The 230,686-nt window shown below is 51.6% G+C and carries 197 protein-coding genes, 17 tRNA genes, 2 rRNA genes, 24 pseudogenes and 6 riboswitches (1 of these 246 only partly in view); of the genes and pseudogenes, 184 read left to right on the top strand and 56 right to left on the bottom strand.

The window, feature by feature from the left end; genetic code table 11:
• From ACHHV8_RS01160 to ACHHV8_RS01255, 20 genes and pseudogenes are all read left to right on the top strand, one after another.
• Window positions 1-430, top strand: partial view of a vWA domain-containing protein gene (locus tag ACHHV8_RS01160; RefSeq protein WP_395156033.1) — the 3' end only. 869 nt of this gene lie to the left of the window's left edge; the window shows 430 of its 1,299 coding nt (coding positions 870-1,299); the start codon falls outside the window, past its left edge; it ends in the stop codon at window positions 428-430.
• 36 nt (window positions 431-466) lie between these two features.
• Complete coding sequence (locus ACHHV8_RS01165; RefSeq protein WP_395156035.1) at window positions 467-1,102, top strand: hypothetical protein; 636 nt, start codon at window positions 467-469, stop codon at window positions 1,100-1,102.
• Between the two features lie 667 nt (window positions 1,103-1,769).
• Window positions 1,770-3,037, top strand: a pseudogene (locus ACHHV8_RS01170) (TRAFAC clade GTPase domain-containing protein).
• The gene (locus tag ACHHV8_RS01175; RefSeq protein WP_395156037.1) at window positions 3,037-5,964 is read left to right on the top strand and encodes a GAP1-N2 domain-containing protein; all 2,928 of its coding nucleotides are present in this window, start codon (window positions 3,037-3,039) and stop codon (window positions 5,962-5,964) included. The pseudogene ACHHV8_RS01170 and the gene ACHHV8_RS01175 overlap by 1 nt, the downstream one beginning before the upstream one ends.
• A gap of 319 nt (window positions 5,965-6,283) precedes the next feature.
• Window positions 6,284-7,094, top strand: a pseudogene (locus ACHHV8_RS01180) (polysaccharide deacetylase family protein).
• Window positions 7,095-7,145: 51 nt separating this feature from the next.
• The gene (locus ACHHV8_RS01185) at window positions 7,146-7,556 is read left to right on the top strand and encodes an MHYT domain-containing protein (protein WP_395156039.1); all 411 of its coding nucleotides are present in this window, start codon (window positions 7,146-7,148) and stop codon (window positions 7,554-7,556) included.
• Window positions 7,490-9,163, top strand: coding sequence for a putative bifunctional diguanylate cyclase/phosphodiesterase (locus ACHHV8_RS01190; RefSeq protein WP_395156041.1), 1,674 nt, complete (start codon window positions 7,490-7,492; stop codon window positions 9,161-9,163). The genes ACHHV8_RS01185 and ACHHV8_RS01190 overlap by 67 nt, the downstream gene beginning before the upstream one ends.
• 82 nt (window positions 9,164-9,245) lie before the next feature.
• Window positions 9,246-10,202: a D-2-hydroxyacid dehydrogenase gene (locus ACHHV8_RS01195; RefSeq protein WP_395156043.1), complete on the top strand. Its 957-nt coding sequence runs from the start codon at window positions 9,246-9,248 to the stop codon at window positions 10,200-10,202.
• Between the two features lie 475 nt (window positions 10,203-10,677).
• Window positions 10,678-11,133 carry a hypothetical protein gene (locus ACHHV8_RS01200; protein WP_395156045.1) on the top strand — a complete coding sequence of 152 codons (456 nt, stop codon included), beginning with the start codon at window positions 10,678-10,680 and terminating at the stop codon, window positions 11,131-11,133.
• Window positions 11,134-11,511: 378 nt separating this feature from the next.
• Window positions 11,512-12,168, top strand: a complete 657-nt coding sequence (locus ACHHV8_RS01205) for a YheC/YheD family protein (RefSeq protein ID WP_395156047.1) — start codon at window positions 11,512-11,514, stop codon at window positions 12,166-12,168.
• A 187-nt stretch (window positions 12,169-12,355) separates the two neighbouring features.
• Window positions 12,356-13,797 (top strand): annotated as a pseudogene (gene aspA, locus ACHHV8_RS01210) (aspartate ammonia-lyase).
• Between the two features lie 212 nt (window positions 13,798-14,009).
• Window positions 14,010-15,563 carry an extracellular solute-binding protein gene (locus tag ACHHV8_RS01215; protein WP_395156049.1) on the top strand — a complete coding sequence of 518 codons (1,554 nt, stop codon included), beginning with the start codon at window positions 14,010-14,012 and terminating at the stop codon, window positions 15,561-15,563.
• Window positions 15,564-15,812: 249 nt separating this feature from the next.
• Window positions 15,813-18,095, top strand: a complete 2,283-nt coding sequence (locus ACHHV8_RS01220; RefSeq protein WP_395156051.1) for a glycosyl hydrolase family 95 catalytic domain-containing protein — start codon at window positions 15,813-15,815, stop codon at window positions 18,093-18,095.
• A 129-nt stretch (window positions 18,096-18,224) separates the two neighbouring features.
• On the top strand, window positions 18,225-18,560 hold the full coding sequence (locus ACHHV8_RS01225; protein WP_395156053.1) for a DUF1904 family protein: 336 nt from the start codon (window positions 18,225-18,227) through the stop codon (window positions 18,558-18,560).
• 936 nt (window positions 18,561-19,496) lie between these two features.
• Window positions 19,497-21,821 (top strand): helix-turn-helix domain-containing protein, encoded by a 2,325-nt coding sequence (locus ACHHV8_RS01230; protein WP_395156055.1) that lies wholly within the window; start codon window positions 19,497-19,499, stop codon window positions 21,819-21,821.
• Window positions 21,822-22,005: 184 nt separating this feature from the next.
• Complete coding sequence (locus ACHHV8_RS01235; protein ID WP_395156057.1) at window positions 22,006-22,968, top strand: ABC transporter permease; 963 nt, start codon at window positions 22,006-22,008, stop codon at window positions 22,966-22,968.
• Window positions 22,969-23,002: 34 nt separating this feature from the next.
• On the top strand, window positions 23,003-23,860 hold the full coding sequence (locus ACHHV8_RS01240; RefSeq protein ID WP_395163391.1) for a carbohydrate ABC transporter permease: 858 nt from the start codon (window positions 23,003-23,005) through the stop codon (window positions 23,858-23,860).
• A 33-nt stretch (window positions 23,861-23,893) separates the two neighbouring features.
• Window positions 23,894-25,429 (top strand): extracellular solute-binding protein, encoded by a 1,536-nt coding sequence (locus ACHHV8_RS01245; protein ID WP_395156059.1) that lies wholly within the window; start codon window positions 23,894-23,896, stop codon window positions 25,427-25,429.
• Between the two features lie 185 nt (window positions 25,430-25,614).
• On the top strand, window positions 25,615-26,439 hold the full coding sequence (locus ACHHV8_RS01250; protein ID WP_395156061.1) for a sugar phosphate isomerase/epimerase family protein: 825 nt from the start codon (window positions 25,615-25,617) through the stop codon (window positions 26,437-26,439).
• Window positions 26,436-27,494 carry a Gfo/Idh/MocA family protein gene (locus ACHHV8_RS01255; RefSeq protein WP_395156063.1) on the top strand — a complete coding sequence of 353 codons (1,059 nt, stop codon included), beginning with the start codon at window positions 26,436-26,438 and terminating at the stop codon, window positions 27,492-27,494. Before ACHHV8_RS01250 ends, ACHHV8_RS01255 begins: the two co-directional genes overlap by 4 nt.
• A gap of 640 nt (window positions 27,495-28,134) precedes the next feature.
• On the opposite strand, the gene ACHHV8_RS01260 is transcribed toward ACHHV8_RS01255, so the two are convergent.
• The 3 genes from ACHHV8_RS01260 to ACHHV8_RS01270 form a co-directional block, all read right to left on the bottom strand.
• A complete protein-coding gene (locus ACHHV8_RS01260; protein ID WP_395156065.1) occupies window positions 28,135-28,521 on the bottom strand; it encodes an MFS transporter in 387 nt (128 codons plus the stop codon).
• Complete coding sequence (locus ACHHV8_RS01265) at window positions 28,518-29,381, bottom strand: MFS transporter (RefSeq protein ID WP_395156067.1); 864 nt, start codon at window positions 29,379-29,381, stop codon at window positions 28,518-28,520. Before ACHHV8_RS01265 ends, ACHHV8_RS01260 begins: the two co-directional genes overlap by 4 nt.
• Before the next feature lie 402 nt (window positions 29,382-29,783).
• A complete protein-coding gene (locus ACHHV8_RS01270) occupies window positions 29,784-30,503 on the bottom strand; it encodes a FadR/GntR family transcriptional regulator (protein WP_395156069.1) in 720 nt (239 codons plus the stop codon).
• Between the two features lie 304 nt (window positions 30,504-30,807).
• On the opposite strand from ACHHV8_RS01270, the gene ACHHV8_RS01275 reads away from it, so the two are divergent.
• Window positions 30,808-32,124: a deoxyguanosinetriphosphate triphosphohydrolase family protein gene (locus ACHHV8_RS01275; protein ID WP_395156071.1), complete on the top strand. Its 1,317-nt coding sequence runs from the start codon at window positions 30,808-30,810 to the stop codon at window positions 32,122-32,124.
• Between the two features lie 39 nt (window positions 32,125-32,163).
• On the opposite strand, the gene ACHHV8_RS01280 is transcribed toward ACHHV8_RS01275, so the two are convergent.
• The 3 genes from ACHHV8_RS01280 to ACHHV8_RS01290 all read right to left on the bottom strand — a co-directional run bounded on the left by ACHHV8_RS01280 (window position 32,164) and on the right by ACHHV8_RS01290 (window position 35,683).
• Window positions 32,164-33,225 (bottom strand): copper amine oxidase N-terminal domain-containing protein, encoded by a 1,062-nt coding sequence (locus ACHHV8_RS01280; RefSeq protein WP_395156073.1) that lies wholly within the window; start codon window positions 33,223-33,225, stop codon window positions 32,164-32,166.
• Window positions 33,226-33,732: 507 nt separating this feature from the next.
• Window positions 33,733-34,800 carry an acyltransferase family protein gene (locus ACHHV8_RS01285; protein ID WP_395156075.1) on the bottom strand — a complete coding sequence of 356 codons (1,068 nt, stop codon included), beginning with the start codon at window positions 34,798-34,800 and terminating at the stop codon, window positions 33,733-33,735.
• A 130-nt stretch (window positions 34,801-34,930) separates the two neighbouring features.
• A complete protein-coding gene (locus ACHHV8_RS01290) occupies window positions 34,931-35,683 on the bottom strand; it encodes an MBL fold metallo-hydrolase (protein WP_395156077.1) in 753 nt (250 codons plus the stop codon).
• A 136-nt stretch (window positions 35,684-35,819) separates the two neighbouring features.
• On the opposite strand from ACHHV8_RS01290, the gene ACHHV8_RS01295 reads away from it, so the two are divergent.
• The gene (locus ACHHV8_RS01295; protein ID WP_395156079.1) at window positions 35,820-36,236 is read left to right on the top strand and encodes an Lrp/AsnC family transcriptional regulator; all 417 of its coding nucleotides are present in this window, start codon (window positions 35,820-35,822) and stop codon (window positions 36,234-36,236) included.
• 108 nt (window positions 36,237-36,344) lie between these two features.
• On the top strand, window positions 36,345-36,677 hold the full coding sequence (locus ACHHV8_RS01300) for a hypothetical protein (protein WP_395156081.1): 333 nt from the start codon (window positions 36,345-36,347) through the stop codon (window positions 36,675-36,677).
• Window positions 36,678-37,174: 497 nt separating this feature from the next.
• On the opposite strand, the gene ACHHV8_RS01305 is transcribed toward ACHHV8_RS01300, so the two are convergent.
• Together ACHHV8_RS01305 and ACHHV8_RS01310 are read right to left on the bottom strand one after the other, a co-directional pair.
• Window positions 37,175-37,513 carry a hypothetical protein gene (locus ACHHV8_RS01305; RefSeq protein WP_395156083.1) on the bottom strand — a complete coding sequence of 113 codons (339 nt, stop codon included), beginning with the start codon at window positions 37,511-37,513 and terminating at the stop codon, window positions 37,175-37,177.
• Window positions 37,514-37,527: 14 nt separating this feature from the next.
• Window positions 37,528-38,292, bottom strand: a complete 765-nt coding sequence (locus ACHHV8_RS01310) for a DUF1796 family putative cysteine peptidase (RefSeq protein ID WP_395156085.1) — start codon at window positions 38,290-38,292, stop codon at window positions 37,528-37,530.
• 516 nt (window positions 38,293-38,808) lie between these two features.
• On the opposite strand from ACHHV8_RS01310, the pseudogene thrS reads away from it, so the two are divergent.
• Window positions 38,809-40,724, top strand: a pseudogene (gene thrS / locus ACHHV8_RS01315) (threonine--tRNA ligase).
• A 271-nt stretch (window positions 40,725-40,995) separates the two neighbouring features.
• Complete coding sequence (locus ACHHV8_RS01320; RefSeq protein WP_395156087.1) at window positions 40,996-42,990, top strand: beta-galactosidase; 1,995 nt, start codon at window positions 40,996-40,998, stop codon at window positions 42,988-42,990.
• Between the two features lie 200 nt (window positions 42,991-43,190).
• Here the strand turns inward: ACHHV8_RS01320 and ACHHV8_RS01325 are convergent, their stop codons facing one another.
• Both ACHHV8_RS01325 and ACHHV8_RS01330 read right to left on the bottom strand, forming a co-directional pair.
• Window positions 43,191-43,682 carry an NUDIX hydrolase gene (locus tag ACHHV8_RS01325; protein WP_395156089.1) on the bottom strand — a complete coding sequence of 164 codons (492 nt, stop codon included), beginning with the start codon at window positions 43,680-43,682 and terminating at the stop codon, window positions 43,191-43,193.
• A gap of 610 nt (window positions 43,683-44,292) precedes the next feature.
• On the bottom strand, window positions 44,293-45,690 hold the full coding sequence (locus ACHHV8_RS01330; protein WP_395156091.1) for a hypothetical protein: 1,398 nt from the start codon (window positions 45,688-45,690) through the stop codon (window positions 44,293-44,295).
• Between the two features lie 260 nt (window positions 45,691-45,950).
• On the opposite strand from ACHHV8_RS01330, the gene ACHHV8_RS01335 reads away from it, so the two are divergent.
• From ACHHV8_RS01335 to ACHHV8_RS01355, 5 genes and pseudogenes are all read left to right on the top strand, one after another.
• Window positions 45,951-46,286, top strand: coding sequence for a MarR family winged helix-turn-helix transcriptional regulator (locus ACHHV8_RS01335; protein ID WP_395156093.1), 336 nt, complete (start codon window positions 45,951-45,953; stop codon window positions 46,284-46,286).
• Complete coding sequence (locus ACHHV8_RS01340) at window positions 46,252-46,470, top strand: hypothetical protein (protein ID WP_395156095.1); 219 nt, start codon at window positions 46,252-46,254, stop codon at window positions 46,468-46,470. Before ACHHV8_RS01335 ends, ACHHV8_RS01340 begins: the two co-directional genes overlap by 35 nt.
• A gap of 94 nt (window positions 46,471-46,564) precedes the next feature.
• Window positions 46,565-47,877, top strand: a pseudogene (locus ACHHV8_RS01345) (MDR family MFS transporter).
• A 237-nt stretch (window positions 47,878-48,114) separates the two neighbouring features.
• Window positions 48,115-48,759, top strand: coding sequence for a TetR/AcrR family transcriptional regulator (locus ACHHV8_RS01350; RefSeq protein ID WP_395156097.1), 645 nt, complete (start codon window positions 48,115-48,117; stop codon window positions 48,757-48,759).
• A 38-nt stretch (window positions 48,760-48,797) separates the two neighbouring features.
• Complete coding sequence (locus tag ACHHV8_RS01355; protein WP_395156099.1) at window positions 48,798-49,460, top strand: MBL fold metallo-hydrolase; 663 nt, start codon at window positions 48,798-48,800, stop codon at window positions 49,458-49,460.
• Window positions 49,461-49,684: 224 nt separating this feature from the next.
• Here ACHHV8_RS01355 and ACHHV8_RS01360 read toward each other — a convergent pair whose 3' ends face one another.
• Window positions 49,685-50,485, bottom strand: coding sequence for a Cof-type HAD-IIB family hydrolase (locus ACHHV8_RS01360; RefSeq protein WP_395156101.1), 801 nt, complete (start codon window positions 50,483-50,485; stop codon window positions 49,685-49,687).
• Window positions 50,486-50,666: 181 nt separating this feature from the next.
• Here ACHHV8_RS01360 and corA point away from each other — a divergent pair, with 181 nt between their 5' ends.
• A complete protein-coding gene (gene corA, locus ACHHV8_RS01365; RefSeq protein WP_395156103.1) occupies window positions 50,667-51,617 on the top strand; it encodes a magnesium/cobalt transporter CorA in 951 nt (316 codons plus the stop codon).
• A 2-nt stretch (window positions 51,618-51,619) separates the two neighbouring features.
• On the opposite strand, the gene ACHHV8_RS01370 is transcribed toward corA, so the two are convergent.
• A complete protein-coding gene (locus ACHHV8_RS01370; RefSeq protein WP_395156105.1) occupies window positions 51,620-51,913 on the bottom strand; it encodes a hypothetical protein in 294 nt (97 codons plus the stop codon).
• A 299-nt stretch (window positions 51,914-52,212) separates the two neighbouring features.
• Window positions 52,213-52,387, bottom strand: a riboswitch (cyclic di-AMP (ydaO/yuaA leader).
• A gap of 331 nt (window positions 52,388-52,718) precedes the next feature.
• A riboswitch (cyclic di-AMP (ydaO/yuaA leader) is annotated at window positions 52,719-52,914 on the top strand.
• A 124-nt stretch (window positions 52,915-53,038) separates the two neighbouring features.
• Window positions 53,039-53,240, top strand: a riboswitch (cyclic di-AMP (ydaO/yuaA leader).
• 198 nt (window positions 53,241-53,438) lie between these two features.
• Between ACHHV8_RS01370 and ACHHV8_RS01375 the strand changes: the two genes are divergently transcribed.
• The 19 genes and pseudogenes from ACHHV8_RS01375 (at window position 53,439) to ACHHV8_RS01465 (ending at window position 73,757) form a co-directional block, all read left to right on the top strand.
• The gene (locus tag ACHHV8_RS01375; RefSeq protein ID WP_395156107.1) at window positions 53,439-53,849 is read left to right on the top strand and encodes a hypothetical protein; all 411 of its coding nucleotides are present in this window, start codon (window positions 53,439-53,441) and stop codon (window positions 53,847-53,849) included.
• Window positions 53,850-53,995: 146 nt separating this feature from the next.
• Window positions 53,996-54,073 (top strand): K(+)-transporting ATPase subunit F, encoded by a 78-nt coding sequence (kdpF, locus tag ACHHV8_RS01380; RefSeq protein ID WP_395163392.1) that lies wholly within the window; start codon window positions 53,996-53,998, stop codon window positions 54,071-54,073.
• A gap of 59 nt (window positions 54,074-54,132) precedes the next feature.
• Window positions 54,133-55,811 (top strand): annotated as a pseudogene (gene kdpA, locus ACHHV8_RS01385) (potassium-transporting ATPase subunit KdpA).
• Window positions 55,812-55,831: 20 nt separating this feature from the next.
• On the top strand, window positions 55,832-57,862 hold the full coding sequence (kdpB, locus tag ACHHV8_RS01390; protein ID WP_395156109.1) for a potassium-transporting ATPase subunit KdpB: 2,031 nt from the start codon (window positions 55,832-55,834) through the stop codon (window positions 57,860-57,862).
• Between the two features lie 68 nt (window positions 57,863-57,930).
• Window positions 57,931-58,539, top strand: a complete 609-nt coding sequence (kdpC, locus tag ACHHV8_RS01395) for a potassium-transporting ATPase subunit KdpC (RefSeq protein WP_395156111.1) — start codon at window positions 57,931-57,933, stop codon at window positions 58,537-58,539.
• 42 nt (window positions 58,540-58,581) lie between these two features.
• Window positions 58,582-60,963 (top strand): universal stress protein, encoded by a 2,382-nt coding sequence (locus tag ACHHV8_RS01400; RefSeq protein WP_395156113.1) that lies wholly within the window; start codon window positions 58,582-58,584, stop codon window positions 60,961-60,963.
• A 261-nt stretch (window positions 60,964-61,224) separates the two neighbouring features.
• A complete protein-coding gene (locus ACHHV8_RS01405; RefSeq protein ID WP_395156115.1) occupies window positions 61,225-61,677 on the top strand; it encodes a GNAT family N-acetyltransferase in 453 nt (150 codons plus the stop codon).
• Between the two features lie 114 nt (window positions 61,678-61,791).
• Entirely contained in the window at window positions 61,792-63,645 is a 1,854-nt protein-coding gene (locus ACHHV8_RS01410; RefSeq protein WP_395156117.1) for a sensor histidine kinase, read from the top strand.
• Window positions 63,635-64,162, top strand: coding sequence for a response regulator (locus tag ACHHV8_RS01415; RefSeq protein WP_395156119.1), 528 nt, complete (start codon window positions 63,635-63,637; stop codon window positions 64,160-64,162). The genes ACHHV8_RS01410 and ACHHV8_RS01415 overlap by 11 nt, the downstream gene beginning before the upstream one ends.
• Window positions 64,104-65,138, top strand: a complete 1,035-nt coding sequence (locus ACHHV8_RS01420; protein WP_395156121.1) for a helix-turn-helix transcriptional regulator — start codon at window positions 64,104-64,106, stop codon at window positions 65,136-65,138. Before ACHHV8_RS01415 ends, ACHHV8_RS01420 begins: the two co-directional genes overlap by 59 nt.
• 155 nt (window positions 65,139-65,293) lie before the next feature.
• A complete protein-coding gene (locus ACHHV8_RS01425) occupies window positions 65,294-66,280 on the top strand; it encodes an ABC transporter permease (protein WP_395156123.1) in 987 nt (328 codons plus the stop codon).
• Window positions 66,281-66,296: 16 nt separating this feature from the next.
• A complete protein-coding gene (locus ACHHV8_RS01430; RefSeq protein ID WP_395156125.1) occupies window positions 66,297-67,178 on the top strand; it encodes a carbohydrate ABC transporter permease in 882 nt (293 codons plus the stop codon).
• A 43-nt stretch (window positions 67,179-67,221) separates the two neighbouring features.
• Window positions 67,222-68,898, top strand: a complete 1,677-nt coding sequence (locus ACHHV8_RS01435) for a type 2 periplasmic-binding domain-containing protein (RefSeq protein WP_395156127.1) — start codon at window positions 67,222-67,224, stop codon at window positions 68,896-68,898.
• Window positions 68,899-68,966: 68 nt separating this feature from the next.
• Window positions 68,967-70,424 carry a sulfatase gene (locus ACHHV8_RS01440; RefSeq protein WP_395156129.1) on the top strand — a complete coding sequence of 486 codons (1,458 nt, stop codon included), beginning with the start codon at window positions 68,967-68,969 and terminating at the stop codon, window positions 70,422-70,424.
• A gap of 179 nt (window positions 70,425-70,603) precedes the next feature.
• The gene (locus ACHHV8_RS01445) at window positions 70,604-71,014 is read left to right on the top strand and encodes a GNAT family N-acetyltransferase (protein WP_395156131.1); all 411 of its coding nucleotides are present in this window, start codon (window positions 70,604-70,606) and stop codon (window positions 71,012-71,014) included.
• 155 nt (window positions 71,015-71,169) lie between these two features.
• Window positions 71,170-71,499, top strand: coding sequence for an ArsR/SmtB family transcription factor (locus ACHHV8_RS01450; RefSeq protein ID WP_395156133.1), 330 nt, complete (start codon window positions 71,170-71,172; stop codon window positions 71,497-71,499).
• Window positions 71,500-71,615: 116 nt separating this feature from the next.
• A complete protein-coding gene (locus ACHHV8_RS01455) occupies window positions 71,616-72,806 on the top strand; it encodes a macrolide family glycosyltransferase (protein ID WP_395156135.1) in 1,191 nt (396 codons plus the stop codon).
• Between the two features lie 243 nt (window positions 72,807-73,049).
• Window positions 73,050-73,529 carry a DUF2975 domain-containing protein gene (locus tag ACHHV8_RS01460; protein WP_395156137.1) on the top strand — a complete coding sequence of 160 codons (480 nt, stop codon included), beginning with the start codon at window positions 73,050-73,052 and terminating at the stop codon, window positions 73,527-73,529.
• A gap of 12 nt (window positions 73,530-73,541) precedes the next feature.
• A complete protein-coding gene (locus tag ACHHV8_RS01465; protein ID WP_395156139.1) occupies window positions 73,542-73,757 on the top strand; it encodes a helix-turn-helix domain-containing protein in 216 nt (71 codons plus the stop codon).
• Between the two features lie 147 nt (window positions 73,758-73,904).
• On the opposite strand, the gene ACHHV8_RS01470 is transcribed toward ACHHV8_RS01465, so the two are convergent.
• Window positions 73,905-76,088, bottom strand: a complete 2,184-nt coding sequence (locus ACHHV8_RS01470) for a 5'-nucleotidase C-terminal domain-containing protein (RefSeq protein ID WP_395156141.1) — start codon at window positions 76,086-76,088, stop codon at window positions 73,905-73,907.
• A gap of 447 nt (window positions 76,089-76,535) precedes the next feature.
• Window positions 76,536-77,174, bottom strand: a complete 639-nt coding sequence (locus ACHHV8_RS01475; RefSeq protein ID WP_395156143.1) for an HD domain-containing protein — start codon at window positions 77,172-77,174, stop codon at window positions 76,536-76,538.
• Between the two features lie 146 nt (window positions 77,175-77,320).
• On the opposite strand from ACHHV8_RS01475, the gene ACHHV8_RS01480 reads away from it, so the two are divergent.
• Entirely contained in the window at window positions 77,321-78,202 is an 882-nt protein-coding gene (locus tag ACHHV8_RS01480; protein ID WP_395156145.1) for a LysR family transcriptional regulator, read from the top strand.
• Window positions 78,203-78,356: 154 nt separating this feature from the next.
• Window positions 78,357-78,872: pseudogene (thyA, locus tag ACHHV8_RS01485) on the top strand (thymidylate synthase); the annotation flags it as partial.
• Between the two features lie 213 nt (window positions 78,873-79,085).
• Here the strand turns inward: thyA (ACHHV8_RS01485) and ACHHV8_RS01490 are convergent.
• Window positions 79,086-79,958: an HD domain-containing phosphohydrolase gene (locus ACHHV8_RS01490; protein ID WP_395156147.1), complete on the bottom strand. Its 873-nt coding sequence runs from the start codon at window positions 79,956-79,958 to the stop codon at window positions 79,086-79,088.
• A 243-nt stretch (window positions 79,959-80,201) separates the two neighbouring features.
• Window positions 80,202-80,414: a cyclic nucleotide-binding domain-containing protein gene (locus ACHHV8_RS01495; RefSeq protein ID WP_395156150.1), complete on the bottom strand. Its 213-nt coding sequence runs from the start codon at window positions 80,412-80,414 to the stop codon at window positions 80,202-80,204.
• A gap of 435 nt (window positions 80,415-80,849) precedes the next feature.
• Window positions 80,850-80,935: riboswitch (cyclic di-GMP riboswitch) on the bottom strand.
• Between the two features lie 923 nt (window positions 80,936-81,858).
• Here ACHHV8_RS01495 and ACHHV8_RS01500 point away from each other — a divergent pair.
• Entirely contained in the window at window positions 81,859-83,094 is a 1,236-nt protein-coding gene (locus tag ACHHV8_RS01500) for an MFS transporter (RefSeq protein ID WP_395156152.1), read from the top strand.
• Complete coding sequence (locus tag ACHHV8_RS01505; protein ID WP_395156154.1) at window positions 83,042-83,728, top strand: ArsR/SmtB family transcription factor; 687 nt, start codon at window positions 83,042-83,044, stop codon at window positions 83,726-83,728. Before ACHHV8_RS01500 ends, ACHHV8_RS01505 begins: the two co-directional genes overlap by 53 nt.
• 480 nt (window positions 83,729-84,208) lie before the next feature.
• On the opposite strand, the gene ACHHV8_RS01510 is transcribed toward ACHHV8_RS01505, so the two are convergent.
• Window positions 84,209-85,414 carry a benzoate/H(+) symporter BenE family transporter gene (locus ACHHV8_RS01510; protein WP_395156156.1) on the bottom strand — a complete coding sequence of 402 codons (1,206 nt, stop codon included), beginning with the start codon at window positions 85,412-85,414 and terminating at the stop codon, window positions 84,209-84,211.
• Between the two features lie 180 nt (window positions 85,415-85,594).
• On the opposite strand from ACHHV8_RS01510, the gene ACHHV8_RS01515 reads away from it, so the two are divergent.
• From ACHHV8_RS01515 to ACHHV8_RS01525, 3 genes are all read left to right on the top strand, one after another.
• The gene (locus tag ACHHV8_RS01515; RefSeq protein ID WP_395156159.1) at window positions 85,595-86,464 is read left to right on the top strand and encodes a LysR family transcriptional regulator; all 870 of its coding nucleotides are present in this window, start codon (window positions 85,595-85,597) and stop codon (window positions 86,462-86,464) included.
• An 801-nt stretch (window positions 86,465-87,265) separates the two neighbouring features.
• Complete coding sequence (locus tag ACHHV8_RS01520; protein WP_395163393.1) at window positions 87,266-88,291, top strand: LLM class flavin-dependent oxidoreductase; 1,026 nt, start codon at window positions 87,266-87,268, stop codon at window positions 88,289-88,291.
• Between the two features lie 432 nt (window positions 88,292-88,723).
• Window positions 88,724-89,848, top strand: a complete 1,125-nt coding sequence (locus ACHHV8_RS01525; protein ID WP_395156161.1) for an NADH-dependent flavin oxidoreductase — start codon at window positions 88,724-88,726, stop codon at window positions 89,846-89,848.
• A 197-nt stretch (window positions 89,849-90,045) separates the two neighbouring features.
• Here ACHHV8_RS01525 and ACHHV8_RS01530 read toward each other — a convergent pair.
• Window positions 90,046-90,639, bottom strand: a pseudogene (locus tag ACHHV8_RS01530) (L-dopachrome tautomerase-related protein); the annotation flags it as partial.
• A gap of 182 nt (window positions 90,640-90,821) precedes the next feature.
• Between ACHHV8_RS01530 and ACHHV8_RS01535 the strand changes: the two are divergent.
• The 3 genes and pseudogenes from ACHHV8_RS01535 (at window position 90,822) to ACHHV8_RS01545 (ending at window position 92,926) form a co-directional block, all read left to right on the top strand.
• Window positions 90,822-91,225: pseudogene (locus tag ACHHV8_RS01535) on the top strand (Rrf2 family transcriptional regulator).
• Between the two features lie 95 nt (window positions 91,226-91,320).
• Window positions 91,321-92,197: pseudogene (locus tag ACHHV8_RS01540) on the top strand (NAD(P)H-binding protein).
• Window positions 92,198-92,380: 183 nt separating this feature from the next.
• On the top strand, window positions 92,381-92,926 hold the full coding sequence (locus ACHHV8_RS01545) for a VOC family protein (RefSeq protein ID WP_395156163.1): 546 nt from the start codon (window positions 92,381-92,383) through the stop codon (window positions 92,924-92,926).
• Here the strand turns inward: ACHHV8_RS01545 and ACHHV8_RS01550 are convergent.
• From ACHHV8_RS01550 to hxlA, 3 genes and pseudogenes are all read right to left on the bottom strand, one after another.
• Window positions 92,907-93,650: pseudogene (locus ACHHV8_RS01550) on the bottom strand (3-ketoacyl-ACP reductase). The gene ACHHV8_RS01545 and the pseudogene ACHHV8_RS01550 sit on opposite strands and share 20 nt — an antisense overlap.
• Window positions 93,647-94,210, bottom strand: a complete 564-nt coding sequence (gene hxlB / locus ACHHV8_RS01555) for a 6-phospho-3-hexuloisomerase (protein ID WP_395156165.1) — start codon at window positions 94,208-94,210, stop codon at window positions 93,647-93,649. Before hxlB ends, ACHHV8_RS01550 begins: the two are co-directional and overlap by 4 nt.
• A 3-nt stretch (window positions 94,211-94,213) precedes the next feature.
• Complete coding sequence (hxlA, locus tag ACHHV8_RS01560; RefSeq protein ID WP_395156167.1) at window positions 94,214-94,846, bottom strand: 3-hexulose-6-phosphate synthase; 633 nt, start codon at window positions 94,844-94,846, stop codon at window positions 94,214-94,216.
• Window positions 94,847-94,996: 150 nt separating this feature from the next.
• On the opposite strand from hxlA, the pseudogene hxlR reads away from it, so the two are divergent.
• Window positions 94,997-95,236 (top strand): annotated as a pseudogene (gene hxlR / locus ACHHV8_RS01565) (transcriptional activator HxlR); the annotation flags it as partial.
• 550 nt (window positions 95,237-95,786) lie between these two features.
• On the opposite strand, the gene ACHHV8_RS01570 reads toward hxlR, so the two are convergent.
• A complete protein-coding gene (locus tag ACHHV8_RS01570) occupies window positions 95,787-96,176 on the bottom strand; it encodes a winged helix-turn-helix transcriptional regulator (protein WP_031537027.1) in 390 nt (129 codons plus the stop codon).
• 148 nt (window positions 96,177-96,324) lie between these two features.
• Between ACHHV8_RS01570 and ACHHV8_RS01575 the strand changes: the two genes are divergently transcribed.
• The 3 genes and pseudogenes from ACHHV8_RS01575 to ACHHV8_RS01585 all read left to right on the top strand — a co-directional run bounded on the left by ACHHV8_RS01575 (window position 96,325) and on the right by ACHHV8_RS01585 (window position 98,699).
• A complete protein-coding gene (locus ACHHV8_RS01575; RefSeq protein WP_395156170.1) occupies window positions 96,325-96,843 on the top strand; it encodes a DJ-1/PfpI family protein in 519 nt (172 codons plus the stop codon).
• A 255-nt stretch (window positions 96,844-97,098) separates the two neighbouring features.
• Window positions 97,099-98,130, top strand: a pseudogene (locus tag ACHHV8_RS01580) (IS1595 family transposase).
• A gap of 35 nt (window positions 98,131-98,165) precedes the next feature.
• Window positions 98,166-98,699: a 2'-5' RNA ligase family protein gene (locus tag ACHHV8_RS01585; RefSeq protein WP_395156172.1), complete on the top strand. Its 534-nt coding sequence runs from the start codon at window positions 98,166-98,168 to the stop codon at window positions 98,697-98,699.
• 140 nt (window positions 98,700-98,839) lie between these two features.
• On the opposite strand, the gene ACHHV8_RS01590 is transcribed toward ACHHV8_RS01585, so the two are convergent.
• A protein-coding gene (locus ACHHV8_RS01590; protein WP_395156174.1) for an IS3 family transposase occupies window positions 98,840-100,068 on the bottom strand; the annotation gives its coding sequence in 2 pieces (ribosomal slippage) (window positions 98,840-99,780 and window positions 99,780-100,068; 1,230 coding nt in all).
• A 344-nt stretch (window positions 100,069-100,412) separates the two neighbouring features.
• Window positions 100,413-100,641 (bottom strand): annotated as a pseudogene (locus tag ACHHV8_RS01595) (spore coat protein); the annotation flags it as partial.
• Window positions 100,642-100,728: 87 nt separating this feature from the next.
• Here ACHHV8_RS01595 and ACHHV8_RS01600 point away from each other — a divergent pair.
• Window positions 100,729-101,849 (top strand): IS3 family transposase gene (locus ACHHV8_RS01600; protein WP_395156176.1). Its coding sequence is split into 2 segments (ribosomal slippage): window positions 100,729-100,978 and window positions 100,978-101,849, totalling 1,122 coding nucleotides; the frame shifts between segments, so codons are not numbered across the junction.
• A 236-nt stretch (window positions 101,850-102,085) separates the two neighbouring features.
• Here ACHHV8_RS01600 and ACHHV8_RS01605 read toward each other — a convergent pair.
• The 4 genes and pseudogenes from ACHHV8_RS01605 to ACHHV8_RS01620 form a co-directional block, all read right to left on the bottom strand.
• On the bottom strand, window positions 102,086-102,985 hold the full coding sequence (locus ACHHV8_RS01605; RefSeq protein ID WP_395156178.1) for an aldo/keto reductase: 900 nt from the start codon (window positions 102,983-102,985) through the stop codon (window positions 102,086-102,088).
• A 241-nt stretch (window positions 102,986-103,226) separates the two neighbouring features.
• A complete protein-coding gene (locus tag ACHHV8_RS01610; RefSeq protein WP_395163394.1) occupies window positions 103,227-103,838 on the bottom strand; it encodes an SDR family oxidoreductase in 612 nt (203 codons plus the stop codon).
• 108 nt (window positions 103,839-103,946) lie between these two features.
• Window positions 103,947-104,439 (bottom strand): annotated as a pseudogene (locus tag ACHHV8_RS01615) (type 1 glutamine amidotransferase domain-containing protein).
• Between the two features lie 145 nt (window positions 104,440-104,584).
• Window positions 104,585-104,827 (bottom strand): iron-sulfur cluster assembly accessory protein, encoded by a 243-nt coding sequence (locus tag ACHHV8_RS01620; RefSeq protein WP_395163395.1) that lies wholly within the window; start codon window positions 104,825-104,827, stop codon window positions 104,585-104,587.
• A gap of 62 nt (window positions 104,828-104,889) precedes the next feature.
• On the opposite strand from ACHHV8_RS01620, the gene ACHHV8_RS01625 reads away from it, so the two are divergent.
• The 7 genes from ACHHV8_RS01625 to ACHHV8_RS01655 all read left to right on the top strand — a co-directional run bounded on the left by ACHHV8_RS01625 (window position 104,890) and on the right by ACHHV8_RS01655 (window position 110,631).
• The gene (locus ACHHV8_RS01625) at window positions 104,890-106,347 is read left to right on the top strand and encodes a spore germination protein (RefSeq protein WP_395156180.1); all 1,458 of its coding nucleotides are present in this window, start codon (window positions 104,890-104,892) and stop codon (window positions 106,345-106,347) included.
• Window positions 106,344-107,459, top strand: coding sequence for a GerAB/ArcD/ProY family transporter (locus ACHHV8_RS01630; protein ID WP_395156182.1), 1,116 nt, complete (start codon window positions 106,344-106,346; stop codon window positions 107,457-107,459). Before ACHHV8_RS01625 ends, ACHHV8_RS01630 begins: the two co-directional genes overlap by 4 nt.
• A 2-nt stretch (window positions 107,460-107,461) precedes the next feature.
• Window positions 107,462-108,556, top strand: a complete 1,095-nt coding sequence (locus ACHHV8_RS01635; protein ID WP_395156184.1) for a Ger(x)C family spore germination protein — start codon at window positions 107,462-107,464, stop codon at window positions 108,554-108,556.
• A gap of 342 nt (window positions 108,557-108,898) precedes the next feature.
• Window positions 108,899-109,312 carry a hypothetical protein gene (locus ACHHV8_RS01640; protein WP_395156186.1) on the top strand — a complete coding sequence of 138 codons (414 nt, stop codon included), beginning with the start codon at window positions 108,899-108,901 and terminating at the stop codon, window positions 109,310-109,312.
• Window positions 109,313-109,416: 104 nt separating this feature from the next.
• Entirely contained in the window at window positions 109,417-109,758 is a 342-nt protein-coding gene (locus ACHHV8_RS01645; protein WP_395163396.1) for a hypothetical protein, read from the top strand.
• Window positions 109,689-110,114 (top strand): hypothetical protein, encoded by a 426-nt coding sequence (locus ACHHV8_RS01650; protein ID WP_395156188.1) that lies wholly within the window; start codon window positions 109,689-109,691, stop codon window positions 110,112-110,114. The genes ACHHV8_RS01645 and ACHHV8_RS01650 overlap by 70 nt, the downstream gene beginning before the upstream one ends.
• A 55-nt stretch (window positions 110,115-110,169) precedes the next feature.
• Window positions 110,170-110,631, top strand: a complete 462-nt coding sequence (locus ACHHV8_RS01655; protein ID WP_395156190.1) for an OmpL47-type beta-barrel domain-containing protein — start codon at window positions 110,170-110,172, stop codon at window positions 110,629-110,631.
• Between the two features lie 145 nt (window positions 110,632-110,776).
• Here the strand turns inward: ACHHV8_RS01655 and ACHHV8_RS01660 are convergent, their stop codons facing one another.
• Entirely contained in the window at window positions 110,777-111,133 is a 357-nt protein-coding gene (locus tag ACHHV8_RS01660) for a helix-turn-helix domain-containing protein (RefSeq protein WP_395156192.1), read from the bottom strand.
• Between the two features lie 127 nt (window positions 111,134-111,260).
• Between ACHHV8_RS01660 and ACHHV8_RS01665 the strand changes: the two genes are divergently transcribed.
• Together ACHHV8_RS01665 and ACHHV8_RS01670 are read left to right on the top strand one after the other, a co-directional pair.
• The gene (locus ACHHV8_RS01665; protein WP_395156194.1) at window positions 111,261-111,674 is read left to right on the top strand and encodes a hypothetical protein; all 414 of its coding nucleotides are present in this window, start codon (window positions 111,261-111,263) and stop codon (window positions 111,672-111,674) included.
• Complete coding sequence (locus tag ACHHV8_RS01670; protein WP_395156196.1) at window positions 111,655-112,170, top strand: DUF6042 family protein; 516 nt, start codon at window positions 111,655-111,657, stop codon at window positions 112,168-112,170. Before ACHHV8_RS01665 ends, ACHHV8_RS01670 begins: the two co-directional genes overlap by 20 nt.
• 3 nt (window positions 112,171-112,173) lie before the next feature.
• Here the strand turns inward: ACHHV8_RS01670 and ACHHV8_RS01675 are convergent, their stop codons facing one another.
• Window positions 112,174-112,908 (bottom strand): hypothetical protein, encoded by a 735-nt coding sequence (locus ACHHV8_RS01675; protein WP_395156198.1) that lies wholly within the window; start codon window positions 112,906-112,908, stop codon window positions 112,174-112,176.
• Window positions 112,909-113,079: 171 nt separating this feature from the next.
• Between ACHHV8_RS01675 and ACHHV8_RS01680 the strand changes: the two genes are divergently transcribed.
• From ACHHV8_RS01680 to ACHHV8_RS01715, 8 genes are all read left to right on the top strand, one after another.
• Window positions 113,080-114,168 carry a tyrosine-type recombinase/integrase gene (locus ACHHV8_RS01680; protein WP_395156200.1) on the top strand — a complete coding sequence of 363 codons (1,089 nt, stop codon included), beginning with the start codon at window positions 113,080-113,082 and terminating at the stop codon, window positions 114,166-114,168.
• 9 nt (window positions 114,169-114,177) lie between these two features.
• Window positions 114,178-115,911 carry a site-specific integrase gene (locus tag ACHHV8_RS01685; RefSeq protein WP_395156202.1) on the top strand — a complete coding sequence of 578 codons (1,734 nt, stop codon included), beginning with the start codon at window positions 114,178-114,180 and terminating at the stop codon, window positions 115,909-115,911.
• A 28-nt stretch (window positions 115,912-115,939) separates the two neighbouring features.
• The gene (locus tag ACHHV8_RS01690) at window positions 115,940-117,883 is read left to right on the top strand and encodes a site-specific integrase (RefSeq protein ID WP_395156204.1); all 1,944 of its coding nucleotides are present in this window, start codon (window positions 115,940-115,942) and stop codon (window positions 117,881-117,883) included.
• Window positions 117,880-118,536, top strand: coding sequence for a hypothetical protein (locus ACHHV8_RS01695; protein ID WP_395156206.1), 657 nt, complete (start codon window positions 117,880-117,882; stop codon window positions 118,534-118,536). The genes ACHHV8_RS01690 and ACHHV8_RS01695 overlap by 4 nt, the downstream gene beginning before the upstream one ends.
• Before the next feature lie 23 nt (window positions 118,537-118,559).
• Window positions 118,560-118,937: a hypothetical protein gene (locus tag ACHHV8_RS01700; RefSeq protein WP_395156208.1), complete on the top strand. Its 378-nt coding sequence runs from the start codon at window positions 118,560-118,562 to the stop codon at window positions 118,935-118,937.
• A gap of 17 nt (window positions 118,938-118,954) precedes the next feature.
• A complete protein-coding gene (locus ACHHV8_RS01705) occupies window positions 118,955-119,512 on the top strand; it encodes a tyrosine-type recombinase/integrase (RefSeq protein WP_395156210.1) in 558 nt (185 codons plus the stop codon).
• Between the two features lie 16 nt (window positions 119,513-119,528).
• Window positions 119,529-120,323: a thymidylate synthase gene (gene thyA, locus ACHHV8_RS01710; RefSeq protein WP_395156212.1), complete on the top strand. Its 795-nt coding sequence runs from the start codon at window positions 119,529-119,531 to the stop codon at window positions 120,321-120,323.
• A 527-nt stretch (window positions 120,324-120,850) separates the two neighbouring features.
• Window positions 120,851-121,486: a hypothetical protein gene (locus ACHHV8_RS01715; RefSeq protein WP_395156214.1), complete on the top strand. Its 636-nt coding sequence runs from the start codon at window positions 120,851-120,853 to the stop codon at window positions 121,484-121,486.
• Here ACHHV8_RS01715 and ACHHV8_RS01720 read toward each other — a convergent pair.
• Window positions 121,483-123,525 (bottom strand): serine/threonine protein kinase, encoded by a 2,043-nt coding sequence (locus tag ACHHV8_RS01720; protein WP_395156216.1) that lies wholly within the window; start codon window positions 123,523-123,525, stop codon window positions 121,483-121,485. The two genes, ACHHV8_RS01715 and ACHHV8_RS01720, sit on opposite strands and share 4 nt — an antisense overlap.
• A 304-nt stretch (window positions 123,526-123,829) precedes the next feature.
• On the opposite strand from ACHHV8_RS01720, the pseudogene thyA (ACHHV8_RS01725) reads away from it, so the two are divergent.
• A pseudogene (gene thyA, locus ACHHV8_RS01725) lies at window positions 123,830-124,111 on the top strand (thymidylate synthase); the annotation flags it as partial.
• Window positions 124,112-124,186: 75 nt separating this feature from the next.
• Here thyA (ACHHV8_RS01725) and ACHHV8_RS01730 read toward each other — a convergent pair.
• The gene (locus ACHHV8_RS01730; RefSeq protein WP_395156218.1) at window positions 124,187-125,122 is read right to left on the bottom strand and encodes a helix-turn-helix domain-containing protein; all 936 of its coding nucleotides are present in this window, start codon (window positions 125,120-125,122) and stop codon (window positions 124,187-124,189) included.
• A 668-nt stretch (window positions 125,123-125,790) separates the two neighbouring features.
• Here ACHHV8_RS01730 and ACHHV8_RS01735 point away from each other — a divergent pair.
• The 4 genes from ACHHV8_RS01735 to ACHHV8_RS01750 all read left to right on the top strand — a co-directional run bounded on the left by ACHHV8_RS01735 (window position 125,791) and on the right by ACHHV8_RS01750 (window position 129,082).
• Window positions 125,791-126,300 (top strand): dihydrofolate reductase, encoded by a 510-nt coding sequence (locus tag ACHHV8_RS01735; protein WP_395156220.1) that lies wholly within the window; start codon window positions 125,791-125,793, stop codon window positions 126,298-126,300.
• Window positions 126,301-126,381: 81 nt separating this feature from the next.
• Window positions 126,382-126,699 carry a hypothetical protein gene (locus tag ACHHV8_RS01740; protein ID WP_395156222.1) on the top strand — a complete coding sequence of 106 codons (318 nt, stop codon included), beginning with the start codon at window positions 126,382-126,384 and terminating at the stop codon, window positions 126,697-126,699.
• A gap of 175 nt (window positions 126,700-126,874) precedes the next feature.
• Window positions 126,875-127,663 carry an SDR family oxidoreductase gene (locus tag ACHHV8_RS01745; protein WP_395156224.1) on the top strand — a complete coding sequence of 263 codons (789 nt, stop codon included), beginning with the start codon at window positions 126,875-126,877 and terminating at the stop codon, window positions 127,661-127,663.
• Window positions 127,664-127,819: 156 nt separating this feature from the next.
• On the top strand, window positions 127,820-129,082 hold the full coding sequence (locus tag ACHHV8_RS01750) for an LCP family protein (protein ID WP_395156226.1): 1,263 nt from the start codon (window positions 127,820-127,822) through the stop codon (window positions 129,080-129,082).
• A 416-nt stretch (window positions 129,083-129,498) separates the two neighbouring features.
• Here ACHHV8_RS01750 and ACHHV8_RS01755 read toward each other — a convergent pair whose 3' ends face one another.
• A complete protein-coding gene (locus ACHHV8_RS01755; protein ID WP_395156228.1) occupies window positions 129,499-130,770 on the bottom strand; it encodes a glycosyltransferase family 2 protein in 1,272 nt (423 codons plus the stop codon).
• Between the two features lie 128 nt (window positions 130,771-130,898).
• Between ACHHV8_RS01755 and yyaC the strand changes: the two genes are divergently transcribed.
• From yyaC to ACHHV8_RS01770, 3 genes are all read left to right on the top strand, one after another.
• Window positions 130,899-131,438 carry a spore protease YyaC gene (gene yyaC / locus ACHHV8_RS01760; protein WP_395156230.1) on the top strand — a complete coding sequence of 180 codons (540 nt, stop codon included), beginning with the start codon at window positions 130,899-130,901 and terminating at the stop codon, window positions 131,436-131,438.
• Between the two features lie 15 nt (window positions 131,439-131,453).
• Complete coding sequence (locus tag ACHHV8_RS01765; protein ID WP_395156232.1) at window positions 131,454-133,262, top strand: ABC transporter ATP-binding protein; 1,809 nt, start codon at window positions 131,454-131,456, stop codon at window positions 133,260-133,262.
• Window positions 133,263-133,559: 297 nt separating this feature from the next.
• A complete protein-coding gene (locus ACHHV8_RS01770) occupies window positions 133,560-133,781 on the top strand; it encodes a hypothetical protein (protein ID WP_395156234.1) in 222 nt (73 codons plus the stop codon).
• A gap of 473 nt (window positions 133,782-134,254) precedes the next feature.
• Here ACHHV8_RS01770 and ACHHV8_RS01775 read toward each other — a convergent pair whose 3' ends face one another.
• From ACHHV8_RS01775 to ACHHV8_RS01785, 3 genes are all read right to left on the bottom strand, one after another.
• A complete protein-coding gene (locus ACHHV8_RS01775; RefSeq protein ID WP_395156236.1) occupies window positions 134,255-135,019 on the bottom strand; it encodes a sulfite exporter TauE/SafE family protein in 765 nt (254 codons plus the stop codon).
• A gap of 180 nt (window positions 135,020-135,199) precedes the next feature.
• Window positions 135,200-135,361 carry a sporulation histidine kinase inhibitor Sda gene (gene sda / locus ACHHV8_RS01780; protein ID WP_395156238.1) on the bottom strand — a complete coding sequence of 54 codons (162 nt, stop codon included), beginning with the start codon at window positions 135,359-135,361 and terminating at the stop codon, window positions 135,200-135,202.
• A 204-nt stretch (window positions 135,362-135,565) separates the two neighbouring features.
• Window positions 135,566-135,778: a hypothetical protein gene (locus ACHHV8_RS01785; RefSeq protein WP_395156240.1), complete on the bottom strand. Its 213-nt coding sequence runs from the start codon at window positions 135,776-135,778 to the stop codon at window positions 135,566-135,568.
• A gap of 84 nt (window positions 135,779-135,862) precedes the next feature.
• Here ACHHV8_RS01785 and ACHHV8_RS01790 point away from each other — a divergent pair, with 84 nt between their 5' ends.
• The 5 genes from ACHHV8_RS01790 to ACHHV8_RS01810 are packed head-to-tail and all read left to right on the top strand — an operon-like array spanning window position 135,863 to window position 140,470.
• Window positions 135,863-138,184 carry a sensor histidine kinase gene (locus tag ACHHV8_RS01790; RefSeq protein ID WP_395156242.1) on the top strand — a complete coding sequence of 774 codons (2,322 nt, stop codon included), beginning with the start codon at window positions 135,863-135,865 and terminating at the stop codon, window positions 138,182-138,184.
• On the top strand, window positions 138,145-138,834 hold the full coding sequence (locus tag ACHHV8_RS01795; protein WP_395156244.1) for a response regulator: 690 nt from the start codon (window positions 138,145-138,147) through the stop codon (window positions 138,832-138,834). Before ACHHV8_RS01790 ends, ACHHV8_RS01795 begins: the two co-directional genes overlap by 40 nt.
• On the top strand, window positions 138,835-139,377 hold the full coding sequence (locus ACHHV8_RS01800) for a polyprenyl synthetase family protein (protein WP_395156246.1): 543 nt from the start codon (window positions 138,835-138,837) through the stop codon (window positions 139,375-139,377).
• Window positions 139,370-139,813 (top strand): polyprenyl synthetase family protein, encoded by a 444-nt coding sequence (locus tag ACHHV8_RS01805; RefSeq protein ID WP_395156248.1) that lies wholly within the window; start codon window positions 139,370-139,372, stop codon window positions 139,811-139,813. The genes ACHHV8_RS01800 and ACHHV8_RS01805 overlap by 8 nt, the downstream gene beginning before the upstream one ends.
• 30 nt (window positions 139,814-139,843) lie before the next feature.
• On the top strand, window positions 139,844-140,470 hold the full coding sequence (locus tag ACHHV8_RS01810) for a DUF3298 and DUF4163 domain-containing protein (RefSeq protein WP_395156250.1): 627 nt from the start codon (window positions 139,844-139,846) through the stop codon (window positions 140,468-140,470).
• A 648-nt stretch (window positions 140,471-141,118) separates the two neighbouring features.
• Here ACHHV8_RS01810 and ACHHV8_RS01815 read toward each other — a convergent pair.
• Entirely contained in the window at window positions 141,119-141,433 is a 315-nt protein-coding gene (locus ACHHV8_RS01815) for a dehydrogenase (RefSeq protein WP_395163397.1), read from the bottom strand.
• Window positions 141,434-141,558: 125 nt separating this feature from the next.
• Window positions 141,559-141,939, bottom strand: coding sequence for a cupredoxin domain-containing protein (locus ACHHV8_RS01820; protein WP_395156252.1), 381 nt, complete (start codon window positions 141,937-141,939; stop codon window positions 141,559-141,561).
• 275 nt (window positions 141,940-142,214) lie between these two features.
• Between ACHHV8_RS01820 and uptA the strand changes: the two genes are divergently transcribed.
• The 5 genes and pseudogenes from uptA to ACHHV8_RS01845 all read left to right on the top strand — a co-directional run bounded on the left by uptA (window position 142,215) and on the right by ACHHV8_RS01845 (window position 145,915).
• Complete coding sequence (gene uptA / locus ACHHV8_RS01825) at window positions 142,215-142,826, top strand: undecaprenyl phosphate transporter UptA (protein WP_395156254.1); 612 nt, start codon at window positions 142,215-142,217, stop codon at window positions 142,824-142,826.
• A gap of 125 nt (window positions 142,827-142,951) precedes the next feature.
• Window positions 142,952-143,761 carry a phosphotransferase family protein gene (locus ACHHV8_RS01830; protein ID WP_395156256.1) on the top strand — a complete coding sequence of 270 codons (810 nt, stop codon included), beginning with the start codon at window positions 142,952-142,954 and terminating at the stop codon, window positions 143,759-143,761.
• A gap of 78 nt (window positions 143,762-143,839) precedes the next feature.
• A pseudogene (locus ACHHV8_RS01835) lies at window positions 143,840-144,405 on the top strand (thioredoxin family protein).
• Window positions 144,406-144,417: 12 nt separating this feature from the next.
• Window positions 144,418-145,053 carry an MBL fold metallo-hydrolase gene (locus ACHHV8_RS01840; protein WP_395156258.1) on the top strand — a complete coding sequence of 212 codons (636 nt, stop codon included), beginning with the start codon at window positions 144,418-144,420 and terminating at the stop codon, window positions 145,051-145,053.
• A 160-nt stretch (window positions 145,054-145,213) separates the two neighbouring features.
• Window positions 145,214-145,915: a lipase family protein gene (locus ACHHV8_RS01845; protein WP_395156260.1), complete on the top strand. Its 702-nt coding sequence runs from the start codon at window positions 145,214-145,216 to the stop codon at window positions 145,913-145,915.
• 636 nt (window positions 145,916-146,551) lie between these two features.
• On the opposite strand, the gene ACHHV8_RS01850 is transcribed toward ACHHV8_RS01845, so the two are convergent.
• Window positions 146,552-146,788 (bottom strand): hypothetical protein, encoded by a 237-nt coding sequence (locus ACHHV8_RS01850; protein WP_395156262.1) that lies wholly within the window; start codon window positions 146,786-146,788, stop codon window positions 146,552-146,554.
• Window positions 146,789-147,022: 234 nt separating this feature from the next.
• Here ACHHV8_RS01850 and ACHHV8_RS01855 point away from each other — a divergent pair, with 234 nt between their 5' ends.
• Window positions 147,023-147,316 (top strand): hypothetical protein, encoded by a 294-nt coding sequence (locus tag ACHHV8_RS01855; RefSeq protein WP_395156264.1) that lies wholly within the window; start codon window positions 147,023-147,025, stop codon window positions 147,314-147,316.
• 156 nt (window positions 147,317-147,472) lie between these two features.
• Here the strand turns inward: ACHHV8_RS01855 and ACHHV8_RS01860 are convergent, their stop codons facing one another.
• Both ACHHV8_RS01860 and namA read right to left on the bottom strand, forming a co-directional pair.
• A complete protein-coding gene (locus ACHHV8_RS01860; protein ID WP_395163398.1) occupies window positions 147,473-148,219 on the bottom strand; it encodes a polysaccharide deacetylase family protein in 747 nt (248 codons plus the stop codon).
• Between the two features lie 574 nt (window positions 148,220-148,793).
• On the bottom strand, window positions 148,794-149,804 hold the full coding sequence (namA, locus tag ACHHV8_RS01865) for an NADPH dehydrogenase NamA (protein ID WP_395156266.1): 1,011 nt from the start codon (window positions 149,802-149,804) through the stop codon (window positions 148,794-148,796).
• A 181-nt stretch (window positions 149,805-149,985) separates the two neighbouring features.
• Here namA and ACHHV8_RS01870 point away from each other — a divergent pair.
• The 16 genes and pseudogenes from ACHHV8_RS01870 to ACHHV8_RS01945 all read left to right on the top strand — a co-directional run bounded on the left by ACHHV8_RS01870 (window position 149,986) and on the right by ACHHV8_RS01945 (window position 163,699).
• Window positions 149,986-150,531: pseudogene (locus tag ACHHV8_RS01870) on the top strand (MOSC domain-containing protein).
• Between the two features lie 502 nt (window positions 150,532-151,033).
• Window positions 151,034-152,347, top strand: a complete 1,314-nt coding sequence (locus ACHHV8_RS01875) for a serine/threonine protein kinase (RefSeq protein WP_395156268.1) — start codon at window positions 151,034-151,036, stop codon at window positions 152,345-152,347.
• 82 nt (window positions 152,348-152,429) lie between these two features.
• The gene (locus ACHHV8_RS01880; protein WP_395156270.1) at window positions 152,430-152,903 is read left to right on the top strand and encodes a P-loop NTPase family protein; all 474 of its coding nucleotides are present in this window, start codon (window positions 152,430-152,432) and stop codon (window positions 152,901-152,903) included.
• Between the two features lie 35 nt (window positions 152,904-152,938).
• A complete protein-coding gene (locus ACHHV8_RS01885; RefSeq protein WP_395156272.1) occupies window positions 152,939-153,637 on the top strand; it encodes a flagella basal body P-ring formation protein FlgA in 699 nt (232 codons plus the stop codon).
• 54 nt (window positions 153,638-153,691) lie between these two features.
• Window positions 153,692-154,990, top strand: a complete 1,299-nt coding sequence (locus ACHHV8_RS01890; protein WP_395156274.1) for a P-loop NTPase family protein — start codon at window positions 153,692-153,694, stop codon at window positions 154,988-154,990.
• 4 nt (window positions 154,991-154,994) lie between these two features.
• Complete coding sequence (locus ACHHV8_RS01895; protein WP_395156276.1) at window positions 154,995-156,497, top strand: ATPase, T2SS/T4P/T4SS family; 1,503 nt, start codon at window positions 154,995-154,997, stop codon at window positions 156,495-156,497.
• A 221-nt stretch (window positions 156,498-156,718) separates the two neighbouring features.
• Complete coding sequence (locus tag ACHHV8_RS01900) at window positions 156,719-157,711, top strand: hypothetical protein (protein ID WP_395156278.1); 993 nt, start codon at window positions 156,719-156,721, stop codon at window positions 157,709-157,711.
• A gap of 20 nt (window positions 157,712-157,731) precedes the next feature.
• Entirely contained in the window at window positions 157,732-158,628 is an 897-nt protein-coding gene (locus ACHHV8_RS01905; protein ID WP_395156280.1) for a hypothetical protein, read from the top strand.
• Window positions 158,629-158,652: 24 nt separating this feature from the next.
• On the top strand, window positions 158,653-158,973 hold the full coding sequence (locus ACHHV8_RS01910; RefSeq protein ID WP_395156282.1) for a hypothetical protein: 321 nt from the start codon (window positions 158,653-158,655) through the stop codon (window positions 158,971-158,973).
• Window positions 158,970-159,368 carry a hypothetical protein gene (locus tag ACHHV8_RS01915; protein ID WP_395156284.1) on the top strand — a complete coding sequence of 133 codons (399 nt, stop codon included), beginning with the start codon at window positions 158,970-158,972 and terminating at the stop codon, window positions 159,366-159,368. Before ACHHV8_RS01910 ends, ACHHV8_RS01915 begins: the two co-directional genes overlap by 4 nt.
• A gap of 6 nt (window positions 159,369-159,374) precedes the next feature.
• Window positions 159,375-159,869 (top strand): hypothetical protein, encoded by a 495-nt coding sequence (locus ACHHV8_RS01920; protein ID WP_395156286.1) that lies wholly within the window; start codon window positions 159,375-159,377, stop codon window positions 159,867-159,869.
• Between the two features lie 55 nt (window positions 159,870-159,924).
• A complete protein-coding gene (locus ACHHV8_RS01925; RefSeq protein WP_395156288.1) occupies window positions 159,925-160,101 on the top strand; it encodes a hypothetical protein in 177 nt (58 codons plus the stop codon).
• 105 nt (window positions 160,102-160,206) lie between these two features.
• Complete coding sequence (locus ACHHV8_RS01930; RefSeq protein WP_395156290.1) at window positions 160,207-161,019, top strand: alpha/beta hydrolase; 813 nt, start codon at window positions 160,207-160,209, stop codon at window positions 161,017-161,019.
• Complete coding sequence (locus ACHHV8_RS01935; protein WP_395156292.1) at window positions 161,012-162,205, top strand: M24 family metallopeptidase; 1,194 nt, start codon at window positions 161,012-161,014, stop codon at window positions 162,203-162,205. The genes ACHHV8_RS01930 and ACHHV8_RS01935 overlap by 8 nt, the downstream gene beginning before the upstream one ends.
• Before the next feature lie 437 nt (window positions 162,206-162,642).
• Window positions 162,643-162,834: pseudogene (locus ACHHV8_RS01940) on the top strand (MerR family transcriptional regulator); the annotation flags it as partial.
• A 376-nt stretch (window positions 162,835-163,210) separates the two neighbouring features.
• Window positions 163,211-163,699, top strand: coding sequence for a class I SAM-dependent methyltransferase (locus tag ACHHV8_RS01945; protein WP_395163399.1), 489 nt, complete (start codon window positions 163,211-163,213; stop codon window positions 163,697-163,699).
• A 10-nt stretch (window positions 163,700-163,709) separates the two neighbouring features.
• On the opposite strand, the gene ACHHV8_RS01950 is transcribed toward ACHHV8_RS01945, so the two are convergent.
• Window positions 163,710-164,687: a HupE/UreJ family protein gene (locus tag ACHHV8_RS01950; protein WP_395163400.1), complete on the bottom strand. Its 978-nt coding sequence runs from the start codon at window positions 164,685-164,687 to the stop codon at window positions 163,710-163,712.
• A gap of 243 nt (window positions 164,688-164,930) precedes the next feature.
• On the opposite strand from ACHHV8_RS01950, the gene ACHHV8_RS01955 reads away from it, so the two are divergent.
• The 5 genes and pseudogenes from ACHHV8_RS01955 to ACHHV8_RS01975 all read left to right on the top strand — a co-directional run bounded on the left by ACHHV8_RS01955 (window position 164,931) and on the right by ACHHV8_RS01975 (window position 169,634).
• A complete protein-coding gene (locus ACHHV8_RS01955; RefSeq protein WP_395156294.1) occupies window positions 164,931-165,311 on the top strand; it encodes an ATPase in 381 nt (126 codons plus the stop codon).
• A 371-nt stretch (window positions 165,312-165,682) separates the two neighbouring features.
• Window positions 165,683-165,970, top strand: a complete 288-nt coding sequence (gene gatC, locus ACHHV8_RS01960) for an Asp-tRNA(Asn)/Glu-tRNA(Gln) amidotransferase subunit GatC (RefSeq protein ID WP_395156296.1) — start codon at window positions 165,683-165,685, stop codon at window positions 165,968-165,970.
• A 47-nt stretch (window positions 165,971-166,017) separates the two neighbouring features.
• Window positions 166,018-167,476, top strand: a pseudogene (gene gatA, locus ACHHV8_RS01965) (Asp-tRNA(Asn)/Glu-tRNA(Gln) amidotransferase subunit GatA).
• Between the two features lie 27 nt (window positions 167,477-167,503).
• Window positions 167,504-168,949 carry an Asp-tRNA(Asn)/Glu-tRNA(Gln) amidotransferase subunit GatB gene (gene gatB, locus ACHHV8_RS01970; protein ID WP_395156298.1) on the top strand — a complete coding sequence of 482 codons (1,446 nt, stop codon included), beginning with the start codon at window positions 167,504-167,506 and terminating at the stop codon, window positions 168,947-168,949.
• 229 nt (window positions 168,950-169,178) lie between these two features.
• Window positions 169,179-169,634 carry a GNAT family N-acetyltransferase gene (locus ACHHV8_RS01975; RefSeq protein WP_395156300.1) on the top strand — a complete coding sequence of 152 codons (456 nt, stop codon included), beginning with the start codon at window positions 169,179-169,181 and terminating at the stop codon, window positions 169,632-169,634.
• Window positions 169,635-169,648: 14 nt separating this feature from the next.
• Here the strand turns inward: ACHHV8_RS01975 and ACHHV8_RS01980 are convergent, their stop codons facing one another.
• Together ACHHV8_RS01980 and ACHHV8_RS01985 are read right to left on the bottom strand one after the other, a co-directional pair.
• The gene (locus tag ACHHV8_RS01980; RefSeq protein WP_395156302.1) at window positions 169,649-171,058 is read right to left on the bottom strand and encodes a hypothetical protein; all 1,410 of its coding nucleotides are present in this window, start codon (window positions 171,056-171,058) and stop codon (window positions 169,649-169,651) included.
• Window positions 170,995-171,345 carry a hypothetical protein gene (locus ACHHV8_RS01985; RefSeq protein ID WP_395156304.1) on the bottom strand — a complete coding sequence of 117 codons (351 nt, stop codon included), beginning with the start codon at window positions 171,343-171,345 and terminating at the stop codon, window positions 170,995-170,997. The genes ACHHV8_RS01980 and ACHHV8_RS01985 overlap by 64 nt, the downstream gene beginning before the upstream one ends.
• Window positions 171,346-171,528: 183 nt before the next feature.
• On the opposite strand from ACHHV8_RS01985, the gene ACHHV8_RS01990 reads away from it, so the two are divergent.
• From ACHHV8_RS01990 to ACHHV8_RS02025, 8 genes are all read left to right on the top strand, one after another.
• Window positions 171,529-172,221 carry an MgtC/SapB family protein gene (locus tag ACHHV8_RS01990; RefSeq protein WP_395156306.1) on the top strand — a complete coding sequence of 231 codons (693 nt, stop codon included), beginning with the start codon at window positions 171,529-171,531 and terminating at the stop codon, window positions 172,219-172,221.
• Window positions 172,222-172,309: 88 nt separating this feature from the next.
• Window positions 172,310-172,912: an RNA polymerase sigma factor gene (locus ACHHV8_RS01995; protein ID WP_395156308.1), complete on the top strand. Its 603-nt coding sequence runs from the start codon at window positions 172,310-172,312 to the stop codon at window positions 172,910-172,912.
• Complete coding sequence (locus ACHHV8_RS02000) at window positions 172,863-173,315, top strand: anti-sigma factor family protein (protein WP_395156310.1); 453 nt, start codon at window positions 172,863-172,865, stop codon at window positions 173,313-173,315. Before ACHHV8_RS01995 ends, ACHHV8_RS02000 begins: the two co-directional genes overlap by 50 nt.
• 48 nt (window positions 173,316-173,363) lie before the next feature.
• The gene (locus ACHHV8_RS02005) at window positions 173,364-174,005 is read left to right on the top strand and encodes a hypothetical protein (protein ID WP_395156312.1); all 642 of its coding nucleotides are present in this window, start codon (window positions 173,364-173,366) and stop codon (window positions 174,003-174,005) included.
• Window positions 174,006-174,047: 42 nt separating this feature from the next.
• Window positions 174,048-175,271: a DUF4097 family beta strand repeat-containing protein gene (locus tag ACHHV8_RS02010; RefSeq protein WP_395156314.1), complete on the top strand. Its 1,224-nt coding sequence runs from the start codon at window positions 174,048-174,050 to the stop codon at window positions 175,269-175,271.
• A gap of 101 nt (window positions 175,272-175,372) precedes the next feature.
• Window positions 175,373-175,807, top strand: a complete 435-nt coding sequence (locus ACHHV8_RS02015) for a Fur family transcriptional regulator (protein ID WP_395156316.1) — start codon at window positions 175,373-175,375, stop codon at window positions 175,805-175,807.
• A 249-nt stretch (window positions 175,808-176,056) separates the two neighbouring features.
• Complete coding sequence (locus tag ACHHV8_RS02020) at window positions 176,057-176,500, top strand: hypothetical protein (protein ID WP_395156318.1); 444 nt, start codon at window positions 176,057-176,059, stop codon at window positions 176,498-176,500.
• Between the two features lie 16 nt (window positions 176,501-176,516).
• Window positions 176,517-177,806: a glycosyl hydrolase family 18 protein gene (locus tag ACHHV8_RS02025; RefSeq protein ID WP_395156320.1), complete on the top strand. Its 1,290-nt coding sequence runs from the start codon at window positions 176,517-176,519 to the stop codon at window positions 177,804-177,806.
• 125 nt (window positions 177,807-177,931) lie between these two features.
• Here the strand turns inward: ACHHV8_RS02025 and ACHHV8_RS02030 are convergent, their stop codons facing one another.
• The gene (locus tag ACHHV8_RS02030; protein ID WP_395156322.1) at window positions 177,932-178,276 is read right to left on the bottom strand and encodes a DUF2614 family zinc ribbon-containing protein; all 345 of its coding nucleotides are present in this window, start codon (window positions 178,274-178,276) and stop codon (window positions 177,932-177,934) included.
• Between the two features lie 119 nt (window positions 178,277-178,395).
• Between ACHHV8_RS02030 and ACHHV8_RS02035 the strand changes: the two genes are divergently transcribed.
• The 22 genes from ACHHV8_RS02035 to ACHHV8_RS02140 all read left to right on the top strand — a co-directional run bounded on the left by ACHHV8_RS02035 (window position 178,396) and on the right by ACHHV8_RS02140 (window position 187,771).
• On the top strand, window positions 178,396-179,265 hold the full coding sequence (locus ACHHV8_RS02035; RefSeq protein ID WP_395156324.1) for a nucleotidyltransferase-like protein: 870 nt from the start codon (window positions 178,396-178,398) through the stop codon (window positions 179,263-179,265).
• Between the two features lie 76 nt (window positions 179,266-179,341).
• Window positions 179,342-179,476, top strand: a riboswitch (TPP riboswitch).
• A gap of 114 nt (window positions 179,477-179,590) precedes the next feature.
• Entirely contained in the window at window positions 179,591-179,791 is a 201-nt protein-coding gene (gene thiS / locus ACHHV8_RS02040; protein WP_395156327.1) for a sulfur carrier protein ThiS, read from the top strand.
• 184 nt (window positions 179,792-179,975) lie between these two features.
• Window positions 179,976-180,749 carry a thiazole synthase gene (locus ACHHV8_RS02045; protein ID WP_395156329.1) on the top strand — a complete coding sequence of 258 codons (774 nt, stop codon included), beginning with the start codon at window positions 179,976-179,978 and terminating at the stop codon, window positions 180,747-180,749.
• Window positions 180,750-181,162: 413 nt separating this feature from the next.
• A 16S ribosomal RNA gene (locus tag ACHHV8_RS02050) occupies window positions 181,163-182,705 on the top strand.
• Window positions 182,706-183,019: 314 nt separating this feature from the next.
• A 23S ribosomal RNA gene (locus ACHHV8_RS02055) occupies window positions 183,020-186,093 on the top strand.
• The 16S and 23S rRNA genes sit together here with 17 tRNA genes alongside, the layout of an rRNA operon.
• Before the next feature lie 82 nt (window positions 186,094-186,175).
• A tRNA-Asn gene (locus ACHHV8_RS02060) sits at window positions 186,176-186,251 on the top strand.
• Between the two features lie 3 nt (window positions 186,252-186,254).
• Window positions 186,255-186,343 (top strand) — tRNA-Ser (locus ACHHV8_RS02065).
• 19 nt (window positions 186,344-186,362) lie between these two features.
• Window positions 186,363-186,437 (top strand) — tRNA-Glu (locus tag ACHHV8_RS02070).
• A 47-nt stretch (window positions 186,438-186,484) separates the two neighbouring features.
• Window positions 186,485-186,560 (top strand) — tRNA-Val (locus tag ACHHV8_RS02075).
• Window positions 186,561-186,575: 15 nt separating this feature from the next.
• Window positions 186,576-186,652, top strand: a tRNA-Met gene (locus ACHHV8_RS02080).
• Between the two features lie 42 nt (window positions 186,653-186,694).
• Window positions 186,695-186,771: transfer RNA gene (locus tag ACHHV8_RS02085), tRNA-Asp, on the top strand.
• A gap of 20 nt (window positions 186,772-186,791) precedes the next feature.
• Window positions 186,792-186,867 (top strand) — tRNA-Phe (locus ACHHV8_RS02090).
• Between the two features lie 22 nt (window positions 186,868-186,889).
• Window positions 186,890-186,965 (top strand) — tRNA-Thr (locus ACHHV8_RS02095).
• 9 nt (window positions 186,966-186,974) lie between these two features.
• Window positions 186,975-187,059 (top strand) — tRNA-Tyr (locus ACHHV8_RS02100).
• A gap of 7 nt (window positions 187,060-187,066) precedes the next feature.
• A tRNA-Trp gene (locus ACHHV8_RS02105) sits at window positions 187,067-187,140 on the top strand.
• A 14-nt stretch (window positions 187,141-187,154) separates the two neighbouring features.
• Window positions 187,155-187,230, top strand: a tRNA-His gene (locus tag ACHHV8_RS02110).
• A 21-nt stretch (window positions 187,231-187,251) separates the two neighbouring features.
• Window positions 187,252-187,326 (top strand) — tRNA-Gln (locus tag ACHHV8_RS02115).
• A gap of 4 nt (window positions 187,327-187,330) precedes the next feature.
• Window positions 187,331-187,405: transfer RNA gene (locus tag ACHHV8_RS02120), tRNA-Gly, on the top strand.
• A 9-nt stretch (window positions 187,406-187,414) separates the two neighbouring features.
• Window positions 187,415-187,488, top strand: a tRNA-Cys gene (locus tag ACHHV8_RS02125).
• Window positions 187,489-187,504: 16 nt separating this feature from the next.
• Window positions 187,505-187,593, top strand: a tRNA-Leu gene (locus tag ACHHV8_RS02130).
• 16 nt (window positions 187,594-187,609) lie between these two features.
• Window positions 187,610-187,686 (top strand) — tRNA-Arg (locus ACHHV8_RS02135).
• A gap of 5 nt (window positions 187,687-187,691) precedes the next feature.
• Window positions 187,692-187,771 (top strand) — tRNA-Leu (locus ACHHV8_RS02140).
• A 299-nt stretch (window positions 187,772-188,070) separates the two neighbouring features.
• Here ACHHV8_RS02140 and ACHHV8_RS02145 read toward each other — a convergent pair.
• Complete coding sequence (locus ACHHV8_RS02145) at window positions 188,071-188,289, bottom strand: hypothetical protein (protein ID WP_395156331.1); 219 nt, start codon at window positions 188,287-188,289, stop codon at window positions 188,071-188,073.
• 209 nt (window positions 188,290-188,498) lie between these two features.
• Between ACHHV8_RS02145 and ACHHV8_RS02150 the strand changes: the two genes are divergently transcribed.
• Entirely contained in the window at window positions 188,499-188,786 is a 288-nt protein-coding gene (locus ACHHV8_RS02150; RefSeq protein ID WP_395156333.1) for an alpha/beta-type small acid-soluble spore protein, read from the top strand.
• 109 nt (window positions 188,787-188,895) lie between these two features.
• Here the strand turns inward: ACHHV8_RS02150 and ACHHV8_RS02155 are convergent, their stop codons facing one another.
• The 3 genes and pseudogenes from ACHHV8_RS02155 to glpX form a co-directional block, all read right to left on the bottom strand.
• A complete protein-coding gene (locus tag ACHHV8_RS02155) occupies window positions 188,896-189,993 on the bottom strand; it encodes a polysaccharide deacetylase family protein (protein WP_395156335.1) in 1,098 nt (365 codons plus the stop codon).
• Window positions 189,994-190,072: 79 nt separating this feature from the next.
• Window positions 190,073-190,891, bottom strand: a complete 819-nt coding sequence (locus tag ACHHV8_RS02160) for a sulfite exporter TauE/SafE family protein (RefSeq protein WP_395156337.1) — start codon at window positions 190,889-190,891, stop codon at window positions 190,073-190,075.
• A gap of 84 nt (window positions 190,892-190,975) precedes the next feature.
• Window positions 190,976-191,948 (bottom strand): annotated as a pseudogene (glpX, locus tag ACHHV8_RS02165) (class II fructose-bisphosphatase).
• A 333-nt stretch (window positions 191,949-192,281) separates the two neighbouring features.
• Here glpX and ACHHV8_RS02170 point away from each other — a divergent pair.
• The 10 genes from ACHHV8_RS02170 (at window position 192,282) to ACHHV8_RS02215 (ending at window position 202,338) form a co-directional block, all read left to right on the top strand.
• Window positions 192,282-192,917, top strand: a complete 636-nt coding sequence (locus ACHHV8_RS02170; RefSeq protein ID WP_395156339.1) for a helix-turn-helix transcriptional regulator — start codon at window positions 192,282-192,284, stop codon at window positions 192,915-192,917.
• Between the two features lie 42 nt (window positions 192,918-192,959).
• Entirely contained in the window at window positions 192,960-193,763 is an 804-nt protein-coding gene (locus tag ACHHV8_RS02175; RefSeq protein WP_395156341.1) for a pyruvate, water dikinase regulatory protein, read from the top strand.
• Window positions 193,764-193,984: 221 nt separating this feature from the next.
• The gene (locus ACHHV8_RS02180) at window positions 193,985-194,719 is read left to right on the top strand and encodes a response regulator transcription factor (protein WP_395156343.1); all 735 of its coding nucleotides are present in this window, start codon (window positions 193,985-193,987) and stop codon (window positions 194,717-194,719) included.
• Window positions 194,716-195,801 (top strand): sensor histidine kinase, encoded by a 1,086-nt coding sequence (locus ACHHV8_RS02185; protein ID WP_395156345.1) that lies wholly within the window; start codon window positions 194,716-194,718, stop codon window positions 195,799-195,801. The genes ACHHV8_RS02180 and ACHHV8_RS02185 overlap by 4 nt, the downstream gene beginning before the upstream one ends.
• A gap of 123 nt (window positions 195,802-195,924) precedes the next feature.
• Entirely contained in the window at window positions 195,925-196,545 is a 621-nt protein-coding gene (locus ACHHV8_RS02190; protein WP_395156347.1) for a stalk domain-containing protein, read from the top strand.
• Window positions 196,546-196,723: 178 nt separating this feature from the next.
• A complete protein-coding gene (locus tag ACHHV8_RS02195) occupies window positions 196,724-198,070 on the top strand; it encodes a molybdopterin-dependent oxidoreductase (protein ID WP_395156349.1) in 1,347 nt (448 codons plus the stop codon).
• A gap of 265 nt (window positions 198,071-198,335) precedes the next feature.
• Window positions 198,336-198,989, top strand: a complete 654-nt coding sequence (locus ACHHV8_RS02200; protein WP_395156351.1) for an MOSC domain-containing protein — start codon at window positions 198,336-198,338, stop codon at window positions 198,987-198,989.
• Between the two features lie 203 nt (window positions 198,990-199,192).
• The gene (mobA, locus tag ACHHV8_RS02205; protein ID WP_395156353.1) at window positions 199,193-199,924 is read left to right on the top strand and encodes a molybdenum cofactor guanylyltransferase; all 732 of its coding nucleotides are present in this window, start codon (window positions 199,193-199,195) and stop codon (window positions 199,922-199,924) included.
• A gap of 170 nt (window positions 199,925-200,094) precedes the next feature.
• Window positions 200,095-201,099: a GTP 3',8-cyclase MoaA gene (moaA, locus tag ACHHV8_RS02210; protein WP_395156355.1), complete on the top strand. Its 1,005-nt coding sequence runs from the start codon at window positions 200,095-200,097 to the stop codon at window positions 201,097-201,099.
• A gap of 3 nt (window positions 201,100-201,102) precedes the next feature.
• Window positions 201,103-202,338, top strand: a complete 1,236-nt coding sequence (locus tag ACHHV8_RS02215; RefSeq protein WP_395156358.1) for a molybdopterin molybdotransferase MoeA — start codon at window positions 201,103-201,105, stop codon at window positions 202,336-202,338.
• Window positions 202,339-202,401: 63 nt separating this feature from the next.
• Here the strand turns inward: ACHHV8_RS02215 and ACHHV8_RS02220 are convergent, their stop codons facing one another.
• Complete coding sequence (locus tag ACHHV8_RS02220; RefSeq protein WP_094017794.1) at window positions 202,402-202,494, bottom strand: sporulation protein YjcZ; 93 nt, start codon at window positions 202,492-202,494, stop codon at window positions 202,402-202,404.
• Window positions 202,495-202,634: 140 nt separating this feature from the next.
• The gene (locus ACHHV8_RS02225; protein ID WP_395156361.1) at window positions 202,635-203,903 is read right to left on the bottom strand and encodes a C40 family peptidase; all 1,269 of its coding nucleotides are present in this window, start codon (window positions 203,901-203,903) and stop codon (window positions 202,635-202,637) included.
• A gap of 505 nt (window positions 203,904-204,408) precedes the next feature.
• On the opposite strand from ACHHV8_RS02225, the gene ACHHV8_RS02230 reads away from it, so the two are divergent.
• From ACHHV8_RS02230 to ACHHV8_RS02240, 3 genes are all read left to right on the top strand, one after another.
• Window positions 204,409-204,759 (top strand): anti-sigma factor family protein, encoded by a 351-nt coding sequence (locus ACHHV8_RS02230; RefSeq protein WP_395156363.1) that lies wholly within the window; start codon window positions 204,409-204,411, stop codon window positions 204,757-204,759.
• Between the two features lie 13 nt (window positions 204,760-204,772).
• Window positions 204,773-205,366 (top strand): anti-sigma factor, encoded by a 594-nt coding sequence (locus ACHHV8_RS02235; RefSeq protein ID WP_395156365.1) that lies wholly within the window; start codon window positions 204,773-204,775, stop codon window positions 205,364-205,366.
• 244 nt (window positions 205,367-205,610) lie between these two features.
• Window positions 205,611-206,804, top strand: coding sequence for a GNAT family N-acetyltransferase (locus ACHHV8_RS02240; protein ID WP_395156367.1), 1,194 nt, complete (start codon window positions 205,611-205,613; stop codon window positions 206,802-206,804).
• A 191-nt stretch (window positions 206,805-206,995) separates the two neighbouring features.
• Here ACHHV8_RS02240 and ACHHV8_RS02245 read toward each other — a convergent pair.
• Window positions 206,996-208,028 (bottom strand): annotated as a pseudogene (locus tag ACHHV8_RS02245) (LLM class flavin-dependent oxidoreductase).
• A gap of 153 nt (window positions 208,029-208,181) precedes the next feature.
• On the bottom strand, window positions 208,182-208,628 hold the full coding sequence (locus ACHHV8_RS02250; RefSeq protein WP_395156369.1) for a hypothetical protein: 447 nt from the start codon (window positions 208,626-208,628) through the stop codon (window positions 208,182-208,184).
• A 328-nt stretch (window positions 208,629-208,956) separates the two neighbouring features.
• Between ACHHV8_RS02250 and ACHHV8_RS02255 the strand changes: the two genes are divergently transcribed.
• From ACHHV8_RS02255 to ACHHV8_RS02285, 7 genes are all read left to right on the top strand, one after another.
• Entirely contained in the window at window positions 208,957-209,256 is a 300-nt protein-coding gene (locus ACHHV8_RS02255; RefSeq protein WP_395163401.1) for a LiaF transmembrane domain-containing protein, read from the top strand.
• Window positions 209,257-209,320: 64 nt separating this feature from the next.
• The gene (locus ACHHV8_RS02260; RefSeq protein ID WP_395156371.1) at window positions 209,321-210,010 is read left to right on the top strand and encodes a PspA/IM30 family protein; all 690 of its coding nucleotides are present in this window, start codon (window positions 209,321-209,323) and stop codon (window positions 210,008-210,010) included.
• Window positions 210,007-210,291, top strand: coding sequence for a PspC domain-containing protein (locus tag ACHHV8_RS02265; protein WP_395156373.1), 285 nt, complete (start codon window positions 210,007-210,009; stop codon window positions 210,289-210,291). The genes ACHHV8_RS02260 and ACHHV8_RS02265 overlap by 4 nt, the downstream gene beginning before the upstream one ends.
• Before the next feature lie 243 nt (window positions 210,292-210,534).
• Window positions 210,535-211,236: a PspA/IM30 family protein gene (locus tag ACHHV8_RS02270; protein WP_395156375.1), complete on the top strand. Its 702-nt coding sequence runs from the start codon at window positions 210,535-210,537 to the stop codon at window positions 211,234-211,236.
• 261 nt (window positions 211,237-211,497) lie between these two features.
• Window positions 211,498-212,058, top strand: a complete 561-nt coding sequence (liaF, locus tag ACHHV8_RS02275; protein ID WP_395156377.1) for a cell wall-active antibiotics response protein LiaF — start codon at window positions 211,498-211,500, stop codon at window positions 212,056-212,058.
• A 30-nt stretch (window positions 212,059-212,088) separates the two neighbouring features.
• Window positions 212,089-213,168 (top strand): sensor histidine kinase, encoded by a 1,080-nt coding sequence (locus ACHHV8_RS02280; protein ID WP_395156379.1) that lies wholly within the window; start codon window positions 212,089-212,091, stop codon window positions 213,166-213,168.
• Complete coding sequence (locus tag ACHHV8_RS02285; RefSeq protein WP_395156381.1) at window positions 213,146-213,796, top strand: response regulator; 651 nt, start codon at window positions 213,146-213,148, stop codon at window positions 213,794-213,796. The genes ACHHV8_RS02280 and ACHHV8_RS02285 overlap by 23 nt, the downstream gene beginning before the upstream one ends.
• Here the strand turns inward: ACHHV8_RS02285 and ACHHV8_RS02290 are convergent.
• Window positions 213,774-214,400: a TetR/AcrR family transcriptional regulator gene (locus ACHHV8_RS02290; RefSeq protein ID WP_395156383.1), complete on the bottom strand. Its 627-nt coding sequence runs from the start codon at window positions 214,398-214,400 to the stop codon at window positions 213,774-213,776. The genes ACHHV8_RS02285 and ACHHV8_RS02290 overlap by 23 nt on opposite strands.
• 232 nt (window positions 214,401-214,632) lie before the next feature.
• Window positions 214,633-214,733: riboswitch (guanidine-I (ykkC/yxkD leader) on the top strand.
• Between the two features lie 63 nt (window positions 214,734-214,796).
• Here ACHHV8_RS02290 and ACHHV8_RS02295 point away from each other — a divergent pair.
• The 10 genes and pseudogenes from ACHHV8_RS02295 (at window position 214,797) to ACHHV8_RS02340 (ending at window position 227,313) form a co-directional block, all read left to right on the top strand.
• A complete protein-coding gene (locus ACHHV8_RS02295; protein ID WP_395156385.1) occupies window positions 214,797-215,834 on the top strand; it encodes an ABC transporter substrate-binding protein in 1,038 nt (345 codons plus the stop codon).
• Between the two features lie 15 nt (window positions 215,835-215,849).
• Window positions 215,850-216,569: an urea amidolyase associated protein UAAP1 gene (locus ACHHV8_RS02300; protein WP_395163402.1), complete on the top strand. Its 720-nt coding sequence runs from the start codon at window positions 215,850-215,852 to the stop codon at window positions 216,567-216,569.
• Between the two features lie 116 nt (window positions 216,570-216,685).
• A pseudogene (locus ACHHV8_RS02305) lies at window positions 216,686-217,341 on the top strand (urea amidolyase associated protein UAAP2).
• Between the two features lie 33 nt (window positions 217,342-217,374).
• A pseudogene (uca, locus tag ACHHV8_RS02310) lies at window positions 217,375-221,042 on the top strand (urea carboxylase).
• Window positions 221,039-221,887: an amidase family protein gene (locus ACHHV8_RS02315; RefSeq protein ID WP_395156387.1), complete on the top strand. Its 849-nt coding sequence runs from the start codon at window positions 221,039-221,041 to the stop codon at window positions 221,885-221,887. Before uca ends, ACHHV8_RS02315 begins: the two are co-directional and overlap by 4 nt.
• A complete protein-coding gene (locus ACHHV8_RS02320; protein WP_395163403.1) occupies window positions 221,778-223,100 on the top strand; it encodes an allophanate hydrolase-related protein in 1,323 nt (440 codons plus the stop codon). The genes ACHHV8_RS02315 and ACHHV8_RS02320 overlap by 110 nt, the downstream gene beginning before the upstream one ends.
• Before the next feature lie 22 nt (window positions 223,101-223,122).
• The gene (locus ACHHV8_RS02325; RefSeq protein ID WP_395156389.1) at window positions 223,123-223,926 is read left to right on the top strand and encodes an ABC transporter permease; all 804 of its coding nucleotides are present in this window, start codon (window positions 223,123-223,125) and stop codon (window positions 223,924-223,926) included.
• A gap of 41 nt (window positions 223,927-223,967) precedes the next feature.
• Window positions 223,968-224,810, top strand: a complete 843-nt coding sequence (locus ACHHV8_RS02330; RefSeq protein WP_395156391.1) for an ABC transporter ATP-binding protein — start codon at window positions 223,968-223,970, stop codon at window positions 224,808-224,810.
• Window positions 224,811-225,556: 746 nt separating this feature from the next.
• Window positions 225,557-226,822 carry an AAA family ATPase gene (locus ACHHV8_RS02335; protein WP_395156393.1) on the top strand — a complete coding sequence of 422 codons (1,266 nt, stop codon included), beginning with the start codon at window positions 225,557-225,559 and terminating at the stop codon, window positions 226,820-226,822.
• 2 nt (window positions 226,823-226,824) lie between these two features.
• Complete coding sequence (locus ACHHV8_RS02340) at window positions 226,825-227,313, top strand: hypothetical protein (RefSeq protein ID WP_395156395.1); 489 nt, start codon at window positions 226,825-226,827, stop codon at window positions 227,311-227,313.
• 438 nt (window positions 227,314-227,751) lie between these two features.
• Here the strand turns inward: ACHHV8_RS02340 and ACHHV8_RS02345 are convergent, their stop codons facing one another.
• A complete protein-coding gene (locus ACHHV8_RS02345; protein ID WP_395156397.1) occupies window positions 227,752-229,188 on the bottom strand; it encodes a hypothetical protein in 1,437 nt (478 codons plus the stop codon).
• 341 nt (window positions 229,189-229,529) lie between these two features.
• Between ACHHV8_RS02345 and ACHHV8_RS02350 the strand changes: the two genes are divergently transcribed.
• Entirely contained in the window at window positions 229,530-229,997 is a 468-nt protein-coding gene (locus ACHHV8_RS02350) for a GNAT family N-acetyltransferase (RefSeq protein WP_395156399.1), read from the top strand.
• Window positions 229,998-230,208: 211 nt separating this feature from the next.
• On the opposite strand, the gene ACHHV8_RS02355 is transcribed toward ACHHV8_RS02350, so the two are convergent.
• Window positions 230,209-230,484 (bottom strand): hypothetical protein, encoded by a 276-nt coding sequence (locus ACHHV8_RS02355; RefSeq protein ID WP_395156401.1) that lies wholly within the window; start codon window positions 230,482-230,484, stop codon window positions 230,209-230,211.
• Between the last annotated feature and the right edge of the window lie 202 nt (window positions 230,485-230,686).

Below are 230,686 nucleotides of genomic sequence, written 5' to 3' on the forward strand. Positions count from 1 at the left end.
GAGCGGGCAGCCGAATCATTTACTGAACGAACGTACGGGAGCGGCTGCTGCGGATGGCTATCACGGCTGGCTGCGGGTTCTCTTCCTCATGCTGATCGGCACGCTGATCGGGCTATCGCTCGGCATCGTGTTCGATAACCGCTACCTGGCCAAAAGCTTTGCCATCGGCGGTACCGCCGCGGGCCTGATTGCCGGATGGATTCTGGAAGCGGGCCTGCCCGGGGCGGATTACCCTTCGTTTTACCGGGCTTTGGCTGATTTGACGCTGGCCGTCGTCCTCTCGCTGTCTACGCTGGCTGTGGCCGTCCATCAGGATACGAGCGGGTCCGCAGCGCTTCGGGGCGGCAGCGGCCGCACCCTTTTAAGCGGTCGGGAGAACGACCGCTTTGGCCGCCGCGGCGACGGTCCGGCCGGCAAACGGTTCCGCTAGTAAACAAGGCAGCGGAGGAACGGAGGCGGATATGCTGTGCAGTGGGAACCGTTAGACGATCCCTATCGGATCACCAAAATAGCCAGCCAGCTGCAGGACGGTGAAGTGATCCTGACCTGGCATTGGCCGAAGGATATCGATTATGTGTATGTATACAGCTTCGCCGAGGGGGAGGAGCTGCCCCCGGAGCAGCTGACGGTAAAGCAGTTAAAGCTGTTTACCCGTGAGGAATACAAAATCAAGTCGGGCTACCGGGAAAAAGTCGACTATATCGGCGTGCAGGGCTACCGCATTTTCCCATGCCTGCGGCAGGGCGGCTTAATGCCTCTCATGCAAACGGATGACCACAACGTTATCCGCGTCAATGGCGGCCGAGCCAAAATCCGCTGGTCCGTCAAATACGGCGGCAAGCTGTTCAGCCGGTACCGTTCGGCCAGGATCCAGCTGTTTTGCGAGATTCCGGTGCCGCAGGATACGCTTTGCTATGTCATAAAGGAGGGCGGCAGCCCGACGAGCAAGGAGGACGGAATCGCGTATCCTTTTATGAGCGATTTTCCGGTCGGCCGCACCGTCCTCCCGGAAATTGAAATTGCTAAGAACGATGCGATTCGTGTCTTTCTGGCCCATAGCGAACGGGCCCGCGACCTGTTCGAGCTGATTTACGAAGCTTAAGCTAGGCGTCCACCTCAATGCTATGCCGGCTCGTTTGCGAGTCGCCCATGTTGAAAGGAAGGCACTGTCCGCGCAGCGGCGCGTGGCACGAACCTGCCGGCACGGCGACTAATCGTGTCACGCGCCTGTCCGTACAGCTACCGACGCAGTATGCGTGCGCAATGACGCGCTCGCCGGAAAAGGCGAGCTAATCCAGCCTTATGCTCGCGAAAGCGAAGAAACCGAGCGCAAAGCAATCTAATTTATATCCCGGTGACAGACGAGCGAAGCGGACGGATCGTTCTGTAGAAGCGAAGCGTTCGCCTTTGTCCGAGGATTTCAACCGCAGCGCGGGGTTAGTAAATGAAGGAAATCCTCGGACAACAGCGATCGGAAGAATGATCCGTCCGCGCAGCGGCCTATGTCACGTACTCGTCCGCGCAGCGGCCTATGTCACGTACTCGTCCGCGCAGCGGCCTATGTCACGTACTCGTCCGCGCAGCGGCCTATGTCACGTACTCGTCCGCGCAGCGGCCTGTGTCACGAACTCGTCCGCACCGCGGCCCGTGTCACGAACCTCGCCCACACAGCCGCCTGTGCTTTCAACTGGCCCGTGCCACATAGATCCGCGCGCTCACCAGCGCAGCGAGTCGCGTCACCTACCCCCCTCAGGAAGGAGCAACTAACCATGCTAGGCAATCTGAAAAACTGGTTCGGCAAAAAAGCGCCGGTGAAAGAAAAACCGCCTTTTTACAGCATCGTCTGCCCGTTTTGCTTCAGCAAATTCGAGCCGGAGGACGTCGTGTTCCGTGCAAGCCACGTGAAGGACAGCATGACGACGAGTTCATGCTGCAGGAAGACGTCAGGTTGAATGAATGGCGCCGGAAATTCAATCTGTCCCAAGCCGATATGGAGGCGGTCATCGAGCCGTACACCATTCCGGAGGAAAATAAAGTCTACTCGCAGAACGTGCTCGTAGCCGTGACCGACCGGTACGGGGAAACGACCCGCCGCCGTCTGTGCCCGAGCTGTCACAACGAGCTGCCGATTTCGGCAGGCAAAGTGCCGAGCAATATCATTTCGATCGTGGGCGCCTCGCAGGTAGGCAAGTCCGTATATATGACCTCGCTGATCCATACGCTGCAAAATACGACGGCGTCCAATTTTAACGCGGCCTGCATGCCGCTGAGCGCGGAAATTAGCCGGAAATTCCGGCAGAACTACCATGAGCCGATTTTCGAGCGGGGCAGTATGCTGCAGTCGACGAATCCGAACGAGCAGCAGGAGCCGTTTATTTTTCAATTCGTGTTCAAGGACCCGGAGCAGGCGCCGCTGACGCTCGTCTTTTTCGATGTGGCCGGTGAAGGTATGGTCGAGCGCGATTACCTGGATATTTATGCGTCGCATATCAAGAATTCGTCCGGCATTCTGTTCCTGGTCGATCCGCTGCAAATTCGCAGCATTCGCGACCGCATCCACATTAAGCTCGGCGAGGAGGAAGGCGAGTTTGCCAACCGTTACGATGAGCCGCGCGAGGTCGTGATCTCTTTGTTTGAAAATTTTATTGCCCATCAGCATAACAGCAAGACGAATATTCCTACGGCAATTGTCCTGACGAAGAGCGATATGCTGCAGTATTTGAAGGAAGAAGACAGCGAATATATCCAGCCGAACAGCAATGTGTTTAAAAATGTCGTCCATAAAGGCTTCCTGAACCAATCCGAATTTGAAAACATCAACGGTGAAATCAGCCGTTTTATTGAAAAGGTCGATCGTCCGTTCAAGGACGCGGTCGACGTATATTTTACGAACACCGCCTACTTCGCCGTTTCGGCCCTCGGGACGAACCCGGTCAACCAGCAGGTGACGGGCGTCATCAGTCCGACGCGCGTAGACGAGCCGTTCATCTGGCTCCTGCACCAGCTTGATTATGTAGTCAGGAGAGATGCGCCGTGATGATGCAGAAGAAAGTGCAGCAGCAGTATTTTACCCGTGACCGGGAAGGCATTTTCCGGACCAGCGAAGGGTTCGATACCGTAGCGAAATCAGCGTCGCTGGACAACACGTTTATTAAATCGGTGCTGCATCCTTATTGCGTATACAAACCGCCTCAGGAGCTGCTTACGCGAGGCGAGTCCGACAGCAGCTTGTATCCCGAGTCGTTCCTGGTGTTTCATACGGACAACGGCGAGCTGGTCATCGGACGCAGCATTTACATATCATCGGATTTTACAGGACAGCGCAGCGCGTCGTTCACCCACCAGTTCGTCGTATCGAAAGACGGCAAAGAGCCGTACATTCGCGAGCCGGACCGGCTGTTTCATATCCGCGGCTTTCAAAGCAGCTACGATATACGCGAAGGCAAGGAGCTTCCGGAGCTGGACGAGCTGGATTACGATCCGGCCGGCAAGAAAGGATACCGGACAGAGCTGCTTGCCGAGCTCGGTATCGATTCCCAGCTGTTTCAGCAGCTGGTCTACGCCGTGATGTCCTCCGTCACCAATAAGAAAAAAGTATACATCGCGCTGGATACCGATATTTCGGTGAGTGCGGATAAAGCCAAGGGCTTGATGGAGCTGTTATATAACAGTGTCCCTTATGCGATTCGCAGACTGCTCGGCTTTATGACCTTCCACAGCGAGCCGGAGAGCAAGCACAACGTGCATGTCGTTTTCGTGGAAAAAGGAAGCCTGCGCCTGCCGGACCGCCGGATTGATAAAGATTATATTTTCGACTTCCCGAACAAGCGTTTTTTAAATACGGAGCTGCCGGGCAGCGAGTATTTTTATTTCGAAACGGTTTGGAACCTGATTCAGCTGGAGGACGGGGAGCCGCTGCGCCGGCTGTTCGATTTCTTCGAGGAATCGCTGCAAGGCCTGCCGGGCCAGACAGGCCTTATGGTTTCGGCTTACTGCCAGCTTGCCGTGCTGTATGCCGTCGAGCAGGGGGATGCAGCGCTGTATGAAAGTAACCGCGCCGGTACGCTGCAGAGCATTCTGGCGTATTTGACGGCAGAGACGGCGGATCGCAAGGGCCGTTTGAAGGAGCTGTTCATTCGGCTGCTGCGCAAGGAAGCTTCGGACGGAGGCATTCTTCCGGACGCGGACTATATTCGCAGCCTGCTCGATTATTATGCTTTTGCCGAAGAAGGCGAGAAGGCGCTGTTGATCCAATGCTTCGTCGTATTTCTTCATCGGGCCGGTGGGCTGGATCCGGAGCAAGGCATACAGCAATCTGCCGGCCTGTTCGACTTGTTCATAGGACGCGGGCCTGTCTTCGGTAAGGTGATGCAGACGCTGCAGCGGCAGTCCGCTCCGGTGGCAGAGCAGTATGTTATTTACCGGATGGGCAAGGCGACCTCGGCCGAGAGCCTTCAGAAGGAAATTGATTTCTGGCTGACGGAAGCGGCGGACCTGGTATCAAACCGTTTCTTCAGTCATGAAGTGCTGAAAAAAATGAAGCAGCTGCTCCAGGCGAAGGATACGAATAAACGGATCGAGCTCGCGGGTTCGCTGCACCGGTTTTTCGATCTGCTGCCGGACCGCTACGATCAGAGGCACGTTCAGGACTTCAGCGATCAATTGAAGCTGGAGCTGCAGCTGGAGCTGCTGGGCGATTTGGATCCGGAACGGCTTCACTATGATGCGGTGGTCCGCCTGGGCTTTATGCTGGACTCGATTGAACCGGATCTGCTCCAGCATATCAGCAAGAGCAGCCGCCAGACGCTCATCCAGCTCGGCATTTTGTTCCGCATGCTGACGCTGGAGCCTAGCGAGGAAGCGGAAGCGCTGGAGGCGTTCCGGGGACTGGGCCCGATGGAGCTGGACAAGGTGCAGGATGCGCTGCAGCGCCTGCTTGCGGACCGGATGGACAGCAGCCGGTTTCGAGCGATCACCTACGCTTTTTATCAGCCGGATGCCGACAAGGAGCGGGGCTACGCTTCCTCCGAATATAATTATGACCGGCTGCTGGACTACTTGGCGCTAAATACGGCCGGCACCGGAACGATCTACGATTTTCTGCTCTGGTCGTCGGAGGATTACCGGTTCGTGGAGACGAACGGGGAGATCAATCCGAACTACCGGGCGGCGGTCAGCAAATATTTTGACCGGCACGATCCCGCCGCCTTCCGCTCGAAGCCGGTTCGCGAGCAGCTGCTTGCGACAAGCAATGCATCCTTTGCGGCTTTATTTCAAGCGATCAAGCTGAAGCAGTCGCCGAAGTGGGTTCGTTTTTTGTTCAAAAATAAGCGGAAGCTGATCCGCTCCGGCTTGATCGTCCTGCCGGTGCTGGTGCTTCTGCTGATCGTCCTGTGGAATCCGATTGGCAACTGGATCGCGAGCTTCGGCCCCGCGCCGGAAATTGCCGTCGAAGACGTCCCGGAAACCGCAACGGCAATGACGATCGCCTTGAAGGCAGCCGTTAAGGGTGACCCTGCCGATACGGCCAAGGTTCAGCTGTTCCTCAACGGCAAATATATGGGCAACGGCGCGATGAATACGACGGTGACGCTTGCCGACGGAGAGAACGTGTTTGAATTCAAAGCGGTAAACCGCGGCGGGACTTCCTCAGAGACGGTAACGAAGAAGGTCACTTACAATATGCCGGCTCCGGTCGTCAAGCATGGCGCGATCCCGGAGAGCACGAAGAACGGCAGCGTGACGATTACGGTTACGGCCACGGACCCGAACGATCCCAGTCCGACGATCTTCATTAATGATCAATCGGTCGGCCAGAGCAACGTGTCGTATGTGCTTGCCCTTAATTCCGGTGACAATCCGGTGGAGATCAAGGCGGTCAATAAATACGGCAAATCGAGCGAGGTCATCAAGAAAACCGTCAAGAATACGTCGGGCGTCAGCACTTCTTCTGTGAAAAAGTAAGCTGCGCCGCCGGTGCCAATGACGGAGCACTCATTGGATTTCTGAAAGCACTGCTTATGCCGGACCTGCCTTAGGCAGGTTTCTTTAACATATATTTATCAATTTTCGGGGTCCCCGCAAAGTACCTGAGTCCACCTTGAAGCATAAGCCCCACTTTGTGGGGTTTTCTTTATTTGATGCAGGCCGTGCGCAGAAATGGAGATTTTTTGCAAATCGGCAGAGAATGTTTCCCACTTTTTGTGAGAACTGTTTATAATGAATGTACATATGATTGCAGGCAGAGAAGGCAAGACATCTTAGTCATTGGAGTGGTAACGGTATGAAAAAAATATTAATGACGTTTCCCCAAGGTAAATTCAAAGTATTGACGATGAGCTATGATGACGGGAAACAGGCGGACCGAAGATTGGTCAAGCTGTTTAATACCTATGGCATCAAAGGAACGTTTCATGTGAACTACGGGCTGATGGGAGAGGCGGATCCGAGCCGTATCGCACAAGAAGAAGTGGCCTCCCTCTATGAGGGCCATGAGGTTTCCGCGCATACTTTGACCCATCCGACGATAGCCAGATGCCCGAAGGAACAGCTGATTCATGAGATGATCGAGGACCGGCAAAGGGCTGGAGGGGCTCGTGGGCTATACCGTACGGGGATTGTCCTATCCGAACGGTTCATTCAACAAGCAGATCAAGGAGATGCTCCCTTATCTCGGTCTGGAATATGCGAGGGTGACGAAAGCGACAGCCGGCTTCGGCATGCCGGACGATTGGATGGAGTGGCAGCCGACCTGCCACCATAATCATGATTTGCTGCAGCTCGGTGAAGCGTTCACCCAACTGTTTAAATCCCAGTACTTGTACATGATGTACGTGTGGGGACACAGCTATGAGTTCGACAATGACAACAACTGGGAGCTGATGGAGCGTTTCTGCGAGCAGGTCAGCGGCAGGGAGGATACGTGGTATGCGACGAATATCGAGATCGTCGACTATGTGAAAGCGTTTCAACAGCTGAAGTTTTCGGCGGCAGGCAGCTTCGTGTACAATCCTTCAGCCCGCTCCGTATGGATCAGCGTGGACGGCAGCTTGGTTGAAATCGGCGGAGGGGCGCAGGTTTCGCTGGAAGTATAGGATACGCACGGTGAAGTCCGTAGCTATACTTTCCCCATTGGAGGAGCAGGAGTGGTTCACTTACAAGGACATTACAACGTGCCTGTTGTTTTACTCTCATTTTTTATCGCTGTTCTGGCTGCTTACTCGGCGCTTAGCTTATCGGAGAAAATAGCCAAGACCCAAGGCAGAACCAAGACGGTATGGCTGATTTCGGGCGCCTGCGTCATGGGCTGCGGTGTATGGGCAATGCATTTTGTCGGCATGATCGCATACCATTTGAATGTGGAAGTGAGCTATAACATTCCGGTGACGATCGTATCGCTGCTTGCAAGTATACTGGCTTCCTTCATCGCATTCCGCGTATCCGCCGATCCGAAGGCGGGGCTGGCCATATCGGAGCGGCGGGTTTTATCATGGGAAGCGGGATTGTCGCGATGCATTATACCGGCATGGCGGCGATTCGGTCGAGCGCGACGCTGACCTACGATTCCTTTTACGTAGGCTTGTCGGTTGTCATCGCGCTTACGGCATCCTATGCGGCGCTGTATTTGTTCCGCCGGGTCAGATTGTACCCGGATTTCCGGAAATGGCGTCCGCTGTGCGCGGTCGTCATGGGGCTGGCGATTTGCGGCATGCACTATACGGGAATGGCCGCAAGCCATTTTATGGCTGAGCCGGGTGCGGCTTTGAAGGAAGGCGTTCATAGGACGCCGATGTTTTTGTTAATTGGCGTGGCCTTATCGGCATGTTTTATCCTGGCGGTATCGTGGACGGCTATTTTTCTCGATCGGAATGTGCTGGAAAGGATGGCCTACACCGATGCCTTGACGGGGCTGCCGAACCGGCATCATCTCGTCCGTTATTTCGAGGAGTCGTTCAGCCGGCCGGTCAGCGGTTTTTTATTGTTTATTGACCTGGACCGGTTCAAATCGATCAACGACACGTTAGGACATGATATCGGAGATCTTTTGCTGCAAGAGGTATCGACCCGGCTTAAAAACCATTTGACGGACAAGCAAACTGCCTTCCGGCTTGGGGGAGACGAATTTCTGATTGCTTCGACCCGAGGGGAACGGCAGGAGGCCATCGAGCTGGCTTCCGCCCTGGTACAGGAAATAAAAAGGCCTTATTATGTTGAAGGCAACGAGCTGTATGTGACCGGAAGCATCGGGATCAGCCTGGTCCCTGAGCACGGCTCCGACCGCATCACCCTGCTCAAGGCGTCCGATACGGCGATGTACAATGCCAAGCTGAGCGGTAAAAACAATTACCGCATCTTCGATGAGGAGATGGACCGCCGGATGCTCCGCAAGCTGGAGCTCGAAATGGATCTGCGCCAAGGTCTGACCGAGCAGCAGTTTTTCGTCGATTATCAGCCGAAATGGGACGTGGAGACGGAGCGGATCGCAGGGATGGAGGCGCTGCTTCGCTGGGATCACCCGAAGTATGGTCTCGTCTCGCCTGGGGAGTTCGTCCCGATTGCCGAGGAGACCGGCATTATCGTCCCGATTACACGCTGGATGATGAAGGTTGTCTGCATGCAGAACCGGTTGTGGCAGGAGGAAGGCATCGTTAACGTATGCGTCTCCATCAATATGTCCATCCGTGTGTTCGAGAGCGGATCATTATACGAAATGGTAACCGACGCGCTGGCCACCTCCGGCATGAAGGGCGAATACCTGGAGTTGGAAATTACCGAATCGATTGCCATGTACGATATGGAAGATACGATAAGGCAGCTAAAGGAACTGAGGGAGCTCGGCGTGCAGGTGTCCATGGACGATTTTGGCACGGGGTATTCATCGTTGGGCAGTCTGGACCAGATCCCGATCCATACCTTGAAGATCGACCAAATGTTTATCCGCGAGAGCAGCCAGCCTTCCAAGCAGGCGATCATCAGTACGATCATTTCGATTGCCAAAAACCTGCAGCTGGATGTCGTCGCGGAGGGCGTGGAGTCGCCGGAGCAGATTGCGTTCTTGCAGTCCCAAGGCTGCCGGGTCATGCAGGGGTATTATTATGGCAAACCGATGAGTCCCGACGCGCTGAGGAAGTGGATCGAACAGCAGCCGTACTTGAAATCTTAGCCGTCATTTAATTATCTAATCAAGCTAGCTGGAATGATTCTATTTAAACTATCCATGGGAAGATGGAGAGGAGAAGTTGGACATGCGCATTGTCGTTTTGGACGGATATACCTTAAACCCCGGAGATTTGAGCTGGAGCGGGCTGGAGGCGCTGGGCGAGGTAACGGTCTATGACCGTACCGCGCCGGAGGAGATTATAGACCGGGCCTTGCAGGCCGAGCTGATCCTGACGAATAAAACTCCACTATCGGCAGACACGCTGAAGCAGCTGCCGAATGCCAAATATATCGGTGTCCTGGCCACCGGGTACAACATTGTCGATACGGCGTTTGCAGCCGAGCGGGGCATCGTTGTGACGAACGTGCCCGCCTACGGCTCGCAATCCGTTGCACAGATGGTGTTCTCCCTGCTGCTGGAGCTGTGCAGCCGCGTCCAGCTTCATAGCGATGCGGTGCGCGAGGGAGAATGGACGCGGAGCCTCGATTTTTGTTTTACGAAATCACCGCTGGTCGAGCTGTCAGGTAAAACGATGGGTTTTGTCGGACTTGGCAAAATCGGCTATCAGGCCTCCGTCATCGCCCGCGCCTTCGGGATGCGCATTCTGGCGGTTGGCAGCGGCAGAACCGCTCCGCCTCCTGCGGAGGGCGTGGAATGGACCGAGCTGGAGCGGCTGCTTGCCGAGTCGGATGTGATCAGCCTGCACTGTCCGTTAACGCCGGCGACGGAGCGCATGATCAATACCGAGCGGCTTGCCTTGATGAAGCCGTCGGCTTTCTTGATTAATACTTCGCGAGGCGGACTGATCGCCGAAGCGGATCTGGCCGCGGCGCTGAACGAAGGCCGCATCGCCGGAGCGGGCCTGGATGTTCTGAGCGTTGAGCCGCCGACAAGCGATAACCCGCTGCTGCAGGCGCGCAACTGTATCATTACGCCGCATATTGCCTGGGCGACGAAGGAAGCGAGATCGCGGCTGCTGCAGGTGGCCGTCGATAATGTGCACAGCTACCTGCAAGGCGTGCCCGTCAACATGGTCAGATGACGACGGCTCGCGCAAGGGCGTGCAGGCCTATTGGCGGATAGCCTTGCTAGCCAGCCCGATATGGCGTCACTATTCACCGCCGAGATATTCTGCTGCTCTTTGTACGGAATCGTTCTGTAGAAGCGAAAGCGTTCGCCTTTGTCCCTCGGCGATCCGCTTCTTTTGATCTGGGCGTGGTGCAGGAGCCTTCGAACGGCCAAAGCCAGCGCATTCCATTCGGCTGCCATGACAACCGGCAGGGCAGGAGTGCTGCCCCTGCGGGAAAAGTCGGAGCCCTCTCAGCTTGCCGGGCAACCGTCACGATCTCTTGAGTCAAAAAGACTGACCCGCCCTGGGCGGGTCAGCCATTCGTCCCGGAATAAGATAAGGGAGACAGGGACATTTTTTCTAAAAATAATAAGATTTTTGCGAGGTCCAAACGTTTCACTTCCCTCTGTCATAGGATATGGCAGGTCGAAAAAAGGGGGTGAAACTTATGGCGACAATACTGCTTGATCAGCGTACTTCCCAAAATATCAGTACGACGATTCCTGATGCGGACCCATTTCCAGCCAATACTCCCGTATTAGTTGCTCAAGTTGGTCTTATAGTTCCTCCAACGACTCCTGGAGTGATCCGGGCTCAGTTTGACGGAATTATAGGCGTTGAAGTAGTGCGTAAACATCACCACAAGCACAAGCATGAGGGTACTTTCTTTACGGTGACGCTTGTAAGAGGAACGGAGCTGACGGATCTCGTCGTCTATTCTTCTCTTGTTTTCTTTGGTCCAGATGAAAGATTGAACAAACTTGTTCCTATTTCGGCAGCAGATTTTGACATTCCAGCACCTGCATCCGGACAACTGACTTATACGCTTTTTGCGGAAGCAAGCTCGAATCGTTTGTTGAGATCCGGTCCAGAGAGCTTCCACGCTTCTGTTTACACCGGCTAATAAACAGACTTTCTGTAAGAACAACCGGCTTCATTAGTGCCTGTTACCTGAGGGCGGTAATGAAGCGGCTTTTACAAAAAGAGAACCAGCCCGCGTTCAAGCATGAACGCGGGCTGGTTCTCTTTTTGCGTAATGGTGTAAGCATCTCTACCGAAGAGCTCGGGAAGCATTCACTCTATATTTGGAGGAGAAAGTCAGAGGGGAGAGGCTAAACGCATCGGCCTGGAGCCGATCAGACCGTTGAGTCGTCGTCTCTCCACATGCTTCGAGCATGCAGTAAAAGCCCAATCAGGCCGGATTGGCCTAGGCAGGGACAGACATACAGGAGTCGTCCGGCCCTTCTGAATACGCTGTAGTATACAGAAGGAGGGATTAGGGATGCACAGAAGCGTAGCTGACAAGTGGGAAAAGACCGCCGTGCTGATGAAGCACCGAAGTGTCGCCGCCATCATTCCCGAAACCAGAAGGTTCTCCGCACCGCAGCTTTCCCGGATGCTGGCCCGTTACGGCAAGGTCGTAGCCAAGCCGACGACAGGCACCGGGGGCAGCGGTCTTATTCTAATTTACAGGCAGGATACCGGATATGCCTATCATTATCGGGGAAGCGTGCGCCGGGCGGCCACCTTCGGAATGCTGCTGACGGCAGTCAACCGGATTCGGCGCGGGCGCTCTTACCTGTTACAGCGGGCGATCCGTCTGGCCCGGATTCAGGGCAGACCCGTCGACTACCGGGTGAAAATCGTCAATAAGGGACGCAAATGGGTCATTACCGGCATTGTAGGCAGATTGGCCCGTCCGGGGTTGTTCGTCACCAATCTATGCAAAGGCGGGACGCTGCTCAAGTCCAATGACGCGATCCGACGCTCGCTGGGCAGGCCGCCGGCCAAGGTGAAGGGCGAAATGCGCGCGCTGACGCATCACTGCGCAGGCATGCTCGTCCGCGCCTTCCCCGGGATCGGACAGCTCGGCTTCGATTATGGCATCGACAGCAGCGGGAAGCTGTGGATTCTGGAAGTAAACACACAGCCGAAATAGTCCGGCCGGATAGAGCTCAAGACGGAAATTCCGTACAAGTCCGCGCAAGTTGACATGACGCATATTTTTCATAACAATGTAAATAGTAACAATCATGACAAGCGCTTCCCCATTCCGATGGCGGGCGCTTCTTTTGCTGGAAGGAAAGTCTGGGGCACGAACAACACGCGAACGGAGTGATGTGTGAATGACAACCGAACAGGTAAGGATTGAGAAAGATTTTCTGGGAACGAAGGAAGTACCCGTGGATGCTTATTACGGAGTACAAACGCTGCGGGCTGTCGAGAATTTTCCTATTACCGGGTACCGCATTCATAAAGAACTGATTATCGCGATGGCTCAAGTGAAGAAAGCCGCGGCGCTGGCGAATATGGAGGTAGGCCAGCTGCCGTCGCATCTGGGCAAATATATCGTACAAGCCGCCGAAGAAATTATCGGGGGCCAATGGCACGATCAATTCATCGTAGATCCGATCCAAGGCGGCGCCGGCACCTCGATCAATATGAATACGAACGAGGTCATTGCGAACCGGGCGATCGAGCTGATGGGGGGAGAGAAGGGCAATTACTTCAAGCTCAGCCCGAACTCTCACGTCAACATGGCGCAGTCGACGAACGATGCGTTTCCGACGGCGATTCATATCGCGACTCTGAAGCTGATGGAGCAGCTATTGGCGACGATGGGAGAGCTGCATCAAAGCTTTCATACGAAAGCGACGGAGTTCGACGGCGTGATCAAAATGGGCCGCACCCACCTGCAGGACGGCGTGCCGATCCGGCTCGGCCAGGAATTCGAGGCATACAGCCGCGTGCTGAAGCGCGACATTAAGCGGATTGAGCAGACGCGCCAGCATCTGTACGAGGTCAACATGGGGGCAACAGCCGTAGGCACCGGCCTTAATGCCGACCCGCAGTACATTACGCGCGTGGTCCAGCTGCTGGCGGAAATCAGCGGCCTGCCGCTGTTGAATGCGGAGCATCTGGTCGATGCTACGCAAAATACGGATGCGTATACCGAAGTGTCCGCCGCTTTGAAGGTATGCATGATGAACATGTCCAAGGTAGCCAACGACCTGCGCCTGATGGCCTCCGGCCCCGGGCGGGACTGGGAGAAATCCGCCTGCCGGCGCGTCAGCCGGGTTCCTCGATCATGCCGGGCAAGGTGAATCCGGTCATGTGCGAGGTCGTGAATCAGGTAGCGTTCCAGGTTATCGGCAACGATCATACGATCTGCCTGGCGTCCGAGGCGGGACAGCTGGAGCTGAACGTGATGGAGCCGGTGCTTGTATTCAACCTGCTGCAATCGCTCAGCATGATGAATCAGGTGTTCAAGGTGTTCAAGCAGCACTGCCTGGACGGCATTCAAGCCAACGAAGCCCGCTGCAAGGAGTATGTGGATAAGAGCGTCGGCGTCATTACCGCACTCAATCCGCATTTGGGCTACGAGGTGGTGGCGCGCATCGCCCGCGAGGCGATCGAGACCGGACGCTCCGTCCGCGAGCTGTGCCTGATGTACGATGTCCTCTCGGAGGAAGAGCTGAACTTTATTCTCGATCCGTACGAGATGACGAATCCGGGAATCGCGGGAGCCACGCTGCTGCACCGGGGCGATCCGGAAGAAAATCAATAACGCGAAGCGGGAAGCTGTTCTCGCAATCCGTCCGGTTCGCTGCCCTGAGAAGGGCGGCGTGGCCGGGCTTTTTTTGTATCATAAAAAAACACAAGCCCCCGTAATTTTATCGGTATATGTTCCCAACGCGTGTAAGTTATGATAGTCCAAGAGCATCAAGCTTTACCCTATTATACTTACATTCATGCATCCGGAAAGTGAGAAGGAGAACTATGAACAAGAAAGTAAGTCTCGTATTAGCTGCAGCATTGGCGGCCGGCTCCTTGGCGGGCTGTTCGAGCGGCAGTGCCGATTCATCCCAAAATGCGGCAGAAGGACAAGGCCCGTTGAAATTTTCCATCGCCTATCCTGTCACGACAGGGGATGGCTATGCACAGCGCTCCCCCGATTTGAACAAAGACAAGTGGATTCAGCGGCTCAACAAGCTGACCCATACTGAGCTGGACGTGCGGCTGATCCAGCGGGAGAAGATGAGCGTGTTATTCGCGGGCAACGATATTCCTGACGTGCTGGGCAGCGTGGACTTGCCGACAGGCAAAGACATGTCGGGCTCTGTGGAAGCCGGCGTCTTCATGCCGCTGGACGACCTGCTGAAGCAGTATGCGCCTACGGTCTATAAAAGCGTACCGAAGGCGGCATGGGAGGCGGTGAGCTACAATGGGCAAATTTACGCCATTCCCAGCTACTTAACGAACCCGTCCCGCCGCGGCACCTATATCCGCACCGATCTGCTGGAGAAGGCCGGACTGCCTGCGCCGAAAACCGTCGACGATTTCTTGAATGTCATGCGCGCCTTTAAAAAGCTCGGCGTCGAGTATCCGTACCAAATGCGCGAAAACTTCAAATATGCCGACGTCATTCTGGGCGCCTACGACGTGCTTCCGTATAAAGACCAGTTCGAGAAGCAGGGCGACCAGATCGTACCGAAATTTTTCGATGTGGAGAACACGCAGAAAGCGCTCCAAGCGTACAAAACGATGTATGACGAGGGCTTGATTCCGAAAGATTTTGCCACGATTTCTTCTACCGATTACAGTAAAAACATAAGCGCGGGCAAAGCCGGCATTTGGTCTGCCAACGTCGGAACGGGCTTGAAAGATTTCCGCACCTCGATTAAGGCCGTTGTGCCTGAAGCGAAGGTCGATGTCATTCCTTCACCGAAGGGTCCGGAAGGGAAGGGCGGCTACTTCCTTTATTCCCCCATGGTAAGCGCTTATTATATCAATAAGAAGGTCGATCAGGAGAAAGCCATCGGCATCATGAAATTTATCGAGTGGATGACAACCGATGAAGCGGCCAAGTTTTTCAGCTTTGGGGTGGAAGGAGAGAACTACACGGTCGAGAACGGCAAAATCAACTACAAGTTCCCGACGAATAAAGAGGAAACGCAGGAGGAATCGTTCCGCACGACGCTGAGGCTGGCGAACGATGCTACCTATAACAAGCTTCAGCTCGACTTGAGCAAGGACGGCCAAGACGTTCTGGCTGCGTTCGACAATGTCCTGTCCAAAGAGGGACTGCCGGGCATCGGCTTTAATCCCGATTTGAAGGCGTTCTCGAAATACCCGGATCTGACGCCGCTCGGCGATACCGGACCGAAATTGATCGTCGATCATATGGTCAAAATGATTTACGGCAAGGAGCCGATCTCCGATTGGCCCAAGGTCATCGAGGAGTACAAGGCCAAGGGCGGGAACGAAATTATTAAAGAAGCGACGGAGCGGTACAACAATAAGGACGGAGTTTCGCTGTTTAGTAATCAGTAGGTTTGTTTTTTCTTTATCTTCCACTGCAAATTTTCATCAAAATACAGAGATCTGCGCCCCGTTGGCGGATCTCTTTTTTGTACTGCCAATTTTCTAAATTTAATCCCTCTCCTAGCTCCCCTCCCTCAAAATCAAACCGTATGAGTTTTATGCAAGGAATCATGAGCATTGTGCATGGGCAGGCCATCCCCTCTTTTCTATAATTAGCAATGATGCTTGAAAAGGCTAGATAGAGGAGGCAGCATGCAAATGGAGAAGAAAACGGGCGGCAACGGCCTGGAGCTGAACTTGAATTGGAGCGAGTTTCTGGCTCGCCATGATATGACCTGGACGACGCGTCCGTTAACCTGGGATGAAGGCGCGCTGATCGGCAACGGCCTGATGGGCGCGATGATGTACGGCGAGGAGCATCGGCTGAAGCGTAATGTGCTGCGTTTGGTGCTGGGACGGACGGATATTACGGCCAAGCGTCCTACGGGCGGATATAGTCCGCGCGTGCCGATCGGAGAGATCGATCTGGAATGTGAAGGCTGGATTTACCAGCCGACCACGATTCGGATCGATCTATGGAATGCGGAGATTCGGGCCCATATCGTAACGACAAAAGGGGAAATCCGGCTTCGCGCTTTTATCCATAGCGAGAAGCCGGTGCTTGTGATTGAACTGGAGCCGGATGAAGGAGAACTTGGGGCGCAGCTACGCTGGTATGCCGAGCCGGAGGTCGATCCGGTGCTGAAAAATGCCGACGGCATCAATCTGAATCAATATATTCCCCAGATTAAGGTCACGCGCTCCGCGGCGGGAGAGGTCCAGGTCGGCGTACAGCGGTACGATCTGGGAGACGGCTGCACGACGGCTTGGCAGGAGGGAGCCCTGGGCGGTAACCGCCGCTTTTGTTACTTGACGGTACAGCAAGGAGCGGATGCCCCAGCGGCGGCCGCGGCTGTGCAGTTGATTGAAGCAGCCGTAAACGAGGGACCGGAAGCGCTGCTGCAGTCGCACCGGAGCTGGTGGCACGCTTATTATCCGCAAAGCTTCGTATCGCTGCCGGACACGCGGCTGGAGGGCTTTTATTGGATTCAGATGTACAAGCTGGCGTCCGCCACCCGTAAGGAGCATCAGATTATAGATAATCAAGGGCCGTGGATGGCTCCGACGCCGTGGCCTGGGGTCTGGTTTAATATGAACGTGCAGATGAGCTACTCTCCTGTATATACGTCGAACCGGCTGGAGCTTGGGGAGTCGTTAATCCGCGCGCTGGATGCGAACCGACATAATCTGATCGCCAATGTGCCTGAGGCTTACCGCGAGGATTCTGCCGGGCTTGGGCGCAGCTGCAGCTACGATTTGCAGAGCCGGGTAGAGGACGAGACAGGGAATCTGCTCTGGATCTGCCATAATTATTGGCGGCATTACCGCCATGCAATGGATGAGACGATGCTGCGGGAAGGGCTGCGGCCGCTGCTTCGCCGGGCGGTGCAGTACCATGTGCACCTGCTGGAGGAAGGCGAGGATGGCAGGCTGCACCTGCCTCCGACCGTATCGCCGGAATACGGCTCGTTCAAACGGATGACGGTCGCAGATTGTCATTACGATCTTGCGCTGCTGCGCTGGGGCTGCAAGACGATGCTTCGCATCGATAACCGGCTGGGCTTAAACGATCCCCTTAGTGAAAAGTGGAGAGAGGTACTGGAGCGGCTCGTTCCGTATCCGGAGGATGAGAACGGGCTGCTGCTGGGTAAAGACGCAGCGATTGAGTTCGGCCACCGGCATTTCAGCCATTTGCTGGCGGTATTTCCGCTGCATGTATTGACCGGCGAGCAGGCGGAGGAGCGGGAGCTTATTCACAAATCGCTGCGGTACTGGACAGGCATGGAGGGCGACATGCGGGGGTTCACGTTCACGGGGGCAGCTTCCATCGCCGCAGCAATCGGTCTTGGCGATGAAGCGCTGCAGTATATCCGCAGCTTCCTGCACTTGATCAAGCCGAACACGATGTACCGGGAGGCGGGGCCCGTCATGGAATCGCCGCTGGCCTGCGCCGAGGCGATCCAGGATCTGCTGCTGCAGAGCTGGGGAGACAAGATCCGCGTATTCCCCGCGCTGCCCCAAGAGTGGAAGGACGTCGCGTTCCATGATCTGCGCGCCGAGGGTGCTTTTCTTATCAGCGCGGTTCGCAGCGGAGGACGAACCTCATACATCCGCGTGAAAAGCTTGGCGGGAGAGCCGTGCCGGCTGCAGACGGACTGGAGCCTGGGCGATGGGGAGCAGGTGTGCGCAGCATCGGAGGCTCCTGTTACGGTAAGCGGTTTGGGCGGAGGCCTATACGAGCTGGGGCTGAAGCAGGGGGAGGAAGTTATTCTCTATTTAAGCGATTTAAGCGGTGGAAGCGGTAACGTCCGGCTGGAGAACGAAGAAGTAGGAGGGCCTTTTACCATGGGACCTGTGGCGGCACAGCGGCATTTGTGCAATTATTTTGGAGCGAACAAGCCGTGGAGGCTGTATGGGATTCCTTTTGGCATGAATGGTTAATAGTTTGAACGATTGGCTGACCGGCGTGCCGGGAAGTGTCCATTGTACATGGACATGCTGTTTATGATGGGCTTTCTCCTGTTATACTAAAGAGGATTAATATTTTAGATGACAAAGGAGTACTTAGGCATGCCGCAGCTTACGGTAAGAGGAATTTCAGCGGATCAGCTGAGCAAGATCAGCTTGTCCCTGGTGGAGGAACTGGCGCGGATCTGTGAATGCGGGACGGATAATTTTACGCTGGACTGTCTGCAGGTACAATCGGTGTTTGGCGGAGAGAAGGCGGATACGTATCCGTTCATCGAAGTCGCCTGGTTCGAACGGGGAACGGAAACGCGGGACCGTTTTGCACAGGCGCTGACCCAGCATATCCGCGCGTTGGGCGTGGAGGAAGTGGAAGTGGCCTTCAAGGTGTACAGTGAGGACGGCTACTATATTAACGGGACACGGTGCGATCTGCTGTAGGTGCTGCGCTCGTGCATGTTTATCATGCGGGGAACGTAGGTTTGCAAAGCTGCTATTTTTTTAGAGGAACCTAAGGATAAATTTACACTTCAAGATTTCCTGTCATATCGCAATATTGGATTGGGTAAAAAAGGGATGCTCCGGCATCCCCTTTTTGTTGCCAAAAACAGGGAAGATAACAGAGATGATTAAATGCGCTTTGTTCCTAGACATAGACAATCCCTTAGAAATGGGCAATAAAACTGGGGGCTCCAACAAGGAACCCGACTGTACATCCAACTAAACGGCGCAATTCCCGCCAAGAGTGAATAATGGCACTCTTGCCCTGATACTCCAGCATGCCTTGGGGAGCTGCAATCCTCTGGTGTGAAACTCGCTAAAGTCGGCAACCGGACCTGTGATGTGGTTGGGGAAGCAGCCGGGAGCCATAAAATAAATATGTAAAATTATGGTATATCTCTTTCTTGAGGCTCAGAATTTAAGGCTTCCAAAGCGAAGGGGTTCGCCCATGTAAATGGGTCAATCGCGGGTACCCTGGAGTCCCGTAAATTGGATGATTATTAACCCAGTTCACCTAATCGTTAAGCTCTTGAGTTGGCTGCTGCGAACTTTGCAAATGAGCTCGGTTGGCGAATTCCGTCATGAATTTAAACAGACGAATCGGCACACGAGAGGATTTTATGTTCTCTCCTGTCTGCGTTTTCTTATCCTGCGGGGCCTGAGTGAGATCAAGCAATTATACGTGAACCGGATCTGAAAGGAAAAGCTATAATACAGGTAGAGAAGACGATTAGGAAAGGAGAGCATACGCATCAGCAGAATCGATTATGACAGCGCATACATGATACTGTCATGGTCAGTACAGAGGGGCTTGAGGAGGCATTTGAAAATCCAATATATTCCAAGGGGGATGCTGTGAATATGGGATCATCCATCATGAAGCTCAAACATGCTACAAACGCGTTTAGAGGGAACTATTTTCGAAAGAGCCTGATCTTCGCCTTGATTATTACCAGTCTGCCAACGGCGATTATCGGCATCAGCACGTATTTCATCGGCATCAATCAGGTAGAGAAGGAGGTTTATCAAAAAAATCAGTACCAGCTCGGGCAGGTGTTCCAAAGGCTGGATGAACAGTTCTCGCAGCTGGAATCACTGGTTGATAAGAGCGCAGCCAATCCCATCTTCGATGAAAAGGTGAGAAACACGAATTTTGTCGATGAATTTGTCCTGATGCAGGACATTTACAGGCAGATGGCCGTCGTCCAAAGCTCGCATCCGATGATTTCGCGGATCGATCTGTATTTGCAGAATCAGCGCCTGCTGGTTTCCAACGATCGGGGCGCGATCCGGCTTAGGGATGAGCCCAATCAAGCGGCCTACGATACGGTCCTGACCTCGGGAGAGCTGATGTATTGGGACGACTCGGAGAGCTACTACAGAAGCGGCTCGCTGTTTCCGCTCGTTCTGGTGCACAAGCTTCCGTTCGCTTCAACCAGGCCTTACGGAGCGCTCATGGTCTATCTGGATAAAGCGGTCATCGATAAGGAAATTACGCAGTTGAACCCGTACGAGAACGGTGTGTCCTTTATTATGAAGCCCGGCGGCGAGTGGATCACCGCAGGCCAAGCGGGAGACGATGCCAAGCAGCCCCTGAAGGAATACATCAGGAACAAAGTGCTGAAGGACGAGGGGAAGCATGAATCCTTCAATGTAAGGTGGGAAGGAGCCGACTATTCGGTCAGCGTGGCGACCTTCTCGCGGGCCGGCTGGCTGTCGGTCATCGCGACTCCTTTGTCCCAGCTGATGGAGCCGATTACGCTAACCTCGAAGCTGATGCTTGCCGTCAGTCTGCTTGGGCTGCTGGTTGCAGCCATGCTGTCATGGATCGCTTCACAGCGCATGTACAGTCCTATCAAGCGGCTCGTGCATATGTTCGGGGGGGCGATGGGCAGCAAGTCGCCGGAAGAGGACCGTTCCGATGAAATCAAGTTCATCGAGGACAAATGGCTGAATATTACACGGGAAAGCCAGGTGTTCCAAGCCCTGCTCGAAGAGAACCGCTACAGCATGAAGAAGGGCTTCCTGCTTCAGCTGATTCAAGGGCAGCTGTACTTTTTCTCGGAGCTGGAGCTGAGAGAACGGCTGGAGGAGCACGGCTTGCAGACAGGCGGTAAGACCTTCCTGCTGATGCTGATCCAGCTGTCCTCCTTCTCGGAATCGAGCAAACGGTTCGTCGAGGGAGACGAGCAGCTGGTCACCTTCGCAGCTGCCAATATTATTGAGGAGCTGTCCATGGACAAGGGAAGCATGGAAACGATCAATCTGCACAACTTATCGGTCTCGCTCATGGTGACCTTCGAGCAGGATATGCCCCACGAACAGATCAAAAGCGAAATATTCCGGTTCGCCAATGAGGTCATTGCCGTCATTACGAAGCTGCTCGGCGTTCATGTAGCTGTCGGCGTGAGCAGGCTGAACCATCAGCTGAAGGCATTGCCTGAAGCTCTGGAAGAGGTGAAACAGTGCTTGCATTTCAGAACGGTCGGCGATCATGGCCAAATTCTCAGTGCAGAGGACTTCATTCCCAATGTATCGGAGCATCCGGATTATCCGTTTCACATCGAGAAGGAGTTCATTCTTGCGCTGCAGATGCGGGCCGAGGAGGAAGCGGTCGAGAAGTGGACCGAATTTCTTCAAGTGTTAAAGCAGGATGCGGGCAAAGCCTTCATGATCCAGCAGCATATGGCGCAGTTGCTTGGAAGCGTTAATCGGGCGATGATGCAGCTTGGTGTCACGCATGCCTCCGTGACCCAGGGCATTAATTTATATGAGCAGCTGTTCAACCTGAAGGAAATCGACGAGATCAACAAATGGTTTATGACCAAGGTGATCCGGCCCTTTATGAAAACGCTCTCCGAAAAGCAGGGCATCGAGATGAAGCAGACGATCAACAAGGTCAAGGACATCATTGACCAGGAATATATGAAGGATATTTCTCTCGAATATTTGAGTGATAAAATCGGCATGCTGCCAAAACGGCTAAGCGCCGTGTTTTTGCAGGTGACCCATCAGAACTTTATCGACTACGTGACGGAGGTTCGTCTGGATAAATCCAAGCAGCTGCTGCGGGACACCGACCTCAAGGTAACCGAAATCGCCATCCGGGTAGGCTACCAGCCGTCGTACTTCAATAAAATCTTCAAAAAGTTCGAGGGCATGACTCCCGGAGAATACCGCGATTCTGGAATACGGAAGTAAATAAGCAGGCCGGACGAGTCCGTTCCGACGTGCGGAAACGCCGAAAAAGCCCGTCATATCAAGGGCTGCGAAAAAGTAATATGCTGGTAAATGAAACCGGGAAAATTTCGAATTGTAGGAAATGGCGCCGTCGGGTACATTCAGAAGCATGAACCGATCACAACAAACGGAAAGGTGGTAAGGAATGCAAAAGGCGTTTGTGGAAGCAAGGGAAACCCAAGAGGTAAAAGGCAAGAGCTCGTTTCAATCGGCTATGAGAGATATGCTCAGGGATAAGTATCTGTACATTCTTGCTTTGCCGGGAATTCTTTATTTTCTAATCTTCAAGTACATCCCGATGGGCGGAATTCTGATCGCATTCCAGGATTACTCTCCGTACCAGGGCTTCCTGGCCAGCAAATGGGTAGGATTCGAAAACTTTGAGCGCTTTTTCACCGGCAGCGAGTTTTGGAATTTATTCCGTAACACCATGATGATCAGCCTGCTGAATCTTGTTTTCTTCTTTCCTGTACCTATTATCGTTTCCCTATTACTGAATGAAGTGCATAACGTGAAGTTCAAGTCTTTCATTCAAAGCGTGGTTTATTTGCCCCACTTCTTCTCGTGGGTCATTATCGCAGGCATCACCTTTCTGCTGTTCTCCCGTACGGGAGGCATCGTCAACAATGTCATTGTGATGATGGGCTTTGAGAAGGTGGACTTCCTGACGAATCCGGATTACTTCTGGATCATGCTCACGCTGCAGTCCATCTGGAAGGAGGCCGGCTGGGGAACCGTGATCTTCCTGGCTGCGATTGCGGGCACCGATCCTGCACTGTACGAGGCTGCCAAGATGGACGGAGCGAATCGGCTGCAGCAGATGTGGTACGTTACCCTGCCGGCGATCAAGAATGTCGTCATTACTTTATTGATTCTTCGTCTCGGACATGTGATGGACGTCGGCTTCGAGCAGGTTTATTTGATGACGAGCAGCGCCGTATCGAGCGTATCCGACGTCTTCGAGACCTACGTGTTCCGAATGGGCGTTAAAAACGGGCAGTTCAGCTTCACAACCGCCGTTGGGCTGTTCAAATCGATTGTAGGTCTGATCCTGGTCGTGTCTACCAACTGGCTGGCCAAGAAATTCGGAGAAGACGGTATTTATTAAGGAGGCAGCGCCTGTGACCAAAAGCATTAAGGGGATGACGTTCGATTTCACGATCACGGCCATTCTCATTTTTATCGGGCTCATTACGATCGTGCCCTTCCTATATATTGTTGTCGTGTCCTTCGCCACGCCGTCGGAATATATTCAGAAAGCGGGCGCGTTTATTTTCCCGTCCAAGTGGACCTTGATCAACTATCAATACCTGCTGTCTACCGGCGCCTTCGTTAAAGCGGGAGGCAACAGCGCATTTCTCGCCATCGTAGGCACCTTGCTAAGTCTGGCGGTAACTTCAAGCTTCGCCTACTCGTTATCCCGCAAAAGGCTGCGGGGCCGCAAGACTTTACTGATGCTTGTTTTAATTTCGATTTTGTTTAATCCCGGCATCATTCCGCCTTATCTGGTTGTCAAAAGCCTGGGCATGATCAATAGCATCTGGTCGCTGATTATCCCTGCTTTGACAAGCGGCTGGTATATTTTCTTGATGAAAAGCTTCTATGACAGCATTCCCGCAGGCTTGGAGGAAGCAGCAAGCATCGACGGCTGCAATGACATCGGCATTTGGGTGAAGATCATTCTTCCATTATCGCTGCCTTCGCTGGCGGCTTTCGGACTGTTTTATGCGGTAAGCTACTGGAATGTATTTTTCAATGCGATTCTGTACATTAACGATTTCAACAAATGGCCGCTTCAGGTGCTGCTGCAGAATATGTTAATCGACTCCTCAACCAGCGGTGGCGACCTCGCGAACCAGATTGCATCCGAGCAAGAGATGCCTAAGGAAACTTTGAAGATGGCAGCCGTTGTGGTAGCAACAGTTCCTATTATTCTGGTATACCCATTCCTGCAGAAGCATTTTGCCAAAGGCGTGATGGTTGGCTCTGTCAAGGAATGAGATATAAACAAATGACGAGGAGGTCACACAAAGATGAAATTCAGCAATAAAACCGTCTCGAAGACCATACCGGCTTTGGCTGCGGCTGCCCTGCTGGTTACAGCTACAGCCTGCAGTTCGGGTGCGGGAACATCTGCAACCGGCGGCAGCACGGGCGATAAGACGGAGGCTCCGACACAAATCAGCATCATGTCCACCTTTTTCTCCCAGGAGCCGCCGACTGAAGACAATGTCATCATCAAGGAGATTGAAAAAAGGACGAATACCCAGTTGAAAATAACATGGGTTTCTCCGAATAATTATGCGGATAAGCTGAACGTCACGCTGGCATCGGGCGATATGCCTGATATGATTCTCGTGGATTACCCGCAAAGATATCCTCTGGTCAAAAGCATGTCGCAGCAAGGTGCCTTCTGGGATTTGACCGATCTGTACAAAAATTATCCGAATCTGGCCAAGTTTCCCGAATTAACGTGGAAAAACCTGGCGTTCGGGGACGGGAAAAACTACGGCATTCCGCGCGTCCGGCCGGTATATGGCCAGACCGGCTTGAACATCCGCAAGGACTGGCTGGATAAGCTCGGTTTGAAGGAGCCGACAACGACCGATGAGCTGTACGAGGTCTTGAAGGCTTTCGCTACCCAGGACCCTGACGGCAACGGCAAAGCGGATACGTACGGTTTCCTCGGCTATACGGACCCGACGGGCATGGGCAAATTTAACGTCATTGAATCGGCCTTCACCAAGACTGTGGGCGACTGGAAGCTGGAGAACGGGAAGCTGACGCCTATCATCTTCCTGCCGTCGCAGAAGGATGCGCTGGTTTACCTGCATAAGCTGTATGCCGAGAAGCTGATCCCGGAGGACTTCAGCATACTGAAGCAGACGCAGACTCTGGATATGATGAAGGCCGGCAAAGGAGGCGTGGATGCCGTACCGATGAACCAGGCATGGGAATCGACGGCTGAGCTGAGAAATCAGAAGCCTGACGCCTATGTGAAACCGCTTGTCTCCCTTAATGGCACGACCGTAACCGATCCCGGTTCCTTCGGTATGTTTATGATTCCGAAGAAAGTGCCTGAGGCTAAGGTGAAGAAGATTTTGGAGTTTATGGATTACGGAGCATCCGACGAAGGCTCCGATCTGGCGAACTACGGCTTCAAGGATGTTCACTACACCGAGAAGGACGGCTTCAAGCTTCCAACGGAGCAAGCGAAAAAGGATAATGTGTCCCAGCAGGCGATGGGCCAAATCTTCTTGAAGTACGACAAATATCAAAAGGCTTACAAAGCCGGAATTCCGAAGGATTACTACGATCAGCACACCAAAATCATCGACGAACGGACGAAATATGCCGTATTGGACCCGACGATTGGTGTGGATTCGGATGCCTGGATCAAGTATTGGCCTGAATATCAAAAGAAGATTATTGATATGAAGGTGAAATTCATCGTAGGCAAGGAAACGAGCGAAAGCTATGACAAGCTGGTTGAGCAGCTCAAGGCTGACGCTAATTTCAATAAAATTATTCAGGAAATGAACGATTCCTATAAGAAGAAAAACGGTTAATTAGGCAATCATGACCGTTAAAAGTAAATTGGAGCAGGCGGAGTCATTCCGTAGAAGCGCTGCCGTTAGCTTTTATGCAAGGCTGCATCGATTGAAAAAGGAAGGCTCCGTCTGCATCGTGAAGACTTTTCAAGACTGAAGACCGCATGATTTGAATACAATTTATCGTACAGGAGTGAGCTTAAATGAAGTTATCCTTCACCACATTGGGATGTCCTGATTGGACACTCGATCAGATCATTGCCAATGCATCCGCTTACGGTTTCGATGCGATTGACTTTAGAGGCTTAAATGGAGAAATGAATATTTACAGGCTTCCGGAATTTGCCGGGCAAGCGAAGCAGACTCTGCAGCGCATGAAGGATGCTGGACTTGAGGTGTCCTGCTTCTCCAGCTCAGTACATGTCTTCTCTGAAGAAAATTATGCGAAGAACCTTGGTGAGGTCTCCGAGTATGCCAAGCTCTGCGCCCTGTTCGGTACGCGCTATATCCGTGTATTCGGCGGCAAAATCGGCGATACCGACCGGGATACCGCCATCCGTAGGGTCGTCTCCCATGTGGGTGACATGGCGAAGATCGTCAAAGAGCATGGCGTCAAATTGCTGATCGAGACGCACGACGATTGGATTTCTTGCCAGGATATGAAGAAGGTGCTGGAGCAGGTGGACCCGGAAGCCGTCGGGGTGCTGTGGGATGTGCATCATCCGTACCGGGTGATTGGCGAACAGCCGGAAGCTACCTGGAGCGCGCTGGGGCCGTGGATTGAATATACCCATGTGAAGGATTCGCGCGCCGGAGCCGGAGGCGGCGAGGATTTCCATTACTGCTTGACCGGTGAAGGAGATATTCCATTGCAAGAAATTTGCGGGCTGCTGACCCGGGAAGGGTATACCGGCTACTTCACGCTGGAGTGGGAGAAGAAATGGCATCCGGAGCTGGACAATCCGGAGGTTGCCTTCCCGCAGTATGTTCAATATATGAGAAGCTTGAAGCTGGAGGTATCCCCATGACAAAAATCAGAGTTGCTATTATCGGTCAAGGCCGTAGTGGCCGAGACATCCATGCCTTTTCCTTAAGTCAAATGAAGGACCGCTTTGAGATCGTCGCTGTAGCGGATCGGCTCCAGGAGCGGCTGGATAGAGCACAGGAGGAGCTGAATTGCGACGTATACTCCGACTATCAGGATTTATTCAAAAGAAATGATCTGGATCTGATCGTTAACGCATCTCCGAGCAATTATCATTATTCCATTACGAAGGAGATTCTGGAGCACGGCTTCAATGTACTGTGCGAAAAGCCGCTTGCCCGGACCGCAGCCGAGGTCGATGTGCTGATCGAGACGGCGAAGCAGTCGGGCAAGCTGCTCGCGGTGTATCAGCAATCGCGTTATGCGCCGGCCTACCGCAAAATTCAGGAAATTATCCAGTCCGGAGCGATTGGCCGGGTCGTTCAGGTGAGCATTGCGTACAACAACTTTGCGAGAAGATGGGATTGGCAGACTTTAAAGGCGAATCATGGCGGGAATCTGCTGAACACCGGCCCGCATCCGGTAGACCAGGCGCTGCAGTTTTATGGCAGCGAGACCATGCCTAAGATTACGTCCATTATGGATCGCGCGAACACCGCAGGGGACGCGGAGGATTATGTGAAAGTAATATTGCACGGAGCGGGGCGTCCGGTTATCGATGTGGAAATTTCGTCCTGCTGCGCATATCCCAGCTTTACATATAACGTACAGGGGACGTCCGGGGGAATCAAAGGCAGCACGACGCATCTCGACTGGAAATATTTTAACCCGGACGAGGCGCCGAAGCTGGAGCTTGTCACCGAGCCGTTAGTCAATGCAAACAACGAGCCTGCATACTGCCGGGAAGAGCTCCGCTGGGTCGAGGAGAGCTGGGACATTCCCGAGCACGAGGGCAAGCATCTATTCCATACGATGGCCCAAAGCTTCTACGGCATGCTGTATAATACCCTTGTGCACGGTAAGGAGCTGGAGGTTACACCGCAGCAAGTGCGCCAGCAAATCGCCGTCATGGAAGAATGTCATCGTCAAAATCCGTAATGAACGCATAGAATGATCATTCTATTCATCATCGGCCTTCATCGCCGCCTCCCGGTGGCTTTGGAGGCTTTGATTCAACATCAGAGCCTGTACAAGGGGATGCTACTGTAGCAGCCAATCAAAGCTCAACCAATTATCCGAAGAACGAAGGGGCAAGAACGTGCTGACTAATCATCAAGGTCATCAAAGATCAACCAGTCATATATGAAAATGGCAAATAGCAGCCGTTTTTGATGCGTCTTGAGCAAAAATTTAGACCAGCGGACACATTGGCGTCTGCTGGTCTTTATATTTTTTGGCGAAGTTTCTGTCATTTGCACAAGACGGTGAAAATTGAAAGTTGGACTCTTGCCGTATCAGACCACAATAAAGAAGCGAATAAGTTTTATTTCCGAAATATGGAATTAACAAGCAGCCGACCACACTGTGATCGGCTTGCTTTTTCTCAATTAGTGGTAATTTAATCCCCATTATTCAAAAAATAAGGATATATAGTCTAGAGGTGAGTTTATGTTCAATCCAAAGGTCATCTTCTACTAGTTGTGTCGAATAATGGCTGAAAAAGCCAAAATCTAACCCGGCACAACGGGGATGGAAGCCTATCAGGACTTTTTCCGCTGTAGCGGGGAGAACGACCGCATCAAGCCTCTGCCGCCGTTGTTGATTCTGCGGAAGCTGGGCCGATCCCGACCTGCAGCGTGCGGTCCGATGGCAGGAAGGCGGCCAGCAAACCGATCAGCGGGAGGAAGGCGCAGAGCCGGATCACGAACGTGATGCTGGTCGCATCCGCCAGTGTGCCGAGAACGGCGGAGCCGATGCCTCCGAGGCCGAAGGCCAGACCGAAGAACAAGCCGGCAACGGTGCCTACTTTACCCGGCAGCAGCTCCTGCGCATATACGATAATGACGGAGAAGCCGGACAAAAGGATGAAGCCGATGCAGATGCACAGAATGACGGACCAGAACATGTTGACGTAAGGCAGCAGCAGCGAGAACGGAGCGGTTCCCAGGATGGAGAACCAGATCATGTTCCGTCTTCCGAAGCGGTCGGCCATTGGCCCCCGAGGAACGTGCCAACGACGCCGGCTAGGAGCAGCGCAAAGACGAAGAGCTGGGCACGCTCGGTTGAAATATGAAAATGATCAATCAGATAAAAAGCGTAAAAGCCCGTCATGCTCGCGACATACACGAATTTGGAGAAGAGCAGCATGATCAGAATGCCGATGGAATAAGCTACGATGCCTTTGGGCAAAGGATTGGCGGCTGCCGTTCTGACGGCAGCTTTGCCTTTGCGGAAGGCGATGCGGCTACCGTACCAGCGGGCTACGAACAGCTGGACCACCACGGCTGCGGCGGCGACAAGGGTGAACCAGATCAAACCGAATTGACCCAGCGGTACAAAGATCAGCGCGGTCAGGACGGGAGCCAGCGCCTGGCCGACGTTACCTCCGACCTGGAAAATCGATTGGGCCAAGCCTTTGCGGGAGCCTGCAGCCATATGCGCAACGCGGGACGATTCCGGGTGAAGCACGGAAGAGCCGATGCCGAGCAGTGCGACCGCTCCCAGCACCTGGATGAAGGAGCCGGCATATGCCAGCACGATAATGCCGACCAGCGAGAAGAGGACGCCGACGGGAAGAATGTAAGGCTTCGGCCGGGCATCCGTATACAAGCCGACCAAGGGCTGCAAGACGGAAGCGGTCATGTTCAGCGTAAAAGCGATCCAGCCGATTTGCGCGAACGTCAGGTTCAGCGACTGGTGCATAATCGGGAACATGGCCGGTACGACGGATTGAATGGCGTCATTAAGCAGGTGAACGATGCTGACGGCGAATAAGATGGAGAAAACGGTGGTCTGTGATGACGCAGAACTTGCAGATGGGTTCAAAATAATCACCTCAAATGTGGAATTTATGATCTGATGCGGCCAAAAATGAATGATTCAGCATATCATCAGATGTTTTAAACCGCACTTATGGAATGCCTTCAACGAGAATCGCTTACTCTAGAAATAAGCGTCCCCCGGTCAAGGCTATTCTGAAGCGCAGATTCAAAAAGCGGAAATTACGCCGTTGTCGGACGGCCTAGGCTATCCGACGGGCCGCTGTCAGACGGACAATCGCGAACAGATGAAGGCGGAACGCAGGCGAAGCATCATGGACTAGCTCATTCAAAGCTCAGCCACCCCATTCATTCAGCTATCCAGTCATCTACCTAGCCGTCCGGCCGCCCGATCTTCCAGCATGCCGCGGTAAGGCAGACGGGAGTCTAGGTGAGACTAGAGACCGGCTTAGTCTGCCTGGTCAGACTGTCTCAAAGCTTCTCTCAGCTCGGCGACCGTCGATTCCAGATTCTCCAGCGTCCACCGTACGGCCTCGTCGGCATCGCGGTTTTTAATCGATTCATACAAATTCTCATGCATGTCGACATGGGCGTTGTGAACCTCCGATGTTTTGACGAGCTTGTCGAGCGCATCGCGAAGCACGGAGGTGAACGTGCGGAACAAATCGATGACGACCGCATTCTTGCTGGCGGCAGCGATAGCCAAGTGGAACTGCACATCGGCGTTCAGATAGGCTTCCATGTTGCCCTCTTCCAACGCCTTTAGGCGCTGATCGAGCAGCTGGCGCATCAGCCGCAGATCTTCCTCGTCCCGCCGCTCCGACGCGAGCTTGGCCATCTCGAGCTCCAGCATCCGCCGCACCTCATAAACCTCAAGGATCTCGGCCCGGCGCAGCCGCTGATCTAACGGCTCCTGAATGGCGGTTATCGCCTTCAAGTAGGTGCCGAAGCCCTGCTTCTTCTCGAGCAGCCCGGCGGAGACGAGGACCCGAACCGCTTCGCGGATGGTGGAACGGCCGACGCCGAACTGCTCCATCAGCTCAGGCTCGGTCGGAATTTTATCCCCGGGCGTCAGATCGCCCAGCGTAATCTTCGCCTGGAGTTGATGAACAATCTCATCGACCAGCTGGTGGCGATTGACCGTCTGAAACGATATTCTGGAATTCATCAGATCATCTCCTGTCTAATGAACTTTATTATATCCAGAATGGAAAAACAATCAATGATTTTTTTGTGCCGCAGAGTAGATTTCGAACGTATTCACGGAGGCAAATGAAGAGTAAGCCGGTTTCTCTATGAAAATGGAAATCCTTTTTGCAAAAAGGACTGCTGCAATGGTAAAATCATTTACAATCGTAGACGGCGCTCCCGAGGGACGTCGTTTTTTTAGAAGCTTGTCACCTATTCTGACGTGACATGATAGAATGAATTAACAGGCCGCTGCTATAGGCCGAAGAGAAGAGGCGATAAGGATGGATTTGCGGAAGCTGCGCATAAATGATACAACCCATACCAAATCAAGCGAGGAACGGGACGAATACGAGAAGGACTATGCAAGGCTGATCCAGTCTCCGGCATTTCGCCGGCTGCAGGGGAAATCCCAGGTGTTCGGCGCGGGCTCCGGCGATTATTACCGTACCCGGCTGACGCATTCGCTGGAGGTTTCCCAGATTGCGAGGGAAGTTGCCCGCCGGATGAACAAGGCGTATCCGTTTCTGGCGCTGAAGGAGCATCCGGGGCTCGTGATCAACCCGGAGGTGGTTGAGGCGGCGTCGTTGGCGCACGATCTCGGCCATCCGCCGTTCGGCCACAAGGGCGAGGAGGTGCTTGATCATCTGCTGCGGGCGGATTTCGGCATGGCTTATGAGGGCAACGCGCAAAACTTCCGGATTCTCATGTTTCTGGAGAAACGGGCGGGCAGCGGAAGCGGGCTGGATCTGACCGCCGCCGTGCTGCTCGGCATTAACAAGTACCCGTACTGCCTCGACCATCCGGGCCGTATCAAAGGCGTGTACGGCAAGGAATGGGAGGATATCGCCGAGCTGAGGCGCAAGTGGAACATGCCGGAGAATTGCTCCACCTTAGAAGCGCAGCTTATGGATTTGTGCGACGATATTGCCTACTCCACGCACGATATCGAGGACGGCATCCGCGCGGGTAAAATCCAGATGAACCGCACGTTTTTTGAGGATGAGCGGCTGCTGGTGAACCTGATTCAGGAGATTGTGAGCGATCCTAGCTACGATCCGAAGGACTGGGAAGGCGTTGATATGAAAGGGATGGTCAAACAGGTGCTGGCTTCGTTTCTCGAGCAGTGGGAGACGATTTATGCGGAGTGCAACAATGAAGCTTCGCGAACTCGCCGCGAAATCAAAGCGCGCTGGGTGAGCGCTTTTGCCCATCAGGTAGGCATCATAGACGATACGAAGCGAAGCTGGAAGCGCGTTACTTTCGTGCGTGACGGCAAGCAGGATTGGAATCTGCTGCGCACAATGGAAATATTGAAGAAGCTGGCCTGGGTGACGCTGATCAAAGATTTTCGCGTGCAGCGCCTGCAAAAGCGCAGCGAAATTATGATCCAGCGGCTGTGGGCCAGCTTCATTGAACCGGATACGGGCAGACTGATTATTCCGCCCGATTGGATTGAAAATTACGAGCTCCATAAGAGCAGGTGGCCTTGGCCGCGGTTTGTGGCGGACTATATCTCCGGCATGACCGACGCCTATGCGGAGAAAGTATATGCGGAGCTGTTCGCCAGCAAATCCGGCTCCATCTATGAGATGGATTAAGCAGTGAGATCAGCTGATCTATAGAGTGCGGGGCTGAGCTTAGTTTTCAACGACGATTTTGACGGCTTTGCCGATCGGCGGCAAGCTCCGGGTAAGCACCGAACCGTAGAAGGCATAAACCTGGTCTCCCTGCTTCAGCTGGTCCGCGGCCAAAGGCTGGTTGTCTGTCGTGCCGACGATCGGCGTCTTGGCATCCACGTTCAGCACGATCGTATCGAACGAACCGTCGCTCAGCTTCGTGCCTTTGATGACGAGGCGCGCCGTGCCGTCAGCCGCGGCGGTTATTTCTTCAACCGTGCCCGAGGTGCCCAAAACCTGCTCCGAGGCCGGCCGCTCCTTCACGATCACTTTCTTCGCGCTGGTCATTGGGGGCATGCTCATCGCCATCACAGGACTGTGTTCCGCCTCGATGGACATCCCCAGCTGAAGATCGGCGAACGTCAGCTTCTTGTTATCTGCGGAGACGATTTCCGTATCGTCGGAGATATTCAAGCGTAGGCCGTGGCTGTAGCCGTTGAGGCCGATTTCTTTTATTTTATCGCCAGATGTGATGCTTGTGATCGTGCCCTGCCTTGTCGGATTGGCGGATGGCTGCTCGCCGGCTTGTTCCTTGGAGCTGATTGTAACGACGCCCGTCGGGTCGGCCGTTACGGTCAGCTTCATTACTTTTTCGAAAAAAGATACAGGCACGTAGGTTCTCTCGCCTGTCAGTTCGGGGACAACGTCGAGCGAAACGGGGATTTTGTCAGCGCTGTAGTTATCTTGTCCGATCTGCAGGTAGAGCAACTGATTGCTTTGGGCCAGCTCCAGCGATTGGGAGTCCGCATGCCATGTCAGCTCATAGCCTAACGCTTCCGCGGCGGCGCGGATCGGCACCATCAGCTCATTGTCAGGTCCGGCGTAAGGGGCGGCTTCTTCGGCGGAAAAACCTTTGCCGTTCACGAAGAGATGGAAATTAAGCCCGCCGTATGAATCTTGGGGAAGGGGAGCGGAAATCGGCATCGGCTGTACGGGCACAGCTTCGTTAGGGGCAGCGGATACCGCGTTGGCAGCTAATAAGGCGCCAGCGAGGACGGCTCCAAGTACTTTAAATGATTTCATGATGTGAGAATACCTCCTGTAGTCGAGTATGTAGGAATGGAACAAAGGGTTGGCCGGAATGCTCCGGCAGGTTGTTCTCTCTTTGTCCAAACGCGGCATCCAGGAAAAATGTTGCAGTCTCACATGAGAATTTGTGTAATCGATTTCAAAAAAGGGGATAACGCATCCTCTGCGTATTCGTTATTCGATCGTAGGAAAAAGCGTCAGAACGCCAGCGTTCTGTGGCGTAACCGATGAAACAATGCACCCAGTACAGCTGCCCGATGGCGTAACTGGTGAAACATTGCAGTCAGTGTGGCTGCCCGATGGTGTAACCGGTGAAACAATGCAGCCAGTACGGCTGCCCGATGGCGTAATCGGGAACAATGCAGCCAGTATGATGGCTCTGCTCGACAGTGTGGCCGGAAAAAAATAGTGCTGAATAGAGGAAGGCCGGACGCAAGCTTCATGTCGTAGCTGACGTGGGGCCGTGTGACCGTCCGTCGCCTTCCCTTCTCCCGCAACGAATCAAACTTTCACCGAAGCTGCCGGCCTGGCTTGAGGCAGAAGCCATGACTTCAAGCGCTGGACGAGCGGTTTTTCCACGCGTTCATAGAAGAAGCAGCACAAGGCGAGGGAGCTGAGAAAACATAACGCAGTGCTCACATAAGGGCCGAGCAGGCCGCTTAGATGCATTGTTTTGACCAGCTTCAGCGTAATGGATAAGCAGCCGAGACTTGTCAGCAGGATCGAATAAGAAGCGTCCCCCAGAAACTGTGCGGGTCTCAGCCACACCGGTGCTTCCATTCGCAGCACGCCAATCCCGAGCAGAACGAGCGACGATCCGATCGTGTACATTACATTCGGATAGGCGAAGGCCGGGTCCAGGGCGCGGATAACCCAGATGACAGGGAACAGAACCATGCCTGCCGCAAGCAAAAGACCGGCTGCGCGCTGCGGTACGAACCGCACTGCATAGGCGATGGCCATGCCCAGGATGAACTCGAGATGCTGCCCGTCGAGCAAAAAGCTGAGCAGCGCGTTAGGCTGCGGGGAAATCCAGCCGAGGCCCGAGCAGCAGATCAGCAGGATCCAAACGGACAATAGCCCGGCGGCTGCCCTTGTTTGAAGCAGGAAGAACAGAGAGAATACCAGGTAGAAGAAGACGATAAAAATAAGCGACCAGGCGACCCCGAGAATAGGGACGTGGCTCTCAGGCCACAGCAGCAGCGATTGCACGATTTCAGCCGGCTTCGTTTCGAAGCCGAGTCCGAAAGAGGGCACGAGGAAATAAATCGGAATGACGGCCAGATTGACGAGCCAATACAGCGGGTAAATGCGCACAAACCGCTTCAGGATGAACGAACCCCATACCTTGGGATTGCCGAAATGGCGCCGGTACAGGGTGAACATTAAAAATCCGGTGAGTACGAAAAAATAGCTGTACCCGCCGAACCGGTCCATGCCGCTGATGCCGAGAAAATTGATGCCGAAATATTTGTAGGCCATCTGCGAAGTATGGAACAGCATGACCAGCACGACGGCAATGCCGCGTGCGGCTTGAATAAGGGGGATCGTAAGGCGGTTCGTTTCCATGTCCGGGATCTTCACTCCGTTTGTACCGTTTTTTAGCCTCATTATCGCAGCAGGTGATGTCAAATGTATGACAGAAACCTGAAAATGAACTAAAAAAAGGGTGTGGGAGTCCTAGGCTCCCGCACCAGAGTTAGATGCAGACGAACGCGCCGTCTTCCGGCAGACTCACGCGGTCAAGACAGCCCTCCGCTTCCAGCCGGGCGCGCAGATCGGCTCGGGTTACGAGGCAATGGTTAATCGAATCCATATGCACGGCAATGACCTTTGTGTAGGGAGCGTAGCGGCATACCTGAATCACATCGTCCTCGTTCATGGTGATGGGGTCTCCGACGGTGAATCTGGCGCCTCCTGCATTGACAATCGTCACTGCCGGGCGGAAAGCGTCCAGCGCCTCAGCGACTTCGTCGCACCAGATCGTATCTCCGGCGATATATAAAGCCGGGTGCCCTTCGGCTTGAAGCACGAAGCCGGATACGGGTCCCATCCGCTCACCAATCTCGCCTGTACCGTGGCGTCCCCCGGTGCGGGTGACGGTAATTCCGCGGAGCTGCAGCGTGCGCTCTACCGGTGTCACGTCGGCGAAGCCTGCGGCTTGAAACGCCGCTTCGTCGCCGGGCTGGCACAGCACGGGCGTTTCCTTGGCGATGGCTGCGGCAGCCGCATCGTCCCAATGATCGCGGTGCAGATGGGTGACGAGCAGCGCATCCGGGGCAAGCCAGCCGCTGGCTGCATCGGGCAAAGGCACGAGCGGATTGCGCCGGTCGTTCGCCGAATTAACGATCGGCGGATTCGCGCCCGCATCGCTGAACATCGGATCGACAAGAATGGTAATACCTGCATAGGTCAAGCCCAGAGTAGCATGACGAAGAAGCTGAATGTTCATGGAATGTCCCCTCTACTTGGTGGAATGTTGTTCTGATACAATTATAAAATGCATGGAAAGCTCTGCCTACAAGCCGGTGAAACGAAAAACCGGCATTTCATTTCAGCTTGAAAGCAAGTAAGGGGATGATGAATACATGATCGATGAGCTCGATCTTCAAATCCTGCGCTGCCTGATCGATCAGGCCGATCTGCCGCATAAGGAAATCGGACAGCGGGTCCATCTGACGGGACAAGCGGTAGGGGCGCGTGTCAGAAAGCTGCAGGAGCTTGGCGTGATCGAAGGCTATACGGTGCGCTGGAATCCCGACACCATCGGATTGACCGTCCACGCGTTCATCACCGTGTTTATGAAATCGAACACCGCGCATCAGGCGTTCCAGGCTTTTGCCCGGGCCAAGGAGCAGATTGCAGAGGTGCACCGCGTCAGCGGCGAAGGCTGCTATTGGCTGCGCGTCCGCATCGGATCGCCTGCGGAGCTGAGCGGGCTTCTGGACGAGGTGCTGCAGTACGGGAACTATAAAGTCAGCATGTCCATCGGCCAAATAAAATAACGGTAATCTTACGGTTCCGGTTAAGAGCACGGCAAGAGCATCATGTTCGCGCCGATCCCGGCATAAGCTGTCATAAGAAACGGCGAGCCGCCGAAGGGAGAGGATGCGATGAACCGGACGGAGGTGCTGCTGCTCCTGCAGCAGCTGCCTGAAGAGCTGAGAGAAGCGGAGGCAAGCTATTACTCGGCGCTGGGCCGGCTGGAGGATGCCAAGCTGGCGCTTCGGGCCAAGGAATGCGAGCTGTTCAGCCTGGGGCTCATCACCGGCAAAAATGAACAGGCGCGCGAAGCGGAAATCTGGCAGCATACTTATGAGCTGCAGCGGACCGTACTCAGGGCGCGCATGCATGCCGACCAGTGCAAGGTGGAGTACGACTATCTGCACAACCGGCTGGATAACACGCAGCTGATAGCCCAGCTGCTGCTGCCCGAGGACCAGTAAAACAGCGAAGGCAGTCTTGTCCTGCAAGTCGCTTTTTGAAGGTACAGTTCCCGTTTTGACCTGAATATGTATGTAAAAAGACGCCTTCATCCCTGTTTGCTTCGTGGGTTTGAAGGCGTCTTGCGTATCATTTGAGCTGTCTCAATTGGAGTTACGGCCTTGAGGCAGCTTCTTTTCTTGGATTGCATGAAGGGAAGCCGATGACGGGCAAAGCGGTCTTGGTGTCCATGGATAATAGCGGATGCACGAACGGCTTTGCCAAGGGGTTCCCTTATCGGTTTCGGGAGGACGCCGGCCGGTTTACGAGCAGAAGAACTGCTGAATGCGGCGCAGATCAAGGCCGAAGTACAGCCAGAAGCCGACAGGCCCGAAGCCGTACCAGCGGAAGCCGGCGATCGAGTTGCGACCCACATGGGTCAAAAAGATCCAGTAGCTGTCCCCGTTATCCTGCCAGATATAAACATATCTGCCAAGGCAGCGGCGGATGCTCCCCGGGTCTATCGCGAAGAGAGTAGCGGACTGCTGCTGCGGTATGAAGGACGGCGGTGGAGATTGCGGAGCCCCCGGCGGGTTTTGCTGGCCTCCCGGGAATCCGCCCGGAGCACCGCCCGGAAATCCGCCTGGTTCGCCGCCAGGAAAGCCTCCTGTGCCCGGCGGCGGAGGAGGGAAACCGCCCTGTCCCGGTCTAGTCCCGGGAATCCGCCTGGAAATCCCGTCGATCCTCCTGGAAAGCCGCCCTGGCCCCCGCCCGGGAAGCCCGGCGTGAAGCTTCTTGTATCCTGCGCCGGCGCATTATTGCCGATAGTTTGTCTTTGTGGATGTTGAGGTTGTGGCAATGCAAACAACTCCTTTATAGGTATCTGACCCTGCTCTCAACACCAATATATGTAACAGGCGCCCAAGGGTGATGGGCGTTTATCCCGGAAGCGGAAAAATTATTGTGCGTTTGCGGATTTTTATACTTGAACCGTGCAGCTGGAGGGTCAGACATGCACGACGCCGGACAACAAGGAACGCCACAGCTCGTCGTTCTCGTAGAACAGGTCCGCCGCCTGCGGAATTTGACCGCGCATACGCGCTCGAGCGGCCAATGGAGCTCCGTTAAGCCCTGTACAGGAGCATGGTTGACGACGAGGATGCGAAAATCGCCATGCGGCCGGAGCCCGCGGATCACTTCTTGCAGCTCTTGCGCTTCGGTTAAGGAGGCTTCCGTGCGGATGAACAGCATGCGGGAGCTGGTTTGCAGCTTTTCATGAAACCGCGCGATTCTCCGGTCGATTTTTTCCCTGAACTGCGGATAGGTCAAGATCTGGGAAGGCATGTTCGTCTCCAGCGAGAAATCGTGGTTAGAAATAATGTGGTAGGCGGCATCGCGGACGAGATAACAGCCGGCATTCGGGTCGATTCCCGTAATGCTCATGTTGCGCAGCTCCATGAAGTGGGCGAAACGGTTGCGCAGCAAATTGCTGACGCCTGAGAGCAGCGGAGAACCCATCCAGTCGATCACGCCGGCATAGTGCCGCAGCCCGTTTTTGGCCATTTGTACACCGGGGAGACAATTATGGCCGAGGCTGTAAATGGCGTCGAAATTTCCTTTAATCCCTTCAAGCTCCATGAGATGAATATCGCTCCTTTCTTTTAGGCTGTAATGTGCTGTAAAGCACGGGGGAACGGGGGTAAGCTCCCCTTACAGCTAGTAAATGCGGCCGCTGCTGCATCGGTATGGACAGATATCGCTTGACCTGGAAGTCAAATCCCCCTATAATGTGAAACTAAACTGAAAATTCAGGCGACGACCAAAGACATGATCCCCTTTACGGGCTGCCCAGAGAGAGAAGCGACTGCTGAGAGCTTCTTCAGCGACTGGACGCGGGATTACCCCTTTGCAGCTGTGCGTTGAACCCGCCTCCTTGAAGGAGTCACGGCAGTAAGCGCGACCGGCTTATCCCCGTTACAGGATGCCATGAGGATCTTGCATGCCCGCAGGCTCCGGACCCGTATGTCCGGTGCAGATAAGGCAGAGCAGGATCGAATGAGGGTGGAACCACGAGCTGAACGCACTCGTCCCTTTTGGGCGAGATGCGTTTTTTTGCGTTCATACACAAATTTAAAGGAATGGAGGTACGAAGACATGGAAGAAGTGATGGTGACTTTACCCGATGGATCGGCAAGGAGGTACCCGCGCGGCACCACACTTGTGGAGATTGCGGAATCGATCAGCCCCGGACTGAAGAAGCAGGCGGCGGCAGGCTATCTGGACGGGAAGCTGGCGGACTTGAGCCGTCCGGTAGAGCAGGATGCCGAGGTCAGCATCTTGCGGCTGGACAGCGCGGAAGGCTTGGAGGTATACCGTCACAGCACGGCGCATCTGCTGGCGCAGGCGCTGAAGCGGCTGTACGGGCCGGATGCCGTCAAGCTGGGCATCGGTCAGTAACCCAGGAAGGCTTTTACTACGATATCGATATCGAGAAGCCTTTGTCGACAGAGGAGCTTGGCCGCATTGAGCTGGAAATGGAAAAGATCGCGCGCGAAAATCTGCCGATTGTCCGCAAGGTCGTCAGCCGCGAGGAAGCGGTTCGGCTGTTCGGCGATCTGAAGGAACCGCTCAAGCTGGAGCTGATTCGCGATTTGCCGGAGGATGCGGTGCTGACGGTTTATGAGCAGGGCGAGTTCACAGATCTGTGCCGGGGGCCGCACCTGCCTTCGACAGGCAAAATCAAGGCATTCAAGCTGTTGAACGTCGCAGGCGCTTATTGGCGGGGGGATTCCGATAACAAAATGCTGCAGCGCATCTACGGAACGGCGTTCCTAAGCAAAGCCCAGCTCGAAGAGCATCTGCATCTGCTGGAGGAGGCGAAGAAGCGGGATCACCGGAAGCTTGGCAAAGAGCTGGAGCTGTTCATGTTCTCCGAGGAAGCGCCGGGAATGCCGTTTTATTTGCCGAAGGGAATGGCGCTTCGGACGGAGCTGGAGCAATTGTCCCGAAGCATCCAGGAGAGGCAGGATTATGACGAGGTGCGCACGCCGTTCATGATGAACCAGCGGATGTGGGAGCAGTCCGGCCACTGGGATCACTACCACGAGAATATGTATTTTACGGAGGTGGATGACGCGAAGTTTGCGCTGAAGCCGATGAACTGCCCGGGGCATATGCTGATTTTCAAAAACAGGCTGCGCTCCTACCGGGAGCTGCCGATCCGTATGGCCGAATTCGGCCAGGTTCACCGCCATGAGCTGTCGGGGGCGCTGAACGGGATGATGCGTGTCCGTACCTTTTGCCAGGACGATGCCCATATTTTTGTCCGGCCGGACCAGATCGAAGACGAGATCGCGCGGGTAATGGCGCTGATCGACAAGTTTTACCGCATTTTCGGATTTGACTATTCGATCGAGCTGTCGACGAGGCCGGAGGATTCGATGGGCTCGGAGGAGCTGTGGGAAGAGGCGGAAGCCTCGCTGCGCCGGGTGTTGCACCGCCACGGCAGCCCTTACCGGGTCAATGAAGGCGATGGGGCCTTCTACGGGCCGAAGATCGATTTCCATATCCGCGACGCGTTGAAGCGGAGCTGGCAGTGCGGCACGATCCAGCTGGATTTTCAAATGCCGGAGAAATTCGAGCTTTCCTACATCGGCGAGGATAACCAGAAGCACAGGCCGGTCGTCATTCATCGTGCGGTCTACGGGTCGATCGACCGGTTTATCGGGATTTTGACGGAGCATTACAGCGGCGCCTTCCCGGTATGGCTGGCTCCGGTTCAGGTGAAGGTGCTGCCGCTTTCCGAGGCTGAGTACGCATATGCCGAGCAGGTGAAGCGGAGGCTGGCCGAAGAGGGGATTCGGGCCGACATCGACAGCCGCAACGAAAAGCTCGGCTACCGCGTCCGCGAAGCGCAGCTGGAGAAGGTGCCGTATATGCTCGTGTTAGGCGAGAAGGAACGCCAGTCCGGCACGGTAGCCGTGCGGAAGCGGGATCAGGGCGACGCCGGGACGTTCGATCTGGGGGCGTGGCTCCAAGAGCTGAAAGCGGAGATTGCCTCACGCAGCTAGAGCTTTTTGCTATCGACCTGGGGCAGGCAAGGGCTTCATTCGAAAGGCAGAGTGGAATGCAGGGTGCGAAGTTAGGCATCAGATTAAGACGGGTCAGCGGGGCTGGAGAGCTGTTGACCCTAAATATCGTACGGGAGGGATAGGTCCGCTTCAGGTTCTTCTTCGAGCTGTTTCCTGCAAAAAAGTCGAATTGAGTATCCGTTCCCGATTGACTATGATGGGAGAGAGCTTGAAAGCAGCATGAATATTTATCGGATAGGAGTAAGGTGCATTGGCAAACAAGCTATATCACGGAGCGGCTTATTATCCTGAGCTGTGGAACGAACAGGTCATGGAGCAGGATATCCGGGTGATGAAGGAAGCGGGCATTAATGTGGCCCGCATGGGGGAATTCGCCTGGTTTACGATGGAGCCGGAGGAAGGAAAGATCGATATCGGTTTTTTCGTACAGGTCATCAACAAGCTGTATGAGCACGGAATCGAAACGGTGATGTGCACACCGACCCCGACGCCGCCGATTTGGTTCACACACGGACATCCCGAACGGATGTATGTCGATGAGCGAGGCACGGTCATGGGACACGGCTCCCGGCAGCACGCCTGCACGAACAATGCCTATTTCCGGGAACGTGCGGCGATCATTACGGAGCATATTGCCCGGGCAATCGGGCCGCTGCCCGGCGTTATCGGCTGGCAGCTCGATAACGAATTCAAGGCGCACGTTGCCGAGTGCATGTGCGAGACATGTAAGAACTTGTGGCACGACTGGCTGCGGGAGCGCTACGGCACCGTAGAGCAGCTGAACGAGGCTTGGGGAACGCACATTTGGAGCGAGTACTACCACAGCTTCGAGCAGGTGCCGCAGCCGGGACCGGCGCCGTTCCTGCATAATTCGTCGCTGCGGACGATGTATCAATTATTTTCTTATGAGAAGATCGCCGAGTTTGCCGACGAGCAGGCGGATATTATCCGCCGGTATTCCGACGCTCCGATCACGCATAACAGCAGCGTAGCGTTTCATGTGGACAACGAGCGGCTGTTCCGCAATCTGGATTTCGCCTCCTTCGATACGTATGTGCAGTACGATAACAGTCCGGCGTATTTGATCAACTGCGACCTGTTCCGCAACTTCAAGCGGGGTAAAGATTTCTGGATTATGGAAACGAGCACCTCGTTCAGCGCATCGCTCGAAAGCTATGCGATGCCGCATCCGCAGGGATATTTGCGGGCGGAAGCGGTCGCCGCCTACGCGCTTGGCGCGGAAGCGTTCTGCTACTGGCTGTGGAGACAGCAGCGGGCGGGCTGCGAGCAGCCGCACGGCTCGGTTCTCAGCGCCTGGGGCAAGCCGACGATCGGCTATGCAAGCGTGCTGGAGGTGGAGCAGGCGCGCAAGGAGATCGAAGCGATTATGCTGTCCACGCGGCCAGCCCAGGCGGAGGTGGCTATGACCTATTCCGACCGGTCGAAGGCGTTCCTGAAAACGGAGCCGCACCGTCAGTTAAATCACCGCGGATTGGTGACGGCGTTTTATGAGCGTATTTTGTCACTCGGGCTTCACCGGGATGTGATTCCGGAGGGAACGGAGCTGGATGGCTACAAGCTGCTGCTGACGCCTTTTCTTCATTACTTGTCCGATGAGTTCATCAGCCGGGCGGAAGACTTCGTCGAAGCGGGCGGCGTCTGGGTGGTCGGCTCGCTGACCGGCGGGAGAACCGAGCAGCATACGATCCATGCCGATGCAGCGCTCGGCAAGCGGCTGGAGTCGCTTGCCGGAGTGGAGACGCTGTATACGTATCCGATGGAAGGGACCGGCACCCGGGGCCATGCCTTCGGCGTATCCGCACCGCTCGGGCTGTGGAGCGCCTTGTTCGAGCCGAAAGAAGCGAGCGTGCTTGGAACCGCCGAGGGCGGATTGGCGCCTGGAGCGGCCTTCCTTACGGAGCGCGCTTACGGGAGGGGCAAGATCGTCATGCTTGGCTCCATGCCGACAGGCGAGGAGGGAGATGCGCTGCTGAAGCGGCTCATCGAGCATTATGCCTCCGAAGCAGGCGTGTCGCTGCGCACCGACGTCACCCGCGGAACAGTGGTCGCACCGCGGAACGGCGACGGCTTCACGATATGGGTTATCGTGAACATGGACGGCGGCGGAGGCCGGGTGACCGTTCCTCAAGCGGGAACGGACGCCTTGAGCGGAGAAGATGTCCCGCCGGGCGTGCTGGAGATTGGCGCTTACGGCTATCGCGTTCTTCGCTTCCCGAATCTGTGAGCTATAGGGGTTAACGTCACAAAGAAGCCGGTCCCTAGTGAACTGACGGGGGACCGGCTTTTTTGCTTTTTTTCAATCAAGCTCGCGAACGATCCCGGCCATTGTTCTTGCCTGACTCGTTTTCACGTCATTCACTAAAGCAAGCTTCGTTTCCAATATATGTAGTAAAGAAGGTTTGTTGAAATCCGATTCCCAATATATTAGATGCTGTAATCAAACGACCTGCCCGCAACAGGAATAACCCCAGTACGTATCCAATCAACAGCCTGCAGTACCAAGGGCGATGAATTCTCGGAAGTGACTTCATCCAGCTTTAGCCAAATGGCTCCATTTGAATCTTGTCCTTCAAACGATGTGATGGGATCTGCTGTCTTGTCTGAACCAACATCTATTTCATATAAAATGGCTATATGATGTAAGTATTCTATTGTACTATCTTGTAATCTCCACATTACCGAAAAATCACAGACACCAATATTTCTAAGCTCTCGAACCGTATATCCCGTTTCTTCTCGCAGCTCTCTTGTGATTCCCTGCTCCAACGATTCCATCTTTTCTAGCCGGCCGCCAGGCAAATCATATCTTCCTGTGTAGGGGCCTAAAATTTTTTGAATAACTAAAAGACTGCCCTCAGCTGCGCAAATTCCATAAACCCCCATATGCCGATAAAAGTTGTCGTTACTATCAGCCATATTGTTCTTCCTCCAAACTATCTATAATGAAGCAAACCATTACACATTTATGGCAGGCGGCCCATCCTGAAAATGCGAATCGTCGCACATCGAAATCGAAATTCCCCTGACTCACAGGGGATAAGCGAGAAGCGGCCAGCCTAATGTTCATCTTCGCCGTTATGTGTTCACTTTCCTTGCTATCCAAGCAGCGGAACCAAGCTAAGTAATGCTGCGGCCACTTCGCCGCTGCTTCACTCAATCGGTGAATAGAAGTACTCGTTCCATTTAATCGGGGTTGTACCAAGCATTGAGTTCGCGTTGACCCTAAAAAAGAACGCCCCCATGCTTGCGCTTGGAGACGTCGAGACAAACACGGATGTTTCCGTATCAAAGAGGCGTTCTTGAATCGAAGCAACGAGCCAGGAAAAAATAAGTGGAAGAATAACAGAAAGCAGATCAAAGGAGGGAAGAGTATGGGGTGAAAAGGTTACGGGCTGTCTTTGAAGCCGTGTTCCTCCCTCTGAATCTCATCTAATGGAACACGGCTTCAACAACGGCTGGAACCCCATACCTTTCCCTCCCTACGCGCCAACGTATGGGTTTACGCTAAGATTTTACAAACGCTTCGTTACATCAGAAACATCGCGACAATGGTGGTAACAACCAAGCCGATCACGACCGGCTTCAAATTACGCCGGGCGAGCTCGAACGGATCGACGCCGCAGATCGCGGCGGCAGGAATGAGCGCCCAAGGGATCAGCGTGCCTCCGCCGACCCAGATCGCCGCAATCTGCCCCAATGCGGTCAGCGTGGCGACGCCGGAGCCGATGGCGGTGGAGAACAGGTGCGCGATGGATCCGGCAAGCGAAATGCCGGAGAAGCCGGAGCCGTCCAGACCGGTAATGGCTCCGACGGTGGTCAGCGTCACGGCGCCGACCGCCTGGTTGACCGGCACGGTATGAGCCAGCGCGAGACCGAGGTCATTGACGAGACCCTGGGAGCCCGCAGGCAGCACCTTGCCGAAGATCTCGGTAAACGCCGAATCGCCCAGATAAAAGAAAGCGGCGATGGGAATGACCGGACCGAAGATCCGAAAGCCGAATTGAAAGCCTTCGATCAAATAATTGGTCGATTGGGCAAGACCGTCCTGCTTGTGTGCGGTGAGTGTGATCCATAGCATGATGAGCAGTGCGGTGCCGCCTACGAGCGCGGTGGCATCGCCCCCTTGCAGCTTGAGCACGAACATGGCCGCGACGTCGGCCAGGAACAGCAGCGGGATTACAATGGCGAACAAAAGCCGATTGGATGGGGAGAGCGTAACGGCTTTGTCTGCCGGTCCGCTGGAAGCCGACGGGGTTACTTGCGGCGTTGCTGCCAGCTTGCCGCTTCTCATATCCCGTCTCAGCATCCAGAAGCTGACCGCTGTCGTCACAATCCCCATGACGAATACCAGCGGCACGCTGGCCGAGATGACGTCGCCGACCGGAATGCCGGCTGCATCCGCCGTCAGCTTCGGCGCCCCCTGGATGACGAAGTCACCGGACAGCGCTATACCGTGTCCGAATAGATTCATCGCCGCCGCGACACCGAGCGCGGGCAGCCCGACGCGCAGCGCGACAGGGAGCAGCACTGCGCCCAGAAGGGCTACGGCCGGCGAGGGCCAGAAGAACCAGGATATGATCATCATGAGGATCCCGATGACCCAGTACGCCAGCGCTGGTGTCCGGATCAGGCGGGTGAACGGCGAAATCATCGATTCGTTAATGCCGGTCAGCGTCAGCACCCTGCTCATCGAGACGATGATCGAAATGATGAGGATGGTGCCCAGCAGTTCTTTAATGGCATAAATAAAACTGTTAAACACCCCGCTGATGGAATGACTTAATGATTGGGTGGAGACCAGCCCCAGCAGGAAAATGCCGGCAATACATAAGATCGTCGTATCCTTGCGGAATACCATAAAGCCGATGATCAAAATAATGAACAACAAATAAATCCAGTGCAAGCCTGATAATGCAATGTCCAAAGCTGCCGCCTCCTTGTTAAGTAGACACGAGCCCAACGGTATCGGTACTACACTGTATGCATGGGCGAGCCTTTGGTGACGGCATAAGAAGACGAAGAGGAGCCTTTTAAAGAAAAAAATTTGCCGGTTTTCGTCGGTTTATGCGGGGGACCCGGAAGGAATATTCATGCTTCCATGTTACGTAAGGTTGATTTATACTACAAAAGGACAAGTTGTTGACTTTTTGGGGCTGAAGTTATTTAAGGGAAGGGTGACAGGGAATGAACTCCGGCCATGAAGAGTTCCGGGCTGAGCATGAGCAGCGGACGGTAGAGACCGTGATGAATTTGTTCCGGGCTTCGACCCTGCTGTCGCGGATCGGAGGAAGACTCGCCCAGCAGGTCGGATTGGCAAGCGCGCAGCAGTGGACGCTGCTCGCGGCCATTGCGGAGAAGGAGGGCATTTCCTTAAAGGAGCTGCGCCGCAATATACTTGTCACGAAGCAGAACATCTCCAGTATGATGGACCGGCTGCGGCAGGCCGGCTATGTACGGACATACGAGGACAGGGCGAGACCGCCGCGTGACGAGAGTGGAGTTAACCGCAGCGGGTCATGAGGTGCTTCATTCGCTGCGGCCTTTGTATGTGGAGAGCAACCGGCATACATTTGATATTTTCAATGCCGAAGAGCAGAAGGCTTTCGCCGGGCTGCTCGACCGGCTGGTTGAACATTTGAACCGCCAGGAGGAAAGCTTGGAAGCATCGGGCGTTCCATTGTACCAAGAGGAGGAAAAGGATTGATATGACAAAACAAACGAACAGGCGAAATGTCACCATTTCGCTGTTTATCGCCACATTTTTGGCTGCGATTGAGGGAACGATCGTCAGCACCGCCATGCCGGGAATCACGGAGGATCTGGGAGGCATTCAGCTGTACAGCTGGGTCATTTCAGTCTATCTGCTGACGACCGTGATCAGTACTCCGATCTATGGCAAACTATCCGATTTATACGGGCGCAAGTCCGTGTATATCGCGGGCACGCTTATTTTTCTGCTCGGCTCGACCTTATCGGGTGTGGCTCATAGTATGAACGCGCTGGTCTGGTTCCGCGCCATTCAAGGCTTGGGAGCCGGAGCGCTGCTTACTTTACCTTATGCGATTATCGGGGCCTGTTCCCGTTCGAGCAGCGGGCCAAGGTGCAGGGCTGGGCCTCCAGCGTCTGGGGAATCGCAGGGATTGTCGGCCCGCTGGCCGGCGGCGTGCTGGTCGATTATGTATCGTGGCGGTGGATTTTCTTCATGAATCTGCCGTTTGCCGCCGTTTCCCTGACGCTTCTGTGGCTGTCTCTGCATGAAACGCCGCAGAAGAAAAAGCCGCATATCGATTATCCGGGGATCGTCACTTTCTCCGCAGGCATGTTCTGCTTCCTGTATGCGACTACGCTGCTCGGCAATCACAACGGAGCCGGTATAGCATGGGGCAGTATTGTTCCGCTGCTTGTGGCGGCTCTCGTGTTGTTCATTGTCTTCTTCTTCATTGAGTTCCGTTCGCCGGAGCCGATGATTCCGCTCAAGCTGTTTCGGATTCGCACGCTTTCGGTCATCAACAGCAGCGGATTTTTGCTTGCCGTGATTCAGGTGGTCATCGTATTCTACCTGCCGCTTTGGCTGCAAGGCGTTATGGGCCGCAGCGCAACTTACTCGGGTGTGGCGATGATCCCGATGAGCGTGACCTGGCCGGCGGCCTCGATTATGGCCGGACAGCTGGTCGCCAAATTCGGCGTGCGCCGGCTGCTGATCATCGCCGTTATTCTGCTGTTTGCTTCCAGCGCAGGCTTGACGCTGATGAACGAGCATACGACACCGGTGTTCCTGATGGTGCTGATCGGAATATTGGGGGCAGGCTTCGGCTTGGCCTTCACCTCGTTCACGATTACCGCACAGTCGGCTGTAGGCCGCGATATGCGCGGGGCGGCGATTGCGTCGCATAACCTGATCCGCACCTTGGGTCAGACGATCGGTATCGCCATCTTCGGTATTGTAATCAATACCGGCAGCTCGCAGACGATTGACAGCGGCTTGCTGGCTTCCAGCCTGCACATCGTGTTCGTCGTCATTGCTGTGATTGCGGCCTTGTCCTTCGTGCTGTCGCTGCTGCTGCCGCAGTCCGGCAAAGACTCGCTCGAGTCGGCGAAGGCGGCTTCCTAATCCGAAGTGGTCTGTCCCAACGTAAAGGTAAACCGGCCTCCTTCCACAGGAGCCCAGATCAACCGGAATCGTAACTGATTCCGGTTTTTTTCGTGCTGTAATTGGATAACGATTTGTGCTGCAAAGCGATCATGGAAATAATAAGAAATTTGGGTATTGCAATAAAAATAACCATTGGTTATAATATGAACAACGGTTAGTAACCATTGGTTATAAATTTTCGGGAGGCCTGCAGGGATGGAACAGGAAGGAAAGAAGTCGCGACAAGAGCTCCGCTCCGAGGAAACGAAGCGCTGCATTCGGGAGGCGGCAGGCGAGCTGTTCGCCGAGCGCGGCTTTCATGCAGTGACGATGCGTGAAATCGCCAAGGCGGCGGGCTGCTCCCATACGACGATTTACTTATATTACAAGGATAAAGAGACGCTGCTTGAGCAGCTGGCGCTGCCGCCGCTCCGGGAGCTGGAGCAGGAGATGCGCGGGGCGATGGCCCGTACGGAGCGGGCGCCGAAGGATGTGCTGTACGATATCAGCGGCAGCTTTATCCGGTTCTGCCTGTCTTACAAAAGCATGGTGCCGGTACTGCTCGGCACGAAGGCGGTACGGATGGATGCGAAGGGGCCGCAAAACGAGCTGAACAGCGTTCGTCTCCGGTTATTCGGCTGCATCTCGGAAAGCTTGGACCGCATGATAAGGAGCCAGACCGAAGAGGAGCGGCTTCAAAGCTCGCGCATTTACTTTTTTATGCTACAAGGATTGATTACAACTTATATGGAGAACGAAGAGCCGCTGGAGCAGCTGTTTGCGAGGATTGTGCCGTTAATGGAGGAAGCGGGAGATATTCTGCTGCTCGGTTTGCTTCAGAAACGCAAGCTTCAGAATTAAAGATCGTCTACTCATTCGAATCGGGGAGGAATTGGAAGATGAAGATCGTACAAATTTCGGAGCATGTGTGGAAATGCAGCCAGTGGATCATTATCCCTATGAGCGCCTGGCTCGTACAATCGGAACGGGGGCTGACGCTGGTCGATGCGGGAATCCCATTGATGGCAGGGCCGCTGCTGAAGCAGATCGAGCGGATGGGCCTGCCGCTGGAGCAAATTGTTCTTACGCACGGGCACAGCGATCATGTCGGCAGCTTGAATAAAATTGTGGAGCGGTATCCGGTGCCGGTCTATGTGCATGAGGCGGAAATTCCCTACATGGAAGGGAGACAGCCGTACCCGCGGCGGAAGAAGGCGGAGCAGATGGTCCGGCCCGGTCTTGTCCGGGCGCTCGACATGGCGTCGCAGCCGGGGGGCTTGACGCCTTATGCGACCCCAGGCCACTCTCCGGGCCATGTCGCTTATTATCATGAGCAGGACGGCGTGCTGCTCGCGGGGGATTTGTTTACCTCGAAGCGCGGACAGCTGCACCGGCCGATGCCGATGTTTACCGCCGACATGAAGCAGGCGGTCGGCAGCGGAGCCCTCGTAGAGCAGGTGCGGCCGAAGCTCGTGAGCGTATGCCATGGCGGCGAGGTGCGGATCACCGACCCGCAGCGGCAGACGGAGGCTTACCGCACAGCGGCGCTGGCCTCGTTATAACAAGCCGCGAAGCTGGTCTCCACGGCTGAGCCGAAGAACCGGCGAATGCACGGCAAACAGCCCTGAGCGCTCAGGGCTGTTTGCCGTGTATTCGCCGTTCGCGGACGACGTTAATTTTCTGTCATCAGGGCGTAAGCTCTGACCCTTCTCCACTTGTTCATCGGGTGCCAGCCAGCCGGGAGGGACGTTCTGCTCGCTGCTCGTGCCGCCGGTACCGTTACCGCTTAAATCGTCTGCAGTACAAATTTATCGACCACGTGCTTCACGCCGTCTTCGTTGTTGCTCAGGGTGACGTAATTAGCAATTGCCTTGAGCGCCGGGGACGCGTTTCCCATAGCCACGCCAAGTCCGGCGGCTTCCAGCATTTCACGGTCGTTGGAGCCGTCGCCGATCGCGATGACCTCGGACATGTCGTAGCCGAATTTGGCTGCCAAATACCGCAGCGCATCGCCCTTCGTGCCTTCATGGTGAATGATTTCGAGAAAATGCGGCTTCGACTTCGTAATATGCACCTGGCCGACAATCAGATTGCGCAGCTCGAGGCCGACTTCATCCAGCTTGGCCGGATCGTCGATGATGAGCATTTTGGTCGAGGGCTGATCCGCGAGCTTCCGGAAATCCGGGTACACCGTATAAGGGATTTTGGACAGGGCGGCATAGTCCCTGATTTTATCGTTATCCTCTTTGACATATAGGATGTCGTCAATATAAAGCTGCAGATGCAATCCGTGCCGCTCGCAGTAATCGAAGATCAGATGAGCCGCTTCCGGCGGAACCGACTGCTCGTACAGAACACGGCCGTCCTCCGAGTTTTTCACGAGCGAGCCGTTGTACGTGATGAGCGGCACATTCAGCTGAAGCTGGGAAGCCATCTGCTTCGCCGATGCGTACATACGCCCTGTAGCCAGCGTGACGGTAATGCCGTGCGCCAGCGCTTCGGCCAACGCCTGCTTCGTTCCTTCCGTCACTTCTTTGTCATCATTAATAAGCGTATCGTCAATGTCGATCGCCAGCATTTTATACATGATATCCACTCCCGTATTGTGTCTACGGCTCCCATTATACTTGAATGCCGGGTTTTGGGGAAGAACAATGGCGCTCCGCCGATCGTGCGAATTTATTGGCAGCCGTTCCATTATTCCCTCATAAGGAAGGGCAAAATTTGGAACACTAGTTTCAAAGCAGGGGTTCAAAGGAGAGAGCGCGATGATCCGGGTCATAGCGGTAGACCATGATAACAGGCTGATCGATAATGCCACGCTCGGCGATTTGCTCAGTCTGAAGGTGAAGTGGTATTGGGTCGATTTTGACCAGCCGACGGAGGAAGAAGCCAAGCGTCTGGAAACCCATTTCCAGTTTCATCCGCTTGCGATCGAGGACTGCTGTCAGCTGCTGCAGAGGCCGAAGGTGGATCATTACGAGGGCGTGCATTTTTTTGTCCTTCATGCGATGAATGCGCAGACCTTGGCGGCAGAAGAAATCGATCTGTTCTGGGGCACCCATTTTATCGTTACGTTCCATTTTAACCGTTCCCGTGAAATTGATGAGGCTTGGTCGAGAGTGGAGACGCAGCCCAGCCTTCGCGAGAGAGGGCATGTGTACTGCGCCTACCTTGTCATGGACAAGCTGGTCGATGAATATTTTCCAAGCGTTTACCAGATTGAGGACCAGCTGAACGAAATTGAAACGAAAGGCAAAGAAGAGCCCATTCATATTCTAATGAATGAAATCTTCGAAATCCGGGCGAAGCTGCTGAAGCTCCGGAGAACGATCGTGCCGATGCGCGATCTGCTGTACCGTGTCATCAATTCGGACCGGATGGACGGCCTTAAGGATCAGCTGGTTTATTTTACGGATATTTACGATCACCTGCTCAAGCTGTCGGAAATTAACGACTCCAACCGCGAGGTGACGGCGGATATGAGGGACAGCTATATTTCCCTGAACTCGAACCGGATGAACACCATTATGAAAACGTTGACCGTTATAACGACCATATTCATGCCGCTGACCTTTATCGCCGGCATATACGGCATGAATTTCGACCATATGCCGGAGCTGCGATGGCAGTGGGGATACTTTGCCGCACTTCTGATGATGTTCGCGATCGGGTTCGGCATGTATACCTGGTTCCGCCGCAAGGGCTGGTTCGATTAAGTCTAGAAAGAAAAATACGACTGGGCTTGTTCGATCAAACAAGCCCTCTCCAGCGCAAGGTGCTTCATCCGCATGGAAGGCGCCTGGGCCTCCGAGTACCGGAGCTGCAGCGCTAAATCGAGCAAAGCGGTCTCGGCCAGCTCGCAGCGTTCCCGCCCCCAATCGTCACGGCACGTACGAGCCTGCTGAAGTGCTTCGGGAAGGGAGCGGCCTTTCAGCTTCATAAATACGGAATGACCAATGTACCAGGTCGATTCTTTTGTCCCCGGCGGGTAAACTATATTCTCCCCAGCCATTGCTCCCGCCGCCGGAAATTTTAAATAAGCCCCAAATCCGGCTCCCGGTCATCCCCGATACTTCTTCATTTAATAAGCGGCCTTCAAATTGATATATTTCCATCGAGCCGATTTTGCAGTTTAGGAGCAGGTCGATCGGTTGACTATACGTTTCGGTCAGCTTCATCATCAGTGGCTGCACTCCTCATCAAATGAGTTTTTTCATTGGAGACAAGCAAAAAAAGCCCGGGGAGCAGAGAAACTCTACTCGCGGGCTTCTACGGATGTGGCGGACGATGCCGTAACGAAGCACGGTAAAGGTGTTCTCTCTCAATCGCTTACGAGGTTAGCTGTCGGATTCGGGCTTGAGAGTGCCCTACCTGCGGAGGCTCGTATGGAAGCTCCGGCAGGATTCACCCCTGAAGCTGTCTTCAATGAAGATGGCTTCGGTTGGGTCCCCCGTTTCCCTTAGCGGGAACAAAGCGTTTTGCAGCAAATATGAAGTTGTTGATGTGAATCCTACACCGTTACGCAATGTCTGTAAACTTCAATAGGGAGCGAAATTCGCATGATTTTCGCTGTATATCTAAATGAAAACGAAATCAAGTGAGGGTTTCATTTCCTTACGGCATGATTTCTAGAGAAAGCTTGTTTTCTTGCCATATCTTCGTATTCAAGAGCGATAAGGAGTAAGATAGAGAAAAAACGAGATCTGAATTCATTTCAATCGATTAAATGCCTGTTTTCACTCTAAATGAAGCGCGGGTTTTATTTACAGTTTTATTCGGCCGGCGTAAGATACAACTCATGATTCAAACAAAGTTTCCAATTCTGATCGCTTAATTTCCTGTTCGCCAGGAAAACGGGGGACCCAACAAAGCCAATGTCTTCACGGTGTGAGAGCCGTTGATTTCATGGCTTGGGGTGAATCCTGACGATGGGCCTTTCGGCGCATCTGCAGGTAGGGCGACTCTCACCGCCCGAATCCGACAGCTAACCTCGTCAGCGTTGATAGAGCAGGCCCCGAAGGAATGAACCGGTTCATTCCTTCGGGCGGGCTGCTAAGGAGAGAGGATGATGAAGCTTGTGATCGGATAAATTCGACCACAGGGCTTAGGCCTCTGTGGTTTTTCTTATGTTAATTTTTGCAGTTTTTCGCTGAGTCCTTGAATGGAAAAGGAACGGGGGAACCAACGGATGCCGATTCGATCAGCCGGTTTATCGGTCTGTACTATCGTGCGCCATGGGGTGAATCCTGAGCATGCGGCGTTTGGCCGTATCCGCAGGTAGGGCGACTCTCACGCCCGAATCCGACAGCTAACCTCGTAAGCGTATCGGGAGAGGCAACGATTGTCGCGGCAGGGCATGGTTTCTATAACTGTGCCTGAAGAAGCCCGCGGGAAGAGTTCTTCTCTTTCCGCAGGCTTCTTTTTTGCTGCCCGGGGAAGTACGGCGTGGCCATCATCGGCTTTTCGGAGCCGTTTGGCAGGCATCGTTTTCGGAGAAATCGGCTGCCTTCTCTTTTGTCAAGGAGGAGGAGAATATCGTGGAGGATTCGCAGGAGCTGACTCTAGTATCTGCACCAAATCCAACGGGAGAGGCTTTTATCCGCCAGCTTTTGTTCCATCAGCTGCCCTTTGCCGTTATGGTGAACAATAAAAAGGAACAAAGCCGGTTGGCGAAGTTAGGTGTAAAACATTTTCTGTTGGTAGATACTACTGAACAATTAAATTGGACTGCACCGGCATTTCAGGTAGGAAGGGTATTTTTGTTCGAAAACAGCTTTAACCTGTGCTGCCGGTATATTCAAATGTGCAGGCGCTGGACGGCGAATCCGATTTATGTTATCACGCATACCAATCACCCGCGTTTAGTTTACAGAGGGCTGGGAGCTAACTATGTTATTCATAGCAATAGCGATGAAATTCCTTTTTTGCTCCAGACTCTTGTGGAATAACGGGGTATTTTCGAGCTTGGAATGGAGGGAGAATCAAGCATGCTGGATCTCTATATGGTGTTACTGCTGGCCGTTTGTTATGGAATCTACAGCGGATTTACCGCATTTTGCGAGCGTGTGATAGAGGATACGGGAGGCGGTACCAAATGATAGTCATTAGTCTTGTCACTCTATTTCTGTTTATCTATTTGGCTTACGCTTTGATTTACCCGGAGAAATTTTAACTAGGATAGGATGCGAATCAAGCTTGGCTTAGGCCAGCCTGGAGAAAGGGGCTTCACCCATGGGCACGTTACAAATAATCATCGTGATTGCGATTATTCTTTTGCTGGTCAAACCGGTGGGAACTTACTTATATCACGTGTTTTCCAATGAAGCGAACTGGACTGACAGATGGTTCGCTTTCGCAGAAAAGCCGATTTTTGCGTTGATCGGGCTGAAGGAGCGCCGCGGTATGACCTGGAAAACGTATGCGCTCAGCTTCATTATAACGAACGTGGTTCTGGTTGTGCTTAGTTATTTGATTCTTCGACTGCAAAATAGACTGCCGCTCAATCCGAACGGCATCGGCAGCATGGAAGAGACACTGACGTTCAATACGGTAATCAGCTTTATGACGAACACGAATCTGCAGCATTACAGTGGAGAAACGGGGCTGTCCTATTTCTCCCAAATGGCGGTCATCACGATGATGATGTTTACCTCGGCGGCGACCGGCTTTTCGGTTGCGATTGCTTTTGTCAGAGGCATTACGAGCAAAGGCCAGACGATCGGCAACTTCTTCGAAGATTTCGTCAAAGCGCATACGCGGGTGTTTTTCCCGCTGGCTTTCATCGTTACCATGGTGCTTGTAGCCTTGAAGGTACCGCAAACGCTGCAGCCGTTACTTTCCGTTTCTACACTGGAAGGCGCCGAGCAGCAAATAGCAATCGGTCCGGTCGCCTCATTGGAATCCATCAAGCATTTGGGCACGAACGGCGGCGGATTTTTCGGCGTGAACTCGGCGCATCCTTTTGAGAATCCGAGCGGCCTGACTAACGTAATTGAAATTTTATCGATGTGGACGCTCTCCGCGGCGCTTCCTTACACATACGGCTTATTTGCCAAAAACCGCAGGCAGGGATGGGTGATCTTCTCGTCCATGATGCTCTTGTTCGTCGTGTTCCTATCGCTGGTATACACCTCCGAGCTGAATGGAAACCCGGTTCTGAACAAGCTGGGTATCGATGCGGCCGGGGGCAGCATGGAGGGAAAAGAGGTCCGCTTCGGCATCGCCCAGTCGGCGCTGTTTACAACGGTCACGACCGCGGCGACAACCGGCTCCGTCAATAATATGCACGACACGCTGACACCGCTTGGCGGGCTGACACCACTGGCGCTGATGATGCTGAACTGCGTGTTCGGCGGTAAGGGCGTTGGTTTGGTAAATATGCTAATGTACGCTATCCTCGGCGTATTCCTGGCCGGTTTAATGGTAGGGCGGACGCCTGAATTTCTCGGGCGGAAGATTGAAGCCCGCGAGATGAAGCTTATCGCTATTGCGATTTTGGCGCATCCGCTGATCATTTTGGCTCCGACAGCGTTCGCCCTGGCTGCGGATTTGGGCAAGGCGGCAATTACGAATCCGGCCTTTCACGGCATTACGCAGGTGCTCTACGAATATACCTCGTCCGCTGCAAATAACGGATCAGGCTTTGAAGGACTTGGCGATAATACGCCGTTCTGGAACATTTCCACAGGACTGGTCATGCTGTTCGGCCGATATATCTCGATGATTGCCATGCTGGCGGTTGCGGGCTCGCTCGTTCGCAAGCAGTGGGTGCCGGAAACCATAGGCACCTTCCGTACCGATAATAAGCTGTTCGTCGGCGTTCTCGTAGGTACGGTCTTGATTATCGGTGCGTTGACGTTCCTTCCCGGTATTGTGCTGGGCCGATCGCTGAGTATTTGACGATTCGTTAATGGAAGAGGTGGAAGGATACATGAGTTCGAACAGAAAAAAAACATTGACCGGCGATATGGTGAAGCGCGCTGTTATAGACAGCTTTATCAAAATGAATCCAGTCACGATGATGAAAAATCCGGTGATGTTCGTAGTTGAGGCGGGAACGGCTATCGTCTTGTTGATGACCATATTTCCAGGATACTTCCGAACCGAGGGCAGCATAGGCTTTAATTTTGCCGTATTCCTCATCCTGCTGTTTACGGTGCTGTTTGCCAACTTCGCGGAAGCATTGGCCGAAGGCCGGGGCAAGGCGCAGGCGGATTCGCTGAAGCATACGAAGAAAGAGATTATGGCCAATAAAGTCGTTGGCGGAGGGCTGAAGCAGGTACCTTCTATGGAGCTGCGAAAAGGGGACGTGGTCGTTGTCGCCCAAGGCGAGATGATTCCCGGAGACGGTGAGGTCGTTGAAGGCTTGGCATCGGTTGACGAGTCGGCTATTACCGGGGAATCTGCACCGGTGTTGAAGGAAGCGGGCGGTGATTTCAGCTCCGTTACAGGCGGCACCCGCGTCGTAAGCGACAAGATTCGGGTGCGGATAACAAGCGACCCCGGGGAATCGTTCATCGACCGGATGATTGCACTGGTTGAAGGGGCGAAGCGTCAAAAGACGCCGAACGAAATTGCGCTGAACACGCTGCTGACGAGCCTGACGCTCATCTTTCTGATTGTTGTCGTTACCTTGGCCCCTATAGCCAAATATCTGGATATTTCGTTAGAAATACCGGTGCTGATTTCGCTGCTGGTGTGCCTGATTCCTACAACGATCGGGGGGCTGCTCTCCGCGATCGGTATCGCGGGAATGGACCGTGTCACCCAGTTCAATGTGCTTGCGATGTCGGGCAAGGCAGTGGAAGCGGCCGGCGACATCAATACGATGATTCTGGATAAAACCGGAACGATCACATTCGGCAACCGGATGGCAAGCGAGTTTATCGCTGTCGGTACGGAGCAGGTAACGGCGGTTGCAGAATGGGCGGCCGTCAGTTCGGTCAAGGATGAAACACCGGAAGGGCGTTCCGTGCTGGAGCTTATGAAGAAGCAGGGCCTGATGTTCAATCAGGCTCTGGTCGAAGGCGGCGAGTTCATCGAATTTAAAGCGGAGACGCGGATGAGCGGGATGGATTTGAAGGATGGACGCAAGGTTCGCAAAGGAGCTGTGGATGCGGTGAAACGCTGGGTCGAGTCTCAGGGCGGAACCATTCCAGGCGACTTGACCGACAAAGGCAATGCGATTGCCTCTGAAGGCGGGACTCCGCTTGCCGTCGCCGTAGATGACCGTCTGTTCGGACTGATTTATTTGAAGGATACCGTGAAGCCCGGCATGAAGGAACGGTTCGACCAGCTGCGCCAAATGGGCATTAGGACGATCATGTGCACAGGCGATAATCCGCTGACCGCCGCCACGATTGCCCGTGAAGCCGGTGTGGACGATTTCATCGCCGAGAGCAAGCCGGAGGATAAAATTGCGGTCATTCGCCGGGAGCAGGCCGAGGGCAAATTGGTCGCCATGACAGGCGACGGAACGAATGATGCGCCGGCACTCGCACAGGCCGATGTCGGCCTGGCGATGAACAGCGGCACGATTGCGGCCAAGGAAGCGGCCAATATGGTCGACCTGGACTCCGATCCGTCCAAAATTATTGAGGTGGTCGCGATCGGCAAGCAGCTTCTGATGACGCGAGGCGCGTTGACGACGTTTAGTATTGCGAACGACGTCGCGAAATATTTTGCGATCATTCCCGCGATGTTTACGCTTGCGATTCCGCAGATGGAGGCGCTCAATGTGATGAGGCTGGGTTCGCCGCTCTCTGCGATTTTATCGGCATTGATCTTCAATGCGATCATTATTCCGCTGCTGATTCCGCTTGCGATGCGCGGCGTAGCCTACAAGCCGATGAGCTCGGCGAAGCTGCTGCAGCGCAATATGGTTATCTATGGATTAGGCGGTGTAGCGGTTCCGTTTATAGGGATCAAACTCATCGATCTTGCCGTGCATTTGTGGGTGTAGTACGGCTTTAGGAAGCAGCTTGATAATATGTGCTTGAATGATATAACAGAAAAGAGGTAGGAATAGGGATGAATTCATCATCAAAATCCGGGGCCGATACAGCTCCGCTGTCTATAGGCATTATTCTTCGCCTGAGTGTCGTATTTATTGTCTTGTGCGGTATCCTCTATCCGCTTGTTTGTACGGGAGTGGCCCAAGCGCTTATGCCGGGCCGCGCCGGCGGCAGCTTGATTCAGAACAGCCAGGGACAAATCGTAGGCTCCGAGCTGATCGGCCAAGCCTTTACCGACCCGGCTTATTTCCACGGCCGCATATCCAGCATCGACTACAAAGCGGAAGCGTCCGGCTCCAATAACTATGCGCCGTCCAATCCGGAGCTGCTCAAGCGCACGGAGCAATCGATTCAGGACTGGGTGAAAAATAATCCGGATGTACCGGTCAGCCGGCTTCCCATCGATCTGATCACGAACTCCGGGTCCGGACTTGATCCGCATATTTCGCCGCAATCGGCAGAAGCTCAAGTACCGCGGGTCAGTAAGCTGACGGGGCTGTCTTCGGCCCAGCTGGAAAAGCTGGTGGCCGATCATACGCAAGGACGCGATTGGGGATTGTTCGGCGAGCCCAGAGTGAACGTGCTGGAGCTGAACTTGGCATTAGACGGTCTGCTGCACAAATAAGATATTCATATCGCGGGCAAGAGGCCGGGAAGGAGGGCGTCCATGGAAAGCTTCCAACGCAAAACGCCGGAGGAGATCTTAAAGTCGATCTCCAAGCTGCATCAAGGCCGGCTGAAGGTGTATATCGGTGCCGTAACCGGGTCGGGTAAGACATACCATATGCTGCGCGAAGGCCGGGCACTGAAGGAGCAGGGGATTGACGTCGTTATTTGCGCCGTGTCAACGATGCAGCGTCCCGACACCGTAGAGCAGGCCGGCGGCCTGGAGCGGGTGCCGAGCATCCATTGGCTTGGGAGCGATAAGGAAGAAAAGAAGGATCTCAATCTCCCTGCGCTCCTGGAGCGTAATCCCGAGGTCGTGCTGGTGGATGGCCTTGCACACCGAAACCGCAAGGACGCCCTCCATCGAACCCGGCTCGAGGATATCCGTTTCCTGCTCGGCAGGGGCATCAGTGTCATCACGACGGTCAACGTGTATGAGCTGGAAGGGGTCAAGGATGCCGCCCAAAAGCTGACCGGGATCGAGGTGGAGCACACGGTTCCGGCGGATACGCTGGAGCTGGCCGACGAAGTCGTGCTGATCGACGTGACGCCGGAAACGCTGCTGAGCCGGGTAACGGAAGGAAGCCTCAAGCCAAGCCGGAACAACGGAGAATTATTTCGGCGCGGCAATTTGGCCGTGCTGCGTGAGCTGTCGCTGCGGCTGATGGCGGAAGGCGTGAACGATTCCCTGGAGAAGCACCGGGAGGAAGCGGGGCTCATCGGCCCATCCGGCGCTTCCGAGCGTATTCTCGTATCCGCCCAGTATCATTGGAACGGATCGATTTACGTCAGAAGAGGTCAGCAGATTGCCAAGCGGCTGAACGGGGATCTGCTGGTCGTGACGTTCGTCAACCGGAGGCGTCAACTGACTAAGGAGGAAGCCGCCTTTCGCCGATCCATCCGGAAGCTGGCTGATAAAGTCGGTGCACCGTTCGAGGAGCTTCCGTTTCGCTCCAGAAGAACGGTTCCTGACGCGCTGGTCCGTTACTCCCTGGAAAATAACGTGACCCGCATCGTGCTTGGCCATTCGAAGCAAACCCGCTGGCAGGAGCTGTGGCAGGGCTCGATCGTTCATGATATTTTGAAAAAAACGAGAAATATCGATATTTTCGTCATTGCCGACCGTGCGGAGCATGAGGGGGAACGCATTCTGCCTGCGAAGCTGACCAAGCCGCAGAAGCAAGCCGAGGCATTCCGGCGGTTAAGCAGAGCCCAGGTGGAAAGCAGGATGGAGCGCATCCGGCGCGGCCGGTTCAAGGTGTATATCGGCGCGGCGCCGGGTGTTGGTAAGACATACACGATGCTTCGCGAAGGGAACGATCTGATCCAAAAAGGCATTCATGTGCTCGCCGGGCTGCTTGAAACACATGGGCGTAAAGAAACGGCGGAGCAGATCGGCGGGCTGGAGCTGATCCCTCGGCAGCAGGTGAACTACCGCGGCACCCGGCTGGAGGAGATGGATACGGCGGAAATCATCCGCCGCAATCCCGAAGTCGTGCTGGTCGACGAGCTCGCGCATACGAATGTTCCGGGCAGCGTGAACAAGAAGCGGTACGAGGATGTGCTGGATATTTTGGCTGCAGGCATTTCCGTTATCTCCACGATGAACGTGCAGCATCTGGAGAGCTTGAACGATGCGGTTGAGCAAATAACCGGAGTCAGGGTGAGAGAGACGGTGCCGGATCATATTCTGCGGCTGGCCGATGAGGTTCAGCTTATTGACGTTGCCCCGAAATCGCTGCAGCAGCGGATGAAGGAAGGCAAAATTTATGCAATGGAGAAGGTGGATCAAGCCTTAAGCCACTTTTTCAAGACAGGCAACCTGATTGCGCTGCGTGAGCTGGCGTTGAGGGAGATCGCGGACGATGTGGACGAACGGTTGGAAGCGTGGGAGCGCCAAAGCTCGCTTCGCGGTTCCTGGCGGAGACGGGAGGTCATCTTCGTCTGCATCGATATCGGGGCCAACGCAGAGAGGCTGCTGCGGCGCGGCTTTCGAATTGCGTACCGGCTAAAGGCCGCCTGGTACGTTGCTTATGCCCAGCCGGAAGCTGCAGCGCTGCCGCCGGAAGGCGAAAGCAGGCTGGAAGAGCTCAAGAAGCTGACCGAGCGGCTTGGCGGCGTTTTCGAGGTGATTCAAGCGGCTAAGCGCAGGCATATTCCTGAAGCGCTCATGGACAAGGCGAACGGATACAAGGCGACGCAGATTATTATCGGGCAGTCGCGGCTGTCCTTCTGGCAGGAGCTGCTTAAAGGCTCCATTGTCAAAGGGCTGCTTCGCGCCTCCAGGCATCTGGATGTGCTTGTGGTCGCCGATTTTGACCCGTTTCCGGCTACGGCCCGGGAGCCGTCGAGTACAGAGCGATCGGTAAACAACCGCAGTTGAGCGAGCTAGGACAAGGCTGCATTCCTGCATTTTATAATAAAATATAAACCGCATAATCAGAGCGGATAAGTGGGATATATTTCTTGCTTATTCGCTCTTTTTTTGATGCGGGAGCCAGCAAGAAAGAAATTGAAACCTGTGCGGCCTGCAGCTGCGCGGGTTTTGTCGTTTCAGGGCAGAATAACTTGATTGTTCATAAGGAAAGCATGGTATGATACCATAAAATCAATTTCAAGTTATAGGTGGAGGAACGAGATAGAGATGAATGATACAGTTATAAGAGCAGTCCATGAGCAAGATATTCCGCAGCTTTTGGATTTAATGGTTCAATACATTGTCGATTTTTATAACAGACCGATGCCCAATGAACAATCCCTTGAAAATTTGATACGGCAATTGCTCGCTAATCCAGCAAGCGGTATGCAATTTTGTGCGGAGAGAGACGGAAAGCTGGTCGGATTTGCAACCTTGTATTTTACCTTTAGTACTCTGCAAGTAAAAAGAGCTGCCATATTAAACGATTTATTTGTTTTAACAGAGGCCAGGGGAGCGAAATTGGGCGAGAAATTGTTTCAAGTCTGCTTGGCCTTTGTAAGAGAGAATGATTTCGCATATATGACGTGGGAAACGGCAAAGGATAATTTAATCGCGCAGTCTCTCTATAATAAAATGGGGGGTCATCTATCGGAATGGGTGTCCTATGAAATGAGTTAATATGTTTATTCGATACGCTCCTTATAAGCAAGCGAGTACTACAGCTCAATAAAACAACCAAGACACGGCTGCCGTAAAGAACGGAGGTTTGTCTTCATCCGGGAGGAGACAGATGTGAGCCCGATTCGATTAACCCGCAAAAGCTTCTCGCAAAAATTAATTGCCAGCCTCGCCGTTATTATTCTGTTCACCTTTGCCGTTTCGGGCTATATAAGCTACAAAATTCATCTCAACTTGTTCACAGACGAGATCAGCGAGCAGTTTTCCAAGACGAACGAGCAGGCGGCGGCCAGGCTCGATTTGCAGATTCGCGACATTTACCGGATTTCCAATTTTATCGTGTTCCACCCTTATGTGCAGCAGGTGCTTGAGCGTTCGGCACAGACCGAGCAGCGGGAAACGTACACCCAGCTTTCGGACCAGGATGAGCTGAACCAGCTGTTGTTTCAGGTCAAATACGACGAGCCGAAGCTGATCGGGATGTATCTTTACGACACCATGGAAAACGGATTTATATTTAGCGGGACGAATAGCTCATTTACGAATCAGCTGCCGAAGGAAGCATTTGCGCACATCCAAGCATCGCTCGAAGGGTCGTTCGGCAACCTGATCTGGTTTCCTCTGCAGCTGCCCAGCCGGAAGGCGGAATCGGGCTATCAGACTTTTTTTGCGGCGGCCCGGCAGATGAAGACGGTACAGCAGGAGCCGTACGGCACGATGGTGATGCTGTTCGATCAGTCCCTGATTTCCGAATATTTGAACGATCTGGTCAAGGATGCGCAGGCCAATGTTTTTTTGTATGACAAAATGGATCATCTCGTCTTTAGCGATATATCGGACCCGGGGGAGGCGCCCAAGCCTGGAGACGTGATAAACCGCAGCACGATGGATGTGGACAGTAAACCGTATTTGTACGCGAAGAGCCGCTCCGGCCAAGTTGACTTCACTCTGATCAGCCGTGTTTCGCTGGATTCGCTGCAATCGCGCAGCGGGATTATTTTTCAAGTGAATCTGCTGATCGGCATTATCAGCCTGTTGTTCGCCGGGGTACTGGTAGCATGGACAGGCAGCCGGCTGCTTCGCCCTCTGCGAGAACTGGTTCGGGGGATGGCCCGGATGAAGGAGGGCGATATGAAAACCCGGCTTGCGGTGCGTACGGACGATGAACTGGGCTTTCTGGCTCGAAACTTCAACTCGATGGCGGAGCACGTGGATACGTTAATCAAGGAAGTATACGAGCGGCAGCTAAGCGAACGCGAAGCGGAGCTTATCGCACTGCAGGCTCAGCTCAATCCCCATTTTCTCCATAATACGCTGGATACGATCTATTGGATGGTTTATTTGAAGGATGACCGGGAGACCGCCACGCTCGTTGTATCGCTATCCGATATGCTGCGGTATGCTCTGGAGCCGGTTGAGACCGAGACGACGCTGGAAGACGAGCTGAACCAGATTCGCAGCTATTTGACCATTCAGAATCACCGGTTCGGCCATCAGCTCGAGACAATCGTTGAAATGGAGGAGGAGCTCGCGCACATCCCTGTGCCCCGGCTCATTCTCCAGCCGCTTGTCGAAAATGCGTTCGTCCACGCCTTCACCGACATGCCTTCCGGTCAGATGCTCAGCATCCGGGCCTACCGGGGGATGACGAGGGCTGGTACGGAGACGCCAGAAGCGGCCCCGGCCATTGTCATCGAGATTATGGATAACGGCAAGGGGATGACGGCGGAGCTGATCCGCTCTTTCCTGGGCTCGGCGCGGGGCGCCCGGAGACAGCTCCAGACGGGTGAAATCGCTCCTGCGAAAGAGAAGCGGAGGCGCACTCACATTGGGATTCGCAGTGTAATCCGGAGACTCGATCTGCTCTACGGCGAGCCGTACGGACTGCAGATTCAATCCGTGAACGGAGCGGGAACGACATTCAGCGTGTATTTACCACGGGGAGGGAAAACAGCCGATGGCAGGTAGCATCATGATCGTAGACGATGAGCCGTTAATCCGCAGGGGACTCCGAAAGCTGATCGAGACCAACGAGCTCGGCTGGAGCGTGGCCGGTGAAGCCAGTAACGGGCAGGAGGCGCTGCTGCAGCTCGAGCAGCTGAAGCCGAACCTGATCCTAAGCGATATTCGGATGCCCGTGATGGACGGGCTTGAGCTGGCCCGGCACATTTCGGAGCGTAACTGCGGGACGGCGGTTATTCTTCTGACCGGCTTCCGGGATTTTGAATACGCCCAAGCAGCGGTACGGTACGGCGTAAAAGATTTTTTGCTGAAGCCGTGTCCCGAGGAGGAGATTTGCCGTGTGCTTCGGCAAGCCTACGAGCAGCTTAGGGTGAAGGCGGAGCAGAGGCGTGTCCGGGAGGAGCCATGCCTTGCGCTCGGTTCTCCTGAGATTGCCTCAACCGGCAGGGGAGCCGCCCCGAACGATGTGCTGGCTGAACGGGCGGGACTTCTGGCTGGTCAGCGTGGAGACGTTTCTCCCTGAAGGCAAACAATACCGGGCCGAGGATATAGAGCTGCTGCAGTTCGCGATAAGCAACATCGCTGCGGAGCTGATGACGATCCGGGGGCGCGAGGGACGCTGGATGACGGTGGAATACGGGCGGTTTGCCTTTTTTCTCGAGCCGGACTCCGAAGACGCGGCCTTCTTCGATCATTTGCTGAGGACGGTGCATCGTCTGCTGGGGCTCCCTGTAAAAGCATTCCGGCTCGGACAGGTCAAGACGGAAGAGGATGCGGAGCAGCTGTATGTCATGCACAACGCCGCTTCGCCGCTCCTTGTGTCTTCCGACAGCAAGTACAGACGGATCGACGAAGCGAAGGTACAGGCGCTGCATGCGGAAATTACATCCCTCCTGCTGCTCGGCAAACACTCGGAGATGGGTACCATCCTCCGGCAAAGCTTCGAGAGCCGCCCGGAAGTGTCGCTGCCCGAGCGGAAAGCGGATGCGCTCTGCCTGGCCATGGTCATCCGCGAGGTGCAGCGCAAGGAGCTGGAGCAAGAAGCGGAGCCGGGGGACATCGCCTCCGAGCTGGAAGGTCTCCTGGGGCTGCTGTCGATCCCTGCAGTCGACGAATGGATTTCGGAGCGGATCGCTTTGCTGGAGCGAGTTACCGCACAATGGCTGGAGGAGCGCAGGAGCGGACTGGTTGAGCGGGCTATCCGCTATCTGGAGCAGCATTATAGGGAGGAATGCAGTCTTGCGGCTGTAGCTGCCCACGTCCATTTGAATCCGAACTACTTCAGCAACCTGTTCAAGAAGCAGACGGGCGAAAGCTTCAGCGGCTATCTAACCCGGCTTAGGATGGAGAAAGCCAAGCTGCTCTTAACGAATACGGACATGAAAATCATCGAGATCGCCCAAGCGGTCGGATACGCAGATTCGAATTACTTTGCTACAGCCTTCAAGCAGTCGGCAGGCTGCTCGCCAAGTGAATACCGCAAGCAGCCTTGCACTTGAACCATAGCACCCTGACGGAGATTCGCGCCGTTCAGGGTGTTTCTTTTTTTCACTTCTGTAAAAATTCAAGATTTGTCCGTAGAGAATGAAGGCATCCTCAGCGGGGTTCGATTTACAATGAAGGGGCGAACGAAACAGAGAGGAGCAACAAAGCTATGGCAACCGTACGAACCTCCGGGAACTCCGCAGTCATGACCGAGGAATCGCCAGCTGCAGCCGAGCTGCAGCGAAGGATGAGACAGGCGGCGCGCCGCCGAAGATGGAAAGCGAATATTCCGCTGATGCTGCTTTTTATACCCGGACTGCTCTATTATGTATTATTCAAGTATGTCCCGATGGGGGGCCTGATTATAGCCTTCAAGGATTACAATTTTTTTGACGGGGTGCTGGACAGTCCCTGGGTCGGTACGCAAAACTTCGAGACGATCTTCAAGCAGCCGCAGCCGCTGAACATTATCCGCAATACGATTGTGCTCAGTCTCTTGAACGTCATTGTGGGCTTTCCGTTCCCGATTCTTCTCGCGATTCTGCTGAACGAGGTCAGAAGAACGTGGTATAAGAGATGGATTCAGACCATTGTATATTTGCCGCATTTTTTCTCCTGGGTCATTATCGGGGGTTTTATCTTCACTTTGTTCGCTACGGAATCCGGGACCATCAATCAGCTGCTGAAGGGATGGCTGGCAGAGCCTTTTCCCTTCCTATTCAATCCCGGATCATGGATTGCGATCTATGTAGGCTCCGGCATCTGGAAGGAGATGGGGTTCAGCGCGATCATCTACCTGGCCGCCCTCACTTCGATTGACCCCAGCTTGTACGAATCGGCCAGCTTGGATGGGGCGAATAAGCTGCAGCAGATCAGACACGTCACGCTTCCCGGCATCAGTACGACGATCGTTCTGTTGTTCATTCTGGCTATGGGACGCGTCATGGAGGTCGGCTTCGATCACGTCTATGTGCTGCAGAATGCCGTCGTATCCAACGTAGCGGACGTGATCAGCACTTACATGTACCGGGTAGGTCTGCAGGGAGCGCAGTTTAGTCTGACTACGGCTATGGGCTTGTTTGAATCGATTGTCGGTTTAATTCTCGTACTCAGCGCCAATGCGTTGGCGCGCAGGTTCGACCGGGGACTTTGGTAGATGAGGAGGAAATAGGATGAGAGCTTCATTGGGAGAAAAATGGTTTTACATCATCAATAACATCGTTCTGGCCTTACTCGGGCTGACTTGCCTGTTTCCGTTAATCAATACGATTGCGATTGCCTTCAGCGATACGGCTGCGATCGAAGCGGGACGCGTCAGCTTCTATCCGATCGGGTGGAATACGGAAGCCTTTACTTCATTGCTTACAGGGACGCCGATTATAGGCGCTTTTCGGAATAGCGTAGTCATAACGGTTATCGGTGTGGTGCTCAGCATGGCCGCAACGATCATGACCGCTTATCCGATTTCCCGCCGCATCTTCTACGGCCGGCGATTCTTTACATTGGCTATGGTATTTACCATCATGTTCTCCGGAGGTCTGATTCCGACCTATCTCGTCGTAAAATCACTCGGGCTCATGAATTCGTACTTTGCCCTTTGGCTGCCGGCGCTGGTAAGCACATACAATATGCTGATCATGAGGACCTTCTTCGAGAATATCCCAAGCGAAATCGACGACGCATCCAGAATCGACGGGTGCTCCGAGCTTGCTTACCTGCTCCGTATCGTGCTGCCGCTGTCCTTGCCGGTCATCGCCACCTTGACCTTATTTTATGGCGTGACGTACTGGAACACGTTCCTGCCTGTATTGATTTACATCCAGGACACCGGCAGATTCAACCTGACGGTACTTGTACAAAATATGATTCAGAGCCAGAATTTGCTGCAGGAGCTGGTAAACAGCGGCGTCACATCGGGGGTGCAGGCCAATGTCGTGCCCGAATCGTTGAAAGCCGCCGGCGTGCTCGTTATCGTGCTGCCGATGCTTGCAGTGTATCCTTTTCTGCAGAAATTTTTTGTGAAAGGTGTTATGCTTGGTTCCGTCAAGGGCTGAGCTGATCATATATAGCATCTATTGATTGGAGAGGGGTTTCCGTATGACAAAGCAACGATTGGTAACCGGTGTACTGCTTTTTACGATGACGGGAGGCGCACTGCTTGCAGGCTGCTCGTCCAAATCCGATGGGGCACAGAGCGGAACAAGCGGCTCCAATGCCGAACCGAAGAAAGATATTTCCGTTTCCATCTATGACCGGGGCAACGTGTCGCCGGATGAAGGGACTATTGAGAACAACCGCTGGACCAAGTGGATGAACGAGAACGGACCGGCGAATGTGAAATACGTTGCCATTCCGCGCGCCAAGCCGGAGGAGAAGATTAACGTGCTCTATGCCTCAGGCAGCGCCCCGGACCTGCTGTTCGAATATTCTCCGAAAACCAAGGACACCCTTCAGCAGCAGAAGCAGTTCATGCCGATTGACGAACTCATTGATAAATACAGCACGGAATATAAGAAGGTACTGCAGGATAATCCGGCTCTGAAAAAAGCAGGCTCCAAAAGCGACGGAAAGCTGTACTATTTCGGGAAAATCAACTGGGTTGAGCCGAACCGCGGTCTGTTGATCCGAACCGATTGGCTGAAGAAGCTCGGTCTCTCCGTACCTCAGACGACCGACGAGCTGTACAACGTGTTAAAAGCGTTTGCAGAGCAGGACCCTGACGGCAACGGCAAGAAGGATACGTACGGCATTTCCCTCAGCAGCAACTCGAACTTCAGTCTGAAGCAAATGTTCGGAGCCACCTCCAAATGGGTTGTTAAAAACAACGAGCTGGCGCTTGATTGGGACCGTCAGAAGGAATATTATACCTTTGCCAAACGTCTTTATGACGAAGGCTTGATCGATAAGGATTTTACAACGGATACGAACGGTGCCAAGGCTAAGCAGGACTTTATTACCGGCAAGGTCGGCATTTACGGTTTCCTTACCTCGGATGTGGTCACGGATACATTGATGGGGACTATCGATCCGCTCAAGAAAAATGTATCCGGAGCCGAGGTCGCGTTCATGCCGTATCCGAAGAGCTCTTTCGGCGCCTTCGTACCGACATTCAAAAATCCGGTGCAGATGGTCGCGGCGATCAGCGCAACGGCGAAGAACCCGGAAGCTGTGGTCAAGTACATCGACTTTTCGCTTAAGGACACGACGACGAAAGCGCTGGATTACGGGATTGAAGGGACGCATTACAAAATGACCGACGGCTGCCCGGAAATTATGGACGCCGGCAAGTCGAAGAAGCAGGTAGCGGATCTTACGCTCGACATGAGAATGCTGGAAAATATCGGCATCAGCTATAATAAATGCGATGTACCTATGGTGGCATTCAAGAGCGATCCGCGTAAGGACGAATATCAGAATACTTACGATTCGTTCCGTTCCACTTACATGACGTTCGATAGAGGCTACCCGGAGCTGACGCATTCCGAGCATATGCCTACACCGCCGAAAGACCTTAATGCTGTTGAAACGAATGCCGACAAAACCGTCGGCGATATTTGGCTCAAAGCCACGGTGAGCGGAAGCAAGTACAGCATCGAGCAGGCGATGAAGGATGCGCAGGATGCCTGGTCCAAGGCCGGCGGTGCGCAGGTGGAGGATTGGTACAAGAAATGGTACGAAACCGACCGCAGCAATTCAATCCTGGCTGACGACATTTTTGATATTGCCAAAAAGCAAAATGAGCAGTACAAAATAATTGTCCAAGATATGAAGTAAAGACGAAGGGATGGAGGTATTCTCCATCCTTTTTCTTACAGTAAAGAAGCTGCATCGGAGGGATAAAAGTGAAAACTGTGTTTATTTTAATGGACTCGTTAAATCGTCATTACTTGAATGCCTATGGGCCCTCTTGGGTTCAAACCCCTAATATCGACCGGCTTGCGGAGAAGGGCGCCGTTTTCGACAACCATTATGCCGGTTCTCTGCCGTGCATGCCTGCCCGCAGAGAAATCATGACAGGCCGTCTTAATTTCCTGGAATCGGGCTGGTGTCCGCTGCAGCCCTTTGACGAAGCGTATCCCCAAGTGCTGAGAAAGCAATCCGGCACCTACAGCCATATGATTACGGATCATTACCATTACTTTGAAGCGTCGGGCTCAGGCTATCAGACCCCTTTTAACACTTGGGAGTTTATTCGCGGTCAAGAGGGCGACCCTTGGCAGCCTCGCGTGAAGAATCCCGAGATTCCCGTCTACCGCGGAAAAAACCGCCGGCAGGACTGGGTCAATCGCAGCTGTATGGATCTCGAGAGAGAGGAAGATTATCCGACCACCCAATGCTTTATGCGGGGGATCGATTTTTTGCAGAACAATCATGACCAGGATAATTGGCTGCTGCATCTGGAAGTATTCGATCCCCATGAGCCGTTCGTTTGTCCGCAGAAATACCGCGATCTATACCAAGATAGCTGGAACGGGCCGTACCATTTTGATTGGCCCAGCTATGCGCCTGTGGTCACGGAACACGAAGGCCCTGAGGCGATCGACCATATCCGCAAATGCTATGCCGGTACGCTGACGATGGCCGACGTGTGGCTGGGAAAATTGCTCGACAAGATGGATGAGCTTGATTTATGGAAGGATACAACCGTAATTCTGACGACGGACCACGGGCATTTGCTCGGAGAGCATGGGTACTGGGCCAAAAACTACATGTTCGATTACCGGAAGCTGGCGCATATTCCGCTTATTGCATACCGGCCCGGCTCGCCGATGAATGGAAAACGGGTGGCGGCGCTCACCACGACCATCGATTTGATGCCAACCCTGCTGGAGCTGCACGGAGCCGTTCCGTCCGGGTATGTACAGGGGAAATCGCTGGCACACCTGCTGCAAAAAGACGAACAGCACCATGAGGCCGTTCTCTACGGCTACTTTGCCAAAGACATTAATCTGACCGACGGCCGCTACACGTACACTCGCCAGCCGCTGGAGGATTCCGTTGCCTACCATCATACGGCGACACCGGTGATATCCGCTCAAGCCTCGCTGCAATACGAGCATGCCGAGCTCGGGAGATTTTTGCCGCAAACAACAATGGCGGTCTATCGTACAGCGGAAGCATCGCGTAAACATCATAACGCGCCGGAGCATCCTTTATTGTACGATATCGAGCAGGATCCGGAGCAGCAATCTGCCCTTCAAAATCCTGCATTGGAAGAGCGGTATGCTGCCAAGCTCTATCAGCTGCTTAAGCAGTACCAGGCGCCGGAATGGCAGTACGCGAGAATGGGCTATGTTTAATTTGAACTTCGCAGGTTTGGATAAGCAAAGGTAATCATTTTAATGAGTTGATTTTGTTTGCAATGTGTTTTAACCTTCATGATAGAGCGACCTCCTGGAGGGGCTTTTTGAGACTATGACCTCATGAGCAGCCCCTCTTGGCGAGCCGCTCTTTTTTGTGCCATAGGAAGGGGATAGCTATGAACATTACGGCTGCAGCGGAAGCTGACTACACGTATTTACTGGAACGCGACCATCATATGATGCAAAGCTTGCTTTTACAAAAGATTAAGCATCGTGAAATCTATATTTTGCGGGATGAAAATGAAACTAATATCGGCTGGTTGAGGTTCGGATATTTTTGGGACAACACCCCTTTTATGAACATGCTATGGATCGAAGAGTCGTATCGCGGTCAGGGGTTAGGGAAGCAAGCTGTCCTTTATTGGGAAGAGGAAATGAGACAGAAGGGAGTGAAGCTGGTCATGACCTCAACCTTGGCTAATGAGGAGGCACAGCATTTCTACAGAAAATTAGGTTACCGGGATGCGGGCTGTCTGCTGCTTGAAAATGAACCGCTGGAAATCATTCTGACTAAACAAATAAGCTGATTCGTCCCGTAGTCAGAGGGATCGAATGATAGGGGCTCCTTGGGCGCTGCGCCTGAAAACGGTATACTATAAGGGAGTGGTGAGTTGACTTCGATTCCTTCACTTAGTGATACATAGGACGATTTTATAGAAACGGATATTTAGGAGAGAGTGCTGTGAGCGAGAATAACCAGCTTCGGGATGTGTTTGACGCCATTGCAGATCCGACACGACGCCGGCTGATTCAGCTGTTAGCTGAGGAGGAGGAGATGCCGCTTCATGAATTAACGGTACAGTTTCAGATGGGCCGTACAGCGGTATCCAAGCATTTGACCATCCTTAAAGAGGCCGGGCTGGTGCTTGACCGAAAAGCAGGCAGAGAAACGCGGTTTAGGCTAAACGCCGCTCCGCTCAGGGAAGTTCAGGATTGGGTGGCCTTCTACAGCAAATTCTGGAGTGCGAATATGCTGCGTTTGAACCGATTATTAGAGGAGGAAGAGCTATAAGTTTAAGCTGTCGGGAAAGTGCAGCAGCCGAATATAAATTTGGAAATTTCCAAGTGGTGTACTATGATAAAATGGATTCCATTATGCGATTCGAGCATACCTAAGGAGTGGTAAACATGGCGCGGGTTTTATTTATTAATGGCGGATCCGAGGGACACATCAATCCAACGATCGGAGTTGTGCAAGAGCTTATTTCGCGCGGCGAAGAGGTCGTGTACTTTTGTATCGAAGCGTACCGGGAGCGGATGGAAAAGACGGGAGCCTCGGTACGAACCTTTGACGATCAAAAATTTATTAAAGCCTTTATCTCGGGCGGAAGAAATTATTTGCTCGAAAGAATCAACGGTCTATTGCTTACGGCGGATGTCGTCATCCCGAGCGTTCTTGAGCAGATCGAAGGAGAGCAATTTGATTATATCATCCATGATTCCATGTTCGGCTGCGGGCGTTTGCTGGCTCAAATGCTTAAGCTTCCTGCCGTCAGCTCCTGTACTTCCTTTGCCCAGACCCAAGATTCGTTCGATCAAATACTGGAACCCTTCTTCACAAATACCCCTGCAGAGATAGTTCAACCGATCCACGATCGATTCCAAAGCCTGACGGCAGGAGTGAAGGATAAATATGGCGTGGAGATCGGCTCTCCTTACGAGGTGTTTTGTAATCCGGCCCCGCTCACCCTCGTTTATACAACAAGGGAGTTTCAGCCTGGCGGGGAGGCATTCGACTCGACTTACAAATTTGTAGGGCCATCCATCTCTTCACGATTCACGCAGGACACCGGCCTTCTTACGGAAATTGAGGGGAAGCAGCCAATCTACATTTCACTGGGGACCGTCTTTAACCAAGCTATTGATTTCTATAAGCTTTGTTTCGAAGCATTCGGGCATACGGAACATACGGTTGTCCTGTCTATTGGCAGCAGAACCTCCATTTCGGATCTAGGGGAAATTCCAGCCAATTTCATCGTGAAAAATTACGTTCCGCAAACGGATGTATTGCAGCACACGCAATTGTTTATTACCCATGGGGGCATGAACAGTACCCATGAAGGTCTGTATTACGGAGTTCCGCTGGTTGTCATCCCGCAAAGCGCGGATCAGCCGATCATTGCCGGGCAGGTCGCGAAGATCGGGGCGGGCGTTAAACTGCAAATGGAGAGCCTGACTGCAGAGCAGCTGCGGGAAGCCGCAGACCAGGTGTTAAGCCAATCGTCTTTCAGGCAGGCCGCTGCCCGTATGGGAGAGTCCCTTCGGAAATCAGGCGGGTATCGCCAAGCGGTGGATGAAATTTTTGAATTTAAGGGTTAATCCAATTTAGCCGGAGGGCATGATTGCCGCGCGCGGCTTTTATTCCTTTAAGGTGATATGAAATGCCGGTGCAGCCGGAGGCGGAGCATTTCTCGGGAACGAGGAATGCTTATTTGCTTTGTCTACTATGAATATGATAATTTAATAACAACAAAAATTTAATATTTATCAGTTATTATTTATTGTGAAACGATAAACTTTATGTTAAATTCAACCTGACAATAATTAAGTGAGGTGCTCTTTATGAAACGAGAAACACTTTTTTTAAAGGCGGCTGTTGTCCTTATCGGCATTCCGGTTCTGGCTATATGCATATTTTTGGTGCCTGAGATAGGGAAGTTTACAGCGGAATTGTACCCCGGCCATACTTATTTGAAATATCTCGTTATCCTTGATTTGTATGCCGCGGCGCTCCCTTTTTACTTTGCTCTGTATCAAGCGTTTAAGCTGTTAAGCTATATTGACAAGAACAAGGCGTTCTCGGAATTGTCTGTAAAAGCTTTAAAGAACATCAAATACAGTGCGCTTATCATCAGCGCCTTGTACGTATTAGGGATGCCGCTCTTTTATATGATCGCGGAGGCGGACGATGCTCCAGGTATCATTTTAATCGGGCTGGTCATCATTTTCGCTGCGCTCGTGATTGCGATTTTTGCCGCTGTGCTTCAAAGGCTGCTAAGAAACGCCATAGATATACAATCGGAGAATGAATTAACGATCTGAGGTGAATAAACCATGGCCATAATAATCAATATTGACGTGATGCTGGCGAAAAGGAAAATGAGCGTAACCGAGCTTTCGGAGAGAGTTGGCATTACAATGGCAAACCTTTCTGTATTAAAAAACGGAAAGGCCAAAGCGATCAGGCTTTCCACGTTAGAGGCGATTTGCAAAGCATTGGAATGCCAGCCCGGGGACATTCTGGAGTACAGAATCGAAGAGGACGCTTAAATGCTATAGACGGATCTCGGCCTCGCAAACCCGCCATATCGGCGGGTTTTTGTTTTTGCTGCATAGGCGAAACCTCGCATAACGCGCCTAATTTGAGCGGCAGTATACGAAAAGGCTTCATCGCAGCGGAAAGATTCACGCCGAGGCTTAAGGCCGCTGAATGTCCAGGCGGACGTCCCGCCCGTCGTCTTTTAAGGAAATGGCCATCCCTTCCGCAGCCCGGGCTTTGATGTCATCGACCCAGGCATCCAGCAGCGCCTTACCGTCCTTCCAGTCCTTCACCTCGCGGAAGGCGGCATAGCCGTCGACCCTGCCGGAAGCCAGATAGTCGTTGGCCGTTACCCGGAACGTACGGCTCGTGTTGAGCTTGCCGTCAATGTAGACCGGGGTTCCGTCGGTCAGCGTAATTTTCGTATATTTATGGCCTTCAGGCTGCCGGTTGTCCCATTCGACCTTCAAGCCCGAGAACTGCAGGGCAGGCAGTTTGGATGCGGAATCGGTCACCTCCAGCAGCCGTTTGATCTGCTCCGCCGTCATGGTGCCGGTCCGGTTATAGCTGCTGAACGGCAGCACCTCGAACATCATGCCGTAAGTCACTTTGCCCGGTTCGATATTCGCAGCAAGCCCGCCGATAGGGGTGAAGGCGATGTCCGACTGCTCCGCTGCGCGCATGGCATCCGTGACGGAATTCCCAAGCGGGGCTGCTCCGTCGCGCTCCTGCCCGCCGTTGACGCCGTAACGGAACGACCGGGCAGTCCACTTATCCGCTGCCTGCGCTATGACGACGTGCGTTTGCTCGCTGGTTTGAGCTTGATACTGTGCGGCAATCTGCTGCACGTCCGGGTCGGGCGTCGTCAGATCCGCATAGGTTTCAAGCAGGCCGGCGCTGGAGGAAACGACCTTGCGGGAGGCTTTATCCACGTAAAGCTGGATATGTCCCAAGCCGTACAGCCGGCTCTCCGATGCGACAACCGGAATGCCGTTGGCGTTCCCGGCAACGCTGCGGTGCGAGTGGCCGCCCACTATCGCGTCGAGCGTATCGGTGCCGGTCCCGTCCGCCAGCTCGGCGAGCTCGCCCTTAATTGGAGCTGACGGGGCAGCCTGTTCTCCGGAAAGACTGGAGATGATGAGCACGAGATCGCAGCCCTTCGCCTTTAATTCTGCGGAAAGCGACTTGGCGTAAGAGAGCGGCTCGGCAAAGGAGAGCCTTTCGATATCGGCCGCTTTGGCCGTCGTTTGCGTTTGGGGAGTCGTGAGGCCGATGATGCCGATTTGGAGTCCGCCTTTGCGGATGATCGTGTAAGGCTGGGCCCAGCCGGCCCGCTTACCCGTCGCATCATCGATAATATTGGCCCCGAGAAGAGGGAAGGGAGCCTGCTTGATATGGTTCATCAGCACATCGCGCCCGAAATAGAACTCATGGCTGCCGATGGCGGCCGCATCGTAAGGCATGCGGGCCATGGCATCAAGGACGGCTTGCCCGTTCGTCGTATCGGAGACGAGCGTTCCCTGCCAGGCGTCTCCGCCGTCGACTACGACAGTGCCTTCCGGGTTAACGGAGCGGTAGTCGTATACGACACCGGCCGCCGTATCGATACCGCCCCGCGCACGGCTGCTCTGTTGATCGAGCCGGCTCTCGATATGGCCGCGGATACCGCCCGTCGCGAGGATGTCGATCTTCTGATAGACGATGGGCTTTATCGCTTTGGCCGCTTCGTCCCGGGTGGCGGCGCCCTGCGGGTGAAAGCTCGCTCCGAGTACGGGATCGAACAACCCGCTGAGCACGGCGTAAGCCACATAAGGCCGGGCCCAGCTGGAGATCGCATCCTTATCTTTAAAATAGTTCAAAACATTCGTATTGACCTTAGGATCGTCACCTTTATTCAAAATTCTTACGATCATGACCGCCAATTCCTCGCGAGTGACGGCCCGGTTCGGCTCAAAGCGTCCGAACTCATTGCCCTGCACGATGCCTGCCGTAACGGCATTGGCTACGGCTTCAAGCTGCCAGTCGTCCAGATCCGGGAACGGCGCGCTCAGGTTATCGCTTGGGGCCAGCTTGGCGGCGCGGTTCACCATCGTGACAAGCTCTGCCCTTGTAATGGGGCGGGAGCCGTGCAAATCGGGATCGTTCGGGTATCCCTCGACGATCCCTTTTTCTTTGGCGAGCTGAAGATCGCTCTTCGGATGAACGGCCGCCGCTGCCGCCGGCTCGGAGGCTTCGGCCGTGGGAAGGAGCCGCGCCCCTGAAAGGCTCTGAAATCCGTACAATGAAGAAGCTAACAGGCAGATGACGCCGACTGCTTTCATTTTCCTAGACTTGTTGAGCATGGTGGTGTCCTCCTAAGAGTTTTTGCGCCAGCAAAACTGGCTTCGAAAGCATACGCTGAGTTTTTGCGCCAGCAAAACTGGCTTTGAAAGCATTTTCTTCTATTATACTTTCAGCCTCGCGAGAAACCTGTAGAAAATTGATAGGCGCCCGAGCCGCGGAATCCTCGTCGTTTTCCCCTTTTTCGACAAGGGGAAGCGGTCTTGACGGCAGCTGTCGATCGCGGTAGCCCGGTCGGCGAGCTAATAAGGCGAAATCATGCTTGCAGCCAGCCATTCAGCTACGGCATGCAAAAAAAACTTGCAGACCCTGTTCCGATAAAATGGAACGTTGTCTACAAGCTGAGCCTGAGCCGGCTCTCACGGGAGGGAGGGTGCTCTTCGGCATGTTGGCTGGGCATTCGTTCTCGTGCTGCATAGCGATACGGGCACTGAGCGTATCCATCGGAGTTATTCGCTCCATTTGGAATGGAGGACACAATCGCAGAAGCTGGGACGTGTATATCCCGGCAGGAGCAGCTCGCAAACATCGGATTTGATGTTGCCGAAGGTCGTTTCCGGCTTGTGCTTGAACCCTTCCAAAAATGCGGGTAAGATCTTCTGCTTGAACTGATTGCGCGGAAAAGCATCAACGACCTGTTGGCGCATTGTTTGCGATATGAGCTCGAAATTTTGTCCCATGACGTCATAACCGACACCGAAATACATAAGCGCTACTTCCGATTCTTTATGTTCCGCTATGCCAAGGGTTGTGTGCAGAGCAATGGAATCCCATACCAGCCGGATCGACTCCTCCGGGACACCGCGGCTTCTTAGAAAATCACGGGCGGCGTTAGCCCCGTCCACTTCAAAGCGTTTGTCCGGGCTGCTGTATTTGGAAGTGAGTCCTATATCGTGGAATAGGGAGCTGATGTAGAGCAATTCAGGATCAAACTTTACACCGTTTTGATTCCCTTGAATGGCGGCAAAAAGAAATACCCGGTTTGAATGATTCCACAACAGCTCGTTACCGTGCTCTTGCAGCAATTCGGCGGCTTCGAGAGCCAGCTTGCTATCGGGAATGGTTACATTCGCGATTAATTTTGACATGGGATCCTGACCTCCTGGTAAATTCATCTGGTACAAGCTTTATTCTAGGGTTCAATATTTGATAGATCAATACTATTGTTTCTATTATAATGATAGATAGAATAAATGATTCAAGCCTGCTGCACAGCCTGCGAGGAGGAAATGCTTTGGAACTAAGACAGCTGGAGTGCTTTAAAACGGTATGCCGTGAGCTGCATTTTACGAGGGCCTCTGAAATACTGGGAATCACACAGCCCACATTGAGCTATCAAATCAAGCTGCTGGAAGACGAGCTGGGCGTTCCCCTTTTTAACCGGATCGGCAAAAAAATATCGATGACGGCAGCCGGGGAAATTTTATATAAGCATTGCCATACGGTCTTTGCTTCTTTGGCGGGAGCCCGTCAGGAAATTCATGAATGGCAGCGCTCCGAGCGCGGATCGCTTGCGGTTGCCGCCTTGATCGGCGAAATCAATGAGCTTGTTTCCCGCTTATTGGGCGAGTTCTACAAGGCGCATCCTAAGCTGCAGTTTACATTACGTGGAATGGAGGATGTCACAAGGCCGCTGATTCTGGAGGAGCTTGATTTCGCCGTGACGATTCTGACGGAAGAGGATGAACGCTTTGAGCAGATACCGCTTTATGAAGAAGAATTTTATTTGGTGACGAATCAGGATCATCCGTTGGCCGGGCATTCGACTGTCCCGTTTGATGAAATCAGAAATCAGCATGTCGTGATGTTCCCCGCAACGCATCGGTGCCGTCAAATGATTGATTCGGTATGCTCGGTTAAGGGCTTTCAATTACATCCCCGGATTGAAACCACGACCATCGAATCTTTGCTGCTCTTGATTGGGGCCGGAGCGGGAGTGTCCATTTTGTCAAAGACCTTGCTGGAGTTATACGATACGCGGGATTTGAAGGTGATTCCGTTGTCGAATCCCTCGCTGCGCAGGAAAGTAGGTATTATTTACCTTAAAAGTAAATATATCGGAGGCGCTGCACGAGCATTTATTCAACTCCTTCAAAAGCACGTTTCACTCGATTGAACCGGGCGGCCGGAGCAACGGCACTGCCCGATGCTGGGAATATCAGGTTTCATGCAGGGGAATGAATCTATAGTTAAAAACCTAAACTCGTTATATAATGATATTTATTCATTTCACACGCCGCGGCGAAGAAATTTATTATTAGAGGTGAACAATGAAAGCTTATTTGGATTTGCTTCAGGATATTTTAGACCATGGCGTACAAAAAGGGGACCGCACCGGAACCGGCACGATATCGGTTTTCGGCCGCCAGCTTCGGGTCGACTTAGCGGAAGGCTTTCCTCTGCTGACGACGAAGAAGCTGCATGTGCGGTCGATCTTTCATGAGCTGCTCTGGTTTTTGAGCGGGGATACGAACATCGGCTATTTGCAGGACAATGGGGTCACCATCTGGGACGAGTGGGCGGATGAGAACGGCGATCTGGGACCGGTCTACGGCTCGCAGTGGCGCTCTTGGCCCGCGCCGGACGGCCGGCATATCGACCAGATCAGCCAGGTTGTCGAGCAGATAAAGCATAATCCCGATTCCCGCAGACATTTGGTCGTAGCCTGGAATCCGGCGGAGGTGGACCGGATGGCGCTGCCGCCTTGCCACTATGCATTTCAATTTTATGTAGCGGAGGGCAAGCTGTCCTGCATGTTCCAGATGCGGTCGGTCGATACGTTCCTTTTTCGGTAGGAAAAAATATTGATTAAGACAGGAGGGAATTGATATAAAAGTTGTGGGCGTAGCCCAAGCGGGAGCGTCCAGAAGTAGGAAAAGGCAAATTGTTTATCTTTGCGATAAATCAATGATCTATCTGAATTGATTTATTTTAATGGTCACTATTCCGAGAGCGTCTCTTAGTATGCTCTTCAGATTACATTCCCAAACTATGCGACACTAAAAGTAATAGATTATACGAAATCTAGTGAGTGCTAACAAGCTAACAGGAGGTAATTTAGTGAAATTAAACGACCATTTTAAGGCATTTATCGGGGAAATATCATTGAATCCAACGAGAGAAGATAGAATAGACAGCGCGTTTGAGACTTGGGCGGACATTCTAAAGAACGATGAAGAAATAAAAGATAAAATTATTGTTCCGTTCACTCCGTATGGATATCCGCTGCCATCCTCACGTTCATGATGCTGTAGAGCGACAAGTGCTTGTCTGCATGTGATCCCGGCAGTACGTCTCATTATTTCAAAACCATAAACTGTATGTTGGTTTATTTGATGAAACTCATCAGGGGTTAGTTTTTCCGGTTTATTAATGATCTCATCAGGGATCTTTACCTTTCCAATATCATGTAAAAATCCTGCAATGGTTAACTCTAATAGTTCTTGCGCTCGTATGCCTCTCGCTCTACCAATAAGTTGGGATATAATTGCAACCCCGATACTATGCCTGTAAGTATATTCATCGTGTTGCTTTAGGTGGGTAAAAATATGATGCAGATCCGGATGTTCACTCATTACTGTAACAACGGGAATAATTTTTTCGTGAACATAATTTAATGGTATATGTTTTAAATAACGTACCTTATCAAACGCGACTTTAATTTCATTAATTGCAGAATTGACGAGATGAAGAATAGATGCTTGCTCTACGTCATCTTCTTTTATCGCTATACCTTGGTGCAATAAATATTGAATGTCTCTACGTGTAAGTACAGATAACTTGGGTACAACCAAAACGCCGTTCCTATTGTAAAAATTTTTGTTAATTCGGAAGCCAACGTACTGGTATTGACTGGAGTGACTTTCTTTCATTCAACCACCGCTTTCTCCAGCTTACTTTTTGATATTCCCGGTTCGGTTCCCATGCTTGATCGCGAGCTTCACCAGGCTTTTGACTACTCGTTCTTTTGCATCTAAAAATGTAAGATCTTGGACTTCTTGGTTGGTTTCACGAAGTCTACCGCATAATTCTTTGATATGCTTAGGCTAATATCAAAGTTATCTTTTAATAAATTGGTAAAGTCATGAGCCGATAATGAAAGGATCTGTGTATCTTCAATAGCTTGAGCAGTGGCGCGAACGCGGTTTACCTTCCAGCAATGATAGCTCTCCGAACGCTTCACCCGCAGCAAATACCGTCAAGATTTCTTCCTCGCCGCTGTTACGATTGGATGTGTAGATTTTCACGCTGCCCGAGATCACGATATAAAAAATCAATCCCATTTCGTGCTCACGAAAGAGGATCGTCCCTGCTTTATATGTTTTCACCTTGCTGACTCTTGAAATACTTTGCAATTGCTGATCGCTGAGGTTATTGAATAATGGTGCTTTTCCTAGTATTTCAATCTTATAACCTCCAAGAATTATGCTAGCTTCTTAATATTATTTGCATCGAAGGTCGTGTTTTCGATTAATTCATATATTTCCGTACAATATCTTCCAACACAAACCCGACCTGCAAACATTTTTGTTACTCTTACCAGTTTATTTGCCTTAAGTATTGTGTTTGCTCCTGTCTGACCTCCGATAATCTTTGCAGAAATACTGCCCCCGGCTTCTCGTGACCTGAGGCAGTTAAGAGTGCTGGGTAAAGCATTCTAATACTGACTTGATCGTCAACTATCATTATCTTTGCTGCTGGATTCTCCTCCTTTATCAATAAAAAAATAACCCAGAAATGGATGATGGCAAATACTCACCCAAATCGGCAACTTGGCGATCATAAAGGGATGCTCCTTCGATCCATAGCTTTGCATCCCTTTCTTTCGAAAGGTTTGTCATTATCGATTGGCTATAATCGTTACCCTTACATAGTCCATTTGAACTATATAAAGTATACGATGCCAACAATATTCTGTCGAAACCACCTTAATGATTCTGGTCTTATTTTTCGACATTTCATGACTGAAAATGAATCATTTCATCATGAATTATAAACCGTTGAGGTGCATTTTTGGAGAAATAAGCATATGGGAAAAATCGAGTTGCGAAGAAGGAAAGTATTTATTCACATCAAATTCACCAAAGAATACCGGAATAACCGTTTGTCTTTAAGAACATCGTAAGTAAGAAGTTTAATAGTAAAATCACACCGCCAATTGTAATCGCTCCGGTCTATGGAACAAGAAGGATTCGTACTACAATCCATGATCGCGTCCATCTTTCGGGTATCCACCAGCCGTATAAGACGGTATAAATTAATGTGCTTAAAATGTAAAAGAAAACTGAAATGGCAACGATTGAAACAGCGGATTCCGAAAAAACCAAACACATTAAGCCTAAAATATAAATAATGATTACCGCGAACGCTGCAAAGGCGAGTACCTTTGAAAGAGGTGCCGCCTCTGCTTATCTTCTGCTGCTATTTCATCCCGAACTTCACTTTCGACTTCGTATCGAACTTCGTCTTTAATTCTTGATCTTTCGTACGAATCCATTTTGTACCGTCTCCATTCGACCTATAGAAAGGGATTTGGCATACATAGATTTAATAACGCAAAAAGACTGTAATCCTCTAAACTAAAGGATTACGTTAATATGGAGCTGTGGCGAGATCAGTTCCTCTTTGATGTTATTAAAGGGCGGTTTTGTTCAATTAAACTGATGCAAAGAACTATTGTCATGCATTTCATACTTCGATGCACATGGTAGTGATCCGCTTGTACAATCAAAAGGGTACAACAACAACTACTATAGAGAGTCGGTGTAGAATATGACCAAATCGTTCTGGTTAGTGTTTTATTCAATGTTGATTTTAATGATGAGTACTAATATTCCTTCGCCCCTTTACCAATTATATCAGATGAGATACGGCTTCTCGCCGCTCGTCCTTACGCTGATATTTGCTACCTATGCCGTGGTGCTGATTCCTTCGTTAGCGTTGTTTGGCAAGGCGTCGGATCGCTATGGGAGAAAGAAACTGATTGCGGCTGGATCCGTGACTTCGATAATGGCCTCCGTATTGTTTGCATGCTCCTCTGGGATATGGATGCTGTTCGTAGCGAGAGCTTTGCAAGGGATTGCTGTAGGTATGCTCAGTGGGGCAGGGTCTGCTGCGTTAATGGAGTTGAACCCCTATCCGAACAAGCAGTCGGCGGCGCTTGCGGCGTCAATCGCGACAGCGGGCGGAACAGCCATAGGCCCCCTTATCGGCGGTGCAGCCGCCCAATACGCCTCCTATGCGGATGTGTCTCCGTACGTGGTACATTGGCTACTCGTCTTGCCCTGTTTACTAGGGATCATCGGACTTAGGGAAACGGTTCAAGTACAAACGCAGAATCATTCCCAACAATCCCAAGTCTCCCGAGAGTCGCAGCGGCTTACCGGCGAAGTCAGGCGGTCATTCACATCTGCCGCATTAACTGCGATGACCGCATGGGCTGTCACCGCATTGTTTATGTCCGTCATTCCGTCATATATCGCATCGCTGCTAGGTATTCGCAATCTGGCATTTGCAGGTGGTGTCGTCTTCCTAATGCTCGGCGCCTCTGTCCTCACACAGCTACTAAGTCGAAACGTAGGCACATCCACTTCAATGTTGGCAGGCCTGTTGACGCTTTGCCTAGGTTTGACGCTTATCGTAGTGGCGGTTCCTCTTAGCTCCGCAATGTCGTTGCTCATCGGCACTGCGACTGCCGGAATCGGACAAGGACTATCTTTCAAAGGCAGCATGCAGTTGGTCAACGCCATCGCGCCGCCTGAGCACAAAGCAAAGATCATCTCTAGCCTCTACATCTGCGTATATATCGGTGTTGGCATTCCTATTATCGGTGTTGGTTTACTATCGGCACATTATGGCCTTTTTCGTGCTATAGTAGGATTTACGCTTGCTGTTGGGATGATTTCCTTAATCTTAGCTGGGCGTTTAGCTATGAATAGGAGGGAGGAAAACGCTTATGGAGTCCAATGTAAATGTGGCAGAGATCGCCGCCATTCTCGCAGAGCCTAGTCGGGCGGCGATGTTGGTGGCCTTGCTGGACGGTCGGATGCACCCGGCATCAGAGCTGGCCTTTATGGCGCGAATCAAACCGCAAACGGCTAGCTTCCACCTCGGAAAAATGTTGACGTCTTCCGTCGTCACACTACAACGACAAGGCCGCCATCATTATTATCAAATGAATCCAGATGTTGCCGGTACATTGGAAACATTGTTATCTATATCGCCGATGATTCCGGTTCAGTCTTTGCGGGAATCGACGCAGGCCAGAGCGGTGAAAAAAGCACGGACTTGTTATGACCATTTTGCCGGTGAGTTCGGGGTAGCACTGACCGAGAGCTTATTGCAGAAGGGCATTATTTCGGAGGAGATAACGGACTTCCAGTTGACGGAGCAAGGGAGCGCATTCTTCACAGACTTCGGCGTTGACTTAGTGGCACTTCGGAGGAAGCGTAGAGCTTTCACGAAAAAATGCCTCGATTGGAGCGAACGCAAGCATCACCTAGCCGGATCACTGGGTTACGGGATCGTGATCAAATTTCAAGAGCTTGGCTGGGTGGAAGCGATGCCCGGTTCTAGGGCTATTAAAGTAACGGAAGAGGGAAAGCGGGGACTTCAGGAATATTTTGAAATGCAAATGGGTTAGCTGAGGGAAGTTTCGAGTAGTACTGCCTAAGTGATGAACTGGAGCTTGCTGTTGTAGGCTGGCACGTTGACGATCAAGTCTCCTTCAGCTAACTCGTCGATTTATAGTCCATCCGGACTGATGTGTAACAATGATATATTTACCTACCTGGTGTTTATTCAGCTACCCCGAAAATTTCACATCATCTGTGTTGCCAGAGAGGGCATGGGTGGCTATCGGGTACCGTTCGACAAGTTCTGCTATAAACGTCTAATAGCGGTAAGAAGTTATCCCGATGGATTCGTCAATCTCAGCAAGCAGGTTGGAGAACGGCCACACCGGAAGCGAAGAAGGTAATAGTACCTTATGCGCCATCACCCAAAGAATAAGTAAATGAGGTTTTTATTCTATACAAAGAAATAAATGACACCTAGACTACACTATGTCTAGGTGTCATTTATTTTTTTTCATGAGATGTATCCGAGGTCTAAAGAAACGGTGTTAGGAAATTTTGTCCTTGCAAAGAGCTTCACTCAAGTTAGTTTCATTGTTTTGGTAACTTGATTCGGATTTATAAAAATCTTGTTTATCTAAGAATAAGGTGGCCAAGGTACCCCCAACCAGACCCCAGAATGGCGCTCCAATATGGAGAATTGAGATCCCAGAGATTGTGATTATAAAGGAAAAGAGGGCGCCTGATTTGAATGGACCAGAGAAACTCATTTTCAAAGAGTCAACTAGTACACTAATCATGGCGACGCCACCTAGTAATTGAATTAATGAGGCAGGAATGACATGTGGCATTTGCGAAGCTATTGGAGAGAATAGAGCTAATAGACAGGATAATACTCCTAATACAATAGCAGCGACATACCTATGTTCATGTTTGCCTGATTCTTTATTAACAAGTAAGCCCGTCATGGGACCTGCAATACAGGCTGGGTGGCCCCCAAAAAAAGCATTTATAATGGTACCGATTCCGCTCCAATTGGTCATGGCATTGATCGGTGGACGATAGCCATGGGGCTCTAACATAGCAATCCCTTGGGCATTTTGAATGGCAATAACCGTTAAGAGTAATGGAATGACAAGTTCCCCTACAACGGAAAAACTAAATGATGGGATGATAAAATGGGGAATGCCCATTGTTATATGGAGAGGCTGTACAGAAACGTTTGGCAAAAATTTAAGACAAAGAATTGCTGCAATGATCGCCCCTAATATAGGCGGAAACTTTTTTGAAAATCGTAAGAAAAAAGAAAGAGCAAGAAAGACAAGTAATGGGATTCCGTTGAGTAAAGGATTTTTTACAATCGAGCCGATCATTTCAGTTCCAAAAGGGAGTAAGACGCCTGACACCATCCCCATCATAACTGGCATAGGCAAAACCTTCGTCAATTTTGTAACAAGGCCAGATAATCCTAAAAGAAAAATAAGGATCCCGGTTATAATATAGGCACCAACCACTTGGTTGAAAGAATAATGGGTTAAGCTTGAGCCGACAAGAATGGCTCCAGGTATTGAAAAGGCATAGCCTATGGGTTGCCCATAATATAAGGAGACGATGAGCGTTAGGAGTCCCCCCATCCCATAAATGGCGAAAATCCATGAGCTGGTTATGCTACCAGACAAATGACCATTTGCAGCAGCTTGTAAAACAATTAATAATGGTTCCTGCTGAACCAAAAAGCCAGGCCACAAATCCATTCGATATATTCCCAACCGATAAAAGCTTTGGAAATTGTATAATATTTTTTTTGATCATCAAAGTCACACTCCTTCAACTTATGAATAAAACTACATCTAAGTGTATACGTAATTTAACAATACTTAAAATATCTGTTTTATCTATTTACTATATCTTTTGTGTATGATGGAGGTTTCATCTTGGATATTCGACAGTTAAAATACTTTGTCACTATAGCAGAAGAAGGTAAGATCACGACCGCTGCAAAGAAATTAAATATTGCTCAACCCCCTTTGAGCAAACAACTCAAACAAATGGAAGAAGAGCTAGGCGTCGTTTTATTTGATCGAGATAACAAAAGTCTTAATTTAACCTTGGAGGGGGAAAGATTACTTCTTCGAGCAAAAGAACTTTTAAATAAACTTGATGAAACAATGGTTGAAGTTCAAGAATTGAGGAAAGGCGCCAGTGGGATTTTATCTGTTGGATCCAATCTTTATTGTGCATCTTTAATTCTTTCTAAGGTGGTAGATATTCGTGAGAAAAATCCTGGTCTTACTTTCAAAGTATGGGAAGGTGAAACGATTCATCTCATAAAAATGTTATCTAAACGTCAGATTGAGATTGCGATAACAAATAGTGCAATAACAGAAAAAAGTATCTCTCAAATGGCATTGGAAAGTGATCCATATGTGCTTGTTTTGCCTGAAAAATGGACGTGGAGTGGATCAGAACAATGCAGGTTAGAGGAAATCATCGATTTGCCATTGATTCTTCTGCGACCAAACTATGGTTTAGGTGCGTATGGACAAATTGTCAATGAATTTCAACGGTTAGATTTAGAACCAAATATATTGTGCGAATGTCAGGATTTAATTATGTTACTTGGTCTCGTTTCATCGGGGTTTGGTGCAACGATCTTACCGCTCTCGTTATTATCCCTCCATTCAATGGGAGGATTAAGAGTCATTCAACTAAAGGATCAGACCTTAATATCTGAACCCAAAGTAATTTGGAGGAAGAATAGTTATTTATCAAAAGCAGCAAAAGAATTTTTGAAACTTTTTTAGACACCAAAATTATTTACTCAAAAGTAAGACTTCAACGTTGAAAAATGGCAAATAATGATGTTTCTTTTTGGGAAAATTTTGAGATACACGTTTACCAGAATTTGCAGTTTGGTTTATTATTACAAATAGAAACATGAGTTGGAATACAACCCGTAATCCGATACAGGAGGAAAAATGGCTGCGAACGAGTACTATAAGCCGACGGAATGGTGAATTTAAGGAGACATTCGGGAGGTTTTCGAAATCTGTTGGAATTTCCCGGACTATCAGCGATGGTAACCCGACGTGTACTTGAAGATCGACTCGGCCGACAAAGCCCCGGAGACCGGTGACGAGGTGTACGTCATTCTGTCGAAGAGCAAGCTGCCGTACAAGCTGCGCTGGCAGTCCTGCAAAACGGGCGAGCAGGTGCTCCACAGCATTTCGCTGAAGGGCACAGGCGATTTGACCGGCCACGGCATGTGGACGTTCCAACAGGACGGCGATTATGTAAACGCGCGTTTCGATTGGTACGTGACTGTCGACAAGGCCGCAGAGCCTGGAACGAGAGCTGGAGAGAAGACGCAAAGCGGGCATCTCCGATGCAGGCTGATTTGTCGGAGGAATACGGAAGGGCCCTGGCCCGGAAGGCCGGGCTTTTCGTGCATCTCAACTGCAACAAGTAACCTACATCGTTTAACCAATCTTGCAGAGCCGTCGGGGACGTTCCCTGACGGTTTTTCTTTCGCAGGCGATGACGGCACGGTCAATGGACATACTACAGTGAAGGAACCTAATGAAAAAGGAAATGAGGATATCCGAATGACTGCTGATCATACAACCAAACAACTGACCGATATCCCTTTTTCGGTGCTTGACCTGTCTCCGATCGTTGCCGGCGGCAGTCCCGCCCAATCGTTCCGGAACACTCTGGATCTTGCCCGGCATGCCGAGAAGTGGGGATACCACCGGTATTGGCTTGCGGAGCACCACAATATGCCTTTTATCGCGAGCTCGGCCACTTCTGTCGTGATCTCGCACGTCGCCGCTGGAACGTCAACGATTCGAGTGGGTTCAGGCGGGATCATGCTTCCGAATCATTCGCCGCTCGTGATCGCGGAGCAATTCGGAACGCTTGAATCCCTGTATCCGGGACGCATCGATCTCGGACTTGGACGGGCGCCGGGTACCGATCAGCGTACCGCCCGCGCGCTGCGCCGCGGCGGCCGGAATGACGCCGAGGATTTCCCGGAGCAGCTGGATGAGCTGCGAGCGTACTTCGATCCTTCGCTGGCGTCAGGACCCATGCCCGTCAAGGCGATTCCCGGCGAAGGGTTATCGATTCCTGTCTGGCTGCTCGGCTCCAGCGGGTTCAGCGCCCAATTGGCCGGTCAGCTCGGTCTTCCGTTTGCCTACGCGAGTCATTTTTCGCCTGTCAATACCGTGCCGGCGCTGGAGTTGTACCGCCGTTCCTTCAAGCCTTCGAAGGCGCTGGAAAAGCCTTACGCGATGGTCGGCGTGAATGTTGTCGCCGCCGACACGGATGAGGAGGCAAACCGGCTGGGAACGACGCTTCAGCAGCAATTCCTGAATCTGATCCGGGGCGAAGAAATTCCGCTGCAGCCGCCGGTCAGAAGTATGGATGGTCTATGGACCGAGTACGAGCAGCGGGCGGTCCATCAGCAGCTCGGGTCTTCCATCTTCGGCAGTCCGGGAACGGTGAAAGTTAAGCTCCAATCGTTCTTGGACGACACCCAGGCGGACGAACTGATGGTCATTGCCCAGGTGTTCGACCATAAGGCTCGCCTGCATTCGTATGAGATTGTTACGAATCTGTTCAAATCGTAACCCGCGTGCGATAAATGAATGTGCCGCGGCCGGATCAAGCTGAACCGCGAGAAATCGATTGGCTGGACCTATCCTCGGATCATCGGCAATCCTGCGCCGATCGCGCAAAAAAACACTCCATACCTTACCTACCATACCGGAGTGGTTTTTTGCGCATCTTTGCGTCAAGATCTCTTCTTCATGCGAGCGCCTATGTCAGGCGGAAGGCGGTCCGCCGCCGAGTAGGTCCAAGTGTGAATGGATGTGATCGATCACTTCATTGATGCTGGATACCATATTCGTTGCGGCTCATGCGCGCTCATCTTCCGTACCGATTGGTCACGACGTACCGTATCCGTATCTCCTTTTTATCGTGTTTCGCCATCTTCGCATGTTTTTCCCGTTGTTGAACAAACTAGTTGAGGTCTAATCATTCATAAGGAGAACTTGCGCATGAAACCCCAATATAAGCCATTATTTGAAGACTTTACGCTGCGAAGTGGCATCCGGCTGGACAATCGAATCGTCATGGCCCCGATGACGAACTGGTCGTCGAATGAGGACGGGACGGTGTCGGACACCGAGGTCGACTATTACATCCGTCGGGCCAGCGGCGTCGGCATGGTCGTGACCGCATGCACCTATGTCACCCGCAACGGCAAAGGGTTCGCCGGCGAGTTCGGCGCCGACACGGACGACATGATCCCAAGCCTGCGGCGTCTTGCGTCCGCGATCAATGAAAAAGGCGCCGTGGCGCTGCTGCAGATTTTCCACGGCGGGCGCCTGTGCCCGCCGGAGCTGGTGCAGGACGAGGATATCGTGAGCGCGAGCGACGTGCCGTCGGAACAGAACGGGAATGTCAGGCCAAGACCGCTCCATGATGACGAGATCGAAGCCATCGTGCGTGACTTCGGGGAGACGGCGCGGCGGGCGATTGAGGCGGGCTTCGACGGGGTAGAGATTCACGGCGCGAACGGATACCTGCTGCAGCAGTTTTTCTCGCCGCATACGAACCGCCGCGACGACCGCTGGGGCGGGGATCTAGCGAAACGGCTGACGTTTCCGCTCGCGGTGGTGGAAGAGGTGAAGCGAGTCGTCGCCGAGCATGCCAAACGGCCGTTTGCCGTCGGATACCGCTTCTCGCCGGAAGAACCGGAGGAGAACGGCATCACGATGGACGACACGTTGAAGCTGGTCGACGTGCTCGCGGGCCGGGAGCTGGACTACCTCCATGTGTCGCTCATGGACTTCCGTTCCAAACCGCGGGTCGGGGCGGACGATAGCAAGTCGCGGCTGCAATGGATTGTGGATATGGCCAGCGGACGGACGCCCGTCATCGGCGTCGGCTCCATACATACGCCCGAGGAAGCGCTGGAGGCTCTTGAGACGGGCGCGGAGCTGGTTGCCCTCGGCCGCGAACTGATCATGGAGCCCGATTGGGTCGCTAAGGTCGCGGAAGGCCGGGAGGCCGAGATCGCAACGACGCTCAGCAAGAAGGATCAGCGCCGGCTGGTCATCCCGGATCCGCTCTGGCAGGGCATCATGGGCGCGCCGGGCTGGTTCCCGGTGGTGCACTGAACGCTTCGCCGCAGCCGGCTTTTCCGTCATGCCTCCTGTCTTAAGCCGATCTTAGTTTTGGTTTATATATATTTAATGATTTTGGGATAGGATGATAACAAATTCCGGCTGAAAATTACTTGATCAATCACATGTCAATAAAGAGAACGGTCTGGATACCTGCGATCCTGGCAGACGTCGCCGCCGTGCTGCCGGGCACCGTCCGCACCGATGCGCACCGGCTTCTCCCGGAGTACCGGTTTGTAACTCCTGCGTGCTGTAATGACGGTCGAGCACCCGCCGCAGCGTTCTCGTCGGCATATCGTACACGATAATGCCGCCTTCCAGCGGATGGTCCGGCCATCCCGAGGGAATCGGTAATGTACACGAACCCGTTCCGGTTGTCGACGACGAGGTCGTTCAGGAACGTACTCCGGTAGGACGCGATTTCATTCGGAATGACGATGTAATCAAGCAGCCGGTTCGTGCCTAAATCGAGCACAATCAGCTTCTGCGACCCTTCCGGCGAAGGCGCGTAGGCGATTTTTCCCTTGTCCAGCAGCCACATCCGGTTGTACTCGTCGATTTCAGCACCGACTGCAGCACGCGGACATTGCCCGCCTGGTTCCACGCCCAGCTGGGGAAAGCGTCGAGCACCGGCATGCCGTCTTTCAGCACGATCCTGTTCATCGTGGAAGGGATGTCCTGCGCCTAGCGCGGCACCGACACATAATACCGTCCCTGCCGTTCCAACTTGATGCCGCCGGCATCGCCGTGCGCCAATATTGGTTGGCTTCAAACGTCTCCTTCATCCGCGCGTCGGGAAAATCCCAATCCAGCCGGTTCCAGTGGAACCGATCTCATAATGCCGCATGGAGCAGCCTCCTCATCACACTTACTTACAGATAGATATGTGCATGCGGCGGGCGATGATGACTTGTGATTGACATGGCGATCGGAAGTAAACAGAATGGTTACAACGGAGTGATGCGAAGTGAAGCAGATAAGCAGCCGCTTTTCCGTAGCGGTCCATATCTTGTCCCTGATCGCCGTGAGCCCAAAGGAATGCACCGGCGACTTTATCGCGGGAAGCGTCAACACGAACCCCGTCATAATCCGCAAAATCATGGGCAACCTGAAGAAAGCGGGTCTGGTCGACGTGCGTCTCGGCGTGGGCGGTGCGTCTCTGCTGAAGGCTCCGGATGAGATCACGCTTCTCGATGTCTACCGCGCAGTGGACGTCGTCGAGGAAGGACAGCTGTTCTACGTCCACGGCGGGCCGAGCCCAGACTGTCCTGTCGGCCCACGCTGCGCGCGGAGTTCGCGGAAGCGCAGGCGGCCATGGAGCGGCGGCTGGAGAAGACCACGCTGGCGCAGCTCGCGTTGCAGTTTCAATAAAAAAGCTCATCATGAGCTTTTTTTATAAATAAGTTGTAATCAGTGTTGTTATAACGACAATTATTACAACAAAACGAAAATATGGAGGGATTCCGATGAAATTGTTGGTGACAGGCGCAACCGGCAAGCTGGGCTCGATGGCGGTGGAGAAGCTGCTGGAGACCGTGCCGGCGGAAAATGTGGCGGTGAGCGTGCGCGATCCGAAGAAGGCGGAGCATCTGCGCGCCCGCGGCGTCGACGTGCGTGAAGGCGACTTTGACAAGCCGGAGACGTTCGACCGGCACGTTAGCTTGCATCGACCGTTTGCTGTTGATCTCCACGGACGGCGACAACGAAACGCGCATTCGGCAGCATAAGGCCGCGGTGGAGGCTGCGAAGCGCGCGAACGTTGGCTTCATCGCCTATACCAGCATCGGCCGCGCGGACGACAGCACCATCTTCCTCGCCGAAGTTCACAGGGCGACGGAAGCGGCAATCCGCGACAGCGGCATTCCGTACTCGTTCCTGCGCAATAACTGGTACACCGAGAACGAGATCGGCACCGTTCAGGCGGTGCTCGGCGGCGCGCCCTGGCTGACGTCGGCGGGATCCGGCCGGGTAGGATGGGCGGCGCGCCGCGATTATGCGCACGCGGCTGCAGCCGTGCTGGCCGGAAGCGGTCATGAGAACACCGTTTATGAGCTTTCGGGCAAGCCGCTCACGCAGGAGCAGTTCGCCGCGGAGCTTGTCGGCGTGCTGGTTCGCGATGTTCCGGTGCAGCAGGTGGATGACGAGACGTACGCCTCTATCATGGCGGGCACCGGCGTGCCCGAGCCCGTGGTGCCGATTGTGGTGGCGATTCAGCGCGCGATCCGCGAAGGCAATCTGGACATCGAGAGCGGGGACATCGAGAAGCTGCTCGGCCGCCCGGCCGAGCCGGTGGGTAGCGTGCTTCGTGGTATGGTGAGCGAGCTCCAGTACGGGAATAATTGATTTTGCAGGGGCTATCCCAGGGCCGATTCGATGACGACCGGGGATAGCCTTTTTCCACGGACACAGGTGGGGAAACACGAAAAATCGTGTCCAGACGGGCAAGTGGGCGGGGGAACGGTGAACGGACATGAAAATTCGTGTCTGCGAAGTCCCCCGGCTAGCCGATTCGCCGGACACGCTCGCTTGTTACCGTTCGCTCGCGCCGGAGTACCGAAAAGACCGGGCCCGCTGCGTAAACGGCGCCTTGCGGAAGGAAACGCTTGCGAAACGGCGAACTGGAAGGAAGGCGCGATTCACGGTGTCGGGTGCAAAAGCAGCGAGCCGTACCGCAGGGACGCGTCGAAAGCCGCGGCTTTCTACAAGGCGGCATTCGGAGCGGCCGAGCTGTACCGTCTGGATGACGACAAAGGGAAGCATATCGTCGGCGAGGCGAATTTCTGGATCCAGGACGACTCGGACTGGAGACCGGAAACTGCGGGTCGGAGCACCGTTCGGATGATCCTGACGGTCGACGACCCGGATGCCATGGTCGTGCAGGCGATCGGCGCAGGCGCCCCGAGATCTTCCCGATCGGCGAGGAGCACGGCTGGAGGATCTTCCGACTGGCCGACCCGTTCGGATATCATTGGGGATCGGGAAGAGACTCGAATAAGGACAGACATCGCAAAAGGGCATCCGGTCAGGATGCCCTTTCTGCGTATGCCGGTGATTATTGCGGGTTGGTCGTGAGAATGCCCGCGGTTTTCAATACGACGCGCGACGTCAGCGTGAGGGCCGCGATCGCCAGCTGCGCCACGTCTCGGGCTGCATCATCCGCTCCTCCGGGCCGACCGGCAAGCCCGTCCTGACGGCGAGCTCCGTGTTCACGGTGCTCGGCATCGTCAAGGCGACGACCCGGATGTTGGACTTGCGGACCTCATGGAAGAGGGATTCCGTCAGGCAATCACGGCGAATTTAGACGCGCAGTAGGCCGAACCCGTCGCGAAGCCGCGTTCTCCGGCCGTGGACGCGACATTGACGATGTCGCCAGACTTGCGCTCCAGCATCGTTGGCAACGCGGCGTGTGTAACATAGTACGTCCCCATCAGGTTGACCTGAACGATATGCTGCCACTCCTCGGGATCCATGTCCGCCACGGTGCCGAACGTCGCCGTTCCCGCGTTGTCGATCAGGATATCGACGGTGCCGAGCTCGCCGATCAAGCGGGCGACAGCCGCTTCGGCCTCGCCGCGGTTGCCGACGTCGGCAACCGCGATGGCGGCGTCGAAGCCGTACGTCTCCTTCAGTTCTTTCTGCGCGCGTTCCAGGTCGGACGCGAACCACGCCATCAGGCCCGGACGACACCTTCCTGTGCGAGGGTGCGGGCGACCGCGAGACCGATCCCCTTTCCAGCGCATGTAATAAATAGCCGTTTTACCTTTGAGTATGCCTGCCTTTCCCTCCTGTCCGTTATTCCAGATTCGCGTGATTGCCGTACATCTTGCCGGAGTTCTGGCTCTGTGATTCCATGATCCGAAGGATGACGGCGTCTAGCACAACCAGAAGCGTCTGCTCGAACAACGATCCCATCGGCTGCACCGTCAAATCCAGGTCGGACGCCTGGTCCTTCGGCGCGCCCGGCAGCTGGACGACGATGTCGGCCCGCGCTCCGATCGTCGACTGCGGCTGGATGGTGAGTGCGGCGACGTCCGCATCCAGCGCCTTCGCCTTTTCGGCCATGCCGATCAAGGTCCGCGTCTCGCCCGAACCGGAGCCGATCAGCAACAGGTCACCCTTAGTAATACCTGGTGTTACCGTCTCGCCCACGACATGGGCTTGCAGCCCCAGATGCATCAGGCGCATCGCGAAAGCCTTCATCATGAGGCCGGAGCGTCCCGCCCCCGCCACAAAAATACGCTCGGCCTCGAGAATCGCTTCCGTCAGCCGTTCGCCGGCGCCTTCTGTGAGCAGCGATGCGGCATGCTCGAGCTCTTGCACGATATGCGCCGCATGGCGCTTGATGGACTGCGCCATCGCTTAACGCGCCGAAATCAGCCGCTTCATTTCGGCTGCCGCGGCACGCTTGTCCGCCTGGCCTGTAATGCCGCCGCCGACGATGACCAGATCCGGGGACGCCTCGATGACTTCCGGCAGTGTGGCGAGCTTGATCCCGCCTGCAATCGCCGTCTTGGCGTTCTTCACGACGTTTTTGATCATGCGAAGCTGTTCAAAGGAATTCTCGCCTTCCGCTTGTAAATCATACCCGGTATGCACGCAGATATAATCAACACCTAGCGCATCGACTTCGCGCGCGCGCTCCTCCAGGTTTTTCACGTTGATCATGTCGACCAGAATTTTCTTGCCGTGCTTGCGGCCTTCCTCCACCGCGCCGCGGATGGTGGAATCGTCGGTAGCGCCCAGCACCGTGATGATGTCGGCCCCGGCTTCGGAAGCCTTCATGACCTCGTAAGCGCCGGCGTCCATGATTTTTAGATCGGCCAGCACGTCCAGACTCGGGAACGCCTCCTTGATTTCCTTCACGGCAAGAAGCCCTTCGTTAATGACGACCGGAGTGCCGATTTCGACGATATCGATATATTCTTGTACTTCCTTGACGACTTCCTTGGCTTCCGGGATGTTCACCAGATCAAGTGCAAGCTGAAGTTTCATGTTGAATGAGTGCCTCCTTTGAGTGTGAATATACTAAGTATGCGCTAGGCTGAACTTAATTATAAGGAGAAGGTATCAAAACTGGAAGTAGGCACAATTTTGTTATATAGTGTCTAAAAGTATACTACGGTGTAGGAGGCGGACTGCAGCATGAGCAGAAATGAAGACAAGGTATTCAATTACGAGAAAGAACTGACGCTCTCCGTGGGCAAGTGGAAAATGATCATCATGTGGCACCTTGGAAAAGATGGCACCAAACGTTTCAGCGAGCCTAAATCGCTGATTCCGGACATCACGCAGCGCATGCTGACGACGCAGCTGCGGGAGCTGGAAGACGACGGCATCGTGAACCGCAAAGTGTATCCCGTCGTGCCGCCTAAAGTTGATTTTGGAGCTGCAGTTGGTTTTATACAAGTGATATTAAGGGGGGAATAGTGAAAAGAAAACTTACATTTGTCTTAAAAGTTCGTCTCTGAAAATAATAATGACCCTTCGAAAAGGGGTCATTACGAAGGCCGAGGATAATTCGGTATTAACACTTCTAAGAAACAGTTCGATCAATCGCATAGCGCAGTTGAAGCAGTTGCACATGCTTAAAACAATAGTTATCTTTGTCGATTAAGAGATTCAACCCTCTGCAACCCTCTGACTTCTAGTACGGGTGCCACATTGAAAATCACTTCGTTTACAAGTCCTTGACCCAGGAATGAATTGTGGATATCGGCGCCACTGTTACGGTTGCAACTGAAATAATAAAGGAAGTTACTAAAAATGATTAATAAAATGGATTAAAAATGCCTTGGTTTAGTCGTGTTGGACCCTTCGAACATTTTAATTTTTAATGATGGGTAGAAAAAAAGCACCTTCCTTACAGTTAAGTGAAGGTGCTTCTTTTATCTAATAGGTTTTGTAAAGCAATATTGTAAATGTAAGCTTATGCTTAATTGTTTAATTCCGAAATATCCATTTCTTTTATGATTTCTGCTATCCGATTTTTTCCCCATTCATACATCATTTCAACGATAGGAAGTAAAGTCATCCCCAATTCAGTCATGGAATATTCCACTTTCGGTGGTACTTCTGGATAAACCTCGCGATGAACTATTCCATCTTCCATCAGTTCTCTTAATTGATTCGTTAATATTTTATGAGATATTTTTGGAAAAAGCCTTTGGAGATCACTGAATCGATGTGGTCCTTCTACCCCCAAATGCCATAAAATAACAATTTTCCATTTACCACTTATAATTGATAAGGTAAGTTCTTTTTCACAATTATAATCACCATTTATAATCTTTTCTTTAACTTCATCTCTAAATGTATCTGGCATAAATTCTTACCTCCTTATTTGTATCAATTGTAACCTGTCGGTAACCTCCTTACAAAAAAGTGCATTCTTCACAGTGAAGAAAACAAGCAGTAGAATGAAATGGTCGTCTTACCGGCAAATCTTTTTCATTAATGAGGAGGAACTACAAATGAGTAAAAAAGCACTTTTAATTATACCACCAGAACGTTTCAATGAAGACGAATTATTTCAACCAAAAGCGGAATTGGAAAGCAACGGAATTGATGTGACAATTGCAAGTACAAAAACAGGTGAAATCATAGGGGATTATGAAGGTAAAGCAACTGCTGAGGTCATTTTCTCAGACGTTTTTGCTTCTGACTATGATATTGTATCTGTTATTGGTGGATCTGGTACGAACGATCATCTATGGGAAAATAAAGAATTACAAGACTACTTGAAACAAGCGTATACTAATAAAGTTCTTGTAACAGGAATTTGTGCAGGTGCGGTTACTGTAGCTAAAACGGGTTTACTTACTGGAAGGGAAGCAACTTGCTATCCAGTAGATGTACAAAAAGACCAATTAAAAGCGAATAAAGTAACATATGTTGAAAAACATGTTGTTGCTCATGATGATATTATCACTGGTGATGGTCCAGATGGCGCTAAAGAATTTGGAGAAGCTTTAGTAAAAGCATTAAGCTAATTCTACATTTCCTCCCTGAATTTTCATATAATCGAAAGCCTACGGAATTAATTCCGTAGGCTTTTGGCTATCCAAATGTAAGAAAAATACACCAAAAATTAACCCATTTAACAGATAGAGTTGGTGCTGTCCTATGGATATTATTTTGCAACGCTCTTTTAATTTTTCTTTATGTTCATCTTACCACTGAGTAAAAAATACTTTATTCTCAATGTAAAAGTGTACAATTCTAAAATATCATTAAGTGCATGCTCTATGTTTTCGTTAAAGTTTAATATTATTTTTTCGGCTAAGCGGGAGCTTATCTACTTCTTGCAATCCCGAACCAAGGGCATGTCGGCTCCAGTTCGAGCAATTGATGAAATTCAAGAGCAGAAGCACAATGATGGACTTGTGTGTCCGCATTGCCAAACCCATTCTGTCGTACGTTTTGGGAAGTATGCTGTAACAACACGTGCTGGCATTGTCAAACGGCAGCGTTACCGTTGTAAATCCAGCATTCAAACGTTTAATGACCTCACAAACACCCCTCTTCAGCGTACGCGTAGACCACATCTTTGGGTTCGTTTCATTGAATTCATGATTGAAGGTTATTCGCTAAGGAAATGTGCCGAAGAGTTGCTTGGTGAAGTTACACATGTCACCTTGTTTTACTGGCGGCACAAAATACTCGCCGCGCTGAAGCAAATACCAACTGAAGCATTCCAAGGTATCGTCGAAATGGACGAAACCTATTTCCTGTTCTCTGAAAAAGGCAAGCGGAATCTCGTTGAACGAAAGCCTCGAAAACGCGGCGGTAAATCCAAATATCGTGGAATAAGCAACGACCAGGTTTACGTCCTCGTAGCCCGTGACCGTCAGAAGATGACCTACTCTGGCGTTCTTGGACGTGGGCGTATTAAGACAACGAAGTTGGATGAAGCGATTGGCGAACATCTATCCGATTCAAATGTTATTTGTACTGATTCGTGGAGAGCATTCAGCTCGTACGCAAATACGAAAGGCTTGGCTCATTACCGATTCAAATCTGATGGGAAATAACGTGTGAAAGGCGTATACCACATCCAAAACGTAAACAGCTACCACAGCCGATTGAAGAAATGGATGGACCGTTTCAATGGTGTTGCAACTAAATATTTGCAACATTATTTGGCATGGTTTCGCTTTATAGACAGCAAGGAATATGAAAACACCTCATCGAACAAGAAAAATATGTTAGTGTTATCATGTCTGTTTCCTGTAAAGGAGACAAACGTTCATCTCCGTCAATCATCGTATTCTTGCTAAATTAAAGGTCAAATACTTAGAAAGATGGTGTGAAAGTGCAATATTTTATTGGTATCGTTCCCCCTGATGAGTACAAAGAACAAATCGCATTATTTCGTAATCGTTGGGATAGCAATCGGCTTAGGGAAGTTGTCGAGCCTCACATCACTGTGAAGGCTCAAGGTGGACTTACCGAAGATATGATATGGCTTGACAAAGTGCGAGAAGCTTGCTCATCCGTGCAAAGTTTCCAATTATCGCTTACAGAGCCAGCAACGTTCGGAACTGCGGTTGTATTTCTGGGCGTTCAATCGAAAGAGATATACGAATTGCACAAACTACTGGTAGAAACGGTATCACCCTCGCCTGAGCTTATCAAACGTTATTTCGAGTTGGATAACTATCATTCTCATTTGACTTTAGGTCAGACTTACTGGGGTATGAAAGAATCGGAAATTACAGAAATGGAATCTGCATCGAGAAATGCATTAGCACCTTTTCCGACCTTTAATGTAACTTACGTTCGGGTGTATAAAGAAATTGAACCTAACAAATACGTACCATTTGAAGATATCCAACTCGCTATTTAACCGCCTTATCGAAGGCGGTTATTACTTGGTCAGTAATCAACAAATAGATTTAACATAGCCTTAGGAAAAAACAATTTCGGATTAACCCCTTGAGTTTGGACACAAGCTCACCCTTACTCATCCAGGCTTAGTTTCTTAAGTTATACACGAACTTCTTTAATTGGGATCGGTTTAATCAGGTTCTGCTCATAGAATTGGTCTGGCGACATATCCCGGATGCTGGAATGGATTCGCCGCTCATTGTAGAATCGAATGAACTCGGTGACTGCTTCATAGGCTTCGCTGTAGGACTCAAAATCATATCGAGCTAAACAGTCGTCCTGCAGCAACCGGTGGAAAGACTCAATGTGTGCATTCATGTTCGGCGTTCTCGGTGGAATCCGTTCATGTTCTATTTCAAAGCCTTTACAAGCTGCTTCAAAAACATGTGAGACAAATTGAGGTCCATTGTCGGAACGAATGACAGGCTTTAATTCTGCCTCAAACAACTGACGTTTAAATAGGGCCGTTTGCAGGGTCCGTACCACATCGGTAGCTTCACAACGTAAGCCAATGTGGAAAGCGACCACTGAGCGGTCGTAGACGTCTAAGCAGGATTGAATAAAAAAGAAGCGATCCTCACCTACAATGTAGCCATATTTAATATCGGTCTCAAAAAGTTGATTAGAGGCCGTAATGATCCGGTTTCGAGCAAGTTTCCTCGGGTATTTAGAGTGAATTTTTCGCTGTGGGCGCAGAATGTCCAGCACTTTGCATAATCGGTAGACTTTCTTTTTGTTAATCACAAGGCCGTATTCCCGGCGTAGCGCCACGGTTAGTTTCCGATAGCCATACGTATAGCCGTCCCCAGCTACCAGTTCCATTAACCATTCCTGAATCTGAGCATCCGCCACTTTGGTGCCGTCTTGCTGAATGGAATATCCGGGTGCTTGGCGCCCCTCACTTACTGTTTTCTCCACTACTTTACTGAACTTATGGTAGTAGTAGCTGGATCTCGGAATTTGGACCAAACGCAGCACAAGCGTTACGGCATATCCCTGGTTAATGTAGCTGTCCGCTACTTCAACTTTGTCAGCAAATGAGGGTTTTTCTTTTTTATTAAGCCACGAAGGATCGCAATCTCTAGGGCTTGTTCACCAAGCAACTTCTTTAATTGATCGTTTTCCTGAGCCAGCACTTTCGATTCCAATCCTGTAACGGCATCATGTGATGTCTCACCGTACTTGCCTTCTTCGAATTCTTTCACCCAACGGTGAAGCATATTGACCGCAATCTCATAGCGGCGCGCCACCGCGGATTTATTCCCGGTTTCTATTGCTTCTTTGACAACCTGCTTCTTAAATTCTTTTGAATGTTTATTTCTTGTCATTTCATCAGCCCCTATCACTAATAGTGTAAACCATACACACTCTTAGTGTCCAAGTTCTCTAGGGGGCTAAACAGATTTCACTTGGATTAGTTAGGATTTAATTTACAATTTTTTAGCCAATTAAGAAGCAGGAACTAAAAAAATTTAAATCATATATAGGTGCGAGACAGAAACCTTATAGTTTACTTCGTTGAAAATTGATGAATTCCCTGCTCCTACCTTTTCGTAATAAAAAATATTTGAATAATTTTTACATTAAGTCAGGTGAGGTTTAATCGGTTTTTATCCGGGAATTAGCTGACGATTCTACCTTCAATCTTAAAACTCATATATTTCCGACCATTTCACAAAAAAATGTTTAATGCTGTATTAATATTATCGAGATCCAAATTGATTTGTTCGTTCATATCCCAAGCGTGGTACCATCCCTTTTCTACCATATAACTATAAATTTGTTCATGCATATCAAGAAGCTTCCACCAAGTGACGAGTTAGAATCTCTTTAACTTCAGGCGTTCCTGATTCGGTAACTGCAAACGCATAATTTCTAATTCCACTTTTAGCTGCAATTAATTAATCTGGATCGTCTACACTTAGTTGGACAATAAAAATAAGGGCTTGTAGAATATACTTATCATCATGAAGGAGCGGAACGCTACAATGCCCAAACAAGAACGACGTACCTTTACTCCAGCTTTCAAAAAACAACTGGTGGAACTCTATAAAAATGGGAAATCCAGAGCAGCGATTGTGGAGGAGTACAATCTCACAGCCTCAGCTTTAGACCGCTGGATCAAACAAGACCAGACAACGGGTTCCTTCAAGGAGAAGGACAATCGCTCGTCAGAAGAGAACGAGCTGATCGCATTACGAAAAGAGAATCAACGTTTGAAAATGGAGGTGGATATTCTAAAGCAAGCAGCGCTGATCATGGGACGAAAGTAGCTATCATCCAGAGCAACCGTGATAAATACTCGGTATCAGCAATGTGCGACGTCCTGCAAATCGCAAGAAGTACGTTTTACTATGATGCGAAGGAACTAACGAACGAAGACGATGTAACCGAAGCGATTATAGAAATATTCCATAGCAACCGAAAAGCTTATGGTACACGAAAGATCAAGGTCAAGCTCGAGGAACGCGGGATCGTCGTTTCCAGGCGTAGAATTGGTCGGATTATGAAAGAGCAAGGGCTAGTCTCTACCTACACAGTGGCGCAATATAAGCCTCATAAAACCACGCCTAATGAAGCAACGACAAGGAATGTTCTGGACCGTGAGTTCGAGCAAGAAGAAGCAAAGCGCTTCGTTGTCAGCGATCTAACTTATGTGAAGGTTCAGAACCAGTGGCATTACATCTGCGTGCTGCTGGACTTATTTAATCGAGAAATCATTGGTCACAGTGCAGGTCCGAATAAAGACGCTGCTCTGATTTCCCGCGCCTTTGCGAGCGTTCAGGGCGATTTACGTCAGATTCAGTGGTTTCATACGGACCGAGGCAGTGAGTTTAAAAATCACAAGATAGACGAGCTTCTGGGGACGTTTGAAATCGGTCGATCTCTAAGTGCGAAAGGCTGTCCATACGACAATGCCGTAGCCGAGGCCACCTACAAAATCATGAAAACAGAGTTCGTGAACCAGATGAACTTCCAGAGCCTTCATCATTTGGAACTAGAATTATCCGATTATGTGAATTGGTTCAACAAGCATCGCATTCATGGAACATTAGGCTATATGACGCCTGTTCAGTACCGTCAAGAAGCCCTTAAAAAAGCTGTTTGATTTACTGTTGACAATCCAATCCATTGCAACCATTTGATCAGATAGTCCATCCATTCCAATTAACGTTTCATTGATTGGATTCATATTCATTCATCTCCTAATTATTGCTTTGCATTGGATAAGTTAGAAGCTAATTTTCATACAAGAGGTTTTAGCTGCATCTGGAGTAAATCTTCCAATACCTCTGTTGACATACACATTCAATCCCCTCTCTCTTTGTCTATCCTCTAAAATTTCTATATAATGTCCAAAGGCATTTTTCTAGTCGGTTGCGGAAATACCTCATCAAGTCTATTTAAATCCTCTTTTGTTAATTCAATTATAGTAGCTTTCGCATTTGCTAGTACATGTTCTTCTTGAACAGCTTTTGGAATAGCTAGACAATAGTTAGAACGGATTGTCCAAGCGAGAGCGATTTGTAAGGGTTGTACAGCGTATTTTTCTGCAATCTCTTTAATGGTTGGATCCGTTAACAATTGTCTTCTTAATGAACCTCCTTGAGCTAGCGGACTATATGCCATAATAGGCATGTGATGTTCTCGCTGCCATGGTAAGAGATCATAATCTATACCCCTTGAACCAAGATGATATAACACTTGATTAGTCATACAATTTTTTCCGTTAGTGGTGTTCCATAACTCTTTCATATCATCGGTATCAAAGTTGGAGACTCCCCACCTTACTATTTTTTCTTCCTTGCGTAGCTTCTCCATTCCTTCAATGGTTTCTGCTAATGGCACACGTCCTCGCCAGTGTAAAAGGTACAAATCAAGATGATCGGTTCCCAGCCTTTTTAGACTGTTTTCACACGCTTTGGCAATCATATCTAATCCTGCATGATGAGGATACACCTTTGATACTAAAAAGACGTCATCTCTACGTCCTTTAATTGCTTCACCTACTAAGCGTTCAGAATCGCCATCACCATACATTTCCGCCGTATCTATTAGTTTCATGCCTAATTCTATTCCGAGTTGTAAAGCTTTGATTTCCCTTTCTCTCGTTTGAGGATTTTCTCCCATGTACCAAGTTCCTTGTCCTATTCTTGGTAGAGAAGTTCCATCAGGCAATGTAACTACACGACTTTCAAGGGGATTTTTTATTTTTGTTAATTTATTATCGTCCTGTACACTCATTAAAAATCAACACTTCCTTTTGTATCTTTTTATGTACCTAATGAACAAAAAAGACAGCAATACTCTTTTGCAGTATTTCCACCAGTAAATCACACAATTCTTACCTTATTTCTATTTTAGTTAGTAGGGGGGTAAGCTTCGGTTCAACATCCATTTAGGCCATTATACTAAGTGAGCTCCACCATCAATAAGAACAGCCGTCCCAGTAGTAAAACCATTTTTAGCAAGGTATACATAAGTTTCAGCTATGTGTTTCCGGCTTTGCAATCCGTCCAGCAGGGAGCTGTTGTGCAATGCCGTTGAACAGTGCTTGCCTCTGATCATCTGACATTCCAGCATAGATTGGAGTGTCTACAATTCCAGGTGAAACCACGTTTGCCCTAATAGGGGCTAGGTCTACGGAAAGTCCTCGAACCAATCCTTCAATGGCTGAATTGATTGCTGCTAACGTAGTAGCACCTTGAGGAGGACGAACGCCATATACACCAGAGGTTAAGGTGATTGAGCTCTCATTTCTTAAATATGGAAGTGCTGAACGGACAGTAATATATTGCCCCCAGAACTTACTATCAAACGCCTCTTTAGCACTTGCCACAGGCAGTTCGCTAAAGTGCCCCATTGCGCCTTCACCTGCTGCCACAAGGTGGTCAAATTTTCCAACCTTACTGAAAAATTCTGCTACTTTTTCTTCGCTTCGAAAATCGATTTCAATTGCTTCTACACTGTCACCAAGAACTTGTTTTGCTTTTGCTTCATTTAATTTGAAAACAGAACGGCTGGCAATAATCACTTGAGCAGATTGATCTAGAAACGCTTTAGCAGTTGCTAAACCAATACCAGAAGTACCCCCTATAAAACAACTACTCGCTTACCATTTAATGACATAGTAAAACTTAAAACCTTTTTTGTATTGATCATTCATTGTGAAATTTATTTCTAAAACGATACTATTCAGTATCTATTATTCAGCTAATAATTTTAAGGATTCACGATTAAAGGCAGGAATGTCATCCGGAAAACGGCTTGTTACAATATTATTGCTTACCACAACTTCTTCATCATTGTAGTTAGCATCTGCATTTTTGAGATCGTTCCTTATTGATTTGAAACCTGTTATGTCGACGCCTTTTAATAGGTCTGTATCAATTAATACTTGTGGGCCATGGCAAATGGCAAAAACAGGTTTACCTTCTTGTAAACCAAAACGTTCATCTTCACGTAATAAATCAGGAGAGAAGCCGCCAGGGATTAGTAAAGGATCAAAGTCTTGAGGATTAACTTCCCCAATTCCTTTATCTATTTTTACTGTTTGACCTTTTTTACCAGTAATATCGTTTCCAGCCTGTATCGATTGTGATCAATTGATGACCAGCATCTTTAAATGCTTGTGCTGGTTCTGTGAATTCTACATTTTCAAATAAGTCTGTTATTAGTGTAGCGATTTTTTTGCTCATAATGATAAGCCCCTTAAATTTGTAAAAGCATGGTTGGTATTATTCTCATTTAACACAATAAATACAAGTAATCTACCGTGTTTAGTATATGTTACTGCTAGATATATGGGAGTATAAAAACAAATAGTATCGCTCTGTCACATGTTTAATGATGGTGATGTATGTTGGAAGAATTCGTAATGTCAAATCCTGCTTGCGGCACATAGAAATACTTGATCCAAACCCCATCTAAAAACGGTTCCCTTTTATTAAGTAAAACATCAATGCCTTTGTCTGTTTTCACAATCTCATCATGGTCCGTGGGCGTATCAAGTTTTACATCATAATGGGCATGGTCCCCATGGTCCAACGTTATGCGGTTTGAAATACAAATTGCCGTTCGTATGATTTTTTGATTATAGAGAAAGATAAAATCACAAGATTATGATTTCTTTAATAATGGAGAAAACTATGGTTGAAAAATACGACCCTCAAATGAAAAATCATCAAAGGTCCACATGGCTTGATGAATTAAAGCAGAATTTAAACCATATGGATGATGCCGAAGTCGTTGAGCACAGAATGGGTACCAGTGCTTCAGTCCATCTTTTATACATAAAAACGTTAATCGATCAAGAGCGATTAAACGAGGCGATTATTGAGCCACTTCATCGATGTGCCGGCAATTCGCTTTCTTCAAGCATAACCAATGCCAAAGTGTCGGAAATTTTATCGATCGAAGATGCTCAACAAAAAATAATGCAAGGATTTATTCTTCTATACGATTCAGTCAACGATCAATGGTTAGGCGTCCAGCTGGAAAATCCTTTGGGTCGGGCAATTCAATCTTCCCAAACGGAAACTGTTATATTTGGAGCGAAAGACAGCTTCACCGAACAAATCGATATAAACATTACAATGTTGCGCAGGCGTTTGCCTATAACGACATTAAAAACGGAAAGCTTCACTGTCGGTTCACTGAGTAAAACGAAAGTTGTGTTACTGTACATAGACGGATTAATTAATCCGGAATTTGTTTCCCTTGCAAGACAGAAAATTGAAAGTGTGGATTTCGATCAATTTTTAGACTCCTCTCAGCTTGCAGCTTTTATGGAAGATCATCATCATACGGTCTTTCCGCAGTTACTACAAACGGATCGGCCGGATGCCTGCGCCTACGCCTTAGGTGAGGGAAAGCTGACGCTATTGGTCTCCAATTCACCATTTGCCTTAATTGGTCCCATTACTTTTTTTCATCTATTCCAATCTCCGGAAGACTACTTCCTTCGTTGGCCGGTAGCCAGTTTTTTACGTTTAATCCGGTACGGAAGTTTTATTGTTTCTTTGACGATGATTCCTTTTTATGTTGCGTTAACGACATTTCATTACCAAATGGTTCCGCTGCCTATTCTTTTCGTATTATTGGAATCGAGAAGCAAATTGCCCTTTACTCCGTTTACGGAAGGATTTTTCATGATCGTAACGCTGGAAATCATCAAAGAAGCAAGTTTGCGAATGCCGACCAAAACCAGTCAAACGTTAGGGGTTATCGGTGGTATCGTCATTGGGCAAGCGGCTGTAGAAGCAGGCTTTGCAAGTAAAGTATTGATTGTTTTGATGGGAATATCCGCTATTGCTTTCTTTTTAGTTCCCAATTATCAAATGACAAAATCCATGGTGCTGATGCAAGTGCTTCTTCTTATCCTTGCCTCGTTTCTTGGGTTGCCGGGAATCATGATCGGGCTGATCGGGATTCTTGCTCATCTACATGGATTAACGTCATTAGGTCAACCTTTTTTAGCGCCGATTGCTCCTTTTTATGGGAAGGATTGGATCGACCTCTTTATCCGCGGCCCATTAATTTGGATGAAAACGCGTCCGGGTTATCTAAAACCACTACGGAAATGGCGACAGGAGATGAAGAAATGAAGACTATATCCTTATACAATCGAACTTCCACCCTTGGCGGCACCTATTTTCTTTTATTGGTAAATCGCACACAGATGCATTATTTTGTTTTAATCATGCCGGTGTATTTGGTGCATTCGTATATGGTTTGGGGAATTGTCGTCATGGGGCTGCTGTCCCAACTTAATTTGATGATGCTGTCCAAATGGTTTACTTCCAGTTATGCAGCGAAAGGCTATCAAGGATTTCTACAACTGTTCGGAAAACGAACGGTTCAAGTTATCTCCATATTTGGTTTTTTGATCATATTGTTAAAAATTTCAATCATCACACTGGGGTACGTTGAAATGCTCCATAGTTTTATGTATCCATCTATGAATAAAAAGTGGCTGATCCTGGCGATTCTTTTGATCAGCTTATTTGTGGCTTCACATGGAATGGAGAAAACATTGCGTTTTGTCGTCATCGCCTTTCTTTGCGGGGCTTGGATCGCAATCTTGTTTATTCCCTTTTTCTTTTCGCAATCTGCAAATTACCGCGATTTGTATCCTCTCATACCCACCGAATGGTCAGAACAATCATGGCTTGGTTTGTTGTTTATTTGGTCGGCATTATCCGGTCCAGTATACTTGGCCTTTATGGTTCCATGGTTAAGCTCCAATAAAAAAATATTGAAATATCTGGTCATTGGAAATATGTTGACGATCATGGAATATTCATTATTGTTCATTGCTTCGGTATTGTTTTACGGTTCGAACTTCTTAAGCAAGATCAGTTTTCCGGTAGTACATATGGGAGGCTACATTCAAACGAGTGGTTTAGAACGAATCGATTACATCCTTATCTCTTTCCATATGTTTAATTATGTGTTTGACATTTCAATTCTTCTGTTGTGTCTTTATGGGGCCGGAAGAGTCTTTATGAGGAAAATGAACGAACGCACGACTCGGATCGGATTATTGTCGAGTTGGCTCGTTATTTTGATTAGCATCATCTCAATGGATCAATGGTTATGGGAAACGATTCCGGGTCAAAAGATGTTACTGAACACTCAAATCTGGCTCGGCGCATTCATTTATTTACTTGTTCCTACGATCCTTTTCACTGCGGTTAAACGAAAGGAGAGTATGTAGGCATGGTACCCTACAAACACTATGGTTTATTGGCGATTGTAAGCCTTATGTGGATGGCCGGCTGTTCTTCTCCATATGTCGAGAACAGTAGGATCGAAGAGATCGCTCCGGTCGTTTTCTGGACGGTTGACAAGGGGACAGAAGGAAAGTTGAAGATCAGCACTTTAGTACCACCGCTCATCAAAGAAAAAAAACGTTTTCTCTCCAAGGAAGTCGATCTGTTAAAGCAGGGAGGCAAGGAATTTAATTTAATTTATTATCGGGAATTAAAGCAGGGGCAGCTGCGAATGTTATTAATCAATGAGGAGCTGGCAAAAAAAGGAGGCATTGAAAAGCTGGTCAATACGATACTTATTGATCCCGATATTTCAATGCGTGTCTATTTGTTGATTGTCAGAGGCGATTTTGATGAATACATAAAAAATCAATTGACGAAGCAAGAAAACCAAGATTATTTTCTTTATCGGATGTTAAAGCATTACGAGGAGCAGAACCAAGGTGAAATGAGCATCGTCAATATTCATCAATTTATGAAAAAATTATATTCCCCTCTTAAGGATCCGATCCTGCCGGTTTTTTATTCAGATAAGAACAATTTCAGTTATGTAGGGACAGCCTTCTTCCAAAAGGATAAAGAAGTAATGGTCATTCAAGATCTGGACGATGAAATTTTTCAACTTCTGGATAATGATCATTTCCTAAAAATCTTGGCCATTCCAAAGTTATCTATCAGTTTAGGACGTATTCGATCCAATGTTCGCATGAAAGTATCGAGGGACTATTCATCCTTGTCTTTACACGTGGGATTGAACGGAAGAATTGAGGAATACCAGGGAGAAAAGGATATTCAAAGTGAGGAACAGTTGGAACAATTAATTCATGAGATTGAGGTCTACCTTGAGGAACAAACGTCAGATTTATTAAAAAGAATGCAACGGTTGAAAGTGGATCCCTTAGAGATCGGAACACATTCGCTTAAGCCGTTTTCTAAAGGAATAACGGAAGAGCAATGGTCGAAATATTGGGGAAATATGAAAATTAATGTTGACTACGACATCAAAATACATCCTTTAATTAATGTTGAGCGGTTGATGTGATTCCAAACAAGCCAATCGTTCCGAGCCGCTTGAAATAAGCGGTTTTTGTTTGCAAAAAGATTGATGAAAGAGATTTAAAGAGGATATTGTTAATGATGAGTCAAGTGTTAAAGAAGAGAATTACTCGTTCTGTCTGGAATTGCATCTTGACGATGACGATGGCCGCTACTGCGCTAACCATCATTCCCATGCCAAAATCAAGTGCGGCTACACAGGCAACTTATTATATATAACCTTCCGGAAACGATAACAATGCCGGAACCTTATCCGCGCCGTTCAAGACAATCCAAAAGGTTCAAAATATCGTAAAGACCATTCGTGGCAACATGACAGGCGATATCAATGTCTATCTCCGAGGGCACGCGCGAGCAGTCGTCAACCATTGCCTTTACTGAAAACGATGGAGGTACAAACGGTTACTACATTAATTATATGGCTTATGGCAGCGAAAAGCCTGTTATCAGCGGTGGAAAGCGCATCACAGGATGGACACAGGTATCGGGACAAAATTATTATGTTGCGGACGTTCCGTTGTCGGAGGGTTACACAGATTATTTCAGACAGTTATATGTAAACGGTGTCAGAATTTATCGAGCTAGCGGTCCTTGGGTGAAAGGTATCACTTATTACGATAGTCCCTATGCGACCGATACGACAATAGATGGGATCAACTTCTTACCGCAATCAGTCAAGATCTATTCCAACCCTACTGATGTTCGATTACTGCATGTGAATTCGTTCAAAATCGATGAGTGACCTGTCGTTAATGTGGGGGTGAATGGCAACTATCACACAGTTCGGGCCGCACAGCCCCATTCAAATCGGCGGATCGAGGTTATATGTCTCCTACAGACAATTACATGATTGTTAATGCGTTTGAGGAATTGGATACACCAGGAGAATGGTACTTGAACAGAGTTACTCGGAAAATTTATTATTATCCTTACAGCAATGAAAATATGAGTACCGCCGAAGTATATGCACCTGCCATCGCTTCGGATCAATTAGTGAAGTTTGAGGGCAGTTCTACCTCGAACTTGGTACGAAATATCCGGCTTCAGGGAATCACGTTCGAAAACGGTAACTGGTTAATGCCAAAAGATTATTTCATAGGGGCTCCCAGGCGGAAGCCTTGTACCCATCGAATGGTAAAAATTCTAGGTTCACTTACGGCGACCAAGTTCCCGGCAACATTTCACTAAATCACACAAACGGCATCCAATTCATTGGCAATACCATCCGCCATATGGGTGCTTCCGGCATACATTTGTATAACGACGCGTCTAATACTCTGATCCAAGGCTATATATTTACAGTTTATACGCTGGACGGCGGCGCTCAACAGACGGGTAAGAGCGTGAACATTACAGAGGAAGGCAATCATTCGCTCAACTATTGGAGCTTCGATAACGCCGGTAAAGTGGAAGCGGGGCATACGGTATCCGTCAAGATCGACAAGACGTCGCCGGTGAGGACGGCTGCTGTCTCACCTGCTCAGCCGGACGGGCTGAATGGGTGGTATGTGCATGCTGTAACAGTAAGCTTTAAACGTATATGACAATCTCTCGGGTGCGGCTAAGACGGATTACAGCCTGGATGGCGGCAGCACATGGTTGGCCTACACGGCGCCTATTAAGCTCAGTCAGGACGGTAACTATACGGTAAGCTACCGCTCGACGGATAACGCCGGCAATGTGGAAGCGATAAAAGCCATTGGCTTCAATCTGGATGCGACTGCACCGACGATAACAGTATCCGGTTTGGTGTACGGAACGTACAGCGATTCCATGGATATTACACCGATTTTTACGCTCGGCGATAACTTGTCCGGAGTCGACAGCAGCAAGTCGACGGTCACGGTAAGTACGTATGGCGTAAAGCAAACCGTGCAGAAAGGAGCGGCCATTCCGATGTATACGCTGTCGCTTGGGACACACACGCTGATCGTAACGGCAAGCGACCTGGCAGGGAATACGGAAAGCCAAACGGTAATGTTCCAGACAACGACAAGCACCCAATCCCTGCAAGCCTTGGTAACACGCTTTACGAATTCCGGATGGATGCGCCGGCGGTAAAATAGAAAACCTTACCAAGAGGTGGTAACCCCTCACGGTAAGGTTCGCTTGTTTCGCCGAAACATCTTGATTGTAGCTTATTACTTCTGTAAATTCAATATGTATACACTTGATTAGATTAATTGTAGTTGGATACTTGCTGTCTTTATGAATTTCCCTCGATTGATTTAAATATATCCTTCGTAATACGATGAATCATTTTGACATCCTCGATTTTCTTCTCTTTTAAGAATTGATTGTGCGCTTCTAAAACAGAGCTTATTTCAAACTCCTCCGAATTTATATCTACCTCACGATATTCAAATAAGTCCTCAGGTTTCATATTGAGGGCAGTCACTATTTTCTCAAGAGAATCTAATGAGGTGTTCCGTTTTCCTCTTTCTACATCTCCAAGATAAGAAGGTTGAAGACCTGTTGCAAGGCTAAGTTGTTGTAATGTCATGCCCTTGAGATTCCGGATAAAACGAATCCTATCGCCAATGATCATTTTTAATGTGCCCACTTTACTTGCCCCTTTAAATTTAAAATTTATTTTAAAATAAAAACACTATAAGTGAAGTTTATTATTGATTTATTTACTTAAAAGTGTTAATTTATAATTATTATTATTGTTATCAGGAGTGATTGGGATGATTCCTAAAGTAAGGAATGTAGAAACAGTCATTTTGGAAAATCAACTATCTGAGCAATCCGCATTTAAGTTCAAAAGTGTCATTTTTCATAAGTACATACAGTATGTCTTATTACAACAAAATGCATCTTATAGAATCCTGAAAACAACTTATGTAGATAAGGATTTGAAGCTTATCGGACCAAGTTATGAGGAAATCAGTGATCTAACTGAAGATCTTGTCAAGTCGGGCATTAACCTGGAAATGATTTTGCTTGAGCCTGATCTTGAATATTGGGTTGTAGGAATCAGTTTCAACAAGTCAGTAAATCCGTGTCGGATGAATATTGAGTTCAAGCTTTCTGAAAAACCGTTAGATATTCTACCGTATATTGTACAGACAGGAGCAGACCATGTTCTCTTTTCAGAATGAGGTTATCAATTTTATGACTAATGGAAGAGTAACGGTTAGAACATTAGATTACTTGGGTCTGATATCCGCCGGACAATGTGCTATTCCCAATCAATTTTACGAATTAGGTTGGGGAAGGTGGCTTCCTATGCCGAATATAACCTCATTACCCTACATAAGTAACAGCATCGCCTCCAGTTTAAACAAAGAGGGTCTCGTTAAACATCTCGAACAAAAAGTAAAATCAAACACGTTTATCGATTTTTCTATACGAGTTCCTCAGAATTTATCACAAAGTGAGAAAGATGAATATGAACTATTATACGTAAGGGAAACGGAGATCAAACGAAGACTTGAAGCTAATGGTTATCAATACCCTAGCAATATGCAGGAAGTAGTCAACCTATATATCGATCTTGGAGTAGCTTACGAGCTGCAGGATGATCATTATAATGGGTTACTCGATTTAATCATTAGGCCTCTCCCTCATATTGACACCGTCCTTCTCTTAAAATAGTTATTATGAAGAGTGTTTTTTCTCCCAAGCTCTCCATTGCGTACGAAAAGCATCGAGACACTGTAAGAGAAATTCGTATTCGTGCTCATCTATTTTTTCAAGATGATTTTGACCAACCAAGAAGCTGTTAGTTTGATCGATAGTCAATTCATCTTGTGATGTTGTTGAACGAGTGTAAGAATATTTCAATTGTTGTTGTTGAATAAATTCGGAATCCATATTTCTGAATATTTCTAATACAGTAACAACTAGCGTGAACTTATCCTGAAGAGACAGCATTTCTATACCAACTGTACTTAGAATTGATAATGAAAAATGTAAATCGCTAACTTCTAGGTTTACAGGTTGTTCGGGAATGATTTTTTTGAAAAATGTATTTTTGATTTCAGCATTTTTTATCGAAAAAAGTGCTTGTTGAAGAAATTCTTTATTTGAGGACATTTTTATCATATCAAAAGTGTCCTGCAGGAAAAAATCGATCTCCAAGATCGATTTTTTTAATTGTTCTGGGGCTTTTTCCATAAATCCAGCTACGATCAGCTCATCCGGATCCCCTCGAGTAACTTCAGCTAAGGCTACCGAGATAGCATCGTTCGAAGGTAGTTTATGGCCGTTTTTTAATTTACTGATGTAAGAGCGGTCTATAGGAGACCCTCTTTCTGTAAGCTTATTACATATGTCGTTAAGTGATAAGCCAGAAGTTTTTATATATTGCGATAAAATTGTTGAATATCTCATCTCATATTAAAATCCTTCCAAATTTATTTGCTTGTTACTGTTGACTGAGTTGGCAATATGGACTAATTGTACAATCTGTTGACTCAGAAAACAACCGTGTTAGTATGAAATTAATCAGAGGAAAGGGGTTTTTTCATGCTCTATATTGGCGGGTCAGGAGAACACATCTTTTTGGATAAACACGAGAGGGTGATTGAACTTCCAACGTATTATATAAAGAGCCTTGCCAGGAAATCCCGATTCAGTAGCAGCACAATACATCAATATTCGAAGTCACTTAAATATTTTTGCGAATACGTACAGGGGCTGGTAGACAATGGTGACTATTTAGTTGATGAATTGCTTGGCGCTATTGATGGAGATCATATTGATCAATATTTAACTAGATTAAAAGAAGAAGGGATAGGAGCATCAACCATACGAAATCGAGATGTTGCCATTAAAGGGTTCATGGAATGGCTAACTTCAACGGAAGCAGGAAGTGTTCGAGAGGAGAGCGGGTATGTACAGGGGAAGCTTAAGAGTGCGGCTTCCAAAAAGAAAGTCCCTAAGTATTTAACGAAAGAAGAAATTATTCATTTTATTACATGTTTGAATGACGAGAGCCAGCGCTGTTTAGTTCACTTTATGTATGATTGCGGGGTTCGAGTCTCGGAGGTGCCTCGAATTAAAAAAAGTGACATTCCGAATTTGGCGAATTACCCGGAGGATCAAATGTACTTTGATCTGCATATTAGCGGTTCCAAAGGGCGCGGTGGAGAAGAAAAGCCAAGGTACACGCTAATTTCAAGAGCGATGATCCAACGTATTAATCTACTCCATAATAACTGGAAAACGTACATGAAAGCATCGGTAAAGTTGAGGGATACACCCTGCTTCTTAAACACACATGGTAATATTCTTACGGATAATTGCATTAGAACAATGTTTAGAGATGCGGCCATCAGAAATAGACTAGCACCTAGTAAATTCTCTCCACATAAAATTCGCCATAGTTTCGCTGTATCTATACTGAAAAGCGAACATGGCAATGACCGTTTGGAAAAACTGGTGTTAGCTAAAGAAACTCTTGGTCATGAGGATATTAAAACAACAGAGATGTATGTGACCATTCCCTTTCCTGTCCTAGAGAATCTTAGAAATAAGGATGAAGAACAAGGAATTCTATGTCGTTTTGAGGAGTCACAAGAAATATTTGAACGTACTTATAAGCCTCAAAAATTGCATATGGAAAGGCGAGGCAGAATAAAAGCGAGGTGAAATAGGTCGATGAGTATGAGTAATTTAATAACAATGCCAATAAAGTTGCCGCAACCCACTCTTAATGAACCATTCGCGCAAATAAATTATATTTTTGAAAGAGTTGCTGGGACTAAGAGTTCATCAAGACGTAAAAAAATCCTATCAGGATTGAAATGGTACAAAACATTTATATCGGGAACAGCAAATTATGATGAATCCCTGGTTGCTGACCCAAGATTTTACCTCAATAAGCACTGGGATGAGTTCGCGCTAGTCAAATTTGAGGCGTTTCTAAGTGAATCCAACACTCCTTCAAATCCTAACTACATAACGTCTGCAACAGTAAATGGGTTGATTTATTCGATTAAGCAGGTCATGGAGTACGCCATTCATAAAAAACTTACTGCTTCAGATCACCTATTTCCAGTTGCCGTTCCCGAACCGGTTCGAGAAACAACAACCCACGAGGCATACACAGACCAAGAATATGATCAAATTACTTCAGCCATCCAGAATGAATTAACGCAAGTACTAAAGGTTATTGATCAGGAGCCCTATGTCAAAACAGGTAAAGGGCGAGATCCACGGGAAAAACCGCCGCGCAGAAATGGTATGAGTTATCCAGAAGGATGGGGATGGAAGTTTATTGATAACCTTCGATGGTATTTCGAAAACGAAATGAATTGTATCCCAATGTTCGCAACTAAAGCTAATCTTGAAAAGCATCCTCGATTTTTTTCTGCTGTCGCTCAACATTATTCACATATAGGTGGTTTGAAAGGGATCTATGCCTCATTTGGAATTGTTCCTTTTATCAAGGCAGATCTAATTATGCCGTTATTAATTAAACTTGTAGCCGAGACGGGGATGAACCCGGACTCTGTATTGAATCTATCTGTAGATTGCTATGAAGATGAACATCCACTAAGCGGGGTTCCATATCTCAAGTATTACAAAGAAAGAAGTACAGGTGAAAAAGAACTGCATCTCTCATTGTATGATAAAAATACTGAAATCAAAGAACTAAAAATTGAAGAAGCTCGAATTATAAAGCGCACAATTGAACGGATAAAGCAAATTACCAGGAATATTAGAGCAGAGGCTCCACCTCAATTACAGAAAAAATTATTTCTGCATAAGCTTCATGGTAACAGGGATCAAGGCAGGATTAAAGTCCTCGATAATGGAGTAACCTCAGACTGGTGCAAGAGAATGGTTGAGAAATATAATCTGACTAGTTCGGACGGGAGACCACTAAATTTCAACTTAGTGCGTTTTAGACCAACCAGAATTACTAATCTAGTCAGAAGAGGGTATGATTTTTTTGAGATCATGAGCCAAGCGGGACATGCCAGCATTACAACAACGCTCCGTTACTTATCGAAGAGGAATCTTGAACTTGCGGCGAGACGTGAGATTCTTAACGCTCTTGAGACCATACATCAAAACCAAGTATGGGCAAAAGAGAACAAACCTGCGTATAGTGGCAGTGAGGAAAGCGGCCCTCCAAGTAATTGCTCAAATATTTATAAAGGAATCGTGGCAGATTGCAGAAATCCATTTGATCCGCCGGAGCAAGTAAAAAATAGTCCCCAGTATGAACCAAACAAAGCATGTACTCGTCCAATTCATTTTTTTACGAAAATACACTCAGTATTATTGAAAAGATACTCGATCCAGCTAAGAGTGAGTTTGACGCTGCAGATATTGAGGCAGCTGCTGAATCGGCCATATACATGGATGTACTTATTGATCCGGTAACTTACAGACCCGTGAATGAGGAGCTTATATGAAACTAGCTAGATCAGAACTTATAGAATTGGAGCTTGTTGTAAAAGGCGAGCTTATTATTAACCCTAGATATCCTATATCTTCAAAAAGTTTTTTTGAAGAAGAGGTCTGGGATTTTAGAGATAGTACTAGGCAAAGACTGAATTCTGTGCCTGATTTTCAATTAATGTTTGACTGGGGAAAATGGTCACAACGACTAACAAAGGAGATTATTGAAGATTTAAAGATAATGACGTTTTTCTTACTAAAGGTACCCCGAGTTTTCAGTAATACTCAGCGTAGAGGGGGGGCGGGGTATAAAATAAATACTGTGGCAGGGTTAATTACTACGTTAGTACGTTTCTTGGAACATGTACTTAAGGAAAAATGTCTGGATATCATAGGAGTAAGAAGTGAATCGTTTATATCAACACTAGCGGATATTACATTTGAGGATTTGGATGAATCACTAAGTACATTCGAATATGCACAAGGTGGATTAAAACAAGGACTTCTGTTCATATGCAGCCCTGTAAGCAAACAGTATATGAAGTATCCAGTAAAATGGACTCTATCTGACTTGGATAATCTTATGTTTTCTAGAAAAAGAAAGCGAGGGCAATTAGATAACTATTGTGATAAGCCTTTTGACGATAAATTTTTCCGTTTTTTAAGTAACCAAGCGACACACGATGTGTATAGCTTCTTACAAAAGCAGGGTTTAAATAACTATCCAAACTCAAATATTGAAGGATTGTTCGATAGTTGCCCTGATATAGATCAAATGCTGGAGGATTACGTCTCAATTAGAGAAATCGATAAGAAATATTCTTTAACAATCGGAAAAAGAAGACAAGCATCGAACTTTGAGAGGCAAGTCTTTTCGAGGAAATATCAAGTATCTGTGAATGACTTTTCCAAAAAACTTACACGACTTCAACGTGCAGCAACTTATCTGCTCATTCAATATACGGGAGTCAGATACAGTGAAGCTATATCATTTAAGGTTGGTTGCCTTCGATCGTTGGATACTGGACATACAGTGATTATAGGGACACAAAACAAGTTCATACCAAGCAATATTCCAGTAGATAGAGACCAGTGGGTTGCGTGTCCTATCGTAATTGATGCAGTTACTGTTCTAGAGAAGATAACAAGGTTTACATTTAACCAATATTTGGTGTCGAATGTTTTCACAGTGTACCATGAGAAAGACATGAAGCCTATGTCGCTGACAGGCTTAGTCAATGCATTTCAGGATTATGTTAATGAAATCGATACCTTACATCAATTTAGGGACAAATCTCACAAAATGTCACCGCATCGACTAAGGCATACATTGGCACTTCACATGGTTAGGGCGGAACTAGGAATTCCATATATAACTTATCATTTGAAGCATCTACATAGCGCTGTTTCTTCTGTTCAATCAGTAAGTAACGTTACAATAGGTTATGGTGGGATTTCGAAAGAAATTTTGAATAATGCAACAGCTATACGACAAACTCAACGGGATTTAGCCAAATCGCTTTATCATCCCGATTCACCGATTGAAGGTGGAAATAAGGAGAATTTCAAAAGAAGACGTGATGAGTTTTTTCAGGGTATGATGCTCGCTGGTTGGGAGAGAGATGAGATCATTGATCACTTAGCGTCGAATTCATTGCCATTTGCAGATGTAGGGTTGGGTTATTGCGGTGGTAAAAAGGAAATTGTTAAGCCAAGCGGGAGGGTAGAATATCCTCCTTGCGTCGGACAACTTCAGTGTAATCCCAATAAATGTAACAATGCTGTGATTACAATAGAAAAGATCCCCATTTGGAAGAAAGTCCTGGAAGAGAACACAAAAAAACTTCATGATCCTCAAATGCAACATGCAAAAGATGTTCACATGGCGTTTGTTGCTGAAGCAAAATCTGTCTTGGAAGGCTTAGGCGTTGATACAAATGAGGTGAGTATTTGAGTTGTCCAGATTTCATTAAGCAATTACTGAATGAGAATTCAGAGAATGAGTGGAGCGAAAAAGATGACCTCCTAGAGGCTACGGGTAGTCCGTATGACCAGAAGAATCAGACAGACTGGTGGAAACAAAACTGTAAAATCAGAGCCACATTTAAAAAAATTGAGCGTGAAATTAAGCAATTATATAAGGCAGAAGAGAAGATTTCTGTTAGACTTGCAGGTTGGACACATATTGCTGATTTAGCCTGCTGCGATAGAAATACACTCAAACATCCTAGAAGGATTCAATGGACGAACAAGATGCGTGAGCGTCTATTGAAAAAAATTGCTCAGTTAAATAATAGCAACACTGTGAATGAACATGAAGAATCCCAATTAAGAGACAATGACAAAATAGTCTTGCAGAATAATTTAGAGAAGAGCAGAATGGAAGTCGCCAGATGGGTATATAAGGTGAAGGACTTAGAGCATGAGTTAGTGAAGTACAAAAGATTAGCGAATATGCGTGGAAGAACAGTCGAGAGACTAAATAGCATACTAGCTGAGAAGAGTAAAAAAATTGCGGAAATAGAAACCAAGTTACTCATGCTTAAGGAAAAAGAAAATGAGACTAATCTGATTCAGTTCCCTAGAGAGGAGAGTAAGCATATATGAAAGTAGATCTGGGGTGATATAACATGACATTGTTAAATGACACTGAAAAAGTCGCTTTTTTAATTCATGTTCTAAATCGTCATATTGAAAAGCTCCCGAGTGATGATACGATTGCATGTTATCTTGAATCAATCCGTGGCTTTTTAAAAACGAAAGATGCAACGCTTCAAAAAGCGGCTTTTTCTAATAGCGAATTGTTTCTAGACAATATCGCCTGCATGTTAAGAACCCAAATTACTTTCAAACAGGCGATCGGTTCGTTGATTGTTGCATTTGATAAGGTTGGATATGCTGATTCAATGGACGCGGCTGCGATTATTCTTGAGTTTGGGCAACTTCTGGAACAAATGCCAGCGGTAGAGGCAGAAAATATATTTACGGAACGATGGATAACCGGATAGGAACAAGATGTCCTAGCATGTGGGAGGAGTATAGTATTAATTTAACTGGAAAAAATAAAATTTCATTGGCACTGAATAAAGATCGTGTAATAGCCTTAATACAATCACTTGAGCAAGAACCTAGTTTATTGAACAAGGCTATTGTCACTCTCTTGTTGTATACAGGTGTTAGGCTGGATGAACTATTGAGTTTAAAAAGAAAAGATATTGCGAAATGTACGCACTTGATTGCGTTGAGAGTTGTATCCCCAAAGGGAGTAGTACGGATGATTCCTCTTCATACAAATGCAAGCCGAATCCTAAATGATTATCTGAACGGAAGAGATGACTCCAATGAATACCTATTCGTAAAAAACGGAAAAAAAGCTTTAGGACTTCGTCAGCTTCAAGGAATTTTAGCAATGTATCAAGTGAATTCCCAACAACTGAGACAGACATTTGTTTCAGAATTAATAAGGTTGAATTACACGATGTTAGAAATTTCAGGATTAATGTATGGGAATGAAGCTATAGTTAAAAACTTGGACTCGTTATATAATGATATTTATAATAGCATGCACGCCGTAAAGAAATAAACATAAGAGGTGTAGAATGAGAGCGTATTTAGATCTGCTCAGTGATATTTTGGAAAATGGTGTTCGTAAGGAGGATCGAACAGGAACAGGCACCATTTCTGTCTTTGGAAGGCAAGTAAGATTGGATTTGTCGGAAGGATTTCCATTGCTGACAACCAAAAAAATGCATATTAAATCCATTGTTCATGAACTGTTATGGTTCCTGAGTGGTAGCACCAATGTGAAGTATCTTCGTGAGAATGGTGTTACAATCTGGGATGAGTGGGCTGATGAGGACGGTAATCTTGGTCGGGTATACGGGGCTCAGTGGAGAACGTGGCATGCTCCTAACGGAAAAATCATCGATCAAATAACTAATGTCATCAACCAAATCAAAACTAATCCCGATTCCCGAAGGCATTTGGTTAGTGCTTGGAATGTAGCAGAAGTAGATCAGATGGCTTTACCGCCTTGTCACTATGCTTTTCAATTCTATGTAGCTAATGGTCGGCTATCTTGCATGTTTCAAATGAGGTCTGCTGATACTTTCTTAGGGGTCCCATTTAATTTAGCATCTTATGCACTACTGACACATATGGTCGCGCAGCAGTGTGATCTTGAAGTAGGGGACCTGATTTGGACTGGTGGCGACGTGCATATCTATCTTAATCACATTGAACAAGTTAAATTACAATTAACGAGAGAGCCACACCCTTTGCCAAAACTAATTATTAAACGGAAGCCAGAGAGCATCCTTGACTATAAGTTTGATGATTTTGAGTTTGAAGGATATCAATCGCATCCGGGTATTAAAGCTCCTATAGCTATTTAGTAAGAAAAGCAAAATGAGTAAAAGACAGATTTCCATTAGTTTATCGAGACAGAGGTTTGTATTTTATGCAATTAAGCGAAAAACGAAATTAGAAAGGATTACATTTAATCGGCAACTGTGGCGATGGATGAACAAGAGGAGCCCCTTGTTACTAACTAGGGAAAAATTGTAAAAGATCGCATTTCGATAACTACGTTAAGTTTGTGTGCGGCGGTAGTTGTAAGGTTCAGGAATTTCTTGCATAAGTGGTATTAAAGCTATTATAACGTGAAGAACCACAAGTGGAAGCATCTTTTAAATCGCATTTTTTCGGATTTTGAAGGTGCTTTTTGTGTTTGGGGGAAAACGGAAATTATTGTTAAAAGATTTACTTTTCGACATTTGCATTTCGCAGAGATGAGATGGAGATAACGAGCCATAGAATATATAAGCAACGGGTGTTCGTATTTAATGGTAGAAGTATTAAGGGGTTAGGGCTATAATGGAATTGTTTGGTTGGCTCTATATTGAGGAAAGGTGAATGTATTGTGTTTCAAACAGAGGAGGAATTGGTCGAAAGGCTAGTTCAACATTATAAAAATTATTTTACGGTTAGAGAACTTGGAGTTGGGTACGGTATCTCTGATTTGGTAATAGTGAGGAACAAAGCAGACATGCTGCGGTTCATTGAAAATAGAAATGGTGTTCATTTGAAGCATATTGACGAAATCAAGGTTTTTGAATATATCAGAAAGCGAAATGGAGTCGATTTAGACGAACTGATATCCAAACACTACATGTCTAAACCAAAATTGAAATACGCCATTTTAAAGAGCTTGGAAGAAGCAGGAGCATTAATAAAAGAGGATTTCAGATATTTCAGAACGCCCTCATTTAAGTTATTTTCACCCGTTGTTACGGCAATTGAAGCAAAGCTGGAGGATTGGAACAAGGGATTAGCTCAAGCAATCAGATACCAACGTTTTGCTGATAAAACCTACTTGGCTATGGACGAGAAGTATGTTCATAGGGCAGAAAAAAATGAGTTTGTCAAATACAATGTCGGATTGTTGTCGGTTGGTTCCAAGATAAAAGAAATAGTTAAGCCTTTAACTCAGAAACCAACCGACTCCATTATGCGTTACAAGGTAGCGGAAGAAATCATCTCGAAAATGTTATATTAGAACTGAGAGGCATTATTTAGTTTGGCTTTTGAAACCTCTAAAATAACATCTCTCCACGTTTCTAAGTGGGAATGATTAAAGTTTTTAATTCTTATTTCGCGGTTAATATCTTTGATTAATTGAATTGCTGAAGAAGTGCTTTCGCTGAAACTTCTTAAACGTTCGTTTGGCTGTAATGCCGATAGCTTTTCTACTTGTTGGTGCTTTGTAAATAAATGGTGATTTATTGCATTGTTGAATTGGCTGAGCTGTTCAGGATTGACAGAACCATTGCAATACATGCAATTGCATACGCACTTTTTGCCGGCATTAGTGGAGAGAATGTCTTGAAGTATATTCTGGTTGAATAGCCCCATTAAGGATTCAATATAATATCGTCTTACAGCCCCACCAGTTTGTTTTTCCGCTTTATTAAGTAACTCTTCTCGGAAGTTATCGCTTTGACCTAATCCAGTTGCAATTGTATTTGCCCCTAGGGCTAACAGCCCCAATGAAAAATCGTTTATACGAGTCAGAATAATTTCCTTCTTGGTTTCTGCAAGTAGTTTTACGAGATAAGCGTAAGAATAATAATGATTGCTATTTGTAGAATCAAAACTCCCAGAAATTTGTAAATAATAACCGTCTGGATTTGCAGAAGTGATTAGATTTACAAGGTCTTTTAACTTATTCGTATCCTCGTACTGTTCAATATCAAGTGAGATACCATAGTACAGAGGTAACTTAATGCTTGAATCTAACATGTAAGACTTGCTTTCTTTATAAGCGTTGTAATCAACATTAATCCAGCCACTATCGTCTTTATCTAAGAAGTGAAATGGAGACAGCAGAAGGGTTGCACCAAGCTTTATTTGACAATCTAGAACACCTTTAACACGTTGTTGAATTGCGGTTGCAGTTAAGAAATCATTAGGTGTTTCTTTCTTGAATGGATTGATTACATAGGGAAGTTTTTTATAAGTCGGTTTTTGCGTAAAAGCCGAGTAACCTAACATTTGTGTTGACGGATCAATGATCAGTTTCAAATGGCTTTCTTTTGCGAGTGAATTAAAGTTTTTTGGCGAATGCAATACTTGAGGAGCACTAAAAATAGCCCCATTGATATTGTTTTGTTGATGATATTCAACTACAGATTTAGCATCGTTATGAATTGTCATTGGGAGAAATTCTAGGTTGGAATTAAAATAAACAGACGTAATTTTAGTGTAGGTTCTATTTGTTATTCTTCTGTGTCTGTCCAGTCTGACGATAATTTCCTCGTAAGAAATCGACCGTTCAAAAGGCTCTTTTTTCAGTAGAATTTCAACCATTTCAGAAATGTCGATTGGAACGGTGGGGGTCTTTTTCGCTAAAGGTTCTGGAATCTCCATTAGGATTTTTCTAATGGCTTCCAATTGATTACTCATTATAAGCGGTCTCTCACCAGAAATGGCTTCATATAGAATTACAGCGGCAGAGTAAAAATCTGCCCTATAATCAATATCTTTGGCAGAGTTAAGCTGCTCTGGAGGCATATAGGCATAGGTGCCCATCATTTGCCCTGTAACGGTTAATGTACTAGCGTCAATCAGCTTTGAAATACCGAAGTCCAATATTTTAATGTCGAGGTTCTTACTTGTTACCATAATATTTGCAGGCTTCAAATCACGGTGTATGACATTATCCCCGTGGAGGGCATTGATCCCTTGGAATATGTTTTTGGCTAATAAACAAGCATCTTGAATCGATAATTTATTTTTTGCCAAGTATTGTTCTAGGGTTTCACCTCCAGCATACTCCATAACAATGTACCGATATTTTTGAAGTCCGTCACTAATAAAGCCGTCATCTATGTATTTAACCACAAATTGGTTTTCAATCTCTTTCAATACTCTAATTTCACGTTCAATTCTTCTAGATTCTAGAGCTTCTTTATCCATTATGTTTTCTCGTATTAATTTGAGAGCATAATGAGTTCCATTTTTCTCAACTTGATAGGTAATTCCAAAACTGCCTCCGCCTAGATTTCGGATAATGTTGTAACCGTTGATTTCTTGCATGTATCCAACTCCCCCAAAATTAGGTAATTTATCTTATATACATATTGAATCATATTCTGTATGAAAATGGAACCTTTGCGCAGTTTTGTATTCATTAGTGAGTTCAATGATGGCTACAGACCAAAATATTCTATAAAAAACTAACTAACATCGATAATATTGATGTTATCTCGTTTTTAATGCTAAACTATCTGAGGAAAAGGCAAATGCATATTCATCGGAAATTTTTGGTGAGTACAGAGAGTTGAATTGATGAAGGTTGTATTTGCAATATATTCATCAGAATTTTGCTACCGAAAAACTTGCGGGACTGCCGTTTAATCTGGCGTCATACGCGCTGCTGACCCATATGATAGCGCAGCAGTGCGATTTGGATGTCGGTGAGCTGGTTTGAACCGGCGGGGACGTTCACTTGTATTTGAACCATTTGGAGCAGGCGAAGCTGCAGCTGACACGGGAGCCGTTCCCGCTGCCCAAGCTCGTCATTCAGAGAAAGCCTGACTCGATTTTTGATTACAAGTACGAGGATTTCGTGATCGAAGGCTACCAAAGCCACAAAGGCATCAAGGCTCCGATAGCGATCTGATCATGCTGAATATGAGCATGGCGTGAAAAAACACAGCGGCTGCGCAACCTGAACCGGTTTGCGCGGCCGCTGTGTTTATTTGCCCGTATCGGACCAGATATCCGATACGGATACCCCCAGCTCCGCGGCAATCAGCTGTGCCGTAAGCCGCTGCGGCTTTGCGATTTTGCCGTTGCGCAGCTTGGAGATGGTCTGAACCGTAATGCCGGTCGCTTCGGCCAAAGCCTGGGCGGACATGCTTCGCTGGGCCATAACGATTTTCAGCCGGATGGCCGCATTGTCGCTTTCCTCGTAAGGCTTCAGCTCGGTAATGATAAAGCCGTAATTGAACAGTCTGCCCGAGCCGTTGAAAAAGGGGCGGAGGGTGATTTTTAACTCCAGCTCGAGTACATTCGACAGCTTGGTCGTTCTCAGGATCAGCTCCTTTGGCTTGCCCTGCTCGCTAATCTCGGTCAAGGCTTGCTGAACGGCGGGATAATCGAGCTCCGAAATGAAATCAAGCGCCGAGAAAGTCTCATAAGCCATTTTGTGCTCGAGGATGGAATCGAAGTAGGGATCGTACAGCTCAATGACGAGGCTTGGACTGAGAACTCCCGAGACGATGACGGATTGTTTGATAAGCTGGTGCTTGATCCATTTGCGTGTGCAGATAGGTTCGACTATGACCAGCTGGAGATCGCCGCCGGGCAGAGCTAAGGGGTGCAGCTCCAGCTCGATGTGCAGCCGCTGCTTCTTAGGAGTCCAGAAGGCCGCTTCGGTTTTAAAGTACTGCCTTCGGGTTAACAAATTCCGCGTTCGATTTATATGCGAAAGAGGCGTATCGGCCAGCAAGGATAAAGGATCCTGCGACAGCAGCTCCTGTCGGCTGTAGCCGGTCAGCTCCAATAAAGTCTCGTTGCAGTCGGCGAATGACAAGGTACGGTCACCTGTTGTTTGAATGACAGCCATGGCTTTATGATTCAACAGCTGTAGCAAGGTTTGCAGGGCGGCCTGCGAATCTTGTACGGACACTTCTATCGTGTTTGCCCCTCTCTCTACAATCTTTTTTTACAATAGAAAATTATCCTACGAACGAGGAAGGAAAGCAAGATGATAAACATTGGCAGGGGCGGAAGTTAATTTATTAACCTCTTGTGAAAAAAGGCACGCACAAGGATGAAATAGCGAAGCAGTATCGGTCCGAATCGGTCTCTTTGGGCTTCAGCAGGCTTTATGCAAAGGGAGGCTGCGTTTTATAATAAGATGATTCCGAGTTAATTCCTGAGCTTATCGGAACTTATCAACTACGAAAAAAGGAGCTTGGAGTATGAAAGTGTGTACTGTCGAAGGATGTCCTCGCCCCGTCAAGGCGAGAGGATTATGCTCGACCCACCATCAAAGAATGCTTCGTAACGGGCCCCTCATATTATAAGAAAAAAGATGAAAAAAGAGCCGAAACAGTGCCAATGGGTCAACTGCCAGGGGCATTCGGTTTCCAAAGGATACTGTTCGAGGCATTACTATGTATACCGGACTTCGATCCTGCGTCAGGCTGAAGAGAGCGTAAGAGCATAAGAATGCAATCCGGGATCCGGGGTTTAAACGCTGCGAAAAGCTCCATTGCCGCTCTTCGAGGTCGTATGCTATCATGTAATGAAAAACGCGGACTCCCAAGCGTGCAGGAAAGGTGAGCGGCTAGCATGATTTCATTTATATTGGCTATGGACGAGAACAGAGGCATCGGCATTGACAATAAACTGCCTTGGCGATTGCCTGAAGACATGGCCTTTTTTCGCAGAACGACCAGCGGGCATACCGTCATTATGGGAAGAAAAACGTTCGAATCAATCGGCAGACCCCTGCCCAAAAGACATAATGTTATTGTAACCGGAAATCCTTCCTTCCTTGCGGAAGGCTGTGAAATCGTACATACCCTCGACGAAATCGTCGCCAGGTATGGCGGACTCGAGAAGGAGGAGCTGTTTGTGATCGGCGGTGCCGAGGTGTACAGGCAGCTGCTTCCTTACGCAGACAGGCTGTATATTACGGAGATTGCTCACCGCTTTGAAGCGGATGCTTTTTTTGAGCCGCTGGACTTGTCGCAGTGGAAGGAAGTTTCGCGGAACCGGGGGCCGAAAAATGCGGATAATCCGTATGACTACGATTTCGTACTTTATGAAAGACAGCCGGCCTCGGTGCCGCAGCATTAAATTCACGGCAATCCGGAAGAATGAACTCTTTTGTTTTGGAGCACCTTAACAGGGAATCCCGACAAGAGAGGAAGAACATGCATGACTGATGTCAATCAACATCAAATGCCGCTGGAGCACGTAATCGATAATGCGGAAAAGGCGATCCAGGTCGCGAAGGATGCCGAAATGGCTGTCCGTCACGCTCAATTGGAGTCCAACCCGCAAAAGTTTGCGAGCGCGGTTGCGCAGCTGCAGACGGCGCAGCGTACCTTGGAGCAGGCGCAAAGCCAGCTTAGCGCGCATGATACGGAATCCGTTCACCAGCAGCTTCAGCAGGTGCAGGATCAATTAACCCAAGCGATCCAGAGCGCGGATATCGTAAACGGCAATACGGAGCAGCCCAAGCAGGTCCGATAGGTGAATCGCATCGCAAGGAAGCCGGCCCCGGTCTATCGAATTTTCGATGGCCGGGGCTTTTTGACGCTAACGCAGCTTTTTCGCGTTAACAAGCCGAAAAAATCGTTTAATAAATAGCATCCCTATCCTCAACCCTTGCGCCGGAGCATAATAATGCAAGGAAGGAGCGGATAACATGATGGAGCATTCAAATAAAACGGGATTAAAAGGACAGATCGCGGTAGTTACGGGAGCAAGCCGTCCTGCGGGAATCGGCACGGCTATTTGCAGAGCTTTGGCCCAAGCGGGGGCCGACGTTTTGTTTACCCACTGGAAGGCATATGACCGGACCATGGAGTGGGGAGCGGAGGAGGCATGGCCCACGCAGCTTGCGGGCGAGCTTCGCGCCTTGGGCGTACGTGCGGAGGAGCTGGAGTGCGATTTATCCCGGCCCGAGGGCCCTCAGGAAGTGATGGACGCGGTGGAGAAGAGGCTGGGCTCCGCTTCGATTCTTGTGAACAATGCCGCTTACTCTACGAGAGACGGCTATGCCCGTCTGGACGCCGCTACCCTGGATACGCATTATGCCGTCAATGTCCGGGGCACCTGCCTGCTGAGCGTCGAATTTGCCCGCCGACGCGGCGCGCAGGGCGGACGCATCATCCATATGGTCTCCGGCCAGGATCAGGGCCCGATGCCGGAGGAACTGGCCTATGCGGCCACCAAAGGCGCGGTTTCCGCCTTTACGGTGACCCTGGCAGCAGAGCTCGCCGGACTGGGCATTACGGTCAATGCTGTCGATCCCGGGCCAACGGATACCGGATGGATGACCGGCAGCCTCAAGCGGGAGCTGCTGCCCCGGTTTCCGCGCGGCCGCATCGGGACGCCCGAAGACGCGGCGCGGCTGGTGGCGTTCCTTGCCAGCAGGGAAGCCGAATGGATTACAGGCCAAATCATCCATTCCGAAGGCGGCTTCCGAAATTAAGAGAGAAAGGCTGCTCTGCAGCCGGTCTATAGTCACGAGTTGGACAAAGTTGTCGGAACATCGCGAATTTTAACCTATTTGTCATCTTTTTGTAAAATGATACGTATATAATCGTAATTATCTGTTTTTCTACAAAAAGGAAACGAGGATTTTACGATGCGTAAAGTAAAGCACAAGAAGCCAAGAATGTTCTTGAAAATCGCCTTATCCTGTCTCTTTCTCGTTGTCGTGGCTATAGGCTTGTACGCGTACGCTTTATATAAGCAAACGAATATTGCAATCGAAAAAATAGGCACGGACGAGCCTGTAACCGAGGTGGAGGCGGCGGCCGTAAAGACGAAGCCGCTTACCGTGCTGCTGCTCGGCATCGACCATCGGGAAGATACGGGCAGCCTGAACTCGGACGTAATTATGGTCGTAACCGTGAATCCGACGACTCAGTCGGCCACCGTCGTTTCCCTCCCGCGGGATATGCAGCTGGCTCCGAAAGGGCTTCCGTCGCGTAAAGCGAACTATTACTATCCATACTTTTATAATACGGACCGCGATCATGCCTATGAGGACACCAAGAAGGTATTCAGCGACTATCTGGATGTGCCCATCGATTATGTGGTCACGGTTGATTTTGACGGCTTCAGACAGACGGTCGACATTCTCGGGGGACTTACTGTCAATGTCGATATGGATATGAGATATGTCGATGACGAGGATGGAACGAACATCAACTTGAAGAAGGGCGTCGCTACGCTGAACGGCAAGCAGGTGCTCGATTTTGTCCGCTACCGCAAGTCGAACAGAGGCACGGAGGAGTCCAGCGACCTGGAACGCAACCAAAGGCAGCAGCAGGTGCTGAACGAGCTGTTGAATACTTTGAAAAGCACGGGCGGCATCACGAAGCTGACGCAAATTATTCAAGCGGTCGGCGACCATATGCGCACCGATGTGCCGTCCTCCCAAATCCGGGAGCTGATCGGAACGTATTTCATGATGAAGCCCTCCAATGTGGAATACATTCATCTGAACGGGGATTGGGTGAGCCCTTACATCATCGTCAAGGATGAGGACGTTGATAAGGCGCGCGATGCCTTAAAGCTGCAGCGCGGCGAATCCGCGGATGAATTTGTATCTTCTTACGAAGAAGACGAGGATGAAGATAAAGCCGAGAGCGGCGAAACTGCCACCTCCAGCCGTCAGGTCTACAGCAACAGCAGCTCTAGCAGCAGCGGCTCTAAGAGCAGCAACAGCAGCAATAACAGCAGCAATAAGTCCGGCACGAACAGCGTCAAGACGAAAGAACCCGATACTAAGCCTAAAGGAAGCGATACGTCCACGAAGACGGTGACCCAAACGACTTACAGCTCGCCGGATAAGACCGTGGAACAGCGCAGCTCAACTCCAGGCAAAACGTTAACTCCATAATTCAAGTAACGATTACAGGCCGCCTTTGATGAAAGGGCGGCTTTTTGCGATGATCTCTATTAAAATAAATACCCCCGCTCTACCAGGTAAGATGGAACGAGGGTTCAAATGTGTGATGTCATGGCTGTCTGTGTGTGAGTCATGAAGCTATGAATTATACGGCTTGACAGAGCTGATAAGCGACGATAAGAACAAAAGTTAGCAGTGCGGCACCGGTAACATAAGAAATTTTTCTGGCAGGATGATTGGCACTCATGGCAGCTCTCCCTCTCTTGGTTTAGCGCGATTCCGGGCTGTTCCGTCCGCGCCTCTTTTCTTTTATTTTATAATACCACATCTGTCTGCGGTGTTAAAATTTCGTGAAATCCGCTTCGTTCGAGCGTCCGTCCAAGCGCCGAGGACAGCGGTTTGAGCAGCTAACGCTGCATTTGTTTCAGCTCGTCCAAGGAATAGAAGGTGCCCCGCCAGTAGATGCCGCCCTGCTTTAGAGTCAGCAGAACCGATCGGGCTACGATATAGCATAAGATGCAGATGGTCGCCGGCAGCGCGAGCACCTCGATCCCGATTCCTCCGGTCAGCGAGCGGATGAGCTGCAGGTAGACTGCGATCATGATGGCGATGGAGCCGGCAAAAAGCCACGCTGCCCAGCCGCCGGCCAGCCATACCGCAGCGAAAGGAAGCAGGAACAGCAGCGCCTGTCCAAGCAAAGCGGCCGCGGCCAGCGTGATCCGGTACTGAAAGCCGGAAAACAGATTTTTTTCCAGGCCTTTCACTGCCGCCCGCAGGCTGGGGTACCATTCCACTGCGATATGCTCCTGGCCGGAAGCGAGCCGCTGCCGCAGGCGGGCCTGCTTGACCCTATGCCCGAGCACCAGATCGTCGTCGGGCCGCAGGGCTAACGCCCGGTGCGTCCCGATGCGCTCGTAGGCGGCCCGCGTCAGCAGGTTGAAGGCGCCGATGCCCATGCCATGCTTGTGCTGTGCGTCGATATTCGAGCGCCAGGGGCGCACGTACAGGCTGAGCGTAAAGAAGAAATAATTGACGAAGGCTCGCAGCCAGAAGCCTCGGACGATCATGCGCGGAGCGAGCGTCAGGTGATCGACCTGATGCTCTTTCATGTACCGGACCGCATCCGCTACGGCATCAGGCTCGAACAGCACATCGGCGTCGGTAAACAGCAGCAGCTGTCCTCTGGCCTGCTGGAAGCCCTGATACAAGGCATGGTTTTTGCCGAGCCAGCCTTCGGGCAGGTGCGTCACATGAATGATCTTCAGCGGTACGGGAATCCGCTCCCGCCCCTCGGACCATCGGCGCAGCTCCTCCAGCTTACGGCCCGTGCCGTCCCGGGAGCGGTCGTTGACCGCGATAATTTCCAGCCGCGGGTAGGTCTGGTGAAGCAGGTGCTTGACGGTGGCCGTGATGGAGGCCTCTTCCTCCTTGGCGGCGATAATTACGGATACCAGGGGAAGATCCTTCCACCGGGCGTCAGAGCTGCTGCTGAAGGCAGCTCCTTCTCGGGCTGCGCCGGCGGCAGCCGCTGCGAATGGCCCAGATTTCTGCCCGGCGGAACGGGGATCGCCCGACGGCAGCCGGACCATGTGCTTTCGTGCTTGAAACGTATCCCACAGCATAGCTATCCAATAGATGAAAGCTAGAAGTGCAATGATTTGTAATCCGGACGTCAGCATGGCTTCCTCCGCAGGTTTGCGTATTTTTTGGCATTATATCACGCTGAGCGAAGGAACAACAAATGCCTTTTACGCTATGCTACAATAGGAGCTATGCAGCAAACGCAGCAAAGGAGGTGCGCTCGGACATGGACGGAAAAGAGCGGGCACGCCCGCTGATTCGCAAGAAGGTCAAGGGCACGGAGCTGCCTGCCTTCCTGCAAACCATTCGCGAGACGGGAATTGGCGTCGACGGCCTGCTGTTCTTGTGCATCGGCACCGACCGGTCTACGGGAGACGCCCTGGGTCCGCTTGTCGGGACGATGCTGGAGGAAGCGGGCTATCCCTATGTGATCGGGACGCTCAGGCAGCCGCTTGATGCGAGCAATATGAGGGAGCGGCTGCTTACGGAGGTAGTGCCTCACATGGCGCAGCGAAGAGTAATTGCGATTGACGCGGGCCTCGGCCAAGCGTCGTCGGTGTGCTGGTATCAGGTTTCCAACCAGCCGATGGAGCCGGGCAAGTCGCTCGGCAAGCAGCTGCCTGCGGTAGGAGACTACTCCATTGCAGGCATCGTCAATGTGGATGAGGGGCAAAAGTACGCGATTCTGCAAAGCACATCGCTGTACAGGGTGATGAGCATGGCGGGAGAAATCGCCGCCGCGGTCAAGCTTATTTTTCCCCTATAAAAAGGAGGATAACGGATGAAGGACGGCGCGCGTTGGGAAAGCGGCAGGCGCGAGACGCTGCAGAGCAGGGGAAGGGCTACGCTGAAGGACGTATCCATGAGCCGGATTTACGGGCTGTTTCGGGGATACGGGTGGCAGCTTAGCGCGATTGTCGGCCTGGCTTTGCTGGGTGCGGTCATCGGTCTCGTGCCTCCCCTGATCATGAAGGAAATAATCGATAAGGCGATCCCGCAGGGCGACAAACCGATGCTGATGGAGATGATCGGCCTGATGGTGCTGACGCCGCTGGCCAGCGGGCTGCTGGGTGTCTGGCAGAACCATGCGAATACCAAGGTCGGCCAAGGCGTGATGCGCGACCTGCGGAGCTCGCTGTTTCGCAATTTGCAGCGGCAGTCGATGAGCTTTTTTACGGATGCGAAGTCGGGAGAAATTATCCAGCGGCTGACGGGAGACGTACAGGCGGTGCAAAACGTGGTGACGACCGTCGTCGTTTCGGCAGTGACGCAGAGCGTCGTCGTATTGACGACCGTCGTTATCCTGTTCGCGCTGGACTGGCGGCTGGCTTTGCTTTCTACGGTGATTTTGCCCTTATTTATTTTACCGGTTCGCAAGGTATCGAATGTGCGCAAACGTCTGCGCGGAGAAACTCAACGAGTCCGCGGGGACATGTCGGCGCAGCTGGGCGAAATTTTCGGCGTGTCGGGGGCTCTGCTGACCCGTATATTTCAACAGGAGCAGCAGCAGGAGCGGGAATTCGGCAAGCTGAACCAGAAGGTGATGAACCTTGAGCTGCGGCTCAACCTGGTCGGTCGCTGGTACGGGATGGTGCTCGGAATCCTCGGGCCGCTCGGTACGGCCCTGATTTATATGTATGGCGGCTGGAGCGTGGTGGAAGGGGCCATGACGATTGGCAGCATTGTCGCGTTCGCCGCTTATTTGGGCCGGTTGTACGGCCCGATCGGCACCCTGCTCAACCTTCAGGTTGAGGTGGGGACGGCGCTGGGCGTCTTCCAGCGTATTTTTGAATACCAAGACATGGAGCCCGAGGTGAGCAACGCTCCAGGGGCTGTAGAGCTGCCTGCAGCGGAAGGCCATATTGTGTTCGACCGTGTTTCTTATGCGTATCAGCCGGGAAAATATGCGCTGGAGCAGATTTCCTTTACCGCCCTTCCGGGCGAGGTGGTTGCTATCGTCGGACCGAGCGGCGCCGGCAAATCGACCCTGATCGGGATGCTCGCGCGGCTGTACGATCCGACAGAGGGAAGCGTCATGGTGGACGGCTATGACATCAAGGAAGTGACGATCGCTTCGCTTCGCGCTCAGGTCGCCTTCGTGACGCAGGAATCGTTCATGTTCCATGCCTCGGTACGCGACAACCTGCGGTTCGCGCGCATGGATGCGACCGACGAGGAGCTGGAGGCAGCCTGTCGCCAGGCCTACATCCACGATACGATCGCCGCTATGCCCGGCGGCTATGACACGATGGTCGGCGAGCGCGGCCACCGGCTGTCGGGAGGCGAGCGGCAGCGGCTCGCCATTGCGCGGGCGATCCTCAAGAATCCCCGCATCCTCGTGCTGGATGAGGCGACCTCGCATCTGGACTCCGAGTCGGAGGCATTCGTGCAGGCGGCGCTGGATGAGCTGATGCAGGGCCGCACGACGCTGGTGATCGCCCACCGGCTGTCGACGATCTTATCGGCAGACCGGATCGTCGTGCTGGAAGCCGGCCGGGTGGTAGAAACCGGCCGCCATGCGGAGCTGCTCGAGCTGGAGGGTCTGTATGCGCGGCTGTACCAGACCCAATTCGCCAAGGCGCTGGCCTAATTTGTCCACGGCAGGATGGAGGCGGCAGGCCGACAGGCGCGATTTTGCCTGAAGCAAGCTGTGATTTTCGCCCGCTAACCATGCTCCGGTCCGGTGCATATACTGATTGGCAGGTGGGGTTGCCCATTCTCCACATAACCTTTACACAACCGTTTCATTCATTTAACAAACGGTTTATATAATAGTTATGACAAAAGTATTTATACCGGAAGGAGCTGGACAGAGGTGAGTGTCATTACACATATCAACTATACCGATTAGGATGGTCAAATATATTGCTGTCTCCGTAACAAAGTCGTGAAGCTGGATGAGGAGCAGACGGCACGGTTTTGTCAGGGCTGTAAAATGTATGCGGGAGATGCCGGGGGCAAGGGAGTTTCCTGCGTATGGGAGGATGTGCGCCGTGTTACCGAGCCGCATGTGGTGACCGATCCGGTGATGGAGTTTATTAAAAACCAGACCCGCAGCGTCGGAACGAACTATTTGATGGATATGACTTATTTGTCCGTCAATTTATAGAAGGTGCTGTAGAAAGCAGCACTGAAGACGCTGCAGCAAGCTTTATTGAATTGCAGCGAAATCCGCGGGCAGAGTATCTATCCGCCGGACATGAAAAGTAGAGATGTCACTTTTGGCAGCTCTTGGACAATACAAACGGCCGTTCCATACGGCCGCAGATACAGGAAAAGACGCCGATAGGCGTCTCAGGCTGTCGAGAAAGCCATGCTAAGTAAACCATGCGTACCAACGCAGGTGGGGTATCTTCCGGAAGAGTTTACGTCCGCCTTTAAAATCCGTGAAAATACCTTTAAATCTAATCCAATTCACGGATTTCAACAGCGGCTGGAGGAGGATACCCCACCGGTGTATCACACATATTCAGGTTTTCTCGACAAGCTCAGACGCCGATAGGCGTCTTTTTTCACTGGCGGTTCAACTGCCCTGTGCCCCAGCAGAGGCCGGACAATGGCAGGGAATTGCGACAAGCTTTACTAAAATAACAGCTCCCACAGCTGCTTGCCGACGAGAATGGTCGTGATGCCGATAAACAGCGGCTTGACGTAGCGCGAGCCATGCCGGATGGCGAGTCTGGAACCGACATAAGCGCCGGCGATCATAGAAATGCCCATAGGCAGCCCGTAGCCGATATGAACGGACTTGAGCAGGAAGAAGGAAGCCAGGCTTGCAATATTGCTCGCCATATTCAGCACCTTCGCGTTGCCAGAGGCCCCGACAAAATCAAAGCCCAGCAGCAGAAAGAAAAACAGCAGGAAGGGCCCTGTCCCCGGTCCGAAAAAGCCGTCGTAGAAACCCAGCACGAACGCGCACAGTCCTGCGGCAAGCTTCGTGTAGACGGTTAACGGGCGGGGCGACGCCGTCGCGCCCCAGTTCTTTTTCAGCAGCGTGTAAATCAGCACCACGACAAGCAGGCAGACGACGAGGGGCTTCAGGAACGCGGACGGCAGCAGGTGCACCGTATAGGTTCCTATCGCGGAGCCGACAAACGACAAGGGAAACAGCGCGAGCACGAGCTTCCCGTTAATTTTTCCCGAGGAAAGAAAAGATAGCGTGCTGGTGACGGAGGACAGCGTTCCGCCCAGCTTGTTCGTTCCGAGCGCCAGTGTCGGCGGCAGTCCGGCCATGAGCAGCGCGGGCAAGGAAATCAACCCTCCGCCTCCCACGACAGAGTCGATGAACGCGGCGACAAATCCCGCGCCAATCAAAAACAGAAGCATATCTAATGCCGGCCAATCCATGATGTTTACCCTTCTTTCTTTACTTAAACCGTACACTGCCGAAAAACATACTCGATAAGTATATAGAATCGGGGCTCCAGCTACAATAGTTAATTTCATGGCAAAAAAAGACTGCTTCATCAGGATCGAAGAAGCAGTCTTTAGACCGCCCGCCGAAGCGGGCCTTTGCCGGCTAGCGGATTAATCCAGCTTATAATTAAAATACGGCACCTCAACGGGCACATGCAAGTTGCGCTTTTCCAATGCGTCAAGCAGCAGGCCGAGGAAATCCGTATCCAATTGCATTTGGACGGCATTGACATAACATTCTACTAAATCTTCATCGGGAATTTCTTTATACATGTTGCACGGCTCTCCTTTTCTTTCATCATAATACTAATCATACAAGAAAACTGCTGTAGAATCAGCGCAAAAAATTTGCATGGTTATACATACCTTTTTGCATTATTTAATTACAATTTTATTGAAAAAAACAAAAGAGATTGCATATTAGGACAAGTCCTGAATATACAATCTCTTTTTCATTTGGTAAAATAATGAAATAGATTAGCCCCACAAATCGGCAGAGCGGGATGCTTTGATGTCGGAACCGGAAGATTTAGCGAATAATTTCGTGACAGCCTGTCCTTCAGCTGGCGATAAAGACCAGGCTTCGAACCATTTGCTGTTTTTGAATAATTGTGTAATTTCTTGGGATGTCAGTTGTTTCAGCGAGCGGACGGCATGATGCAGCTGGGAAGAATGAGTTACAGTTAGCATAGTACCACCTCTATTTCTACAAATTTTAACATTTCTTGCAATTTTATTATAACAGAAATAATAGAAAAGCAAGGGGGAAATGGCTTGAACACGAAAATTTTTTTTCGGTTGACGTTAGTAGGGCTCGTTTCGCTGCTGCTGTGGTTCGCCTATATCACGTTTCACTATCCTTACGTAGGCATCATCTTAAAGCAGAATGAAGGGCAGGAATGGGTGATCCGCAAGCTGGACAACGACAGCGCCAGCCTGAAATTGAATTTCCAGGTCGGAGACCGGATCCGGTCCGTAGATAACCTGTCTCCGGGCGACCTGCCGAGCGTACGGAAGTGGCGCACGATCGAGCAGGCGCAGACGATTGTTATTGAACGGGAAGGCAAGGAAATCGCGGTCGTGATCTCGGAGGCGGCCGCTAAGGCATCGACGAGTTATTTCCCGCTTTTTGGCGAAATCTTGTGCTTGTCGTTTGCAGTTCTGCTTTATTTCAAAGTGAAGAACTCCATTTCGGGCCAGTTTCTTTCGATTGTTTTCGTCAATATCGGCTTGATATTCGCCTCACTCGGGGCGTCGGCCCGGGGGGATTCGCTGGGCAAAATCGCTATCACTACCCTGATGATGGTATTTCCGATCGTCTTTTTCCATTTTTTTGTTCATTTCGTCAGAGAGCGGGGAGCGGCGGCTTTCCCGCTTCATTTTCTCAAATATGCATACGGGTTCGTCGCACTAACCTTGCTGTGCAGAATGACGTTTTTTTTTCCGCAGATTGCGTATGCCTTTTACGAATATAACAGCAGCATCGTCATTGTTTTCTTCCTGCTCGGCATTTTACTTAACTTTTTTTATTTATCTTGGATTTATGTCAAATACCGTGCGGAAGAATCTTATGTATCCGTTATCATTAAAACGGTGCTGTGGGCTTTCGCCATCTCGTTTCTCCCTTTTATCAGTCTTTCCTTTCTCCCGCAGCTGCTTACGGGAAATGACTGGGTCAATTCGCTATATACCTCCTGGTTCGTTTTGTTTTTCCCAATGTCTTTCGCCTATCTGATTTTGACCAAGCAATTGTACGATATCGATCTCGTGCTCCGGCGCATTTTGTTTACCGTTGTGCTGTCGGTAGTTCCAGGCGCGGTCATCACTTTTTTGAACGCTTTTATTTTTACGGAGGAAGCATCTGTCCGGCACCTGCTGATCAGCTTCTGTCTGGTGCTTGCGATCATCTCCTCCGTTTTATATTTCCTTGAAAATTTCCTGATCAAGCTGGAAGCGATCGTATTTCCAAGGAAATATCATCTTCAGCAGGCATTGAAGAAAATAGCGACGAACCTGCAGTCCATCTCCAGCTTCCGAGAGCTGAAGGAAATTGTGCTGGTGGATATCGTTACGATGCTTCAGCTGTACGGGGCGGCCATTGCATTCAGACATCAGGACCGGATCGAGACCGTCATCGAGGGGGAGATTGACCCGGATGAAGTGGAGCGGATCGCCGCATTGGATTTGAGGGAGCATCCGGAGCTGCTGTGCCTGGAAATCAGCCGGAACGAAGAGTACACCAGCTCTTTGATTCTGACGAGCAAAATCTCGAGAACGGTTCTCGGATCAGGCGACGTGCACTGGCTGAATCTGATCATCTCCTATCTGGCGGTCAGTATGGAAAACCTGCACCTGATCGGCAAGCTGAACGTCCGGCTCCAACAGCTGGCGGCCCAGATGCCCAATGAGCAGGATGCGCACGATTTTATGTGGTTCCGCAAGCTGATGTTCGATCTGCAGGAGGCGGAGCGCAAGCGCATCGCAACCGACCTGCACGACACCACGCTGCAGGATTTGTTTTTTCTAAAGAAAAAGTTTGCAGCGATTATGGAAAACCAACCATCTCAGGATGACAACTTGGAACAAATGAAAAGCGTCATTGATTATGTGGAAATTATTAATACCAATCTTCGCCAAAGCTGCTTTGAGCTGCATCCTCATCTGCTGCATGAGATCGGTCTGCTCGAAACGATCCGCAAAGTCATCGAGAATGAAAGCCTGCTGTGTCCCTTTGAGCTGAAATTTTTTACGAGGGGAGCCGAGGTGGTCGAAGCCTGGGATCTTGAAATCAAGCATCATGTTTTCCGCATCATTCAGGAGCTGCTGAACAATGCCAAGAAGCATTCGGCGGCCTCACTGGTCAGCATTGTCATTACCCGCGACGGTGACCACTTCCTGCTGATGTATGAGGATAACGGTGTCGGCTTTGAGACCGGCGGCGCAGTCATTAAGGAAATCGGCGCATCGGGAACGGGGATGGAGCAAATGAAGAGCCGTGTATTGCATCTGGACGGGCAATGGAAAATTCGGACAAGCAGTGGAAACGGGCTAAGGCTATGGATTACAATTCCGATAAGAAAGGTACAAACGGCATGAATACGGAAATGAAGGCGCTTATTGTGGACGATCATCCGCTTATTGCGATGGCGACACAATCGATTTTGGAGCAGATCCAGGGAGTTACCGTTGTCGGTGTAGCCAAGACCGGTGCGGAATGCCTGGAGCTGGTGGAAGCGTATAAGCCCGGGCTGGTAATGCTGGATTACCATCTTCCGGATCAATTCGGCAGCGGAGTTGTCAAGCAGATCAAAATGCGCTGCGCACAGACGCATGTCGTTATATTTACGGGTATCGATGTGGCCGACATGTACAATCATTTGATTGAGCTCGGGGTGAGCGGCATCATATCCAAGGAATCGAGCGAAAGCGTCATTCAGAACATGGTTCGCTGCATTCTGGATAACTGCACGGTGCTTCCGCTGCCCTTGTACCGGAATATGCGGCTGATGACGACTTTGCCGGCACAGGAGGCGGTACTGACCAAGGATGAAATCAGGATCATGACGATGTTAATGCGCGGGGCCACGCATGAGCAGATTGCGCAGGACATTTATGTCAGCAAACGGTCCGTCGACAACTATTTGAAAAAAATTTATGAAAAACTGGGGGTCAAATCAAGAGTTCAAGCCTTAGAGAAGTTCGTGCAGAGCAAATATTACAATGAAATGGAGCGGGGGGATGCTTAAGTGAGGCAGGAAGTGCTGCAGGAGATGCTGAGAATCACGGACGATTATGCAAAGGAACCGGAGCTGAACAGGCTGATGAAGCAGTTTATCCGGGAAAAGGCGGCGGATCACAGTATATGGTCCGAGATGACGATTGCCAGCTGCCTCATGTTTGGCGGCGCTGAATCCGAAGCGCTTTACCGGGCTGCGGCTTTAACCGAGCTGATTATTTTAACGTTGGATATCGTCGATGACCTGCAGGACAGGGATAAGGATGACAAGTCCTGGATGCAGTGTCCGGAAGCGTTCACGCTGAATGCGGTGCTTGCTTGTATGGCGGCCGGGGTAGGAGAGCTTGCTCAGCTTCAGCGCCATTCGCGGTCGGATGCTTCCCTGGGGATACAGGTCAGCCGCATGCTGGCAAGGTCGATCAGCGGGCAGCAGCAGGATATAGGCGGCCGGTTGGAGACGGAGGAGGACTACATCCGTATGGTTCAGGAGAAATCCGGCTCGCTGATCCGGCTGGCCTGCTTTATGGGCAGCAGTTTGGTGGAGGATGGATGAACCGGGGACGGAAAGCGGCTTCGATGAGCTGGCCGACTGCATCGGCATTATTGCGCAGATCGAGAATGACCTGAACGATTTGATCCGGTTCGATTTGAAGAACGATTTGGTGCAAAAAAAGCGGACGCTGCCGATTTTGTACATGCTGATGCATTGCGATGAAGAATTTCCGGTGCTGAGGCAGTATTACGAGGGTGCGCTTTCCCGGGAGTATTTTTTGCGGCATAAGGCGGCTTGTCTGGACTTTATCGACAGCTGCGGCTGTGTGGAATATACGCGGGTCATTCAATCGCTTTATCTGGACAGGGCCGAGCGCCTGTGGAACGGGCTTCCGTCCGTATCCCCATGGAAGGAAGCATGGAAAGAGCTGACGCTCGGACCTTTCGCCGGCCGTCTGGCCATGGAGAACCAACAGGCTTCCGCCCGCATACCTTAGCAGTAAAACAGGAGGAAGGTGCGAAGGTCTGTGGAAGAGGCGGCAGTCGCGGAACGCGTCGGAAGAGAACGAATTGTCACACACAAGCTGGTGAAGCCGAGGCTTCAGGTGAAATATCCGCAGGTGGCCGGGCTGAAGAACGGCCTGGTGCAAAAGATGGTGAACAGCGCCATACTGGATGCGGTCTATGATTTGATACGCAAGCAGGGCTATGTTTCCAATCCGGATATGGAAATTACGGGGAGCTTCGAAACGAAGCTTCATGAGAAAGGGCTCTTTAGCGTGCTGTATGATAATTACGGTTACGCCAAGGGAGCCGCGCACGGGATTACGTACCAAAGCTCGCAAACCTTTAACTTGCATAACGGGCGGCTGTATCAGCTGGCGGATCTGTTTAAGCCGGGGAGCGACTATGTCGGGCGTCTGTCGGAGATCATCCGGCGCCAATTCAAGGAACGGGATATCCCGATGATCGCCGAGTTCAAGAGCATCCGGCCGGATCAGGATTTCTTCATGACGGAGAAAACGCTCGGCATTTATTTTCAGCTGTATGAATATACCCCGTATGTCTATGGGTTTCCTACCTTCGAAATCCCTTATGTCGAATTGGCGGATATTCTCGATCCGGAAGGCCCGGTCGGCATTTTGAAATCATAAGGCAGCCAAGCTTCCATTCGCTTATCCTTGCGAGGGAATTCTCAGAGGCTGTCCTACAAAGAGGCACCGATTGAGCCAATGCCAACGGATAGCAGGACGCTTCCAAAACCGTTTGATATGCGGGGACGGGGCGTTCTTTTTCTTGAAGCGTTAAGCCAAAGAAATTCAGGCTAAAAGGAGGTTGGAAACTCAACCGCTGTTTTCAGGTTCCGTGTAAGCCTGAAAACAGCGCCGGTTTCGCCGGAGCGGATCGCTGGGCTCGGCGAGAGCCTGTACGAGGGCTGCTGCGCAGCGAACGCAGCGCCTGGCGGGGGTGTAGCGCAGTGCCCCGACATCGCGCTAATGCGGCCGCAACACCGGCGTCAGGCGGAGAAGCAACGCGGACGCTGCGCTGGGCGACGGTCCCGGCCCGCCCTGCAGCCGGGAGAAGCGGGAAACCTAGCGGGGGCCGGGCCGTCAAGAGACTGCTCGGGCCTGTTAGGGCCGCGCCTCTCTTTGCAAGCGTAGCCCAAAGGGGCTCGACTCTGCCAAAGGCGATGAGGCCGCCTCTACCGGCAAGGGGACCAGCGGGTGCGAGCCAAGCCGGCTGGCTTGCCGGCCCGGCGGCCGGCGCCTGGCAGCGGGAGCCTAGTGAACACCGGCGCGTGCTTAACCGCCGAAAGACTCCCTGAACGCCTTCGCCAGCACAGCGGCATCGACCTGCCACAGCTCGGCGATTTCAGGGCAGACGTTCTCTTCCCACCAATCGGAGAGAACCTTGCGGTTGCTGCCGTTCTCCACGATCCACGGCAAATTTAACGCGACCTTCTTAAAGTACAGGGCGTCAGCCTGCTCCACCAGATCCGGAGCGATCCACTGGTTTATTTTTTTTCGCGCCCGGTACAGCTCTCGGCTGCAGGAGCGGCGAATTTTACGGGCGGTAGGGTAATCCTGATTGTGCTTGACTTTGCTTGACGGATTCATCGGGTTCATCTTCTCCTTCCTACCCTATGGTATGCGGGAGAGGCGCCCGTTGCACCTGTCTGCCTGATGAAAAAAGACCCCCTGGCCGCCAAAAGAAGGCAGCAGGGGGAAAGCCGCAGCCTCATTTAAGAGGCATCAACGACGATATAGCCGACCATAGGGCCGTTATGGGCAATATCCGAATGCGTCAAGCAGACGATCGGGTAAGTGCCGGGCTTGTCGGCCTGGAAGGAAACGACCGTTTCCTTGCCTTTGGTGACCTCGCCTTTAATGTTCAAGCCCTGGATAACAAAAGGGTGGCTGCTTCCGTTCACGCCGTAGATGCTGAGATTGATTTTCTCGCCTTTCGTGACATGAATGGTGCCGGGATCCCAGCGGTAAGCCTCGATAGTTTTGCCGTCAGGTCCCGTGCTTTTGAACTCGCCGGTCACGAGGTGAACTGGCCCGGCCTTGTCCGGACTGTCCTCCGCCTGTACGGATGGAGGAGGCTGAGGTCGCTTTCGCATCGGCCTGCCCCCAGTACCAGGCTGCCGTGCCCACCGTCCCCAAAGCCATCAGAGCTACAAGCGTCCAAAGCTGCAGCTGCTTTTTGCTGACAATATATACTTTGCCCACCGGTTCATCCCGCCTTCTCCACAGTTTGTACTACAGTATGCGCCCGCTTGTCTTCTCATGCCACGGAACTCCGATGGTATGAAGGATTCATTTTATGATAGAATAGGATAAAACTAGAGGGATGCGGGTCAGCTGTTCCGCGGGAGAGGAAGAGGCAGGAAAACGAATGCTACATCAATTCATTCAAAGTGCCATGGCGTTTATCGAGAATTTAGGGGTTTGGGGAATTTTACTGGGGCTGATGCTGGAGGTCATTCCAAGCGAGCTTGTATTATCCTACGCAGGGTATCTGGCTTCTCTGCCAGGGGGAATCTCCGTCTTTGAGGCGATTTTGTTCGGCACGATCGGATGCGTGCTGCAGCAGCTGATTTTGTATTATTTGAGCCGTTACGGCGGACGTCCTTTTCTGAACAAATACGGCAAATATTTATTGCTTAAGCCGAAATATATCGATTTGACGGAGCGCTGGTTTCAGCAGTACGGTCCGGGTATGGTCTTCGTGGCCCGTTTTCTTCCGGTCGTTCGGCAGGCAATCTCGATCCCGGCGGGGCTGGCCCGCATGAATTTGGCTCAATTTATTTTGTATACGACGCTGGGGACCGTCCCTTGGGCCATTTTGTTCGTTTACCTGGGCAGGGCACTCGGATCGAACTGGGAGCAGATCGACGAATATGCTTCTCAATATACGAAGCCTGTCATCATAGCCGTTATCGTGTTAATCGTTCTGTTTGTTATCTATAAGGTGCTGACAAGAAAAAAAGGAAAGCCTGCGCAATAACCAGCCGTGGCCTTCGTTGAAGGAGCCGTTTTCTTCTGTGTTGACAGAAGGAAGACCGGCTCTTTTTGTTGAATAGATGAGAGGAAAAGGAAACATTAACCATATAGAAGCTGGTGAAGAATCGAATGGCATTAGGACCGCGAATCGGACAGGGAAAAACTGCCGAAGTATTTATTTGGGAGCAGAACAAAATTATTAAGCTGTTCCGCAGCCGGAGCTTTGATCCGCTGCTGGAAGCGGAATGGAAGCTGAGCCGGACGGTGCGGGAGCTGCAGCTGGCCGTTCCCGACGTGTACGGCATAGAAACCGTGGACGGCAAAAGAGGAATCGTCTACGAGCGCGTCGATGGCCCGACGCTAACCCTTCGCCTCACGCAGAAGCCTTGGCAGCTGAAGGGGCTGGCCCGCCAGATGGCGTCTTTGCATGCTGTGCTTGGCCGTCAATCGGGCGAAGGCCTTCCGCCGCAAAAAGAGCTGCTCGAGTATAACATCTCGCATGCTCCGCAGCTCAGCCAGGAGGAGAAGGATGCCGTCATCCGCTACCTTCGCGGGCTTCCCGATGGAAAGCAAGCGTGTCACGGGGACTTTCATCCCGACAATATTTTACTGTCCCCGCAGGGGCCGGTGGTGATTGATTGGACGACAGGCAGCTGTGGCCAGCCTGCGGCGGATGCCGCCCGGACAGAGCTGATTCTGAATTATGCGGCGCTTCCGCCCGCGATGCCCAAACCGGTCCGGACCGTCCTTACGCTGCTGCGTAAAGCGCTTCTGCGCGAATATTTGAAGTCCTATATGGCTCATTCCGGCTGTACACGCGAAGAGCTCCGTCAGTGGATGCTTCCGCTGGCTGCGGCCCGATTGATCGAGGGAGTATCGGGAGAAGAGGAGAGGCAGCTGCTCCGTCTCGTCAGGGAGCAGCTGGCTGAGAGAAAATAAAGGGTGCCGCTGGAATTGCCTAGGTTTGGTTTTTTATATAGAATGAAGATTAGATCCATACATAAGGAGGGCTTATCGATGAGTGCCAATTTAGCAAGCAAGCTGAGAACCGGCTTGAAGCCGCAGCAGTTTATTGACGGAATGACCAAGAACCAGGAGAAATTCTTGGAATGGTACGAAGCCTTCGCCTGGGAAAACGAAGAGGATAAACAATTTTTCGAATCGCTTAACAACCGCGACGACCTTCGCTGCCTGATTCTGATGGCGGATTGGTGCGGAGACGTAGTGCGGAACGTTCCGGCCGTCTTCCGTGCGCTGGAAAACTCCGGTATTCCGGTAGAAGTACTGATTAAAGAAGAGCATCCGGATGTGATGGCTCAATTCCTGACCGGCGGCGGCGAGGCGATTCCGATCGTGATCTTTACCGACTTCAGCGGCCATGTACTGGGTCACTGGGTCCTCGTCCTAGTCATGTGCAGGCGGTTATGACCAAGTTCAAGCAGGAGAACCCGGATCGTACAGCCCCTGATTATGACGAGAAGATTAAAGTGGCGCGCCAGGAAATGGCTGCCCAGTACGGAGAAGGCACCGGCTATCAAACCGTTATCGTGAAAGAGCTTCGCGACCTTCTCTCTACGTTCTAAGGCGGCGCACGGATGAGCCTAGACGGAGTAAAAATCGAATCGTTTTCCTTGGGGCCGCTCGGAACGAACGCCTACCTGCTGTCTCGGCCCGAGGAGAACAAAGGGATCATTATCGATCCCGGCATGAACCCGAAGCCGCTCTTGAAGCGGATTGAGGGAATGAACATCGAAGCGATTCTGCTGACGCATGCGCATTTCGATCATATCGGTGGAGTGGATGAAATCCGCAAGCTGAAGGGCTGCCCCGTCTACCTGCATGATGCCGAAGCGGATTGGCTGACGAATGCGAAGCGCAACGGCTCGAACCGCTGGCCGGAGCTTGGCGGGCCGATTGTCACCGATCCGGCGGAATTCGCCCTCGACGAAGGGCAAATTTTGAAGCTGCTCGGTATAGAACTGCAGGTGTTCCACACTCCGGGACATTCGCCGGGAAGCGTAAGCTTCCTCGTAGGCTCCCACTTGTTCGGAGGCGACGTGCTGTTCCGCATGTCGGTCGGGCGTACGGATCTGCCCGGCGGCCGGAGCGAGGGCCTGCTGAATTCCATTCATGACAAGCTGTTCATACTGCCCGACGAAACCGTCGTCTACCCTGGACACGGGGTGAAGACGACCATCGGCTATGAAAAAGAAAATAATCCTTACGTATAAGTTTTGAGAGCAAATCTCCTTCGTTTACCGCCTTTTGCGGCGTTAGCGGAGGAGATTTTTCTTTGTCCTGAATAGGATGGAGGAGAAGGAGGAAGAGCTATCGGACCGTCAACTTGTTGTACGGAGAGCGATCTTTCTGTCCGCCGCATCCTATCAGGCGATGAAGCGAGCTAAGAGCCGGAACGGCTTTGTGCTGCCGCAAGGCTATAAAATGCTGGGAACCCTGGGCAATGGGGAGGATTCGTGGTTCGGCTGCGTGCTGGAATCCAGGCAGCGAATCGTGATTGCGTTTCGGGGAACGGAGAACAGCTCGGATGTAATGCGCGACCTCGATATTACGCAAGTGGAGTTTCCCTATGGGAATACCGGAGGGAAGACGCATCGCGGCTTTACGAAGATGTACGTCGACACCATCCGTACCCCGCTGCTGAAAACGCTGCGCAAGGCATCGCCCGCAGGCAAGCCGCTGTGGATTGCAGGGCACAGCCTGGGCGGGGCTGTGGCTACGCTCAGCGCGCTGGACCTTTCTTTCAACAGCAGCTTCAAGCAGCCGCTTGTGTATACGTTCGGTTCGCCCAAGCCGGGAGATGCCGCCTTTGCGGCTGCTTTTGACCGGCGCATCGCGCATTCGGTCAGAATCGTCAATACGAACGACCTTGTGCCGCAGCTGCCGCCCTCGTTGGACGGGTTGAACTATACGCACGTGAAAGGTGTATGGAATATCGAAATCAATCGGTCGAATGTAATCAGCAATCATAATATATTGCAGTATCACCGCAAGCTGATGGAGCTGGATCCGGCTTATACGGAGCTGATGTGCGCCCAAAATCCCGGCTTCTGTTCCGTCAAAGAAGAGAGTTGACCAAGTCCCCCCGGCTCGTTGCGAACGGATCGGGGGGACATTTGATTTTGCAGCCGATTTAATCCCCGATGCTCTGCCGTTATGCTGCGGGAACGGACAAGCAAGCGATTGATACTGCCGTCCGTCGTTTGCGGTTTGTAATGTCACCGATTCCTTGCTCCCGGGAAGACGGCTGAGAAAACGGCAGGGAAAGCGGGATCGTTCTCCAGAAGCGTAAGCTCTCGCTTTTGTACCTGTGCGGGCGAGATCGTGATTGGCAGCATGATCGTGCTTGGTGCGATGATTTTTTTAGCAGTCTTCCCCAGGACCTAGGATGCAGGCACCCTATGCTAGGGACGGAAGTGTCAGCCGCGGCACTACCGGGAATTTCAATGCGGTAAAGATCGCCGTGAGATCCGGCCTGAGTGAGCTTGGGAAATGTATGTAGGTATGTAGGTATGTATGTATGTATGTATGTATGTAAGAGCGGTACGGACAAGCGGGATGGAGCGTTAGTGATAGGCAGGCATTGTAACCTTTTGATCAGGGCGGGTGGAGGCAAGTAAAGAATCGGAGAACTGCAAAGGGTTGAACTTGTGTTCGGTGCAGGTTGGAACAGGCTGGAAGGTTATCCGTATGGCTGTGGAGGTTACAGGTTTATTTGAACATCTGATACACAATGCCGATCACAAGCAGCAAAGCGGACGAAGCGAAGAAGAAATAGCTGAAATACCGAATCGGGGAAGGAATGGATCCGAAATCGGCAAGGTTATCCTCTTTATTCGGCTTGGGCTTTACTTCGGGCGATGCGGGCGGAGGGGACGTTTCATGAACGGTCAACAGGTTTATCGGCTCATTTGTCGGCTGCTGTGTGTTTTCAGTCGCTTCTCTCACGGCGGGTCTCCCTCCTTGTTTACCGGGTTCGTTTAAGCAAAACGCGGGCTATACGTAATAAGACGCAGCAAGGGTCAAAAGGTTGCATGCGCTTTCATGTAATTTATTCCACCCTTGGGCATGCGTCTAATTTTTCCGCTATGGGTGAATACCGTGTTCCCCATGGGTGATTCTCCATAGACTGTTGATGTGTTCGATGGGAACACGCCCTTACATCAAACGGAGGTGTCCTTCATGGAAAAATACAAACCGATGCCAATGCCAATGCACGCGCCAATGCCGCTGCCAGCTGTATCCCCGACTTCGATGGGTCCTGCAAGCAAGCCGATGCCAATGCCAATGCCTAGCTACACGGCTCCGATCAACATTCATGCCAGCTACGAAGAAGTCAATATTTATGAGCCAAAAAAACATCATGGCCACTGTCACGGCGGATGGTATACTTCAGTCGGAGCGATTCTGGTGCTGTATATCCTGCTGGTCATTATTTTGCGCGGAACGGGCTTGGGTCCAGCCGCTTGCAAATAATGAACCGACGCCCAGTAGACGACACGATGCGCTAGGCGCATAAGTCCTCTGCCATGATGGAAAGGCTCCTTACTCTAACGGGTGGGGGTAGGGAGCCTTTCGCGGGCGGCTCGCCGATGGACGGCGAAGGACCTGTACATAATAATCGCGGGATGATTAACGCTCCATCTGTTTGACCGGGCTCAGCTTTCTGTAGCTCAGCAGCTCGGATACCGTCACAAACCGATAGCCTCTTTGCTTGAGCTCCGGCAATATTTTCTTCAACGCTTCGATCGTTTCGGTTTTGCCTTCGACGTAATCGTGAAACAGGACGATATCGCCGTTCCGTACGTTATTCAACACTTTAGAAGTAATCTTGTTAACCCCCGGCGTATCCCAATCCAATGTGTCCATGTGCCAGGACCACATAATCACGGTGAAGCCTTCCTTTTTGGCGGTTTGAACGAGCGTTTCGTTATAGTAGCCGCCAGGCGGGCGGAAAAGATGCGGTTTTTGCCCCGAGATCCGATGAATGGCATCCTGCGCTTTGGTCAGCTCGTCGCGGATCCGGCGTTCCGGGATTTTTTTGTTGAAATAAGTATGACGGTATGTATGATTGGCAAGCTCATGGCCTTCGGCCGCTTCACGCTGGACGAGCTCGGGATAACGCTCCGCCTTGGTTCCAATCAGGAAAAAGGTAGCCTTGACCTCGTACTGCTTCAACAAGTCCAAAATTTGCGGCGTATCTGCCGGATCCGGCCCGTCATCGAATGTAAGGGCGATCAGCTTCTCCTCGGTCGGCACTTCCCAGACGATTTCTCCCCGATTTTCATAATAAGGCCGGTCTTTTTTCGGAGCGGCCAGCACCTCTGCATCCGTACCCCAGAGCAAACAGATCGTCAGCAGGCACGTTTTTATTCGCATATGCTTCATTCGCTTGAGCCCCTTCCTTCTAATCCTCAAAAGCCTGCTCCATAGTTTTCCCGGGATGAGAAAAAATACCCGAATGGCTGTATCTTTTTTAATGAAAAACGCGGCGCAATCGGCGGTAAAGATAGAGGCAAGGACAGAGAGGTAAGGACGGAGGTAAAGACAGAGGTAAGGACAGAGGCAAAGACAGAGGTAAGGACAGAGGCAAAGACAGAGGTAAGGACTGAGGCAAAGACAGAGGCAAAGACAGAGCAAAAATAGATGCAAAGACAGCTGTCTTAGCTGTTGTGCGAAATCGTGAGCAAAACCTTTGCTTGAAAACTGTAAGCCGATTTGGAGTAAAAACATTGAGCCGAACGGAGCAGAAACCGTCAGTAATAACCGTGACAGAAACTGTGAGCCGACCAGGAGCAAAAATCGCATGCAACCGCTTGTGAGGCCAGCTCGTGAGCAAAGTCCAAGAGTAGCAGCCACGAGCCAAACCGTAAGCAGACCCCCGCAAGCAAAAAAAACGCCCCCAACACCGCTGTGTCAGCGGCTATTGAAGGCGTCTCTATAACAGCAGATATTACCAGCCGCGGCGGTACTGCTTAGGTGCTTCCAGCTCCACCTTCAGCGTGCGTGCCGCGTGTCTCGGCCAATACGGATCCCGAAGCAGCTCGCGGGCGAGGAAAACTAAATCCGCACGGCCGTTGCGGATAATTTCGTCTGCTTGCTCGGGGCTGGTAATCAAGCCGACGGCACCCGTCGCAATATCTGCCGATGCTTTAATCGTCTCGGCAAGTGGAACCTGGTAGCCCGGATAAACATCGATGGCAGCCGGAACGACGGAGCCGGAGCTGCAGTCGATCAAGTCGACTCCCTGCGCTTTCATTTGTTCGGCAAAATAAATGAAATCCTCCATCTGGTTGCCTTCCGGATGGTACTCGTTTGCGGAAATCCGAACGAATAGCGGCCCCTGCCAGACGCCGCGGATACCGTCAATCACTTCTTTAAGGAACCGGTATCTGCGATCTCGGTCTCCGCCGTAAGCGTCCGTACGCAGATTGGTCAACGGAGACAAAAACTGGTTGATCAGGTAGCCGTGCGCCGCATGAATTTCCAGGCAGTCGAACCCGGCCTGCACGGCTCTTTGGGCCGCTTGCACAAAGGCTTGAATCGTCTGTCCGATTTGCTCGATTGTCAAAGCGTCGGGGGTTTTGGACGTTTCATTGAATGCCAGTGCGGACGGCGCAACGATCGGGCCCTCCAGCTGGGCTTTACGTCCCGCGTGCGCAAGCTGAATACCGATTTTGGCACCCTGATTATGAACCAGCTGCACAAGCTCCTGCAGGCCAGGGACATGCTCGTCGCTCCATATGCCCAAGTCCTGTGCGGAAATACGTCCCTGCTCCGTTACCGCGGATGCTTCGACTATTATTAATCCGACTTGGCCGACGGCCCGGCTTGGATAATGGATTTTGTGCCACTCTTGTACTTTGCCGGATTCGTCGTCGCACGAATACATACACATCGGCGACATGACAATACGGTTTTTCAATGTCATCCCGTTCAGGGTTAAAGGGGAAAATAAACTCATCCTTGTCCAGCCTCCATTCGGATTTGTTGTCTTTATATACTGCATGTTCTACATATGAGTATATACGTTTCATATTACCGAGTAAAATGACGCGGTAAGTCTATGATTGGACGGCTTTACGACTCCATAGAGAGAGCTTCGATAAACATGATATGATGAGGGAAAAAAGGAGGCCGAACGGTTGAAAACATTCGAAGCGGAAATTGTGGCAGTGCTGGCGGCAAGGGACAAGCATTCGTTCGTTACCTCCCGCGAGGAGCGGGTCGCTCTCGATCTGGGGGGAATTCCCGGAGACCGGCATTACGGGCTTCTCCGTCCGGCGGATTCGAGACAAAAGTTTTATCCCAGGGGGACGATGCTTGCGAACCGCAGACAGATCAGCATCGTATCCCTGGAGGAATGCGCGAGGATTGCCGGCTCGCTCGGCATTGAGCGGATTGAACCGGAATGGCTGGGCGCAAACCTGCTGTTGAGCGGGTATGAGCCGCTGACGCTGCTCCATCAAGGAGCAAGACTGTTGTTTCCCGGCGGGGCCGGGCTGATTTGCGAAGGGGAGAATGAGCCCTGCAGATGACCGGGCAAAGTGATTGGGGCCGCCGTAGGGAACGATGCTTTAGCAAACGTATTTGTCAAAGCGGCAAAGCATCTCCGCGGCATTGTCTGCTCCGTAGAAAAGGAAGGGTCCATTATCACGGGAGAAAGGGTCAGAATCGTAACGATGGAATGACCCGGTATCCCAAGACTGATCTTTATTTTTTAAAGCAGAGCTTGCTGTTCTTTTTTTCAGCGCAAGTGAATTTCAAATGAGCGTCGAGACTCCGCAGGGAGGGTCGGCTGACTCCTGCAATGTTATCGAAAACTGTTGCAATAACAAGAAAATTGTGGTAATTTAAAGTAAATATTTGTAAGTTGAGCGGAAGAACCGCCTCTCCTATGCATATGCGCATAGAAGGGGCGGTTTTTTTGCGTTCCGCATTTGGCATATGCAACGGTGATGGCATTAGAGGGATGTCTCTGTAGTACTTGATGTGCTTGATGCCAAGCCGGAAGCCAGGAGCCTGCGGTCATCCAGGCACTTAGGGTGTTCTCGCGGCACAGGGCTGAAGCATGTTGAGCATTAAACGCCTAACCGCCGCAATGCAGGAATCGTTTAACCCTGAAGCGGGCATTAGGGCGAATGAACGAATGACTGCCGGCAAGATAGATTAAATCCTAGCGAGGTGCTGCTTATGCAACAACCGTTTTCCGGTTTACAGGGCTTCCCGGACTCCAGCGTGCTGGGCGGACGGTATCGAATCGTCTCGAAGCTGGGAAGCGGAGGGATGAGCACGGTTTATTTGGCCGAAGATTTGCGCTTGCCGGGCAAGCGGTGGGCGGTGAAGGAATCCAGAATGGAAGGGGAAGCTTCCCATGCGGCATTAGCGGAAGCGGACATGATGATTCGGCTTCAGCATCCCAATTTGCCGGAAATTGTCGATTACTACCCGCCTAATGAACGCGGCTACCGTTATTTAATTATGGATTACATTGAGGGAGAGACGCTGCTGCAGCGTTTCGAACGGCAGGGCAGGAGGATGCCTGAGAGCCAGCTGATCGCCTATATGCTGCAGCTGTGCGATCTGTTTCAATACCTTCATACCCGCAGGCCGGAACCGGTCGTCTACAGGGATTTGAAGCCGTCCAATTTAATGATTGATCTGCAGGAACGAATCCGGCTGATTGATTTTGGCATCGCGCGCAGCTTTAAGGCGGGACAGCCTTCCGATACGGTAGCTATCGGCACGATAGGCTTCGCAGCGCCGGAGCAGTTCGAGGGCCGGCAGACGGATGCGCGCGCGGATTTGTACGCTCTTGGCGCGCTGATGTATTTCGTGCTGAGCGGCGGGCAGTATTATCATGCCGGCCGCAAGGCTGCCGGGGAGCTCGACGCGAGCCTGCCCAGCAGCTTGACGGGGCTGGTGGAGAAGCTGCTGGAGGCGGACCCTGCCGCTCGCTGCCAGAACGCAGCTGAGGTGCGAGGCGAGCTGCAGCGTGTGCTTGCCGAACAGCGCGGCCCATCCTCCCCGGGCCGCCTTCCCGGCGGCGGCGCGTATGGCCCGCCTGCGGCGAAGCCCCGCCTCATGGCGGTCGGCTCGCTGTACGCGGGCGCAGGCGCGACCTTCGCCGCCATTGCGATCGCCCGGGCGCTGCGTGCGCTAGGCTTGCCGCATGCCGTGCTGGAGCCGCCGGTAAGGCAGCCGGAGCTGTACGCGCTGCTGTTCGGCGAGAAGCACGCGCCCGCGGGCTACCGCTGCTACAACGATGCGCGCGGAGCAGCCCCATGGGGCGCGTCGCCCTGGATGGACGGAAGCACGCTTTGGCTTCCGTCCGCTCCAGGCGGCGCGGGCTATTGGGGCGCCGTGGCGGAGCCGTCCGCAGGGATGGCGATCGCCGAGGCCGCAGCCGCATCATACGGCTCGCCGCGGCAGCGCGGGGGCGCACCGTCGCCCTGGACCGCTGTGGCCGTCCGGGGAGCCGGTACGGGCGGAGGCAGCGCAGCGTGAATCCGCTGCGGCCGATGCCGATTTTGCCGGTTCGGGCGCTGCCCTGCAGCGGCTTCTCGAAGGCATAGGACGCGAGTGGGTTGTGGCCGATCTCGGCGCCGGATGGGATCAGCCGGAGGCAATCGAGCTGCTGGAGGCGGCCGATGAGGTAGTTTACGTGGTGGAACCGCTGCTTCATAAGCTCGAGTCCGCAGCGGCTCGGCGCAATCTGCTGCATCTCGAGGAGCTGAGACAGAGCGGCAAGCGGGTACATGGTCTTGCCAATAAAGCCGTCGCGGTAAGACAGACGGAAAGCTGGCTCCAGGCGCTGCCGGAGCGGCCGGCTTGCCTGCTGCCTTCGGTTGATTTCACGCTGGTCGCGGAGGCGAGCTGGCAGGGGACGCTGGTCCAAGCGCACCCCAAGGTAGAGCCGCAGCTATTGCGGGCGCTGTGCCCCTGGCTTCAGCGCCTGCAGCATGCTGCAGGCTCCGGCGGGGAGCAGGCGGCCGAAGCTTCGAAAGAGACTGCCGCAGCCGGCGCAAAGGGTATGCTGCGCAAGCTGTGGAGCGGCGGATAGGCGTATAAATCGGATATGACGGAGGCAATGGCAGGATGAGCTTCGGATACAAATGCCTTTATTATTTGCTGGTAATCGGGCTGTGTTTGTCCGGCCCCGCACTTCTGATCGTATGGAAATGGGGGATCGAGCCCGCGTGGGGGACGGTGGAGGTCGTCGTGGCGGCCCGTCCGGTGGAGCGGGGGATCAGCTTGTCCGAGGAGGATGTGAAAGTAGTCAAAATCAAGAAAGAACAGCTGGTCAAGGGGGCGAAGAGCGGACTGTCCGCTGTGCTTCAGCAGGAAACGTCGAGAGCTTTGAGAGGGAATGAACAAATAACCGATGCCATGCTGAACGACGGGCATCTGCTGCCCTCGCCCGGAGAGTGGAACATGCCGCTGCCGGCCGAATGGATTTTCGGCAAGCCCCCGGGGAGCCTGCTCCGAGGCGACCGCGTCTCCCTGCTGCTTGTGGAGAAAGAGGAGAGCCGGAAGGCGGAAGGGAAGACGGAGCAGGAGCTGACACGAGAACAGCTGGAGCAGCTGGATATTTTTTATGAGGAGGAACAACTGCTGCGAGAGATCGTCGTCAGCTATGCCAAAGGAACGAACAATCAGGAAATCGCATCGACGGACGATCGGAAGAAGCCTAGCGGTTCTGTAAGCACAGTAGAGCTGATCGTGAGCGAACAGCAGAAGGAGCTTATCCGCAAATACGGAAGCAAGGGCTACCGGTTTTTAATCGTATATCATTAGCTGCTGCGCAGCGGATTGCCAATTACATCTGAAAAAAACTAGGGGGGACGTTCATTGAATGTCTATGTCATTTCAGCCGATCGGAGGCTGCTGGAAGCGATGAGAGAATCGGGACACTATACGTCGGTTGTTTCGATATCGAGAGAAAGGGTCCATATTTTGCTGGAAGACACAGAGGGGCGTGCCCGGGAGAAGCGCGAAATGAACGGGACGAAAGAACCCGCTTTGCCGGAGCATACATCCGTTTTGCATGAGCTCTATACGGAGCCCGATGTATGGCTTGTAAGCGACAGACAGCTCGACATTCAGGAAACCATCGCCCTTCGCGGCTGCTGCCCGTCCAGCCGGATCGTTTATATGCTGAGCAACGGACTCGATCCGCAGGCGATGAAAACGAGGCAGAGTCTTTGTGCCGCTCATGGACTCGATTACACGCTGCCTTATCATACGGTGGAGCAGGTGGCTGAGACCGCGGCAGGCATCGGGACCGGCAAGGAAAAGGAGCTCAGCAAGGTCATTACCGGTATCGCTCCGCTTCCGCAGCTGGGACTTACCTCCAGTCTGCTTCGGATTGGTGTTATGTTAAGCCGGATGTCAGGTAAACGTGTCGGAATTCTGGGACTTAACGGGTGGAATCCGGGGGACAGCGGAATGGAATACAAGGGCAAATATGTCGATGAGCTGTGGGGAGGACTTCAGGGACGACAGCTGCAGGCTGGCGAGCTGCTCGCCAAGATGCATATGCTTGCCCCCCGGGTTCATTATTTAGCGGGAAGCCGGGACCTCAAAAAGCTGTACTACTACAATACCGAAGGGGTTTCCTGGCTGATCGATCAGGCCAAGGAATGCTTCGATTTAATTTTGCTTGATGCGGGAAGCTATCCCGATCATGCCCTCGCCGCGCAAAGTATTTTGGCGGCGGATTTGCTGCTGGTTCAGATGCATCAGCGCCAACAGGCGAAGCTGCAGTGGCAGCGGATGTGCGAGCATATCCTGCAGCCGGTGTTCCGCTGGGAGGAGCGCCAGTCGCTCCTGCTGTTTAACCAGATGCAGCGCTCTCCGGAAATGGAGAACGAGAAGCAGCTTTCGCGTCAGCTCGGTCTTTCCTATGTCGGCAGCCTGCCGCATATTCCTTCGTTCGCCCGCGCTGAAGCAGAGGGGAGGCTGTTCGAGCAGGTCTGGCCCGAATACGATAAGGAGCTGAGCAAGGTATGCCGGGCGCTTTTGCATTTTTACGGCATATCTCCGCTTCCGGAGCCGCCGGTTGCCCTGGAAGGGAAAGCGGCAGAGAAGGAAGGAGCGGTGAGGGGAACCTCATGGCTCCGCTGGATGAAGCCGGTGAAGGGGGCCTAGGAGGTTGGATAACGTCCGGAATACGAGATTTCATATCGGGCAATTTCGTCCCCGTCAGCAGACCGAATTGGCTGCCGCCTCTCCCGGTTCGAGGGATGCCGTTCAGGAAGCAGTGCTTGAGAAAGATAAGCCAGCTGTCTTCGAGCACATCTGTCAAGCCTATAAAGAGCTTGCCGGGGAGCGGTTTGCAGGCGCTGTGACGCGCGGGATTGCCGATCGCCTGCGCAGCGGACTGGGGGGAGCTGACGAAGCGGAAGCTTTCGTTGAGCTTGAGAATCAGGCGATTATCGGCGTCCCCGAAACCGTAACGGCGATCATGGAGCAGATTCAATCGTTTGTGGATCAGCGGGGACTGCATCAGGTGGAGCTGCCCGAGTATTATATCGGGCTTCGAGCTTATGCGAGAGAGGAGCAGCGATGCTACTCGGACGTTACCCATGCGATGTTTCATGAAATGTACGGCTTCAAGGCGCTCGCCTGCTGGCAGAAGTATCCCGACAGCTACGCTGCCCAGATTATCGGCACCTCTATCTGGATTCATCACGGAGGCAGGCATGAGAGAATGCCGTTTCAGTTCGCATCGCCGCAGGACGTGGATAAAATCATTCGCGCGCTGACGAGGCAGAAGGAAGACGCCATCGTCAACCTGTACCATACGACATTGGAGGTGGACTTATATACGGGCGAGCGGGTTACGCTGACGGTCAAGCCGGATGTGAAGCATGATGTCATCACCTTCCGCCGCTTTCTGATCGGACGGGTGACGGTAGACGATCTGGCCGATGAGAGACGCCGTACGATGCCGCTTGAGGCAGTCGATCTGTTCAAGGGGCTATCGAAGACGCATTGCAACACGATTATCGTCGGCCCGCCCGGCACGGGCAAGAGTACGACGCTGAAGGCGCTTTTGGCTGAACGCGCCGACCACTATACGGGGGCCATAATCGAGAAGCATTATGAATTGGCCGCAAGCCGCGATTTTCCCGAAAAGAAGCTCATTGAGCGGGTAACGCACGAAGGAGCGTTCCACCATGCTATGGATCAGGTGCTTCGTTTTGACGTGGATTATGCGATTATCGGCGAAGTTAGACGGGTAGAGGCCGAGGGAGCTATGCTCGCCTGCGAACGTCTGCTCAAAGGCTTCGGCAGCACGTATCACACTTGGAAGCCCGAGACGATTCCTTCGCAGTTTGCCCGTTTGCTGTGCAGCTTGACACCGGGCGTCCGCTTTGAAGAGGAGGAGAAGCGGGTTGCTGAAAATATCGATATCGTTATTGTGCAGTCGCAGGATGTGACAAGGACCCGCAAGCGGATCAAGAGCGTAATGGAACTGCGTTATAACCGGCACAACGGCGAGATCAGCACCCATGAGCTGATGCGCTGGGATCAGCATACGGACGAATGGACCTATCGCTTTGATTTAAGCGAAGGGCTGTGCGGTGAAATGCGGGAGGTCGAGCCAGAATGGGCGGAGACGGACCTTTCAAACGTTAAGGCGGTTAAGTGAGAAATATCCGATGCCGTCGGGGGAAGGGGTTGTTATTTATAATCCTTCTGAAAACCGAATGCAGCGAGGGAGTCAACCGGCCGCGGGTCAGCGCCGCAGCGAGCATTTGGGATTCACCGGAGCAGAGCCGGACGCTGAGGAAATCAACCGATAGAAGCGGCCTTCGTCGGAGTGGAAAATGCAATTTTGCATGAAGAGATTCAGGAAAAGGGGGAGCTCGGATGGCAGTATACCCGCTGCTTTATGCCGTACTGATGTTCCTCTCGGCTTGGGCTTTTACTTCGGGTCTTTATTTGACGCTTCGTCCGCTGCTGCGGTACATGCGCGAGCTGCTTCGCACGGAACACCGCCACCGCTTGAACATGAAGCGGCTGTCCCGGCAGGGCTTCGGCAGCTTTCCAACGGGCCGTATTGCGCAGCAGTGGCATCGATGGCGGCGAGAACTGGAGCTTCTGCTTAAAGCGACACAGGGTCCGAATTTTCAGGAAAGCTCTGTGCAAAGGTTTGTCGTGTTGACTATCGCTGCCGCCTGCTCTATTTGTGCGGTCAGCTGCCTGATTACGGCGGATGCCAGATTCAGTCTTTTTATCGGCATACTGGCGCTGGCGCTTCCTGTTATTTATCAGCGGATCAAGCTGAGAAGCCTGCAAATCCAGAGCGGGTACGATCTTGCGGAAGCAATCGGCATCTTGGCAAGCAAATACAAAGTGACGCGGGGCAATATGCGGATGGCCCTGCAGCTGTCAAGCCAAGAGGTCACCTCGGCTGCCCTCCGGCGGCACTTCATGAACTGGATAAGGGAGGAGTTGAATTACGTTGAAGCAAGCGAGCTGGAGAAAGCGGTGGAAGAATTTATTTACAGCATCCAAACCTCCTTTGCCAAGCAGCTTGGACTGACGGTATTAAAGGGGCTCCTGCGTGGCGAGAACGTAGAGAACACCTTGATGGCGATTGATAAAAATATTCACCGGCAGATGGATATGCTGCGCGATGAAGGAGATTCCAGCTCCGAGGTGCTTCAGTTAAGCTGGCTTCATGTCGTGCTGTTCCCGCTTCTTATTGTCCTTATGATTATTTTTATGGGATATAACAGCACGGTTCATTACCAGCTGGAGACGGAGCAGGGGCGGTTCTGGCTGACAACGACCGTCTGCTTTATTGCCGGCTCGCTTTTGCTGGCTGTATGGTTCCGCCGGCCTCCGAACGATTATTAGAAAGGAACGGCTGACAGAAGATGACTTATGAAGAGCTATGGTATAGAGCGGCCGGTATGCTGCTTGCCCTATTCATTTGTTTCCTGTATGTTCTGGCGGCTTATATGGTTCACCGCAAGCTTAGGTCTCCTGTATCCTTGAAGCATTTGACCCGGCTGCAGTATATGCGGCTGCGCGGCTGGCTTCACAATCCGGAGCTGGAGCAAAAGCTTGCCGGCACCGGCTATCCGTTCCGTCTGAACGCTTGGCGCATTCAATCGCTTCGTTATGGCATTGCGTTCGTATGGCTGATGAACAGCGTCTACGACGAACTGATTCAGGGACAGGAGCATCATTGGGCTCGTGTGGTTTTGAAGCTGTGGGGACCGGTGGTTTTATTGCTGGCAACGAATACGAAGGCTTCCTTGTTAACTTATTTTTTAAGCAAATGGAAAGAAGTAGACGATGGGGAGAAGAATCGGGAGCTGTTCATGATCTACAGCATGATAGCCGACGAGTTAAAAAGCAGCGGCCGCCGCAGGCTTAATTTACATACCCTTTTAACGAAGCTAAGGGACTACACGATACGGATTAAACCGTCGTTGAATAAAGGGCTGCGGCTTTTTGACGAAGGAGAGCACGCTGCATTAAATGCGATCGCCGAGGACATCGGAACCCGTGAAGCCAAGGAGCTGTGCAAGCTGCTGGCGGATTTGGAGCTGACACCGCCCGAAGAGCTTTCGGCGCTGGTCGATGCAAGGGAGGAGAGCTACACCCAGATGCTGCGGGAAAACCGCAGGAGACGCCGCAGGTTTTTCGGCAATTTGGCTTATGCCGCAGCCTTCAGTCCGCTGCTGATTTATTTGTGGAATGCCCTTAATGTGGCACAGCAGTATGTGACGGATTTAGCGAGGAATACGAACCAATTTGGATCCTAACGAACGAATGAGGAGTGATTGGCATTGAAACCGGCTTTGGAGAAGTTTCTGTTAATCGCAGCTACCCTTGCTGCCATTGGAATTTTTATTTATGTCGCCCTCTGGACCTCCATTAAGGACAAGAAAACGCAGATGGATAATTTATTTAACAGCACCAATGTTCCGACGAGCTATCATTTTATGATTCCGCCTTCTTCATCTTCTTCCCCTTCTTTAACGACGGAGCCTAAGCTTGGGCCGAGTGACCGAACGATGGATCGAGAGGGAAAGCTGGGCGATAGCTCGAAATGCTTGCTTGACAGTGCCGCTGGCAGCGGGCAAGTCAAAGATACTGCATTTATATGAAAGCGGCATTGGTGGAAATGCTGACCGTTTATTTCTTAATGCTGCTGCTTTTCCAACCGGTGCTGCACGATATTTATTCGACCAGGGCGAATGCGGTCGAGATGGTGCTGGACAGCGCCATTCAGAAAGCATCCAACGCCGACAACGGCCGGTTTACGCCGGAAATTATTGATGAAATGCACAGCACGCTGGAGAACACCTTTTTGCTTGATGCAAGTGACATCCGTTTCAACGGTACGACAGAATTGACGCCGAGAGGACAGTATATTGAAGGGACCCTATCGGTTAAAAGCACACCGAGGTGGTTGTTTAAAAATTTGTTCGGCAGTTCAGGAGAGGAGCCGCCGCAAATTTCACGCTATGCCAAGCAAATGAGCGAGGCGCTGGTCCGGTGATTTGCCATGAAGCGCGCCTTGTTATTGATGTATGTCATTTTATTGTTTTTATATACGACAAGCTTCGAGGCGGACCGGTTCATCACATCGACTACGCATAACCGGCTGAAGTTTGCTTTGAATCACGGGGGGCATGACGCTGCGCTTCAAATCGATAAGGGCGAGCTGGCCGAAGGCCGGATTGTTTTTCGGCCGCCAGCGGCACGGGCCGCTTTTGAAGCGGCTCTGCAGTTCAATCTGCAGCTGCTTGCGAATGGAACGCCGATGGAGGGGAGCCTTCTGCACTCCGCCCCGTTGATTGTATTCGAAGATTATGTGGATGACCGCACGCCGGGAGTTGTGTTTCCTTACCGGTATGTTCAAGAGAGCAGGCTGATTGACAAAGTACTGAAAGGGCCGGCTGTCGTTTATCAGGTGAAGGTAAAGCTGCCTCGTACCAATGCATTGTCATTCGACGGTTATATTTACAAAACGGTAGTTTATGAATATCCGCTGCTGTAGAAAACAAAGCAAGGACAAGACATTTACTAATTTTTCAGAGAGGGACCAAGGTCCAATGTCCAAAACACGCGTTCGAGTCAACAAAATGAAGCTGAGATTTGCTCTTATTCTAATGGGGATCCTCCGTTTGGCGGCTTATGCTTCCGCCTGGCTCAGCCTGCTCCCTCAAATGCTGAGAGGGTCTGTACAGGAGCCGGAGGACGGACGCTGGAGGGATGCAAGAAATCTGTGACCCTTGGCCCCTTTGCTTCGTAAGAGCCGGTTGAAAGCAGGAAGAAGTTGGAGTACTCTTACAGAAGAAGCGGGGCATGTCTCCGCAAAAGGAGGGGCATAAAGCATGGCATTTATGGATTGTCATTTTTTCTCGGAGACGCTGGGCGTTTCTGCCTCGATGTATGTTATTTTACCTCAGCCGGCTGCAGGACAAATCGGCATGAAGTCTAATGTAGTGGGTAAGAAGCATCCTACCCTTTACTTATTGCACGGGCTGTCCGACGATCATACGATTTGGATGCGGCGGACTTCCATCGAGCGGTATGCTGCCGAGCGCGGCTTAGCTGTGGTGATGCCGGCGGTTAACAGGAGCTTCTACACAGACATGGCGCACGGCTACCGTTACTGGTCCTTCGTCAGCCAGGAGCTGCCTGCTTTGGCCCGTTCCTTTTTCCCATTATCGGAAGAGCGGGAGGATAATTTTGCAGCGGGGTTGTCTATGGGCGGTTACGGAGCGTTGAAGCTGGTCTTATCCTGCCCTGACCAGTTCGCTGCGGGAGCCAGCCTGTCCGGCGTAATGGATGTGGCTGAAACGGTAACGAGGAGAGACCCGGTTGAGTTCAGTAACGTATTCGGCGATCTTGCACAGTTAGCCGGCAGCCGCAACGACTTGTTCCGGCTGGCTGAAGACACGGCGTCCGGATCGGCTCCTCTGCCCAAGCTGTATCAATGCTGCGGAACGGAAGACTCCTTGTACCAAGGCAATGTCCGTTTCCGCGATCATTGCAGGCAGCTGGGACTGGATTTGACCTATGAGGAGGAACCGGGTACCCATGAATGGGGTTACTGGGATCGCAAAATCCAATCGGTGCTGCAGTGGCTGCCGATCCGTCAGCAGCCGTCGTTGACATCAGGAGGAGGCGAAGAGCATGAGTGAAATTAACAGCCGTATTGAGAAACTTCAGGAAAGATTGCGTCAGCAGCAGGCGGAAGGATGCCTTATTACGCAAAATGTAGACTTGTACTATTTTACCGGATCGATGCAAACGGGTTATTTGTTCGTGCCCGTCGAAGGAGAGGCCCGTTTTTTCGTCAGACGCAGCGTTGTCAGGGCTGAAAGCGAATCGGCCGTCCCCGTGGAGGCGCTCGGATCGTTCCGCGATTTCTGCAGACGGCTGGCACAGCTGTATCCTTCTATATTTCTGACGGCAGGTGCGGATCGTAAGTTACGGATCGCCGCAGAGTTCGACGTACTGCCTGTTCAACAGCTTCATCGGCTTCAAGCGGTGCTTCCGGATATGGAGTGGCTTGACGGTTCGTTAATTATTCGTGAATTGAGGATGATCAAATCTGCAGCGGAAATCGCGTTCATCCGCGAGGCCGCTCGCGTGATCGATTTTGCGTTTGAAACGGCTATGCAGACACTCCGACCAGGCATGACTGAGCTGGAGCTTATGAGCGGGATCGAGCATACGATCCGTCGTGAAGGTCATATCGGCACGATGCGCATGCGCGGCTATAATCAGGAAGTCATTACCGGCATGATCGGAGCGGGCGAAGCGGCAGCCGTACCAAGCTATTTCGACGGCCCGGCCGGCGGACAAGGCTTGTCCGCAGCGGTACCCCAGAGCGTCAGCAGACGTCCAATCAGGCAAGGGGAACCGATTCTGATTGATATCGGCTGCTGCATTGAGGGGTACGTCATCGATCAGACGCGGACGGTGTCGCTGGGAGCGCCTGATGAAGACCTGCTGCAGGCCTATCATGTTACGGAAGCCATTCTTCGCAGCGTGGAAACGGAATTGAAGCCGGGTACGGTTTGCGAGCATTTGTACAGAAAATCTCTGATGATGGCGGACGAGGCCGGTTTAAGCGGTCACTTTATGGGCTTTGGCGCGGATCAGGTGAAATTTCTTGGTCATGGCATCGGTCTGGAGATCGATGAGCTTCCTGTATTGGCTAGAGGCTTCCATTATCCGCTGCAGCCGGGCATGGTCATTGCTATCGAGCCTAAATTTACTTTCCTGGGACGAGGCGTCGTTGGGATTGAGAACAGCTATGCCATTACAGAGAACGGCTTTGAGAAGCTGACGGTAACCCGCGAAGGCTGGATTCAATTGTAACCGCTGAATGCAATTCTAAAAGCACATATTATTTGCTGGAACGCCCCAAGCCGCTGCGGCATCCTATTGCCCAGCGGTTTGGGGCTATTTTAGCGCACATTCAGCTATAAATGTCTTAATGTATACGTTGAGAACGCAATGCCAGGCGTTGAAGTCCAGCCGGCGGCGTGAGCCTCTGTTTTTCCAATTCCCCTAATCCTTCTTAATATGCTTTGGTTGCGGAAGCCGCCATAGCCGTCTTTGCCATTACCTTTTCCGTTATTAGTACCTGCACCTTTATCTATCTATATCTACCTCTATATCTACCTCTATATCTACCTCTATATCTACCTCTATGTCTATCTCTATGTCTATCTCTCTGTTTATATCTATATCTTTACCTTAACGCAGCGTCAAGGTTTATAATCATAGCAGATGCAAATCAAGGAGGAAGCGGTTTGAAGATCAATACGCTCGCTCAAAGGCTCGGCGTTACCCCCAGAGCGATCCGGTTTTATGAGGAGAAGGGGCTGCTGCCCTCCGGCAAAAGAGAAGCGAACGGCTACCGCATTTACAATGAATCGGATGCCTGGAGGCTGCAGACGATCGTTGCATTAAGGGAGTTCGGCCTGTCTTTGGACACCATCGAAACACTGCTGTACGGATTGGACAAAGGAGACCCGGAGACGGTTCGCGAGCAGCTGGAGCTGCAGCGGTCGGTATTGTTCTCTCAATGGGTTCAATGGAAATCGGTGTTATCCGCTATGGACCGGATGATTGAACAATGGGGCGGACAGCGAGCCGTGCCCGCTGATGAGCTATTTCGGCTGGCGGAGCATATCAAGCAGGTGAAGGCGACCCGGTCCGTCGTGGACGAACCGCTGGAATTACGATCAGGCGGCGGAGCGGTTCGATGCGGCAGACGAAAGTCCCGTAGGAGCTATTGCTACAGCCTCCGAATACGAGCAGGCGCTTCGTTATACGGCGGAGTGGATCGCGCCGCAGCCTGGAGAATCGGGCCTCGACATCGGAGCGGGCACAGGAAACTTGACCTCCCGTCTGGCGGCGGGGGGAGCGGCGCTTTTTGCCGTGGAGCAGTCGAGGTCGATGCTTGCGAGGTGCCGTGCCAAGCTGCCGTCGGTGACGTGCAAGCTCGGCAATTTTTTGGCGCTGCCATTCTTTGAAGGGAAGTTTGATTTTGTGGCGACGAGCTTTGCCTTTCATCATTTGACCGGAGAGCAGCAGCTGCTGGCGCTGGAGGAAATGCACCGCGTGCTGAAGCAGCAGGGCCGCATTGTTATCACCGGCTTGATGTACGAGGATTCGGCTGCCGGAAAGCGGATTTTGCAGGAGCTGGAGCAGGCGGGCAGCCGTCAGCTTGTGCGGGAGCTTGGCGAACGTTATCCTTCGGACCGCCGGCAGCTGCTGCAATGGATGCGCGAACACGGATACATCACCGTCCAGCAGCAATTGAACCCGTGGATTCATATGGTGTATGCTGTCCGTAAGTCTTGACTGGAGTGCGTTATCCTGCGGAGCCGATCACTCCCGTTCTTTCCAGCAGCCACCATACCGCCTGCAGGAAAATGACTAAGGAGCCGGCGACCAGAAGCTTTGAGTACCAGCTTTTTTTACGCAGCTGCAGGAGCAGCGGCATCACCAGCAGGACGATGGCTAGCTGGCCGGTTTCTACTCCGAGATTAAATGTAAGCAGCGAGCTGATAAAATAGGATTTCGGCAGGCCGATCTCCTCCAGCGCTCCCGCAAAGCCCATCCCGTGAATAAGTCCGAACACGAAGGTAAGCAGCCAGCGAAGCTCGTGCTTTTTGGACCACACATTTTCGAGGGCTACATAACATATGGTCAGAGCGATAGCGGACTCGATCCACGCCGGGGCAATGCGGATGAAGCCTGTCGCGGCAAGGAACAGGGTGATGCTGTGCGCTATCGTAAATGCGGTCACGATCCGGATGATATCCTTCCAGCGCCGCGAAACGAACAACAGCGAGAAGAGAAACAAAATATGATCGTAGCCGGTCACAATGTGTTCGATCCCGAGAGTGAAATATTTGAGCAAGGTCGAGCCCCATGTCGCCGGATGCATAGATTCATAATGATAGGATCGGTGGGAGGCGTCAAAAACCGTTTGGTCAATATCTTGACCTTCTTCGATAATGGCAAAATTCATATGCAGCGGATCGGCATCCTCAAATATCAGGTTGTATTCTATCGTAAACCCGTTGACCGGCGTAGAGCTGGTATATTCCAGCTGAAAGCTGACGCCGCTGATCGTTTCTTTCTCCGTTTTCTCCATCCCCTGCAGATGAAAGGTCATCGGCTCCATGTTCTGTTCCAAGCGCAAATGGTCCCGCAGATCAGTCTCGATAGCGCTACGCTGCTGCAACAGCTCCTCGGAGGAAAGCTTATCATCCCGGTTCGCATCATACTTAAGGAGGCTCAGCTCGGGAATAAACAGCTCGTAGTCCACACGGTCCGGATGCACGCTCAATTGCGAGTAACCATTATTCAGAGGATGGGCCTCGGCAGCTTGTCTATCATTGATTAACCCCCAAAAAAGTGATACTATTAGTAGAATTAAGAACAGACGCAACGCGATTTTCATCGCTCGAATCATACTTGTTATTCGAAACATGGAACACCTCGATTTTAATGGTTGGGCCCATTTTCATCATCACCCTATTCGGGCATGAATGTGTAGGACGTTAGTCTTGGGGAGGAATGACCTATGCTGCGCTTGGGACAAAAAATTATAATTATTGCTGACAGCTTCGAGCAAAATTTGCCGGTTGGCGAGTACGGATACATCATCGCTTATGACCGGAATGCGGATAACGTTTTTGACTACGTTGTGCGGATTCCTAAAATAAATAAACATTTTTTTGTCTGCGGAGCCGACATTGAGCTGGAAGAAGTGCTGATTCAGCAGGAAGTAGACCGGCTGGAGCGCGAAGCTTTGATCGACTATGCCCTGTCTACTCGCAATGAAGAGCTGTTCAACCGTATTATGAATGGAGAGCCGCAGGAGGAAGAGCCGGCGGAAACAGCCAAGGAAGTCCAGTCGCAGGCCGATTTTATTAAGCAGGTAAACTTAAAGGCCTGGATTTGATAGGCGATTCTTCTCTTGGGAAGCAACCGGTTCCTATATGAATTTACTAGAATAAGATACTTATGCCTGCCTGAGGGATAGTCTGTCTACGCCTGCGGAGCGGGCTTTTTTTGCTGCATTCCTTAACAGCGGACCGCAGCAGCCGGACCACGGACAAATTTCAAGGCAGCGGTCATTTTTTTAAAATTCATCGGCTGGTATGGGCCCTATTATATCAGGAAATGAATAGCTAGAGATACATGGAGCAGCCATGGAATAGGCAATTGAGTTCAAAATCCATCTAGTTTATAATAAGAGGATGAATTTTTAGCTTTGCTGTCGAATTGTGGAAGTATCGGTACAGCAGAACATAACGAAGCGGGAGGCAAGCGATGAGTATTTCGATCCAAGATGTGGAGCACGTGGCTAAATTGGCGAGGCTTGAGCTGAGCGAACAGGAGCAGCACAAGCTCACGGAGCAGTTGAACGCCATTTTAAAATATGCTGAGAAATTAAACGAGCTGGATACCGATCAGGTCGAACCGACCAGCCATCCGATGCCGCTCTCGAACGTCATGCGCGAGGATGTGTCCAGACCATCCCTGCCGATCGAGAAGGTATTGCTGAACGCGCCGGATGAAGAAGACGGGCAAATTAGAGTACCGGCCGTATTGGAATAGCGGAACAACGACAAACGATTCGCACTAGTTGAAGGGAGGACGCAGCTTTGTCTTTATTTGATCTCAAGTTACAAGAAGTACATAACCGGCTTCACGCTAAGGAAATCTCCGTATCGGATTTGGTGAACGCGTCTTACGAACGGATCGGGCAAGTGGACGGCAAGATCCAGGCGTTCCTGAAGCTTGACGAGGAGAACGCACGCGCGACGGCTAAAGCATTGGACGAGCAGCTCGCAGCAGGGGGGCCCGAGGGCTGCTGTTCGGCTTGCCTGTCGGAATCAAGGATAACATTGTGACCGAGGGTGTGACGACGACCTGCGCAAGTCAATTTTTGCGTAATTTCAACCCGGTGTATGATGCGACAGTCGTACGCAAGCTGAAAGAGGCCCAAGCGGTTTCGATCGGCAAATTAAATATGGACGAGTTCGCAATGGGCGGCTCGAATGAAAACTCGAGCTTTCACCCGACGTACAACCCATGGAACCCGGAATACGTGCCGGGAGGCTCCAGCGGCGGTTCCGCTGCTGCCGTAGCTGCCGGGGAAGTTTATTTCTCGCTCGGCTCCGATACGGGCGGTTCGATCCGCCAGCCTGCATCTTATTGCGGCATCGTCGGCTTGAAGCCTACATACGGGCTGGTATCCCGTTTTGGCCTGGTTGCCTTCGCATCGTCCCTGGATCAGATCGGGCAGCTTTGACCAAAAATGTCGAAGACAGCGCCTATCTGCTTCAGGCTATCGCAGGGCACGATCCAGCGGATTCCACCTCGGCTAATGTGGAAATTCCGGATTACCTGAGTGCGCTGACAGGCGACATCAAGGGCTTGCGGGTCGCCATTCCGAAGGAATACCTGGGCGAAGGGATCGACCCGAAGGTTCGCGATGCGGTGCAGACCGCATTGAAAGTGCTGGAAGGACTTGGCGCGGTCGTGGAAGAGGTATCGCTGCCGCATTCCGAATATGCGGTTGCAACCTATTACCTGCTCGCTTCCTCCGAGGCTTCTTCGAACCTAGCCCGGTTTGACGGCGTCCGTTACGGCGTGCGCGCGGAAAACCCGAAGAACCTGCTCGACCTGTATCATACGTCCCGCAGCGAAGGCTTCGGCCCGGAAGTAAAGCGCCGTATTATGCTCGGCACATATGCACTCAGCTCCGGTTACTATGATGCTTATTACTTGAAGGCGCAGAAGGTGCGCACTCTGATCAAGCAGGATTTCGATAAAGTATTTGAAAATTACGACGTGGTTATCGGGCCGACAGTCCCTACAACAGCCTTTAAAGTAGGCTCTCAGGTGAATGATCCGATGACGATGTATTTGAATGATATTTTGACAATCCCGGTTAATTTGGCGGGCGTTCCTGCCATCAGTATTCCGTGCGGTTTGGCGGACGGGATGCCGGTCGGTTTGCAAATCATCGGCAAGCCTCTGGACGAATCGACGGTGCTGCGCGTGGCGCACGCCTTCGAACAAAATACGGAACATCATAAGCTGCGTCCGCAGCTGTAACTATAACGAGAGAAAGGAGCAACCAGCATGTCAGCAACGGAAACGAAATATGAAACGGTCATCGGCTTGGAAGTGCACGTAGAGCTGCATACCCAGTCCAAAATTTTTTGCGGATGCTCCACGGCCTTCGGAGCGCCGCCGAATACACATACATGCCCGGTATGCCTTGGTTACCCCGGCGTACTGCCTGTATTGAACAAGCAGGCGGTTGAATACGCGATGAAAGCGGCTATGGCGTTGAACTGCCAAATTGCGACGGACAGCAAGTTTGACCGCAAAAACTATTTTTACCCCGATTCGCCCAAGGCGTATCAAATTTCCCAATACGACAAGCCGATCGGCGAGCACGGCTGGATCGAGATTGAAGTGAACGGGCAGACGAAACGGATCGGCGTGACGCGCGTCCATCTGGAAGAGGATGCAGGTAAGCTGACGCACGTGGATGGCGGCTATGCATCGCTTGCCGACTTTAATCGCGTAGGTACCCCGCTGATCGAGATCGTGTCCGAGCCGGACCTGCGTTCTCCCGAGGAAGCCCGCGCTTACCTGGAGAAGCTGAAGGCGATTATGCAATATTGCGACGTATCCGACGTGAAGATGGAAGAGGGCTCCCTTCGCTGTGATGCCAACATCAGTATTCGTCCTTACGGACAGGAGAAGTTCGGAACGCGTGCGGAGCTGAAAAATATGAACTCGTTCCGCGGCGTGCAAAAAGGCCTCGAGTACGAGGAATGGCGCCAAGCGGATGTGCTGGACAGCGGCGGCACCGTCGTACAGGAGACTCGCCGTTGGGATGAGGCTCAAGGCAAGACGCTCACGATGCGGAGCAAGGAAGAAGCTCACGATTACCGCTACTTCCCGGACCCGGATTTGGTTCGCCTCTATATCGACGATGAGTGGAAGGCGCGCGTCAAAGCGAGCATCCCGGAGCTGCCGGATGCGCGGAAGGCTCGTTATGTGAGCGAGTACGGCCTGCCAAGCTATGATGCGGAGGTAATTACTTCCTCTATCAAGATTGCCGATTTCTTCGAAGAGAGCTTGAACTATACGAAAGACGCCAAAGCTGTCGCCAACTGGATCATGGGCGATCTGCTCGGCTATCTGAATGCGAACAATCTAGAGCTGAGCGATGTGAAGGTGACGGGTAAAGGCTTAGGTGAAATGATCGGTCTGATGGAGAAAGGAACGATCAGCAGCAAGATCGCCAAAACTGTCTTCAAAGCTATGCTGGAGACCGGTAAAGCTCCGCAGGCGATCGTCGAGGAGCAGGGCCTTGTTCAAATCAGCGATGAAGGTGCCATCAAGGCGGTAGTCGATCAAGTGGTTGCGAACAATCCCCAATCGGTTGCCGACTTCAAAGCAGGTAAAGACAAAGCCGTCGGCTTCCTGGTCGGACAAGTGATGAAGGAAACCAAAGGAAAAGCGAATCCGGGACTGGTTAACAAGCTGATTCTGGAAGCGTTGAATCAATAAGTTTGGATATGTGCAACAAAAGCCTTTCGCGTTCTCGCGAAAGGCTTTTGTTGTAGTCGGGGCAAGCTCACAAGCTTTAACCCTTCACGCTAAGCGTGTTTGGGCAAAGAGGGGTGTCCTGCTTTTCGGAAGGAGTTTACGTTTTTTTCCTGAATAGGAGTGGATTGAAAGTCCCGCCTATTGTATACTTCTGCTTAACAAGATGCTGCTGTATTCAGGAGGGAACCGTATGATCCGTAAAATTGATTTATCCGATAATCAGCAAGTACTGGATCTGCTGTTTCTCCAACAGCTGGCCTACCGTATCGAGGCTGAACTGATCGGATTTAAAGAAATTCCGCCTTTATGGGATTCGCCCAAGACGCTGAAGGACTCGGGCGAATGCTTTTTCGGCTATTATGAAGCGGCGAAGCTGATCGGAGCGGTATCGGTGAAGCAGAGTCCCAAAGAGATGACGATCTGCAGAATGATGGTTCATCCTTCGCATTTTCGGCAGGGTATCGCGACCCTGCTGCTTCAGTATGCCGAGGGCCTTGCCGTCCCCGGATTAATGATCAAGGTATCGACGGGCACGAAGAACGCTCCCGCTATTCATCTCTATACCAAGTTCGGGTATGAGCCGGGACAGATCATAGAGATTGCACCCGGCATTACCTTAACCGTCTACCACAAGACGGCTTCTTGAAGGAACCGCGGCGCTTAGCCGCTGATGGTGTAGCCGCTCCAATCGACAGGCTTTCCATGGATGGAGACCGTTCGGGCCGAATGAAGGCTGAGCGCTTCTCCTCTTCGCGTAACATAAGCAATTTGGCATCCGTCAGCATCGGTCTCAGTCGTAAAGCTGGCCCGGTGCGTCTGCATTTTGTCGGCAAGCTCCTGCACGTTATGAATCCCCAGCTGTTTCGCCTCGGAAACCGAGAGCGCCTCAATCGCCACCCCGTTTTTGCCGGAAACCAGCGGACTCGAAATCGAGACCCGGTCGGCTTTTTCCTCTATGGTAAACTCGTGCATCAAGTGGAAGGCCAAATATATGTTTCCCACGCGTCCGTACCCGCTTCGATCGATGAAGCGCCATTCCCCTTTCGGCAGACACCCGATGATCGTCGGGAAGATATCCTCTGCGGCGCCGCCGGATGGGGCAGCCCACAGCTGCATCGCCGTATCTTTATGAAGCAGCACCTCTCCATAGCGGCTGGCGTGTCTGTCATCCCCCGGTTTGTATTTGGCTCCCGGATGGAAGAAGAAGGCCTGGTTGACGCCGGCCTGCGCCGAAGGATCGGTCAAGGGAAGGGTAACATCCCAGCGCTGCTGCTCATTGTCGAACTCGTCGCGCCGCTCCCAAATACCGCCTACCGCATAATCCGGCGTGATGTATACATACGTATGCGCTTCTTCGGTCACCGTGCCGTCAGCTCCGGCAAAGCGAATCAGCCGCTTCTCTTCGACCGGCCCGGACAGGTGCATTCCGATTTTTTTAACTTCATCCGAAATGGTGTAATTATATAGACCGGCGCCTTCCAGCCGGGTGATGAGCTCAGGCATCGGGAAGTCGCCGAATTGAATATAGTCAAGCAGCGTATTATTGTCCTTCGGTCCGTCATGCGGCCATTGCCGCGATTGGGCTCCGACCCAGGCGCCCTTCAAATAATAATGAGCTCGAAGCTGCCAAAGCGCTTCCAGCATCCTGTCGGCAATGAGGCGAGCTTCAGGATGCTCGACGATTTCCCAGACGCAGGTAAACGCTTGAATCCAATGCCAGTGCCAGGGCAGCGCGCCGTACTCCTTGAAGCCGAACGTTTGAATATGCTGAAGCTGGCGCTTGGCAAATTCGATCCCTTGCTCCAGCAGTCCCTGATCGTCAAACTGATGGCCGAGCAGCAGCTTTAATGCGGTATGCTTCGCCTCATGATGATGAATCTGCTCGAGCGGATGCCGGTACACGCTGCTTTGATAGAGATGAACGAAGCAGACGTTCAGCTCGCTTTTCAACTCCACGGGCAGGCTGCTCTGATATTGGTGGTAGAACAGGATAAGCAGGCAGCCCATCAGTTCAACCGGCAGCGGATTAGGAGAAGCGGACGCCGGTCCGTCCCCAGATTTAAAGGCCAATGGCCATACATCGGATGCGATGGATCTTGCACCTGCAGAGCTAACACCTTGCGAATCATGCCGGCGGCAAGCTCGATTCCCGAAGTACGCTCTTGCTCCGTCAGTCCGGAACAGTCTGTCGGTTGGACGCAATAGGCGTAAAGATGGATGGCATAATAAAAGTTATCGCGGACATCGTTGTGAAACCAGAATCCGCTTGGCTGAACAGGGAGCTCCAGCGCCTTGCGCGCAGCGAATCGGGTAATGGCTTGTCGTCTATCGTTTATCGAAAGATCAGGCTGCATCATAGGTTGTATTCCTCCATTGAAGTATGCTTATTATTCACTTGAAACGTTTTATTTCTCCATTTATTAAGTCTACCGCCGCGGCAGGGGAAGTCAACCAAATTTTTTGAAAAGATCCTCATCGGACAGGCTAAACCGTGTTAAAATATAGTTCATTATCCAAATTCAAATAGGGGGAAATAGCTTATGGCCTCAAATCCTTGGTACATTGATCAAATTCATATTACACTTCGACTGATTCTGGCTGTAGTCCTCGGAGGCCTGATCGGTTTTGAGCGGGAGCGCAGCAGTCATGCGGCAGGTCTGCGGACTCATATTTTGGTTTGTCTCGGTTCCACACTGATTATGCTGCTGTCCATGTATGGCTTCTCCGAATTTTCGAAGCTGTCCAACGTCCAGCGCGACCCGGCCCGTTTGGCGGCGCAGGTCATTAGCGGAATAGGCTTTTTAGGGGCGGGAACTATTTTATATACAGGGAAATCGATCACGGGTCTCACGACGGCGGCCTCGTTGTGGGTCGTTGCGGCCATCGGTTTGGCTACAGGGGCCGGGTTTTATTATGCCTCCGGCTTGACCTGCGTACTGGCGCTGCTCAGCCTTTGGGTTCTCAATGTGGTGGAGCAGAAATATTTTGACGGCAAAAAGCTGCGCATTCTGCGCATCCAAGCGGATGAAAGTCCGGGTATTTTGACTCGCATCTCCTCGACTTTAACCGCCAAAGGCAACGATATCCGGAAGCTGACGGTGGAAGATACGGAAAGACAGAGCACGGAAATGATCATTTCCATTGCGCTGCGAATGTCCAGAGGGAACCACATTACGTCCGTTGTGGAGGAACTGCAGCAGATGGACGGGGTTCATTCGGTATCGTGCGAATAAATTAACGGGTGACTTGCAAATAAAATGAAGGGATACTTCCATAGGGATCGTCTAAGGTAACAGAACGTACAATGAAGGCGGTGAAACGATGGAACAATTGACGGATGAGCAGTTGATCGACCAGATCCGTCAAGGCGATGATGAAGCGTACCGTCTCTTGATAGAGAGGCACAAGCACTATATTTATACGCTAGTCTACCGCATGACCCAGCATCGGGAAACCGCCGAAGACCTTACGCAGGAAATTTTTATCAAGCTGTACCGCTCTCTCATTTATTTTCGCGGAGAATCCAAGTTCACGACCTGGTTATACCGGCTGGCCGCCAATGTCGTAACCGATTACCACCGCGCGCAGAAACGCAGGCCTCATCAGACCCTGGTGGATAAATTGAAGGGCTGGTTCAGCAGCAGGGAAGAGGAACCGGAAGCGGTCGCCATTCAGAAGGAGGAGCAGCATACCGTTCAGCGTTTATTGTCCGAGCTTCCGGATAAGTACAGACTCATACTTTATTTGTATCACTACAAGCAGCTCTCCTATCAGGAGATATCCGAAGTCACCGAGCTTCCCCTCAAAACGATTGAAACTCGTTTATACCGGGGGAAAGCGCTCCTCAAACAAAAATGGCAGGAGGTTAGAGACAATGAACAAGCAGCATCCGGACGATCTTCAGCTTCAACGATATCTGAATAAAGCATGCTCCGAGCACGAATACAAAAGAATACAGCATCATCTTCGAAGCTGTCCGGTCTGCAAATCCGGCTTATATGCCTTTGCCGAGCTGGAATCGGCGCTGGAAGACCTTCCCTTGCTGGAGGCGCCTCCCGGTCTGGAGGACAACGTGATGCAGGCCATTCGTGAAGCGAGTAAGCCGCAAACGGCCCCCGCACGGTCCGGGCCCAATCATCATGCCCGCTTTCGCTCGGAGCTGGTGCACTGCTTTATCGCTACCGCGGCAACGTTTTTGTTCATCAGCTCCGGCCTGTGGACCCGCATGGTTTCCATGAATCCGGTACAGTGGAGCGCGGATGTTCAGCATCAGGTCAGCTTTATCGAGCTTCTGGTGCACCGGTTATCGGTACAGCTGCTTTCCTGAAGACGGCGTGCGTTCGGTTTAATTAGTTTAATAATGGAGGGAATATAGATGGAAGAGCAGCGGAAGGAGCCCTTGTTAACCGAGGAAGAAAAAGAAGAAGCGTTTTTGCGGGAGCGTATGGAGCGTTGGGGGCATGCCAGGCAGGATCGAATGCCGCCTCGGCTGGATCCTTTCCGAAGCTCAATGAGAAAAAGCAAATGGGTGGCGTGCCTGCTGTCCTTTCTTATACCGGGAACCGGTCAGCTGTATTTGGGCTTGATGCAGCGGGGGATGAGTCTGATGCTGCTCCTTATCCTGGATATTTTTGCAATTGTCTTTTTTGCGACCAGCTCCAATACGAATATTCCGCTTATCGTGCTGTTCTCGCTTTTTGTGCCGGTCATTTATTTTTACAATATTTTCGATGCCCTGCAGCAGACAGACCGGGTCAATGGGCGCTGGAGCGACGGATTTGCCGATTCGTTCGGAGGCTTTAACAGCAGCGACGACGTCTTCCCTAAGGGAAAGAGGCGCTTCAAGGGGAGCAGCTTCGGTTATCTGTTGGTTATAGGCGGAGCCTTTTTGTTCCTTGTCAGCAGCAAGCCGGCATGGTTGAACAAGCTGTTTGAGCTTGTAGGCTCCTCGATAGGAGCTGTCGTTCTTATTGTAGCCGGGATTGTTTTGTTTCTGAGAGAATCATTTAAAAAGTAGCTGCCGGGGCATTCAGCTTTCAGCAGAGAGGAGGGAACCCCCATGCGTAAAGCAGGACGCTTTACATCAGCGCTGCTGTTAATTGCAGTAGGAGCCGCAGTTATTGTTGACCAGTATGCCGGTACCGCTTGGACGGAGCGGCTCATTGAATGGTGGCCGCTGCTGTTTATCGCGCTGGGTTTGGAATATATCTGGTTTAATTCCAGATTCAAAGAAAGCGATAAAGCGCTGAAGCTGGATTTGGCCGGTCTGATTTTTGCGGTCATCATTTCCGCGGTCGTTGTAGTCAGCATGCGGTCGGAGCTTTGGATGCATAACGGCTGGTCGCATTTTACCCAAGAGAAGTCTTACGAGCAGGGAATGACAGAACTCCCGGTTCCCGACGGATTGGAACGGATTGTACTGACCAACCCGGCGGGCGATGTAACGATTCGGACAGGCGACTCGGATCGGATTGTGATTCACTCAACGGTTCAGGTTGGATTCGGTGACGAGAGTCAGGCCGAAGAGTTGGCGGAGCAATCCCGGGTGGAATCGGAGACGGCCGGCAATACTTTAACTATCAAGACGGTTAGCCCGGATAGGGATCACTTCTGGGGCATGCGTAAGGTGAGAATGAATTTAATCGTTACCCTTCCGGAGCGTGCACAGCGCACAGCCAGATTGACTTTGGACCTGTCTAACGGAAGCATCACCGCAGAGCAGCTGAAGCTGGCGAAGGAGTTCAAAGGCACGACAACGAACGGGGCCATCCGGCTTACCGAGGTCGAGGCGGCGGGGCTCGATTTTCAATCCACGAATGCGAAGATCCGTGCGGAGAAGACGAAGGGCAAGCTGAAGCTGCAGACGACGAACGGTTCCATAGAAGCCGAGGAACATGAAGGCGACCTGCGGTTGAAGTCGACGAACGGGCAGCTGACGGCAGCCAAGGTGTCCGGAGCCATTGCAGCCGAGACGACGAACGGCGAAATTCGTTTGGACGATACGCGGTCGGGGGTTGAGGCAAGAACGACGAACGGTTCCATTGAGGTGAACGGCGCCGCGGTTGCCGGGGATTGGAGTCTGCATACGACACACGGGAAGATTGACGTAGCGCTCCCGGGCAATGGAGATTTTCAGATTGAAGGCCAGGGCCAGTCCGTTTCGAACCATTCGACTTTGCCGCTGCGCATTTTCGGAAAGGAAATCGAAGGCAAGATCGGAACGGGCAAGTACCAAATCAAGCTCGACACGAACGGTTCTCTTGCCATCCGGTCGTCCATCTAGCCGGCATCAGAGTAAAGTGGTTTGCTCCTGGATTGACAAATTGAAAGTTTGCCACTTAAAATAAAGAGATACTCTTGTTAACGGATTGGGCGGTGAACAGCATGGATTCCAGATTGGAGCAAGCGTTAACTAAACTGAAAACGACAGGTGTGCGCATGACCCCTCAGAGACATGCTATCCTCGCCTTTTTATTGAATACGATGACCCACCCGACAGCGGATGAAATCTATAGAGCGTTGGCGCCCCGGTTTCCGAGCATGAGCGTAGCTACCGTGTACAACAATCTGAAGGTATTTATCGAGGTCGGACTGGTCCGCGAAATGACCTATGGAGATCATTCAAGCCGATTCGATGCGGATATGTCGGAGCATTACCATGCTTTGTGCGAACAGTGCGGCAAGCTCGTCGACTTTGCCTACAAACCGCTGGATGATTTGGAGCGGACGGCCGGGCTCGAGACAGGCTTTCAGGTCAAAAGCCATCGGGTAGAGGTGTACGGTATTTGCTCGGATTGCCTGGCTGCGAAGCAGGCTTAATATTTTTCATGGAACGCTTTGCCGAAGTTGCGGTATAATGGACGTGCTTGAGGCCACTTGTCGGACAGGTGGTTCGGGCGCGTCTTTTTTATAGGTACGACATTTTCTGCAATGATTTTGCAACTTCTGACAAAAATGCTGCGTCTTTTAGTAAGGATGTTACTATGCGGTTTACACCTGAAGAAACTGAAGCCGGGACTGCCTGGCTGCAGAGAAACCGTTTAACAAAAACAGCACCATGGGAGTGAAATGATGGAATCGGATTACCTGAAATATGCGCCGAGGAAGAATCGTCCCCGCAAAAGAACGGGTCTTATGGTTGTAGCGGCCTTTCTTTTAGGGATAGCGACAGCTTTTTTCTGGGTGCAGTACGTACCGACCGGCAAGCATGAAGCGCCTTCATTTGACGGTTTGACCAAGCCGATTTTTTATCAGGGGACGATGTTAGAGAAGCAGGCTGAAGGAAAAGCGGAAACCTTGAAGCTTCCTTTCGATACGGTAAAGGAACTGATCGATCCTACTATGATCTACGAGTCTTCTTCCGACTCTACCATTATTACGACGCAGGACAAAGTACTGCGGCTCAAAACGAGCCAGCTGACCGGAATGATCAACGAAAAGCCGTTTACTTTGAAATTTCCGATGGAGAAAGTGAACGGAACGCTTTATTTGCCTATCGATCCTTTGAAGTGACCTGTACCGTATTGAGTTGAGAGAATCTTCCGAGACGGGGGCGGTTATCCTTCTCAAAGAAGGAGATACGCTGCAGTGGGGACTGACGAACTCTTATCCGGGCAAGCCCGATAAGACGGTTGCGATGCGGAAGGAGCCGTCGATCAAAGCCCCGATTCTTGCCGATTTGAAGCAAGGGGAGCCGGTAATGATCTGGTCCGATGACCCGGAATGGTATAAAGTCCAGTTAAGTAACGGATATATGGGCTACGTTCGCAAAGATCAGATGCATGAGGATAAAGTGGAGACGATCCCCAAAAAAGAATTGCCGCCGGGCTTCGTTCCTTCCAAGCCTATTAACGGCAAGATTAACCTGACATGGGATCAGATGACGACTCCGAAAAATCCGGACACCTCCAAGTTTCCGCCGATGCCCGGTTTGAATGTAGTCAGCCCGACTTGGTTTCATTTGGACGACGGGCAGGGAACGCTGAAGAACTTGGCGGACCCGGCTTATGTCAAATGGGCGCACAGTCAGAATATACAGGTATGGGCGCTGTTCAGCAACGGCTTTGAACCCAAGCGCACGACGGAGGCTTTGTCCACCTATGATAAGCGGATGAAGATGATCAAGCAGCTGCTCAGCTACGCACAGATGTACTCCCTCCAGGGGATCAATATCGATTTTGAGAATGTGAATACGAAGGATAAAGAGAATTTGACCCAATTTGTCCGCGAAATGGTTCCATTAATGCATGAGCAGGGACTGATTGTTTCGATGGACGTTACGCCTAAATCCAACAGCGAAATGTGGTCTTTATTTTATGACCGTAAAGCGTTGATCGAGTCCTTGGATTACATGATGATCATGGCCTACGACGAGTATTGGGCCAGCAGCCCGACGGCGGGAAGCGTGTCGTCGCTGCCATGGGTGGAGAAGAATGTAGTGAAGTTGATGCAGGAAGATCAAATCCCCGCATCCAAGCTCATACTGGGCGTGCCGTTTTACACGAGAGTATGGACCGAAGAGACAGTGGATGGTAAAACCAAGGTCAGCTCGAAATCCGTCTATATGGATACGCCGCTAAAGGTAATTCAGGAAAAGAATCTGACACCGGTCTACTTACCCGAAGCGGGACAAAATTATATAGAGTATAAGGAAGGCGACAAGCTGAACAAGGTTTGGCTTGAGGATGAAGTGTCCGTGAAAGCGCGGATCGAACTGGTGAACAAATATAATTTGGCGGGCGTTGCCTCCTGGAGACGAGGGTATGAGACGCCTTCGATCTGGCCGTTAATTCAGTCAACGCTCGCGAATAAGCCCTAATCAAACTATTCATCTAATAAAATAACTAAGACCGGTATCTCATTTTCCGCAAATACGGAGGAACGAGGTACCGGTCTTTTTTTACCACATAGGAAAGTCACTCATGGAGAGTGCCTATTACACGATTAGGCGTTTGGAGCGCTTGGATCATGCTTTGGATCAAGAGACAAGATGGTTTTGCAGAACATGCAGCGGTCGGTCTTGCCCAACAGTTTCGTTGGTTTTCCGCATTCCGGACACTCGATAACCGTAGCGCTGGTGGACATCATTCCTGCCCAGAAATAAATTCCCATGCTCGCCAGCATAGCGATGGCTCCGATAAACATGAACGTAACGGCCATAATTTTACCCGCCGGACCCCAATCAAAGACGATTCCCGCCAAGCCGACAATCATTAGTAGCATGCCGCCCATTGTCAGCAGAAGACCCCACAAACGAAATTCGTTAACCTTACTGGACTTAAATCTCAACTTTCGTCACTTCTTTCTGAAATAAATGTGAAATTTGTCACCAAATCGATGCAGGGAAACCGCCCGGTTGTGTAGAAATAAGAAGTATCTAGGAATGTAATATTCGGGAGGCTGCAGCGATGAACGCCATTAAGGAACAGCTGGTTGCCAGGCTCCGGGAAGATGAAGCAGTCATCAGCGTCCTGGCGGTGGACAATCCGTCTCTGTTTTCCGCGCTTACGGACGGTTTCGATCTCCTGCTGCTCGTCATTTCAAATGAAGACCTGAAAACCGATCAACAATATCATTATATAAAAGACAACTGTCGTATACAAGAAAGATGGATATGTACTTCCTCGCTAGAGCATATTGTCGTGCAGGGGGAGCGCCGCAATCTTATCTATTGGATCTTAAAAGGAGAGATTCTTCTGGATCGGAATGTATATTTGGAAAGCCTGCGGCATCGTATGCTTGAATTTCCCCAGGAAATGCGCGAGCAAAAGCTGCTGATCGAGTTTTCCAGATTTTTGCGGAGATATTCGGAGAGCAAAGAATATATTCTAAACGATCACCTGCTCGATGCGTATAATAACATTTTAGAAGCGCTCCACCATTGGGCGAGGATCGTTATTATCGAGGCAGGGCTGCATCCTGAAACGACGGTGTGGCGGCAGGTCAAAGGCGTCAATCCGGGAGTCTACAAGCTCTATGAAGAGCTGACGATGAGCAAGGAGACGCTCAAGCAAAGAGTGCAGCTCGTTTTGCTGGCCTGTGAGTTTTCCGTCATGTCCAAAATGGAGCGATGCTGTAAGGTGCTCCTTGATATTTTGGCCAGCCGTGAGCAGGCATGGAGCCTGCATGAGCTTCAGCAGTGTGAGAAGCTTGCGGATCTTCAGAATGAACTGCCGTTGATTCTAAATAAACTAGTCAAAAAAATATTGGCTAAAGAGATCATTTACACGATGGATGAACAGGTATCCGTACTGGAGATTCGTTATACGAGCCTATAGCTGAGGATGTTTTTACCAACCGCAAACTTAACACGGGACAAAATTACGCATTTCTGCTATAATCTTCATTGAACTGAATAGCCACTGGGGGAGCCTTGTGATGTGAGGCTGAGAAAAGGAAGCTGTTCCTTGACCCTTGGAACCTGATTTGCGTGCTTAAAGCAGCATGCTACTGGATGATACCAGCGTAGGGAAGTGGATGGACGTAGCGATGCTGTACAAGGCATGTCTTACCAAGTCAACCCTTATGAGGTTGGCTTTTTTTGTTTGCAGCTGCTCATTGGATTCTAAGCTGGATGTATCTTTGAGAAACGAGGTGGTTCTTGTGGAATTGGTTATTAACGGTGAAGCGCGCACGGTGACGGACGCTGCAACGGTTGCAGATTTGCTTGTTCAATTTAAATTAGAGCAAAAAATACTCGTTATCGAATTGAACCGGGACATTATCGAACGAACGGATTATGAGCAAACGCGCTTAAACGATGGCGACCGTATCGAAATCGTGCATTTTGTTGGTGGGGGCTAAGTAATCTGCGCTCTCCCAGGCACTAAAAAGTTTGGTAATAGATATTTGCTGTACAGACGAATCAGCGTGCCGCTGTACTTCTGAACTATGTTCGCTTTATACCGCTTTATGGCATGAATTTCGTTCGCTTGAATGTTTGACTTTACCGGATTCTAACTGAATACATCTAATGGAGGCATTGAACATGACGGATATATTGAAAATTGGTCCTTACGAGTTTAAATCAAGGCTGCTTTTGGGAACAGGCAAATTTCCTGCCCTGGATATACAGAGCCAAGCGGTTCAAGCATCGGAATCGGAAGTGCTTACGTTTGCTATCCGCCGTCTGCCGATTGACAACCCGGATGCGCCTAACTTCCTGGAAACGCTCGATCTCAAAAAGTTTACTCTGCTTCCGAATACCGCAGGGGCTTATACCGTCGAGGAAGCGGTACGTATTGCCAAGCTGGCCAAGGCTACAGGATTGTGCGATATGATCAAGGTAGAAGTAATTGGAGATCCCAAGACGCTGCTTCCTGACCCGATCGGGACGCTGGAAGCTACGAAAATTCTAGTCGATCTTGGCTTCATCGTGCTTCCGTATACATCCGACGACCCGATCCTTGCCAGAAAGCTGCAGGAAGCAGGGGCGGCAGCTGTAATGCCTGGCGCATCTCCTATCGGTTCGGGACAGGGTATCGCCAATCCGAATCAGCTTCGTTTCATTATTGAAGAAGTCAAGGTACCGGTTATTGTAGACGCGGGTATTGGCGGGCCGGCGGATGCGGCTCTGGCTATGGAGCTAGGTGCGGACGGCGTACTTTTAAACACCGCTGTGGCAGGGGCCGACAATCCTGCGCTAATGGCGGAGGCATTTAAACTCGCTGTTGCCGCCGGGCGGAAAGGATTCCTTGCCGGAAGAATCCCCAAGAAGCGTTATGCCTCGGCCAGCAGTCCAGTCGAGGGCATGATTGAGTAGCCCTAAATAGTACATGCTGTCGGGGAGCCCAGCCGTTTTGTCGGGCTTTCCGATGCAATACTGAAAATAATTTTTAGCTGAAGCTTGACTTTCAATATCGCCCTGTGTTAAATTAGTCCTCGCCGCTGAAAACGGCGCACAATCATCCAAGCATGTGAGCAGGATTCAAAAATGTTCCTGGAAAAAATGCTTGCATTAAGAACGGTGAATGTGATATATTATAAAAGTCGCCGCTGAACGGGGTGACAATAACCGACAAAGAAATCGCACTTTGGTGTGGCTTTGGAAATCGGGAATAATGAAGCATTGCCCTTTGAAAACTGAACAACGAGTGAGTGAAATAAAGAAAATGCAAATTCTCGCTAGCAAGAAATTTTGAGCTTAAGACAAGCTCTGTTACAAGTTCTACAACTTTAATGGAGAGTTTGATCCTGGCTCAGGACGAACGCTGGCGGCGTGCCTAATACATGCAAGTCGAGCGGATTTCACCTTCGGGTGAAGTTAGCGGCGGACGGGTGAGTAACACGTAGGCAACCTGCCTGTAAGACCGGGATAACTATCGGAAACGATAGCTAAGACCGGATAGCTGGTTTTCTCGCATGAGGGAATCATGAAACACGGAGCAATCTGTGGCTTACAGATGGGCCTGCGGCGCATTAGCTAGTTGGTGAGGTAACGGCTCACCAAGGCGACGATGCGTAGCCGACCTGAGAGGGTGATCGGCCACACTGGGACTGAGACACGGCCCAGACTCCTACGGGAGGCAGCAGTAGGGAATCTTCCGCAATGGACGCAAGTCTGACGGAGCAACGCCGCGTGAGTGATGAAGGTTTTCGGATCGTAAAGCTCTGTTGCCAGGGAAGAACGCTCAGGAGAGTAACTGCTCCTGAGGTGACGGTACCTGAGAAGAAAGCCCCGGCTAACTACGTGCCAGCAGCCGCGGTAATACGTAGGGGGCAAGCGTTGTCCGGAATTATTGGGCGTAAAGCGCGCGCAGGCGGTTATTTAAGTTTGGTGTTTAAGCCCGGGGCTCAACCCCGGATCGCACTGAAAACTGGATGACTTGAGTGCGGGAGAGGAAAGTGGAATTCCACGTGTAGCGGTGAAATGCGTAGAGATGTGGAGGAACACCAGTGGCGAAGGCGACTTTCTGGACCGTAACTGACGCTGAGGCGCGAAAGCGTGGGGAGCAAACAGGATTAGATACCCTGGTAGTCCACGCCGTAAACGATGAGTGCTAGGTGTTAGGGGTTTCGATACCCTTGGTGCCGAAGTAAACACAGTAAGCACTCCGCCTGGGGAGTACGCTCGCAAGAGTGAAACTCAAAGGAATTGACGGGGCCCCGCACAAGCAGTGGAGTATGTGGTTTAATTCGAAGCAACGCGAAGAACCTTACCAGGTCTTGACATCCCTCTGACCGGTACAGAGATGTACCTTTCCTTCGGGACAGAGGAGACAGGTGGTGCATGGTTGTCGTCAGCTCGTGTCGTGAGATGTTGGGTTAAGTCCCGCAACGAGCGCAACCCTTGACTTTAGTTGCCAGCATTGAGTTGGGCACTCTAGAGTGACTGCCGGTGACAAACCGGAGGAAGGTGGGGATGACGTCAAATCATCATGCCCCTTATGACCTGGGCTACACACGTACTACAATGGCCGGTACAACGGGAAGCGAAGGAGCGATCTGGAGCGAATCTTTAGAAGCCGGTCTCAGTTCGGATTGCAGGCTGCAACTCGCCTGCATGAAGTCGGAATTGCTAGTAATCGCGGATCAGCATGCCGCGGTGAATACGTTCCCGGGTCTTGTACACACCGCCCGTCACACCACGAGAGTTTACAACACCCGAAGTCGGTGGGGTAACCCGCAAGGGAGCCAGCCGCCGAAGGTGGGGTAGATGATTGGGGTGAAGTCGTAACAAGGTAGCCGTATCGGAAGGTGCGGCTGGATCACCTCCTTTCTATGGAGTCCATGATGACGGCAGGTCATCGGACATAAAGCAGCGCAAGCTGCAAACTTTGTTGACAACTGACATCGTCTAGCACGATGTAACAGTTGCAATATCACTCACTCGTTGCTCAGTTTTGAGAGGTGCAATAGACTCTCAAACCTACTGACAACTGAAACGATGGAAACTTCGTTTACCCGTTGCAGGATAGCTTGTTCCTTGAAAACTAGATAACGAAACAAAGCATAGAATCATCCTTGAAAGAGGTAGATCTTATGATCTTACTCTTTACCATCTTTAGCTGCCGTTCGATTGTATCGAACACTGGTTAAGCTAATAAGAGCACACGGAGGATGCCTAGGCGCTAGGAGCCGACGAAGGACGTGGCGAACGACGAAATCGCCTCGGGGAGCCGTAAGCAGGCGTTGATCCGGGGATGTCCGAATGGGGGAACCCAGCTGAGGTAATACTCAGTTACCGCTATCTGAATACATAGGGTAGTTGGAGGCATACGAGGGGAACTGAAACATCTAAGTACCCTCAGGAGAAGAAAACAAGAGTGATTCCGTCAGTAGCGGCGAGCGAAAGCGGAACAGCCCAAACCAGAGGGCTTGCCCTCTGGGGTTGTGGGACGTCAATGTAGGTTTAGCAGAGTAGATGAAGCGGTCTGGAAAGGCCGGCCACAGAAGGTAACAGCCCTGTAATCGAAATTTTGCGAAAACCTTAGACGGATCCCGAGTACCGCGAGACACGTGAAACCTCGTGGGAAGCAGGCAGGACCATCTGCCAAGGCTAAATACTCCCTAGCGACCGATAGTGAAGCAGTACCGTGAGGGAAAGGTGAAAAGAACCGCGGGAGCGGAGTGAAATAGAACCTGAAACCGTGTGCTTACAAGAAGTCAGAGCCCGTTCATGGGTGATGGCGTGCCTTTTGTAGAATGAACCGGCGAGTTACGTTCCCGTGCAAGGTTAAGGTGAAGAGCCGGAGCCGCAGCGAAAGCGAGTCTGAATAGGGCGTATCGATATTTTCTTACGAAAAATCGCAGTACGTGGACGTAGACCCGAAACCGTGTGATCTACCCCTGCCCAGGGTGAAGGTGCGGTAACACGCACTGGAGGCCCGAACCCACGAATGTTGAAAAATTCGGGGATGAGGTGGGGGTAGCGGAGAAATTCCAATCGAACTCGGAGATAGCTGGTTCTCCCCGAAATAGCTTTAGGGCTAGCCTCGGGAGATGAGTAGTGGAGGTAAAGCACTGATTGGGTGCGGGGCCCGCCAAGGGTTACCAAGTCCAGTCAAACTCTGAATGCCACATACTTTATCCCGGGAGTCAGACAGTGAGTGCTAAGATCCATTGTCAAGAGGGAAACAGCCCAGATCATCAGCTAAGGTCCCCAAGTGTGTGTTAAGTGGGAAAGGATGTGGAGTTGCAAAGACAACCAGGATGTTGGCTTAGAAGCAGCCACCATTGAAAGAGTGCGTAATAGCTCACTGGTCGAGTGACTCTGCGCCGAAAATGTAACGGGGCTAAACACACCACCGAAGCTATGGCTCGCGTCACCTTCATTGCATCTTTGAGGAAGCCGTTTAGACACGGGACATTCGCCAGATTCCACCTCTAGGGGTTGGATCAAAGAATCTGGCTAAATGCCCTCAGGCTAAACGCGCCGCTTCGAAGCTGGAATGAAGGTGACGCTTGGGTAGGGGAGCGTTGTATGTAGGTAGAAGGTGTACCGTAAGGAGCGCTGGACAGCATACAAGTGAGAATGCCGGTATGAGTAACGAAAAGATCAGTGAGAATCTGATCCGCCGAAAGCCTAAGGGTTCCTGAGGAAGGCTCGTCCGCTCAGGGTAAGTCGGGACCTAAGGCGAGGCCGAAAGGCGTAGTCGAAGGACAACAGGTTGAAATTCCTGTACCACCGTGAACCGTTATGAGCAATGGGGTGACGCAGAAGGATAGTGACGCGGACTGATGGATGTCCGTCCAAGCAGAGAGGCTGGTGTGTAGGCAAATCCGCACATCGTTAAGGCTGGTCTGTGATGGGGAGCGAAAATTGCAGTAGCGAAGGTCATGAGTTCAGGCTGCCAAGAAAAGCCTCTAGCCAGGGAGAAGGTGCCCGTACCGCAAACCGACACAGGTAGGCGAGCAGAGCATGCTAAGGCGCGCGGAAGAACTCTCGTTAAGGAACTCGGCAAAATGACCCCGTAACTTCGGGAGAAGGGGTGCCTCGGTAGGGTGAATAGCCCGAGGGGGCCGCAGTGAAAAGGCCCAAGCGACTGTTTAGCAAAAACACAGGTCTGTGCGAAGCCGCAAGGCGAAGTATACGGGCTGACGCCTGCCCGGTGCTGGAAGGTTAAGGGGAGTGGTTAGGGGTTTACCCCGAAGCTATGAACCGAAGCCCCAGTAAACGGCGGCCGTAACTATAACGGTCCTAAGGTAGCGAAATTCCTTGTCAGGTAAATTCTGACCCGCACGAATGGCGTAACGACTTGGGCGCTGTCTCAACGAGAGATCCGGTGAAATTTTAATACCTGTGAAGATGCAGGTTACCCGCGACAAGACGGAAAGACCCCATGGAGCTTTACTGCAGCTTGATATTGGACTTTGGTACGATCTGTACAGGATAGGTGGGAGCCTGAGAAGCCTGAGCGCCAGCTTGGGTGGAGGCGACGTTGGGATACCACCCTGATCGTATCGGAGTTCTAACCTGGTACCGTAAGCCGGTATGGGGACAGTGTCAGGTGGGCAGTTTGACTGGGGCGGTCGCCTCCTAAAAAGTAACGGAGGCGCCCCAAGGTTCCCTCAGAATGGTTGGAAATCATTCGAAGAGTGCAAAGGCATAAGGGAGCTTGACTGCGAGACAAACAGGTCGAGCAGGGACGAAAGTCGGGCTTAGTGATCCGGTGGTACCGCATGGAAGGGCCATCGCTCAACGGATAAAAGCTACCCTGGGGATAACAGGCTTATCTCCCCCAAGAGTCCACATCGACGGGGAGGTTTGGCACCTCGATGTCGGCTCATCGCATCCTGGGGCTGAAGTAGGTCCCAAGGGTTGGGCTGTTCGCCCATTAAAGCGGTACGCGAGCTGGGTTCAGAACGTCGTGAGACAGTTCGGTCCCTATCTGTCGTGGGCGCAGGAAATTTGAGAGGAGCTGTCCTTAGTACGAGAGGACCGGGATGGACGTACCGCTGGTGTACCAGTTGTTCCGCCAGGAGCACGGCTGGATAGCTACGTACGGACGGGATAAGCGCTGAAAGCATCTAAGCGTGAAGCCCCCCTCAAGATGAGATTTCCCAGTATGTAAGACCCCTTGAAGACGACGAGGTAGATAGGTTCGGGGTGGAAGTGCCGTAAGGTATGGAGCTGACGAATACTAATCGGTCGAGGGCTTATCCAAGAGAACAGCAAAGAAGAAGGATGTATGCTTGTTTCGTATCTAGTTTTCAAGGTGCAACCTTGAAAAGAATAGCTCATTTCATTCCCTGATAGCTCAGTTGGTAGAGCACTCGACTGTTAATCGAGTTGTCACAGGTTCGAGTCCTGTTCGGGGAGCCATTTGGAGAGGTGTCCGAGCTGGCCGAAGGAGCACGATTGGAAATCGTGTAGGCGTCACAAGCGTCTCGAGGGTTCGAATCCCTCTCTCTCCGTAGCAATACTTTAAAGCAAGGCCCGTTGGTCAAGGGGTTAAGACACCTCCCTTTCACGGAGGTAACAGGGGTTCGAATCCCCTACGGGTCACCAATAAAAAACTTGGTACAACTAGTTTTTTATGGTATAATGCTCATTATGGAGGCTTAGCTCAGCTGGGAGAGCATCTGCCTTACAAGCAGAGGGTCGGCGGTTCGATCCCGTCAGCCTCCACCATATAAAGTATAACGACGCGGGGTGGAGCAGCCCGGTAGCTCGTCGGGCTCATAACCCGAAGGCCGCAGGTTCAAATCCTGCCCCCGCAACCAATTTATTTTCGGAGTGTAGTCAATCTTCGAGAAAACAAGTGTGGAGCCGTGGTGTAGAGGCCTAACATGCCTGCCTGTCACGCAGGAGACCGCGGGTTCGAATCCCGTCGGCTCCGCCATTATTGAATTGAATATGTAAGGCTCGGTAGCTCAGTCGGTAGAGCAGAGGACTGAAAATCCTCGTGTCGGCGGTTCGATTCCGTCCCGAGCCACCATGATTGTTTGATAAATTAATATGCCGTTGTAGCTCAATTGGTAGAGCAACTGACTTGTAATCAGTAGGTTGGGGGTTCAAGTCCTCTCGACGGCACCAGTATTATCCGGAGGCTTAGTGAAGTGGCTAAACACGGCAGACTGTAAATCTGCTCTCATCGAGTTCGGTGGTTCGAATCCATCAGCCTCCACCATTTACATAGGGGCATAGTTTAAAGGTAGAACAAAGGTCTCCAAAACCTTTGGTGTGGGTTCGATTCCTGCTGCCCCTGCCAATAGAATAAATGTGGCGGTCGTGGCGAAGGGGTTAACGCACTGGTCTGTGGCTCCAGCATTCGTGGGTTCAAGTCCCATCGATCGCCCCATATTATTTTTTTGAAAATTGTTGGGGATTAGCCAAGCGGTAAGGCAACGGACTTTGACTCCGTCATGCCTAGGTTCGAATCCTAGATCCCCAGCCATTTTGCGGAAGTGGCTCAGCGGTAGAGCATCGCCTTGCCAAGGCGAGGGTCGCGGGTTCGATTCCCGTCTTCCGCTCCATTATTTCCTGGCGCCATAGCCAAGTGGTAAGGCAGAGCTCTGCAAAAGCTTTACCCCCAGTTCGAGTCTGGGTGGCGCCTCCATTCTTTTAATCCACTCGCCGGAGTGGCGGAATCGGCAGACGCACAGGACTTAAAATCCTGCGGTAGGTGACTACCGTACCAGTTCAAGTCTGGTCTTCGGCACCAAGTAAATAATTAAAATGTTCCCTTAGCTCAGCTGGATAGAGCGTTTGACTACGAATCAAAAGGCCGGGAGTTCGAATCTCTCAGGGAACGCCATACAAGCCGGTGTGGCGGAATTGGCAGACGCGCGCGACTCAAAATCGTGAGGGAAACCGTGGGGGTTCGAGTCCCTTCACCGGCATCAAAAAGCCAAGAAATCATAAAATGATTTCTTGGCTTTTTTCGTTCAGCGGCCGCTAAGATTATTTGTGAAACGAGAAACGAGTATAGAGATTGGAGTTTTGGTTGTGTGGAGTAATGCAGTTTGTGTGGAGTAGTGCAGTGCAACGTAGTTTAGTGCAGTATAATGCACGTAATGTAGTGTAGTTTTGGTTTAGTGTAATGCAGACTAGAAGTTAGTAGATAAGTGTAGAAGGCGCATGAGTAAATGTGTGTAATTGCATATCCTCAGCTGCTCGTTGCTCTTCGTGATTCGTGTTTTTAAAGGCGTGCATAGTATTGATTGAGAGAATCTAGTATTTCTACGCAGTAGGTGGTTTCTTCTTCTGTTTTTTCAGCCCCTTCATCCTTGCTGATCTGTTCGAAGCGCTGGACGAGGGCATCCGTCACGAATTCTGCACTGACGCCATAATGTTTTACTATTGCAAAAAGACCGTCTAAATTTTTATGGTTGTCGATAATTTCTGTCAAATGGCTCAAAGCTTCTCAACTCCTTTGGATAGGATAGTTATTCATTCTTTTTATAGTCGGGGCCTTATAAATCATTCGCTTTGGTTGAGGCAACCTCAAGCAAGATAGCCCATTGCTTAGATTCTGCAAAATCCTGCGTTTTATGTGCCGGTATACCTAAGGAAGTTTGAGATCATGCTAAACACATAATCTTAGGATGATGAAAGGCAGGGATGAGTATGGCAGCCAGAAGAAGAAGCAATCGTTTGGTGGTGCCTGCGGCTTCGGAAGGGATGGAGCGGTTCAAAAGTGAGGTCATGAGCCGCAATGGCTATGCCGTAAATCGCAGCGAGCCTCAAAATGTGAAATACGAGGTAGCGAAAACACTCGGAATCCCGTTGTCTCCCAACGGTAACGGTAACTTGACTACTGAGCAGGCAGGGAAGATAGGCGGACAAATCGGCGGGAGCATGGTTAAAGAAATGATTCGTATGGCTCAGGAAAAGCTTGCAAATGAACGAAAATAATCCATGCTTGAAGAGATTTTCACGAAAAGACCGATTGAATCAGTAATTAGTACGAATAATATACAAGACGCCTCCAAACCCGACAAATGTGGGAGTGGAGGCGTCTTTTTCATAAATGCTTTGATACTTTGAGCAGCTCGGGTAAAGTAACCAGCTGGTAGCCGCGGGATTGCAGGGATTCAATAATCGTCGGTAGAGCGGAGACGGTACCTGCGAGATTTTGCTCGGGGCCGCCGCCGGAGTGCTGCAGTATAATGGAGCCTGCCTTGGCGTGATTTAATACGTTGGATGTAACCTGAGCTTGACTCAGCTGCCTCCAGTCCTTGGAATCCACATTCCAATTGACTACAGTCATCTGGTGGTTAGAAGCCCATAGCAGCTGGCTTTCCGTAATTTCACCGTAAGGCGGGCGGATAAGCTTTGGGCTGTAGCCGATCGTCGACTGTAATAGCTTTTGGGTTTTCAAGATTTGGGATTGAAACTGCTCATCACTAAGCTTCGTCAATAGGGCATGATTATAGGTGTGATTGCCGACAACGTGCCCCTCTTTGGTCATGCGTTTAACAACGTTGGGGTGTTTCTCCACAAGCCGGCCGATGACAAAAAAAGTGGCTTTCACGTCGTATTGTTTTAAAATATCAAGCACCTGCAACGTATACTTGGTATCGGGAGCATCATCGAAGGTGAGCGCCACTTTGTTCGATCCGGAAGGGCCGTGAAGAAGTAAGAGGTCTGGATACTTTTTGACCAGCTGAGAGAGAGTCAGCCGTTTTTTACCGCTGCTGCGCTGCAGAACCGTAGTGCGGCTGTTTTTCTCCGGCGGCTTGCTCTGCTTAGGCTGTTGTCCCTTGCTTGGTTTCGGTGCAGGCTCAAGAGCAGGCGCCGGTGCAGCGGGAGGAGCTTGTGGGGCAGGAGCCTGCTGCTGTACCTCGGGCTTCTGCAGGGTCGGTTCGTGCAGCTCAGGTGCTTGGAGGGCCTTCTCAGCCTTCTTCAGATTGGAATCGATGGAATCGAGAGCAGAAGCAGGGGGCTGAACAGCATCCGCTTCACGAGTCGTTCCTTGAGTTGCAGCTCCGGATTCTTCAGCAGCCTGGTTATAACTTGACGGTTTCGGCTGTTCAGATGCCTGCTGAGGCGAGCAGCCGCTAAAAAGCAAAGCAGCGGTTAAAACCGAGCTTAAACAGGTTGGAGCATGAAATTTTGGCATAAAAAAAATCTCCCCTCGAACGATAGATACGGTTAGTGTTCGAGAAGAGCAGAAAGATTATCCCTTATGTGCGTAAATGTTAAGCTGCGGTAACGCCTTCCCAGATCATTTTGAGAGCGACTAGGAAGAAGGTGATCCGAAGCACCCACATCAGTTTTTTGGTGCTCAGCTTGCTTGCGATTTTGGCCCCAAGCCAGCCTCCGACAAGTGCGCTCGGTGCTAGACCCAGCACCATCCAAAAGTCGACCTCGCCCAACGTCAGATGAGTGATGCTTCCCATAATAGAAGAGAGGAAGATGACAAACATCGATGTGGCCGTTGCAATATGCGGAGGATAGCGGAAGATAAGAACCATAGCCGGCACAAAAAGTGATCCTCCCCCAATACCGAACAGACCGGAAATGATTCCGACAGCGAGTCCGATGATTAATGCGGATACAATGCCATAGCCATAGGAATGGGTTTTCCCTTGCGAGTCCGTAAACGTTCTTTGGATACGCCACGATATATCAAGCGGCTTGATGTAGTCTCTCAGAACGAGCAGAGAGGCCATGAACAGCATAAATATGCCGAAGGACAGCTGAAAGGACTTGGCATTCACAAATTGGGTCAAATAGGAACCAAGCATGGCACCGGGACCGCATGTGATGAAATAGAGCCATCCGCTTTTGAAATCGACTCTTTTTTGTTTAAGGAAAGTGAGCGTGGAGGACATAGCGGTAAAAATAAGGACGGCCAGCGAGGTTCCGACGGCTGTAGCGACGGAAATCTCTTTGCCGGCGAAAAGCGGGCCTAAATACACTAAAGCGGGAACGATAATGACGCCCCCGCCTAATCCGACCAGGCTGCCCAAGGTGGCAGCCAGCAAACCGACTGCAGTATAGAACAAAAAGACCATTTGACGAAAACCCTTCTTCCGCGGTACAAAATAAAATCATGTAAATTTTAAACATATTTGCGGAGAAGGTCAATCATTCATTTGTTATAGTGCTTCACCAAGTAAAGGTTTGTTCGGCAGGTAATGATTCGACCGGATGAAACGGATTGTTTTGGTTTTGGCTCTCATGACAATGGAGTGGGTCTCGGCCCGCTGGTGTCCGGTATATTGTACCCCGCCCAGAAATTCCCCGGGAGTAATGCCGGTCGCTGCAAAAATCACATCCTGGTTCCCTACCATGTCCTCCATCGTCAGCAGCTTTAACGGATTCGTCATTCCCATCTGAAGGCAGCGCTGGTACTCCTCTTCATTGGAGGGCATCAGCCTTCCCTGCAGCTCGCCTCCCAGGCAGCTTAGGGCCGCCGCGGCAAGTACGCCTTCAGGAGCTCCGCCGGAGCCGACGTACAGGTCAATGCCGGACTCGGGCATCGCAGGGGCCATCGCCCCGGCCACATCGCCGTCGCTTAGCAGCTTGATTCGCACGCCGATACGGCGAAGCGTCTGGATCAGGTCCTGATGCCGCTCGCGGTCCAGGATCATCACGGTTAAATTGCTGAGCGGCTTATTGAGATGCTCGGCGGCTTTCGCCAGAGTAAGCTCCAGCGGATCCTCCAGCCGAAGCTTGCCGGTGAGGGCAGGGCCGACGGCCAGCTTTTGCATATACATATCCGGCGCATGCAGCAGGCAGCCCTTATTCGCAATGGCGATAACCGCCAGCGCGTTGTTTAATCCCTTGGCCACGAGCTCGGTTCCTTCGAGCGGATCTACGGCGATATCTACCTCGGGCACCTTGGCCGTTGCCAACCTGCTCACCGATATACAGCATCGGGGCTTCGTCCATCTCGCCCTCTCCGATCACGACGGTGCCCTGCACCGACACGGAGTCGAACATTGCTCTCATGGCTGTCGTCGCGGCTCCGTCCGCTTGATTCTTATCCCCGCGTCCCATCCATTGCGCTGCAGATAGTGCAGCCAGTTCCGTTACCCGAACAATTTCCAAAGCCAATTCTCTTTCCATCCGGCATCCCCCCGAAAAATAATCATAATGATTTCAAAATGACACTCTATTCGTTGAATATAGTATAATAATTAAATATAAAATGTGCAATAATTGTTATTAATGTTCAAAAAATATATACTTATTTTCTTTATAGGGTAATTTTTTGCTGGAAATGATGCATATAGTAAGTTTTCATTATTTATAGAACGATACTTTTTTGGTAATATCATTAAGATAAGAAAAAATAGAAGATAAATTATTTATGTCATAAGGTTTCGATAAATACATGTAGGGTGAAAGTAAGAATAGGCGATAAAGGAGGTTACGGTCATCGAACTGACAGCCCGTCAATTGCATATCGTGGAGCTGGTGAAGCAGCATGCTCCGATTACCGGAGAGCAGATCGCCGAAATGCTCGGTTTAAGCAGACCGACCCTGCGTTCGGATCTGGCCCTGCTCGTTATGCTGGGGCTGGTGGACGCCAAGCCCAAGGTGGGCTACTCGCCGGGCTCGGCCGTTTCCCCGGGAGGGGAAATCTCCCGCAGACTGCAAGGCATGAAGGTAAAGGACATTCAAGCAATCCCCGTGATCGTAAGGGAGAATTCCTTGGTCCATGATGCGGTAGTGACGCTCTTCATGGAGAATGTCGGCAGTCTTATCGTAGTGGATGAAGAGAACTGCTTGTCAGGCATCATTTCAAGAAAAGATTTGCTTAAATTTACGCTTGGCAACCAGAATGCGTCTTCTATGCCGGTCAACATGGTTATGACGAGGGAACCCAACGTGATTCATGTATTCCCAGAGGACAGCGTCGTGGATGCGGCTCGAAAAATGATACATCATCAGGTCGACAGTCTGCCTGTCGTTGTACGGATGAAACCGGAATCGGCCTCTGCACAGACAAGAGCCCGCTGGGATGTGGTCGGACGCGTCACGAAGACGATCATGACCCAATTGCTGTTGGAGCTTGCTACCGAGGGGCCCTAAGCGGAGATATTGGCATTTGTGTAAATAAAGGAGAAGAACCGGATGAATGACCTTCAGCATTATGAAATAACGATTTGCTCCGATTCGGTGGGTGAAACGGCGGAAGCCGTCGTGAAAGCGACGATGCGTCAATTCGATGCCCAGCATGTCAAAACGAAACGGATCGGTCACATTAAACACGAGGATGAAATACGCGCCATCATGGAAGAAGCGGCGCAAAAGGGCGGCTTTGTCGCGTACACGCTGGTACAGCCGGAGCTCAGGGAGATGATGAGGGAAGAAGCGGTTCGTCTCGGAGTCCGGGCCGTTGATATTATGGGGCCGATGATGCAGGCTTTTATCGACACCTTTAACGATTCCCCGAAACGGAAGCCGGGCCTTTTGCATGAGATGGATGAAGATTATTTCAAGCGGGTGGAAGCGATCGAATTTGCGGTAAAATGCGATGATGGGCGCGACACCAGTGCGCTGCTGAAGGCCGACATCGTTTTGATCGGCGTGTCGCGGACGTCGAAGACGCCCTTAAGTATTTTTCTTGCGCATAAAGGGCTGAAAGTGACGAATCTGCCGCTGGTACCGGAGGTGAAGCCGCCGAAGGAGCTGTTTATGCTGCCGGGTAACCGCATCGTCGGCTTAATTATGGATCCGGAGAAGCTGCTGAAAATCCGGACGGAGCGGCTGAAGGCGGTCGGTTTGCCTTTCGGCGCCAAATACGCCGCGCTTGAAAGAATTGCGGAGGAGCTTGACTATGCTCAATCCTTGATGCAACAAGTCGGCTGCCCTATCATTAACGTAACGGATAAGGCTATCGAGGAAACGGCCGGGATCATCATGGGATATTTATAAGAAAGTCTTATAAAACAGGATGAACGACTAAGCACATAGGGAACAGAGATCAGCATGCGTTGTCTGCCGGCAGGTGGAGACGGATGCTTTTTTTCGTACGGCGGTCTATCGAAACTCATACTGTTAAGGATTATGTAATATGTGCGTTCGCGCCGTATGATAAAATAAAGGCGTTTACATAAGACGGAGATACCGGCTGCATGACCGAACGGAGGAGTACAATGGGAGCCTTTAAAATATTAATTGCCGACGACGAGGAAAATATCACGGATGTATGCACGCGCTACTTACAACGTGAGGGCTACGAGGTCTTAAGCGCAAAGGATGGGGAAGAAGCGCTCCAGCTTTGGCAGACGGAAAAGCCCGACCTCATCGTTCTGGATGTCATGATGCCCCGGAAAACCGGCTTTCAGGTATGCGAGGAAATTCGCCATAACCATGATGTGCCCATCATTATGCTGACCGCGCGGGGAGAAGAGATGGATCGCTTAATGGGCCTTACAATGGGAGCGGATGATTATATAACCAAGCCGTTCAGCCCCCGGGAGCTGGTGCTTCGGGTAAAGGCTATTTTGAGGCGAATGATGCGGCAGGGCACGGGAGAAGGCCTATCCGGGGCGGAAGCGAAGGAAGATACCGGCCGGATCAGTTATCCCGGACTGAGCATCAGCAACGTGCAGAGAACGGTTCTGGCTAACGGGCGAAAGGTAGAGCTGACGGTAAAAGAATTCGAGATGCTGTGGCTGCTGGCGACCCATCCGGAGCAGGTTTTTTCAAGAAACCAATTGCTGAACCATGTATGGGACATCGACTATTTCGGAGATACGACAACGGTGACGGTTCATATTCGGCGTTTGAGGGAGAAGATAGAGCCCAATCCGTCGGATCCCCTCTATATCAAGACGGTATGGGGGATCGGCTATAAGTTTGAGGGCAGAGGGGAGGGGACTGCATGATTCGCTTCCTGGGACCGATACGATTACGAACGTATTTGTTCATTACGAGTCTGGTCAGCATCGGAGCGATTCTGGTCAGTTTATTCATCAGCTATTGGAACATGCTGCTCAACTTCGATCAGGTTGCCTGGCTTACGGCAGTTACGCTTGCGGCCGGGATTTTATCGCTGCTCCTGCACCGGCTGATGACACGTCCTATTGAAACTGCACTGGATATGATCAGCAAGGAATCCGAGCGGATAGCTGAAGGGGATTTTCGCGGAGAGCTCCCGCTGATCGGCCGTACGGAGTACCGGGCATTGGGGATGCATTTTAATGAGATGAGCCGCAAGCTAAACGAAAGCTTCCAGCAGCTCCGCTCCTCCGAGGCGTCAAGACGGGAGCTTATAGCTAATGTTTCTCACGATTTGCGCACGCCAATGGCCTCGATCCAATCATTTGTGGAAGCGCTGGAGGACGACTTGATTGAGGATCCTGCGACGTATCGGAGATATTTGGATACCATTCGGCTTGAGACCCGCCGCTTAAGCGAAATGATCAACGATTTGTTCGAGCTGTCCCGGCGGGAGGCGGGGGTGGAGCTGGAACGATTTGAGCCGGTGCCATATCACGTAGATAATATGCTGGTCGAAACGCTGCAGAGCCACCGGCTGCAAATAGAGGCCAAACATATTCAAATGAAAGGCGATGTGCAGGAGCTGCTGCCTCCCGTACTTATTATGCCGGACCAAATCAAACGTGTGCTTTCGAACTTGTTGAATAATGCGGTGCGTCATTCACCCGTAGGAGGGAACATCACGGTTCGTGCGTATCAGGAGAGCGTTGGCTCCCAATGGATTACGATTGAGGTTGCAGACGAAGGCGAAGGTATTCGGCCGGAGGAGCAGGCGAAGGTATTCGAACGCTTTTACCGGACGGATAAGTCGCGCACCCGCGCAAGCGGGGGATCGGGTTTAGGGCTTGCGATTACGAGATCGCTTGTAGAGCTCCATGGGGGGCAGGTTGGTGTCAGCAGTCAGGCGGGCTCGGGCAGCCGATTCTGGTTTACGATTCCGGTGTATGCCGGAAGCAGTCTGCAATAGAGATCATTCCGGACTTGTTTAACTTCAAATGTAAGACTTTTTTAATAGTTTTGTTAATCATCCTTAAGAGGCCTCCGGTATGTTTAAGAACGTACAAGAAAACTATTATCGGAGGTTAATTCTATGAACAAATGGACAATGGGAATCGCAACAGCAATTATAGGCTCGGTTATCGCTGCATCGGGTGCAGCTTCAGCGGCGGAGAGTATGCAGCCGAAGTATGATTACAGTCAAATGGAAATGATGCAGCACAATGGGGCTGAGCTGGTTCCTTTAAGAAAAATCGCAGAGTCCCTTGGATACCAGGTCACTTGGAATAACGATGACCGTACGATCCGATTGATGAAGGGGAGAATGCCTCAACAAATGGGAAGCCAAGAGATGATGCAGAAGGATATGACGGCAGCAGGGACGGGCAGTAAGGAGATGGGCCAAATGGACAGTAAAGATATGGGTCAAATGGGCAGTAAGGATATGGCTGAAGGAATGACAGGAGGAATGATGGATAGCGGGGCCCAAGCCGGAGGGGTGATGGGCAACGATGGTATGAGCGGTGGCCTTATGGGGAATCAGGCTGCAGCAGCTGCAGTTGAAGTCATAATAAGCATCGACAGCGATAAAATCACAGTCAACGGCTCGGAGAAAAAAGCCATGTACCCTGCAGCGCTTCTGATGGATACGACTTATGTGGGAAAAGACATCATAGATAATTACTTATTGAACAGCAGCGGCATGATGAATTAACCAGAAGGAGAAAGCGCTTCTTTCCAATCGGAACGAGGCGCTTTCGCGCAGACAAAATATCGTTTTGAAGATCCCAGCGGATACAACCGAAATACGGCCACCCTCCGTATACTTAAGTGATGTGAAGACATGGGCAGGGACATCTGTCATGAAGACCTAAAAGAAGGCGGTGTGATTCATGGATTCATGGAGAAGCCGATTAAAGGAGCCTTTTGGCAAAAAGCTAGTGAAGCTGCACGCATGGAACGCCTGGCTTGTGCTTGCGCTTGCGGTGACAGGGCTGCTCCTGTTCATTCCTTCAATTCGGGGAGATCTCGGAGCCGCTCGCGTATGGTTAAAGCAGCTGCACATTTATATCGGGATTGCTTCGATTATTGCGCTAATTGTATACCTGCCTCTGCTGCCAAGACATTGGAAGCAAATCCGCGGGAAGCTGAACCAGCGTTGGAATTTGGGCGGGGTGATTTTTCTGCTTGTAGGCTGGAGCATCACCGGGATCATCCTATGGCAGTTCCGCAAGCTGTCGCCTATCTGGAGCAATGGCGCCCTGCTGCTGCATGATTTGTTCACATGGATAGGCGTTCCTTATGCCGTGTACCACTCCATTTCACGAAGCAGATGGCTTAAAAGCATGCGAAGGCAGGAAAAGAACGCCGCGGCGGCTTTGATGAGGAAAGCCTCCGGAGCTTCTGCAGAGCCCAACGACGGACGAACCGCGACGTCAGACGCCGAATCCCAAGGGGAGCGGGAGGGACATATGTCACCCCAACGCTTCGTGGAGTATTTGAAAAAAGCGCCGATTTCCCGAGCTGCCTTTCTTCGGACGGCGGCAGGGCTGCTGCTTATTCTAGGCGTAGGGCCTGCCTTTTACCGGTGGATGAAAAGTGCGGCGGACTCCGGAGGGACGGAGCTTGAGGAGCTGACGAGAGCGGATGGCAACCATATGGTGCCTGCGCCGGAGGCATTGGCGGAATCGAATCCGCCCATCGGGGGTGGAGGACAGGGACAGTTCCGGATCTATACGGTGACGGAGTTTCCCGTTTTTTCAAGCGATAATTGGCAGTTTGTTTTATCAGGGCTGGTCGACAAGCCGCAATCCTGGGATTGGGAAAGCTTTCTGAAGCTGAAACGGAAGGTGCAGGTCAGCGACTTTCACTGCGTGACGGGCTGGTCCGTCTATAAGGTAACCTGGGAAGGCATTCCTTTATCGGAGCTGCTCAGTCTAGGCGGCGTGAAGCCGTCGGCCCGATTTGTGAAAATGTATTCCGGCGATAAGGTATACACGGACTGTTTATCGCTGGATCAAGCGGGGATGGATGACGTTATGGTCGCGGTGCTGATGGACGGCAAACCGATTCCGCAGCAGATGGGAGGGCCGGTGCGGCTGGTGGTTCCCAAAATGTATGCCTATAAATCCGTTAAGTGGCTTCAGGCGATCGAGCTGATCGACAAAGAGCATATAGGTTATTGGGAAGTCAGGGGCTATGACAATGATGCCTGGGTTCCGGGAAAACGGTTATCGTAAGCTGGAGAACTCAGATGGCAGCCTGACTGTTGAACGGTGCCGATACTGTCAGCACAGGTCAGCTGTCCGCAGCAGAAATTAACGTGCCTGAATTCCAATCGCTCGTTTGCGGCGCCGCGCGGCGGTCGGTCGAATTTTACGGCAGGAAGCGTATAACGCAAACAGCTGAGGGAAGGGATGGCTTCCGCTGCACTTTTCTTATATAGTAAAGAAAAGTGGATTATCGGGTGAAATAAGCACCGGATAGGAGACCCAAGGCGGGAGGATGCAGTCAGTGAAGCTGTTGTCACTAAATATCGGCAAACCGGTTGAGATGGCTTATCAAGGAAAAAGCGTCAGCACAGGAATTTATAAAAAAGCTGTGGAGGATCATGTTTATTTATCTTCCCTCAACCTGGAGGGGGATGCCCAGGCGGATCTGGTCAATCACGGAGGGCCGGATAAAGCCGTGTGCGTGTACTGCTCGGAGCATTATGCGATGTGGGAGGGGAAGCTTCAGCGGTCCTTGGCTTACGGAACGTTCGGCGAAAATTTTACGGTTGCCGGGCTGGAGGAATCGCAGGTGCATATCGGCGATATATTTGAACTGGGAACCGTCCGTCTTCAAATCAGTCAGCCGCGCCAGCCGTGCTTCAAGCTTGGAGGCAAGCTGAATCAGCCGGAGCTGCCGCTGTGGGTGCAGCAGACCGGCTGTACGGGGTATTACTTTCGCGTGCTGAAGGAAGGGCATGTAGCTCCGGGGCAAACGTTCCGCTTGGCGGAACGCCATCCGGCGGCAGTGTCTGTGGCTGAAGCCAACCGGTTAAAATATCACGATAAGTCGGATTTCGACGGGATTCGTGCGCTGCTTGCAGTTGAGGCGCTGGCCGATAGCTGGCGCGAATCGTTCCAGAAACGGCTGAGTGCTGCGGACAATTAAGCGGTGACTGCAAGATGGAAGCGATGGAGTAAGGCGTGAGCGGATACGAAGTGATCGTCATAAAGCCGAAGCGGGTTACAATCGGGAAAGCGATGGTGAGCTTGGGCTGGGAATGAACTGCACGTCTGACCCGAAGTGATGAACAAAAGTGAGACAGGTATGGCGTGCGTATGGGGAGAGAAGAAGCGTAAGCGCCATCCGAAATGGCGAACAAGCGGGAAGCGATGGTGAGCATCATGGATGAAAAAAGAAGCGCCCCGCCTGAAGCCGAAGACGGGCTTCAGGCGGGGGCGCTGGCCGGCGCTGTGCTCGCCGGCGGACAAAACCGGCGCATGGGCGGCCGGTTAAAGGCGCTGCTGCCGCTTGGGGGGCAGCTGTTTATCGAGCGCCAGCTGGAGGCGCTCGAGCAAATCTGCGGCGACATCGTGATCGTCACGAATGAGCCGCAGGCGTTCGATCCGGTGCTGGAGGCGCGGAGCCAACGTCTCCAGCACCGGATCGAACGCGGCCCGGCTGCGCCGGCTCGGGTGCGGGTCATCCCTGACCTGCACCCGGGCCGGGGGCCGCTTGCCGGGATGCAGGCAGCCCTGGCGGCTTCGCGGTGCGAAGCGCTGTGGGTCGTCGCCTGCGACATGCCCTTTGCCTCCGCAGCGGCGGCCGGCGCGATGGCGGAGCTGCTGCGAAACGACGCGAGCTGCGACGCCGTCGTGCCGCGCGTAGGCGGCAGGCTGCACCCGCTGCATGCGGTGTACCGCAAGCGCTGCCTGGCCGCGGTGAGCGGATTGCTGGATGCGGGAATCCATCGCGTGATGGACTTGTTTCAGCAGCTTAAGGTAATGGAAGCTGACGAGCAATATTTCGCAGAGCGGGGAATCCCGCCTGAATTTTGCCGTAATGTGAATGAACCAGACGATTGGGAGCGTTTGCGGATTTAATTCGAAGATTAATGGATAATTATGTCAGGTTAAATGACGTTTATCTATTTTTTTTGCCCCAATTGTGAGATAATAAAGAAATGCTCTGTGCACCTGAAACCATGGATTTTGGGTAATGTGTAAGCAGACCTTAGAAACACAATGGGTACGAAAAATGGAGGTGGACGGCCGTGTCAGCCATTTTAACGGATCGATTTGGACGTGTCCACGATTACTTGCGTATATCGGTTACCGATCGCTGCAACCTGCGCTGCGTTTACTGCATGCCGGAGGAAGGGATGCAGTTCGAGCCGGAGGATCATCTGCTCAGCTTCGAAGAGATTGAGAAAGTGGTTCGCGTGCTGGCGGGTATGGGCGTCCGCAAGCTGCGCTTGACCGGAGGCGAGCCGCTGGTTCGCAAGAATATAGAGCAGCTTGTCTCCCGTTTGTCCGCTATACCGGGCATCGAGGATATTGCGCTGACGACGAACGCGATATTTTTCGCCGCCAAAGCGGAGAAGCTTCGCGCGGCAGGCTTGACGCGTATTAACATCAGCCTGGATTCGCTTCGCGCCGACCGCTTTTCTTTGATCACGAGGGGCGGAGATATTCGCAGGGTGCTTGAAGGCATCGATGCGGCTTACCGTGTCGGGCTGGATCCGATTAAGCTGAACGTCGTGTTGATGAAAGGCATTAACGATGACGAGATTGACGATTTTTTGCAAATGACTATCGATCGTAAGGTGCAGGTACGATTTATTGAATATATGCCGATTGGTCATGAGGATGCCGGCTGGAAAAACAAGTATGTTCCTCTCAGCACAGTTCTGGACCGCTGTGTGGAACGGGGCTGGGAGGCTGCTCCGTTCGGCGAAGTATACGGTAACGGACCGTCTCAAAATTACCGGATCGAAGGGGCCGCCGGCACGTTCGGTCTCATTCATCCGGTCAGCGATCATTTTTGCCAAACGTGTAACCGGTTGAGGCTGACGGCGGACGGCAACATTAAGCCTTGCTTGTATTGGTCGGATGAATTTAACGTCCGCAAGCATATCGGTGATGATCAAGCCTTGGCCGACTTGTTTCTCAGAGCTTTGGATATCAAGCCGGAGAGCCATGAGATGGCCAAGGCGCTAATCAATGAGCAGCAGAGCCATACGCCTACGCTGCGGAGAATGTCTCAGATCGGAGGCTAGCTTGTGGTAGCCGGATTAAAATTTGAACGTGAACCGATACAAGTGCAGAGGGCGCAGCAGATGGTGCTGGAGCACGTCCAGGCGCAGCCGGTCGAGCGGTGCATGCTTGCAGAAAGCTTCGGGCGCCGTCTTGCTGTGGCGGTCACGGCGGACCATCCGGTTCCGCCTTTTCGCCGTTCCGGCGTGGACGGCTATGCTATTGCCGCTGAAGACAGCGCAGGAGCTACTCCAGGAAACGCGCGGAAGCTGAGCGTAATGGAGACCGTTCTATGCGGCATGAGTCCCGTCTACAGCATCGCTCCGGGACAGGCCTCCCGGATCATGACCGGGGCTGTCGTGCCGGAGGGCGCTGACGCGGTGGTCATGCTCGAAATGACGGCTGCGCAGGGGAGCGAAGTGCAGATCTTCAAGCAGGTGCAGCCGGAAGACAACATCACACCCGTCGGCGGTGAGGTGCAACGGGGAGAGGAGCTGCTGGAGGCAGGACGGGTAATCGGAGCGGGAGAGGCGGCTCTCTTGGCTACGTTCGGCTACGCAGAGGTGCCTGTATACCGAAAGCCGAGGGTAGCCATCTTCTCAACCGGCTCCGAGCTGCTTGAAGTGCATGAGCCGCTGTCTCCGGCCAAAATCCGCAACAGCAACAGCTATATGCTGGCTAGTCTTGTCAGGGAAGCCGGAGGAGAGCCGCTGCTGATGCCGCTGCTCCCCGATGATCCGGATCAGGTGGAGCAGGCGCTCCTGGACGTATGGCAGCAGACGGATCTTGTGCTGACGACCGGCGGTGTCTCCGTAGGAGACAAAGATGTGCTGGTCGATCTGTTCGGGCGCTGGGACGGCACGCTTTTGTTCAACAAAGTGGCTATGCGGCCGGGAAGCCCGACCTCGGTCGGGGTGCGGCACGGCAAGCTGTTATTCGCGCTGTCGGGCAACCCGGGCGCCTGCTTCGTCGGCTTCGAGCTGTTTGTCCGCCCTTATATCAAGGGAATGCTCGGAGCGGCAGTGAGAGAGCACAGGGAAGCGACTGCATATCTGGAGGCGGATTATTCGCGGGGCTCGGCCTATCCTCGGTATGTAAGAGGTACGATGCAGCTGGACGATGGCATCGTCAAGGTAAGTCCGGCGGGCCGTGATAAGTCCAGCATTACAATTTCCATCAAGGATGCCGACTGTCTTATTTGCATCCCTGCAGGCGGCCGCGGCGCAGCGCGGGGAGAAAAAGTCCGGCTGCTGCTTCTGTAACGGATGGATGGGAAAAACCCCCAGTGAGCCGTATGGGCGTCACCGGGGGTTTTTTGTTAAGCCTTAGTACACGAATGCACGGGAAACGATAACCAGCAGAATGAACAATACAAGAATTACACCTGTAGAAGTGTAAAGTCCGCCAACAGCGCTCATTCGAAATCCCCCTTTCAGAAGACATGATATACCATATGTCGGGGAGCCGAATGCTGATTGGACGGAAGCCCGATTGCTAAGGAAAAAAGTATCTGTCTTCCGGAGAAGAACAGATGCTTCTATGGCAGAAAGCGGGGTCGTCAGTAAGTCGAGCCGCCTTGAATAAAGCGGTATTCCCATGCCGTTCCGGCAAAGGAATCGATACGTACGCCGCCGGACGCTTGAGAGTAGGTATGAAGCACTTGACCGTTGCCCAAATAGATGCCGACGTGGGTCACGGTTTCTTTGGACTTATCGATCCCCGCGTAGCTGGCTGCGCCGGAGCCTTTGTACGACATGAAAAACATAAGATCGCCGCGCTTCAGCTGATGCCAGTCCGTTGACGTTTTGCCAACAGCCGCAACGTAAGAGGCCTGACTGCGGGAATCGCCCGGAAGCTGCTGGCCGATGCCATCCTGGTATGCCTGCTTTACAAAATCCGAGCAGTCAAAGGTGGACGTATTCGAGCGGCTGGAACCGAATTCATATGGTGTACCTAAATAACGCATACCTGCATCGATGACCCTCTGCGCTGCAATAGACGGATCCAGCTGCTTATACGGTTCGGTAAAAGTGGTAGAAATGTAGCTGGAGCTCGTACTCACATAGCCTACCACACCGTTCTGATCCTGAATCTTGTACCAGTAATCGCTTGTTTTGCTGATGATCAGTACCTTTTCGCCTGCCTTCAAATAGCGGATCCGGCTTGCGTCGGTATCCGGTCCTGTCCGGAAGGAGACGGAGCTGACAGCGGTCGCATTAGGCGGAGCCGGAAAGGAGGCTTCCTCGCCGGCTTCTTCCTCGAATGCGCCGTTATCGTTATTATCCGCATCGTTTTGACCGAAATCGGTGTCTATGTATTGGGAGCTCGTGCTGATATAACCGGTTACGTTATTTTTATCCGTTACTTTATACCAGTAGCTGTTCACCTTCTCCAAAATTTGAACGGATTCGCCTGCGGATAAGTAACGGATGCGGGAGGCATCGGTGGAAGGACCTGTCCGAAAAGAAACCGAGCTGATGATTTTACCGCTGCTGCTGCTGTTACTGTTAGTGTTACCGTTAGAAGGAGGAGCGGCCGGCGCTTGTTGCAATTGTATGTAAGTTGGCGAAGACGATACGTAGCCTGTTTGACCGTTGGCATCCTTGGCCTGAAGCCAGCTGCTGTTATATTGGCTGATGATTTCGAGCGTCTCGCCGGGCTGCAAATAGCGGATCCGTTTGCCGTTCGTGGATGGCTGGTCTCTAAAGTTGACGGTTTGTACGATAAGGGCGGTTTGCGCAGGAGCCGCTGCGGCTAAAGCATAAATCGGCACGGCGGATATCGAAATAGCTGTACTGACGAAAAGGGCGAGGAGTTTGGTTTTCATAAATTCGACCTCCAGTTGTCGGGTGGATGATTCTGGTTCTAGGCTGATCATAGCATAGCTATTTTTGGAATTTTACAAGTAAAATTTAACAAATCCCGACAGGGATATAGCGGAAAAGAGGGGTAAAAGTATCATATTTCGCCAAAATAAGACATAGTTATTTATGGGAATAGGCTTAAACGCCTGTTTTCGGAATAGACGGCATCATTTCGTCCATTGGATGGATGCAATGGTATTTGCGGCAAATGAAAAATGATTCTTTAGACCCGGACTAAAATTCGATATTTTCTGGTTTCTTGGCACCAGGTGAGGGTGCGTAAGAGTTCCTGGTTTCATCTCTCACGGATATCTCCTATAATAGGGTAAACGCTGAATGGGCATGTGAGTTTGAATTCGCATGATTCACGGATATCAAGCACTTTATGGCGCCGCGTAGGATAGATGAAGGACCGGGAGCAGAATAAGCTAAGCAGTATCTGTCCTATGGGTAGGAGGGATTTCAGCAATGGGTAATCATTCGCCGAACAGCTTGTGCGAGCTGGTGAAGCTATACGCCTTAGGCGGGTTATCGGGAGAGGAAAAGGCTTCGTTCGAACGTCATGTGTACCAGTGCGCGAATTGCCAGGTGCATTTGGAGGAGCTGCGAGGCTTGGTCGAGCTGCTGCCGATGGCTTCGAGTCCGATCAAGGTGCCCGAAGGAGCTGCGCAGGCATGTGCAGGAACAGTCCCTGCTAGGAGAGGGGCCGGAAGATCAAACCGCCTTATTCGAAGAAGCGGCGCAGCCGGAGGACCCTCCGCTGCCGCCCCGGAGAAGCGGGGCCCTGGAGAGCAAAGTTGCACCGGCCGAGGGCATTGAGTCGAGAAAATCAGTGAGGAGCAGAGAGTATGCTTCCGCAGCCGAGGTGCTTATCCCGCTCTCGCGAAGAACGGACAAGCCGCTGCGCAGAAGAGGCTACTGGCTGACGCTTGGGGGAGTGCTCGCCGCTGCGGTTATCGGCTTGGGCTTCTATGGATACGATCAGTTAAAAGGAGAAACGCAGCGGCTGCAAGCCGAGCTGGCCTTGCTTACCACCCGGCTGCAGAGCGCTAACGCCGGCTTGGATGCGTTGAATAGACCGGCCGAGGGTTTAAAGGTTAACCGGATCGTCGTTCTGAACCCGGGAGCTGAGACTATCGCTTCCAAAGGGTTGGCTTATATTGTAGCCGATGATAAAGGCGCCCATTTGATCGTCCAGGCCGAAAGCTTGCCGGAGCTTCAGAAGGATCAAGCGGTTCAGGTTTGGTTATTTAAGGATAATCAGCCGAGGAATGCGGGGCACTTCTACCCCCAGGGCGGAAACGGGGCTATTTATTTTGCGCCCGATCCGGGCGAATATGATTCTTTATCGATCACAGTGGAGCCGGATGTCAAAGGCGATAAGCCTAGGGGAGTGGTATTGCTGGCTGCAGGGTTAAAAAGCTGAAACGGGGCAATCCCGTTTTGGTGCATTCGGATGCAGAGGCGGGTGAAGGTGCGAGTGCCGGTTCCTACGCGCCGCCCTTATCGGCGGACAGCATTTACGGCGCCAGAGCTGTTTGATGATTGGCTATGGAACCATGCCGACCGCCGTGGTAAGATCGAGGTGGGAAGCATGCAGCACCCGATTTGAAAACGCTTCGACGAACGTTACCGTTATTATCCGATGAAAGCAGAGGGGAAGGAATCCAATGAACGATGTGATCATTCGCCATATCCCGAAAGAGCAGTTCCCGGACAGCCTGGCGCTGTCGGAATTCGCATTTCAGTACAAGATTCCGCCGGAGGAATGGGACGACAAGCTGTCTCAGCTTAAGGAGAACGAGCAGTGGGGAGCCTACATTGACGGGAAGCTGGCCGCCAAAATGACCATTCTTGAGCTGCACACCTGGATTCAAGGCAAGCGGTGGAAGCTCGGAGGGATCGCCTCCGTGGCGACATGGCCGGAGTACCGAAGAGGCGGCCTGGTGGCAGGACTGCTGAAAAACGCGTTAAAAGTGATGCGGGAGGAAGAACAGTGGGTCTCATTTCTGCATCCGTTTCAATTTGCGTTTTACCGCAAGTTCGGCTGGGAGACTTATACGGAAACGAAGAAATATGAGATACCGACGGCTCTGCTTCCGAAGCTGCCTCCACAGCCCGGACAAATCGTACGGGCAGGCGATGATGCCGAGCTGCTGGGAGCTCTCTATACGGAATACGCCAAGCGCTACAGCGGCACATTGGACCGGGATCGCGGCTGGTGGAGCCAGCGTATTTTTCCGAACAAAAAGGGAACGACCGCGGTTTACTACAATGAGGACGGCAAGCCGGCAGGCTACGTCCGCTATCTCATAAAGGATTACATATGCCAGATTCACGAGCTGGTTTACTTGGACCGGGGCGCCTGGAAAGCGCTGTGGAAATTCATCACTGACCATGATTCCATGATGGAAAAGGTGACGATCAGCGCGCCGAGCGACGATCAGCTGCCGTTCCTGCTGGACAATCCAAGAATCAAGCAGGAAACGCATCCTTATTTCATGGCCCGGATTGTGGATGCCGCCAGGTTTATCGAGCAGTATCCATTTGCGGAAAATGGAGCCGCAGGCGTTTCTATCGAGCTGAAGCTTACCGATCCGTATGCCGGCTGGAATGAAGGGAGATTTATCATTCAGATCGGAACGGACGGTCAAGCCAAGGTGGAGAAACGCCCCGGAGAAGCCGAAGCATCGGCGGTACCGCAGGCCGCCTGCGATATAACGACCTTGTCTGCGCTGCTGATGGGTTACCAGCGGGCTTCGCTGCTGCATGAGGTTGAACGGCTGCAGGGCGATGAGGAAGCCGTCCGGCTGCTGGAAGCGCTGATTCCGAAGCGGACGACGTACTTGCCCGACTTTTTCTAATGGTCATGCAGGGAGAGGCTGGAGAGAAAATCAAAAAGGATCATTGGCTGGAATTCAGCTAATGATCCTTTTTGCGCTAGATTGGTGCGATGACGCTTGTATGGAGCGTCCGGTATCCCTGCGGCAGGATAACAACGGTATGACCACACACTCGAACGGAGCGGCAGCCAAGCGCGGCTTCATGCTCCGGTTTATTTGCGTCCGGTCATCTCTGCGATAATCTCGAAGGAGCGCAGCCGTTCCTGATGCTCGTAAATATGAGCGGCGACCATAATTTCATCGGCCTGGGTGACGTTGAGGAACGCTTGAAGCTTAGCTTTGACCGTTTCAGGGCTGCCTACGATTGAGGAGCCGAGCTGCCTTTGCACGGCGGCCTTCTCGTAGTCGCTCCACAGCTCATCCATATTGTCGACGGGCGGCTTCAGCTTGCCCGGCGTGCGGCCGCGGATCATGTCCAGGAAGGTCTGGTACATCGAGGTTGCGGTTCGCTTGGCTTGCGCGTCCGTATCCGCCGCGATAACATTGACGGCAACCATCGCGCGCGGGGCTTCCAATACCTCGGAAGGCTGGAAGCTGCTGCGGTACAGCTCAAGCGCCGGAAGCATATATTCGGGAGAAAAATGGCTGGCGAACGCAAACGGCAGCCCGAGCTGGCCTGCTAACTGGGCACTGAAGCCGCTGGAGCCGAGCAGCCAGATCGGGATGTCCAATCCCTCGCCGGGAAAGGCGTGAACGGCGGCCGGTCACCGTTGGTTTGAAATAGGCGCGGAGCTCATGGAGCTGCTCCGGGAAATCATGGCCGTTGCGCCCGTCGGGGCGCAGGGCATGCATCGTGCGCTGGTCGGAGCCCGGCGCACGGCCGAGACCAAGGTCGATGCGGCCGGGGTATAACGTTTCCAGCGTGCCGAACTGCTCGGCAATGGCAAGCGGGGCGTGGTTGGGCAGCATGATGCCGCCCGAGCCGACGCGGATGCGCGAGGTGCCGCCTGCGATATGCCCGATCAGAACCGAGGTGGCGGAACTGGCAATACCGGGCATGTTATGATGCTCTGCCAGCCAGTAGCGGTGGTACCCCCATTGCTCCGCTTGGCGGGCAAGCTCCATGCTGTTGCGGTATGCGTCCGCCGGCGTACTCCCTGTTACGACAGGGGCGAGGTCAAGAACGGAAAACGGGATATCGCTCAGCCGTTTTTGGCCGGTATGAGAAGTCTTTTCTTCTGACATGATGAAACCTCCTTGAATAGATCGGCGTTCAGCCAGCCTTTTGTTTCTGTAATATTTATAGTAACAGTAATATTAATAGTAACAGTTTAACGGAGATGTGACAACCATGGAAGGAGGTCATTTCGGCGGAGCGTCCCCTCACCTGGCATCAGGCTACTTCTTCAAATAACGAAGCAGTCCCTGTTCTTTCAGAAAGTCCTGCGGCTGCTCCTTAATATCCAGAACATAGGGCTTTCCTTCCCGGCTGATCAGCAGCAGAAACGGAAGCGCCTTGGATTTCGGGTCCAGGAACAAATAAGCCTCCGAAATGTCCGCCTGCAGCCAGGGGCGGTTTATGCTAAGAGGCGGCTGCAGAGGAATGCGCACGACAAGCCCGGAGTCTGTCTCCAGCCGTGAACGTCCGGAGAGCTGTTCTGCGGCTTCGATCCAAAGCTCCACCTGATGGCGGAAGGCGGAGGAATTTTGGCGTGTGGTCAGTACCCTCTCCTGCTCGACATCAAAAATCTGTACAAGAGGAGAGTCTGCATCCGGGTCTGCGGTCTGGAGCCTGGCTGACCATTGCGGATCGGTTCGATAGCTGTGGAAGAACGGTCGAACCATGGGCGGCGGCAGGGCTTGCAAAAGTAAACCAGGCGAACATGCAGGACAGGATGCCTGCCGCTATCCGGTTTCTGAAACGCTCGTGTCCTTCTACGATCCGTAATCGGCATGTTCCAAGCATGGTGCGCTCCTTCAAGATATGTTATGGAGTATAGTATTTCCCAAGCGCAGGCGGAACATGCCGATTTCCAAAGGTCTGGACAGGCCCCCGACTAAGGTTCAGGTATAAAAACCGACGCAGGTCCGTTTTGGAAAAAGCGCTGAGAATCTAAAATAAAGACATAGCAAACGAGATGACAACGAAAGGCGGTGAGTACATAGCATGAGAATGAATCGAAACACAGGGCTGGCGCTGCTGCTCATTTTATTCGGAGCTTTAATCTTATTCGGCCGCTTGGGTATGCATCATGGAGGACCTCATATCATGAGTTACCTATTCCCTATCGCTATGGTCGTGCTGGGATGGATCGGAATTAAACACGGACGTTCCCTGATCGGCTGGATTCTGCTGATTATCGGTACGCTGGCTCTTATGGCCAAGCTATCCGGATTGATCGCCATCGTATTGGCCATCGGGCTGATCATTTACGGCGTATCGCTGTTGAGAACGAATCGCACTCCCTACTAACAGAACCGTCACTGAACCCGACACTTAATTACGGCAATAAGAACTTTGTAAAGGTGGTTAGAACATGAGTCTTGGCAAACGATTCAGAGATATCACGGTGGCTTCGTTCAATGAAATGCTCGAGCAATCGGAAGACCCGGTTCGCTTGATCGATAAGTATCTAAGCGCCCAAGCGGAGCAAATCCGTGAGTCCGAGCGGCTGATGCAGCAATGTGTCGCTCACGCTGCAACCCTGCGTCAGCAATATATGGCGGCGGCGCAGCTGAAGGAACGCCGGGAGCAGCAGGCGCTGATCGCCCTGAAGGCGGGCGAGGAAGAGGTGGCCCGCATCGCGCTGCAGGAGAAGCTGCAGCAGGAAGAGCGCAGCGTGCAGTACAAGGCGCTGTACGACCAGAGCAAGCTTGGCCTGGTCGAGCTGGAAGAGCAGCTGAAGCAGATCAGGGCGGACTTCGATGAAGTCGCGGCGAAGCGCAGCTACTACATCGCGAGGCTCGAAAGCGTTCGGCTGCAGCAGCGGATGAATGAGCGTCTGCGCAGCATGGACGGCGGCTTGGGAGCCGGGCAGCCGAGAATGTTCGACCGGCTGGAGGACCGCGTGTCCGACATGGAAATGGCGGCGCGAGCACTGAGAGACGTAAGGTCCCGCGGCCGCGATGCGCTCCTCTATGCAGGAAACGCGGCGACGAGCGCGCTGGAGAATGAGATGGAGAAGCTGAAAGCGAAATTACAGCAGGAGGGTTGGATGCGATCATGACCAGACTATTTCGTTCCCGTACGGATCGCAAAATTACCGGTCTGTGCGGCGGGTTGGCCGAAACTTTAAATATTGATTCCAATTTGCTTCGTTTGCTGCTGGTGATTACGGCATTCTTTTCCGGGGGCGTCGTGATTCCTCTCTACTTCCTTGCCGTCATCGTAATTCCGAACGAGCCGTATACGGGAAAGACCGTGCCGTCCAGGGCCCGGACCGGGCTTCGGAGGCTACGGCGACTGGAGAGGAGCGGAGGCATCCTGGGGCCGGGGCTGGGGACATAAATCGTGGCGCAAGCAGCGCCGCTGCGGTCACCGCCATGATTACCAGGGCGACCCGCGAGAGCAGGAAGGCTATTATCAGGCGAACGGCTCCGCGTACCAAGGCCAGAATAAAGCGGAATCCGATCTTGACGATATGATGAAGGATATCGAGAAGAAGGCTATGTGGAAAGAAATCGAAGAGCTTCGCGCCAGAGTGGCGCAATACGAAAAACAACAACAACAAACTAAGGGAGATGTGTAATCATGGGAGTATTTTCGAGAATTAAGGATATGACAAAGGCTTCGCTGCACGAATTGTTGGACAAAGTGGAAGATCCGATCATTATGCTGAACCAATACCTTCGCGATATGGAGGAAGAAATTGCTCAAGCGGAGGTAACGGTAGCCCGTCAAATCGCCAACGAGCGCAAAGTAAAGGAACGCTACGAAGAAGCGGTGCGTTTGACCGCACAGCGCGAAGAGCAGGCGAAAGAAGCGCTTCGTAACGGCCAAGAGGCGGCAGCCCGCCAGGCATTGGAGCAAAAGCTGTACTACGAAGGTAAAATCACCGAATATGCGGAAATGCACGAGCAGTCCAAGGCACAGGCGGAAGAATTGGTTCGCCAGCTGCATGAAATGAAAGATGCGTTCTATCAAATGCGCAACAAGCGCAGCGAGCTGATTTCCCGCGCTCAACTGGCCAAAGCGAAAAGGCAGATGGCCGAAGTAACGACGAACAACGTGATCGAAGGCGGGCAAGCGGTGAAGGGCTTCCGCCGGATGGAAGAAAAGATCGTAGCGCTTGAAGTGGAAGCTGAAATCGCGCGCACCCCTTATGTGAGCGGCGCCTATCCGGGCGTATCCTATCCTTCGGCTGCAGCCGGAGTAGATGCAGCCAAGCAGCAGAAAGTAGACGATCAGCTGCAGCTGCTGAGAGAGAAGCTGAGCTCGGAGCAGTCCCAGTAAGCTTCGGCAAGTAAAATCCTCTTTGAGCCCCAAATAAATTATGATATGCTAGGTAAGGCCAAACGTCATAGGGCACGCTAAGGGCACTATGGCTTTGGCCTTTCCGGCAGTACATACATTGCGCCAAGAACCGGCAGAGAAAGGAGGCGGCACGGATGAGAAGAAGACACCCATTTCGCAACAACAACCGCAACGTAGCGCTCCTTTTGATCGGAATCGGTATTTTTCTGCTGGCTGAGGGCCGATTTCAGTTTCTTTACCGTGATCGCTCTGATCCTTATCTTTGTCGGAATTAATAAAATCCGCTCCGCATCCGTCCGCAAAGGGTACGTATTTATCGCGATCGGTTTGATTATGCTATTGGGCGGCAACCTTTCGCTGCTTCTGGCGATCGTCCTTATCTCCCTCGGGTATTTTTATATCCGGTCCAAGCAGCTGCACGGGGATGAGAGCTATATGAAAAAGCAAAGCCTGATCGAAAGCATCCGCTGGGGACGCGAGCCCTGGATTCTCCGCAGCAGTTCCATCTGGAATATTGTCGGTGAGCTGCAAATCGACCTGACCTACGCGATTCCCGAGCAGAAGGAAACGACGATTGTGCTGCAGGGCGTCATTGCCGATGTCGATATTATCGTGCCCGAGGATATGGGCGTTTCCGTCACATCGACGGTATGGTTCGGCCAATCCGATATCGGACCGAATAAGGAAGCGGGCGTGTTGAACAAGACGGTATGGCAGTCGCCTAATTACGAGCTGGCCGAGCATCAGGTGAAGATCATTATTTCCTATATTGTCGGCGATATCGACATTAAGGTGGTTTAAGAAAAGACGGAACGGAAAGGATATTGAGCCATGGAAGGGCATGAGAAGCGTCTCACCAATATGATATGGCGAAGCATGGGCGAGTCCGTCATACTCAGCCTTCTTCTGTTCGGCGTCATTGTCTACTTTCTGAGCTCCAACGGCTATATTAAAGAGTTCACCTCGTGGGAGGAGGGCGTCAAGCTCAGCCTGATGCTGATTGTGATTGTCTCTTTCATCGGGGGCATGTACGGCCTCTGGTACAGCAGCAGAATGAAACGGCGCCTGGAACAGCTTCGCGAAGTGATGCTTTCTTTGGAAAAAGGCAACTTGAGCCGGACGGTTCCGCCGCTTGGAGAGGACGAGATCGGCCGGCTCGGCGAGCAGCTGAACCTGATCACCAAAAAGTGGGAGGAGCAGGTGACCTCGCTGCAGCGGTTGTCCAATAACAACGCTCAGCTGGCGCAGAAGGCGAAATATTCTGCGATTGTGGAAGAGAGACAGCGCCTGGCCCGCGAGCTGCACGATGCGGTCAGTCAGCAGCTGTTTGCGATTTCCATGACGGCTACGGCGGTAGGGCGGACGCTGGAGAAAGATTTTGACAAAGCGCAGCGCCAAATTTTTCTGATCGAGGAGATGGCCTCCGTGGCCCAGTCCGAGATGCGCGCGCTGCTGCTGCATTTGCGGCCGGTGCATCTGGAGGGCAAGCATTTGTCCGAAGGTGTGGTCGAGCTGCTGCAGGAGCTTTCGCTGAAGGTGCCGATGGACATTTCGTGGGAGCTGGCCGAGGAGATCGAGCTGCCTAAGGGTATCGAGGATCACCTGTTCCGTATCGTGCAGGAGGCGCTGTCGAACGCGCTGAGGCATTCGAAGGCGACCAAGCTTGAGGTGCGGCTGACGCAGCCGACCCATGACGCCATTCGTTTGATGATCCGGGATAACGGAGCAGGCTTCGATCTGGATGCAAAAAAGCATGCTTCCTACGGCATTGTTACGATGAAGGAAAGAGTCAATGAAATCGGCGGTTCGCTGAATCTGATTACGGCTCCGGGCAAAGGAACCCGGATCGATATTCGTGTGCCGATCATGGCGGAAGGAGGAGAAGGCTTTGGAGAACGAGACGGTGATTAAGGTGCTGCTGGTGGACGACCATGAAATGGTGCGGATCGGACTGGCTGCCGTGCTCAGCACGGAAGACGACATCGAGGTCGTCGGCGAAGCAAGCAACGGGACGGAGGGCATCCGGCTGGCCCAGGAGTACAGGCCCGATGTGGTGCTGATGGATCTGGTCATGGAGGGGATGGACGGGATCGAGACGACCCGCCGCCTGCTTCAGCTGTACCCGGAATGCAAGGTTATTGTGCTGACGAGCTTTCTGGATGATGAGAAAATGTATCCGGTCATCGAAGCGGGAGCCTTCAGCTATCTGCTCAAAACATCCCGCGCCGCCGAGATCGCTCAAGCCATTCGCGCCGCGGTGAAAGGTCAGTCCATTCTGGAGTCCCAAGTGGCCTCCAAGATCATGAACCGGTTCCGCCAGCCGAAGCCGCAGGCCGCGGCGCACGAAGAGCTGACAGAGCGGGAGATGGAAGTGCTCCGCCTCATCGCCTCGGGCAAATCGAACCAGGATGTGGCCGATGAGCTGTTCATCGGCATCAAGACGGTGAAGTTTCATGTGACCAACATTTTGGCGAAGCTGGGGGTAGAGGATCGCACCCAGGCGGCCATTTATGCGTTTAAGAACGGGCTGGTGGAGTAGCCTGCCCAGGCGGCCAGTCAGTGCCCGTCTTCGTAATGCCATCCCAAAAAATACGCCACACGCAGGCCAGACGGCGCTCGAAGTCGTGACGCCCGTAATAAAATAACTGAAGAAAGCATCCGTCCATCAAACACAGATAGGATGCGATCAAGTCCTCCAACGGTTCCTCGCGCACAATCCCTTCACTGATGGCTGCCCGGAAAATGTCCCGCAGCTCGTCAGTTATCGTCTGCTCCGATTCCATAAAGCGGCGGTGCAGCTGGTCCTGCATAAAAGCAGGCGGAAACAGCATCGCCCGTTTCAGAAAAGTGACCTTCTCTTCCCCTAACAAATAATCATCGCAGGAATGCTTCAGAATGGTATACAGCATGTCTTCGGTTGTTGTGCTCTGAATCGAAGCGATCAGTTCCTTCGTCCGGCTGGACTGCTCCTGCAGCACGTCGTCGAATACGCTGAGGAACAGCTCTTCCTTGCTGCGGAAATGCGCATAAAGCGAAGGCGTTTTAATGCCGACTTCTTTGGCAATGTCAGATAAAGGCGTACCCTCATATCCGTTGCGGGCGAAGTGGCTTAACGCCGCGCGTTTAATGGCTGTTGCGGTCATAAGCGGAACGTTCCTTTCATCGGATGATGTGACAATCGGTTGGACTTCAGCCGGTTTTAATTGGCTTTCGAACCTTATGATCATTAGTTTGTGTAATATATAATAACATTAATCCGGTGATTTATAAAGTTTTTTCTTGTTTTTGTTGGGGTTCAAGGGCGTTTAACATTTTTATGTCATATTACTTGACATTATGAATGCTGTGCGTGTATAGTACAGATAACAGCATACGCCACATGTTTTCTAGGGTTCCGCAGCCTGCAAGGCTGGCCAGGTCCGAGAGAAGACACACGACATGGGTCGTGCACACGGAGGGAGAAAAGCCCGGGAGGATATCATAGATATCTTACCGGGCTTTTTTGTTTTTCGAAAAAAACCGGTAGGGGGAAGAGTTCTATGAAAAAAGGATTGCTGGTCATTCTGAGTTTGGTATTGGTTTGTATGGCGGTTGTGAGCGGCTGCGGGAACAAAACGGCATCGACAGGCGGTTCCGGGAGCGGTACAGGGGGGAGCGAAGCGCCGATCAAGCTGGCGCTCAGTCCATGGCCGGGCTGGTTTGTATGGTACCTCGTCAAAGAAAAAGGCTTTTTTGAAAAGAACGGCGTCAATGTCGAGCTCGTCTGGTTCCCGGTATACAGTGACTCTTTGGCGGCGCTTGCCACCGGCAAAGTCGATGCGAACAGCCAGACGCTCAGCGATACGCTGGCTCCGGCCAGCAAAGACATTCCGCTGAAGGCCGTACTGGTGAACGACAACTCGCATGGCGGCGACGGCATCGTCGTGAAGCCGGGGATCCATGGCCTGCAGGATTTGAAAGGAAAGAAAGTGGCGACAGAGCTCGGTACGGTAGATCATCTGCTGATGCTGACTGCGTTGAATCAATCCGGCTTGAAGGAAAAAGATGTGAACTATGTGAACATGAGCGTCAACGATGCGGGGCCTGCATTTATCGCCGGTAACCTGGACGCAGCGGTGCTCTGGGAGCCCTTCTTGAGCAAATCGATCGCGGAGGGCAAAGGGAAGCTTCTTTTCTCCTCCAAGGATACCCCGGGACTGATTCCCGATCTGCTCGTGTTCAAAGAGGAAATCACCAAGAATCGTCCGGAGGACGTAAAGAAAATTTTGAATGCCTGGTTCGATGCACTGGATTACTGGAAAAAGAACCCGGAGGAAGCCTTAAGCATTATGGCCAAAGCGGCCGAAACCCCGGTTGACGAGTACAAAGCCGGCGTGGACAGCGTGAAAATTTTTACGGTGGAAGATAACCTTAAGGCTTTCCAAAAAGCGGACGATTACACTTCGCTTCTCTATACAGGCCAAAAGACAGGTGAATTTTTGAAAAGCCTGGATATGCTCTCTTCCATTCCGAAGATGGATTCCGTCGTGGACGGCAGCTTTATTGAATCGATCGCCAAAGAACGAAAGCAACCGTAAAGGAGCGTATCAATGATGAACAGCATATGGAGCACTACCATTCCAGCCGGAGGCAAATCGTCCGGCACGATCGGCCGGGGCAAATGGATTCGTTTCACGGCTTTGCAGAGCGGAGCGAATGTGGCGGCGCTGCTCTATAACGCCCGGGATTTAACCGAGCGTTATAACATGCCGGATACGCTGAAAGCTCAGTATACCTCCCGTTTAACAAGGGGAAATGTGCTGATGAGCGATAACGGACGCGTACTGGCAAGCATTGTGGAGGACGGCCTGGGCTGGCACGATACTTTGTGCGGGTACACGACCCGTGAGACGACGGATGCGAAGTACGGGACGACCACCTATCAGGAGCTGCGCAATGACTGGCTGCGAAGCGGGCAGGAGAATTTGACGGTCGAGCTGGTGCGCAGCGGGCTTGGTATACGCGATCTGGTGCCCGTCGTGAATTTGTTTTCCAAGGTTTACTGCGATGACGACGGAGAGATGAAGTTTGTTTCCGGGCATTGCGGAGAAGGGGCGGCGGTTACCCTCCGGACCGAGATGGATGTGCTGATGGTGCTGTCGAATACGCCGAATCCGCTCGACCCAAGTCCGGTTTACCCGTCGGTTCCGGTCAAGATCGAGGTGGGAACGGCGGCGCCGGTCGAAGCCGATGATTTTTGCGTGAATTACCGGCCGGAGAACCGCAGAGCTTTTGAAAATACATCGGCCTATTACTTGCTGTCGGGCGTGTAGGCCGGAGAGCTTGTGTGAGGTATCATCCATAAAAAAGAGGACGGCGCCGCAGCCGTGCAGAGCTTGGCTCAGGAACGGACGCCTTGATGATTACATTGGTATAGGAGGACGACGAGATGGCCGTATTTCATAGGGTGGAAAGCCCCCGGACGACCGGGGATGCGATAGTGGACGAAACCGTTCTGGCCGGAAACGGATGGATGCGGGTGCTGGAGCCGGGACAGGTGCTGCGGATTGTGGACCTGGAGGGCAACCAGGCGGCGGATACGCTGTTTTACGATACCGATAACCCGGACGATCACTACAGCGCAGTTGCGACGATCGCCGGTCAAGGCAACATTTATTTGACGGCAGGCTCGGTTGGTGCCGGACCGAATCGGGGAAAGAGCTGTTAACGATCGTGGCCGATACGTGCGGCCGTCATGATACGGTGGGCGGCTCGTGCTCCGCGCAGAGCAACACGGTCCGTTATGCTCACGAGAAGCTGCCGATGCACAACTGCCGGGATACATTCATGCTGCAGCTGGCGCAGTTCGGCGAGGGAAGCTATTCGAAGCGGGATTTGGCCCCGAACGTTAACTTTTTTATGAATGTGCCGGTGACGCCGGAGGGCGGCTTGACTTTCGCGGACGGCGTCTCGGCTCCGGGCTGCTATGTGGAAATGCAGGCAAAGCGGCGGACGACGGTGCTGATAAGCAACTGCCCGCAGCTCAACAATCCTTGCAACGCCTACAACCCGACGCCGATCCGGCTGCTTGTTTGGGAGAAGTAACGCATAACGATACCATTGTGAGGTGAAGCCATCATGTTTACTAAAATATTAATCGCCAACCGCGGAGCCATCGCCGTCCGAATTGAGCGTACGCTGCGCAGACTCGGCATCGCCTCGGTGGCCGTCTATACTCAAGCTGATCAAGACAGCCTGCATGTCGATCAAGCGGACGAAGCCGTGCTGATCGGGGAAGGGCCGGCTAAAGACAGCTACCTGAACGCGGAGCTCATCCTGCAAACGGCTGTGGAAACCGGCGCGCAAGCCATTCACCCCGGATACGGATTTTTAAGCGAAAATGCGGAATTTGCCCGGGCATGCCGTGAGCGCGGCATTGCCTTCATCGGGCCGGCACCGGAGCAGATGGAGCAGTTCGGCCTCAAGCATTCTGCAAGGGAAATCGCCGAGAAAGCGGGCGTGCCGATGCTGCCGGGAACGCCGCTCATCTCTCAGCTGGAGGAGGCTTTGCTTCAAGCGGCCGAGATCGGCTATCCGGTTATTCTCAAAAGCACGGCCGGAGGGGGGGGCATCGGCATGCGGGTATGCGCGGACGAGGAAGCGCTGCGCGCCGCCTATGACGGAGTTCGCCATCTGGCCGAGACGAATTTCAAGAACGGCGGTATTTTTCTCGAAAAATATATTGCCAGGGCGCGGCATGTCGAGGTACAGATTTTTGGCAACCGGTTCGGCGAAGTGGTCACCTTGGGCGAGCGTGATTGCTCCATTCAACGGCGCAATCAGAAGGTAATTGAAGAAACGCCTGCGCCGCTGCTGCCGGAGGCGGTACGGGCTGACATGCTGGCTGCGGCGAGACGTCTTGCCGCAGAGGTCGGATACCGCAGCGCGGGTACGGTAGAGTTTCTGTACGACCCGCAAGCGTACCGGTTTTACTTCCTGGAGGTCAACACACGGCTGCAGGTAGAGCACGGCGTCACCGAGGAGGTGCTCGGCGTCGACCTGGTGGAATGGATGGTCCGCGAAGCAGCCGACGAGCTGCGCAGCCTCGACGCGATGGTGCCGCAGCCCCAAGGCCACAGCATTCAGGCGCGCATTTATGCGGAAGATTGCCTGCAGCAGTTCCGTCCTAGCGCCGGACAGGTGAGCCAGGCGGTATTCTCCGAGCAGGCCAGAGTGGAGACGTGGCTGCGGGACGGCATCACCGTCACGTCGCTGTACGATCCTATGCTGGCGAAAATTATCGTTCATGCGGATACGCGCAGCGAAGCGATCGCCAAGCTGATTCGCGCTCTCGAGGAGACGCGGTTGTACGGCGTAACGACCAACCTGCAGTATTTGCAGGCGCTGCTGAAAGAGCGGGAGGTGCTGGACGGTCATGTCTACACACAGCTGTTGAACGGTTTCGAGCCGGCGGAGCACGCGATCGAGGTGCTCGATGGCGGCGTGCAGACGACGGTCCAGGACTATCCGGGCAGAACAGGCCATTGGGATGTCGGCGTGCCGCCCTGCGGCCCGATGGATCCGCTGTCCTTCCGTATCGGCAACAAGCTGCTCGGCAACAAGGATGATGCGCCGGGTCTGGAATTGACCCTTCGCGGAGGCTCGTACCGGTTCCGTGAAGGCATGTGGTTCTGCATCACCGGCGCGGATATGCAGGCGGATTTGGACGGCGCTGCGGTACCGATGTATAAGCCCGTTTATGCTGACAAGAATCAAATATTAAGCTTCGGCGAGGCGAAAGAAGGCATGCGCAGCTACCTGTCGGTGGCTGGGGGATTCGATATGCCGAAAATTCTCGGCAGCGCATCGACTTTTACGCTTGGCGGCTTCGGCGGTCATGGCGGACGCGCACTGCGGGCCGGTGATGTGCTCGGTGTGAATCGGAGCGCGTTTTCGAATGAAACGCAGAATCAGGAGCCGGAGCTGGCTGCGGAATACCGCCCGGCGTTGTCCCGCACGTGAACCATCGGAGTCATTCCGGGTCCGCACTGCACGGAGGAATTTTTGCAGCCGGATTACTTGCCGCAGCTGACTGAAACGAGCTGGGAGGTTCACTTTAACAGCTCCCGCACCGGGGTAAGACTGGTCGGTCCATGCACCGCATTGGACGCGGGAGGACGGCGGAGAAGCCGGACTGCATCCGTCGAATATTCACGATAATGCCTATGCCATCGGAACCTTGGATTTGACCGGCGACATGCCGATCCTCCTCGGACCGGACGGCCCGAGTCTTGGCGGCTTCGTTTGTCCGGTAACGACGGCTACGGCGGAGTTCTGGAAAATCGGCCAGCTGCATCCGGGCGATACGGTTCGTTTCCGGCTGATCACGCTTGAGGAAGCGGAAGCGCTGAGGGCGGCGCAAGAACAACAGCTGGGTGCGATAGGAAGCTTGCACGAAAGGGAGCTGAGCGAGCTGAAGCCAGCCGTGCTGCGGGCAGCGGCAAGCCGGGAGATTACATCCGCCTATCCGCTGCTGGCGAGCGAAGAGAGCGGCCGCAAATTCCCGATCTCCATCCGCTGCTGCGGCGATCAGAACCTGCTTGTGGAATATGGTGCGATGGAGCTGGATTTGACGCTTCGGTTTCAAATCCACGCCTTAATGCAGGCAATTGGGGAAAGCGGCACGATTCCCGTTCTGGACTTGACCCCGGGAATCCGTTCGCTGCAGGTGCACATCGATCCGCTTCAAATTACGGTGCGCGAGGCTTGCGCTCGCATAATGGAAATCGACAGCCAGCTGCCGCCGCTGGAGTCGATCCGGGTTCCGTCCCGCATCGTCCGGCTGCCGCTGTCCTGGGACGATCCGGCGACGCAGCTGGCAATCGACCGATACCAGCAGACGGTACGGCCGGATGCGCCGTGGTGCCCGAGCAACATTGAATTTATCCGCCGCATTAACGGGCTGGACCGCGTGGAAGACGTGCAGAGCATTGTGTTCAATGCGAGCTATCTTGTACTGGGCTTGGGAGATGTGTACCTGGGCGCGCCGGTGGCAACGCCGATCGACCCGCGCCATCGCCTGGTCACGACAAAATATAACCCGGCGCGCACCTGGACGCCGGAGAACGCTGTCGGGATCGGCGGAGCCTACATGTGCGTATACGGCATGGAAGGTCCGGGGCGGCTATCAATTCGTCGGACGCACGATCCAGATGTGGAACCGGCTGCGCTCTACGGAAAGCTTCAAGCCGGGGAAACCGTGGCTGCTCCGCTTTTTCGATCAGATTCAATTTTATCCGGTGTCGGCGGATGAGCTGCTTCAGCTGCGCGAGGACTTCCTGCGCGGCCGATACGAAGCGGATATTACGGAAACGACCTTCGATCTGGGCGAGTATTTGAAGTTTCTAAGCTCGATTGAGGAGAGCGCGGATGCGTTCCGTACGAAGCAGCAGGCGGCGTTTCAGGCGGAGCGGGAAAGCTGGAAGGCGCTGGGGCTCGCCGAATACGTGTCCGAGAGCGACTCGGCTAAGGCTTCGCAGGACGATGAGCTGCCGGAGGGAGCCGTTGCGGTCCGCTCGACCATGCCGGGCAGCGTATGGAAGGTGCTGGTCGCGCCGGGACAGCGGGTGAAGAAGGGCGATCCGCTCATCATCGTCGAGAGTATGAAAATGGAGTTTTCACAAACGTCGCCCTGCGACGGGTATGTGTCCACGGTGTACGTGAAGCCGGGGGATGAGGTGCACACCGGCCAGCTGATCGTTGCCAATACAATGGAGCAAAGGGAAGAGGAGGTCATCGGCGCATGAGAACATTACAGATTCCGCACACGCTGCCCATAGCGCAGCTCAAAGAAGGCTACCGCTCGGGGCAATTCACGCCGCAGCAGATTGCCCGGGAAATTGTCCGCAGGGCGGAGCAGGATGGCGGCATGAACATCTGGATCACGCCGCCGTCTATGGATGCCATGCAGCCCTACCTGGACCGGCTTGCATCCATGAACCCTGACGAGGCCCCCCTCTGGGGCGTCCCCTTTGCCGTAAAAGACAACATCGATGTGGCGGGTATGATGACCACGGCAGGCTGCGCCGAATATGCCTATATGCCGGACGATCATGCCGCCGTTGTCGATAGGCTGATCCGTGCGGGAGCCATTCCCGCAGGCAAAACGAACCTCGACCAGTTCGCCACAGGCCTGGTCGGTACGCGCAGCCCTTACGGCGAGACGCATAACGCGCTTCGCCCCGAGCTGATCAGCGGCGGCTCCAGCTCCGGCTCCGCCGTGGCGGCGGCCCGCGGGCAGGCTGCCTTCGCCCTCGGCACGGACACGGCCGGCTCCGGCCGCGTGCCTGCGGCGCTGAACGGGCTCGTCGGCTATAAGCCGAGCCTGGGCGCCTGGCCGACGAGCGGCGTCGTGCCCGCCTGCAAGAGCCTGGACTGTGTGACGGTGTTCGCCCACAGTCTGGAGGACGCGCTTGCCGTAGACGCGGCGTTGCGCGGTGCGGCGGCTGCGGATCCATCGTCGCCGCAGCCTGCCGAAGCCGGTGCCCGGGCGCCCTGCCCGGCTGTGCCTGCCGAAGGAGCCGCCGGGCTTTTACGGCCCTTACGCGGACGCCTACCGCAGCGCCTGGGAGCGGGCGGTCGAGCGGCTTGAGCGGCTCGGCCTGCCGGTGGAGTATATCGATACCGCTGTCTTCTCGCAGGCGGCGGCGATCCTGTACGAAGGGCCGTGGGTTGCCGAGCGCTGGGCCGATCTGGGCGGCTTCATCGAAGCGAACCCGGGAACGGCCTTCCCGGTGACGGAGCAGATTCTGCGCTCCGGCGCTGCAGCGCAATATGACGCGGCCTCCGTGTTCCAGGCGATGCATCAGCTGCAGGCCTATAAGCACGAAGCGCGCAGGCTGTTGGAGGACGCGGTGCTGGTCATGCCTACGGCAGGCGGAACGTGGACGCGCGAGCAGGTAAGGCAGGAACCGGTCGCGGCCAACCGCGATATGGGGCGCTACACGAACCACTGCAACCTGCTCGATCTGTGCGCCGTTGCGATTCCAGCCGGAGAAGCGGCGGAGCAAACGCCGTTCGGCATCACGATGTTCGCGCTGGCCGAGAACGAGGGCCTGATCTGCGGGGCGGCGCAAGCGTTCGGCGGCATCGCCGGGGAAGACCGGGCGGCCCGGGAATCGGCCGCTTCGTCTCTGTCTTCTGTGTGCAGCGCCGAAGGCGGGACGGCAGCGGCTTATGAGTCACCCGCAGCTGTGTCTGCCGGTCAGGAGACCTCGCCGTTCGCGGTTTGCGCCACGTCTGTAGCTCCTCCTGCCGACCAGGGGTCTTCGCCGTCCGCAGCATGCGCCTTATCCGCAGCAGCTTCTGCCAGTCAGGAATTATCATCCGAAGCGCACAGGGGCGAACCGGCAGCGCTAGGGCAGCCTGACACTTCGGTCACTGCTGCGTCTCAAGCGGATGAACCCGCCAAGCCGGAGACGACCTTGGTCGCCGTCTGCGGGCTGCACATGCGCGGCTTCCCGCTTGAGAAGCAGATCCTTGGCTGCGGAGCCGTTTTTGTGAAGGAGACGGAGTCCGCTCCGAAATATAAGCTGGTGAAGCTTGCGACGGTCCCGGCAAAGCCGGGAATGATCAAGCTGACGAGCGGCGGCGCGGCCGTACAGCTGGAGCTTTGGGAGATGCCGCTTGCCTCGTTCGGCGCTTTTGCCGCATCGATTCCTTCGCCGCTCGGTATCGGCAAAGTGGAGCTGGCGGACGGCACCGAGGTTCCGGGGTTCGTCTGCGAGGCTTACGCCGCAGCGCAATCCGAGGACATTACGTCTTACGGCGGCTGGCGCCAAGCGGTATCTGTATCCAATGTATAACTTAACAAGGGGGGAGACGGCGATGAAAAAACGGCGGGTGCGCTTATTTCAAATTCGCGGAGAGCTGGACCAGACCTGGTATACCGCAGGAGTTGCCGGAATCTTTCTTCTGCTCCTTCTCGGATGGAGCCTGATGAGCTATGGGCAATGGGTGGAGCGGACGTTCCTACCTACGCCGGATCAGGTGCTTGTTCAATTGATGAAGCAGCTCGGCAGCTCGGATTTCTGGAATCATATCGGCATTAGCGTATATCGTGTGGGGATGGGCTTCCTGTTGGCCTGCATCCTCGGCATCCCGCTGGGTATCCTGGCGGGAACGTTCCGGTTTGCGGAGTCGATCGTCGTGCCGCCGACGGAATTTATCCGCTACATGCCGGCGACAGCTTTTGTGCCTCTTATTATGGTGTGGGCCGGTATCGGCGAAGGGGCGAAAATTTTAGTGATTTTCGTCGGGTGCTTTTTCCAGCTGGTGCTGATGGTGGCGGACAATGCCAGAGCCGTATCCAACGATCTGCTGCAGGTATCCTATACGATGGGCGCGAAGCGCTGGCAGGTGATCGAGCGGGTGCTTATTCCCGCGCTGCTGCCGGATTTGATGAACACGCTAAGGCTCATTATCGGGTGGGCGTGGACGTACCTGGTTGTAGCCGAGCTGGTGGCGGCCAACAGCGGTCTTGGTTTTGCAATTATGAAGGCGCAGCGTTTTTTGAATACGGATCTTATCTTCGTCGGCATTATTGTCATTGGTCTGCTCGGGTTAATCACGGACCGGGTGTTTGCCTATTGCCACAAAAGGTTCTTCCCCTGGCTGGAAGGAAGGGCTTAGCTTGCGAGTAATCGGATAATGAAGAAAAAGGAGTGGAGCCTGTGAAGCCGGTACAACCATTAGAAGTTTTAAGGAGGCCCGATAGGAGAGAGCTTGAGCCGGAAGTGATCTCCGCTGAACCGGTTAAAATTGAGGCCAAGGGGATTTCCAAAATATATTCCAGCAAAAAAAGCGATTTTGTCGCGCTTGATTCCGTCTCCTTCGATATTCGAAATCATGAATTTGTCAGCTTCGTCGGCCCTTCCGGCTGCGGAAAATCGTCGCTGCTTCGTATTCTTGCAGGTCTGGAGGACGCCAGCTCCGGCGAGCTGCGCATTGCGGGGCATGAAATCGACGGACCGGGTGCCGACAGAGGCATGGTGTTTCAATCCTACACGCTGTTCCCTTGGCTGACCGTACGGGAGAATATCGAGTTCGGGCTGACGCTGAAGGGGATACCGTTGTTCGAAAAAAGGCGGATCTCCGATCACTTCATGGAGCTCGTCCAGCTGACGAAATTCGCCAAATCGTACCCGAAGGAGCTCTCCGGGGGGATGAAGCAGCGCGTTGCCATCGCCCGCGCTCTGGCGAACAATCCTGAGGTGCTGCTGATGGATGAGCCGTTCGGCGCGCTCGATCCGCAGACGAAGGGCTCCATGCAGGAAATGCTGCTGCAGCTATGGGAGAAGGAAAAGACGACCATCGTATTTATTACGCACGATATCGAGGAAGCGATCTTTCTGTCGCAGCGTGTGCATGTGATGCAGGCCCATCCCGGTAGAATCAAGCATACAGTGCAGATTCCCTCCTCCCTTCGCAAAGGCGTCGACGGCAGAGATTACGAAGCTTTCCTGCGGATGAAGCGGCAGATCGTCGCGCAGATAGGAGAGACCTCCGCTCATTGAACAGAATAGGAGACATGTCAGGAAAAACGCCATTCCCGGTTCACGGAGGTTATTCATGAACAGGGAACGGCGTTTTTTGGCTGTGCGGGACTTGCTTTGCAGGGGAGGGGGACCGGCGTGCAGGTGCGAGTGCAGGTCCGCAAACAGATGCAGCATGCAAGCGCATAGGCGGATGCGTGAGCAGACGGCACATGTGGAGTCGGTCATGTTGATGGTAAGAAATGAGATGTGGCAGGTTCTGCTTATGTTTTATTACGTATAGGATACAATTGAATTAGATCATGAAGAAGAGGGGGACATTCGAGTCAATTTAGTGACTTGTGGGATAGTCCTCTTGTTTTTTTAGATGTCTGAATAAAGCGGAAGTTGAAAGTCTATTGTTTGTCAACTTGTTGCGTCTTTAGAAAATGTTTTACAGACTATATGATTTAAAGTATTATATAAGCCGAAATCCAAGAAAAATACAAAGAGGTATTCGTAACGAAAAACTATGAAAGGTTTAGCACATTAAAGCCCAATCAATATTGGAGTTGCCTCTGTACTACATTGTATGTGAGGGTCATGGTCTATCAGAAGTTCACCGCTTAAACGAAAAAAGAAATAATTGGAAGCCAATTAACTTCCTAAATGGTTACGCGACCTTAGCTGAAAATGAGATGAAGTCTCTCTGGTATGGCAATGAGTGCAATCTGCTATAATGAGTAGTATTAGGATTGAACTTCGATTAGATGGTAAGGAGGGTGAAAATGCTAAAAAACTTTTCTTTCCAAAGTTTTAAAAGTTTTGATCGATCCACATTAGAAATAGAAAAATTAACTGCCATAATCGGTACTAACGCAGGTGGTAAGACCAATGGAATTGAGGGCATAAAGATTCTTTCTGAAATCTCATCAGGGAGAGAATTGGCGGTTATACTTGACGGATCGAAGAATGTGGATAGTGAAATCAGAGGTGGAAGTATAGGGTGCCCAAGAATTGGAACGGATACTTTTACATTAGGTTGTTTGGTAGATATTGATGGAGATTACGATCTTGAATATTCAATCACGGTAAAAGTCAGCAGTCGAGTTTTTATACTTGAAGAGCACCTATTTAAACGTTCACCTAACGCAAAGCCAACTATTGTTTTCCAAACCAAAGATACATCTGATGAATTTAGTGATATTAATGTCGAGTACAATAATGGGCGAAAGGGAAGGAACCCTGAGGTTACATGTATTCGTTCTGTTTCTGTACTGTCTCAACTCTCTTCTAAAATGCCTACGACAACTGAAAACAATAAAAAAAATGTGACTTACATTAATTTGGTTTTGGAGCGACTGGGAAAGATATTATTTTTAGACCCTCTTCCTAGCCGTATGAGAGATTATTCAAGAATGAGCGACCATAAACTAAGACCGACAGCTGATAATATATCTTCTGTACTTTATGAATTATGCCGGAATAAAGAATACAAAAAAAGCCTGTTAAAGGCATTGAAAGAATTACCGGAAAATGAGATTTTGGATATTTCATTTATTGAAACTTCAATTGGCGATGTTATGTTTCGTCTGAAAGAAAGGTATGGAGACCATTCAGAATTTGTTGAAGCCAAGCGGCTGTCTGATGGCACACTCAGATATTTGGCCATCTTATCTTCGCTAATTAGTGAAGAATCGGGCAGCATGATTGTAATAGAAGAGATTGATAATGGGATTCATCCAAGCAGAATTAAAACGTTAATGCAAACGATATCAAGACTTACCAAAGAAAGACATATAGATGTTCTTCTTACAACACATAACCCGACACTGCTTAATGCTCTTACTATAGAAGAATTATTGGGTGTTGTTTTATGTTACAGAGATCCGAATGACGGTTCTAGCAGGTTTTATGCATTACCGGATATTGAGTCTTTGCCCGCGCTATTGTCAAAAGGTAATTTAGGCGACCTAACTGTGAGAGATGAATTAGTTAAGGCGATAAAGAAACCCAGTGCGAGCAATAATGATTTAGGCTGGCTGGAGGTATAGGCATGCATGTAAGTATTATCGACACTTCCATCCTGTGTAATATTATAAACATTCCCCACATGAATCAGAATCATCAAGAAATTATTGCAGAACTGACTTCGTTGCAACAAGATAGACAACAGATATTGATTCTGCCCTTGGCAACCATAATAGAAACGGGTAATCATATTGCGCATATTGCTGACGGCAATCTGAGAAGAGAACGAGCTCTAGTAATGGCTGAATTAATTAAAAGAACGGTTAATGATCAGGCTCCTTGGACCTATTTTGGTCAGGAGCTGGAGAGAGAAGATTTGTTAGAAATATCGAGTGCCGTTGTAGAATACGCAGTTATGGAGATTGGAATCGGTGACTTGTCTATCGTACAAGTGTACAAGAAATATAAGGATACTGTTCCTGCAATAGGATCAATAAGAATTTGGAGTTTAGATAATCATTTGAAATCTTACTACGAGGAGATACCTTCAATCCGAAGGAGAAGAGATCGTTAGATTATTTGAAACATTCCATAGATGCGGAGTACTATGTGTCGCTTGTGAGGAAATAGAATATCGGAGCCGCATTTACCTGTTCTCAGAGCTCAGGCGTACTCAACGCTTGGGCTTGTGCAATGTGAATTGGCGTGTTGGTGTAAATTTAATGGATGGGCCTGAAACGGATTCAAGTTCGTTCGAGCTATGTATCAGCCAGCTTATTAGCTTAGCAGGGTGTTGGGATTACTCGGGTAAACTCGCCAGATGCGGCGGAGTATGGTGAGATGCTGACACATAGCATCGTTGCTAATGAATTGTATAAGCAAGCGCATGTCTTCGGCTCCCGCTATTCCTGGTGGGGGTCGTATTTTATGATTCTCCGAAACTGTTCCCCCATATATATCCAAATCAGGACTCTGGCAGTGTAATAGAATTGACGAAAATAAGTGCGGAGGGCTAGAACTGCCGGTTAACCAGCGTGCCGGCAAGCGGCAGAGGGAGATACGTCCGGAGGCTGCCCCACGGGCGGAAACCATAGCTTGCAAAAGCCTGATAGGCGGCCTTGCGCCTATCCAACAGCTCCTCCGCCGGCAGCGCCAGCAGCCGGTTCAACGCCCCGACCAGCACCCGGGTCGGCCCTTCGTCAGCCCGCAGGCTGCTTCGCCACTGGTCGAAGCGGCTTGCGAGCATCAGATCCAGCGCCGCTTCGTCGACCTCGACCGTCCCGTCGGCGTACTGGCGCAGGCCGATGCCGTCCCAGGGCGAGGAAGTCAGCGGCTGGGGCTTTTCCGCTGGAGGTTCTTCCGACAGCAGGTCCGGCTCCGACAATGGCTCCAGTTCCGGCAACGGCAACGGCTCCGGTTCAGGAAGCGGGCGGAGCGCCGTTTCGAGCCCAAGATGCACCGCCTCTTCGAGTACGCGGTGCACCCGCAATGTATTCAAATACCGGTTCGCCTGCGAGATAGCTGCGCTCAGCTCGTTAAACCTTAAGGCGAGCTGCTGGAGCTCCTGCCTAGCCTCGATTTCATCGGGAACAACGTTCACTGTCACGTCGGTGTCGCTCCCTCGATGGAGAGTCAGCGTAAGCCTCCCCCCATCGAGCGTGACCCGATTGGATTCCGAGCGAACAGTCTTTCCATCATCGATCCGGTACAGGGCGTCCGTCCCCGGCTGCGTGACAGCCAGGATGCCGGCCGAACGGGCCGCAGTTCCGTATACATCCGCAATGGCGAAGGAGCGGCCGCTGCCGGTCTGAGAACAGGCCACTTTCAGTTTGACTGTGTCCGCCTCGGCATCTTCGTGCAGCGCTGCTTCCACGGGAAGACCGGTCTGGCGGATGGCAGCCCGTATTTTTTGCAGCACATGCCGGTTCGTATCGGTCCGGACGACATAAATGGAGAAAGGGGCGGAGCGCCCCTCGCAGCTCAGCTTCATTTGATTCGAGCCGGCGGCTATCGTCGTAACCGCCTGAGCAGGCAGGGCCGTTCCTTCGTTGTACTGGGCGGAGGCCGCCCGTTCGATCCGAATGCGGTACGACCGGATCGCCGCTCCAGGCGCAGCCGACGCGGTCACAACCGCAGCATCGCTGCTGAGCGCGATTCTCCGGTCTACCGCCGACGCTTGCGTATGGGATTGCAGCTTGCGTACCGCCCGCTTGACTTGCACGGCCGTTTGGAGAATGGCCGCGATGGCATACGTGCTCTCCCGGGCGAACCGGTCAAACGGCGAGCTGCCTGTCCAGGGCAGAACATTTGCGCTTCGCGCCTTCTCTTCGGAGGACGGCGTCCCCGGAGGCAGGAAGAGGCCCCCGCGTCGTTTCCAGATTTCTTCATTGGAGTGCCACAGCGCGTTCGACCGGTACGTCCGAGCCACCTGCGCAACATTGAATACCATATTTCTGCCCCTTGCTCCCGGCTGTTGACCTGCGGTTTGCCGTCTCCTTAGCGGGGCTTGGGCATTCACCGAGTCATATGCTGCTCCCATTATACATGACATGCCGTTTCCCGTAAATTGGACATTGACAATGGATTGTTAGGTAGAGTATGATGTTTAATTAACTTATAAAAAGGGGCATTGACCATGGAGTGGGCACAAGTAGCCGTTATTGCAGTAGTTATCATCGTCAGCGTCCTGTTTCTTGCCTTCGTCGGTAAAAAATATTTGAAATAATGGCAGAGCCTCTTCTCCCTTCATACGATGATGAAGTAACTGTTTTATGTGAGGAGGCGACTTGCTTGATCCGCAAACGAATTCCACGCCGGGATGACCAGACCATCTATGAGCTTGTCCAATTGCTTCTCGTTCCCTTTGCTTTGGAGACGCAGCCTGACCTTCGCGTGGATCTGGCCGCAATCCGCAAGCGGTTGAAGCCCTGCCTGACCTATGTTGATACGTGCGGACGCAAAACCCCGGGAGGCTTCGTCTCGCTTCGGATGGAGAAGGATAAAATGTACGTCGACATGCTGGCCGTTCATCCCCGGTGGCAGGGGAAGGGAGTCGGTTCCCGGCTGCTGGAGCAGGCGGAACGGACGGCTGTTCTTGAAGGCTACCGCGAAGTGACCTTGTGGGTGGACGATACGAACGTGCAGGCGCAGCATTTCTATAAGGCAAAAGGATATGAGGCCGTTCATTACGATACCGGCATCCGCTGCTATATGCTGACAAAGCGGCTGCAGGCACAGCGGCCGGGGCTGTACCGCTAACGTGCGTTCAGCCCGATGCCCTGCGTCGGGCTGCTTTATGGCATTGGCCTAACGCTTACGCCGAATACGGGGCCTTAAGGGGAGGAGCCAAGGAATGGTTCCTCCCCTGGTTCGGCTGCCGTCAGGTTAGATTAAGGCGAACAGCAGCGCAATCAAGGCCAGGTTCCAAAACCAAAGGGCCGCCGAATGGGAAGAAAGGCGAGACGCCGGGTCACGGACCAAAGGCTCCGGGGAAGGCCGATACGGCGGCCTTCCCGCCGCTTTTTTTCTTCTGGTTGATTGACAATTTCTTATGCTTCTTCAGCTGGATCGACTTGTTGTAAGTAGGCAGATCCTCAGGGAAGGTTTCTCCGTTAAGGATAAGTTTGTCTTGGTCGTATCGGCTCAGGACGCCGACGAGCTCGCTGCCGTCCCTTAAGATCACCAGAACAGGCTTGCCGTAATGTTCTCTGCATTGTTCCTCGCAAATCGGATGAATCGGTTTCATCTTGACACCTCCAGTATTTTCCTTCATTTCACCATATTCGGGCCAAAGCCCGTGCGATTGGATAAAGGCCTACAGGTTAGCGCCTAATTTATGCATAAAGCCTATAGTATTGGGGAAACTGTTACGAGATTACTAGAGTTAAATATTGAATCCTGCCGCGGTTTTCGATATGCTAAAGGGGTTCGAATATTTCGAATTTTTA

This window comes from Paenibacillus sp. TAB_01, from assembly GCF_043945595.1.
Classification (GTDB): Bacteria; Bacillota; Bacilli; order Paenibacillales; family NBRC-103111; genus Paenibacillus_S.

What these genes read in the sequence shown, in the direction of transcription:
- ACHHV8_RS01175 (WP_395156037.1), top strand. Translation starts at nt 3,037, where the DNA reads ATGATGCAGAAGAAAGTGCAGCAGCAGTATTTTACCCGTGACCGGGAA.
- ACHHV8_RS01190 (WP_395156041.1), top strand. Translation starts at nt 7,490, where the DNA reads ATGGGAAGCGGGATTGTCGCGATGCATTATACCGGCATGGCGGCGATT.
- ACHHV8_RS01195 (WP_395156043.1), top strand. Translation starts at nt 9,246, where the DNA reads ATGCGCATTGTCGTTTTGGACGGATATACCTTAAACCCCGGAGATTTG.
- ACHHV8_RS01200 (WP_395156045.1), top strand. Translation starts at nt 10,678, where the DNA reads ATGGCGACAATACTGCTTGATCAGCGTACTTCCCAAAATATCAGTACG.
- ACHHV8_RS01205 (WP_395156047.1), top strand. Translation starts at nt 11,512, where the DNA reads ATGCACAGAAGCGTAGCTGACAAGTGGGAAAAGACCGCCGTGCTGATG.
- ACHHV8_RS01215 (WP_395156049.1), top strand. Translation starts at nt 14,010, where the DNA reads ATGAACAAGAAAGTAAGTCTCGTATTAGCTGCAGCATTGGCGGCCGGC.
- ACHHV8_RS01220 (WP_395156051.1), top strand. Translation starts at nt 15,813, where the DNA reads ATGGAGAAGAAAACGGGCGGCAACGGCCTGGAGCTGAACTTGAATTGG.
- ACHHV8_RS01225 (WP_395156053.1), top strand. Translation starts at nt 18,225, where the DNA reads ATGCCGCAGCTTACGGTAAGAGGAATTTCAGCGGATCAGCTGAGCAAG.
- ACHHV8_RS01230 (WP_395156055.1), top strand. Translation starts at nt 19,497, where the DNA reads ATGAAGCTCAAACATGCTACAAACGCGTTTAGAGGGAACTATTTTCGA.
- ACHHV8_RS01235 (WP_395156057.1), top strand. Translation starts at nt 22,006, where the DNA reads ATGCAAAAGGCGTTTGTGGAAGCAAGGGAAACCCAAGAGGTAAAAGGC.
- ACHHV8_RS01240 (WP_395163391.1), top strand. Translation starts at nt 23,003, where the DNA reads ATGACGTTCGATTTCACGATCACGGCCATTCTCATTTTTATCGGGCTC.
- ACHHV8_RS01245 (WP_395156059.1), top strand. Translation starts at nt 23,894, where the DNA reads ATGAAATTCAGCAATAAAACCGTCTCGAAGACCATACCGGCTTTGGCT.
- ACHHV8_RS01250 (WP_395156061.1), top strand. Translation starts at nt 25,615, where the DNA reads ATGAAGTTATCCTTCACCACATTGGGATGTCCTGATTGGACACTCGAT.
- ACHHV8_RS01255 (WP_395156063.1), top strand. Translation starts at nt 26,436, where the DNA reads ATGACAAAAATCAGAGTTGCTATTATCGGTCAAGGCCGTAGTGGCCGA.
- ACHHV8_RS01260 (WP_395156065.1), bottom strand. Translation starts at nt 28,521, where the DNA reads ATGATCTGGTTCTCCATCCTGGGAACCGCTCCGTTCTCGCTGCTGCTG.
- ACHHV8_RS01270 (WP_395156069.1), bottom strand. Translation starts at nt 30,503, where the DNA reads ATGAATTCCAGAATATCGTTTCAGACGGTCAATCGCCACCAGCTGGTC.
- ACHHV8_RS01275 (WP_395156071.1), top strand. Translation starts at nt 30,808, where the DNA reads ATGGATTTGCGGAAGCTGCGCATAAATGATACAACCCATACCAAATCA.
- ACHHV8_RS01280 (WP_395156073.1), bottom strand. Translation starts at nt 33,225, where the DNA reads ATGAAATCATTTAAAGTACTTGGAGCCGTCCTCGCTGGCGCCTTATTA.
- ACHHV8_RS01285 (WP_395156075.1), bottom strand. Translation starts at nt 34,800, where the DNA reads ATGGAAACGAACCGCCTTACGATCCCCCTTATTCAAGCCGCACGCGGC.
- ACHHV8_RS01290 (WP_395156077.1), bottom strand. Translation starts at nt 35,683, where the DNA reads ATGAACATTCAGCTTCTTCGTCATGCTACTCTGGGCTTGACCTATGCA.
- ACHHV8_RS01295 (WP_395156079.1), top strand. Translation starts at nt 35,820, where the DNA reads ATGATCGATGAGCTCGATCTTCAAATCCTGCGCTGCCTGATCGATCAG.
- ACHHV8_RS01300 (WP_395156081.1), top strand. Translation starts at nt 36,345, where the DNA reads ATGAACCGGACGGAGGTGCTGCTGCTCCTGCAGCAGCTGCCTGAAGAG.
- ACHHV8_RS01310 (WP_395156085.1), bottom strand. Translation starts at nt 38,292, where the DNA reads ATGGAGCTTGAAGGGATTAAAGGAAATTTCGACGCCATTTACAGCCTC.
- ACHHV8_RS01325 (WP_395156089.1), bottom strand. Translation starts at nt 43,682, where the DNA reads ATGGCTGATAGTAACGACAACTTTTATCGGCATATGGGGGTTTATGGA.
- ACHHV8_RS01335 (WP_395156093.1), top strand. Translation starts at nt 45,951, where the DNA reads ATGAACTCCGGCCATGAAGAGTTCCGGGCTGAGCATGAGCAGCGGACG.
- ACHHV8_RS01350 (WP_395156097.1), top strand. Translation starts at nt 48,115, where the DNA reads ATGGAACAGGAAGGAAAGAAGTCGCGACAAGAGCTCCGCTCCGAGGAA.
- ACHHV8_RS01355 (WP_395156099.1), top strand. Translation starts at nt 48,798, where the DNA reads ATGAAGATCGTACAAATTTCGGAGCATGTGTGGAAATGCAGCCAGTGG.
- ACHHV8_RS01360 (WP_395156101.1), bottom strand. Translation starts at nt 50,485, where the DNA reads ATGTATAAAATGCTGGCGATCGACATTGACGATACGCTTATTAATGAT.
- corA (WP_395156103.1), top strand. Translation starts at nt 50,667, where the DNA reads ATGATCCGGGTCATAGCGGTAGACCATGATAACAGGCTGATCGATAAT.
- ACHHV8_RS01370 (WP_395156105.1), bottom strand. Translation starts at nt 51,913, where the DNA reads ATGGCTGGGGAGAATATAGTTTACCCGCCGGGGACAAAAGAATCGACC.
- kdpF (WP_395163392.1), top strand. Translation starts at nt 53,996, where the DNA reads ATGATAGTCATTAGTCTTGTCACTCTATTTCTGTTTATCTATTTGGCT.
- kdpB (WP_395156109.1), top strand. Translation starts at nt 55,832, where the DNA reads ATGAGTTCGAACAGAAAAAAAACATTGACCGGCGATATGGTGAAGCGC.
- kdpC (WP_395156111.1), top strand. Translation starts at nt 57,931, where the DNA reads ATGAATTCATCATCAAAATCCGGGGCCGATACAGCTCCGCTGTCTATA.
- ACHHV8_RS01400 (WP_395156113.1), top strand. Translation starts at nt 58,582, where the DNA reads ATGGAAAGCTTCCAACGCAAAACGCCGGAGGAGATCTTAAAGTCGATC.
- ACHHV8_RS01405 (WP_395156115.1), top strand. Translation starts at nt 61,225, where the DNA reads ATGAATGATACAGTTATAAGAGCAGTCCATGAGCAAGATATTCCGCAG.
- ACHHV8_RS01415 (WP_395156119.1), top strand. Translation starts at nt 63,635, where the DNA reads ATGGCAGGTAGCATCATGATCGTAGACGATGAGCCGTTAATCCGCAGG.
- ACHHV8_RS01420 (WP_395156121.1), top strand. Translation starts at nt 64,104, where the DNA reads ATGTGCTGGCTGAACGGGCGGGACTTCTGGCTGGTCAGCGTGGAGACG.
- ACHHV8_RS01425 (WP_395156123.1), top strand. Translation starts at nt 65,294, where the DNA reads ATGGCAACCGTACGAACCTCCGGGAACTCCGCAGTCATGACCGAGGAA.
- ACHHV8_RS01430 (WP_395156125.1), top strand. Translation starts at nt 66,297, where the DNA reads ATGAGAGCTTCATTGGGAGAAAAATGGTTTTACATCATCAATAACATC.
- ACHHV8_RS01435 (WP_395156127.1), top strand. Translation starts at nt 67,222, where the DNA reads ATGACAAAGCAACGATTGGTAACCGGTGTACTGCTTTTTACGATGACG.
- ACHHV8_RS01445 (WP_395156131.1), top strand. Translation starts at nt 70,604, where the DNA reads ATGAACATTACGGCTGCAGCGGAAGCTGACTACACGTATTTACTGGAA.
- ACHHV8_RS01455 (WP_395156135.1), top strand. Translation starts at nt 71,616, where the DNA reads ATGGCGCGGGTTTTATTTATTAATGGCGGATCCGAGGGACACATCAAT.
- ACHHV8_RS01460 (WP_395156137.1), top strand. Translation starts at nt 73,050, where the DNA reads ATGAAACGAGAAACACTTTTTTTAAAGGCGGCTGTTGTCCTTATCGGC.
- ACHHV8_RS01465 (WP_395156139.1), top strand. Translation starts at nt 73,542, where the DNA reads ATGGCCATAATAATCAATATTGACGTGATGCTGGCGAAAAGGAAAATG.
- ACHHV8_RS01470 (WP_395156141.1), bottom strand. Translation starts at nt 76,088, where the DNA reads ATGCTCAACAAGTCTAGGAAAATGAAAGCAGTCGGCGTCATCTGCCTG.
- ACHHV8_RS01475 (WP_395156143.1), bottom strand. Translation starts at nt 77,174, where the DNA reads ATGTCAAAATTAATCGCGAATGTAACCATTCCCGATAGCAAGCTGGCT.
- ACHHV8_RS01490 (WP_395156147.1), bottom strand. Translation starts at nt 79,958, where the DNA reads ATGAAAGAAAGTCACTCCAGTCAATACCAGTACGTTGGCTTCCGAATT.
- ACHHV8_RS01500 (WP_395156152.1), top strand. Translation starts at nt 81,859, where the DNA reads ATGACCAAATCGTTCTGGTTAGTGTTTTATTCAATGTTGATTTTAATG.
- ACHHV8_RS01505 (WP_395156154.1), top strand. Translation starts at nt 83,042, where the DNA reads ATGGAGTCCAATGTAAATGTGGCAGAGATCGCCGCCATTCTCGCAGAG.
- ACHHV8_RS01510 (WP_395156156.1), bottom strand. Translation starts at nt 85,414, where the DNA reads ATGGATTTGTGGCCTGGCTTTTTGGTTCAGCAGGAACCATTATTAATT.
- ACHHV8_RS01520 (WP_395163393.1), top strand. Translation starts at nt 87,266, where the DNA reads ATGACTGCTGATCATACAACCAAACAACTGACCGATATCCCTTTTTCG.
- ACHHV8_RS01525 (WP_395156161.1), top strand. Translation starts at nt 88,724, where the DNA reads ATGAAACCCCAATATAAGCCATTATTTGAAGACTTTACGCTGCGAAGT.
- hxlB (WP_395156165.1), bottom strand. Translation starts at nt 94,210, where the DNA reads ATGGCGCAGTCCATCAAGCGCCATGCGGCGCATATCGTGCAAGAGCTC.
- hxlA (WP_395156167.1), bottom strand. Translation starts at nt 94,846, where the DNA reads ATGAAACTTCAGCTTGCACTTGATCTGGTGAACATCCCGGAAGCCAAG.
- ACHHV8_RS01570 (WP_031537027.1), bottom strand. Translation starts at nt 96,176, where the DNA reads ATGCCAGATACATTTAGAGATGAAGTTAAAGAAAAGATTATAAATGGT.
- ACHHV8_RS01575 (WP_395156170.1), top strand. Translation starts at nt 96,325, where the DNA reads ATGAGTAAAAAAGCACTTTTAATTATACCACCAGAACGTTTCAATGAA.
- ACHHV8_RS01605 (WP_395156178.1), bottom strand. Translation starts at nt 102,985, where the DNA reads ATGAGTGTACAGGACGATAATAAATTAACAAAAATAAAAAATCCCCTT.
- ACHHV8_RS01625 (WP_395156180.1), top strand. Translation starts at nt 104,890, where the DNA reads ATGGTTGAAAAATACGACCCTCAAATGAAAAATCATCAAAGGTCCACA.
- ACHHV8_RS01630 (WP_395156182.1), top strand. Translation starts at nt 106,344, where the DNA reads ATGAAGACTATATCCTTATACAATCGAACTTCCACCCTTGGCGGCACC.
- ACHHV8_RS01635 (WP_395156184.1), top strand. Translation starts at nt 107,462, where the DNA reads ATGGTACCCTACAAACACTATGGTTTATTGGCGATTGTAAGCCTTATG.
- ACHHV8_RS01640 (WP_395156186.1), top strand. Translation starts at nt 108,899, where the DNA reads ATGTCTATCTCCGAGGGCACGCGCGAGCAGTCGTCAACCATTGCCTTT.
- ACHHV8_RS01645 (WP_395163396.1), top strand. Translation starts at nt 109,417, where the DNA reads ATGATTGTTAATGCGTTTGAGGAATTGGATACACCAGGAGAATGGTAC.
- ACHHV8_RS01665 (WP_395156194.1), top strand. Translation starts at nt 111,261, where the DNA reads ATGATTCCTAAAGTAAGGAATGTAGAAACAGTCATTTTGGAAAATCAA.
- ACHHV8_RS01670 (WP_395156196.1), top strand. Translation starts at nt 111,655, where the DNA reads ATGTTCTCTTTTCAGAATGAGGTTATCAATTTTATGACTAATGGAAGA.
- ACHHV8_RS01675 (WP_395156198.1), bottom strand. Translation starts at nt 112,908, where the DNA reads ATGAGATATTCAACAATTTTATCGCAATATATAAAAACTTCTGGCTTA.
- ACHHV8_RS01685 (WP_395156202.1), top strand. Translation starts at nt 114,178, where the DNA reads ATGAGTATGAGTAATTTAATAACAATGCCAATAAAGTTGCCGCAACCC.
- ACHHV8_RS01690 (WP_395156204.1), top strand. Translation starts at nt 115,940, where the DNA reads ATGAAACTAGCTAGATCAGAACTTATAGAATTGGAGCTTGTTGTAAAA.
- ACHHV8_RS01700 (WP_395156208.1), top strand. Translation starts at nt 118,560, where the DNA reads ATGACATTGTTAAATGACACTGAAAAAGTCGCTTTTTTAATTCATGTT.
- ACHHV8_RS01705 (WP_395156210.1), top strand. Translation starts at nt 118,955, where the DNA reads ATGTGGGAGGAGTATAGTATTAATTTAACTGGAAAAAATAAAATTTCA.
- thyA (WP_395156212.1), top strand. Translation starts at nt 119,529, where the DNA reads ATGAGAGCGTATTTAGATCTGCTCAGTGATATTTTGGAAAATGGTGTT.
- ACHHV8_RS01720 (WP_395156216.1), bottom strand. Translation starts at nt 123,525, where the DNA reads ATGCAAGAAATCAACGGTTACAACATTATCCGAAATCTAGGCGGAGGC.
- ACHHV8_RS01735 (WP_395156220.1), top strand. Translation starts at nt 125,791, where the DNA reads ATGATTTCATTTATATTGGCTATGGACGAGAACAGAGGCATCGGCATT.
- ACHHV8_RS01740 (WP_395156222.1), top strand. Translation starts at nt 126,382, where the DNA reads ATGACTGATGTCAATCAACATCAAATGCCGCTGGAGCACGTAATCGAT.
- ACHHV8_RS01745 (WP_395156224.1), top strand. Translation starts at nt 126,875, where the DNA reads ATGATGGAGCATTCAAATAAAACGGGATTAAAAGGACAGATCGCGGTA.
- ACHHV8_RS01750 (WP_395156226.1), top strand. Translation starts at nt 127,820, where the DNA reads ATGCGTAAAGTAAAGCACAAGAAGCCAAGAATGTTCTTGAAAATCGCC.
- ACHHV8_RS01755 (WP_395156228.1), bottom strand. Translation starts at nt 130,770, where the DNA reads ATGCTGACGTCCGGATTACAAATCATTGCACTTCTAGCTTTCATCTAT.
- yyaC (WP_395156230.1), top strand. Translation starts at nt 130,899, where the DNA reads ATGGACGGAAAAGAGCGGGCACGCCCGCTGATTCGCAAGAAGGTCAAG.
- ACHHV8_RS01765 (WP_395156232.1), top strand. Translation starts at nt 131,454, where the DNA reads ATGAAGGACGGCGCGCGTTGGGAAAGCGGCAGGCGCGAGACGCTGCAG.
- ACHHV8_RS01775 (WP_395156236.1), bottom strand. Translation starts at nt 135,019, where the DNA reads ATGGATTGGCCGGCATTAGATATGCTTCTGTTTTTGATTGGCGCGGGA.
- sda (WP_395156238.1), bottom strand. Translation starts at nt 135,361, where the DNA reads ATGTATAAAGAAATTCCCGATGAAGATTTAGTAGAATGTTATGTCAAT.
- ACHHV8_RS01785 (WP_395156240.1), bottom strand. Translation starts at nt 135,778, where the DNA reads ATGCTAACTGTAACTCATTCTTCCCAGCTGCATCATGCCGTCCGCTCG.
- ACHHV8_RS01795 (WP_395156244.1), top strand. Translation starts at nt 138,145, where the DNA reads ATGGATTACAATTCCGATAAGAAAGGTACAAACGGCATGAATACGGAA.
- ACHHV8_RS01805 (WP_395156248.1), top strand. Translation starts at nt 139,370, where the DNA reads ATGGATGAACCGGGGACGGAAAGCGGCTTCGATGAGCTGGCCGACTGC.
- ACHHV8_RS01815 (WP_395163397.1), bottom strand. Translation starts at nt 141,433, where the DNA reads ATGAATCCGTCAAGCAAAGTCAAGCACAATCAGGATTACCCTACCGCC.
- ACHHV8_RS01820 (WP_395156252.1), bottom strand. Translation starts at nt 141,939, where the DNA reads ATGCGAAAGCGACCTCAGCCTCCTCCATCCGTACAGGCGGAGGACAGT.
- uptA (WP_395156254.1), top strand. Translation starts at nt 142,215, where the DNA reads ATGCTACATCAATTCATTCAAAGTGCCATGGCGTTTATCGAGAATTTA.
- ACHHV8_RS01830 (WP_395156256.1), top strand. Translation starts at nt 142,952, where the DNA reads ATGGCATTAGGACCGCGAATCGGACAGGGAAAAACTGCCGAAGTATTT.
- ACHHV8_RS01840 (WP_395156258.1), top strand. Translation starts at nt 144,418, where the DNA reads ATGAGCCTAGACGGAGTAAAAATCGAATCGTTTTCCTTGGGGCCGCTC.
- ACHHV8_RS01845 (WP_395156260.1), top strand. Translation starts at nt 145,214, where the DNA reads ATGAAGCGAGCTAAGAGCCGGAACGGCTTTGTGCTGCCGCAAGGCTAT.
- ACHHV8_RS01855 (WP_395156264.1), top strand. Translation starts at nt 147,023, where the DNA reads ATGGAAAAATACAAACCGATGCCAATGCCAATGCACGCGCCAATGCCG.
- ACHHV8_RS01860 (WP_395163398.1), bottom strand. Translation starts at nt 148,219, where the DNA reads ATGCGAATAAAAACGTGCCTGCTGACGATCTGTTTGCTCTGGGGTACG.
- namA (WP_395156266.1), bottom strand. Translation starts at nt 149,804, where the DNA reads ATGAGTTTATTTTCCCCTTTAACCCTGAACGGGATGACATTGAAAAAC.
- ACHHV8_RS01875 (WP_395156268.1), top strand. Translation starts at nt 151,034, where the DNA reads ATGCAACAACCGTTTTCCGGTTTACAGGGCTTCCCGGACTCCAGCGTG.
- ACHHV8_RS01885 (WP_395156272.1), top strand. Translation starts at nt 152,939, where the DNA reads ATGAGCTTCGGATACAAATGCCTTTATTATTTGCTGGTAATCGGGCTG.
- ACHHV8_RS01900 (WP_395156278.1), top strand. Translation starts at nt 156,719, where the DNA reads ATGGCAGTATACCCGCTGCTTTATGCCGTACTGATGTTCCTCTCGGCT.
- ACHHV8_RS01905 (WP_395156280.1), top strand. Translation starts at nt 157,732, where the DNA reads ATGACTTATGAAGAGCTATGGTATAGAGCGGCCGGTATGCTGCTTGCC.
- ACHHV8_RS01915 (WP_395156284.1), top strand. Translation starts at nt 158,970, where the DNA reads ATGAAAGCGGCATTGGTGGAAATGCTGACCGTTTATTTCTTAATGCTG.
- ACHHV8_RS01920 (WP_395156286.1), top strand. Translation starts at nt 159,375, where the DNA reads ATGAAGCGCGCCTTGTTATTGATGTATGTCATTTTATTGTTTTTATAT.
- ACHHV8_RS01925 (WP_395156288.1), top strand. Translation starts at nt 159,925, where the DNA reads ATGTCCAAAACACGCGTTCGAGTCAACAAAATGAAGCTGAGATTTGCT.
- ACHHV8_RS01930 (WP_395156290.1), top strand. Translation starts at nt 160,207, where the DNA reads ATGGCATTTATGGATTGTCATTTTTTCTCGGAGACGCTGGGCGTTTCT.
- ACHHV8_RS01935 (WP_395156292.1), top strand. Translation starts at nt 161,012, where the DNA reads ATGAGTGAAATTAACAGCCGTATTGAGAAACTTCAGGAAAGATTGCGT.
- ACHHV8_RS01955 (WP_395156294.1), top strand. Translation starts at nt 164,931, where the DNA reads ATGCTGCGCTTGGGACAAAAAATTATAATTATTGCTGACAGCTTCGAG.
- gatC (WP_395156296.1), top strand. Translation starts at nt 165,683, where the DNA reads ATGAGTATTTCGATCCAAGATGTGGAGCACGTGGCTAAATTGGCGAGG.
- gatB (WP_395156298.1), top strand. Translation starts at nt 167,504, where the DNA reads ATGTCAGCAACGGAAACGAAATATGAAACGGTCATCGGCTTGGAAGTG.
- ACHHV8_RS01975 (WP_395156300.1), top strand. Translation starts at nt 169,179, where the DNA reads ATGATCCGTAAAATTGATTTATCCGATAATCAGCAAGTACTGGATCTG.
- ACHHV8_RS01985 (WP_395156304.1), bottom strand. Translation starts at nt 171,345, where the DNA reads ATGATGCAGCCTGATCTTTCGATAAACGATAGACGACAAGCCATTACC.
- ACHHV8_RS01990 (WP_395156306.1), top strand. Translation starts at nt 171,529, where the DNA reads ATGGCCTCAAATCCTTGGTACATTGATCAAATTCATATTACACTTCGA.
- ACHHV8_RS01995 (WP_395156308.1), top strand. Translation starts at nt 172,310, where the DNA reads ATGGAACAATTGACGGATGAGCAGTTGATCGACCAGATCCGTCAAGGC.
- ACHHV8_RS02000 (WP_395156310.1), top strand. Translation starts at nt 172,863, where the DNA reads ATGAACAAGCAGCATCCGGACGATCTTCAGCTTCAACGATATCTGAAT.
- ACHHV8_RS02005 (WP_395156312.1), top strand. Translation starts at nt 173,364, where the DNA reads ATGGAAGAGCAGCGGAAGGAGCCCTTGTTAACCGAGGAAGAAAAAGAA.
- ACHHV8_RS02010 (WP_395156314.1), top strand. Translation starts at nt 174,048, where the DNA reads ATGCGTAAAGCAGGACGCTTTACATCAGCGCTGCTGTTAATTGCAGTA.
- ACHHV8_RS02015 (WP_395156316.1), top strand. Translation starts at nt 175,373, where the DNA reads ATGGATTCCAGATTGGAGCAAGCGTTAACTAAACTGAAAACGACAGGT.
- ACHHV8_RS02020 (WP_395156318.1), top strand. Translation starts at nt 176,057, where the DNA reads ATGATGGAATCGGATTACCTGAAATATGCGCCGAGGAAGAATCGTCCC.
- ACHHV8_RS02035 (WP_395156324.1), top strand. Translation starts at nt 178,396, where the DNA reads ATGAACGCCATTAAGGAACAGCTGGTTGCCAGGCTCCGGGAAGATGAA.
- ACHHV8_RS02045 (WP_395156329.1), top strand. Translation starts at nt 179,976, where the DNA reads ATGACGGATATATTGAAAATTGGTCCTTACGAGTTTAAATCAAGGCTG.
- ACHHV8_RS02150 (WP_395156333.1), top strand. Translation starts at nt 188,499, where the DNA reads ATGGCAGCCAGAAGAAGAAGCAATCGTTTGGTGGTGCCTGCGGCTTCG.
- ACHHV8_RS02155 (WP_395156335.1), bottom strand. Translation starts at nt 189,993, where the DNA reads ATGCCAAAATTTCATGCTCCAACCTGTTTAAGCTCGGTTTTAACCGCT.
- ACHHV8_RS02160 (WP_395156337.1), bottom strand. Translation starts at nt 190,891, where the DNA reads ATGGTCTTTTTGTTCTATACTGCAGTCGGTTTGCTGGCTGCCACCTTG.
- ACHHV8_RS02175 (WP_395156341.1), top strand. Translation starts at nt 192,960, where the DNA reads ATGAATGACCTTCAGCATTATGAAATAACGATTTGCTCCGATTCGGTG.
- ACHHV8_RS02180 (WP_395156343.1), top strand. Translation starts at nt 193,985, where the DNA reads ATGGGAGCCTTTAAAATATTAATTGCCGACGACGAGGAAAATATCACG.
- ACHHV8_RS02185 (WP_395156345.1), top strand. Translation starts at nt 194,716, where the DNA reads ATGATTCGCTTCCTGGGACCGATACGATTACGAACGTATTTGTTCATT.
- ACHHV8_RS02190 (WP_395156347.1), top strand. Translation starts at nt 195,925, where the DNA reads ATGAACAAATGGACAATGGGAATCGCAACAGCAATTATAGGCTCGGTT.
- ACHHV8_RS02195 (WP_395156349.1), top strand. Translation starts at nt 196,724, where the DNA reads ATGGATTCATGGAGAAGCCGATTAAAGGAGCCTTTTGGCAAAAAGCTA.
- ACHHV8_RS02200 (WP_395156351.1), top strand. Translation starts at nt 198,336, where the DNA reads ATGCAGTCAGTGAAGCTGTTGTCACTAAATATCGGCAAACCGGTTGAG.
- mobA (WP_395156353.1), top strand. Translation starts at nt 199,193, where the DNA reads ATGGCGAACAAGCGGGAAGCGATGGTGAGCATCATGGATGAAAAAAGA.
- ACHHV8_RS02220 (WP_094017794.1), bottom strand. Translation starts at nt 202,494, where the DNA reads ATGAGCGCTGTTGGCGGACTTTACACTTCTACAGGTGTAATTCTTGTA.
- ACHHV8_RS02225 (WP_395156361.1), bottom strand. Translation starts at nt 203,903, where the DNA reads ATGAAAACCAAACTCCTCGCCCTTTTCGTCAGTACAGCTATTTCGATA.
- ACHHV8_RS02230 (WP_395156363.1), top strand. Translation starts at nt 204,409, where the DNA reads ATGGGTAATCATTCGCCGAACAGCTTGTGCGAGCTGGTGAAGCTATAC.
- ACHHV8_RS02240 (WP_395156367.1), top strand. Translation starts at nt 205,611, where the DNA reads ATGAACGATGTGATCATTCGCCATATCCCGAAAGAGCAGTTCCCGGAC.
- ACHHV8_RS02250 (WP_395156369.1), bottom strand. Translation starts at nt 208,628, where the DNA reads ATGGTTCGACCGTTCTTCCACAGCTATCGAACCGATCCGCAATGGTCA.
- ACHHV8_RS02255 (WP_395163401.1), top strand. Translation starts at nt 208,957, where the DNA reads ATGAATCGAAACACAGGGCTGGCGCTGCTGCTCATTTTATTCGGAGCT.
- ACHHV8_RS02260 (WP_395156371.1), top strand. Translation starts at nt 209,321, where the DNA reads ATGAGTCTTGGCAAACGATTCAGAGATATCACGGTGGCTTCGTTCAAT.
- ACHHV8_RS02265 (WP_395156373.1), top strand. Translation starts at nt 210,007, where the DNA reads ATGACCAGACTATTTCGTTCCCGTACGGATCGCAAAATTACCGGTCTG.
- ACHHV8_RS02270 (WP_395156375.1), top strand. Translation starts at nt 210,535, where the DNA reads ATGGGAGTATTTTCGAGAATTAAGGATATGACAAAGGCTTCGCTGCAC.
- ACHHV8_RS02280 (WP_395156379.1), top strand. Translation starts at nt 212,089, where the DNA reads ATGGAAGGGCATGAGAAGCGTCTCACCAATATGATATGGCGAAGCATG.
- ACHHV8_RS02290 (WP_395156383.1), bottom strand. Translation starts at nt 214,400, where the DNA reads ATGACCGCAACAGCCATTAAACGCGCGGCGTTAAGCCACTTCGCCCGC.
- ACHHV8_RS02295 (WP_395156385.1), top strand. Translation starts at nt 214,797, where the DNA reads ATGAAAAAAGGATTGCTGGTCATTCTGAGTTTGGTATTGGTTTGTATG.
- ACHHV8_RS02300 (WP_395163402.1), top strand. Translation starts at nt 215,850, where the DNA reads ATGAACAGCATATGGAGCACTACCATTCCAGCCGGAGGCAAATCGTCC.
- ACHHV8_RS02315 (WP_395156387.1), top strand. Translation starts at nt 221,039, where the DNA reads ATGAGAACATTACAGATTCCGCACACGCTGCCCATAGCGCAGCTCAAA.
- ACHHV8_RS02325 (WP_395156389.1), top strand. Translation starts at nt 223,123, where the DNA reads ATGAAAAAACGGCGGGTGCGCTTATTTCAAATTCGCGGAGAGCTGGAC.
- ACHHV8_RS02335 (WP_395156393.1), top strand. Translation starts at nt 225,557, where the DNA reads ATGCTAAAAAACTTTTCTTTCCAAAGTTTTAAAAGTTTTGATCGATCC.
- ACHHV8_RS02340 (WP_395156395.1), top strand. Translation starts at nt 226,825, where the DNA reads ATGCATGTAAGTATTATCGACACTTCCATCCTGTGTAATATTATAAAC.
- ACHHV8_RS02345 (WP_395156397.1), bottom strand. Translation starts at nt 229,188, where the DNA reads ATGGTATTCAATGTTGCGCAGGTGGCTCGGACGTACCGGTCGAACGCG.
- ACHHV8_RS02355 (WP_395156401.1), bottom strand. Translation starts at nt 230,484, where the DNA reads ATGAAACCGATTCATCCGATTTGCGAGGAACAATGCAGAGAACATTAC.